This is a genomic window from Pseudomonas sp. A014 (assembly GCF_052378495.1).
GTDB lineage: Bacteria > Pseudomonadota > Gammaproteobacteria > Pseudomonadales > Pseudomonadaceae > Aquipseudomonas > Aquipseudomonas machongensis.
Genome location: NZ_CP199001.1, coordinates 617,719 through 844,695, shown reverse-complemented (window position 1 = coordinate 844,695; position 226,977 = coordinate 617,719). Strand labels below are relative to the sequence as shown.

The window sequence follows — 226,977 nt, the reverse complement described above, 5'->3', positions numbered from 1 at the left end:
AGCAGCCTGCGGCGTCGGTCCCCTGCGGCTTCACCCGCGAGGGGTTGCCGGTGGGGCTGCAAGTAGTGGGCGCGCGCTTTGCCGATGAACAGGTGCTCAGGGTGTGCAAGGTGTACGAACAGCATTACCCGAGTCGGCACCTGCAGGCGCCGCACCGGCACTGAGGTCTGTGCAAAACACGCAGCGGCCTTGCGCGACGCGAGGCCGCTGCGTGTTTTCAGCCCAGACGCCCGGCCGGGGCGTAGGGGGCAGGATCGATGATCGGCTCGGCGCCGGTCAGCAGATCGGTAAACAACTGGCACGAAGCAGGCGCCAGCACCAGACCGTTGCGGTAATGCCCGCAGTTGAGCCACAGCCCGGCGTGCCCAGGCACCGGCCCGATGTAGGGAATACCTTCAGGCGAGCCCGGTCGCAGCCCGGCCCAATGCCCCACGACCGGTGCGTCCTTCAATTGCGGCAACAGCTCGATCGCCGACGCCCGCAGACTTTGCAGCGCAATCTCGGTCGGGGTCTTGTCGTAACCCTCGTGCTCAAGCGTGCTGCCCACCAGGATATGCCCGTCGCGCCGCGGAATCGCATAGCGCCCCTTGGCCAGTACCATGCTCGGCAGAAAGTCGGCATCGCACTTGAACAGGATCATCTGGCCCTTTACCGGCTCAACCGGCAACTCCAGCTCGAGGGTGCGCAACAGGTCGCCACTCCAGGCACCGGCACTGAGCACCACTTCGTCGGCGGCCAGCACGCCTTCATCCGTCAGCACGCCGGTCACGCGCCCGTCTTTCTGGACGAAACCGCTGATCTGGCAGTGTTCGCGCAGGCTGACGTTGGGCAGTGCCAGCAACGCGGCTTTCAGCGACTTCACCAGGCGCGGGTTGCGTACGTTGGCCACACCGGCCATGTAGATCGCGTGCTGATAGCCTGGGCCGAGCACCGGAACGGCGTCATAGGCCGCCGAGATGTCGACGGCGCTCAAGGGACGGTGTTCGCGTGCAGCCCAGGCCAGGGCTTGGGCTTCATCGTCGAGGTCGAGCCAGTACAAACCGGTGGTGTGCACTTCAGGGTCGACACCCGTGCTGGCGAACAGACGCTCGCCCAACTGTGGATAGAAATCCTGCGACCAATGCGCCAGGGCGGTCACCGCCGGGCTGTAGCGCCACGGATACAGGGGCGAGACGATACCACCGCCGGCCCAGGACGACTCACGACCGACCTCGCCCTGGTCGCACACCACCACACGGTCAACCTTTGCTGCCAGGTTGAAGGCAGTCAGCAGACCGATCACCCCGCCACCGACAATCACTACGTGCTTGCTCATCTGTCGATCCAACACCTGAAGTAAAAACGCCTCACCAACAATCCGCCTCATCCAGCGCCCCAGGATTCGCACGCACACCGGCCTGGTCAAGCTGGTAGTCGCCACAACGATCACGCGCCATCAGCCCCTGGGGCTGACGCTCGGCCAGCAGCCGATACTGGCCGTGCTCGCGCCAGGCTCGCAGGCGATAGAAGCGGCTACCCTCGGGCAGCGGTGTCTGCCACTGCTCGCTGTCGGCATACTGGCCGGTACGGGCGTAGTGGGATTGCAGACGCTGGGCGGTATCGTGCAGCAGGCCGACCGCTTCGCCGCGCGCGGCGCGCCGAAGCTGGTCGCTATAGCTGGGATAGGCAACGCTCGCCAGAATGCCGGTCACGGCCACGACAAGCAACAGCTCCATAAGGCTAAGGCCACGTTGCATCTCAAGACTCCCTGAATCGCTGGCGCCAGGCGATACGCCGGGGTGCCTGGGCCTGTCCGGACTCGACCGCATAGATCGCCTCCAGTACCTGCCGTGCGCGGGCCTGACGGCTTACCGCAGTGATCCGGAACAAGACCACCCTCGCCCCTTCTGGCATGTGCGCAGCGCGGGTACTAACGCCCAGTTGCTGTAACAGAAAGAAACCGTGCTCGCTGGCCTGCCACGGTGGCTGCCCATCGATCAGGTCATGGGGTGCGGGCGGTGGGGCGCACACCTGGCAGGGCGAAGGGGGCGCCAGGGCAAGCTGTAGCGCGCCCGCCAGCAGGCTCGCCTCGGCCTCTTCAAAGGCGCGCGCCGCCTCCAGCGCGCTGCCCGCCAACGCTATCTGCTGCAGCGTGTCACGCAGGGCCGAGATGGAGAACAGGCCAAGCAGCAGGCTCAGTACCAGGGCCAGCAGCAAGACCATCCCGCGCTGGGCGCTCATGACGGTGGCAACCGGTTGCGCAGCGCAACGCTCAGCGCGTAGTTTCGCTCGACGCCCAGCACAGGGTCACCAAGGGTCAACTGCAGGTCCACGCGCTCCCCCTCATTGCCCACGACACGGGTGACACGAAAAGCACGCACATTGTCGATGAGCACGGCATTCATGCCGCCGCCGCTGAGCATCAGGCCGTCGCCTTGAAAGCGGTAGGTCTGCCGCCGCACCGGGAACGCCAGCGTAGTGCTACTACCGGCCTGGCGTGCCGGATGAACCTCGGCCCAGGTGAGGCAATCGGTGAGCAGCGTCCAATCCGGGTTGCCTCCTGCCCCTCGCACGTCGGCCGTCACCAGGCTGAGCGTGACCTCGCGACCATCGCCGGCATGGGATATCTGCAACGGCTGGGCGAAGGCCTGTGCAGCAGAGGGGTCGATGAACTCGATGGCTTCGGGTGCCAGGCAGCCAAACATGCCGGTCATGCGAATGTCCTGCGCCAGCCGCTGAAAGGCGAGCGAGGCGTCATCCTGCATCCGCGACAGCGCGCCTTGCACGCGCCAGGCTTGCTGGGCCGACACCAGAGCTTGCCCCGCAGCGGCCAGCAGTATCAAGCCCAAGGCCAGTGCCAGCAGGGCCTCCAACAGGCCGAAGCCTCGTTGTCGAGGCGTCATGGCAGCACCCTGCCCTGCAGAGCGATGACCTGCGCCTCGCTGCTGCGTGGGTCGTGCCAGCGAATCTCCAGCTGCAACCACTCTCCGGCCACGACCGCCCGCCCCTCGCCGCGCTGGTCCAGCAGCGAACCTATCAGTGCGCGCCAGCCGTGCAGCGCCTCGGGTTCAAGCGTACCGCTCGCCCTCACACGCTCGAACAACAGGTGTGCCAACTGCACCGCCTGTGCATCGCGCCGCGCGCCCTCGCCGGCCTGCACTGCGCGTATCTGCGATGCCGCCGCGGCGAACAAGCCGAGCGACAGCACCAGCACTGCCAATACCACTTCCAGCAAGGTCATGCCCTGCTCCCTGTGCACCATGGTTTCGCCTCCTGCGAAATTTCCCGCCAAGCCTGATCGGCCTGGCTGACTGGACCTCCTGGTCCGCAGCACCGAAGCTACAGCGAAGCACTTCCAGGGAGGAATGCACGATGCGGCAACAGGGAGTAACACTGATACAAATGATGAGCGTACTGGCCATGGTCGCGCTTCTGACACAGCTCGCGGCACCGGCCTACGCCAACTTGACCGAAGACCTTCGCCAGGCCGCAGCCGCCCGCGACCTGGCACAGAGCCTGCGAAGCGCACGTGGCGACGCATTGCTGCAGAACCGGAGCGTTGTGGTGCAACCGCTGGAGGGGGATTGGGGGAAGGGTTGGCAAACAGTGCTGGAAGGCAACCAACAACTGCTGCGCGAACATCGGCTGGGCCGACCCATGAGGATCGCTGCCAACCTGGAAAAACTGAGGTTCAGTGGCCTGGGTGTCCCGCTGCGCGACAATGGCGCATTTTCCGGCGGCACCTTGCAGATCTGCCAACGTGCGCAGGGCAGCAGTCAGCATCGGGTCGTTGTCGCACCTAGCGGGCGAGTCAGCCTGCGCAGCGGGGCGAGCGAAGCGCCGCGCTGCGCAGGCCCCTGATCAGATCAGCGAGCGAACCCGCAGCTCCTTGGGCATCGAGAAGGTGATGTTCTCTTCACGTCCATCAAGCTCCTCAGCGCCCGTAGCACCCCAGGCCTTGAGCTGCTCGATCACCCCACGCACCAGCACCTCGGGCGCAGAAGCGCCTGCAGTGATGCCGATGCGCTGGACGCCGTCGAACCAGGCACGCTGCAGGTCTTCGGCACCGTCGATCAGGTAGGCCGGCGTGCTCATGCGTTCGGCCAGTTCGCGCAGACGGTTGGAGTTGGAGCTGTTCGGGCTGCCGACCACCAGCACCACATCACACTCATCGGCCAGTTGCTTGACCGCATCCTGACGGTTCTGGGTGGCGTAGCAGATATCGTCCTTGCGCGGACCACCAATATTCGGGAAGCGTGCACGCAGGGCATCGATGACGCGACTGGTGTCGTCCATCGACAGCGTGGTCTGGGTGACGAACGCCAGGTGGTCAGGATCGCGGACCTGCAGGGTGGCGACATCCTTTTCGTCCTCGACGAGGTAGATGGCGCCGCCATTGCTGGCGTCATACTGGCCCATGGTGCCTTCGACTTCCGGGTGCCCGGCATGACCGATGAGAATGCATTCACGGCCATCACGGCTGTACTTGGCCACCTCGATGTGCACCTTGGTCACCAGCGGACAGGTGGCGTCGAACACCTTCAGGCCACGACCGGCCGCTTCCTGGCGCACGGCTTGCGAGACGCCGTGGGCACTGAAGATGACGATCACATCGTCCGGGACCTGATCCAGCTCTTCGACGAAGATCGCGCCGCGGTTGCGCAGGTCCTCGACGACGAACTTGTTGTGCACCACTTCGTGGCGCACGTAGATCGGCGGCCCGAAAACTTCCAGGGCACGGTTGACGATCTCGATCGCCCGGTCGACACCCGCGCAGAAGCCACGCGGGTTGGCGAGTTTGATTTGCATGCTCGGCTCCAGGCTCACAGCGCCTTCACATCGAGGATCTTGACCTCGAAGTTCAGGGTCTTGCCAGCCAGCGGATGGTTGAAGTCGATGGTCACCTGGTTGTCATCGAAGGCTTTCACCACACCCGGAAGTTCGGTGTTGGCGGCATCGTTGAAGATCACCAGCAGGCCCTCTGACAGCTCCATGCCGTCGAACTGCGAACGGGGCATCACCTGTACGTTCTGCGGGTTGGGCTGACCGAAGGCGTTCTCAGGGGCGATGGTCAGCTTGCGCTCGTCGCCAGCCTTGAAGCCAAACAGTGCAGTCTCGAAGCCCGGTAGCAGGTTGCCATCGCCGACCTTGAACACGGCGGGCGCCTTGTCGAAGGTGCTGTCGACGGTGTCGCCGTTTTCCAGGTGCAGCGCGAAGTGCAGGGTGACTTCGGTGTTCTGGCCGATACGGATCTCAGTCATGGACCGGCTCCTCGCTTTTCTTGCTCTTGAACATGTCCAGCGCCAGCATCACCGCTCCGACGGTAATCGCACTGTCGGCCAGGTTGAAGGCCGGGAAGTAGTGGGTGTTGCGCCAGTGGACGAGGATGAAGTCGACCACATGCCCCAGCACGACGCGATCCCACAGGTTGCCGATGGCACCACCCAGCACCAGGGCCAGCGCGACCGCCAGCCACGTCTCGTTGCGCCCCAGGCGCTTGAGCCAGACCACCAGTACGGCGCTGACCACCACGGCGATCAGGGCGAACAACCAGCGCTGCCAGCCCGAGCTGTCGGCCAGGAAGCTGAAGGCCGCGCCCGTGTTGTAGGCCAAGGTCCAGCTGAAGTAGTCGGGAATGACCACGATCTGCTGGTACATGGTCAGGGCGTTGTCGAAATACAGCTTGGTGGCCTGGTCGAGGATCAGGACCACCAGGCTCAGCCAGAGCCAGGCAAGGCGCCCGAAGCGCCCCGCTGCAGGATTAGGCATAGTGGCGCACCTCACCGTTGCCGCTGATGTTGTCGACGCAGCGAGCGCAGATCTCCGGGTGTTCCGGATGGCTGCCGACGTCGGCGCGGAAGTGCCAGCAACGGCCGCACTTGGCATGGCCGGACTTGACCACTTTCAGCTTGAGGCCTTCGACTTCGGTTGTCACCGCCTCGGCCGGCGCCTGGACGAACGGCACCACGCTGGCGGCAGAGGTGATCAGCACGAAGCGCAACTCGTCGCCCAGCTTGGCCAGGTCGGCGCTCAGGCCTTCCTCGGCGAAGAGCGTGACTTCGGCTTGCAGGTTGCCACCGATGACCTTGGCCACGCGCTGGTTCTCCAGCTCCTTGTTGACCGCCGCCTTGACCGCCATGATGCGGTCCCAGTAGGCGCGATCCAGCTCGCTGTCCTGTGGCAGCTCGCTCAGGCCCTGATACCAGGTGTTGAGCATGACCGACTCGTTGCGTTCGCCCGGCAGGTACTGCCAGATCTCGTCGGCGGTGAAGGCCAGGATCGGCGCGATCCAGCGCACCAGCGCCTCGCTGATGTGGTACAGCGCGGTCTGGCAGGAGCGGCGCGCAACGCTGTTGGCGCCGGTGGTGTACTGGCGGTCCTTGATGATGTCGAGGTAGAAGCCGCCCAGCTCCTGCACGCAGAAGTTGTGCACCTTGGAGTAGACGTTCCAGAACCGGTACTCGGCGTAGTTCTCTTCGAGCTCACGCTGCAGCAGCAGGGTGCGATCGACCGCCCAGCGGTCCAGGGCCAGCATGTCTTCGGCCGGCAACAGGTCGCGCGCCGGATCGAAGCCGGACAGGTTGGAGAGCAGGAAGCGCGCGGTGTTGCGGATACGCCGGTAGGCGTCGGCGCTGCGCTGCAGGATCTGCTCGGAAACGGCCATCTCGCCGGAGTAATCGGTGGCGGAAACCCACAGGCGCAGGATGTCGGCGCCCAGGGTGTTGTTGACCTTTTCCGGCTCGATGGTGTTACCCAGCGACTTGGACATCTTGCGGCCGTTCTCGTCCACGGTGAAACCGTGGGTCAGCAGCTCGCGGTACGGCGCGTGGCCGTCGATGGCGCAACCGGTCAGCAGGGAGGAGTGGAACCAGCCGCGGTGCTGGTCGGAGCCTTCCAGGTACAGGTCGGCGCGCGGGCCGGTGGTATGGCCGATGTCGTGCGAGCCACGCAGCACGTGCCAGTGGGTGGTACCGGAGTCGAACCAGACGTCGAGGGTGTCGGCGATCTTGTCGTACTGGCCGGCCTCGTCACCCAGCAGTTCCTTGGCGTCGAGCTTGAACCAGGCCTCGATGCCTTGTTTCTCGACGCGCTTGGCCACTTCTTCCATCAGCTCGACGGTGCGAGGGTGCAGCTCGCCGGTCTGTTTGTCGAGGAAGAACGGGATAGGTACGCCCCAGTTGCGCTGGCGCGAGATGCACCAGTCAGGACGGTTGGCGATCATCGCGTGCAGGCGAGCCTGGCCCCAGGACGGCACGAACTTGGTGTCTTCGATGGCCTTGAGCGCACGCTCACGCAGGTTTTCACCGTTGTTGGGCTGCTTGTCCATGCCAACGAACCATTGTGCGGTGGCGCGGTAGATCAGCGGGGTCTTGTGGCGCCAGCAGTGCATGTAGCTGTGGCTGATGGTTTCGGTGTGCAGCAGCGCACCGACTTCCTGCAGCTTCTCGACGATGGCCGGATTGGCCTTCCAGATGAACTGGCCACCGAAGAACTCCAGCGATGGCGCGTACACACCGTTGCTCTGCACGGGCGTGAGGATGTCGTCGTTGACCATGCCGTAGCGCTTGCAGGTGACGAAGTCGTCCTCACCGTAGGCCGGCGCGGAGTGGACCACGCCAGTACCGGCGCCCAGCTCGACGTACTCGGCCAGGTAGATGGGCGACAGGCGCTCGTAGAACGGGTGGCGGAAATTGATCAGTTCCAGCGCCTTGCCTGGCGCGGTGGCCACTACCGAGCCTTCCAGCGCGTAACGCTTCAGGCACGACTCGACCAGTTCCTCGGCCAGCACCAGCAGGCGCTCGCCGGTATCGACCAGGGCGTAGTTGAAGTCCGGGTGGATGTTCAGCGCCTGGTTGGCCGGAATGGTCCAGGGGGTGGTGGTCCAGATCACGATCGCGGCAGGCTTGTTCAGCGAAGCCAGGCCGAAGGCGGCGGCCAGTTTGTCCTGGTCGGCGATCGGGAAGGCGACATCGATGGTCTGGGATTTCTTGTCGGCGTACTCGACCTCGGCCTCGGCCAGGGCCGAACCGCAATCGAAGCACCAGTTCACCGGCTTGAGGCCCTTGAACACGTAGCCTTGCTTGACCATCTCGGCCAGGGCGCGGATCTCGCCAGCTTCGTTGGCGAAGTCCATGGTTTTGTAGGGGTTGTCCCAGTCGCCCAGCACGCCCAGGCGGATGAATTCGCTCTTCTGCCCTTCGATCTGCTCGGCGGCGTAGGCGCGGCACAGCTCGCGGGTCTGGTCGGGCGTCAGGTGCTTGCCATGGGTGACCTCGACCTTGTGCTCGATCGGCAGGCCATGGCAGTCCCAGCCCGGCACGTAGGGCGCGTCGAAGCCCGACAAGGTCTTGGACCGGACGATCATGTCCTTGAGGATCTTGTTCAGCGCGTGACCGATGTGGATTTTGCCGTTGGCATAGGGCGGGCCGTCGTGCAGGACGAACTTCGGACGATCCTTGCCAATCTCGCGCAACTTCCGGTACAGGCCAATGCTGTCCCAGCGCTGCAGGATCTGCGGTTCGCGCTGAGGCAGGCCGGCCTTCATGGGGAAGGCGGTGTCCGGAAGGTTAAGCGTGGCTTTGTAGTCGGTCATTTCAGGCTCTTGGTTAGCGGTTGAGCGTGCCAGTGGGCACGTGCGGCGGCGATGTCCGCGTCGATCGCCGACTTCAGCGCCTCCAGGGAGGCGAATCGCTGCTCCTCGCGCAGCTTGTGGTGGAACTCCACTGTCAGACGCCGGCCATAGAGGTCGCCGGTGTAGTCCAGGAGATGGATTTCCAGGTGGGGACGCCCATCACCCTTGACGGTGGGACGAACCCCGATGTTGCCGACACCCGGCCAAGGCGTGCCGTCGATCTCGATGCTGGTCAGGTAGACCCCGGACAGCGGCACGCGACGGCGCTTGAGCTGGATGTTGGCGGTGGGCGTGCCGAGCTGGCGGGCCAGTTTCTGGCCGTGCAGCACGCGCCCGGTAATGCGATACGGACGGCCCAGCAAGTGCTCGGCCAGCTCGAAGTCGGCTTCGGCCAGGGCCTTGCGCACCTCGGTGCTGCTGACGCGCAGGCCGTCCTGGATCACGGTGTTGGCCGCCTCGACGGTGAAACCGTACTGCTGGCCGGCCTGGACCAGGAAGTCGAAGTCGCCGGCACGATCGCAGCCGAAGCGGAAGTCGTCGCCGACTTCCAGGTGACGCACGCCCAGGCCGTCGACCAGCACCGCCTTGACGAACTGATCGGCGCTGAGCTGGCTAAGGCGCTGGTTGAAGGCCAGGCACAACACCCGGTCAATGCCTTCGTCGGCCAGCAGCTCGATTTTGTCGCGCAGACGCGCCAGCCGGGCCGGCGCGGTGTCCGGGGCGAAATATTCCCGCGGCTGCGGCTCGAAGATCACCACGCAGGTGGGCAGGCCCAGCTCCTGGCCGCGCTCACGCAGGCGCGCCAGGATGGCCTGGTGGCCCCGGTGAACCCCGTCGAAGTTGCCAATGGTGGCGACACAGCCCCGGTGCTCGGGGCGCAGGTTGTGAAGACCTCGAACCAGCTGCATAACGCGCTTCTTGCTCATAAAGTGGCCGATTATAACCACACCGGGGCGCTGGTGACAGGCAGCAGTGCCACTGTGGGCCGTGGAATGCGAAAAACCGACGCCTGGCCCTGCCCCGACCTCAGTGCAGCGCCTTGCGGACAAAGTGCCGAGGGCGGAAACCGCACAGGAACAGGCACCCGAAGTAGGTCACCACACCCGCGCCGATCAATGCGCCGAGGCGCAGGAAACGCTCGAGCATGTTGCCCTGCTCCCAGGCTGGCATGAAGTGCATGCCCAGCAGCAGCACGCCAGACATCAGCCCAACTGCCAGTACCAGCTTGAGCAGGAACATCGCCCAGCCAGCCTGGGGCTGGAACATACCGTGGCTGCGCAGCTTCCAGAACAGCAGACCGGCGTTGAGGCAGGCCCCTAGGCTGATGGCCAGAGCCAGACCTGCATGTTGCAGCGGGCCGATCAGCGCGAGGTTGAACAGCTGGGTGCAGATCAGGGTGAAGATGGCGATCTTCACCGGCGTACGGATGTTCTGCTGCGCATAGAAGCCAGGCGCAAGCACCTTGACCAGGATGATCGCCAGCAGACCGACCGAATAGGCGATCAGTGCGCGCTGGGTCATGGCGGCATCGGTGGCGGTGAACTTGCCGTACTGGAACAGCGCCACGGTCAGCGGCTCGGCGAGGATCGCCAGGGCCAGGGTGCAAGGCAGCACCAGCAGGAAGCACAGGCGCAGGCCCCAGTCGAGGATCCGCGAATACTCTTCACGGTCCTTGTTGGCGTAGGTCTTGGCCAGGGTCGGCAGAAGAATGGTGCCCAAGGCTACGCCCAGCACACCGGAAGGAAGCTCCATCAGACGGTCGGCGTAGTACATCCAGGACACCGATCCGGCCACCAGGAAGGAGGCGAAGATGGTGTTGATGATCAGCGAAATCTGGCTCACCGACACTCCGAGGATCGCCGGCAGCATCTGCTTGAGCACGCGCCATACCCCGGTATCGCGCAGGTTCAGCCGTGGCAGCACGAGCATGCCGATCTTCTTCAAGGCTGGCAGCTGGTACAGCAGCTGGGCCAGCCCCCCCGCCAGCACGCCCCAGGCCAGGGCCATGATCGGCGGGTCGAAATAGGGGGTGAGGAACACGGCGAAGGCGATCATCGCCACGTTCAGCAGGGTCGGCGTAAAGGCCGGCACCGAGAAGCGGTTCCAGGTATTGAGGATCGCCCCGACCAGCGACGACAGGGATATCAGCAATATATAAGGAAACGTCACCCGCAACAGTGCGGTGGTGAGTTCGTATTTCTCGGCACTGTCGACAAAGCCGGGGGCCGTGACCCACACCACCCAGGGCGCGGCGAGTATGCCCAGGGCAGTGACCAGAGCCAGGACCAGCGTGAGCAGGCCACTGACATAGGCGATGAAAGTGCGCGTGGCCTCCTCGCCCTGCTGGGTCTTGTATTCGGCAAGAATCGGCACGAAGGCTTGGGAAAACGCGCCCTCGGCGAAGATACGCCGCAGCAGGTTGGGCAGTTTGAAGGCAATGAAGAAGGCGTCGGTGGCGATGCCAGCGCCGAAGACCCGCGCCAGAATGGTGTCGCGAACGAAACCCAGCACCCGCGAAATCATGGTGATGGAGCTGACTGCAGCCAGGGATTTGAGCAGGTTCATCGAAAAGTTTTACGCCTGGGACTTGAGAGCGCTGCCAGATGACGCCCGGATGTGCGATAATCCCGCTTCTTTGCAGGGGTGCCAAAAACTCCCGAGTTTACAGGTCGTTGCGTAGAAAGGAATCTCTCCTTCCGCGCACACATGCCACTCGGCAGATCCTTGCAACTGGCCTTGACATCCGTCCGACTCATCGGCATGATTCGCGGCCTTATTTGTTTGCTATTTACCCAAAAGTCTTTCGAGGAGCTCGACGGTGGCCAACACACCTTCCGCCAAGAAACGTGCAAAACAGGCTGAGAAGCGTCGCAGCCACAACGCCAGCCTGCGTTCCATGGTCCGTACCTACATCAAGAACGTAGTCAAGGCCATCGACGCTAAAGACGCCGAAAAAGCGCAAGCTGCTTACACTCTGGCTGTGCCTGTAATCGACCGCATGGCCGATAAAGGCATCATCCACAAGAATAAAGCTGCTCGCCACAAAGGCCGTCTGAATGGCCACATCAAGGCGCTGAAAGAAGCTGCAGCTGCCTAAGCGACGCGCTTTAACAAAAACCGACCCTAGGGTCGGTTTTTTGTTGCCTGCGATTTAGCTGGCCATCGACAGATCAACCAAGAAATCCGGGCCGCGATAAGCGGCCCCGGACTCATTGCTACTTGCCCACCGGGATCTTCGGTGCCCACTGCAACCAGGCATCATCCGGTTTATCGAACAAGGCAAAGGTCTGCTGCGGCCGCGCGGGATTGCCCATCTGCTCGCCATCCGGCGTTGCAAAGGCAATCCCTCCATCGATGAGGGTTTCCAGCGATTCGGTTCGCACCGTGGCCCCCTTGAACAGCCCCCAGTCAAAGCCGAAACCACTGCTGTTCCAGAAGCGGCTGCCGCCCCGTACCAAGGCGGCATAACGTGGCTCGATCAGAATATGGATCAACACCCGATCCGCACTCTGCCCCAGTTCGTAGCCCGTGACCTTGCCAACCTGGACTTCACGATAGGTGACTGGTACACCCGGCTTTATCGAACCACGACGCGAGGCGCTCAACGTCAGCGGCAGACCGACTTCCTGACCAACCACCTCCGGCGCTTCGGGCAAGGCGATGAAATCCCGCTGCGGGCCCTGGCTCTTCAATGCCGGCTGTACCTCCAGGTACTGACCGCCGATCAGGGTATCCAGGTTCTCTGTGCGCACCAGCCCGAATGCAGGCTTCACCACCCAGAATTGCGTGCCTGTCCGGGCAATGCGGTCCGCAGCATCGGTGATCCGCGCACGCAGCAGCACAGCCTGCAGGTCGGAGGTCAGATCGACGCTTTCAATGCTGCCTACGTCCAGGCCACGGAAGCGGATCGGAGTGCCGGGCTTGAGACCATCGGCACGCTCCACACGGATGGTCACGAGAGTGCCGGCACGGTTGGCTGCCTCCTCGTTCTCCAGCAGGCGGAAACGCGGAATGTGTCGCTTGAGCGGCACGTTCTGCTGCGGCGTGTCGAAAGCGATGCCACCGGCCATCAGGGTCTGCAACGACTCACTCTTGATCTTGATACCCGACAGGCCGCCAGTGAGCGTGATGCCACTGGCATTCCAGAAGCGCGTCGAACCGTTCACCAAGCCGGCATACTCTTTCTCGATATGGACACCAATCAGGATACGCTTGCTGTTGCGAGCGAACTGGTAGCTCTGCACGCTACCGACCTTGACCTGGCGATAGGTTACCGGACTACCTACCTCGAGCGAGCCGAGCGTGTCAGCGAACAACACCAGGTGCAGGCCCGGCGCCTTCAGATCGAGCGGTGGCGCCTTGGCCCTGGCCTCGAACTCACGCTGCGGTCGCGCGCCTTTCTCACCCGGACGAATGGCGATGTAGTTACCCTTTACCAGCGCCTCCAGGCCGGTGATGCCCGCCAATGAAATGGACGGTTTGACCACCCAGAACTGGGTGCCCTCCACCAGGTAGTCTTCGGCCAGCGGGTCCAGCGTGAGCTCGGCCATGGCGCCATCGAGGCCATCATCGATCTTCAGCGTTTTCATGGAGCCCACCTGGATACCCTTGTACATCACCGGGGTACGTCCAGCCTGCAGGCCTTCGTAATCGGTCAGGTGCACCTTGATGCGGATACCAGCCTGAGCTGCCTCGAAGTCCTCATAGAGACGGAACGGAAGGCTCGGATCGGTGGGCGGGCTGTCCTTGCGATGCTCTGGAGTAGCGAAGGCGATGCCGCCAGCCACGATGCTCGACAGCGATTCACTGCGCACTTTGACGCCCGACAGATTGGCATCGATGCTGATGCCGCTGGCATTCCAGAAACGCGTGTGTTTGCGCACCAGACCAGCGTATTCAGGCTCGATGAACAGCTTGATCTCGACCGTTCCATGGTCGTCTGACAGGCGATAGCTTTTTACCTTGCCCACCTGGATCTGCTTGTAGAACACCGGGCTCTCACGATTGAGCGAGCCCAGGCGCTCCGCCTTGAGCGTCAGGTGCAGGCCGGGCTCCTTGTCAGAAAGCGGTGGTGCCTCGGCCAGTGCGGTGAAGCGACGGGTAGGTTCACCCTGCCCTGGATCAACGGCGATGTAGTTGCCGGAAACCAGCGTCTCCAACCCGGAGATCCCAGCCAGGCTGACGCTCGGCTTGACCAGCCAGAAGCGCGTGCCTTTATTCATGTGCGGCTCGGCCGTCTTGTTCATCTCGATGGTGGCGATCACACCCGTGTTGCTGCCCTCGGCATCCAGCACCAGGCTGGTAACCTTGCCCACCGACATGCCCTTGTAGATCACCTCGGTCTTGTTGGCGACGATACCCTCGCCGGTTTCGAAACGAACCTGAATCTCCACGCCAGCGTCACGATAGGCCTGCCAGGCAAGCCAGCCCCCGATCATCAGGGCGATCAGCGGCAGAATCCAGATGGCCGACCAGTTCGAGGCTGGGCGTGTTTTGGCCGTTGGCAAGTCACTCATGGTCGTCGTCCGACTCCGTGTTATCCCAGATCAGTCGGGGATCGAAAGTTAAAGCAGCAAGCATCGTCAGGATCACCACACTGGCAAAGGCGACGGCGCCCAGGTTGGCTTCGACACTGGCGATGCGACCGAAATTCACCACCGCCACCAGAATGGCGATGACGAAGATGTCGAGCATCGACCAGCGACCGATGAATTCGATAAAGCGGTACATCAGGATCCGCTGCCGGGCCGAGAGCGGCTGATGACGCTGCACCGAGTAAAGCAGCAGGCCAATGCCCACCAGCTTGAAGGTCGGCACCAGAATACTGGCAATGAATACCACCGCGGCAATGGGCAGCATGCCGTGCTTCATCAGGGTGATGACCCCGGACATGATGGTGTCCGGGCTGCCCTGGCCCAAGGTGCTGACGGTCATGATCGGCAGCAGGTTGGCCGGGATGTACAGGATCATCGCAGTGACGAGCAGCGCCCAGGTGCGCACGATACTGTTGGGGCGACGCGCATGCACGATGGCACCACAACGAGTGCAGGCCTGCGAGTCGCTGCCCGGCTCCTGGCGATTGAGCTCGTGACACTCGTTGCAGACCAGGATACCGGCATCAATCGCCCGCATGGGTATCCTCCCCGGAGAGCGCTACCCATATCTGATGCGGCGACATCACCACCTCCAGCCAGACCTGCACCAGCAACAGGCTTATAAAGCAGAACAAACCGAGCCCGACGGTCAGTTGCGCCAGGTCGACCAGCTTGACGATCGCTACCAGCACACCCATGAAGTACACCTCGAGCATCCCCCACTCCCGCAGGTGATGATAGATGCGATAGAACAACAGGCCATGACCACGACCGATATTCAGGCGAATGCTCAGCAGTACCAAGAGTTGGCACAGCAGCTTGAGCAATGGAATGGCCATGCTGCACAGGAACACCACAACGGCGACGCCGCGCATTTCAGAGTTGTACAGGCCCAGAACACCGCTCCACACCGTGTCGTCAGCGGTCTGGCCAAGCAGGTGCAGTTGCATGATAGGCAGGAAATTGGCCGGGATATAAAGAAACAGCGCGGTCAGCACCAGCGCGAGGCTGCGATTGACGACATTGTAACGATGCGCATAGAGCTCGTAGCCACAGCGCGGACACTGGGCTTTCTCGCCATGCTGCAGCACAGGCTTGCGCAGCAGCAGGTCACACTCGTGACAAGCCACGAGGTCTTCCAGCGGCAGGCTGGCCAGCGCTTCGGGATCGGCAGGGTTGGACATAGGGAGTTCTGATAGGAAAGTCGGCTCTATTCTAGTGTTCAGACTCGAAATGTGGGAGATGGTGCTTTGCAAAGGCGGTTACGAATGGTGTCGGCCACATGCTTGCTCTCGGCAGCGAATGCTGCCGGCTCTTGATCGCGGAAAAGACAAAACCCCTACCTGCTCGCGCAGATAGGGGTTTTGCGAAATGAATCTTGACGATGACCTACTCTCACATGGGGAAACCCCACACTACCATCGGCGATGCATCGTTTCACTGCTGAGTTCGGGATGGGATCAGGTGGTTCCAATGCTCTATGGTCGTCAAGAAATTCGGTTGCCAGTGCGTCTTTGCAGACACGCCAGCCAATTCGGATATGTGATCTTTGTGGGTCGCTTCGAACTTTCGGTTCGTTTCGTCTTCACCACCGCAATCTGCAAGGCAGATTGCTTGGGTGTTATATGGTCAAGCCTCACGGGCAATTAGTATTGGTTAGCTCAACGCCTCACAGCGCTTACACACCCAACCTATCAACGTCGTAGTCTTCGACGGCCCTTCAGGGGATTCAAGATCCCAGTGAGATCTCATCTTGAGGCAAGTTTCCCGCTTAGATGCTTTCAGCGGTTATCTCTTCCGAACATAGCTACCCGGCAATGCCACTGGCGTGACAACCGGAACACCAGAGGTTCGTCCACTCCGGTCCTCTCGTACTAGGAGCAGCCCCTCTCAAATCTCAAACGTCCACGGCAGATAGGGACCGAACTGTCTCACGACGTTCTAAACCCAGCTCGCGTACCACTTTAAATGGCGAACAGCCATACCCTTGGGACCGGCTTCAGCCCCAGGATGTGATGAGCCGACATCGAGGTGCCAAACACCGCCGTCGATATGAACTCTTGGGCGGTATCAGCCTGTTATCCCCGGAGTACCTTTTATCCGTTGAGCGATGGCCCTTCCATACAGAACCACCGGATCACTAAGACCTACTTTCGTACCTGCTCGACGTGTGTGTCTCGCAGTCAAGCGCGCTTTTGCCTTTATACTCTACGACCGATTTCCGACCGGTCTGAGCGCACCTTCGTACTCCTCCGTTACTCTTTGGGAGGAGACCGCCCCAGTCAAACTACCCACCATACACTGTCCTCGATCCGGATCACGGACCTGAGTTAGAACCTCAAGGTTGCCAGGGTGGTATTTCAAGGATGGCTCCATGAGAACTGGCGTCCCCACTTCAAAGCCTCCCACCTATCCTACACAAGCAAGCTCAAAGTCCAGTGCAAAGCTATAGTAAAGGTTCACGGGGTCTTTCCGTCTAGCCGCGGATACACTGCATCTTCACAGCGATTTCAATTTCACTGAGTCTCGGGTGGAGACAGCGCCGCCATCGTTACGCCATTCGTGCAGGTCGGAACTTACCCGACAAGGAATTTCGCTACCTTAGGACCGTTATAGTTACGGCCGCCGTTTACCGGGGCTTCGATCAAGAGCTTCGCTTGCGCTAACCCCATCAATTAACCTTCCGGCACCGGGCAGGCGTCACACCCTATACGTCCACTTTCGTGTTTGCAGAGTGCTGTGTTTTTAATAAACAGTCGCAGCGGCCTGGTATCTTCGACCGGCATGGGCTTACGGAGCAAGTCCTTCACCCTCGCCGGCGCACCTTCTCCCGAAGTTACGGTGCCATTTTGCCTAGTTCCTTCACCCGAGTTCTCTCAAGCGCCTTGGTATTCTCTACCTAACCACCTGTGTCGGTTTGGGGTACGGTTCCCAGTTATCTGAAGCTTAGGAGCTTTTCTTGGAAGCATGGTATCAACCACTTCGCACTCTAAAGAGCGCTCGTCATCAGCTCTCGGCCTTGAAATCCCGGATTTGCCTAAGATTTCAGCCTACCACCTTAAACCTGGACAACCAACGCCAGGCTGGCCTAACCTTCTCCGTCCCTCCATCGCAATAACTGGAAGTACAGGAATATTAACCTGTTTTCCATCGACTACGCTTTTCAGCCTCGCCTTAGGGACCGACTAACCCTGCGTCGATTAACGTTGCGCAGGAAACCTTGGTCTTTCGGCGTGCGAGTTTTTCACTCGCATTGTCGTTACTCATGTCAGCATTCGCACTTCTGATACCTCCAGCAAGCTTCTCAACTCACCTTCACAGGCTTACAGAACGCTCCTCTACCGCATCACCAAAGGTGATACCCGTAGCTTCGGTGCATGGTTTGAGCCCCGTTACATCTTCCGCGCAGGCCGACTCGACTAGTGAGCTATTACGCTTTCTTTAAAGGGTGGCTGCTTCTAAGCCAACCTCCTAGCTGTCTAAGCCTTCCCACATCGTTTCCCACTTAACCATGACTTTGGGACCTTAGCTGACGGTCTGGGTTGTTTCCCTTTTCACGACGGACGTTAGCACCCGCCGTGTGTCTCCCATGCTCGGCACTTGCTGGTATTCGGAGTTTGCATCGGTTTGGTAAGTCGGGATGACCCCCTAGCCGAAACAGTGCTCTACCCCCAGCAGTGATACATGAGGCGCTACCTAAATAGCTTTCGAGGAGAACCAGCTATCTCCGAGCTTGATTAGCCTTTCACTCCGATCCACAGGTCATCCGCTAACTTTTCAACGGTAGTCGGTTCGGTCCTCCAGTCAGTGTTACCTAACCTTCAACCTGCCCATGGATAGATCGCCCGGTTTCGGGTCTATACCCAGCGACTAAAGCGCCCTATTAAGACTCGCTTTCGCTACGCCTCCCCTATTCGGTTAAGCTCGCCACTGAATATAAGTCGCTGACCCATTATACAAAAGGTACGCAGTCACCTAACAAAGTAGGCTCCCACTGCTTGTACGCATACGGTTTCAGGTTCTATTTCACTCCCCTCTCCGGGGTTCTTTTCGCCTTTCCCTCACGGTACTGGTTCACTATCGGTCAGTCAGTAGTATTTAGCCTTGGAGGATGGTCCCCCCATGTTCAGACAAAGTTTCTCGTGCTCCGTCCTACTCGATTTCATTGAAAAGAGACTTTCGTGTACGGGGCTATCACCCACTATGGCCGCACTTTCCAGAGCGTTCCACTAATCTCAAATCAACTTAAGGGCTGGTCCCCGTTCGCTCGCCACTACTAAGGGAATCTCGGTTGATTTCTTTTCCTCAGGGTACTTAGATGTTTCAGTTCCCCTGGTTCGCCTCTTGCACCTATGGATTCAGTACAAGATACTCAGCTTGTGCTGAGTGGGTTCCCCCATTCAGAGATCTCTGGATCACAGTCTGTTTGCCGACTCCCCAAAGCTTATCGCAGGCTACCACGTCTTTCATCGCCTCTGACTGCCAAGGCATCCACCGTATGCGCTTCTTCACTTGACCATATAACCCCAAGCAATCTGGTTATACTGTGAAGACGACATTCGCCGAAAATTCGTGAGAACTCACAAATTTTACCTTAGCCTGAATTACCAGCAGTGAAACTGGCATTCAGTCTATTTCTATCACATATCCGAATTTTTAAAGAACGATCTGACAAAAGCCAGAAATCAACATTCATCAACGAATGTTCATTTCTAGGTTCTGATCAAGGTACAGCGTAAGTGGTGGAGCCAAGCGGGATCGAACCGCTGACCTCCTGCGTGCAAGGCAGGCGCTCTCCCAGCTGAGCTATGGCCCCGCATATTGGTAGGTCTGGGCAGATTTGAACTGCCGACCTCACCCTTATCAGGGGTGCGCTCTAACCAACTGAGCTACAGACCTATATAGGGTCTTGATCGTCTTCACAATGAATCAAGCAATTCGTGTGGGAGCTCATCAGCAGGCTGATGTCTTCGATTAAGGAGGTGATCCAGCCGCAGGTTCCCCTACGGCTACCTTGTTACGACTTCACCCCAGTCATGAATCACACCGTGGTAACCGTCCTCCCGAAGGTTAGACTAGCTACTTCTGGTGCAACCCACTCCCATGGTGTGACGGGCGGTGTGTACAAGGCCCGGGAACGTATTCACCGCGACATTCTGATTCGCGATTACTAGCGATTCCGACTTCACGCAGTCGAGTTGCAGACTGCGATCCGGACTACGATCGGTTTTGTGAGATTAGCTCCACCTCGCGGCTTGGCAACCCTCTGTACCGACCATTGTAGCACGTGTGTAGCCCAGGCCGTAAGGGCCATGATGACTTGACGTCATCCCCACCTTCCTCCGGTTTGTCACCGGCAGTCTCCTTAGAGTGCCCACCATAACGTGCTGGTAACTAAGGACAAGGGTTGCGCTCGTTACGGGACTTAACCCAACATCTCACGACACGAGCTGACGACAGCCATGCAGCACCTGTGTCAGAGTTCCCGAAGGCACCAATCCATCTCTGGAAAGTTCTCTGCATGTCAAGGCCTGGTAAGGTTCTTCGCGTTGCTTCGAATTAAACCACATGCTCCACCGCTTGTGCGGGCCCCCGTCAATTCATTTGAGTTTTAACCTTGCGGCCGTACTCCCCAGGCGGTCAACTTAATGCGTTAGCTGCGCCACTAAAATCTCAAGGATTCCAACGGCTAGTTGACATCGTTTACGGCGTGGACTACCAGGGTATCTAATCCTGTTTGCTCCCCACGCTTTCGCACCTCAGTGTCAGTATCAGTCCAGGTGGTCGCCTTCGCCACTGGTGTTCCTTCCTATATCTACGCATTTCACCGCTACACAGGAAATTCCACCACCCTCTACCATACTCTAGCTCGCCAGTTTTGGATGCAGTTCCCAGGTTGAGCCCGGGGCTTTCACATCCAACTTAACGAACCACCTACGCGCGCTTTACGCCCAGTAATTCCGATTAACGCTTGCACCCTCTGTATTACCGCGGCTGCTGGCACAGAGTTAGCCGGTGCTTATTCTGTCGGTAACGTCAAAACAGCAAGGTATTAACTTACTGCCCTTCCTCCCAACTTAAAGTGCTTTACAATCCGAAGACCTTCTTCACACACGCGGCATGGCTGGATCAGGCTTTCGCCCATTGTCCAATATTCCCCACTGCTGCCTCCCGTAGGAGTCTGGACCGTGTCTCAGTTCCAGTGTGACTGATCATCCTCTCAGACCAGTTACGGATCGTCGCCTTGGTGAGCCATTACCTCACCAACTAGCTAATCCGACCTAGGCTCATCTGATAGCGCAAGGCCCGAAGGTCCCCTGCTTTCTCCCGTAGGACGTATGCGGTATTAGCGTTCCTTTCGAAACGTTGTCCCCCACTACCAGGCAGATTCCTAGGCATTACTCACCCGTCCGCCGCTGAATCAAGGAGCAAGCTCCCGTCATCCGCTCGACTTGCATGTGTTAGGCCTGCCGCCAGCGTTCAATCTGAGCCATGATCAAACTCTTCAGTTCAATACTGCTTGGGTTTTTAAGAAACCCTAAACTTGGCTCAGCAATCTCAAATGACTATGTGATTTCTCGCATGGCCACTTGTGATGCTGATAATCTTGGCGACTATCAGTCCGTACTCACAAGCACCCACACGAATTGCTTGATTCGATTTGTTAAAGAGCGGTTGGCTAAGAGCTTTTCGTCTCAACCGAGGCGCGCATTCTACGCTTTCCTCATTTGCTGTCAAGCGTTTATTTTGAAGTTTTTTCCGAGAAACTCGTTTAGCTTCAAACACTTGACTCGCTGCGATCTCTCGTAGCGGGAGGCGAATCATACAGCACTCGAAGATGCTGTCAACTGCCTTTTTTCACCGCTGCCGATCAGGTGATCGAAGCCCTTCATGCCTCACCGAACTCGCTTAACTCATTGATTATCAAGGAGTTTTGCGTTCCGTTTGCTGCGGAAGTGGGGCGCATTATAAGGGGATCTGAGAGAGCGTCAACCTTTTATTTCAAAAAAACGATAAGAATGAAAAGCTTAAGCGCGCCGGCCTATCAGACGGGGCACCCGCCGCCATACCGGTGGGACCCGCATCACCATCAGCAGCGCCCCTACCCCGGCATAGATAGCCCACTCCTGCAGGTCCGAACGCACAATCCACAGGAAATGCAGCAAGCCCAGGCCGAGAATCACATAGACCAGTTTGTGCAGCTTCTTCCAGCGCGCACCGAGCCGTCTCTGGCTATAACGGTTGGAGGTCACTGCCAAGGCCAGCAGCCCCAGGAAGGCGATAACCCCGACGATGATATAAGGCCGCTTGCGCAACTCGACGCCAAGCTGCCCCCAGTCGAGCCCAAGGATGAAGACCATATAGGCCGTCATGTGCAGGACGATATAGGCAAAACACCACAATCCCAGCTGTCGCCGCGCAACGATCCAACCACCCCACCCCGTCAGACGCTGCAGAGGGCTCATGCCCAAGGTCACCAGCAGGAACACCAGCGCACCGAGCCCCAACCTGTCTACCAGAATTTTCCCCGGATCCGGCCCAAGCAGGTTCGTAGCCGCCTCATACAACCACCAGGCCGGAAACAGGCAGCCAACGATGAAAATCGCCAAGCGAAACCAGGGATAACGCATCAGTAGTTCTTCCGAAGATCGAGACCGCTATAAAGAGAGGCAACCTCCTCCTCATAGCCATTGAACATCTGAGTGGTACGCACATTGGGGTTGAACAGACCACTGGGCAGCCGCCGCTCACGCGCCTGGCTCCAACGCGGGTGATCGACCTGCGGATTGACGTTGGCATAGAAGCCATACTCGTTCGGCGCCAGCCCCTGCCAAGTGGTCTTCGGTTGCTCGGCCACCAGACTGATGCGCACGATCGACTTGATGCTCTTGAACCCGTACTTCCATGGCACCACCAGACGCAGTGGTGCACCATTCTGGTTGGGCAGTTCGCGCCCATACATGCCAACCGCCAGGATCGCGAGCGGGTTCATCGCCTCATCCAGGCGCAACCCTTCCACGTAAGGCCAGTCGATCAGGGCAAAGCCCGAGCGTTGGCCCGGCATGCTCTTGGGGTCCTGCAGCGTTTCGAAACGCACATAGCGAGCCTTGGAAGTTGGCTCGACCTGCTTGAGCACCTCGGACAGCGGAAAGCCCAGCCAGGGGATGACCATCGACCAGGCCTCGACGCAACGCAGCCTATAGATGCGCTCTTCAAGCTGCAGGGGCTTGACGAAATCTTCCAGCGCGTAGCGCCCAGGCTTGCCGACCTCGCCATCGACCACCACGCTCCAGGGTTCGGTCTTGAGGCTACCGGCATTGGCCGCCGGGTCGCCCTTGTCGGGCCCGAACTCGTAGAAGTTGTTGTAGTGGGTAGCATCCTTGAACGGCGTGATTGCCTCATCCTTGACCGTCACGGCCTGCCAGCGCGTCGCACCGAGCTTGTCCTTGAACCAGCCAGGTGTCGAACCCGCTTCCACGTCAGCATAGCGTGAAGCCTCGGCGGCCTGGCCGAGCACGGGCAAAGCGCCCAACGCAAACCCGGCTAGAGAGGCACCCAAGACAGAGCGGCGAGAGAAATAGACACTTTCAGGGGTAACGTCCGATTCGTTGCAATCGGACGACTTGGGAAGCTTGATGAGCATGGCGGCTCCACAGCACTGGTGGCGGATGTACCAGTAAGACTATGGAGCCGGAGAGTTATTCCAGCATTAAATCTTTTTTCAGACTTTGCGACGACGACCGCGCAGCAAGTACTGCACTGGGCCTGAAACCGCATAGCCGAGGAAGATCAGCAGCAGAATCCGTGGTGGATCGCTGAACACCACGGCGAACACCAGCACCACGGCCAGGATCGCAACAAAAGGTACGCGCCCCTTGAGATCCAGCTCCTTGAAGCTGTTGTACTTGATATTGCTGACCATCAGCATGCCTGCTGCCGCCACCAGCAGCGCCACCAGGAACGACAGTTTCGAGCCCTGGATACCGTAGTCGCTGAAGGCCCAGACGGTACCCGCCACCACACCTGCGGCAGCCGGGCTGGCCAGACCGATGAAGTAGCGTTTGTCGGCGGTGCCGACCTGGGTGTTGAAACGCGCCAGACGCAACGCTGCGCCGGCCACATAGATGAAGGCGACCATCCAGCCGACCTTGCCCATGTCACCCAATGCCCAACCAAAGGCCAGCAGTGCCGGCGCCACACCGAAGGCAACCATGTCCGACAACGAGTCGTACTCGGCACCGAAGGCGCTCTGCGTGTTGGTCATCCGCGCCACACGGCCATCGAGGCTGTCCAGAACCATGGCGACGAAGATAGCGATAGCGGCGAAGGCGAAGTACTTGCTCGCCTCGCGCGGGTCGCCTGCGCTCAGGGCGCTCTGCGCACTGATGGAGTTGATGATCGAGTAGAAACCGGCGAACAGGTTGGCGGTGGTGAAGAGGTTGGGCAACAAGTAGATGCCGCGATGCCGGACCTTGCGCCCTTCGGCGTCGTGACCTTCCTCAACATGCTCATCGACAGGTAGCAGGCTTTCGGCGTCGGAGGGCTTGTTCGGCTCTTCGGGACGTTCGCTCATGAAATGCACCTTGCAACTGGGTGGAATAAGTTCGACAGAGGCCGGCGAAACAGGTTCTAACGGCAGGCCTCTGGTCGCTTTATACCAGAAGCTGGCTGCCTAAACGAAAAAACGCGGCCGAAGCCGCGTTTTTAATCTATCGAGGCAAGACTCAGTTCTTGGTCTTGTCGACGATCTTGTTGGCCGAGATCCAAGGCATCATCGAGCGCAGTTGCTCGCCGATGATTTCGATGCCGTGGGCGGCGTTGTTACGACGCTTGGCGGTCATCGAAGGGTAGTTGGTCGCACCTTCGCTGATGAACATCTTCGCGTATTCGCCGTCCTGGATGCGCTTCAGAGCGTTGCGCATGGCCTTGCGGGATTCTTCGTTGATAACCTCAGGGCCGGTGACGTACTCACCGTACTCGGCGTTGTTGGAGATCGAGTAGTTCATGTTGGCGATACCGCCTTCGTACATGAGGTCAACGATCAGCTTCAGCTCGTGCAGGCACTCGAAGTAGGCCATTTCAGGCGCGTAGCCTGCTTCGACCAGGGTTTCGAAACCGGCCTTGACCAGCTCGACGGTACCGCCGCACAGAACGGCCTGCTCACCGAACAGGTCGGTTTCGGTCTCGTCCTTGAAGGTGGTTTCGATGATGCCGGTACGGCCACCACCGACGCCAGCGGCGTACGACAGTGCGACGTTCTTGGCGTTGCCCGAAGCGTCCTGGTAGACCGCGATCAGGTCAGGAATACCGCCGCCCTTGACGAACTCGGAGCGCACGGTGTGGCCCGGAGCCTTCGGCGCGATCATGATCACGTCGAGGTCGCCACGTGGAACGACCTGGTTGTAGTGGATCGAGAAGCCGTGGGAGAAGGCCAGGGTCGCGCCTTTCTTGATGTTCGGTTCGATCTCGTTCTTGTACAGGGTGCCCTGGAATTCGTCCGGGGTCAGGATCATGACCAGGTCGGCAGCAGCGACGGCGGTGGCGACGTCAGCGACTTTCAGGCCGTGGGCTTCTGCCTTGGCAACGGTAGCCGAACCTTTACGCAGACCGACGGTAACGTCTACACCGGAGTCTTTCAGGTTGCACGCCTGGGCGTGACCCTGGGAGCCGTAACCGATGATGGCGACTTTCTTGCCCTGGATGATGGAGAGGTCGCAGTCTTTGTCGTAGAACACTTTCATGGAAATACCCCTGGTTATATCTCGGCCCCGCAGGACCATCGCTAATTGGTGAAGTTAGATGCTGAGTACTTTGTCGCCACGGGCAATGCCGGTGACGCCGCTGCGCACGGTTTCGAGAATCGAAGCGGTGCCGATCGCCTGGATGAAGCTGTCCAGCTTATCGCTGGTGCCGCTCAGTTGCACGGTATACACACTGGCGGTGACATCGACGATCTGCCCACGGAAAATATCCGTGGTGCGCTTGATTTCGGCGCGCTGGGCGCCAGTAGCCTTGACCTTTACCAGCATCAGTTCGCGCTCGATATGAGCGCTCTCCGACAGGTCGACCAGCTTGACCACCTCTACCAGCTTGTTCAGGTTCTTGGTGATCTGCTCGATCACTTCGTCATGACCCACGGTGGTGAGGGTGAGACGCGACAGGGTCGGGTCCTCGGTCGGTGCAACCGTCAGGCTTTCGATGTTGTAGTTGCGCTGGGAGAACAGACCGACCACGCGCGACAAGGCACCAGGTTCGTTTTCCAGCAGCAGGGAAATGATGTGCCGCATATCAGGTACGCTCCGTCTTGCTCAGCCACATGTCACGCATCGAGCCGTCCTTGATCTGCATCGGGTAGACGTGCTCGGTCCGGTCGACCGCGATGTCGATGAACACCAGGCGGTCCTTCATCGCAAAGGCCTCTTCCAGTTTCGGCTTGAGGTCTTTGAGGCTGGTGATGCGGATACCCACATGGCCATAGGCCTCGGCCAGCTTGATGAAGTCAGGCAGCGACTCGACGTAGGAATGCGAGTGACGACCGTTGTAGGACATGTCCTGCCATTGGCGAACCATGCCCAGCACCCCGTTGTTCAGGTTGACGATCTTCACCGGCAGGCCGTACTGCATGCAGGTGGACAGCTCCTGGATGTTCATCTGGATGCTGCCTTCGCCAGTGACACAGGCCACGTCCTGGTCCGGGAAGTTGAGCTTGACGCCCATGGCTGCCGGGAAACCGAAGCCCATGGTGCCCAGGCCACCGGAGTTGATCCAGCGGTTGGGTTTGTTGAAGCGGTAGTACTGCGCCGCGAACATCTGGTGCTGACCTACGTCGGAGGTGACGAAGGCATCGCCATGGGTCACTTCGCACAGGGTCTCGATGACCTGCTGAGGCTTGATGACACTGCCGTCGCCCTTGTCGTAAGGGAACAGGCCGCGGTCACCGCGCCACTCATCAATCTGCTTCCACCAGGCATCGAGGGCCGCCTTTTCAGGCTTCTCGCCGATTTCCTTGAGGATGGCCAGCATCTCGCTGAGCACGCTCTCGACCGGCCCCACGATCGGCACGTCGGCCTTGATCATCTTCGAGATCGACGCAGGGTCGATGTCGATGTGGATGATCTTGGCGTTCGGGCAGAACTTGGCCGGGCCGTTGACCACACGGTCATCGAAGCGCGCACCCACGGCGAGGATCACGTCGGCATTGTGCATCGCCAGGTTGGCGGTGTAGCTGCCGTGCATGCCCAGCATGCCGAGGAACTGGCGATCGGTACCCGGGAAGCCACCCAGCCCCATCAGGGTGTTGGTGACCGGCAGGTTCAGGGACTTGGCGATTTCGGTCAGGGCTTCGGAGCCGCCACCGAGAATCACGCCGCCGCCGGAATAGACGATCGGACGCTTGGCGGCCAGGAGCATCTCGGCGGCCTTGCGGATTTGGCCGGAGTGGCCACGGACCGCAGGGCTGTAGGAGCGCAGCTTGACCTTTTTCGGGTAGACGTATTCGAACTTCTCGGCCGGGTTGGTCATGTCTTTTGGAATGTCGACCACGACCGGACCTGGGCGACCGGATTGCGCCAGGTAGAACGCTTTTTTCAGAACTTCCGGAATCTCGGTGGGGTTCTTGATCATGAAGCTGTGCTTCACGATCGGCCGGGAGATCCCGATCATGTCGGTTTCCTGGAAGGCATCGGTGCCGACCATGGTGCTGGGCACCTGGCCAGACAGGATGACCATCGGGATGGAATCCATGTAGGCGGTGGCGATACCGGTAATAGCGTTGGTCGCACCGGGACCGGAGGTCACCAGGACCACGCCAGCCTTGCCGGTGGCACGGGCGTAACCGTCTGCCATGTGAGTGGCAGCCTGCTCATGACGCACCAGGATGTGCTGGACTTCCGGTTCCTTGAACAGGGCATCGTAAACATGAAGGAGAGCACCACCAGGGTACCCGTAGATGTGCTTAACGCCTTCGTCACGCAAGAAGCGGACGACCATCTCAGCGCCAGATAAAAGCTCCACGTTGTTCACCTCTAAAACGCCAGAATACCGCCCCATCCGGGCGGGTCTTAATAGGTTTACTGCCAAGCAGAGCATGAGCGAACGTCAGCACTGACTGAGCAAGTATTGGGATCGCCCCAGAGTGTTGCGGGGTTTTCCCACCCAGCGCGAGGTAACGCGTTGCGGGGTGTAGCGAGTCGGCGCGGGTGTGCGCCTCATGATCTGCCTAGCGGGTCTGCTTCTGGCAGTCCCCCTACAGCGGAAACTGGATTCTTCTGATTCGCCGCCCTCAAGTCAAGAAAAATTATTGCCAATTTTTCCCTGAGATGAATTCCCACCACCACGAAAAAGGACACCAGCAGCAGGAAATTAAAGATTTCCATAAAAAAGGGCCACAATCTGCGGCCCTTGAAGGAAAAAGAGAAGAAATCAGGCTCAAGCGGCGATCAATCGATCGAATGCTGCCAGCAGGCGGCGAAGTTCGCGGCTTTCTTCCGGACGGTCGGTGAAGACCGTCTCGGCCATGATCAGGATCCCAGATGCACTGGGCAGAGGATGGCCATGCTCAAGAATAAGCTTCATCCGCGGCAGGAAAATCCACTGCAGCCACTGCTCGAACGCAAGCGTATCGACTGCGAACGGTACGGTGCTGGCCAGGGCGCTTTCGCCAGGAGACACCTCGTCCCACCAGCCACGGACCTGAAGCTCACGCTCGATCAGCAACAGGTGGTCGGCAATATCGAGAATGCGCTGTTCCATCACGAAGCGGTCCGCGCCTTCTGCCGTGCCAAGGCGGCGCCGGCACTGTCACCCTGCTTCTCGCGAGCCTGGGCGATGATGTTCCACAGCTCGGCCTGCAGATCAGGACGACCGTTGGCATACGTCAGTGCCCGGCGAGCGAGTTGCTCGGATTGTGCAGCGTCACCTTGCGACAGACGCACCTGAGCCAGGCGGAACAGCACCTGCGGCTCACGCGGTGCGATGCGCTGGGCACGCTCCAGGCTGGACGAAGCACCGTTGAGGTCTCCGCTGCCCTGCTGCTGTTGGGCGGTGGTCAGCAATGCCAGTACCGGACCGTCCAGCTGCTCATCGGCGGACAACCCGCCCCCACTGCTGCGCGGAATACCGGTAGGCGCACGAGTGGCAGCGGCCGGGGCGCTGTTCATCGACGCGATGTCGAAAGGTTCGTCACCTGCCGGATTAGGGTTGGTGGTGATCGGCCCGCTACTGACCGGTCCCGGGGTGATCGGGCCGGTGCTCAGCGGTGCAGAGCCGGTCTGGGCCGGGAAGGTCTGGATCGGCGATGCGCCCGCGCCCTGCGGGATCATCACCGTGACCCCGGAATCCTCAGGCAGGGACTGGGCCTGGGACGTACCATTGCTGCCGGGGGAGACCGGCGCGCCACGGTTGGCCGAGACACGCTCGCTGTTCGAGACCCGTGTACTCGAATCGACCACCGGAATGGCGCCACGCGGGACGCTGGCGCAGCCGTGCAGCACGGCCAGCGCCGTCAAGGCAGGAAACCACCACTTGTTCACTTCACACCCTCTTCAATACAGGCCGCTCAATTCATCCAGCCCTTGACCCAGTCCATGACCGACTCGGCAGGATTCTGTTCGCCACCGCAAGTCGTACCGGCAGGTGGTTCGCTCCCACGAATATACGGCATCTGCACCGCTCCCGGACAGCTACCGTCGGAGCCCTGGGCGCTGTGCGGATCGATCCAGGCCTTCACCACGTTATCCGGCTGCGGCATGTCCAGCGGCAGCGGGTCGGCCTTGCGCATGAAGCTGGTCCAGACCTGCAACGCGCCGGTGGCGCCGGTGAACGGGGTCTTGCCATTGTCGTCGCGGCCAAGCCAGACCACTGCCAGCAGGTCCTGGCTGAAGCCCGAGAACCAGCTGTCGCGCGAGTCGTTGCTGGTACCGGTCTTGCCCGCCAGCGTCAGATTGTTCGGCAGCACGTTGTACACCGAGCGGCCGGTACCCTCGCGCATCACCCGCTGCATGGCGTTCTGCACCAGGTAGATCGCACCCGGATCGAAGGTCTGCTGGATCTGGAACGGGTAGCGCTTGAGCGGCTCGCCTTCGGCGGTCAGCACGCTGCGAATCCCGCGCATCGGTGTATTGAAGCCGCCGTTGGCGATGGTCTGGTACATGGTCGCGACCTGCATCGGCGACATGCCGCCAGCGCCCAGCAGCATCGACGGGAACGCCGGCCAGTCGACCTTGACACCCAGCCGGCCGATGGTCTTGATGACGTTGGGCACGCCCACCTCAAGGCCCAGCTTGGCGGTTGACAGGTTGTAGGAGTTGGCCAGCCCCTGATACAGGTAGATAGTGCCGTGGGAGCGTCGGTCGTAGTTCTGCGGGCGCCATACCTGGCCATCGGCGCCCTTGACCGAAAACGGTTCGTCCTGCACCCAGCTGGTCAGGGTGTACTTGCTCGGCTGCTCCAGCGCAGTCAGATAGACCGCTGGCTTGACCAGCGAACCGATCGGCCTGACCGCGTCGATGGCGCGGTTGAAGCCGGCGAAGCCCGACTGACGGCTGCCGATCAGCGCCTGCACTTCGCCGGTTTCCGGGTTGGTCACCACCATCGCCGACTCGACCTCGTCGGCGCCCTTGCGGCCGGCCAGGCGCTTGAAGGTTTCACTCATCGCGGTTTCGGCCTTCATCTGCAGGATCGGGTCGAAACTGGTGAAGATACGCAAGCCTTCTTCGGTCAGGTCTTCGTCGCGATAGTCCTGGCGTAGCTGACGCTTGACCAGGTCGAGGAAAGCCGGGAAAGAACTATCGGCCAGGCTGCCGCGCTTGGTCACGCCCAGCGGCATCTTCTTCGCCGCATCGACCACTTCCTGGCTGGCCACGCCCTGCTCGGCGAGCAGGTCGAGCACCAGGTTACGCCGTTGCAGAGCGCGCTCAGGGTAGCGGCGCGGGTTGTAGTAGGACGGCCCCTTGACCATACCTACCAGCAGGGCAATCTGGTGCAGCTTGAGCTCCGACAGCGGCTGGCTGAAGAAGAACTGGCTGGCCAGGCCGAAACCATGCACCGCGCGCTGGCCGTCCTGACCGACAAACACTTCGTTCAGATAGGCCTCGAGAATCTCGCGCTTGTCGTAGTGCATTTCCAGCAGCACGGCCATCATCGCCTCGGTCAGCTTGCGGCTGAGGCTGCGTTCGTTGGTCAGGAAGAAGTTCTTCACCAACTGCTGCGTGAGCGTACTGCCGCCCTGGCGCATGGCCCCGGACGACGTATTGACCCACACCGCCCGCGCGATCGACTTGGGCGAAACACCGAAGTGGCTGTAGAAATCGCGGTCTTCGGTGGCGATCAAGGTCTCGAGCAGGTATGGCGGCACCTGGTCGATATTGATCAGGATGCGGTCTTCGAGATTCTTCGGGTAGATACCACCGATCATCAACGGTTCCAGGCGCACCACGTCGAGCTTGCCACCGTTGGCCCCTGCCAGCCCCGCGACATAATCGCCGGAGAAACGTACACGCACGAACTGCGCAGGCTCCATGCCCTCGTAGAACTGGAAGCCTCGGGTATTGAGATCGACGTTGCCGCCGTTGACCGAGGCCTCGCCCGGACCATTGGCCGTTGCCTCGCGGCGGTAACCCAGGGCATCGAGTTCGGTGAGGAAGTCGTCCTTGCTCAGCTTCTGGCCGACGAACAGCTCCAGCGGCCGGGCATACACCTTGGCCGGGATGGTCCAGCGCTTGCCGGAGAACTTCTCCTGGACGACGGCATCGAGGTAGACCGCAAAGCCGGCGATCACCACCAGGCCGACCAGGCTGAGCTTGAGAGCCCAGCCCAGCCAGACGCGGGAGCGGCTGGGCGGACGTTTCTTGGGGGTTCGGGAATTTCGGGTACGAGTCATGGCGGCGGATTATACGCACTTTGCAAAGGCAGGGGACGCCCTCCGGCGGTATGCAGGGGCGGCTCCATTGACCATAATGTCGCCTCCGAATTCCCTGACCCCGGAAGGATCTCCGTGAGCCAAGCCCTGATCAGCGCGCTGCAGAACCCCGCCCTCTACCCCCACGCCGTAGAAGGCTTCCAGCTCATCGAGACGCACATCTCCTGGGTTCTACTCACTGGCGAATACGCCTACAAGATCAAGAAGCCGATGAACTTCGGCTTCCTCGATTTCACCGGTCTGGACCAGCGCCAGCATTTCTGTAACGAAGAATTGCGCCTGAACCAGCGCCTGACCGAAGGCCTGTACCTGGAAGTACTGCCGATCACCGGCAGCGCCGAAGCACCGCAGCTCGGTGGCGAAGGTGAGCCGATCGAGTTCGCCCTGAAGATGCGCCAGTTCCCCCAGGGTCAGATGCTCAGCACCCTGCAAGCCAACGGCGAGCTGAACGCCGGCCACATTGACCAGATGGCCCGGCAGATCGCCGAATTCCACCTGCAAGCGCCGAAAGTGCCGGTCGATCACCTACTGGGCACGCCGGAAGCGGTAATGGCGCCGGTCGAGCAGAACTTCGAGCAGATCCGCCCGTTCCTTACCGACAAGGCCGACCTGCAGCAACTCGACGCCCTGCAAGCCTGGGCCCGCAGCAGCTTCGAACGCCTGCATGGCCTGCTCGAGGCGCGCAAGGCCAATGGTTTCATCCGCGAGTGCCACGGCGACATCCACCTGGGTAACGCCACCCTGATCGACGGCAAGGTGGTGATCTTCGACTGCATCGAATTCAACGAGCCGTTCCGCCTGACCGATGTGTACGCCGACACCGCTTTCCTGGCCATGGACCTGGAAGACCGCGGCCTGAAATGCCTGGCCCGGCGCTTCGTCAGCCAGTACCTGGAACTGACCGGCGACTACGAAGGCCTGGAACTGCTGAATTTCTACAAGGCCTACCGTGCACTGGTACGCGCCAAGGTCGCCCTGTTCAGCCTGTCGCCCGATGCCGATGGCGTGCAGCGCGCCACGACCCTGCGCACCTATCGCAACTACGCCAACCTGGCAGAGAGCTACAGCGCCATCCCCTCGCGCCTGCTGGCCATCACCCATGGCGTATCCGCCGTCGGCAAGAGCCATGTGGCGATGCGCCTGGTCGAGTCGCTGGGGGCGATCCGCGTACGTTCGGATGTCGAGCGCAAGCGCCTGTATGGCGAGCAGCAGTCGCAGAATTCCGGCCAACTGCAAGGAGGCATCTATGACCAGGATGCCAGCATCGCCACCTACCAGCGCCTGAATGAGTTGGCCGCTACCATCCTGCGCGCCGGCTTCCCGGTCGTGCTCGATGCCACCTACCTCAAGCGCGAGCAGCGCAAGGCGGCAGCCGAAGTTGCCAACAGCACCGGCGTCCCCTTCCTGATCCTCGACTGCCAGGCGCCCGAAGCGGTCATCATCAGCTGGCTGGAGCAGCGTCAGACAGAAAATGTCGATCCGTCCGATGCCACCCTGGAAGTGGTCAAGGCCCAGCAAGCCAGCCGCGACCCATTGGACGAAGAGGAGGCCGTGCACGGCAAGCGGGTCGACACCCATGAAAGCGCCAGCATGGACCAACTCATCGAGCAGATCCGCCAGCGCCTGCCTGGTCTCTGACCTGCAAGGCGTGAAGCAGTCCACAGTTCGCGCCTGATCTTCGGCGCCACCTCAGTGATGGCATTACAATATCATCACAACCCTGAGGAGGCGCCGTCATGAACCAGCCCCGGCAACTGGACAACGCCCTGTACACCTTGGTGCGCGAGGAACAGATCGCCACCTTCAACCGCGAGAAGCCTGTCGACGGCCCCATCGATTTTCGCGGTGGTGATTTCCGAGGCCTTGACCTGCGCAACCTCGACGTACGCGGCATCGATTTCACCGACGCCTACTTCCATGCAGCCGACCTGCGCGGGCTGGATCTACGCGAAACGGGCATGGAAGGTGCCAGCATCTCCCACGCGCAGATCTCCGGGACCTACTTCCCGGGCGACCTGAGCGCTGACGAAATCCTCATGTCCCTGAAGTTCGGTACGCGCATGCGTTATCGTCCGAAGGGCTGAGCCTGACATTTCTGGACACAGCATCCCGTCGCCCTCACATGGCAAAAGGCCGCGTATTCGCCCAGCCCCGCTACACTCCTCTCTGACCTGCTCGCGATTTATCCACAGACCCGTTCGGCCATCGCAAGGAGGCTCGATGAACGATGAGTTGCAGCATCTGAAGAATCTAGGCAAGACCTCTGCGCAATGGTTGCATGCCGCCGGCATCCACAGCGCTTCGGATTTGCGCCGCCTGGGCGCGGTCGGGGCTTACCAGGCCGTGAAAACACGGGGCTTCCGTGCTTCGAAAGTATTGCTGTACGCCATCGAAGGCGCACTGCTGGATATGCATTGGAACGATCTGCCCGCCGAACGCAAGCAGGCACTGAACCAGCAACTGGACGCCAAGACCCCGCCGCAAAAAAAAGCAGAATAATCGAAGAAAGGGTATTGACCTCTAAATGAGAATCGTTATGATTATCACAACTGGTCGCGAGACTGGTTGGATAAACTGAAAGCCCCTGGTTCGGACTCTCAGATTATCTCCTCATCAGGCTAATCACGGTTATTGACCCGGCAATTTGCCGGGTCTTTTTTTGCCTGCAGCTTTGCAGGCAGACATCCTGTGCGGCGTGGTGACTACCCGCCGCGCAGCTGAGCACAGTAATCCTGCTCAGGCAGTGCCGCGGTGTACCACACGTAGTCCGCCATCCCTGCCTCGACCTTCTGCCCGACTTCGGCCAGCAACAGCACACGGGTATCGCCCTGCGCCTGCAGATCGATCAAATGCAGCGGCACACCCAAGTCCTTGCGCGCGTGGTAGGCGCCGGCCAGCAAGAGTGCAGGCTGCGGTGCCGCGAGCAGACGCTCGGCCATGTGTCGGTCCCTTTGCTGCTGGATGACCAGCATGGCCGGCAACTGGCTTTCCGGCAGCAATCCGCAATGGCCTTCGCGCACTTGCTCCAGCAGGGCAGCCTTCACCTGCGGGGCATTCGAACGCACGCCGCTCAGCACGGGCTGTCGGCGATAGGCCTCACGCATTGCCTCGGGGCTCAGGTCGCCAGCCAACAAAACCCCAGGGCCTTTCAGGGCCTCGCGCACGATCGGGGCGTATATCTGCCAATCCCAACCCTGCTGCCAGTCCAGTGCTGCGGGCAAATCGCTCGGAAGCTGCGCCTGACGCTGCACCTTGTCGATCAGCGGCTGCTGGGCAGGCTGGAGCATCTCCAGCACCACGCTGCCTTGCGGCCTGGCGGTCTGCAAAGCCTGCAGCAGCCATCGCTGCAGCGCATGATGATCGGGGTTATCGTGTTTTTCGCCGACCAGTATTCGCGGCACATCGCTCAAAGCCTGAACCAGCTCATCCGGCGTCAGGACACGCCCACTGGGCAACGCCTGTATCTGACCGAGCGTCGGCTCGTTCAGCCCTTGGCTGCTCTGCCAGGCTGGCAACTCTGGCAATGCAGGGCGATGTACCTGGCAACCCGAAATCGTCAAGAACACGCTCATCGACAGGCCGAACAGCAAGGCATAGCGCATCGAGGGCTCCTAGCGGGTGATGATCAGCGGGTGGCCACGCTCCGGATGGGCCTGCACGAGCACATCGATACCGAAGACGGCCTTGAGCGCCTGCGGAGTCAGCACCCGGGCCGGTGTATCGAGCGCGTGGCTGCGCCCCTGTTCCAGCAGCAGAATAGCGTCACAGTAGCGCGCGGCAAGGTTCAGGTCGTGCAGGATCACCAGCACTGCCGCACCGTGGTCGGCAAAACTGCGCACCGCCTGCAACGTGGTGTGCTGGTGCAACGGATCGAGGGCCGAGGTCGGCTCATCCAGCAGCAGCGTCGCCCCCTCCTCCCCTGGCCACAGCTGCGCCAGCACCCGGGCCAGATGAACACGCTGACGCTCGCCGCCGGACAACGCGAGGTAACTGCGTTCGACCAGGTGCCAGGCATCGGCCGCTTTAAGTGCCGCCTCGACGATCTCCCGGTCGCGCTGCTGGCCACTACCGTGGGGCAACCGGCCCAGGCCCACCACTTCTTCGACACTGAAGGCAAAGCCCAGGCTGGACACCTGCGGCAACACCGCCAGACGTCGCGCGCGCTCCTGCCCCGACCAGTGTGCCAACGCCCGCCCTTGCAGCAGGACTTGCCCCTGGCTCGGTGCCAGCTCGCCACACAATGCCCCCAGCAAGCTGCTCTTGCCCGCCCCGTTGGGGCCTAGCACACCCAGGACCTGCCCAGGTCTGAGATGCAGGTCGATACCGTGCAGCACCTCGGTGCTGCCGCGCTTGAGCGACAAGTCTTTGACTTCGAGCATCAGCGCCCCCTCCTGACCAGCAGGAACAGGAAGAACGGAGCACCAATGAAGGCCGTCACGATCCCGATCGGCAGCTCCGCGGGTGCCAACGCCAAGCGTGCCACCAGATCAGCGAACAGCAGCAGAGCGCCCCCCGCCAGCAACGACGCGGGCAACAGCACGCGATGATCAGGCCCCGCAACCAGACGCACCAGGTGCGGAACCACCAGACCAATGAAGCCGATCAGGCCCGCTGCCGCCACTGCCGCGCCAACACCCAGGGCAGTGCAGAACACCAGTTCGCGCTTGAGCCCTTCTACATCGATGCCCAGGTGACGCGCTTCGGACTCACCTAGCAACAACGCGTTCAACGCCTGCGCCCGACGCGGCAGCCACAAGGTTACCCCCAGAGCCACCAGCAGCAGTGGCCACAGGCGCTGATAGCTGGCGCCGTTGAGGCTGCCCAGGTTCCAGAACGTCAGAGTGCGCAAGGTGGCGTCGTCGGCCAGGTAGGTGAACAACCCGACCGCCGAGCCGCCGAGGGCGGTCATGGCGATACCGGCCAGCAGCATGGTAGCCACGTCGGTTTGCCCATTGCGCCGCCCCAGGCGATAGACCAATGCCGTAACACCAAGCCCGCCGATGAAGGCACAAAGCGACAGGAGGTAGGGTGCGAACCACTCCGGTATGCCACCCAGCCAGGCACCGCCGACAATGGCCACGGCGGCGCCGAGCGCCGCGCCGCTGGCAACCCCGACCAGGCCAGGATCCGCCAACGGGTTACGAAATAGCCCCTGCATGGCGACCCCGGACAGCGCAAGCACCGCACCGACGGCCAGCCCCAGGAGCGTGCGCGGCAAGCGGATCTGCCCGAGAATCAGCTCAGCTTGCTCAAGACCCTCCCGCTCGACGGGCATCCCCAGCAGCCGCAATCCGGCGCGCAGGATATCGCCCAGCGGCAGGCTGACCGGCCCCAGCGCCAGCGACAGCCACACCGCCAGCAGGCACAGGAATGTCAGACCGATGAACAGCGTACGCGGCTGGACCCGCTGCTTCATTGGCTGAGGCTGGCCTTGGCTGCGGGATAGAAGACGCCAGCCAGCTCATGCAAGGTGGCCGGCAGCCGCGGACCGAGGCCACCAACCAGCAGCGTCGGATCGAGTGACACCAGGCGCTTGTCGCGCACCGCACGCGAAGCGGCCAACGCCGGGTTTTCCTTGAGCAGGGCCTTGAGCGCCTGCTCGCCGTCCAGTGCCCGATCGGAAAACACCACGACGTCCGGATCCAGCGCTGCCAGCGCTTCGACGGAGAAGTTCTTGTAACCCTGGTGATCCGCCAGGTTGCGCGCACCAGCCTGGCGCAACAGCCAGTCGCCTGAAGTGCCCTGCCCCGCGATCAACGGCTTGGCCCCGGCATGTCCGACCAGCAGCAACACGCCTGGAGCCTTCTGACCGGCCTGGGCCTGCTTGATCTTCGCCTGCAGCGCATCGAGCTGCTGGTGGTAGCGGTTGCTCAGCTCACTGGCTTTATGCTGCGCGCCGAGCAGCTCGCCCAGGTGCTGAAGATTCTTGTCCACTGCCGCCAAGTCGGCCTCGCTGGAGAACAACTCGACACGCACACCGGCCCCGCGCACCTGCGCCAGCACTGGTGGCGGCCCCATCTCCTCGGTGCCGACCAGCACATCCGGACGCAGGCTGAGGATACCCTCGGCCGACAGTTGGCGCTGGTAGCCGATGCTCGGCAGGGCCTTGAGCGACTGCGGATGCTGGCTGGTTGTGTCGACGCCGACCAGACGCGCCTCGCCGCCGAGGGCGCTGATCCATTCGCTCAGCGCGCCCCCGGCGCTGACCCAGCGCTGCGGCAAGTCGGCGGCCAGCAACGGGGACGAAAGAACAAGACCGGCGCACAAGGCGATCAGGGCAACAGGACGGCGCATCATCGGGTTCCTTTGCAGAAGGCGGCCAGACACCTTGTGGCACCTGACGGAACTGCGCACCATGGACGGGCTGGCGCAGTGGATGCGGGCAATTTGATAATTATTCGCATTGAAGCGTCAAGCCAACATTGGTTTCAAGAGTCTTATCTGCAATGCATTTCCTCTGCTCCTCCCAAGCCCTCGCAGAAGGCCGCAGCCGCGCCTTCAGCGTAGCCGGTGAAACGCTGTTCGGCGTGCGCCGCCAGGGCCGGGTGTACCTGTACCGCAACTACTGCCCGCACCGCGGCATCACCCTGAACTGGGCGCCGGACGGTTTCCTCGATGACAGCGCCAGCCTGATTCATTGCGCCCACCATGGCGCGCTGTTCCTGATCGAGTCCGGCGAATGCGTGTCGGGCCCCTGCGAGGGCGAGTCGTTGCAGGCCCTGGACTGCCACGAAGACAGCCAGGGCATCTGGCTCAAGGATTGAGCAATACCGGCAGGCGGCGATCGATGACGATCTGCTCGGCGTCAAGGCGTGCACCATAGGCCAGCACCTCGACGCCATCGGCCACCGCATCGCGCAGTGCCTGGGCATAGCCGGGGTCGATCTCTTCGGCCGGGCGTACCGCCTCGATGCCGGTGAGGTTGACGCAGTACAACTGCACGGCGCGAACACCCTGGCGGGCCAGTGCAGCGAGCTCGCGCAGGTGCTTGGCACCGCGTTGGGTCACCGCGTCAGGAAAGGCCGCCACCGCCGTATCGGGATAGCCCAGGGTCACACTCTTGACCTCGACATAAGCCGGGCCATCGGCGAACTCCAGGCGAAAATCCACGCGACTGCGCTCTTCGCCATAGGCCACCTCACGCTTGAGCGCGGTGAACCCGGCCAACTCGGTGATCACGCCCGCGCGCAGGGCTTCCTCGACCAAGGCATTGGCCCTGCCGGTATTGACGCAGGCCATGCGCCCCTGGGGCGTTTCGCTGATCTCCCAGGTGCCCGGCAGCTTGCGCTTGGGATCGTTGGAACGACTGAACCAGACCTGCCCGCCGTCGCGCATGCAGTTGAGCATCGAGCCGGTATTCGGGCAGTGGATGGTCATCTGTTCGCCATTGGCCAGCTCGATGTCGGCCAGGAAGCGCTTGTAGCGGCGCAGCAGACGCGCCTGTTCGAGTTCGGGAAAAAACAGCATCAGGGTTGCCAGCTCCGCAGGCCACGGGCGATGCGCTGCACCGCTTCTTCCAGGCGCGCCAGGCTCTGGGTGTAGGCAAAGCGTACGTGATGCCCGGCCTGGTGACGGCCGAAGTCCAGCCCAGGCGTGAAGGCCAGGTGCTCGGTTTCCAGGAAATGGCTGCAGAAGGCGAAGGCATCGCCGCCGAAAGCACTGATGTCGGCATATAGATAGAAGGCGCCCTGCGGCTCCACGGCAATGCCGAAACCGAGCTCGCGCAAGGCGGGCAGCAGGTAGTCACGGCGCCGGGCGAACTCGGCGCGGCGTTCTTCGAAAATGGCCAGGGTGCCGGGCTCGAAGCACGCAAGCGCAGCATGCTGGGCCATGCTCGGCGCGCTGATGTAGAGGTTCTGCGCCAGCTTTTCCAGGTCAGCCACGGCCGAAGGCGGCGCCACCAGCCAGCCGAGACGCCAGCCGGTCATGCCGAAATACTTGGAAAAACTATTCAGGACGAAGGCGTCGTCATCCACCTCCAGCACGCTCGGGGCGTCCATGCCATAGGTCAGGCCGTGGTAGATCTCGTCCACCACCAGGTGCCCGTGATGCTCCCGGGTGGCCCGGGACAAGCTGGCCAGCGCCTCACGGTCAAGCACGGTGCCGGTCGGGTTGGCGGGCGAAGCCACCAGCGCACCCACGGTATCCTTGTCCCAGTACCGCTCGACCAGGTCGGCGGTGAGCTGGTAGTTCACCTCCGGCCCCACCGGTACCAGTTGCGCGCCGCCTTCGACCAGGCGCAGGAAATGGCGGTTGCACGGGTAGCCTGGGTCGGCCAGCAGCCAGTGCTTGCCCGGATCCACCAGCAGGCTGCTGGCCAGCAGCAGCGCGCCGGAACCTCCAGGCGTCACGAGGATTCGCTCGGGATCCACCGCCAGGCCATAACGCTGGCCGTAGAAACCTGCGATCGCCTCGCGCAACGCAGGCAGGCCACGGGCGGCAGTGTAGCGGGTGTGCCCTGCCGCGAGCGCGGCCTGCCCGGCTTCGACGATCGGCGCGGCCGTGGTGAAGTCCGGCTCGCCGATCTCCAGGTGGATCACATCATGGCCAGCCGCCTGCAGCTCGTTGGCACGCGCCAGCAGCGCCATGACATGGAAGGGTTCGATGGCGCGGCTGCGCGCACTGTAGGAGTGGGCCATGACCTTCTCTCAATTGGGTCTAAACTGGTGATTCTACTGTCGAGAAACACCGAACGGGCGACGCGGGCTGCTGTCAATACCTCGGATCGGGCGGGGTAGCGCACCCCCGATCTATCTGGTAAGTTCGGCGGCTCGCAGTCGCAGGGCCGGCGGTCGCCGGAGATGGAGCATCCTGCGCATTGGATCAGATGAGTGAGAGGCGGTCTATTCATGTCCACCGTAGAAAAGCAGAAAACCAATCAGACCATGTACGGTGTCGAGCCCTATAAGGAAACCAAGGGTGAAGAGTACATGGGCGAACCCATGCGCAAGCACTTCACCAAGCTACTGGGCGCATGGAAGCTCGAGCTGATGACCAGTGTCGATCAGACCGTGACCCATATGAAGGACGAAGCCGCCAACTTCCCGGACCCTGCGGACCGCGCGAGCCAGGAAGAAGAGTTCGCTCTGGAGCTGCGTAACCGCGACCGTGAACGCAAGCTGATCAAGAAGATCGACAAGACCTTGCAGAAGATCCAGGACGAAGAATACGGCTGGTGCGACTCCTGTGGCATCGAGATCGGCCTGCGCCGACTGGAAGCCCGTCCCACCGCAGACCTGTGCTTCGACTGCAAGGAAATTGCCGAGAAAAAGGAAAAGACGGTCGGCAAAGGCTGATCCTCCTTCCCTTCGAACGGGGCGCATCGAGCGCCCCGTTTCATTTATATGCCCAGCACATCCATGACCGACTCCCGCTATATCGGGCGATTCGCCCCCACCCCCAGTGGCTTCCTGCATTTCGGCTCGCTGGTCGCCGCCCTCGCCTCCTGGCTCGATGCCCGCGCTGTCGATGGGCGCTGGCTGCTGCGCATGGAGGACACCGATCCGCCCCGGGAAATGCCCGGTGCCCGTGACGCCATCCTGCAGACCCTCGAACGTTACGGCCTGGAGTGGGATGGCGAAGTGGTGTTCCAGAGCCAGCGTCATGAGGCCTACGCTACAGTAGTCAATCGCCTGTTCAGCATGGGCCTGGCCTACGCCTGCACCTGTTCGCGCAAGCAGTTGGAAGGGTATGGCGGCATCTATCCCGGTTTCTGCCGCAACGCTGGCCATGCCCGCGAAAATGCCGCCATCCGTATTCGGGTGCCCGAACTGCTCTACCGCTTCAACGACCGCGTACAGGGGGAGTACCAGCAGCACCTTGGACGCGAGGTGGGGGATTTCGTCATCCAGCGCCGCGACGGGCTGTATGCCTATCAACTGGCAGTGGTGCTGGACGATGCCTGGCAAGGCGTGACCGACATCGTGCGCGGCGCCGATCTGCTCGACAACACCCCGCGCCAGCTGTACCTGCAGGAACTACTGGGGTTCTCGCAACCGCGCTACCTGCACATTCCGCTGATCGTGCAGCCTGATGGGCACAAGCTGGGCAAATCGTACCGTTCACCACCGCTGCAGGCGGACCAGGCCACACCGTTGCTGCTGCGCGCGTTACGGGCACTGGGGCAGGCGAGTGACCCGGCGCTGGAAGGCGCCAGTGCGGCAGAGGTCCTGGCGGTGGCGCGCAGGCAGTGGAAACCTGAGGCGATTGCGCGGCGGTTGACAGTGCCGGAAGCAGATCTGCGCTGACGCGGCCGCCCCTCTCGCGAGGCAAACTCTGCACGATTCAAAACCCCAACAAATTCAAACTCTTGGCGAACACCCCAGAATCCCGCTAGCATCGCCCCGGCCATTTGCGCCAATAATAAGAAGCTCAAATCCGCAGCGCCCTGCCATCGAGGCCCGCATGTATATCTATCGCTTGGTCCTGCTTCTGGTCGTGGGGATCTATCTGTTCTCCCCGGCCATCATGGACTGGTGGATCGAACCGACCGGAGCCTGGTACCGCCCGTATCTGCTCTGGCTGATCCTGATCGTCGTCACCTTCATCCTGCAGAGCCAACGAGATGCCGATGAGCTTTAGCCTTACCCAGATGATCCTGATCAGCGCCGCCTACCTGCTGGTGCTGTTCGGCGTGGCCTGGGTCAGCGAACGCGGGTTGATCCCGCGCTCGGTCATCCGCCACCCCCTGACCTACACCCTGTCGCTGGGCGTCTATGCCAGTGCCTGGGCGTTCTATGGTTCGGTAGGCCTGGCCTACCAGTACGGCTACGGCTTCCTCGCCTGTTACCTGGGCGTGTCCGGCGCCTTCCTGCTGGCACCGGTGCTGCTCTACCCGATTCTCAAGATCACCCGCACCTACCAGCTCTCCTCGCTGGCCGACCTGCTGGCGTTCCGTTTCCGCAGCACCTGGGCCGGTGCCCTGACTACGGTGATCATGCTGATCGGCGTATTGCCGTTGCTGGCCCTGCAGATCCAGGCGGTGGCCGATTCCATCAGCATCCTGACCGGCGAGCCAGTCAAGGCGCGCGTGGCCTTCGCCTTCTGCGTGCTGATCATTCTCTTCACCATTTTCTTCGGCTCACGCCATATCGCCACCCGCGAGAAGCACGAAGGCCTTGTGTTCGCCATCGCCTTCGAGTCGGTGATCAAGCTGCTGGCCTTGGGCGGCATCGGCCTGTACGCCTTGTATGGGGTGTTCGGTGGTCCGCACGAGCTGGAAGTCTGGCTGCTGCAGAACCAGACAGCACTGGCCGCGCTGCACACGCCGTTGCAGGAGGGACCATGGCGCACGCTGCTGCTGGTGTTCTTCGCCTCGGCGATCGTCATGCCGCACATGTACCACATGGCCTTCACCGAGAACCTCAGCCCGCGCTCGCTGGTCAGCGCCAGCTGGGGCCTGCCGCTGTTCCTGCTGCTGATGAGCCTGGCGGTGCCGCTGGTGCTATGGGCTGGCCTGCGCCTGGGTGCAAGCACCAACCCGGAATACTTCACCCTGGGCCTGGGCATCGCCGCCAACAACGAGGCACTGGCCTTGCTCGCCTACGTCGGCGGTCTGTCAGCGGCCAGCGGCCTGATCATCGTCACCACCCTGGCGCTCTCGGGCATGGCCCTCAACCACCTGGTGCTGCCGCTCTACCAGCCCCCTGCCGAGGGCAACATCTACCGCTGGCTGAAATGGACGCGCCGCGCGTTGATCGTCGCGATCATCACCGCAGGCTTCGTCTTCTACCTGACCCAGAATACCCACCAGAGCCTGGCCAACCTGGGCATCGTCGCCTTCGTCGCCACGCTGCAGTTCCTGCCGGGCGTGCTTTCGGTACTGTACTGGCCAACCGCCAATCGACGCGGCTTCATCGCCGGCCTGCTGGCCGGCACATTGGTGTGGATGGTCACCATGCTGCTGCCGCTGCTGGGCAATGTGCAGGGCTTCTACATCCCACTGCTGAACATGATCTACGTGCTGGACGACACCAGCTGGCACATGGCGGCCATCGCCTCGCTGGCGGCCAACGTGCTGCTGTTCACCCTGATCTCGCTGTTCACCAACGCCAGCAGCGAGGAGGTCAGCGCCGCCGAGGCCTGCGCAGTGGACAATGTGCGCCGCCCGCAACGTCGCGAACTGCATGCGGCCTCACCCCAGGAGTTCGCTACCCAACTGGCCAAGCCACTGGGCGCCAAGGCCGCGCAAAAAGAAGTCGAGCAGGCCCTGCGTGACCTCTACCTGCCCTTCGACGAACGCCGCCCCTACGCCCTGCGTCGCCTGCGTGACCGCATCGAGGCCAACCTCTCGGGGCTGATGGGCCCCAGCGTAGCCCAGGACATGGTCGAGACTTTCCTGCCCTACAAGTCCGGTAACGAGAACTACGTCACCGAAGACATTCACTTCATCGAAAGCCGTCTCGAGGACTACCACTCGCGCCTGACCGGCCTTGCCGCCGAGCTCGATGCGCTACGCCGCTACCACCGTCAGACGCTGCAGGAATTGCCCATGGGTGTCTGCTCGCTGGCCAAGGACCAGGAAATCCTGATGTGGAACCGGGCCATGGAGGAGCTGACCGGCATCGCCGCCAAGCACGTTGTCGGTTCGCGCCTGGTGACCATCGCCGAACCTTGGCGCGGGTTGCTGCAAGGCTTCATCGACCTTCCCGACGAGCACCTGCACAAGCAACGCCTGGCCCTCGATGGCCAGCCGCGCTGGCTCAACCTGCACAAGGCGGCCATCGACGAGCCGCTGGCACCGGGTAACAGCGGCCTGGTGCTGCTTGTCGAAGACCTCACCGAGACCCAGGCCCTCGAAGAGAAGCTGGTGCACTCCGAGCGCCTGGCCAGTATCGGCCGCCTGGCTGCGGGCGTGGCCCACGAGATCGGCAACCCGATCACCGGCATCGCTTGCCTGGCGCAGAACCTGCGCGAGGAACGCGAAGGCGACGGCGAGATCATCGAGCTGTCGAGCCAGATCCTCGAACAGACCAAGCGTGTCTCGCGCATCGTACAGTCGCTGATGAGCTTCGCCCACGCAGGTGGCAGCCACCAGAATACCGAAGAGCCCGTGTCGCTGGCCGAGGTCGCGCAGGATGCCATCGGTCTGCTGGCGTTGAATCGGCGCAATTTCGAAGTACAGTTCTTCAACCTTTGCGACCCGGACCACTGGGCCGAGGGTGACCCGCAACGCCTGGCCCAGGTGCTGATCAACCTGCTGTCCAACGCCCGCGACGCCTCGCCACCCGGCAGCGCCGTGCGCGTGCGCAGCGAAGCGAGCGAGCATACCGTCGACCTTATCGTCGAAGACGAGGGCAGCGGTATTCCGAAGAACATCATGGATCGCCTGTTCGAGCCCTTCTTCACCACCAAGGACCCTGGCGAGGGAACCGGACTGGGGCTCGCTCTGGTCTATTCCATCGTGGAAGAGCATTATGGGCAAATCACCATCGACAGCCCGGCCGATCTCGATCGGCAACGTGGCACACGGATCCGCGTGACCCTGCCCCGGCATGTCGTAGCGACGTCCCCTGAAATTCGAGACCGTCGAGAGAATTGAATCAATGCCGCACATTCTGATCGTCGAAGACGAAACCATCATCCGTTCGGCCCTGCGTCGTCTGCTCGAGCGAAACCAGTACCAGGTCAGCGAAGCCGGCTCGGTGCAGGAAGCCCAGGAACGCTTCAGCATTGCCACCTTCGACCTGATCGTCAGTGACCTGCGCCTGCCCGGGGCACCGGGCACCGAGCTGATCAAGCTCGGCCAGGGCACGCCGGTGCTGATCATGACCAGCTACGCCAGCCTCCGCTCGGCGGTCGACTCGATGAAAATGGGTGCGGTGGACTACATCGCCAAGCCTTTCGACCATGACGAGATGCTCCAGGCTGTCGCGCGCATCCTGCGCGACCGGCAGAATGCCCCGGCCGCCACTGCGGCCACGGCCGAAGTGCGCAGCAACGGCAAAGCACCAGGGGCTGAAAAGCAGACCGGCGCCTCGGCCAACGGCGAGATTGGCATCATTGGTTCCTGCCCTCCCATGCAGGACCTGTACAGCAAGATCCGCAAGGTCGCCCCTACCGACTCCAATGTCCTGATCCAGGGCGAGTCCGGTACCGGCAAGGAGCTGGTCGCCCGTGCCCTGCACAACCTCTCGCGACGCGCCAAGGCACCGATGATCTCGGTGAACTGCGCGGCCATCCCGGAAACGCTGATCGAATCCGAGCTGTTCGGCCATGAGAAAGGCGCCTTCACCGGCGCCAGCGCTGGCCGTGCCGGCCTGGTCGAGGCAGCGGACGGCGGCACCCTGTTCCTGGACGAGATCGGTGAATTGCCGTTGGAGGCCCAGGCTCGACTGCTGCGTGTGCTGCAGGAAGGCGAGATCCGCCGGGTCGGCTCGGTACAGTCGCAAAAGGTCGATGTGCGCCTGATCGCCGCGACCCACCGTGACCTGAAGAACCTGGCCAAGTCCGGCCAGTTCCGCGAAGACCTTTATTACCGTCTGCACGTCATCGCCTTGAAACTGCCCGCCTTGCGCGAGCGCGGTAGCGACGTCAACGAGATTGCCAATGCCTTCCTCGCCCGACAGAGCGCACGCATCGGCCGTGACGACCTGCATTTCTCCAGCGATGCCGAGCAAGCCATCCGCCATTACAGCTGGCCGGGTAACGTCCGTGAGCTGGAGAATGCCGTCGAGCGCGCGGTCATTCTCAGCGAAAGCCCGGAAATATCCGCCGACCTGCTGGGCATCGACATCGAACTGAGCGGCCTTGAAGACGACGACCTGCTCGACAGCCTGCCGGTGGTCGCAGGTGTCGGTGGTAACAACGCCAGCCACGAGCCGACAGAAGACCTGTCGCTGGAGGATTACTTCCAGCACTTCGTCCTCGAACACCAGGACCACATGACCGAGACGGAGCTGGCCCGCAAGCTGGGTGTGAGCCGCAAGTGCCTGTGGGAGCGTCGCCAGCGCCTGGGGATTCCGCGGCGCAAGAGCAACGTCGCCAGCGAGAACTGATACGTCCACAGCTCTACAGCGCCGACCCTGGGTCGGCGCTTTGCGTTCAGGGGCCAGCCCCCCCGATGACACCTGCCCCCTCGTCAGCCGGTAACACCCGGTTACCATGAAAAATCTGTTACCTCAGCCGCCCGCGACGTAACAAATCGAGGCATACGGTAACGAAATTTCTACATTCCCCCGCCTTTCGGGCTGACCGAAAATCCGCAAACCCTTGATTTCATTGGATTTGAAAAAGTTGGCACGCCACCTGCTATATCTTTCGTACAAGAACAATAACAAGCACTGCTACTCAGAATAAGAACAAGACGAAACGGCTCACGCATAACAAGAACAAGACGGCGGAGGCGCAGCTAACTGATTCTTTTGGAGAGGAGTTGTGTTTGGGGCTTGCCCCACAACCAGGCAGAGAACAACAAAAACTGCACTAAAGCAGGGCCTGAACTGGTTGGATCGATTGATCAGCATAGCATCAGCGACCAAAGCAATCCGTTTGCTCTTCACCCCTGGATTTGGGGTCGTCCACACGCTTCAAGCTGTGTGGACAGGGCACTCAACAAAAACAAGAAGCCCGATAAAAAAACAATAAGAGCACGCAACGACTTGATGGGGAGCTTAGGCTCCCCATGTCGTTTCTCCCCGCCTTAATCGCCTTTCGGCACCGCCTACACCATTCCGCCAGTAAATGCTAGAATCCCCCGCCATCATGCGGCCATTCTCCTAGTCTTGGCCGAACATTCCTTCAAACAGTGCATCCCATGCTGAAGAAGCTGTTCCAGTCGTTCCGTCCTCCCATCAGTGGTCAGCACCACAGGCGCACCACGCCTGAAGTGATCAACAAGAGCCAGCACTCGCTGCAACGCAGCCAGTTCAGCCGCCACGCCGTGAGCATCGTCGAGCGCCTGCAGGGCGCCGGCTACCAGGCCTACCTGGTCGGCGGCTGCGTGCGCGACCTCCTGCTGGGCATTACCCCCAAGGATTTTGACGTCGCCACCAGCGCCACGCCCGAACAGGTGCGTGCCGAATTTCGCAATGCCAGGATCATTGGCCGGCGCTTCAAGCTGGTCCACATCCATTTCGGCCGCGAAATCATCGAAGTCGCCACCTTCCGCGCCCATCACAGCGAAGATGACCAGGGGGACAGCCACCGTTCGTCGCACAACGCCAACGGGCGCATCCTGCGCGACAACGTCTACGGCACCCTCGAAGACGACGCCCAGCGTCGCGACTTCACCATCAACGCCCTGTACTACGATCCGGTCAGCGAGCGCATCCTGGACTATGCCAATGGCGTCCACGACATTCGCAATCGCCTGCTGCGCCTGATCGGCAACCCGACCCACCGCTACCAGGAAGATCCGGTGCGCATGCTGCGCGCGGTGCGTTTCGCCGCCAAGCTCGACTTCGGCATCGAGAAGCACACCGTCCAGCCAATCCGCGAATTGGCCAAGCTGCTGCGCGAAATCCCGCCGGCGCGCCTGTTCGAGGAAGTGCTCAAGCTGTTCCTGTCGGGCCAGGGGGCAATCGCCTTCGAGATGCTGGTCGACCTGGACCTGTTCGAGCCCCTGTTCCCGGCCAGCGCCCATGCCCTGGATGAGCGCCCGACCTACACACACACCCTGATCAGCCAGGCTCTGGCCAACACCGACCTGCGCGTCAAGCAGGGCAAACCGGTGACCCCGGCCTTCCTGTTCGCCGCACTGCTGTGGCCTGCCCTGCCGGCACGCGCACTGTACCTGCAAAGCCAGGGCGTACCGCCGATCCCGGCGATGAACGAAGCCGCCCACGACCTGATCGCCGAACAGTGCCAGCGCATTGCTATTCCCAAGCGCTTCACCCTGCCGATCCGCGAAATCTGGGACATGCAGGAACGCCTGCCACGGCGCAGCGGCAAACGTGCCGACATGCTGCTGGACAACCCGCGTTTCCGCGCCGGCTACGACTTCCTGCTGCTGCGCGAAAGTGCCGGCGAAGAAACCGATGATCTGGGCCAATGGTGGACCGACTACCAGGACGCCCACGACAGCGAACGCCGCGACATGATCCGCGAGCTGGGTAGCCGTGACGAAGGCTCGGGGCCAGCCCCGCGCAAACGCAAGCGCAGCAACAGCAAGCGCAAGAGCGGTGGTGGCGACGAGGCCTTCGACTGAGCATGCCGGTACGCGCCTATATTGGCCTGGGCAGCAACCTCGACGCCCCCGCCGAGCAACTGCGCAGCGCCCTCCAGGCGCTGGATCAGATCGCCGGGACGCGCCTGGTGGCCACTTCGTCGTTGTACACCAGTGACTCCCTGCTGCCCGGCCAGCCGCGCTACACCAATGCGGTCGCTGCCCTGGACACCGAGCTGGCACCGCTGGCGTTGCTCGATGCCCTGCAGGGTATCGAGAACGACCAGGGTCGGGTGCGCAAGGAGCGCTGGGGCCCGCGCACACTTGACCTGGATGTACTGCTGTTCGGCGATCAGCTCATCGATGTGCCACGCCTGAAAGTGCCGCATTACCACCTGCATGCCCGCCCCTTCGTGCTTTATCCACTGGCCGAACTGGTCCCTGACGACTTCCATCTGGCAGACGGCCGCAGCCTCGCGCAACTGCTCCAGGACTGCCCGTTCGTCGGGCTGGAACGCTTGTAATCCGGGCGTTTCAGCCATCGGTAACGCCAGTAACACCCTGATCGTAACAATGCGGTAACAGGGTGATTGACTTCCCCCCCATCGCTCACGACTATAGGCGTCCCGCGGCGCCCGTATGCCGCATCACACCCATTTAGGCCCGGACAGCCCTGTGACCGAACATCACGCACGATGATGTGCCGCTCCGGAAGATGAATACACGCGTTGTACGCAGTCGTTTTTCACAGCGCCTGAACGAGGATTTCGCTACATGCCTGAAGTAACCCTGACCACCCTGCATGGCCTGAAGGCCAAGGGTGAGAAAATCACCATGCTGACCTGCTATGACGCCACCTTCGCCAAGGCCGCCAGCCAGGCCGGCGTCGAGGTGCTGCTGGTTGGCGATTCGCTCGGCATGGTCCTGCAGGGCCATGACAGCACCCTGCCCGTCACCACCGACGACATGGCCTACCACACCGCCTGCGTCAAACGCGGCAACGACGGTGCGCTGATCCTGGCCGACCTGCCCTTCATGGCCCATGCCACGCTCGAGCAGTCGTTCGCCAACTGCGCCAAGCTGATGCGCGCCGGTGCGCACATGATCAAGGTCGAAGGTGCCGCCTGGCTGGGCGAAACCATCCGTCTGCTGGCCGACCGCGGCGTGCCGGTGTGCGCGCACATGGGCCTGACCCCGCAGACCGTCAACGTGCTCGGTGGCTACAAGGTCCAGGGGCGCCAGGAAGGCCAGGCGCAACAGATGCGCGCCGATGCCATCGCCCTCGAGCAGGCTGGCGCCGCCATGCTGCTGCTCGAATGCGTGCCCAGCGAGCTGGCCACGGAGATTTCCCAGGCGGTGAGCATTCCAGTAATCGGTATCGGTGCCGGCAGTGGTACCGACGGTCAGGTACTGGTGCTGCACGACATGCTGGGCCTGTCGCTCAGCGGCCGCGTGCCGAAATTCGTGAAGAACTTCATGGCTGGCCAGCCCGATATCCAAAGCGCCCTGGCGGCCTACGTCAAGCAGGTCAAGGACGTGAGTTTCCCAGCACCTGAGCACGGGTTCAGCGCATGAATACCGTCAAGACTGTCCGCGAACTGCGCGCCGCCGTAGCGCGCGCCCGCGGCGAAGGCAAGCGTATCGCCTTCGTCCCGACCATGGGCAACCTGCACAGCGGCCATGCCGCGCTGGTGACCAAGGCCGCCCAGCGCGCCGACTTCGTGGTGGCCAGCATCTTCGTCAACCCGCTGCAGTTCGGCGCAGGCGAAGACCTCGACAAATACCCACGCACCCTCGCCGCCGATCAGGAAACCCTGTTGCAGGCCGGTTGCCATCTGCTGTTCGCGCCCACGGTCGAAGAGATGTACCCCGACGGCATGACCGTGCAGACGCGGGTGAGCGTGCCACAACTGTCCGAAGGCCTGTGCGGCGCCAGCCGCCCCGGGCACTTCGAGGGTGTGGCGACGGTGGTCAGCAAGCTGTTCAACATGGTCCAGCCGGATCTGGCCGTGTTTGGCGAAAAAGACTACCAGCAGCTGGCGGTCATCCGCGCCATGGTGCGTGACCTGAACATGCCAATTCAGATCATCGGTGAGCCGACCGTGCGGGCTGAAGACGGATTGGCACTGTCTTCGCGCAACGGTTATCTCAACGCTGAGCAACGCGCTGCAGCACCTGCGCTGTACCAGGCGCTGGGCCAACTGGCCGATGGTATTCGTCGCGGGCGACGCGACTTCGCGGCATTGCTCGACGAGGGCCAGGCCAAACTGGTGGCCGCCGGGTTCCGCCCGGACTACCTGGAAGTGCGTCATGCACTGACCCTGAAGCCTGCGCAGCCGGACGATCGCGACCTGGTGATTCTGGGGGCGGCGTACCAGGGAAGCACGCGGTTGATCGACAACCTCTACCTGCATCTGGACGAGCCTTCGGCGTAATCCAGACCGGCCTCTTCGCAGCACTACGTGCGAGGAGGCCGCAACTGTCTTACCTTGTCCCGAAACCCCGCAAAAATTTCATCCTCCTCCTGCCCCTGCCCATTCCCGCCGCCTGGCCAATGCCTATAATGGGCCTCTCCTGCAACTGGCAAAGACTGCCAGTGTCAAAGCCTGACCATGCCCGAAGGAAACCATCCGCAATGGCGTATTACCGCACTCCCCACGATGTGACGGCCCTGCCCGCCTGGCAGGCGCTCCAGCAGCACCGCGATGCCATGCAGGGGTTCAGCATGCGCGACGCCTTCTCCGCCGATCCCAAGCGCTTCGAGCAATTCTCGCTCAGCAGCTGCGGCCTTTTTCTCGATTACTCGAAGAACCTGATCAACGAAAAGACCCGCGAACTGCTGGTCGAACTGGCCCAGGAAGTCGGCCTGGCTGATGCGATCAAGTCGATGTTCAGCGGCGAGATCATCAACGGCTCCGAAGGCCGTCCGGTACTGCACACCGCCCTGCGCCGCCCGGTTGGCGACAAGCTCAGCGTGGGGGGCGTCAATGTGATGCCCGAAGTGCACAAGGTTCTCAACCAGATCACCGAACTGGTCGGCCGCATCCACGACGGCCTATGGCGCGGCTACAGCGAAAAGCCGATCACCGACGTGGTCAACATCGGCATCGGCGGCTCCTTCCTCGGCCCCGAACTGGTCTCCGAGGCCCTGCTGCCCTACGCCCAGCGCGGCGTGCGCTGCCACTACCTGGCCAACATCGACGGCAGCGAGTTCCACGAGCTGTCAGCCAACCTGCGCGCCGAAACCACCCTGTTCATCGTTTCGTCGAAGTCGTTCAACACCCTCGAAACCCTGAAGAACGCCATGGCGGCACGCACCTGGTACCTCGCCCAGGGCGGCTCGGAAGCCGAGCTCTACCGCCACTTCATCGCAGTCTCCAGCAACAAGGCCGCCGCCGTGGCCTTCGGCATTCGTGAAGAAAACATCTTCCCGATGTGGGATTGGGTGGGCGGGCGCTATTCGCTGTGGTCGGCCATTGGCCTGCCGATCGCCCTGGCCATCGGTACTGCCAACTTCAAGGAACTGCTGTCCGGCGCCTATACCATGGACCAGCATTTCCAGACCGCGCCGTTCGAAAAGAACATGCCGGTCCTGCTGGCCCTGCTCGGCGTTTGGTACGGCAACTTCTGGAATGCCAGCAGCCACGCGATCCTGCCGTATGACCACTACCTGCGTAACATCACCAAGCACCTGCAACAGCTGGACATGGAGTCCAACGGCAAGAGCGTTTTGACCGACGGTTCCCCGGTGAAAACCGAGACCGGCCCGGTGATCTGGGGTGGCGTTGGCTGCAACGGTCAGCACGCCTATCACCAGTTGTTGCATCAAGGCACCCAGATGATTCCGGCCGACTTCATCGTGCCGGTGGTGAGCTTCAACCCGGTGGCCGACCATCACCAGTGGCTGTATGCCAACTGTCTGTCGCAGAGCCAGGCGCTGATGCTGGGCAAGACTCGCGAGGAAGCCGAGACCGAGCTGCGCGCCAAAGGCCTGAACGAAGCAGATGTCGAAAAGCTTGCACCGCACAAGGTGATTCCGGGCAACCGCCCGAGCAACACCCTGGTGGTCGAGCGCATCAGCCCACGCCGCCTCGGCGCGCTGGTGGCGATGTACGAGCACAAGGTCTTCGTGCAGAGCGTGGTCTGGGGCATCAACGCCTTCGACCAGTGGGGCGTAGAGTTGGGCAAGGAGCTGGGCAAGGGGGTCTACCAGCGTCTGGTCGGCAGCCTGGAAGACAGCGCCGAAGATGGCTCGACCCAAGGGCTGATCAACTACTTCCGCGGACGTCACCGCGGTTGACCTGAACGCTGAATTCGCGGGCGAGCCCGCTCCTACAGGCCCTTGTAGGAGCGGGCTCGCCCGCGAAGAGGCCAGCACAGGTTGAACAACAGTTCCAGCTACACTGTCCATCGAATAGCCGTTGAAGTCCCTCCGACAAGAGCAGGACCACCCGCCATGTTCGATATCCGCGACTACCCCCAGGCCCTGTCTGTCAGCCAGGCCGCCGAACTCTCCGACGCAGATTACCGCCGCCTCTACCGCCAGTCGGTGGACGACCCCGATACCTTCTGGGCCGAGCAGGCCGCTCGCCTGGACTGGATCAAACCCTGGTCGAGCGTGCAACAGTGCGACCTCAAGACCGGCACCGCACGCTGGTTCGATGGCGCCCAGCTCAATGTCAGTTACAACTGCATCGACCGTCATCTCGACAAACGTGGCGACCAGACCGCCCTGCTCTGGGAAGACGACGACCCGAAAGACGCCAGACCGATCACCTACCGCGAGCTGCATCGCCAGGTCTGCCGCCTGGCCAACGCCCTGAAAGCCCGTGGCGTGAAGAAAGGCGATCGGGTCTGCATCTACATGCCGATGATCCCCGAAGCCGCCTACGCCATGCTCGCCTGCACGCGGATCGGCGCCATTCACTCGGTGGTGTTCGGCGGTTTCTCCCCCGATGCCCTGCGCGACCGTATCCTCGATGCCGACTGCCGCACGGTGATCACTGCCGACGAGGGCGTGCGCGGCGGCAAGCGTATCCCGCTCAAGCAGAACGTCGACAAAGCCCTGGCCGATTGCCCGGATGTCAGCAGTGTGCTGGTGGTCAAGCGCACCGGGGGCGATGTGGCCTGGAGCGAAGGACGCGACCTCTGGTACCACGAAGCCACCGAGCACGCCGGCGACGACTGCGCCCCCGAACCGATGGCCGCCGAAGACCCGTTGTTCATCCTCTACACCTCAGGCAGTACCGGCAAACCCAAGGGCGTGCTGCACAGCACGGCGGGCTACCTGCTGCAGGCAACGATGACGTTCAAGGTGGTGTTCGACTATCGCGACGGCGAAGTCTTCTGGTGCACCGCCGACGTAGGCTGGGTCACGGGCCACAGCTACATCGTCTACGGCCCGCTGGCCAACGGTGCCATCTCGCTGATGTTCGAAGGCGTGCCCAACTACCCGGACACCTCGCGCTTCTGGCAGGTGGTCGACAAGCACCAGGTGAACATCTTCTACACCGCGCCCACGGCCCTGCGCGCCTTGATGCGCGAAGGCAACGCACCGTTGCAAGGTACCTCGCGCAAAAGCCTGCGCCTGCTCGGCAGCGTCGGCGAGCCGATCAACCCCGAAGCCTGGGAATGGTATTTCGAAGCCGTGGGGCAAAAGCGCTGCCCCATCGTCGACACCTGGTGGCAGACCGAGACCGGCGGCATCATGCTCACCCCTCTGCCTGGCACACCACGGCTGAAGCCCGGCTGTGCCACGCAACCGATGTTCGGTGTACAACCGGTGCTGCTGGACGAAAAAGGCAAGCCGATCGAAGGCCCTGGTGCCGGCCTGCTGGCGATCAAGGCCAGTTGGCCAGGGCAGATCCGTAGCGTCTATGGTGATCACCAGCGTATGGTCGACACCTACTTCAAACCCATGCCCGGCTACTACTTCACCGGCGATGGCGCACGCCGCGATGCTGACGGCGACTACTGGATCACCGGGCGTATCGACGATGTGATCAACGTATCCGGCCATCGCATCGGCACCGCCGAGGTAGAGAGTGCGCTAGTCCTGCACGACAAGGTCGCCGAGGCTGCGGTGGTCGGCTACCCCCACGACCTCAAGGGCCAGGGCGTGTATGCCTTCGTCACCACGATGAATGGCATCACCGCGGACGATGCGCTCAAGGCCGAGCTGCTGGCGCTGGTCAGCAAGGAGATCGGCAGCTTCGCCAAACCCGAGCTGATCCAGTGGGCACCGGCCTTGCCCAAGACCCGCTCGGGCAAGATCATGCGGCGTATACTGCGCAAGATCGCCTGCAACGAGCTGGACAACCTCGGCGATACCTCGACCCTCGCAGACCCCAGCGTGGTCCAGGGCCTCATCGACACACGCCTCAACCACTAGACGGCCGCCAGGCGGCCAGTACAGGTCGCCATGGAAGCCTTACGTCGCCGCATCGAAACCCAGGTCATGAGCCTCACCGGGCTGGCCCTCGGCCAGCTCGACCTGGAGTCCCCCAAGGGTGACCCGGGCCTGTTCGGCCCGCAAAGCGTCAGCTGGCAAGTACATGGTGATTTCCCCAGCATGCTGATCGGCGGCATCAGCGCATTGATGCTGCAACTGCTGCATCCACTGGCACTGGCCGGGGTCTGGGATCACTCGAATTTTCGCGAAGACCTGCTCGGCCGTCTGCGCCGCACCAGTCAGTTCATCTCCGGTACGACCTTCGGCTCGACGCGAGATGCCGAATGGTTGATCGACAAGGTCCGCAGCATCCACCTCAAGGTGGTCGGTACCGCTCCCGACGGACGCCATTACGCGGCCAGCGACCCGGACCTGCTGACCTGGGTGCACGTGGCGGAGGTCAGCAGTTTTCTCGCCGCCCACCTGCGCTACTGCAACCCACGGCTGTCAGTGGCTGACCAGGATGCCTACTACGACGAGATCGCCTTGATCGCCGAGCGGCTGGGCGCCCGAGACGTCCCGCGTTCATGTCGTCAGGTAGACGACTATCTGCAGCACATGCGCCCACAACTGCAGTGCGATGCCCGCAGCCTGGAGGTGGTCGGCATACTGCTCGAAGCCCCGGCGCCCAGTCGGCTGGCAGAACCCGTGGGCAAGCTGATGCTGCACGCGGGCATCGACTTGCTGCCCGATTGGGCCAGCGCCCTGCTCGGTCTGCACCAAGGCCCCCTGCAGCGTCGCATGGTGCGCCTGGGCGTGGAGCGTACAGCGCCCGTGTTGCGCTGGGCCATGCGCGACGGTTCGGCGCATCGCGCCCGGCGGCGGATGGGCTTGCTCTAAGAGTTCTCCGATGTATCGGAACTGATTTGACGTGCCATACTCCAAGCACCTCCGCTCGAGACAGACGACGCCGCACATGCCCAAAGGATTGAATCGCGCCATTGGCGCCTTGCTGGCCATCGTGGCCCTGTACAGCCTGCTTGGCTTCTTCATTCTTCCCGGTGTGGGCCTGCGCATCGCCAACCAGCAACTGGCGCAGTACGCCAGCGTGCCGGCGCACCTGCAGCGTATCGAGCTCAACCCGTTCAGCCTTGAGCTGACGTTGTGGGGCCTGCAGATCGGCGAGCCGGGCAAGGAGCAGGTGGCCTTCGAACGCCTCTACGCCAACCTCTCCCTCGACAGCCTATGGAGCGGCGCCCTGCACCTGGACGCGGTAGAGCTGGACAAGCCGCGCACCGAGCTGCTGTTCGCCAAGGACGGCAGCCTCAACCTCAGTCAGCTGTTCAAGCTGCCGCCGAGCGAGCCGAAACCGGACGAGCCGCCGAGCGATCCGTTCCCGCTGCGGATCGCCAGCATCAAGCTCAACGAAGGCTACCTGCACTTCCAGGACCTGCGCCCGAGCGAACCCATCGAGTTCCTCTATGACTCGATGAACCTCGAACTGAAGAACCTCAGCACCTTGCCGGACGACAGCGCCGACATGACGCTGGTCGCCAACGGCCCCAATGGCGGGCGTATCGACTGGAGCGGCAACCTGAGCCTGTCGCCCATCACCTCCGAAGGCACGCTGAAGATCACCGACAGCAAGATGAAGCTGTTCTGGCCTTACGTACGTGATGCTGTACCGCTGGTGCTGGAAGACGGCGTCCTCAGCCTCGATACCCACTACAAACTGAACCTGTCCAAGGAAACCGAGCTGCTGCTCGATAACGCCTCCGTGCGCGTCGCGCCCTTCGCCATCAAGGCGCCCGATGGCCGCCCACTGGCGCGCCTGGCCAGCCTTGAGGTCAGCGAAACCTCCATCGACCTGGCCAAGCAGCTGGTGACCGTCGGCAAGATCCGTAGCGAAAAACTCGAAACCTGGGCAGCCCTCGAACGTGACGGTCAGCTCGACTGGCAGAAACTCTTCGCCAGTCAGCCCGCCAAAGCCACCCCCAAGGAAAAGGCCGAGCCCGCCACCGCAGCGCCGCCCCCCGAGGAAAACGCCGCCAAGCAGCCCAGCAAACCCTGGCAGGTTCTGCTCAAGGATGTTCAGGCACGCAACTACATGATTCACCTGGCCGACCGCAGCCAGAAAGAGCCCGTGGCACTCGATGTCGGGCCGCTCAACCTGGACATGCAAGGCTTTGACAGCCTCAACAAGTCGCCCTTCACGCTCAAGCTCGACACCGGCGTGGGCCGCCAAGGCAAGCTGCAGGCTGCCGGCCAGGTCAACCTGGCACCGGTCACCGCCAAGCTGGACGTCAGTACCCGCGACATCGACCTGCGCGTAGCCCAGGCCTACATCAGCCCGTTCATTCGCCTGGAGCTGCGCAGCGGCATGCTCGCCAGCGATCTCAAGGTCGACCTCAAGGGCACCGAGCCACTGGCCTTCAGCGTGGCGGGCAAGGCCCAGGTCAACCAGTTGCACACCCTCGACACGATCAAGGGGCGCGACTTCGTGAAATGGCAGCAGGTGAACGTCGATGGGCTGTCCTATGTGCACGGCGACGCCCTTTCGATCGACAAGGTCACCCTGTTGCAGCCCTACGCGCGCTTCATCATCAACGAAGACCGCACCACCAGTGTCGACGACCTTCTCATCCCGCAACCTGCTGACGCACCAACCGCCAGCCAAGCGAAACCGGCCACAGCCAGCAATGAAAAGCCGCTGGGCATCCGAATCGGCCAGATCGATATCAACGATGGCTCGGCCAACTTCGCCGACCTGACATTGACGCCCAACTTCGCCACCGCCGTACAGCAGTTGAACGGCCAGATCGGCACCATCGACAACCGCAAGCCGCTCCCGGCGAAAGTGGACGTCAAAGGCAAGGTCGATCGCTACGCGCCGGTGACCATCAAGGGCGCATTGAATCCGTTCGACCCGATGGCCAGCCTCGACATCGCCACCAGCTTCAAGCGCGTCGAACTGACCACCCTGACGCCCTACTCCGGCAAGTTCGCCGGGTTCCGCATCCGCAAGGGACGTCTGAATCTCGACCTGCACTATGTGATCACAAAGGGCCAGCTCAAGGCCGAGAACAAGGTCGTGGTGGAGCAACTGCAACTGGGTGAAAAAGTCGACAGCCCCGATGCCGTCGACCTGCCTATTCGCCTCGCTGTCGCGTTGCTCAAGGATACCGAGGGCAAGATCTCCATCGAGCTGCCTGTCACGGGCGATCTCAACAACCCGCAGTTCAGCGTCATGCCGATCGTCTGGCAAACCCTGCGCAACCTGGTGCTGCGTGCGGCGCAGGCGCCGTTCAAGTTCATCGGCGGATTGATTGCCGGTGGCGGTTCGGAGGATCTGGGCAACGTATCCTTCGCTCCCGGCTCCAGCGATCTCAGCAGCGAGGCCCAGTCGGCCCTGGACAAACTGGCCTCGGCCCTGCAACAGCGGCCGGAACTGCGCCTGGAGATCGAAGGTACCAGCGCACAGAGCAGCGACGGCCCATTGATCGCCCAACAGCGTCTGGAACGCGAATACCAGGCGACCTGGTACAAGATTCTGCAGCGGCGCGGTGACAAGGTACCGGCCAATGCCTCGATGCTGGTGGTCGACGACAGCGACAAGCCGGCCATGCTCGAGGGCATCTACCGCACCCGTCTCAAGCAGCAGCCACCTGCAGAATGGGAAAAGCTCAGCCGCGAAGAGCGCACCACCAAGCTGCGCGAGGCGGTGATCAAATCCTGGGCCGAAAGCGCGGCCTTGCTGCGCAACCTCGGCCAGGACCGGGCGAGCAGCATCAAGGACTACCTGGTAGACAAGGGCAAGCTGGAGGATGACCGGGTGTACTTCATCGACACTACCTTGGGTCAGGCCGAGAGCGACGGGCGAGTAATCACACCGATGCATCTGGACGCAGAGTAATCCCTGAACACTTTCAGACGCGCAAAGAGAAAGCCCCGGCAGATGCCGGGGCTTTCTCTTTGGGTGGCCAGATCCTTCTGACCGGCGGGACAATCCTTATTCGGTTTTCAGCGCTTCAGCAGTTACGTCTTTCACGCCTTTGATCTTCTTGGTGATGTTCACCGCGGTTTCTTTCTGCGATGGGGTGACCTTCGTGTCCGAAGACAGGGAGACAACACCGTGGCTGGTTTCAACCTTGATATCGCTGCCTGGGATGCCTTTTTCGGTCAGCAGATCAGCCTTGACCTTGGTGGTGATCCAGGTGTCCGAGGTTTCTTGCTTGGCATCGGCCACCGGTTGGTTGGAAGCCAGCATCACTGGAGCTTGGGTAGCCTCTGCGGCGAATGCGCCGTTAGCCATCGACAGAGTCAGGGCGGTAGCAGTAGCGGCAGCAATGGCAAACTTCTTCATGTGGGTCACTCCTGTTTATTCGAAAGATCTGCGCCGTGGTTCCTGGCTGCAGGTATGAAGGTAGTTGCAGGGGCTGTGCCAGTTTTTCCGCTTCGCTTGATTCCTTTAAAAACAAAGAGTTACGGCATTTCACTTGTCAGGGGAATCGTGCAATTTGCAAGCCCGGCGAAAAACCTGCATGCAAGATGCAAGTCCAACAGGTTTTTCTGCGCGCATAAAAAAGGACCTCCGAGGAGGTCCTTTTTCAGTCATTGCCGATAAGGCTTAGACACCCGATGCCTTGGCAGCGGCGACGTCCTTGATCGACAGCTTGATACGGCCGCGGTTGTCCACGTCCAGTACCAGTACTTCGACTTCCTGGCCTTCTTTCAGCACGTCGGTGACCTTCTCTACACGCGCATCGCTGAGCATGGAGATGTGCACCAGACCGTCCTTGCCAGGCAGGATGTTGACGAAGGCGCCGAAGTCGACGATACGCTCGACCTTGCCGACGTAGATCTTGCCGATCTCGGCTTCTGCGGTGATACCCAGGATGCGCTGCTTGGCAGCATCTGCCGCTTCCTTGGTTTCGCCGAAGATCTTGATCGAGCCGTCGTCTTCGATGTCGATCGAAGCCTTGGTCTCTTCACAGATGGCGCGGATGGTGGCGCCGCCTTTACCGATGACGTCACGGATCTTGTCGGTGTCGATCTTCATCGCGATCATGGTCGGGGCGTTGGCCGACAGCTCGGTACGCGACTGACCGATGATCTGGTTCATCTGGCCGAGGATGTTCAGGCGAGCTTCCAGGGCCTGGCCCAGGGCGATCTCCATGATCTCTTCGGTGATGCCGTTGATCTTGATGTCCATCTGCAGCGCGGTGACGCCTTTGGCGGTACCGGCAACCTTGAAGTCCATGTCGCCCAGGTGGTCTTCGTCACCGAGGATGTCGGTCAGGATCGCGAACTTCTCGCCTTCCTTGACCAGGCCCATGGCGATACCGGCAACCGGCGCTTTCATCGGAACGCCAGCGTCCATCAGAGCCAGGGAAGCACCGCAGACCGAAGCCATGGAGCTCGAACCGTTGGATTCGGTGATTTCCGAAACGACGCGGATGGTGTACGGGAACACGTCAGCGGCAGGCAGCATGGCCTGAACCGAGCGACGAGCAAGACGGCCGTGACCGATCTCGCGACGGCCAGCACCGCCCATGCGACCACATTCGCCTACCGAGAACGGCGGGAAGTTGTAGTGCAGCATGAAGGGGTCTTTCTTCTCGCCTTCGAGAGTGTCCAGCAGCTGGGCGTCACGGGCGGTGCCGAGGGTGGCAACGACCAGGGCCTGGGTTTCACCACGGGTGAACAGTGCCGAACCGTGGGTCTTGGGCAGAACACCGACTTCGATGTTCAGCGGACGTACGGTCTTGGTGTCGCGACCGTCGATACGCGGCTTGCCGTTGACGATGTTTTCGCGAACGGTGCGGTACTCGATTTCGCCGAAGATGTCTTTGACTTCGCTCGCCGATGGCTGGCCTTCCTCACCGGAGAACTTGGCGACGGCCTGGTCGCGCAGCTCGCCCAGACGCGCGTAGCGGTCGGCCTTGACGGTGATGGTGTAGCCCTGGGATACGGCTTCACCGAACTCGGCGCGAATAGCGTCGAACAGTGCAGTGTTGGCAACGGCTGGTTTCCAGTCCCAGGTTGGCTTGCCGGCTTCGGCGGCCAGTTCCTTGACGGCCTTGATCACAGCCTGGAACTCGTCGTGGGCGAACAGCACGGCGCCCAGCATCTGGTCTTCGGTCAGCTCCTGGGCTTCCGATTCGACCATCAGTACGGCGTCGGAGGTACCGGCAACGACCATGTCCAGGCTCGAGGCAGCCAGTTGCTCGTAGGTCGGGTTAAGCAGGTAGCCGGTGCTTTCATGGAAGGCAACGCGGGCGGCGCCGATCGGGCCTTCGAACGGAATGCCGGAGATGGCCAGGGCAGCCGAGGTACCGATCATCGCAGCGATGTCCGGATCGGTCTTCTTGCTGGTGGAAACCACGGTGCAGACGACCTGCACTTCGTTCATGAAACCTTCAGGGAAGAGCGGGCGGATCGGACGGTCGATCAGACGCGAGGTCAGGGTTTCTTTCTCGGAAGGACGGCCTTCACGCTTGAAGAAACCGCCAGGGATCTTGCCAGCGGCGTAGGTCTTTTCCTGATAGTGCACGGACAGCGGGAAGAAGCCCTTGCCTGGATCGGCTTGCTTGGCACCGACCACGGTCACCAGCACGGTGACATCGTTGTCGACGGTGACCAGCACGGCGCCGGTGGCCTGACGGGCAATGCGGCCCGTTTCGAGAGTGACGGTCGATTGACCGAACTGGAACGTCTTGATTACCGGGTTCACGGTTTCCTACCTTTTCAGTGGCTCTTGGGGGAACTGGGAAAACTGGGATCTTGCGAATTCTTGGGCGGAAGGGAGTGTCGACTCCGTTGACCGTCCAGATACAACACGAGGCTGGGAGCCTGGGCGTCTTGCGAAAAATTCGCTCAACGGCATCAGGCTGCCAACCTCGGAGATACGCGTGGCGTGTCCAAGGGTAGCGCTGACAAGCAGCGCTCCCCAAGCATGCGACACGCCATGCACACCACTGGCCAGTCCGCTATTAGCGACGCAGGCCCAGGCGACCGATCAGGGCGCTGTAACGAGTGGTGTCTTTGCCCTTCAGGTAATCCAGCAGCTTACGACGCTGGTTGACCATACGGATGAGACCACGACGGGAGTGGTGGTCTTTTTCGTTGGCCTTGAAGTGGCCTTGCAGCTTGTTGATGTTGGCGGTCAGCAGAGCAACCTGCACTTCCGGGCTACCGGTATCGCCGGCGGCTTGCTGGTAATCGGCAACGATCTGAGCTTTTTCTTCGACGCTGAGGGCCATTTGGCTTCTCCTGATAAACGGATCCCGCAAGCGGGGTCCAATAGGCCAGGGACTTGAATCCCTGTATTAATAAAAAGAGGTATGACCGTGCCTACTGACAGCCATCCTCGGTTCCCCAGCGCACGACCGAAGCCCTGCCCTGTGGTTTCGGTCATTCCGACCGAATCAGCCGACGCGGCGCAATGCGCCCGTCTTCGCTCACTTCACCGATACCGATGAAGCGACCATTGTGATCCTGTACCCGGACCATGCCGAACTGCGGCGCGTCCGGTGCTCGCACTGCCTGACCGTGCAGCCAGTAGAACGCGCTGTGCTCGGACAACAGCACCAGCGGCCAGTCCTGCAGCCCGCTGTCGGACGGCATGAGGAAGCGATCGAGTGCTTCGTTGCCGCCTTCGGCATGGGCCTGCTCGAGCTCCTCGAGCGTCACGGTCTGTGCCAGGGCGAAAGGCCCGGCCTGGGTGCGACGCAATTCTGCGACATAGGCACCACAGCCCAGCACCTCACCGATATCCTCGACCAACGTGCGGATATAGGTGCCTTTGCTGCAGCCGACCGAGAGGCGCGCACGGGTGCCTTCGCACTCGAGCAACTCCAAGCGGTTAATAGTAACAGAACGCGCCTCGCGCTCCACTACCTCTCCTGCACGCGCCAGCTTGTAAAGCGGCTGGCCGTCACGCTTGAGCGCCGAGTACATCGGCGGCACCTGGCGGATTTCACCTCGAAAACGCGGGATCGCGGCTTCGATATCGGCGCGACCAACGGTCACCTCACGGGTCTGCAGCACCTCGCCTTCGGCGTCCGCGGTGCTGGTAGTCTGCCCCAGCTGCATGACGGTTTCGTAGCCCTTGTCGGAATCGAGCAAGTACTGCGAAAACTTGGTCGCCTCACCGAAGCACAGCGGCAAAACACCGGTGGCCAGTGGGTCGAGGCTGCCGGTATGGCCGGCCTTTTCTGCATTGAGCAGCCAGCGGACCTTCTGCAACGCTGCATTGGAGGTGAACCCCAAGGGCTTGTCGAGCAGGATGATACCGCTGACGTTACGACGGATACGTTTGACCTGGGCCACCGCTTACTCCTTGGTGTCCAGCTCGTCGGCATCCTTGTGCAGGCGATCTTCGGCCACCGCACGTTCGATCAGTGCCGAGAGGTGAACACCCCGGCTGACACTTTCATCGAAGTGGAAATGCAGTTGTGGAACGCTGCGCAGTTGCATCGCCCGCCCGAGGTGCAGACGCAGGAAACTGGCGGCACTGTTGAGCGCCTTCAGGGTCTGGGGGACGGCGTCGGCGTCATCCTGGCCCATCACGGTGATGAAGACCTTGGCGTGACCGAGATCACGACTGACGTCGACCGCGGTGATGGTCACCAGGCCCACACGTGGATCCTTGACTTCACGGCGGATCAGCTCGGCCAGCTCGCGCTGCATCTGGTCGCCGATGCGTTGGGTACGGCTATATTCTTTTGCCATTTTTGCTACCTGTATCTTAAAGCGGCAAACGCCCGGTCAGGCGGGTGTGCCTGACCGGGCGTTACCTTCAGAGGCCCAGCCAGCCGCCTTGCGACGGGGCCTGGGCCGCGCCCATCCCTTACAGGGTACGGGCAACCTGGACTTTCTCGAAGACTTCGATCTTGTCGCCGACCTTGACGTCGTTGTAGCTCTTGACGCCGATACCGCATTCCATGCCGTTACGCACTTCGGCGGCGTCGTCCTTGAAGCGACGCAGCGATTCCAGCTCGCCTTCGAAGATCACAACGTCCTCGCGCAGTACGCGGATCGGACGGTTGCGGTACACGGTACCTTCGATGACCATACAGCCAGCGATGGCGCCGAACTTCGGCGAACGGAACACATCACGCACTTCGGCGACACCCAGGATGTTCTCGCGAACATCGCTGCCGAGCATGCCGGTCAGTGCTTTCTTGACGTCTTCGATGATGTCGTAGATCACGTTGTAGTAACGCATATCCAGACCTTCCTGCTCGACGATCTTGCGCGCGCCGGCATCGGCACGCACGTTGAAGCCGAACAGTACTGCATTCGAAGCCAGCGCCAGGTTGGCATCGCTCTCGGTGATACCACCGACGCCGCCACCGATGACACGCACCTGAACTTCGTCGTTGCCCAGGCTGCCGAGCGAGCCCTGGAGTGCTTCCAGAGAGCCGCGCACGTCGGTCTTGAGGACGATGTTGAGGGTCTTCTTCTCTTCCTGACCCATGGTCTCGAAGATGTTTTCCAGTTTGCCGGCGTGAGCACGGGCCAGCTTGACCTCGCGGTACTTGCCTTGACGGAACAGGGCGACTTCACGTGCCTTCTTCTCGTCAGCGACCACGGACAGCTCGTCACCGGCTTCCGGGGTGCCATCCAGGCCGAGGATCTCGACCGGGATCGACGGGCCGGCTTCCTTCACAGGCTTGCCGTTCTCGTCGAGCATGGCACGTACGCGGCCATAGTTGGAGCCAACCAGAACCATGTCGCCCTGACGCAGCGTACCGTCCTGAACCAGGATGGTGGCTACCGGACCGCGGCCCTTGTCCAGACGCGACTCGACGACAACGCCACGACCAGGGGCGGTCGGGGTGGCGGTCAGTTCGAGAATCTCGGCCTGCAGCAGGACGGCCTCGAGGAGTTCGTCGACACCGGTACCCATCTTCGCCGAAACCTTGACGAACGGAGTGTCACCACCCCAGTCCTCGGAGGTCACGCCTTCGACGGCCAGTTCGTTGCGGATGCGATCGAGGTCGGCACCCGGCTTGTCGATCTTGTTCACCGCGACCACCAGCGGAACACCAGCAGCTTTCGCATGCTGAACGGCCTCACGGGTCTGTGGCATCACGCCGTCGTCCGCCGCCACCACCAGGATGACGATGTCGGTCGCCTTGGCACCGCGGGCACGCATTTGGGTAAACGCAGCGTGGCCCGGAGTATCGAGGAAGGTGACCATGCCGCGGTCGGTTTCCACGTGGTAGGCACCGATGTGCTGGGTGATACCACCGGCTTCGCCAGCGGCGACCTTGGCACGACGGATGTAGTCGAGCAGCGAGGTCTTGCCGTGGTCGACGTGGCCCATGACGGTCACGACCGGCGCGCGGGACTCGACTTCACCTTCGAACTTCAGCGATTCGGCCAGGGAGTCTTCCAGGGCGGTATCGCTGACCAGGGTGACCTTGTGGCCCAGCTCTTCGGCGACCAACTGAGCGGTCTCCTGGTCAAGCACCTGGTTGATGGTGACCGGAGTACCCAGCTTGAACATGAACTTGACGACTTCGGCAGCCTTGACCGACATCTGCTGAGCCAGCTCGGAGACGGTGATGGTCTCGCCGATGCTGACATCACGGATGACCGGACCAGTCGGGCTCTGGAAGCCGTGCTGGTTGCGCTTCTTCAGTTTGCTCTTGCCGCCACGGCCACGACGCGCGCCATCGCTCTCTTCGTCAGTGGTGCGCGGTGCAGCGCGCGGAGTCGGAGCTTTTTCCTTCTCCTTGACCTTGACCTTGATCGAAACGCGAGGGGCTTCGCCACGACGTTCGCCACCAGCGCCACGACGATCGTCGTCACGGGTGCGGTTTTCGTTGCGACGGTTCTCGTCCTTCTTGCGCTCGGCGGCACGTGCGGCGGCGTCATCGGACACCGGGGCATCAGCCACTACAGGCTCGGCAGCAGCCGGAGCCGGCTCGGCACGTGGCGCAGGCGCCACAACCGGAGCTTCGGCGGCCTGACGGCGAGCCTGCTCTTCGTTACGCTGGCGAGTCTCGGCCTCGACCTTCTCACGCGCAGCATTCTCAGCGGCACGGCGCTCTTCAGCCTCACGCTTCTGCTCGGCCTGGATCTCTTCCGGGCTGCGCTGCACGAATACTTTCTTCTTGCGTACTTCTACGCTGATGCTCTTGCTACCGGCGACACGCAGGGTGCTGGTGGTCTTGCGCTGCAAGGTAATCTTGCGTGGCTCTTCCGCCTTGCTCTTGTGGCTGCTCTTCAGATGAGTCAGCAGAACCTGCTTCTCATTGTCGGTCACTACCTGACCGGCGTCGGTGTGCGGCAGACCTGCCTCACGCATCTGCTGCAGCAGGCGCTCTACCGGTGCCTCGACCTCTTGGGCCAGTTCTTTCACCGTGACTTGCGTCATGCACTTCTCTCCTCAGGCCGCGCCTAATTACTCGAACCAGTGGGCTCGGGCGGCCATGATCAACTTGCCGGCACGCTCTTCGTCGATGCCGTCGATGTCGAGCAGGTCGTCGATCGACTGCTCGGCCAGGTCTTCGCGGTTAACCACGCCGCGCACCGCCAGTTCCGCCGCCAGATCCTTGTCCATGCCCTCGAGGGAGAGCAGGTCTTCGGCCGGATGGGCGTCTGCCAGTTTTTCTTCGGTAGCGATGGCTTTGGTCAACAAACGGTCCTTGGCACGAGCACGCAGCTCGTTGACGATTTCCTCGTCGAAGCCATCGATGTTGAGCATTTCTTCCAACGGTACGTAAGCAATTTCTTCGAGGCTGGTGAAGCCTTCGTCGACCAGCACCTGTGCCAGCTCTTCGTCGACTTCCAGTTCCTCGATGAAGTTACGCAGGATGTCACCTGTTTCAGCTTGCTGCTTGGCCTGGATATCCTTCTCGGTCATCACGTTCAGGGTCCAGCCAGTCAGCTGACTGGCCAGGCGAACGTTCTGACCGCCGCGGCCGATAGCCTGCGCCAGGTTGTCCTCGGCAACGGCGATGTCCATTGCGTGGGCATCCTCGTCAACGATGATCGCCGCGACTTCGGCCGGCGACATGGCGTTGATGACGAACTGCGCCGGGTTCTCGTCCCACAGGACGATATCCACACGCTCACCACCCAACTCACCGGAGACTGCCTGGACGCGCGAACCCCGCATGCCGATGCAGGCGCCTTGAGGATCGATACGCTTGTCCTTGGAACGCACGGCGATCTTGGCACGCGAACCCGGATCACGGGATGCTGCCATCACCTCGATCAGGCCCTCGGCGATTTCCGGCACTTCGATGCGGAACAGCTCGATCAGCATCTGCGGTGCGGTACGCGACAGGATCAACTGCGGGCCACGGTTCTCGGTGCGAATTTCCTTGAGCAGTGCACGCAGGCGCACACCGACGCGGAAAGTCTCACGCGGGATGATGTCTTCGCGAGCCAGCAGCGCCTCGGCATTATTGCCCAGGTCGACGATGACGTTGTCGCGAGTGACCTTCTTGACGGTGCCGGAGATGATCTCGCCGACACGCTCGCGGTAGGCGTCGACCACTTGGGCGCGCTCGGCCTCGCGAACCTTCTGCACGATGACCTGCTTCGCAGTCTGGGCGGCGATACGACCGAACTCGATGGACTCGATCTTCTCCTCGATCACGTCGCCAATCTTGGCGTCCGGATGAGAGTCCTTGATCTTGTCCAGCCAGGTTTCGATCGCCGGATCGTCCAGGTCGTTTTCGTCGACCACGGTCCAGCGACGGAAGGTCTCGTAGCTACCGGTGTGGCGGTTGATTTCCACACGCAGATCGACTTCGTCTTCAAAACGTTTTTTGGTTGCAGTAGCCAGGGCCACTTCCAGCGCTTCGAAAATGACGCCGGGTGGTACACCCTTTTCGTTGGATACCGATTCAACAACCAGCAGTACTTCTTTGCTCATCGTACGCCTCGCCTTGCGCAAGCCATTAGGCCCGGAATGTCCGCCGGGCCCGGCACGTCTCAGTCAAAACTGGGAATAATATTGGCCTTGTCGATCGAGTCGATCGGCAGCAGGAATTCGTTGGTATCCACCTGGATCACCACGTCCTGATCCTCCACACCGCGGAGAAGGCCCTGGAAGTTACGACGACCCTCGAAGGGCGTACGCAGCTTGATCTTCACTTGCTCGCCCGCATGCGAAGCAAACTGTTCCAGTGTGAACAGCGGGCGATCCATGCCTGGAGAGGACACCTCGAGGGTGTATTCACTGCTGATCGGATCTTCCACATCAAGAATGGCGCTGGCCTGACGGCTGACCGCTTCGCAGTCGTCCACCAGGATGCCGTCTTCCTTGTCGATATAGATGCGTAGTACCGAATGCTTACCCTGGGAAACGTATTCGATCCCCCAGCACTGATAGCCCAGACCCTCGACAACCGGGGCCAACAAGGCCTGCAACTGTTCTAGCTTGCTCGACACCTGAACCCCCTCGTGCATGCTGTGCAAATAAAAAATGGGCGAAGCGCCCATCCCTGAAAGCGCCGTTGAACAACGACGCGAAGAACTGTTCAGCTAGCAAAAAGCCCCTGAAAAGGGGCTCCGCTGAAGCTGGTTGCGGGGGCTGGATTTGAACCAACGACCTTCGGGTTATGAGCCCGACGAGCTACCAAGCTGCTCCACCCCGCGACAAAGCTGGGGCGAAAGTATAAGACCGAACCCTGTGCAGGGTCAATCCGACCTCCACCTGCAAGAAAGCCCGCTAAAGCGGGCTCTCATGCTTCAATTGGTACCGAGAAGGGGACTCGAACCCCTACACCCTATGGGCACAACCACCTCAAGGTTGCGTGTCTACCAATTCCACCACCTCGGCAATATTACATCTTGAAACCCGTTACTTCTGCTCTTCGGTAGGAGGAGGGACGTCACCTTTTGGGGCGGCTTCACTCTTCTGTTCCTGGAGCACCGGTACATCATCATTTACTGCCGGCTTTTGCTCTTTAACTTCCAGCACTGCTGGATCTGGCAAACCGGCTTGAGTCAGCTGGTGTGCCTGCTGCTTGGCGAAGTATCCTAACCCAAGTGCAGTCAAAAAGAAAGTGGCGGCAAGTATAGCAGTAAATTTACTCAGGAAGGTAGCAGAACCTTGGCTTCCGAACACAGTATTTGAAGCACCTGCGCCGAAAGATGCACCTGCTTCCGCACCTTTACCCTGTTGCATCAGAACCAGCGCTACCAGCGCCAGTGCAGCCAACAGATGAAAAACAACTACGACTGTTTCCAGCATATGTTCAGTTTCCTGCGGCGCGACAAATTGCACCGAATTCGTCTGCGTTCAGGGATGCTCCACCAATGAGCCCCCCATCAATATCCGGCATGCCGAACAGTTCGGCCGCATTGGCCGCCTTCACGCTACCGCCGTAGAGAAGTTGCACATTCGCTGCAACTTCGGCGTCCAGCGCCTTCAGCTGCGCACGGATGGCAGCGTGCACATCCTGGGCTTGCTGAGGCGAGGCCGTCAAACCAGTGCCAATGGCCCATACAGGCTCATAGGCAATTACTGCATTGGCAAAAGCCTTGATACCGAATGCATCGATAACACTGCTTAGTTGACGCCCGACAACTTCGAGCGTCTTGCCAGCCTCGCGTTCCTCGAGGGTTTCCCCTACGCAGAGCACCGGCTTCAAACCACTTGCCTGTGCGGCTGCAAACTTGCGATTCAGCACTTCGTCCGTTTCACCAATAATCTGGCGACGCTCCGAATGGCCAATCAACACCAACTTGCAACCGACTTCAGCCAACTGACTAGGTGCAACTTCACCTGTCAGCGCACCCTGTTCGGGCTGTACTGCAGAATTCTGTGCTCCAACGATGATTCCCTTGCCGCTCAACTCATCAATGACTTGATTGATGAACAGCGACGGCGGAAACACCGCAACTTCGACACCACCAGGAAGAACCAGATTACTCAGGCTCAGGCTCAGCTCAGCGACGCTGGCGCGGGTACCGTGCATCTTCCAGTTACCAGCTACCATGGGGCGACGCATGCTCTACCTCGTCGGTCAAAGTGGGCGCAGATCTTACCCAACCAGAATCGCGCTGGCAAGCGTCTTTCAGGCACAAACTTCTGCAACGACCTTGGCCAAGGCTTCGGCGTGGCCGCGCACCTGACTTTCGTCGTCCCCCTCGACCATCACCCGCAGCAGCGGCTCGGTCCCGGACTTGCGCAGCAGCACACGGCCACGGCCAGCCATCGCCTCGGTGACCTTGGCGCTGGCTTCCTGCACGGCAGGATTTTCCAGCGGATCGGCACTACCGGCGGCATAACGGACATTGATCAGTACCTGCGGGCATTTGCGAATCGCCTGACGTGCCTGGGCAAGGTTTTCGCCACGACGCTTGAGCGCCATCAACACCTGCAGTGCCGCAATGATCGCGTCGCCTGTGGTGGTGTGGTTGCAGCACACCACATGGCCGGAGTTCTCACCACCGAGCAGCCATTCGCGTTCAAGCAGCTCGGCCATGACATAGCGGTCACCGACCTTGGCGCGTGCGAATGGAATGTCGAGGTCCTTGAGCGCCAGCTCCAGGCCCAAGTTACTCATGAGCGTGCCAACTACCCCGCCCTGCAGCTTGCCTCGCTCCTGCAGGTCGCGGGCAACGATGAACAGCAACTCGTCACCGTCGACGATCGCTCCCGTATGATCGACCATCAGCACCCGGTCGCCATCGCCATCGAAGGCGATACCCAGGTCGGCATGCCCCACCAGCACGGCAGCCTGCAGCGACTCGATATGCGTGGAACCACAGCCCTCGTTGATGTTCAAGCCATCAGGCTGGGCATGCAGTACAGTGACATCCGCACCCAATTCGCGGAACACGCTCGGAGCGACCTTGTAGGTGGCACCATGGGCGCAATCGACGACCAGCTTGAGGCCAGCGAAATCAGTGCTGCTGGGCACGCTGCTCTTGCAGAACTCGATGTAGCGACCGGCAGCGTCGTTGATGCGAGAAACCTTGCCCAGTTTGCTCGACTCGACCACATTCATCGGCTGATCGAGCAGTTCCTCGATCATCAGCTCGACCTCGTCTGGCAGCTTGGTGCCGTTGCCCGAGAAGAACTTGATGCCGTTGTCATCATGCGGATTGTGCGAGGCACTGATGACGATACCCGCTTCAGCATGGAAGGTGCGAGTCAGGTAGGCGATGGCCGGAGTCGGCATCGGCCCGAGGAGCATCACGTCAGCGCCGGCAGCCGAGAGGCCAGCCTCCAGAGCCGACTCGAACATGTAGCCGGAGATACGGGTATCCTTGCCCACCAGAACGCGGCAATTGCCCTGCTTGCGGAAGGCCATGCCCGCCGCCCAGCCGAGCTTCAGCATGAAGTCGGGAGTAATTGGATATTCGCCAACGCGACCACGGATACCATCGGTACCAAAGTATTTTCTGCTCATAGAAACTCCAAACGTTCTTATTCGGCGCTCTGTACCGCAGCGATCATGCGCACCACATCGACGGTCTCGGCCACATCATGTACGCGCAGGATGCTCGTCCCCATGGTCATGGCCAATGCCGCAAGTGCGAGGCTGCCGTACAGCCGCTCGCCGACCGGACGATCCAGCGCCTGGCCGATCATGCTCTTGCGCGAGACGCCCACCAGCAGTGGCCGCCCCAGGCGATAGAGTGCTTCCATATGCTTGAACAGGCTCAGGTTGTGCGCCAGGTTCTTGGCGAACCCGAAGCCCGGATCAAGAATGATTCGTTCCGCGCCGATGCCGACTGCCGCGCAGGCAGCCATACGCCGCTCCAGATAGCTAGCCACCTCTTGGGTGACATCGTCATACCGCGGATTGTCCTGCATGTTACCCGGCTCACCGCGCATGTGCATCAGGCATACCGGCAGGCCGGTGTCGGCCGCAGCATCCAGCGCACCATCGCGTTCCAGGGCGCGCACATCGTTGATCAGCCCGGCGCCAAGCCGAGCCGTCTCGCGCATTACCGCGGGCGTAGAGGTATCGACCGAGATGATGACATCAAGGCGACTGCTGATAGCCTCGACGATCGGAGCGACCCGCTCCAGCTCCTCGACGGGCGACACTGCGCGAGCGCCGGGACGGGTGGATTCGCCACCTACATCGATAAGCGTGGCACCCGCCGCGACCATCGTCTCGGCATGGCGCAAGGCCTCGTCGCGGCGGCTGAAGCGACCGCCGTCGGAAAATGAATCAGGGGTGACGTTGAGAATACCCATGACATGGGTACGGGACAAATCAAGAACCCGGTTGCCGCAAGGCAACCGGGTCGGGTACTGCTGAGAGGTCATATGAACCCTTAGTGTTGAGCCGCCGGACCACCGATCGGCGACTCTGGACGATCGCCCTGGGACGCCTGGTTGCCGGAGGTACCGGCATCGTTGTCCCAGTCGCGCGGCTCGCGCGGCGTACGACCTGCCATGATGTCGTCGATCTGGTCGGCATCGATGGTTTCGTACTTCATCAGGGCCTCGGCCATCGCGTCAAGCTTGTCGCGGTTGTCGGTGAGGATCTGCTTGGCGGTGGCATAGCACTGATCGATGATGCTGCGCACCTCGGAATCGATCAACTTGGCGGTCTCCCCGGAGACGCTGGCGTGCTGGCTGCCAGCACTGCGGCCAAGGAACACCTCGCCCTCTTCTTCGGCGTACATCAACGGACCGAGCTTCTCGGACAGGCCCCACTTGGTGACCATGTTCCGGGCGATCTGGCTGGCACGCATGATGTCGTTGGACGCACCCGTGGTGACGCCATCGAAGCCCAGGGTCATCTCCTCGGCAATACGGCCGCCGTACAGCGAACAGATCTGGCTGATCAGCGCACGCTTGGAGAGGCTGTAGCGATCTTCCTCGGGCAGGAACATGGTCACACCGAGCGCACGACCGCGCGGAATGATCGAGACCTTGTACACCGGGTCATGCTCAGGCACCACACGACCAACGATGGCGTGACCGGCCTCGTGATAAGCCGTGTTCTGCTTCTCTTTCTCGGACATGACCATGGTCTTGCGCTCGGCGCCCATCATGATCTTGTCCTTGGCCAGCTCGAACTCCTTCATCTCGACCAGGCGCTTGCTGGAGCGAGCGGCGAACAGCGACGCCTCGTTGACCAGGTTGGCGAGATCGGCACCGGAGAAGCCGGGAGTACCACGGGCAATGACGGCGGCGTTGACGTTCTCGCCGACCGGCACCTTGCGCATGTGCACCTTGAGAATCTGCTCGCGACCACGGATATCCGGCAGGCCAACCACCACCTGGCGGTCGAAGCGACCAGGACGCAGCAGCGCCGGGTCGAGTACATCAGGTCGGTTGGTGGCCGCGATGACGATAATGCCATCGTTCATCTCGAAGCCATCCATCTCGACCAGCAACTGGTTCAGTGTCTGCTCGCGCTCGTCGTGACCGCCACCCATGCCGGCGCCACGGTGGCGACCGACAGCGTCGATCTCGTCGATGAAGATGATGCAAGGCGCGTGCTTCTTCGCCTGTTCGAACATGTCACGAACACGGCTGGCACCAACACCGACGAACATTTCGACGAAATCGGAACCGGAAATGGTGAAGAACGGCACTTTCGCCTCACCGGCGATGGCCTTGGCCAGCAAGGTCTTACCGGTACCGGGCGGGCCGACCATCAGCACGCCACGTGGGATACGACCGCCCAGGCGCTGGAATTTGCCTGGATCACGCAGGAACTCGACCAGCTCGCCAACTTCTTCCTTGGCTTCGTCGCAACCCGCGACATCGGCCAGGGTGGTTTTCACCTGGTCTTCGGAGAGCAGGCGCGCCTTGCTCTTGCCGAAGCTCATCGGCCCGCCCTTGCCGCCCGCACCGCCTTGCATCTGGCGCATGAAGAACATGAACACGGCGATGATCACGAGGATCGGGAAGCTGGCGACCAGCAGCTGGGTCCAGATGCTCTGCTGTTCAGGTTGCTTGCCTTCGATCACGACATGATTGTCGACCAGGTCGCCGATCAGGCCGTTGTCGGCAATGGCCGGACGAACGGTCTTGAAGTTGTCGCCATCGGTACGCTTGCCGGTGATGACGGCGCCGTCGACGGTCACACGCTCGACCTTACCGTCCTTGACCTGCTGGATGAAGTCGGAATAGTTGAGGGTCTGCGGCTCGTTAGGGCTGGAGAAGTTGTTCATCACCGTCACGAGGACAGCCGCGATGATCAACCACAGGATCAGATTCTTTGCCATGTCGTTCAATTAGCTACCCTCTGAGGTCGGCGCACGACGCAGCCGTGCCTCGCATGATATTCACCGCCCTAACTTACTACATTACCTGCGCATCCGCAGGCACCGTCTGTAACCCTTTGTGAAACCTAGACTACACGAAGTTCGGACGATCCTGAGGCCGCGGCCGATTGGAAATAACTATCGGCCAGCCCGCAACAGCCCGCTCACTCCCCCTTGTACCCCCTGGCCAGCAAGTACTGTTCACGGGACCGATCCCGAGAGGACGACGGCTTGCGCATCTGCACCTTGTCGAACTTGCTGCGCACGTCCTTGAGGTACACATCGAAGCCTTCTCCCTGGAAAATCTTGATCAGGAAGTCACCACCGGGCTTGAGCACACGGGTTGCCAGATCCAGGGCGAGTTCGCAAAGGAACATGGCTCGCGGCATGTCCACAGCGGGCGTACCACTCATATTGGGGGCCATATCGGAAATCACAAGGTCCACATGCGAATCGCCGACCGCCTGGAGAATCTGCTCGAGTACCGAATCCTGGGTGAAATCGCCCTGGATGAAGGTCACGTCAGGGATCGAGTCCATTTCCAGGATGTCGGAGGCAATCAGACGTCCTTGACCACCAATCAGACGACTGGTCACCTGCGACCAGCCGCCCGGTGCCGCTCCAAGGTCGATAACGCTCATGCCGGGGCGGATGAGGCGGTCCTTTTCCTGGATCTCCAGCAGTTTGTAGCTCGCACGCGAGCGGTAGCCGTCCTTCTGCGCCTGCTTGACGAAAGGATCGTTGAAATGCTCTCTCAGCCAGTTATGGCTGCTTTTGGAACGCTGCGCCACGGGGCACCTCGATGATTAGCGTCGTGATTGACTGGGCGGAGCCAGTGGCCCTCGGGTAAAATGGCCACCAATTTTACAGAATCAGACGAAAAGGGTCAGATTATGCCGCTCAATAACGAGCAGAAGAAACAGTACAAGTCTATTGGTCACGACCTGAAACCGGTCCTGATCGTTGCCGGTAACGGCCTGAATGAAGGTGTGATCGCCGAACTGGAGCGTGCGCTGGCCGATCACGAGCTGATCAAGGTCGAAATTCGCTCGGAAGATCGCGAAGAGCGCGCCGCCGCTATTGCCGAACTGTGCAAGGCAGGCCGTGCCGAGCTGGTACAGACCATTGGCAAGAAGGCACTGATCTATCGCAAGAACCCACAGCCGAACAAGCAGCTGTCCAACATCCACCGCTACAAGTAAAGGTGGCGCCGGTCAGTGGCGCGCCTTGCGCACCCTGACCGGGACCGGCTGGGCCACCAGCACGATGCCAGAAAAGCCCAGCACCAGGAAACAGAACATCTGCCAGCGCTCCCCTACGGAAATCCCGTAGCGCAGCGTGTAGTAGCCGACACAGGCACCAAAGCCGAGCAACAGCATCTGGCCGCGGAACTGCCGCCACCAGGCCGCCAGGCCATCCACCCTCGCCAGCACTGCCAACTGGGTCAACAGCCCGAGCAGCGCCACGCCGATCAACCAGCGATCGATCTGCCCGGCGATGTCCTGCACCAATAATGGCGCAAGGCCGCTGACCTTCAGCGCCGGCACCAGCCCCACATGAAACACCCACAGGCCACCGACCCAGAATACCTGGGCCAGTTGCCAGAGGATGCCCTCGAGGGACGGCGCGCGCTGGCGCCGATCAGATGTGCTTGACTTCGACAATCTCGTACTCGACGGTGCCGCTCGGCGTCTTGACCACGACCGTATCACCCTCTTCCTTGCCAATGATGGCACGGGCGATAGGCGCGCTCGCCGAGAGCTTGCCTTTCTTGATGTCCGCTTCATCCTCGCCAACGATCTGGTAGGTCACCTGATCGCCGGTCTCGGTATTCTCCAGGTCCACGGTGGTCCCGAAAATCACCTTGCCGGTATGGGCGATGGTGGTGACATCGATCACCACCGAGTTCTGCAGACGGCCTTCGATGTCGCGGATACGCGCCTCGACCATGCCCTGCTCCTCACGGGCGGCGTGGTACTCGGCATTTTCCTTGAGATCGCCGAGCTCACGAGCCTCGCCGATCGCCTGGCTCAGACGTGGACGTTCGGTCTTGCTCAGGAACAAAAGCTCTTCTTCCAGGGCGCGAGCGCCCTGGACGGTCATCGGGTACTTGGTAATGCTCATGCTTTGAGTCCTGCATGCAGATCCTGCAGGCGACGAACGGTCTTCTCGGGACCGAATTTCAGCGCCTCGCAGATGGCTTCACCTGCCGCAATGGTGGTCGTGCAGTAGATCTTGTGCTGCAGCGCATTGCGACGAATCGAGTAGGAATCGGCGATCGACTGGCGGCCTTCGGTGGTGTTGATGATCAGCGACACTTCGTCGTTCTTGATCATGTCGACCACGTGCGGACGACCTTCGGTCACCTTGTTCACACGGCGCACTTTCAGGCCAGCCGCTTCGATAACCTTGGCGGTGCCGGCAGTAGCAACCACTTCGAAGCCCAGGGCGATCAGGTCGCGGGCAACGCCAGCCACTTGTGGCTTGTCGTCGTCACGCACGCTGATGAACGCGGTACCGCCGGTCGGCAGGACTTCGCTGGCACCCATCTGGGCCTTGGCGAAGGCTTCACCGAAGCTGTCACCGACACCCATGACTTCACCGGTCGATTTCATCTCAGGGCCGAGGATAGGGTCAACCCCTGGGAACTTGGCGAACGGGAAGACGGCTTCCTTGACGCTGTAGAAGTTCGGGATGATTTCCTGGGTGAAGCCCAGCTCCTTGAGGGTTTTACCAGCCATGACGCGGGCCGCGATCATCGCCAGCGAGGTGCCGATGCACTTGGACACGAACGGTACGGTACGCGAAGCGCGCGGGTTGACTTCGATCACGTAGATCTTGTCGCCCTGCAGGGCCAGCTGCACGTTCATCAGGCCGACAACGCCGAGTTCCAGGGCCATTTTCTTGACCTGAACGCGGACTTCGTCCTGCACTTGCTGGCTCAGCGAGTAAGGTGGCAGCGAGCACGCCGAGTCACCGGAGTGAACGCCAGCCTGTTCGATGTGCTGCATGATCGCGCCGATCACCACGTCGGTGCCGTCGCAGACAGCGTCCACGTCCATCTCGATGGCGCAGTTGAGGAAGTGGTCGAGCAGGACCGGGCTGTCGTTGGACACCTGAACCGCTTCGCGCAGGTAGCGCTTGAGCTCGTCCAGCTCGTAGACGATCTCCATGGCGCGTCCGCCCAGGACGTACGACGGGCGCACGACCAGCGGGTAGCCGATGCCACCAGCAGCGTTGATGGCTTCTTCTTCGCTGCGCACGGTGGCGTTTGGCGGCTGCAGCAGGTTCAGGCGCTGCACCATCTGCTGGAAGCGCTCGCGGTCTTCGGCGCGGTCGATGGCGTCCGGGCTGGTACCGATGATCGGCACACCGGCTTCTTCCAGGGCACGGGCCAGTTTCAGCGGGGTCTGGCCGCCGTAATGGACGATCACGCCCTTCGGCTTCTCGACGCGGCAGACTTCCAGCACGTCTTCCAGGGTCAGCGGCTCGAAGTACAGGCGATCGGAGGTGTCGTAGTCGGTGGAGACGGTTTCCGGGTTGCAGTTGACCATGATGGTCTCGTAACCGTCTTCACGCAGGGCAAGGGCTGCGTGTACGCAGCAGTAGTCGAACTCGATACCTTGACCGATACGGTTCGGGCCACCGCCCAGGATCATGATCTTGTCGCGGGTCGACGGATTGGCCTCGCACTCTTCCTCGTAGGTGGAGTACAGGTAGGCGGTGTCGGTGGCGAACTCGGCCGCGCAGGTGTCGACGCGCTTGTAGACTGGGAACACTTCCAGCTTGTGGCGGTGACGACGCAGGTTCTTGTCAGTGATGCCGAGCAGCTTGGCCAGGCGCTGATCCGAGAAGCCCTTGCGCTTGAGGCGCAGCATGTAGTCCTTGTCGATGGCCGACAGGGCCAGGGTCTTGACCTTCTCTTCTTCCTTGATCAGATCTTCCATCTGCACCAGGAACCACAGGTCGATACCGGTCAGCTCGAAGATTGCTTCGATAGTCATGCCCGAGCGGATGGCGTCAGCCACGTACCAGATACGCTCGGCGCCCGGTACGGTCAGTTCGCGCTTGAGGATGCTGGAGGCATCGGCGCTGGCCAGGTCGACTTTCGGGTCCAGGCCGCAGGCGCCAACTTCCAGGCCGCGCAGGGCTTTCTGCAGGGACTCCTGGAAGGTACGACCAATGGCCATGACTTCACCGACCGACTTCATCTGGGTGGTCAGGCGGGCGTCGGCTTTCGGGAATTTCTCGAAGGCGAAGCGTGGCAGTTTGGTAACGACGTAGTCGATGGACGGCTCGAAGGACGCCGGGGTACGACCACCGGTGATGTCATTCTGCAGTTCGTCAAGGGTGTAGCCGATGGCCAGCTTGGCGGCGATCTTGGCGATCGGGAAGCCAGTCGCTTTCGAAGCCAGGGCGGACGAGCGCGAAACCCGCGGGTTCATCTCGATCACGACCATGCGGCCGGTGTTCGGGCAGATACCGAACTGCACGTTGGAACCGCCGGTTTCGACGCCGATCTCACGCAGCACCGCCAGCGAGGCGTTGCGCATGATCTGGTATTCCTTGTCGGTCAGGGTCTGTGCGGGAGCAACGGTGATGGAGTCACCGGTGTGCACGCCCATCGGGTCGAAGTTCTCGATGGAGCAGACGATGATGCAGTTGTCCTTCTTGTCGCGGACCACCTCCATCTCGTATTCCTTCCAGCCGATCAGCGATTCGTCGATCAGCAGTTCCTTGGTCGGCGACAGGTCCAGGCCACGGGTGCAGATTTCTTCGAATTCTTCACGGTTGTAGGCGATGCCGCCACCGGTGCCACCCATGGTGAACGAAGGACGGATGATGCACGGGAAGCCCAGTTTCTCGAGAACCGCGTAGGCCTCTTCCATGCTGTGGGCGATACCGGAGCGCGGGCACTCCAGGCCGATGTCCTTCATCGCCTTGTCGAAGCGCGAACGGTCTTCGGCCTTGTCGATGGTGTCGGCGTTGGCACCGATCATCTCTACACCGAACTTTTCCAGAACGCCGTGGCGCTCCAGGTCCAGGGCACAGTTCAGTGCGGTCTGGCCGCCCATGGTTGGCAGCACCGCGTCAGGGCGCTCCTTTTCGATGATCTTGGCCACCGATTGCCACTTGATCGGCTCGATGTAGGTGGCGTCGGCCATGGCCGGGTCGGTCATGATGGTGGCCGGGTTGGAGTTCACCAGGATGACGCGGAAACCTTCCTCGCGCAGGGCTTTACAGGCCTGGGCGCCGGAATAGTCGAATTCGCAGGCCTGGCCGATCACGATCGGGCCAGCGCCGAGAATCAGGATGCTTTTGATGTCTGTACGTTTTGGCATGGTTGTCACTCAAATCCGCGGGTCAGTCGGCAAGCCGTCTTGAACAATCTGGGTCAGGCGCTTCCGGACGCGGCGCGTGCCGGTCCGGGGCCTTGATGCAGGATGCTCAGCGGCGCTTGGCCATGGCATCGATGAAACGATCGAACAGTGGCGCGACATCGGTCGGGCCTGGGCTCGCTTCAGGGTGGCCCTGGAAGCTGAACGCGCTCTTGTCGGTACGCTCGATACCCTGCAGGGTGCCGTCGAACAGCGACTTGTGGATGGCGCGCACATTGCCCGGCAGGGTGGCTTCGTCGACGGCGAAACCGTGGTTCTGGCTGGTGATCATGACCACACCGGTATCCAGGTCCTGGACCGGGTGGTTGGCACCGTGATGCCCGTGCCCCATCTTGACGGTCTTGGCACCGGAGGCCAGGGCCAGCAACTGGTGGCCGAGGCAGATGCCGAACACCGGAGTCTCGGTCTCGAGAATCTCTTTGATCGCCTGGATCGCGTAGTCGCACGGCTCGGGATCGCCAGGGCCGTTGGACAGGAACACGCCGTCAGGGTTGAGGGCCAGCACTTCGCTTGCCGGCGTCTGGGCAGGTACCACGGTCACGCGGCAGCCGCGAGCAACCAGCATGCGCAGGATGTTCAGCTTGACGCCGTAGTCGTAGGCGACGACATGATACGGCAGCTCGGACGCTTCGAGGGTCGGGTGGCTGTCGGTCTTCAGCTCCCAGACGCTGGAACGCCACTCGTAGCGCTCCTTGGTGCTGACCACTTTGGCCAGGTCCATGCCCTTGAGGCCAGGGAAGGCACGTGCAGCCGCGATGGCGGCCTCTTCGCTGATATCGTCACCGGCCAGAATGCAGCCGTTCTGTGCGCCTTTCTCACGCAGGATGCGGGTCAGGCGACGGGTATCGATACCGGCGATGGCCACGACATTGTTGGCCTTGAGGTAGTCCGGCAGGGACTGGGTGTTACGCCAGTTGCTGGCCAGCAGCGGCAGGTCGCGAATCACCAGGCCCGCGGACCAGACGCGATCGGACTCGGCGTCTTCGGCGGTGGTGCCGGTATTGCCGATGTGCGGGTAAGTCAGGGTAACGATTTGCTGGGCGTAGGAAGGGTCTGTAAGGATTTCCTGGTAGCCGGTCATAGCGGTGTTGAACACCACCTCACCAACGGTTTGCCCGTCGGCCCCAATGGCCTCACCGCGAAAAATGCTGCCATCAGCAAGGGCGAGTATGGCTGGCTTTGTCAAGAAGACCTCCCGTAAATGACGCATGAAGGGGCGATCGCAGGTTGCAAAAAAGCGGAGTGCCGTATGGATACGTCACCCCGCTTTTATGTGCTGAATTCAATTCTCTGCGCGCTTTTAGTGGATACACTAAAGCTGTAGTTTACAGAAAAGTGAGGTTTCGGTCTACCGCATATGTGCCTCTAAAACACATGATTGCGACAGAGCGACGTCGGCAGTGACGGCTCAATGCAGCTCGAGCACATCCTGCATGTCGTACAGCCCAGGTTCGCGCCCATCGAGCCACAGCGACGCGCGCACGGCCCCCTTGGCAAAGGTCATGCGGCTCGAGGCCTTGTGGGTGATCTCGACACGCTCACCCTCTGCCGCGAACAGCACGGTGTGATCGCCGACCACATCCCCGGCACGCACGGTGGCAAAACCGATAGTCTCGCGCTTGCGCGCACCGGTCTGGCCTTCACGACCATAGACAGCCACTTCCTGCAGATCGCGCCCCAACGCCTGGGCAACCACCTCTCCCATGCGCAGCGCAGTACCCGAAGGCGCGTCGACCTTGTGCCGGTGGTGAGCCTCGATGATCTCGATGTCCACCTCGTCACCCAGTACCCGCGCAGCAGTATCGAGCAACTTCAGGCACAGATTGACGCCAATGCTGAAGTTGGCAGCGAAGACGATCGGAATCTCCTTGCCCGCCTCCGCCAGCAGGGCCTTTTCGTCCTGCGAAAAACCGGTGGTACCGATGACCATGGCCTTGCCTGCCTTGCGGCAGAACGCCAGGTTCTTCAGGGTCACCGAAGGGTGAGTGAAATCGATGAGCACATCGAACTCGTCGGCGACCTTGGTCAGGTCATCGGAAATCGGTACGCCGATACGGCCCAACGCCGCGAGCTCGCCGGCGTCAGCCCCCACCAGGGTGCTGTCCGGGCGATCGATCGCTGCCGTCAGGCCCGCCTGAGGAGCCTGCTGCTGCACGGCTTCGATGAGGATCTTCCCCATCCGCCCTGCCGCACCCATCACTGCAATACGTCGCATAGCCTGTTCCTTGTCAGAGATCGCCGAAGAAGCGCTTCATACCCTCGAACCAACCACTGGCCTTGGGCGAATGGGAGCTGTCGCCCTCGAGCGAATCACGCAGCTCTTCAAGCAGCTCGCGCTGGCGGCGGCTCAGGTTGACCGGTGTCTCGACCGCGACGCGGCACAACAGGTCGCCCGCCGCACCACCACGCACCGGCGCCACGCCCTTGCCGCGCAGGCGGAACTGCTTGCCGGTCTGGGTGCCTTCCGGGATCTTCAGCTTGACCCGGCCGTCCAGTGTCGGCACTTCCAGCTCCCCACCGAGCGCCGCATCGGTGTAGCTGATCGGCACTTCGCAATACAGGTGCTTGCCATCGCGCTGGAAGATCGAATGCTCACGGACACTGATGACCACATACAGGTCGCCGGTCGGGCCACCATGCGCCCCGGCCTCGCCCTCGCCAGACAGGCGGATGCGATCACCCGTATCAACACCCGCCGGCACCTTGACCGACAGGGTCTTGTATTCCTCGACACGGCCTTCGCCGTGGCAGGAGTTGCACGGGTCGGTGATGATCTTGCCCGAGCCATGGCAACGCGGGCAGGTCTGCTGCACCGAGAAGAAACCTTGCTGCATGCGCACCTGACCGATACCGCCGCAAGTCGGGCAGGTCGACGGCGTCGAGCCCTTCTTGGCGCCGGTACCATCGCACGGCGCGCAGTTGACCAGCGTCGGCACACGGATATTGACCGTGGTGCCACGCACCGCTTCTTCCAGGTTCAGCTCAAGGGTGTAGCGCAGGTCACTGCCGCGCTGGGCGCCGCCACGACCACCGCCACGGCCACCGCCGAAGAAATCACTGAATACGTCGCCGAAGATATCGGAGAAGTTGGCGCCGCCGAAGCCGGCACCACCGCCACCCATGCTCGGGTCGACACCGGCATGGCCGTACTGATCGTAGGCCGCGCGCTTGCTGGCGTCGGAGAGCACTTCATAGGCCTCGTTGGCCTCCTTGAATTTCTCTTCCGACTCTTTGTCGCCCGGGTTGCGGTCAGGGTGGAACTTCATCGCCAGGCGGCGATAGGCCTTCTTGAGGTCACCTTCGCTGGCGCCGCGCTCGACACCCAGGACCTCATAAAAATCACGCTTTGCCATAGGTCATTTGCACTCTTGAGGGCTTTCGGCATCTGTGCACCGTGCCGTCAGCACCTGCCGCAACACGCCTGATGCGCCCTGACAGATGCTGGAAATATTTCCCGTGTTCCAGACACGCCAACGCGGGAGCAAGCCCCCGCGCGGCGACATCCTACCAGCTCACCGACCAATGGCGATGAACTGGCCGACAACATGCAGGCATTACTGCTTGTTGTTGTCTTTCACTTCCTCGAACTCGGCGTCAACCACGTCATCGTGCTTGGCTTCCGGCTCTGCCTGCTGGGCGCCGCCCTGAGGCTGCTGAGCCTGTTGCTCGGCATACATCTTCTGGGCAACTGGCGCGGAGACTTTGGACAGCTCCTCGACCTTGGCGTCGATGGCGGCCTTGTCGTCGCCCTTGACGGCGGCTTCCAGAGCAACCACGGCAGCTTCGATCGCAGCCTTTTCCTCGGCAGTAGCCTTGTCACCGGCGTCGACGACCATCTTGCGGGTCGAGTGAACCAGCGCATCACCCTGGTTGCGGGCAGCAGCCAGCTCTTCGAACTTGCGGTCTTCCTCGGCGTTGGCCTCGGCGTCACGCACCATGCGCTCGATCTCTTCGTCCGACAGGCCGGAGTTGGCCTTGATCACGATCGACTGAGCCTTGCCGGTGGCCTTGTCTTTGGCGCCGACGTGCAGGATGCCGTTGGCGTCGATGTCGAAGGTCACTTCGATCTGTGGAACGCCACGCGGAGCTGGCGGAATGTCCGACAGGTCGAACTTGCCCAGCGACTTGTTCTGCGCGGCCTGCTTGCGCTCGCCCTGCAGGACGTGGATGGTCACTGCACCCTGGTTGTCGTCGGCAGTCGAGAACACCTGCGACTTCTTGGTCGGGATGGTGGTGTTCTTCTCGATCAGCGCGGTCATCACGCCACCCATGGTTTCGATACCCAGGGTCAGCGGGCTGACGTCGAGCAACAGGACGTCCTTCACGTCACCGGCCAGTACGGCGCCCTGGATGGCAGCACCCATGGCAACGGCTTCGTCCGGGTTGACGTCCTTGCGCGCTTCCTTGCCGAAGAAATCGGCGACCGCTTTCTGTACCAGCGGCATACGGGTCTGGCCACCGACCAGGATCACGTCGTCGATCTTGCTCGCATCGATACCGGCATCTTTCAGGGCGATGCGGCAAGGCTCGATGGTACGGCTGACCAGGTCTTCGACCAGCGACTCCAGCTTGGCGCGGGAGATCTTCACGTTCAGGTGCTTCGGACCGGTTGCATCAGCAGTGATGTACGGCAGGTTGACGTCGGTCGACTGGGCGGAAGACAGCTCGATCTTGGCCTTTTCAGCGGCTTCTTTCAGACGCTGCAGTGCCAGCGGATCGTTCTTCAGGTCCATGCCGGACTCTTTCTTGAACTCGTCGACGAGGTAGTCGATCAGGCGCATGTCGAAGTCTTCACCACCCAGGAAGGTGTCACCGTTGGTGGCCAGTACTTCGAACTGATGCTCACCGTCGACTTCGGCGATTTCGATGACCGACACGTCGAAGGTACCACCACCCAGGTCATAGACGATGACGGTGTGGTCGCCCTTGGCCTTGTCCATGCCATAGGCCAGTGCAGCGGCGGTCGGTTCGTTGATGATGCGCTTGACGTCCAGACCGGCGATGCGACCGGCATCCTTGGTAGCCTGGCGCTGGCTGTCGTTGAAGTAGGCCGGAACGGTGATGACCGCTTCGGTGACAGGCTCGCCGAGGTAGTCTTCGGCGGTCTTCTTCATTTTCTTCAGGACTTCGGCGCTGATCTGCGGCGGAGCCATTTCCTTGCCAGCAGCCTCGACCCAGGCGTCACCGTTGCCGGCCTTGACGATCTTGTAAGGCACCAGCTTGATGTCTTTCTGCACGACGTCTTCTTCGAAGCGGCGGCCGATCAGGCGCTTCACTGCGAACAGGGTGTTGTGCGGGTTGGTGACGGCCTGGCGCTTGGCCGACTGGCCAACCAGGATTTCGCCGTCGTTGGCGTAGGCCACGATCGAAGGGGTGGTACGCGCACCTTCGGCGTTCTCGATGACCTTGACGTTACCGTTTTCCAGAATGGAGACGCACGAGTTGGTCGTCCCCAGGTCGATACCGATGATTTTGCCCATGTTAACTCTCCCGAAACTTGAATTTGGTAGCAGCGACTACTTTGGCCAACTGCGGTAATACTTGAAGGCTTGACACCTAGATGGGGATGCCCCGGTGGATTTCAAGCCTTTTCATCGATGGAAGGCTGGGGCGCTGCCGGCGCCTTGCTGACCACCACCATGGCGGGGCGCAGCAGGCGGCCATTGAGCAGATAACCCTTCTGGAACACGTTGAGCACGCTGTTCGGCTCTACCTCGGCGTTTTCCTGCATGGCCATGGCCTGGTGATGCTCAGGGTTGAATGGCTGGCCGTGAGGATCGACGGCTTCGAGGTTGTAGCGCTTGAGTGTGTCCTGGAACATCTTCAGGGTCAGCTCGACACCTTCGCGGATCTGCTTGACGTTTTCGTCATCGGCGCTGGAGTGGGTCAGGGCCAGCTCCAGGCTGTCGATCACCGGCAGCAGGTCGCCAGCGAATTTCTCCAAGGCGAACTTGTGAGCCTTCTCGACATCCTGCTCGGCACGACGGCGGATGTTCTGCAGGTCTGCCGCCACACGCAGCGACTGATCCTTGGCGGCGGCCAGCTGCTCCTCGAGCACCTGGACGCGGGCACCGAGGTCTTCGGATCCGGCTTCTTCGGCGTTAAGGTTTTGTTCATCCAGCTGTTCGTCAGCCATCGGTGCTCTCCTCCGCAATTTCTGGTTACAGGTCATGCCTGCCTTGTCTGCCGGTTATATGGGGTCGGAAAAATCAGGTTCAAGGGGCAAGCGGCATTTCCACATTCAACAGGCGGGCATTGGCAGACGCGAAAAAAGTACTGTATAAATAACCAGACACGACCTTCGGGAGCGGCCCTCATGCTGGTGCACCTGTCCATTCACAACTACGCCATCGTCGAGCACCTCGACCTCGAACTCGCCCGCGGGATGTCGGTGATCACCGGCGAAACGGGGGCCGGCAAGTCGATCATGCTGGACGCGCTCGGCCTGGCGCTGGGCGATCGTGCCGACAGCGGCGTGGTGCGCCCGGGCGCCGACAAGGCCGACCTGCTTGCCACCTTCGACCTGATCGACATCCCCGAAGCCCGCACCTGGCTGGCAGAGCGCGACCTCGACAACGACGGCCCATGTATCCTGCGCCGAGTGATCACCGCCGAAGGCCGCAGCCGCGGCTACATCAACGGCACCCCTTGCCCGCTCGGCGACCTCAAGGCACTCGGTGAGTTGCTGATCGACATTCACAGCCAGCACGAACACCAGTCGCTCCTCAAGACCGATACGCATCGTCGCCTGGTCGACGAGTACGCCGGCGCCACCGACCTCGCCCGCCAGGTGCAACTGGCGGCCCAGCGCTGGCGCCAGACCCGCCTGGAGCTGGAGCGTCTGTCCAACTCCGGCGATGAGCAACGCGCCCGTCATCAGCTGCTGAGCTACCAGCTCGAAGAGCTCGACAATCTGGGCCTGGGCGAAAACGAGCTGGAACAGCTTGAGCACGAGCACAAGAACCTGACCAATGCCGAAGCCCTGTTCGGCATCTGCCGACAGGTCATCGATCAATGCAGCGAAAGCGACTCCGGCAACGTGCTCAGCGCCCTGACGGTCAGCCTCAATCGCCTGACCGCCGTGAACAATGCACCCAAGGCATTGGGCGAGGCCGTCAATCTGATCGCCAGTGCGCAGATCCAGATCGAGGAAGCGGTTGGCGAGCTCAACCGCTTCCTTGACAACTTCGACGCCGACCCTCTGCGCCTGCAGGCGCTGGAAGAGCGGCTCGACACCCTTTATACGCTCGCTCGCAAGCACCGCGTGCACCCGAGCGAGCTGCCACACCTGCAACAGCGCCTCATGGAGGAGCTCGAAGGGCTCAACGCCAGCGATGAATCCATCGAGCGCCTGGGCGGCGAACTGGCCGCCTATGCACAGCACTATAAAGAGAAGGCCGTCGAGCTCAGCAACCTGCGCCGCCAGGCCGCAGTGCAACTGGCGGTGGCGGTCGAGCAGGAGATCCAGCGCCTGGGCATGCCTGGCGGGCGCTTCTGCATCGAGCTGTCGCCCAACGAGAGCGATGAGCTTTCGCCCCACGGGCTGGAGCAGGTCGAGCTGCTGGTCAGCGCCAACCCCGGCCAGCCGCTCAAGGGCCTGGCCAAGGTGGCGTCGGGAGGCGAGCTGTCACGCATCAGTCTGGCGATTCAGGTCATCACCGCACAAACCTCGCGCATTCCCACGCTGGTCTTTGACGAAGTGGACGTGGGCATCGGCGGCCCGACCGCCGAGATCGTCGGCCAACTGTTGCGCCGCCTGGGTGAGCGCGGCCAGGTCCTGACCGTCACCCACCTGCCGCAGGTTGCAGCGCAAGGGCACCACCACCTGTTCGTACACAAGGTGCGCAACAGCGACACCACCCATACAGCCGTGGCCAGCCTAGGCAAACGTGAGCGGGTCGAAGAAGTGGCACGCATGCTGGGCGGGATAGACCTGACCAAGGAATCCCTGGCGCATGCGCGCAAGATGGTGGTTAGCGGCAAGGCCTGAGGCAGCACACTCCTCAACACGTTGCAGAAAGCACAAAGGCGACCCGAAGGTCGCCTTTGCTGTTCATAACGATCGAAATCGTTACTTTTTCTTACGCACATACAGGACCAGATTGTGGTCCACGAGCTCGTAGCCATGCTCAGCCACGATCTCTTTCTGACGGCGCTCGATCTCCGCATCCATGAATTCGATCACTTCGCTGGTATCCACGTTGACCATATGGTCGTGGTGGCCGCCATCGGCCAGCTCGAACACTGCGTGGCCGCCATCGAAGTTGTGGCGAACCACCAGACCCGCTGCTTCGAACTGGGTCAGTACACGGTAGACGGTCGCCAGACCGACATCCTCACCTGCTTCCATCAGCGCCTTGTAGACATCCTCGGCGCTCATGTGACGCTGCTCGGTCGAATCGAGCATCTGAAGGATCTTGACTCGAGGCAGGGTCACCTTGAGACCGGCTTTGCGCAATTCGCTATTTTCAACCATGGTCAGCTTTCTCGCCGATGCTGCTTCGCAGCTTCTCTTAATACGGGTATGATCGGGGTTTACGTTGTCCAGCCAAGATAGTGGAAGTCGCCCACCGATGCAAAACACCAAGCTCTTGCTAACCAGCCTCACCCTCGTGGGACTGCTCGCACTCGCCGGTTGCTCGTTTCCCGGGGTTTACAAAATCGACATCCAGCAGGGCAATGTCGTCACGCAGGACATGATAGACCAATTGCGCCCCGGAATGACCCGACGGCAAGTAAGGTTTATCATGGGCAACCCGCTCCTGCAGGACACCTTCAACACCAATCGGTGGGATTATCTCTACAGCATCCAGCCTGGCGGCGGTAAGCGCCAGCAGGAGCGCATGAGCATCTTCTTCAACGAAAGCGACCAACTGGTCAGCCTGTCCGGCGACTTCATGCCAGGTGTGAGCCGCGACCAGGAAATCCTGGGCGGCAGCAGCACCACGACCGTCAGCCCGGCCAACCAGCCGTCTCAACAGCCAGAGAAGCCAGCCAAGGCCGGCTCGACGGAAGAGTCGATCCAGCGTGAAATCGACACCATCGAGACGACACCGGTGCCCACACCGGCTCCCCTGGAGACCTCGCCGCAATAACGGTATGGCCCATGAAAAAGCCCGGACATGGTCCGGGCTTTTTATTGCGCAGCGCATACAGCAACAACCTTTACCCGCGTGCAGCCTTGGCCCTTTCGGCTCGCTGTCTGCGCATCGCCTTCGGGTCGACCAGCAGCGGCCGGTAGATTTCCAGGCGCTCGCCCTCCTCTACCTGACGCTGCTGCGGATCAGCGACGACCTTGCCGAACACACCCACCGGGCAGCTTTCAATATCCAGCCCTGGCACTTGCGCAGCGATACCAGACAAACGCAAAGCCTCACGCAGCGTCACGCCCTGCGGCACCCGGCACGCCAGCAGCCACTGGCGTGCAGCAGTCGCGTAAGCCACCTCGATACCCAGCGTCTCAGCCATGCAGCTGCTTGGCTCGCTGGCAGAAGGCATCGACGAGGGTGTTGGCTGCCTGGTTGAACAATGGCCCGAGGGTGGCGCGCACCAGCGGCCCGGCGTAATCGAACGACAGGTCGAGGCTGATCTTGCAGGCTTTCTCGCCCAACGCCTTGAACACCCACACACCATGCAACTGGGTGAAGGGCCCTTCTTCCAGGTTCATCTCGATGGATTGCCCCGGGACCAACACATTGCGCGTGACGAACTGCTGGCTCATGCCACCCTTGGCTACCTCCAGCTTCGCCCGCATGTGCGTGTCACTCGCCTCGAGCACCGTCGAGTCCGAGCACCAGGGAAGAAACTCAGGGTAGCTGGCCACGTCGTTGACCAGGTCGTAGAGCGCCTGGGCAGGGTATGGCAGCAGGGCGGAGCGTTGAATATGGGTAGTCATCCAGGCATCACTTCCAAGCTGGGCGGCAGCGCATCGCAGCGCTTCGGAACGGTTCCGTACAACGGAACGAGGCCTGCATTGTCCGGGATTCATCCTGCTGGCTCAAGCGCACCGAACCCCATAGCCAGAGGACGTGGCGACTGCCTATAATGCCGCCCCTATGGCTAAGCAAAAGAAACATCCGACCGGGACCATCGCGCAGAACAAGAAAGCGCGACACGATTACTTCATCGAACACAAGTTCGAGGCCGGGCTGGTCCTGTCCGGTTGGGAAGTAAAAAGCCTGCGGGCCGGCAAGGCGCACCTGACCGACAGCTACGTGCTGCTCAAGGATGGCGAAGCCTGGCTGTTCGGCAGCCACATCACCCCGCTGAACACCGCCAGCACCCACGTCATCGCCGACCCCATGCGTACCCGCAAGCTGCTGCTGAACAAGCGCGAGCTCGAGCGCGTGGAGGCTGCCGTGGCGCAAAAAGGCTACACCTGTGTGGCCCTGGCGCTGTACTGGAGCAAGCACCTGATCAAGTGCGAAATCGCGCTCGGCAAGGGCAAGAAGGAGTTCGACAAGCGCGACACGATGCGCGAGCGCGACTCCAACCGCGAGCTGCAGCGTGCGGTGCGCAACAAGGGCAAGGAAGAGTAGATCTTCCTCTTGCCTGCGATAGCTGCGATACCTGCCTAGCGCCCACTGCGTCGCTCAGCGCGCGCCACGCGCTGGGCTTCCTGCTGCGCTTCTTCCAGCACTTCCTGCACGTACAGGATGTGCCGGCTCGACACCTCCCGCGCATCTTCTGCACGCCCCTCGACGATCGCCTGGTACAGTTCGCGATGCTGACTGATCAGCATGTCGCGCGTTTCCGTACGCTGCTGGTACATACCCCCGATGTTGGTCACCACATTGCGCTTGAGCAGGTCGAACAGACCACGAATGGTATGCAGCAGCACGGCATTGTGGCTGGCCTCGGCAATCGCCAGATGAAAACGGGCATCCGCTGCGCCTTCTTCTGCACGACTGACCTCATCGACGCGGGCATAGCAATCCTGCAGCGCATCGAAGGCGGCCTTCAACCGCGCCCGATCCGGCTCGGTAGCACGCTGGGCTGCGTAGAAGGCGCATGAGGCCTCAAGGGTGTGACGAAACTCCAGCAGGTCGCGCTGAGCCTCAGGGTTGTGCTCGAGCAACTGCAACAAGGGATCACTGAACGTCGATCCCAGCGACTCGGCCACATAGTTGCCGCCCCCCTGGCGACTGACCAGCAGTCCCTTGGCCACCAGTTTCTGGATCGCCTCGCGCAACGACGGGCGGGAAACGCCGAACTGCTCGGCCAGGGCGCGTTCGGCGGGCAGGCGCTGCCCTGAGGTCAACGTCCCCTCGAGAATCATCCCTTCCAGTCGATCGACGATATCGTCGGACAGGCGCCGTTGGCGGACCTGATCAAAAACCATCACATGCTCTCCACAAACCCCGGCACCGATTTCGGGGCGCCTATTCTGCGCCTATCCGCGACAGCCCGACAGATATTCCTCGATTGATCCGACGCGATCTCGCCCTCCGCTCATCGGCACTCGACCAAAGTTTTGCTTGGGACAAATTGACACACCCCGTATCCGGCTTTTAACCTAGCGACCAGTCATTGTAAATTGGTCTTACCAATTATCCAATGCCAGTGCTGACCAACAACAATTAGGGGTCACCCCATATGCAAACCTGGCAACAACTCTACACACCGCTTGGTAGTCTCGGCCTGTCCGCACTGGCGGCGGTCATCCCCATCGTGTTCTTCTTCCTCGCCCTCGCCGTGTTCCGCCTCAAGGGCCACGTGGCAGGCAGCATTACCCTCGGTCTGTCAATCCTGGTGGCGATCTTCGCCTTCCAGATGCCTGTCGACATGGCCCTTACCGCAGCAGGCTACGGCTTCCTCTATGGCCTCTGGCCGATTGCCTGGATCATCGTTGCCGCGGTGTTCCTGTACAAACTCACGGTCAAGAGCGGTCAGTTCGAAGTCATCCGCAGCTCGGTACTGTCGATCACCGACGACCAGCGCCTGCAGGTGCTGCTGATCGGCTTCTGCTTCGGTGCCTTCCTCGAAGGCGCAGCCGGCTTCGGCGCGCCCGTGGCCATCACCGCCGCACTGCTGGTGGGTCTGGGCTTCAACCCGCTGTATGCCGCGGGCCTGTGCCTCATCGCCAACACCGCGCCGGTCGCCTTCGGCGCTCTGGGCATCCCGATCATCGTCGCCGGGCAAGTGACCGGTATCGACGCCTTCCACATTGGCGCCATGACCGGCCGCCAGCTGCCGCTGCTGTCGCTGTTCGTGCCGTTCTGGCTGGTGTTCATGATGGATGGCCTGCGTGGCGTGAAAGAGACCTGGCCCGCCGCGCTGGTCGCCGGCCTGAGCTTCGCCGTGACCCAGTACTTCACGTCCAACTTCATCGGCCCTGAACTGCCGGACATCACCTCGGCTCTGGCCAGCCTGATCGCCCTGACCCTGTTCCTCAAGGTCTGGCAGCCCAAGCGCGCGTTCGCCGAGGCCAAGGGCAGCGTCGGTGCAGCCGTGGTCAGCAGTGGCGGCAGCCAGCCTTCGCCGTACAGCTTCGGCGAGATCTTCAAGGCCTGGTCGCCATTCCTGATTCTCACCGTGCTGGTGACCATCTGGACCCTCAAGCCCTTCAAGGCTGCGTTCGCGCCGGGCGGCGCGATGTACAACTTCGTGTTCAACTTCGCCATCCCGCACCTCGATCAACTGGTGATCAAGACTGCCCCGATTGTCACCGCACCGACCGCAATGCCGGCCGTGTTCAAGCTCGACCCGATCTCCGCCACCGGCACCGCGATCTTCCTGTCGGCACTGATCTCGATGTGGGTCCTGAAGATCAATGTCAAAACTGGTCTTACCACTTTCAAAGAGACCTTCTGGGAACTGCGCTGGCCGATCCTGTCGATCGGCATGGTGCTGGCCTTCGCCTTCGTCACCAACTACTCGGGCATGTCCTCGACCATGGCCCTGGTCCTGGCCGGCACCGGCGCGGCGTTCCCATTCTTCTCGCCGTTCCTGGGTTGGCTGGGCGTGTTCCTGACCGGATCCGACACGTCGTCCAACGCCCTGTTCAGCTCGCTGCAGGCCACCACTGCGCACCAGATCGGCGTCAGCGACACCTTGCTGGTCGCCGCCAACACCAGCGGCGGCGTTACCGGCAAGATGATCTCGCCGCAGTCGATCGCCGTGGCCTGCGCCGCCACCGGCCTGGTCGGCAAGGAGTCGGACCTGTTCCGCTTCACCGTCAAGCACAGCCTGTTCTTCGCGACCATCGTCGGCCTGATCACCCTGGTCCAGGCCTACTGGCTGACCGGTATGCTGGTTCATCACTAAAGTGACAGGGGCCGGGCGCGCGCATGTGCCCGGCAACCCACCCCACCCACGCTGCGAGAATCCATGATCATTTCAGCCTCCACCGACTATCGCGCCGCGGCCCAGCGCAAGCTGCCCCCCTTCCTGTTCCACTACGCCGACGGCGGCGCCTACGCCGAGCACACCCTGCGCCACAACGTCTCGGACCTGGCCAGCATCGCCCTGCGCCAGCGTGTCCTGAGAAACATGTCGGAGCTGAGCCTTCAGACCCGGCTGTTCGACGAAACCCTGAGCATGCCCGTGGCCCTGGCCCCGGTCGGTCTCACCGGCATGTACGCGCGCCGTGGCGAAGTGCAAGCGGCGCGCGCGGCGGCGGCGCACGGCATTCCCTTCACCATGTCCACGGTGTCGGTCTGCCCGATCGAGGAAGTGGCGCCGGCCATCGACCGGCCCATGTGGTTCCAGCTGTATGTCCTCAAGGACCGCGGCTTCATGCGCAACGCCCTGGAGCGTGCCAAGGCCGCCGGGGTGAAGACGCTGGTGTTCACCGTCGACATGCCCGTGCCCGGCGCCCGCTACCGCGACGCCCATTCCGGCATGAGTGGCGCCAACGGCCCGATGCGTCGTGTGTTGCAAGCCATGACCCACCCTCAATGGGCCTGGGACGTCGGCGTGATGGGACGCCCCCACGACCTGGGCAACATTTCCACCTATCGCGGCAACCCGACCGGCCTTGCCGACTACATCGGCTGGCTGGGCAACAATTTCGACCCGTCGATTTCCTGGAAGGACCTGGAGTGGATCCGCGAATTCTGGGACGGCCCGATGATCATCAAGGGCATCCTCGACGCCGATGACGCCCGCGACGCAGTGAAGTTCGGTGCCGACGGCATCGTCGTCTCCAACCACGGCGGCCGCCAGCTCGACGGCGTGCTGTCCAGCGCCCGCGCCCTGCCGGCCATCGCCGACGCGGTCAAGGGTGATTTGAAGATTCTCGCCGACTCGGGTATCCGCAGCGGCCTGGACGTGGTGCGCATGATCGCCCTGGGCGCCGACACGGTGCTGATCGGCCGCGCCTTCCTCTGGGCCCTGGCCGTGCATGGCCAGGCTGGGGTGAAGAACCTGCTGGAGCTGTTCGAGAAAGAAATGCGCGTGGCCATGGTGCTGACCGGCGCCAAGTCGATCGGCGAGATCAGCCGCGATTCACTGGTACGCGAGCTGGGCGCCTGAGCCCTTACGAAACAAACGCCTGATAGTCCGGGGCACGTCGCGCGCCAGACGCGCCGGCCCCGCGAGGAGATTGCATGAGCCTGCCCGCTGCGTTCCTGCGTGATGCCGAGCGCCTGATCCCTGCCGAACGCCGTTTCGACGACCCGACCTCGACCCTGGCCTTCGGCACCGACGCCAGTTTCTACCGGCTGATCCCCAAGCTGGTGGTGCGCGTCGAATCCGAGGACGAGGTGGTCGAGCTGATCCGCCTGGCCCAGCGTGAGCGCGTGCCGGTAACCTTCCGCGCTGCAGGCACCAGCCTCTCCGGGCAGGCCATCAGCGACTCGGTGCTGATCGTGCTGGGCGACAACTGGAACGGCCGCGAGATTCGCAACCAGGGCGAACAGATCCGCCTGCAGCCCGGGGTCATCGGTGCCCAGGCCAATGCCTGGCTGGCCCCCTACGGGCGCAAGATCGGACCTGATCCGGCGTCGATCAATGCCTGCAAGATCGGCGGCATCGTCGCCAACAATGCCAGCGGCATGTGCTGCGGTACCGCGCAGAACACCTATCACACCCTTGCTGGCCTGCGCCTGGTACTGGCCGACGGCACTCGCCTGGACAGTGAAGACCCGGCCAGCGTCGCCGCCTTCGAGCAGAGCCACGCCGCATTGCTCGAGGAACTTGCCCGCCTTGGCCGTGAGACTCGCGCCAACACCGAACTGGCCGACCGCATCCGCCACAAGTACAGGTTGAAGAACACCACCGGCCTCTCGCTCAACGCACTGGTGGACTACGACCAGCCGCTGGATATCCTCCAGCACCTGCTGGTCGGCTCAGAAGGCACCCTGGGTTTCATCAGCGCAGTCACCTATGACACCGTGCCTGACCACCCGCACAAGGCCAGCGCCCTGCTGGTGTTTCCCACTGTCGAAAGCTGCTGCCGGGCAGTGACCGTGCTCAAGCGCCAGCCCGTGTCGGCGGTCGAGCTGCTCGATCGCCGCAGCCTGCGCTCGGTGCAGGAGATGCCAGGCATGCCGGCCTGGGTGAAAGGCCTGTCGAACAACGCCTGCGCCCTGCTGATCGAGTCCCGCGCCGCCAGCCAGAGCCTGCTGCACGAACAACTGGCGCTGGTGATGGGGTCAATCGCCGAATTCCCGCTCGAGCAGAAGGTCGAGTTCAGCGAAGACCCGACGGTGTACAACCTGCTGTGGAAGATTCGCAAGGACACCTTCCCTGCCGTCGGCGCCGTGCGCCAGACCGGCACCACAGTGATCATCGAAGACGTGACCTTCCCGGTCGAACAACTGGCCGAGGGCGTCAACCGCCTGATCCAGCTGTTCGACAGGCATCGCTATGACGAGGCGATCATTTTCGGCCATGCACTGGAAGGCAACCTGCACTTCGTTTTCACCCAGGGCTTCAACAGCGCCGAGGAAGTCGCGCGTTACCAGGCCTTCATGGAGGACGTCGCGCAACTGGTGGCGGTGGAATTCGGCGGCTCGCTCAAGGCCGAGCACGGCACCGGACGCAACATGGCGCCCTTCGTCGAGCTGGAATGGGGCAACGACGCTTACCAATTGATGTGGGCACTCAAGCGCTTGCTCGACCCCAACGGCATCCTCAACCCGGATGTGGTGCTCAGCAACGATCCGGACGTCCACCTGAAAAACCTCAAGCCACTGCCGGCGGCCGACGAGATCGTCGACAAATGCATCGAGTGCGGTTTCTGCGAGCCGGTGTGCCCGTCCAAGGGGCTGACCCTCAGCCCACGCCAACGCATTGTCATGTGGCGCGATATCCAGGCCAAGCGTCGTGCCGGCCTCGACACCCGCGAGCTGCTGCAGACCTATCAATACCAGGGCATCGATACCTGCGCCGCTACCGGCCTGTGCGCCCAGCGTTGCCCGGTGGGGATCAATACCGGCGAACTGGTGAAAAAACTGCGCGGCCAGGCCGCCGATCACCTGAAGACTGCCGACTGGCTGGCCGAGCACTTCCACTCGGCCCTCAGTGGCGCACGCCTGACCCTCGCCGCGGCCAACGGCGCACGCAAGCTGCTCGGTGCCCCACGCTTGGCGCGCCTAAGCAGTGGCCTGCGCAAGGTCAGCAACGGTCGCCTGCCGCAGTGGACAGCGGCCATGCCGCAACCGCTCAAACCGATCGACTTCGGCCCGGCAAGCCACGATGCACGACCCCGGGTGGTTTACCTTGCGGCCTGTGTGTCGCGTGTCATGGGTCCGGCCTATGGCGATCGCGAGCAGCGCTCGTTGCTGGACAAGACCCAGGCCCTGCTGGAAAAGGCCGGCTACCAGGTGATCTTCCCCGACAACGCCGATAGCCTCTGCTGTGGCCAGCCATTTGCTTCCAAGGGCTACGCCGAGCAGGCCGAGCACAAGCGCCAGGAACTGATCGCCGCCCTGCTGCATGCCAGCCGCGGCGGCCTCGATCCAATCTACTGCGACACCAGCCCCTGCACCTTGCGCCTGGTACAGGACCTGGGCGAAACCCGGCTGGACCTCTACGATCCGGTGCGCTTCATCCGCATGCATCTGCTCGACAAGCTGGAGTTCACTCCGCAGGAGGAACCTGTGGCCGTACATGTCACCTGCAGCACCCAGCACCTGGGCGAAAGCCAGGCGCTGATCGACCTCGCGCGGCGTTGCAGCAAGCAGGTGGTGATTCCCGAGGGTATCCACTGCTGTGGGTTCGCTGGCGACAAGGGCTTCACCACGCCAGAGCTCAATGCCCATTCCCTGCGCAGCCTGAAAGATGCGGTGCAGTACTGCAGCGAAGGGATTTCCACCAGCCGTACCTGCGAGATCGGGCTGTCGAGCCATAGTGGTATCGACTATCACGGATTGGTCTATCTGGTGGACCGGGTGACGCGGGCGCGAGCTATCTGAGGCCGGCCCAATCCCTGTGTGTGCAACTGTCTTGTTCAAAATCTAAAGGTCAGCCCAATCCCCTGTGGGAGCGGCGGTTCGCCGCTGCGACTTGTCCCGCGAACACGGGCGTAGCCCGTGCCAGGCAGCGCGGTGTTTTTTTCGCGGGTAAACCCGCTCCTACAATGGAGCGGCTACCCAGGCGATTGACCCAGCAGCTAGCAACCATTTGTTACAAGTAAATGCTAATCTGCAGCCCCCTTCTTCCGCTGCCGTTGGCCCCCGATGTCTGAGTCCGCACCGTTGCTGTTGCGTCACCACCGTCCGTTCATCGCGTTCTGGCTTGCGCGGGTCTTCACCGCCAGTGGCTTCCAGATGCTCACCGTGGCCATCGGCTGGCACCTCTACCAGCTCACCGGCAACGTCCTGGACCTGGGCCTGGTCGGCCTGGTCGAATTCGCCCCACGGGTGCTGTTCATGCTGCACACCGGGCATGTCGCCGACCGCTACGACCGGCGCAAGGTCGCCGCCCTGTGCCAGTGCCTGCAAGGGCTCATCGCCCTGGCCCTGGCGCTGGGCAGTGCCACCGACAGCGTCACCCGTGAACTGATCTTCGTGCTGGCCTTCCTGCTCGGTGCCACCCGCTCCTTCGAGATGCCTGCGACCCAGGCACTGCTGCCCAACGTGGTGCCGCCGGGGCTGTTCCCGCGCGCCGTCGCTGCGTCGGCGTCGGCGACCCAGGCAGCGACCATCGTCGCCCCGGCGGTCGGCGGCCTGCTCTACGCTTTCGGCAGCATCTGGGTGTATGGCCCGACGGTATTGCTGTACGCCATTGCCTGCCTGCTGATGCTCAGCCTCGACTCGCGCCAGCAGACACCACAGCGCGGCCGTGCCAGCCTGGAGTCGCTGCTGGCCGGCATCCGCTTCATTCGCAGTCGCCCGGACATCCTCGGCGCCATCTCGCTGGACCTGTTCGCCGTGCTGCTCGGCGGTGCCACGGCGCTGCTGCCGGTGTTCGCGAAGGATATCCTGCTCACCGGCGCCTGGGGCCTGGGTCTGCTGCGCTCGGCCCCGGCGGTAGGTGCCTTGTTGATGTCGCTGTGGCTGGCGCGCTTCCCGGTAGAACGCAAGGTCGGCCGGACCATGTTCACCGCCGTCGGCGTGTTCGGCGTGGCGACCATCGCCTTTGGTCTGTCGACCTCGTTCTGGTTCTCGCTGGCGGTGCTGGTGGTACTGGGCGCGGCAGACATGTTCAGCATGGTTATCCGCAGCGCCTTCGTGCAACTGGAGACACCCGATGAAATGCGCGGCCGGGTCAGCGCGGTGAACGGGCTGTTCATCGGTGCCTCGAATCAGCTCGGCGAGTTCGAATCCGGGGTCACTGCGCACTGGTTTGGCACAGTTCCGGCGGTGGTACTGGGTGGTGTGGGCACGCTGGTGGTCACCGGCGTGTGGATGAAGCTGTTCCCGACCCTGGCCAACCGCGACCGCATGCACAATCCGCAATAGTCTTCATGGGGCTGCCTGGCAGCCCTTTCGCGGCACCAGGCCGCGCCGACAGCGGGCGCCACGCCACAAAGACCAACAGCCATAGGCCCCCGCCCCCCATGCTGGTATGATGCGCGGCTTTTTCCCGCCCCCACAAAACCACGGCAACCGGTACGGTCTGTGCTTTGCTGATGGGGTCGAATACATTCACGGCGCCCCGGCGCCATGGGAGCAGGCATGCTGGAAAGGCTGTTTCAACTAAAAGCACACAACACCAACGTGCGCACCGAGATCCTCGCGGGCGTCACCACCTTCCTGGCGATGGCCTACATCCTGTTCGTCAACCCGAGCATCCTCGGCGAAACCGGCATGGACAAGGGCGCGATCTTCGTCGCCACGTGCCTTGCCGCCGCCATCGGCTCGGTCACCATGGGCCTGATCGCCAACTACCCGATCGCCCTCGCCCCGGGCATGGGCCTGAACGCCTTCTTCACCTACACCGTGGTCCTGCACATGGGCCACACCTGGCAGGTGGCACTGGGTGCGGTATTCCTCTCGGCGGTGCTGTTCTTCCTGCTGTCGATCTTCCGCATCCGTGAATGGATCGTGAACAGCATCCCGCTGCCGCTGCGCTCGGCGATCGCCGCCGGTATCGGCCTGTTCCTGGCACTCATCGCCCTGCACAATGCGGGCATCGTCGTCGATAACCCAGCCACCCTGGTCGGCCTGGGCGACCTCAAGCAGCCTGCACCGATCCTTGCCACCCTCGGCTTCTTCCTCATCGTCGGCCTCGAGTCGCTGAAAGTGCGCGGCGCCGTGCTGATCGGCATCCTCGCCGTGACGGTGGTGTCGATCCTGGTGGGTGCCAGCCAATTCGGCGGCATCGTTTCCATGCCGCCGTCGCTGGCCCCGACCTTCCTGCAACTGGACATCAAGGGCGCGCTGGACGTCGGGCTGATCAGCGTGATCTTCGCCTTCCTGTTCGTCGACCTGTTCGACAACTCCGGCACCCTGATCGGCGTGGCCAAGCGCGCCGGCCTGATGGGCAAGGACGGCCATATGCCGAAGATGGGCCGTGCGCTGATCGCCGACAGCACCGCAGCCATGGCCGGCTCGCTGCTGGGCACCTCGACCACCACCAGCTATATCGAATCGGCTGCCGGCGTAAGTGCCGGCGGACGCACCGGCCTGACCGCCATCGTGGTAGCCGTGCTGTTCCTGCTGGCGCTGTTCTTCGCGCCGCTGGCCGGTAGCGTGCCGGCCTACGCCACCGCGCCGGCACTGCTGTTCGTTGCCGTGCTGATGGCCTCGGGCCTGGCCGAGATCAACTGGGACGACGTCACCGAGGCCGCGCCGGTAGTGGTCACCGCCCTGGCCATGCCGTTGACCTATTCGATCGCCAACGGCATCGCCTTCGGCTTCATCGCCTGGACCGCCATCAAGCTGATCTCCGGTCGTCATCGCGACCTGAACCCGGCCCTGGTGATCCTGTCCATTCTGTTCGTCATCAAGCTGGGCTGGTTCAACGCATGAGTGCCGTCTTCGACCCTTCGCAATACACGACCCAACTGCAGGCCAAGGTCGAGCGCCTGCGCGAGCTGCTGGCGCCCTTCGATGCACCGCAACCTGCCGTGTTCGAGTCGCCGCGCGAGCACTATCGCCTGCGCGCAGAGTTCCGTCTGTGGCGCGAAGAGGGTCAACGCCACTACGCGATGTTCGCCCCGGGCGAGAAGCACAAGGCAATTCTGATCGACGACTTCCCCATCGCCAGCCAGCGCATCAATGAACTGATGCCCCGTCTCAAGGCCGCCTGGCAGGGCAACGAAGACCTGAGCAATCGTCTGTTCCAGGTCGAGTTCCTGACCACACTGGCCGGCGATGCCATGGTCACCCTGTGCTATCACCGCCCGCTCGACGAGGCCTGGGAAGCTGCCGCGCAGCAACTGGCCGCACAACTGGGCGTCAGCGTGATCGGTCGCTCCAAAGGCAAGCGCGTGGTGATCGGCCGTGACTATGCCGTGGAGAAACTCGACATCGCCGGCCGCACCTTCAGCTACCGCCAGCCTGAAGGCGCCTTCACCCAGCCCAACGGTGCAGTGAACCAGAAGATGCTGGGCTGGGCCTGCGAGGCGATGGGCGAGCGCAGCGACGACCTGCTGGAGCTGTACTGCGGCAACGGTAACTTCACCCTGCCCCTGGCCACCCGCGCGCGCCAGGTGCTGGCCACCGAGATCAGCAAGACCTCGGTCAACGCCGCCCTGCACAACCTCGACGAAAACGGCATCGACAACGTGCGCCTGGTACGCCTGTCGGCCGAGGAACTGACCGAGGCGCTGAACGAGGTCCGCCCATTCCGTCGCCTGGAAGGCATCGACCTGAAAAGCTACGACTTCGGCACCGTGTTCGTCGACCCGCCACGCGCCGGCATGGACCCGGACACCTGCGAGCTGACCCGGCGTTTCGAGCGGATCCTGTACATCTCCTGCAACCCCGAGACGCTGGCGCAGAACATCGCTCAACTGCACGATACCCACCGTATCGAACGCTGCGCGCTGTTCGATCAGTTCCCCTACACCCACCACATGGAAAGCGGGGTCCTGCTGGTGCGGCGCTGATCGATGGATGGCCGGGGCCACCTGACAGGCCCCGGCATTCGCTCAGAAGTCGAAGAACACCGTCTCCCCTTCCCCTTGAATACGGATATCGAAGCGATACGCCGTCTTCCCGTCCACCTCGCAGCGCTTGGCGATCAGCGTCTCGCGCCGCTGCGGCTGCTCGATCAGGTTGAGCACCGGGCACTTGGCGTTGGCCTCGGCCTCGTCATCGAAATACAAACGGGTGTGCAGGTGGATGTTGATCCCCCGGGCGAACAGGCTGATGTTGATGTGCGGTGCCATCGGCACCCCGGCAGCATTGTTCACCACGCCTGGCTTGACCGTGTGCAAGGTCCATTCACCTGCATCGAAGGTGGTGGCGGTCCGGCCGAAGCTGTTGAAGGTGTTCTCCAGGTTGAACATGTCCTGGTAGTGGCCGTTGGCGTCGGCCTGCCACACCTCGAGGAAGGAATCACGCACCAGATGGCCATTGCCATCGTACACCTGGCCGATCAGCAGGATGTGCTCGCCCGGAGCCTCCGGGCGGGCCAGGCGGTTCCAGATTTCCTGGTCGCGGGTCGGGTTACCGGCAGCTTCCAGGGCCAGGCCGATGTGCACATAGGGGCCGGCGGTCTGCGAGGGCGTCTCCGGCAGCAGTTCGATAGGCATGACGGGTCTCCTCAGCGATTCTCGAAGTGGGTCTGGCGCTGGCCACGCAGCACGATGTCGAAGCGATAGGCCAGACAGTCCATCGGGTTGGCGTGGCTCATGTCGAGCCGGGCGATCAAGCGCTGCACCGCGTCCGGGTTGGCGATCGACTTGACGATCGGGCACATCGGAATCAGCGGATCACCTTCGAAATACAGTTGGGTGATCAGCTTGGTGGCAATCGATGGGCCGCTGATGGAGAAGTGGATGTGCGCCGGACGCCAGTCGTTGGGGCCGTTGCGCCAGGGATAGGGGCCGGGCTTGATGGTGCGGAAGCTGTAGTAGCCGTCACGGTCGGTCAGGCAGCGACCGACGCCACCGAAGTTGGGATCGAGCGGGGCCAGGTAGCGGTCGTTCTTGTGGCGGTAGCGACCACCGGCGTTGGCCTGCCACATCTCCACCAGGGTATTGGGCACCGGCTTGCCGTACTGGTCGACGACCCGCCCGGCAACGATGATGCGCTCACCGATCGGCAGGCCACCGTTGTTGAAGTTCAGCAACAGGTCATGGTCATGCTCGCCGAAGCGCAGGTGGGAAAAATCAGGGCCGGTGCTTTCGCTGACCGACTGGGCAATACTCACCAGCGCCTGGCGCGGCGAGCGGGCGATGGATGTCTTGTAATCAGGCGTGAGGGCCTTGGGGTGCCAGTTGCGATCACGGATCACGAAGCGGCTGGTGTCCTGAGCGGGCATGCCGTTTTCCTCTCTTGGAATTGTTCGAACCACCTGTGCGTGGCAGGCGGACTTGCAGTTTCCGGCAGGTCGCGCAGGGCGAAAACTGAAAACATGCGCGCCAGACATAACCATTTGGTTATGCAACTTTTCGTCAGACCACCTGATCTGAAGCGCTGGACTATTCTGGATGGACTGCGGTGCTGGCTGCGCAGAGCCCACGGCCCTTCAACCAGGCACGACCCTCACAGCGGAGAACTTCTATGGATTGGCGAAAAGGCCGACGCAGCGACAATGTGGTGGATGCACGCGGCGAAGGCGGTGGCGGCGGGATGCGCTTCGGCGGTGGCAAGGGCCTGGGGCTGGGTGCCGTGCTGCTGATCATCGGCATCGGCTGGATCACCGGCCAGGATCCGCTGCAGATCCTCGGCCAGCTCGCCGGCCAGATGGAGCAACAGCAGGCAGCGCCCAGCGGTGCTGGCGGCAAGGCACCGCCGGCCAATGATCAACAGGCCGAGTTCGTCGCCTCGATCCTGGGCGACACCGAAGATACCTGGAAGGCCCTGTTCGCCCAGGCCGGCAAGCAATACCGCGACCCCAAGCTGGTGCTGTTCAGCGGCCAGGTCAACTCCGCGTGCGGCTTCGCCTCCTCGGCGGTCGGCCCCTTCTATTGCCCGGCTGATCAGCGGGTGTACCTGGACATGTCGTTCTTCCGCGAAATGGAAACCCGCTTCGCCCAGGCCTACGTGATCGCCCACGAAATTGGCCACCACGTACAAACCCTGCTCGGCGTCTCGGCCAAGGTCGATGCCGCACGCCGCAGCGGCCAGCGCCTTGAGGGCGACAATGGCCTGCTGGTACGCCAGGAACTGCAGGCGGACTGCCTGGCCGGTGTCTGGGCCTACCAGGCTCAGAAACGTCTCAACTGGCTGGAGCCCGGCGATGTCGAAGAGGCACTCAACGCCGCCAACGCCATCGGCGACGACCGCCTCCAGCAACAGGGTCAAGGGCGCGTGGTGCCCGACTCCTTCACCCATGGCACCTCGGCGCAGCGGGTACGCTGGTTCAAGGCTGGCTTCGGCAGTGGCGATCTCAACCGCTGCGATACTTTCAACGCACGCAACCTGTAACGCCCTGCTGCAAAGGGCGTTGCAGAGCCTCTCCAGAACGCAATACGACCAATGGGTCATTTTTCTGCTGATAAACGTTTCAGCCGCAGCCGATTCGGCCGATAACCCCGTGGACCCATCAGCTGGCCCCTACAAGAACAACGCCCGGCGACGTGAGATTTTGCAAGACACATTTTCTGGAGAGCGTGCATGAACAGATGGTTTGCCGACAAGAGCGTGAACCTCAAACTCGGGCTGGGCTTCGGCCTGGTCCTGGTATTGACCGGCCTGCTGGCCCTGGCCAGTTGGACCAGCCTGGGGAGCCTCATCAATCGCAGCAACTGGATGAGCGACATTACCCGCCTCAATACTGACCTGACCAATCTGCGCGTGGCGCGCCTGCAATACATGATCGCCAACGGCGACGACGCCGCCGCCGCCAACACGCTGGCGAAGCTGGAAACCTTCAGCGCCCAGCAGCAGCACCTGGAAAGCACCTTCAAGAGCCCCGAGAACCTCAAGCTGCTGCGTGAGCTGGGCAAGATCATCGCCGACTATCGCATCTCGCTCGACAAGATGCGCGCAGGCTACAAGATCACCCTTGCGGCCCGTGAAACCCTCGACCAGAACGCGACCAAGGCGATCCAGTTGATCGAAACGATCAGCAAGGATGTCCTGGCCCGTGACGAAAGCGATGCGACCCGCTTGCAGCAATACCTGGTAATCAGCAAGGCCCGCCAGCAGCTGACCCAGTTGCGCCTGGACGTACGCAGCTATGTGGCAGCGCCAAGCGACGTCGCCGAGCAAGCGGTGCTGCGCCAACTGCAGCAGACCTTCACCGAAATCGACGGCCTCAAGCGCCAGCTGACCAGCGATGGCGCTGCCATCGAGCAGTTCGAAGGCGCAGTGCGTGCCTATGGCGAGTCGGTTCGCCAGCTCAGCGCCTCGACAGCCCAGATCGCTGTGTCCCGCCAGGAAATGACCGTGCAGGGCGGCGACATCGTCAAGCTCAGCGACGACCTGTACAAGATCCAGCTCGAACGTCGTGACATCGAAAGTGCCGAGGCCCGCACCCTGCAGATCGGCGCGACGCTGCTGGCCCTGCTCATCGGCGTACTCGCCGCCGTGATCATCACCCGCCAGATCACCCGCCCGCTGCGCGAGACCCTCGCCGTGGTGGAGAAGATCGCCGGTGGCGACCTGACCCACAACCTGCAGGTCACCCGCCGCGACGAACTGGGCGTGCTGCAGCAAGGCATTGCGCGCATGGGTACGACCCTGCGCGACCTCATCAGCGGCATCCGTGACGGTGTTACCCAGATCGCCAGTGCGGCCGAGGAGCTGTCGGCGGTGACCGAGCAGACCAGCGCCGGCGCCAACAGCCAGAAGGTCGAGACCGACCAGGTCGCCACCGCCATGCACGAAATGGCCGCCACCGTGCAGGAAGTCGCGCGCAACGCCGAACAGGCGTCGCTTGCAGCAACCAACGCCGACGGCGAAGCCCGTGCCGGTGACAAAGTGGTGGGCGAGGCGATCAACCAGATCGAGCGCCTGGCCGCCGAGGTCAACCGCTCCACCGAAGCGATGAATCTGCTGCAACAGGAAAGCCAGAAGATCGGCAGTGTCATGGACGTGATCAAGTCGGTGGCCGAGCAGACCAACCTGTTGGCGCTCAATGCCGCCATCGAAGCGGCTCGTGCCGGTGAGGCGGGACGTGGGTTCGCCGTGGTCGCCGACGAAGTGCGTGGCCTGGCGCAGCGCACGCAGAAGTCCACCGAAGAGATCGAAGAGCTGGTCGCCAGCCTGCAGAACGGCACACAGCAGGTGGCCAACGCCATGCTCGGCAGCCGCACCCTGACCGACAGCAGCGTGGAACTGGCACGCAAGGCCGGCGCGTCGCTGGAGAACATCACCAGTACCGTGTCGGGCATCCAATCGATGAACCAGCAAATCGCCGCCGCCGCAGAGCAGCAGAGTGCCGTGGCCGAAGAGATCAGCCGCAGCATCCTCAACGTACGCGATGTGTCCGAGCAGACCGCCGCCGCGAGCGACGAGACAGCCGCCTCCAGCGTCGAGCTGGCGCGCCTGGGTGGACAGTTGCAAACCCTGGTCAGCCATTTCCGCGTCTGACCACGCCTTCCGGGGCCGCGTCGCGGCCCCAATCCCTCCCCCAAAAAATCTGCTGAACGGCGTTTCAGCTCCTGCAAACATTGCCGATATCTCTTCTGCGGCAACGGAGGGCCCATCACAAAAACAAATGCCGTGTGACGGGAAATCCCGCGAGCAGGCGCTTTCCCCCGGGGAACCTCCATGAGCAACTGGTTTGCCAACATCAGCGTCAAACTCAAACTGATGCTGGGCTTCGGCCTGGTCCTTCTACTCACCACTGCACTGGCCTTGACCGGCTGGAACAGCCTGGAAAACCTCGTCGCACGCAGCAACTCGATGGGGCAGATCACCCAGTTCAACACGCACCTGAACAACCTGCGGGTGGCGCGTCTGCAATACATGCTCGCCGATGGCGACGAGAGCGCCGCCGCCACCGTGCAGGCCCGCCTGGACACCTTCGAACAGCACAAGCAGGAACTGCTCGCCAGCTTCGACCATCCCCCGAGCCTGCAACTGCTGCGCGAACAGGCCAGCTACATCGACCAGTACCGCGCCTCGCTGGACAAGATGCGCCAGGGCTACCGCACCATCGCCAGCAAACCCGACGCCGAGCAGCCGGTACGCGACGCCCGGGCGGCGATCGCCACGGCACGCCAGGAAATGATCGAGGAGCAGGCGCAGATCACCAAGCGCAGCGACGAGCTGTACAAGATCGAACTTGGCAGACGCGACGTCGATACCGCCCAGGCGCGCAACCTGCAACTGGGCGTGGCGCTGCTGGCGCTGGTGTTCGGCCTGCTTGGCGCCGTGATCATCACCCGCCAGATCACCCGCCCCTTGCAGGAAACCCTCGAGGTGGTGAAGAAGATCGCCGAAGGTGACCTCACCCAGCGCCTGCACATCACCCGGCATGACGAACTCGGTGCCCTGCAGCAGGGCATCGCGGGCATGGGCGACACCCTGCGCGCACTGATCACCGGTATCCGCGACGGCGTGACCCAGATCGCCAGCGCCGCCGAGGAACTGTCGGCGGTGACCGAGCAGACCAGTGCCGGGGTCAACAATCAGAAGGTCGAGACCGACCAGGTCGCCACCGCCATGCACGAGATGACGGCGACCGTGCAGGAGGTCGCGCGCAATGCCGAGCAGGCATCCCAGGCCGCCACCCAGGCCGACGGCGAGGCCCGTGCCGGCGACCGGGTGGTGAACGAGGCCATCGGCCAGATCGAACGCCTGGCCGCTGAAGTACAGCACTCCACCGAGGCGATGAACCTGCTGCAACAGGAAAGCCAGAAGATCGGCAGCGTCATGGACGTGATCAAGTCGGTGGCCCAGCAGACCAACCTGCTGGCACTGAATGCCGCCATCGAAGCGGCGCGTGCCGGTGAAGCCGGGCGCGGCTTTGCGGTGGTCGCCGATGAGGTCCGTGCCCTGGCCCAGCGCACGCAGAAATCCACCGAAGAGATCGAAGAGCTGGTCGCCAGCCTGCAAAACGGCACCCAGCGCGTGGCCACCGCCATGCAAGGCAGCAGCGGGCTGACCGACAGCAGCGTGGAACTGGCACGCAAGGCCGGCACCTCATTGGCCAGCATCACCCGTACCGTGTCGGGGATCCAGGCGATGAACCAGCAGATTGCAGCGGCAGCCGAGCAGCAGAGCGCCGTGGCCGACGAAATCGGCCGCAGCATCATGAATGTGCGCGATGTGTCGGAGCAAACGGCGGCAGCCAGCGAGGAAACAGCAGCGTCAAGCGTGGAGCTGGCGCGGTTGGGCGGGCAGTTGCAGACGATGGTCAGCCACTTCCGCGTCTGAGTCATGAACGGGGCCGTGCCATGGCCCCGGTCATACTGTGGCAGGGTGGTTCACCAGTTATCGTACTCTCGCAGCTCCGAGAACACCCTGTCGCCTGCCACTTTGCTCAGGCTGTAGGCAAACCAACCGCGAGGTGATTTCCGACGATTGAACCAAGGCGTGATGTCGTGCCTGAAATCAGCACCTGACGCAGGCAGAGGAAGATTGCGCTCCACCTCTAGCCCCAAGGCATCGTCATAGCAGCTGATCTCCAGCTTGCCGCCGAAGGTCAGACCCAATGCCGGAATGAAGAACACACGCCTCCCGGCCTCCTGCAAAATGCGTGGCCGCACAAAGGCTGGAGTGCGAACGTCAGCCGTCTCGCGAATGCGAGACTCCATACGCACGCGACGTGGATTCGAGACAGCAATCACGCAGGGAGTGCGCTCGATACGGTAGCTGCAATGGGCGCTTTTACCCTGGCAACTGATCATCATGTTCGCCGGGAAAGGGACGAGGACCAGGCCATCTTGCAGATGGCTGGCCTGAATCACGACGGCGGGCAACTCATACAACCAGCCAGAAAAGATCGAGACGACGACCTTGTCACCAACGCTCATATGAGTGGTGGGGACACGAACGTTCAAGTTGTTGTGACGCTGGGCATGCACAAAAGCGTAGTCATACCAGGTCCGCGAGGCATTTCCAGGATAGCCAGGATGAGGGCGACTGCCCTCTAGCGTCGGCGCTTCGAGGTGGCATACGCCGGGCGGCAGCACTAGAAACTTCAAGGGTTGGGACACGCTCATCACGAAATCTCCACTGGCGAACAGACTAGGGTCGCCTGAGTTATAGAGAACGTGAGCAGGTCCAACAACTGACAGAAATAACAGGTATGCAAAGGGGCGAGCACAAGATGCCCTCGCCCCTTGTCAGGTTAGCGAACGATCAACCCCACCCCGCGCCCGCGCGGATCGGAAGCGGTCTCGAGCTTGTCGCCGGTGACCCGGATCGCCTGGATATCACCCATCTCCCAGCCTTGATCCTCGAGCACATAGCCCATTTTCTTCAGATCCTCCGCCACCTGTCCCTTGAGCGGTGCATAACTGTCGAAATAGATGGTGTCCTTGGGCAGCAACTGATGGTGCACGCGCTGGGCGGCCACGGCTTTTTCCAGCGGCATGCCATAGTCGTACAGGTTGTTCATCACCTGGAAGATCGAGGTGAAGATCCGCGAACCACCGGGCGTACCGACCACCAGGGTCAGCTTGCCGTCGCGGGTGACCAGGCTGGGGCTCATGGACGAGAGCATGCGCTTGCCCGGCTCGATGGCGTTGGCATCCCCACCCACCACGCCAAAGGCGTTGGCCGCTCCCGGCTTGGCGCTGAAATCGTCCATCTCGTCGTTGAGCAGGAAGCCCGCGCCCTTGACCACCACGCCGCTGCCATAGTCGAGGTTCAGGGTATAGGTGTTGCTCACCGCATTACCCTGCTTGTCGACAATGGAGAAGTGCGTGGTCTGGTGCGGCTCCAGGCCCGGCTTGACCTTGTCGGTGTCGGAGATCGCATTGGGGTTGACCTGCGCCGCGCGCTTGGCGAGGTAGTCCTTGGCCACCAGCTCCTTGACCGGCACCTTGGTGAAGGCCGGGTCGCCCAGGTAGTCGGCGCGGTCGGCGAACACGCGCTTCTCGATCTCGGCCAGCAGGTGGATGTACTTCGCCGAGTTGTGCTCGACCCCTTTGAAGTCGGCTGCGCGGTCTTCCTTGATGCCCAACAGCTGGGCCAGAGCGACGCCACCAGAGCTTGGCGGTGGCGCGGTATAGACCACATTGCCACGCCAGTCGATGGCGATCGGATCGCGCCACACGGCCTTGTAGTCCTTCAGGTCTTCCTTGGTGATCAGGCCCTTGTCGGCCTGCATCTGCGCCACCAGCAGGTCAGCGGTCTTGCCCTGATAGAACTCGCTGACGCCCTTGTCGGCGATGCGCTCCAAGGTCTTGGCCAGCTCGGGTTGCTTGAACAGCTCACCGACCTTCATGTTGCCGAAGTAGTCATTGAAGTTGGTGGCGGTCTTGAACAGGCCCTGGGCATCGTCGCGATATTGATATTGCTTCTGCGCGATCTTGAAGCCGTTCTGCGCGTAGCCGATGGCCGGGGTGAGCAGCTCGCTCCACTTGAGCTTGCCGAACTTCTGGTGCGCCTCCCACAGGCCCATCACCGTGCCGGGCACGCCAGCAGCGCGCACGCCAACCAGGCTGAGGTTTTCGATGACCTCGCCCTTGTCGTCCAGGTACATGTTGCGCGTGGCGGTCTTGGGCGCGACTTCACGGTAGTCGAGGAAGTACGGCTTGCCGTCGACGAACAGGGTCATGAACCCACCGCCGCCGATGTTGCCGGCTTCCGGGTAGGTGACCGCCAGCGTGAAGGCGGTGGCGACCGCAGCATCCACCGCGTTACCGCCCTTCTTGAGAATGTCGGCGGCTACCTGTGCGCCATATTGATCGGGCGCCGCCACCGCGCCACCTTCGAGTGTCACGGCATAGGCGGAAGAACAGCTCAGGATCGCGGCCCCGAGGGCCAGGGACTGGAACATGACGATACGCATGACACTTCCTTGGTGTTGTTTTTGTCGAGCACTCATTTAAGGCTCAACCGTTGCGACTAAGCAAACGGCACACAGGAAGGGAGGCGTCTTTGGGCAAATCTGTCGCGTTCAGGCAACTCAGCAGGCGTACATCGATAGCTTGCGCTGGATGAAATCGAGGAAGCACTGGATACGCAGCGCCAGTTGAGTATTGCGGTAGTAGACCGCGTGGATCGGCTGACGATAGCCGTTGTTGGCCTCGGCCAGCACCACCTGCAGGCGGCCGGCGCGAATGTCTTCGTGGGTCATGAAATGCGACAGGCTGACGATGCCTTCACCGGCCAGTGCCAGCTGGCGCAGGGTCTCGCCGCTGGAGGCGAGGATCGCCGGGCGGATCGGCCAGCGATCGCCCTGAGCATGGCGCAACGGCCACTGATTGAGCGTTTCAGGTGCGCTGAACCCCAGCAGGCAGTGCGCACTGAGGTCTTCGACCTTCTGCGGTGTGCCGCGCCGGGCCAGGTAATCCGGGCTGGCGAGCACCTGCACGGGGCTGCACCCCAGCGAGCGGGCGTGCAGGCTGGAATCGGCCAGTTCACCGATGCGAATGGCCACGTCGGTGCTCTGTTCCAGCAGGTCGATGATCAGGTCGTCGGTATTGAGCTCGAGCTCGATGCCGGGGTACTGACGGCGAAACTCGCCGATCCACGGCAGGATGGCATGCAGCATGAACGGTGCGGCGGCGTTGATCCGCAAACGCCCGGACGGGGTCTGGCGATTCATCGACAGGCGCTCCTCCATGTCGTCCATCTGCTCGAGGATGGCCCGCGAACGCTCGAGGAAGAAACGCCCTTCCTCGGTCAGGTCCATGCGCCGGGTGGTGCGGTTGACCAGCGTGGTCCCAAGCTTGCCCTCCAGGCGCGACAGGGTGCGACTCACCGCCGACGGGGTCTGGCCCATCTGCTCGGCGGCGGCGGAGATCGAACCGCAGTCGATGACGGCGACGAATACCTGGAGTTCTTCGGATCGGGTTTTCACGCGGCGGCCTTGGGCTTGGGGTAGTGCTGATTGATAGCTGCTGGGCGATAACGGCGCAAGTGGCGCCGCGTCATCACTCGGCCTTGCCGAACACCTTGGCCAGGTGCGCTTCATACGCTGCCAGTGCTGCCGGCACATCCGGGCGCTTCATCACATCCACCGCCAGGAAGGTCGGCAGGCCGGTCATGCCAAGGAACTGATTGGCCTTGTGGAACGGGAAGTACACCGCATCCACACCTTTGCCTTCGAAGAAGTCGGTCGGATCGTCGAAGGCCTGCTGCGGTGCGTTCCAAGTCAATGAGAGCATGTACTGCTTGCCCTGGATCAGGCCGCCGCTGCCGTACTTCTGCGAGGCATCGGAACGGGTGCGGCCATCGTTGGCGTAAAGGCTGCCATGGCCTTCGGTGAAGACATCATCGATGTATTTCTTCACGGTCCAGGGCGCGCCCATCCACCAACCTGGCATCTGATAGATGACCACGTCCGCCCAGAGGAATTTCTGCACCTCTTCCTTGACGTCATAGCCACCGTCGATGAAGGTCTGCTGCACATCGAAGCCGGCGCGGTCCAGATAGGCCAGGGCGGCCTCGTGCAGGGTGCGGTTCAGGCGGCCGTCGGAATGAGCGAACTGTTTGCCGCCGTTGAGTAGAAGAATCTTTTTCATGGTGAGCCTCGCAGGTCTGGGTCGGCCCGAGGCAAGTACGCCTGCCGACCGAGTCAAAAGTGATGGCGGCAGATTAGGCAGTCGCGAGCGCAGGAAAAAGCCGGGTGGCGGCAAAATACATTTGCCTTCAAGTCACGAATATACATCTGATTATTGCAATACAATCTGCTCACTTTCCCCCGCACAGGCCATCGCCATGAGTGAGCAGTTCGCTTTCATCCTCAAAGCCAAGACCCGCCCTGAAAAGGCCGAAGCCTTCGAAACCCTGTTCCGCGCCTACGTCGAACCGAGCCGCCAGGAGCCCGGCTGCATCGAGTACCACATGCTGCGTGACAAGGAAGATCCGAGCCTGTTCGTGTTCTACGAGGTCTGGGCCGACAAGGCCGCCCTCGACGTGCACTCGGCGCTGCCGCACATGGCTGCGTTCTTCGAGAAGCGCATGGATTATCTGGAGCGCGACTTCGATATCCAGATGATCGAAATGCTCAGCCCTTCTTCCGCTAGCCGTTGATCAACAGGTGCCCGCCGAGCAGCGCCAGGCCGATGAAAAAGCAGCGCTTGAACAGCGCGGCGCTGATGCGCTGACGCAGCCAGGTGCCGGCGAACATGCCGAGCAGGGCGGGCACCAGCATCAGCAATGACGCACCCAGGGCCGGGCCGTCGAGCGCATCCTGCCCGGCCAGGCCAAGCGCCAGGGCGAGGGTCGAGACCGTGAACGACAGCCCCATCGCCTGGACCAGCTCATCGCGATTCAGGCCCAAGCCCTGCAGGTAGGGCACACCGGGCATCACGAACACCCCGGTCGCTGCCGTCACCACACCGGTCAGCAGGCCGCACAGCGGCCCCAGCCACGATTCCCATTGCGGCGCGACCCGCAAACCCGGCCCCACCAGCCCATACAACGCATACACCAGCAGTGCCCCGCCGAGCGCATGCGCCGCCCATGGGCCGCTGTCGATGCCAAGCCACAGGCTACCCAGCAGCGTACCCACGACGATCATCATCAACATGCCGCCCAGGCGCTTGAGCAGCCCGCGCAGGTGCCCGCCAGAGGCGAGCTGCCACAGGTTGGTGAGGGTAGAGGGCACGATCAGCAGCGCCGCTGCCTGCGCCGGAGGCATAGCCAGCCCGAGCAGGCCCATGGCGATGGTCGGCATTCCCAGACCGATCACCCCCTTGACCGCACCGGCCAGGGCGAAGGTAAAGATAACCAGCAGCGAAAGCGCCAGCCCCATGTCTTGATACAACGCGATAAAGGTATTCATGACGCCATCCTGCACCCTCGGCGATGGGCTGAAAATCTGCCATATACTCAGCCAGACTCTTGCCAGGACAGAGGCACATGCATTTCGACCTGATCGACCTCAGCCTTTTCCGCCACACGCTCGAATGCGGCAACATCACCGCCGGTGCCCGCAGCAGCCATCTTTCGCTGCCTGCGGCCAGTGCGCGGATCCGCGCCATGGAAACCTCGCTGGGTATTGCCTTGCTCGAACGCAACCGCCGAGGGGTGCAGCCAACGCCTGCGGGCCAGGCGCTGTTGCAGCATGCGCGGCTGATCGCCCAGCAGGTCGAGCGGTTGCAGTACGACCTCGGCCAATATGCCCAAGGCCAACAGGGGCAGGTGCGCCTGCTGTGCAATACCGCGGCGCTGACCGAGTACCTGCCGGAGTTGCTGGCTGCATACCTGGTGGCGTTTCCCGGCGTCAGCGTCGACGTGCAGGAGCAACCGAGCCTGCGCATCGTGCAGGCGATCACCCAGGGGATTGCGGACCTGGGCATCATCTCCACCGCAGCACCGAGCGAGCACTTGCAGGTGCGGCCATTTCGGCAGGACCCGCTGGTGCTGATCATGCCCCTGGCCCATCCGCTGGCGGCAGAGCCGTCGCCGCGGTTCGTCGACAGCCTGGTACACGGTCATGTGGGATTGGCAGCGGACAGCGCCCTCGCCTTGCACCTGGAAGAACAAGCGCTACGCCTTGGGCGACGGATGCAGGTGCGAGTGCGGGCCGAGGGTTTTGACGGTGTGATCCGCATGGTGGCCGGGGGTGCCGGGGTCGGCGTGGTGCCGTTGGCCTCGGTGAGACGCTGGGAGGGGGTGCTGCCCTTGCGCTGGGTCGCGCTGGAGGAAGACTGGGCCAATCGTCGGCTGCAGCTGTGCGCGCGGGATTTTGCCGGGTTGCCGGGGTATGCGGCGGCGCTGGTCGAGCGGCTTGGGCTTGAGGAGTGAGTTAGCCTGGGAGCGGCGGTTCGTCGCCCCGACTTGTCCCGCGAACAAGATAACGCGCTGCATGGCACGGGCTACGCCCGTGTTCGCGGGACAAGTCGGGGCGCCGAACCGCCGCTCCCACAATTAACACCGCAGTATTCAGAAGTTGCGGAGCTCTTGTAGGAGCAACGGTCTTGCTCAAAATCTAAAGACCAGCCCAATCCCTGTGGGAGCGGGCTGGTCCCGCGAACACGGGCGTAGCCCGTGCCATGCAGCGCGTCGGGGCGCCGAGCCCTCGCTCCCACAGGGGGAGCGGTTCTGCCTTGCGACTTGCCCGCGAAAAGGCCCGTACTGACTCAGCACACCCCGATCAGAACAACTTCACCGTATAGCTCAGGATCAACCGGTTCTCATCGATATCGGTCCGGTAGTTGGACCGCGCCATGACATTGCGAACCCGCACCCCCAGCCCGGCCAGCGGCCCGCTCTGCACCACATACGCCAGGTCCAGATCGCGCTCCCGGTCACGCCCTTCGAAGCCAAGCCCGGTGTCCACATCCCCGCCCTTCACATAGCGCAGGGTAGAGGTCAGGCCGGGAATGCCCAGGGCCACGAAGTTATAGTCATGGCGCACCTGCCACGAACGTTCCCCCGGCGCCGAGAACTCGTAGGTTGGCAGCGTGTTGCCCATCGGGTTGGTGTTGGCTCCGACCTGGATGAAGCCATCCTTGCCGCCGATCTGCTGGTAGCCCACATAGAAGGTATGCCCGCCAGTCTTGGCCGAGAACAGGCTGAACAAGGCATGGTTGTCGTAGTCACCGGCAATCTTGCGACCGTCCTCGCGGGCGTCGAAGTACCCGGCATTGACACCCAGCGTCCAGTCGCCCACCGGCTCGGCGTGCTTGAAGCTGTAGAAGCGCTGCTGGTAGATATCCTCCAGTTGCGCCTGCCACACCCCGACGCTGGTGCGGTTGTCGTTGAAAGCATAGTCGGCGCCGACGTAGTTGAAGCGGTCGCTGGTGAAGCGCGCCAGCCGCGACGGGTTGATCGGGTCGTTGACCAGCGCGTACATCTTCTGGCTGTTGGACGAGTCGCGCAGGCTGGTGGAGCGGAACTGGCCGGCGTTCAAGGTCAACCCGGCGATCTCGCGGGACTCGAGCATCGCCCCCTGATACGTTGGCGGCAGCAGGCGCAAGTCGCTGAACAACAGCACTGGCAGGTTGGGCATCAGCTCACCGACCTTGAGCTCGGTCTGCGACACCTTGAACTTGATCGCCGCACCCAGGCGGCTGTACTCGTCCGCCGACTTGCCGCTGGCAAGGCTCGGCAGCAGGCCCGACTTCGAATGTTCCGGGCTGCTGTCGAGCTTGAAGCCGAGCAGCCCGGTCACATCGAGGCCGACACCCACCGTCCCCTGTGTATAACCGGAGCTGGCATTGAGGATGAACCCCTGCGCCCATTCCTGGGTACGGGACTGGGTGCTGGCACCCTTGATATCCGCATAGTCGCGGCTGAAGAAGTAATTGCGCGCCTGCAAGGTGGCGCGGGCGCCTTCGATGAAACCGCTGTCTTCGGCAGAGGCATCGAGGCACAGCGCTGCGGCGACGCAGCCACCGGCCAGTCGGGTAGCCGATGAAAAACGCTGGGAAATCTGTACGTGCATGGGGAGCGACTCCTGGATTCGGGCAACAGCGATCCACCGCGGCAGCCTGAAGGCCGCCGACGTGCGGATGGCGTGATGAAGGGATCAGGCGGGCGCCAGGCCCGCCGGGCTACCGTTGCGAGAAGCGGTCGACCACTAGCGGTTGACCAGCTTCGCGGGCAGCGCGATCACCAGGAAGCAGCTCAGGATCAGGCAGCCGGCGAACACCCACAATGCCGCATGGGAGGTACCGGTGAGATCGGTCACGATGCCCATCAGCGAGTTGCTCACCAGGCCCGCGATATTGGCCAGCGAGCAAGCCAGGGCGAAACCGGTGGCCGCGGCGGTGCCCTTGAGGAAGGTCGCCGGCAGGCTGAAGAACACCGGCACCGCACCGATGATCGCCGCCGAGGCGATTGCGAACAGCGCCACGGTCATCACCAGGTTCTGGCTGAACAGGGTGCTGCTGGCCATGGCGATGGCGCCGATGATGAACGGCACGATGATGTGCCAGCGACGTTCGCGATGACGGTCGGAACTGGCGCCGATCATCAGCATCCCGAGCAGCGCGGCCAGGCTCGGAATCGCAGTGAGCAGGCCGATGTGGAAGGTGTCGCTGACGCCTGCATCGCGGATGAAGGTCGGCATCCAGAACCCCATGGCATAGGCGCTGAGCAGGATCGAGAAATCGATGCCGCCGAGCATCCACACCTTCAGGTTGAAGAAGCCGTCGCGGAAGCTGTGCTTGCTGCCCTTGCCCTCGGCATCGTCCGCAGCCAGGTCGCTGGCCAGTTGCGCCTTGTCATCGTCCGACAGCCACTTGGCCTGCTGGAAATTGTTCGGCAGGGCCCAGAAGGTCAGGATGCCGAGCAGCACGCTGGGAATCGCCTCGAGCAGGAACAGCCACTGCCAGCCATGCAGGCCGTGGACCTGGTCGAAGTGCCCCATGATCCAGCCTGAGATCGGACCACCGATCACGCTCGACAGCGGCAAGCCGATCATGAATAGCGCAATGATGCGTCCACGCCGGTAGGTCGGATACCACATGGTCAGGTAGTACAGCACGCCCGGGAGGAAGCCCGCCTCGGCAGCCCCGAGCAGAAAACGCAGGATGTAGAACTGGGTGGTGGTGGACACGAACATGGTGCACGCCGACAGCAGGCCCCAGGTGATCATGATCCGGGCAATCCAGAGCTTGGCACCGACGCGCTCCAGGATCAGGTTGCTCGGCACCTCGAAGATGATGTAGCCGACGAAGAACAGCCCGGCCCCCAGGCCGTAGGCTGCGGTACTGAACTGCAGGTCTTCGAGCATCTGCAGCTTGGCGAAGCCGACATTGATACGGTCCAGATAGGCCGCGAGATAGCAGAAGCACAGGAAGGGAATCAGCCTCCATGTGATCTTGCGGTAGAGCGCTTGTGTGCCTTGGTCGGTTGCACTGTGAACCGCGGTTGCATTCGCAATTGGCATTTCTTGTCTCCTGGCGGCGACTTTGTGGTTGTTTTTAGGCCAGCAGTTTTCGACGCTCCAAGAGCGCCGCACACTACAGGCGGCTGTCCAGGGCAGCGTCACAAGACCCCGAGTGCTCCTGCGGGGCGACCGTCCGCACAGCGGACGGCGATGGAACGGGCGTTCCTGCACCGTTCCTCGATTGTTATGGGTACAAGGCGCCCGACTCAGTCGGCCAGGCGCTTGAGTTGCTCCATGGCCTCCTGGCGGCTGACGACATCGCCGTACTTGCTGTCGATGTCGAACAGGTTCGCTTCGTGCGGATCCTCATGGCGATCGCCGACGCACTCGCGCACCACGATGGTCCGGAACCCGTGCTGCAGCGCATCCACCGCACTGGCGCGGATACAGCCGCTGGTGGAACAGCCGGCCAGCACCACGGTATCGACCCCTTGCGCATGCAGCAGCGGTGCAAGGCTGGTGCCGAAAAAGGCGCTCGCATACTGCTTGCTCAGCACCACTTCCTGCGCCAGTGGCATCACCGCCTCGCAGAATGCAGCCAGTGGATTGCCCTCGACCATGTCCTTCATCACCGGCGCCTTGCGCACCCACACGCCACCATCGGCAAAGTGCGGGGGCTGGTAGCGGATATTGGTGTGGACCACCAGAGTACCGCAGTCACGCGCCAGCGCCAGCAGGCCGCTGGCCTGCTCGACGGCCGACACCACGCCGGGGGCGTAGAGTGGCGCACCGGGGGTGGTATAGCCCTGCATGAAGTCGATCATCAGCAGGGCCGCCTTGCGGCCGAAGCCGATGCGCTGGCCCCACACGCCCTGGTAGTTGTCACGGGCGCTCTGTGCGTCGCTCATGTCCGTCTCCCGTTTCAGTAGGCGCCCGACAGCAGGGCACCAGCGCCCGGAACCACAGGCTCCAGGTCCAGTGCCTTGAGCATGGCGTAGGTGGTGGCGATGGCCGCGGTGACCACCGGCTTGCCGGTCTGTGCCTCGACCTTGGCCACGGCGGGTAGCGACTGCATCTGCACGCAGGCCGACAGCACCACCACATCGACGCCTTCCAGGTTCATGCCGGCGACGATGCCCGGCAGGTTGGCCGGATCATGGCGCGCCACGGCGAGGTTGTCGGGGATCTCCAGCGCACGCCAATCCTGAACCTCGAAGCCCTCTTCACGGATGTAGTTCACCACCAGCTCGGTCAGCGGCTTCATGTAGGGCGCGACGATGGCGATGCGCTTGGCCTTCATGACGTGCAACGCCTCGACCAAGGCACCTGCACTGGTGATCACCGGCGCCAGCGCGTCGTTGTCGGCGGTGGCTTTCTGCAGGCGTTTCTCCGACTGGCGGTGATAGCCCAGCCCCATGGCCATGATCGCCACCAGGCACGCGTAGCCCAGCACGTCGACCTTGGCGTCGGACAACTCCACCGCGCAGCGATCGGATTCGGCGTCCATCGCCGCCAGTTCTTCCTTCTTCACCTGCTTCATGCGCATGCGGCTGGAGTGGAAGGTGAAGCGCTCCGGGCGGATCGCCTGGCGCGCGGTGAGCATCGCCGGGATCTCGGTTTCCATGGTGGTGTTCGAACTCGGCACGATCTGGCCGATGCGATACAGCTTGGTCATGTCTCGTGCTCCTTCAGACGAGGGAATGGTCGAGGAAATCGCCGAAGGCAGCAAAGAAGCCTTCGAGGTCGTCCCAGGGAATCATGTGGCCGGCGTTGTCGACCTGAACCACCTGGATGTCCGGCTTGAGCTCGCGGATCTCGGCGATGTCCTGCGCCTGGATCACACCGCCACGCCCGGCCACCATCAGCAGCGCTGGCTGGCGCACGGCGGGCAGGTCCTGATGGATATCCACCTCGTGGAAATCGTTGAAGGCTCGCACGATCGCCGGCTCGTGGCAGGTGTGCAGCCATTCGGCGCGCAGGGCCAGTTGCTCGTCGCTCCAGGTCGCGCAGAAGGCGCGCATGTCCTCGCCGGTCATGCCGGTCGTGGCCTGGCGGATCGAATCGACGTACCACGGCAGCTTGCTCGGATACTCGCGACGGCCCGGACCGGACACCGGCGGATCGATCAGCACCAGGCGTTGCAGGCCCGGCGCGCCCTGGGCGGCAGCGCGAATGGCGAAGCGTGCGCCCATCGAATGGCCGACCAGGTGATAACTGCCAAGCCCAAGCGCTGCGGCGAAGGCCGGAATGTCGGCGGAGCAGGCGTCGGTGCCATAGTCCAGGCCAGGACCGCTGGAGGACAAGCCACGCCCGCGCACGTCCAGCACATAGGTGTCGAAGTGCAGGCCGAGACGCTCGGCGACGAACCCCCAGGTGATCGCCGGGCTGGTGATCCCCGGCACCAGGATCAGCGCCGGCCCCTTGCCGCCGTAGCGCAGGTAGTGCTGGCGGATGCCGTTGGCGCTGACGTTGCCGCCGGCGACGAAGCTGCTCATGCCGCCTCCCCGCTTTTCAGTTCCTGGCCATAGAGGTCATAGCCGTAGACCCACGCCGGGTCTTCCTGGGTGTAGAGGAAGGTGTTGGCGTTGGACACCGACTGCACCCGCGAGGCGCGTTCCTTGCGGTTGGCTTCGTAGAGGGCGAAGGCGGTGCGGTGGTCGGACAGCCCGGTTTCCTGCAGGCAGCGGGTCAGCATTGCCGCGTCCTCGATGGCCATGCAGGCGCCCTGGGCCATGTGCGGCTTCATCGGATGGCAGGCATCGCCCAGCAGCACCAGGCGGCCACGGCTCCACAGCGGCAGCGGGTTGCGGTTGCGCAGCGGCCACTTGGTGATGGACTCGGTCGCGTCGATCAGCTTGTGCACCGTCGAGTGATAGCCCTCGAAGGCGGCGCGCATCTCTTCCTGGCTGCTGTCCACGAACGGACCCTGGAAGTCCCAGGCCTCGTGCGGTACGCCGGTGACGAAGTAATACTCGTCGCGTTTGCCGGTGGTGTAGTAGACCATCATGTGACGATCGTCGGTCCACCACTTCACGCAGTCCTCGAACACGTCCGCGTGCTGTTTGAGCTTGTCGCCGCGAATCAGCGCACGATGGGCGACCCAGCCGCTGTAGATCGGCGCTTCGGCGCCCAGCAGTTCCTCGCGGATCTTCGAGTGGATGCCGTCGGCACCGATGACGATATCGGCCACGGTATGAGTGCCGTCGGCGAAGTCCAGGCGCACCTGGTCACCCTCGTCGACGATCTTTTCCAGGCGCTTGCCGAAATGCACGGTGCCCGGTTTGATCGCCTCGATCTGCAGCGCGTGCAGGTCGCCGCGGTGGATGGTGATGTACGAAGCGCCGTACTCGCGGCGAGCGAACTCGCCCAGCGGGATCCGCGCCAGGTAGTCGCCGGTCTTGCCGTCGCGGCTGAACCAGAAGTCCGGGTGCGAGCTCATCAGCTCCAGCTTCTGCTCGAGGCCCATGCGACGGAAGATCTTCATCACGTTGGGGCCGATGTGGATGCCCGCACCAAGGCGGGTGAACTCCGGCGCCTGCTCGAACACCTCGACGTCGAACCCGGCCTGCTGCAGCAACGTGGCGGCCGCCGCCCCACCCAGACCTGCACCGACGATTGCGATTTTCTGCCTACCCCGCATGGGTATGTCTCCTCTTGTTCTGATGTGTTGCCAGCGGTTCGGCCGCTCGACGATTTAGAGTGTATACGCTCTATTTTTTTAATTGGAAGAGGCAGTGCGAAATATTTTCAAGGACCGCGATCAATGGCGATAACGCGGCCATTGTTACCGCAAACATTGGAATATGTGTGAATAGGTAACGTTTGATCGCAACGCTTGCGCTAATCGGCGGGATGCGCTTTCATCTGAGCAAATATGGTGTACACACTATTGTTTTGCACCGAGATGACGCGCCCGGCACTGCCGTGGTGCAGCCGCTCGACCCTTGAGTCCTGACCAGGAGAACCCCCATGCCGGTGAGCAATGCAGAGCTGACCCAGATGTTCGAACACGTGCTGAAACTGTCTCGGGTTGACGAAACCCAGAGCGTCGCCGTGCTCAAGAGCCACTACTCCGACCCGCGCACGGTCAACGCCGCGATGGAGGCCGCGCAGCGCCTGAAGGCCAAGGTCTATGCGGTGGAGTTGCCGTCGTTCAACCACCCCACGGCGATGGGCAACGACATGACCGCTTACTGCGGCGACACCGCGCTGACCGGCAACATCGCCGCCCAGCGGGCGCTGGAAGCGGCCGACCTGATCGTCGACACCATGATGCTGCTGCACTCTCCCGAGCAGGAGCAGATCCTCAAGACCGGCACGCGCATCCTGCTGGCGGTCGAACCCCCGGAAGTACTGGCGCGCATGCTGCCCACCGAGGACGACAAGCGTCGCGTGCTGGCCGCCGAGACCCTGCTCAAGCAAGCGCGCAGCATGCACGTGCGCTCCAAGGCCGGCAGCGACTTCCACGCCCCGCTCGGCCAGTATCCGGCGGTCACCGAATACGGCTACGCCGACGAGCCGGGGCGCTGGGACCACTGGCCCAGTGGCTTCCTGTTCACCTGGCCGAACGAGGACAGCGCCGAAGGCACGCTGGTGCTGGATGTCGGCGACATCATCCTGCCGTTCAAGAACTACTGCCGCGAGCGCATCACCCTGGAGATCGAGAAAGGCTTCATCACCGGTATCCACGGCGGCTTCGAGGCCGAGTACCTGCGTGACTACATGAAGTACTTCAACGACCCCGAGGTGTACGGCATCTCCCACATCGGCTGGGGCCTGCAACCCCGCGCGCAATGGACCGCCATGGGCCTGCACGACCGCAACGACGGCATGTGCATGGACGCCCGCGCCTTCTACGGCAACTTCCTGTTCTCCACCGGCCCAAACACCGAGGTCGGCGGCAAGCGCAAGACCCCGTGCCACCTGGATATCCCGCTGCGCAACTGCGATATCTACCTGGACGACCAGGCCGTGGTGCTGGCCGGCGAGGTGGTCGCGCCCGAGGAGTCCAAGGCCCGATAGGGGTTATACTGGCCCGGCGCTCCGCTTTCGGGGGCCGGCCAGCCAACCCACACAGCCCAAGCCATCACATGCCGAAGAAAACCGCCCCCGTTGCCACCCCGCTCGACACCACGCCCTATGACGTCACCGAACAGATCGGCCACCTGCTGCGCAAGGCGTACCAGCGGCATACGGCGATCTTCCAGCAGCAGGCGTGCGACCCACAGCTCACCTCGATCCAGTTCGTCACCCTGTGCGCCCTGCGCGACCATGGGCCCAGCTCCCAGGCCGAGCTGATCAAGGCCACGGCGGTGGACCAGGCGACCATCCGTGGCATCGTCGAGCGCCTCAAGGCCCGCGAACTGGTGCAACTGTCGCCAGACCCGGACGACCGGCGCAAGGTCATCGTCGAGCTCACCGAGAGCGGCTCGGCGCTGCTCGATGCGATGATTCCCTGCGCACGACAGATCAGTGAGCTGAGCATGGGCAGCCTCAATGCCGGGGAGCGGGTGGCGATCCTGTTCCTGCTGCGCAAGATGATCGACAGCGACGAAGTGGCTGGCTAGCACCGCACCGCCCCTACCCCTTCCATTCCATCTCTGGCCTGCTTCTTGCTCACCATTTCATGTAGTGAGTACTTACCGAAAAAGCGCACCAATTGTGTTCTTTGGTAGCGCCCCAGAGATGAGCCAACAATGCAAACAACCATCTCCCTGCGGATCAACGGTCAGCCTGTGGATGTCAGCGCCGACGCCGACACACCGCTGCTGCTGATCCTGCGCAACGACCTGTGCCTGAACGGCCCCAAGTACGGCTGCGGCCTGGGCGAGTGCGGTGCCTGCACGGTAATCATCGACGGGGTGGCCGCGCGCTCCTGCGTGATTCCGCTGGCCGGCGCCGAAGGCCGCGAGGTCATCACGCTCGAAGGTCTCGGTAACAAGGCCGCACCGCACCCGGTGCAGCAGGCGTTCATCGACGAACAGGCGGCCCAGTGCGGCTACTGCATGAACGGCATGATCATGACCGCCAAGGCCCTGCTCGACCGTATCCCCAATCCCACCGACGAACAGATCCGCAACGAACTGTCCGGCAACCTCTGCCGCTGCGGCACCCACGTCGAAATCCTGCGCGCGGTGCGCCGCGCCGCCGGCCGCCAGGCCTGAGATCCGGAGAACCTCATGAATCACTCGCAACAGGTGCCTTCACGCGAGCAATTGCTGGCCAGCAGCGGCGTGCTGCTGATCGTCGACGAGATCACCCCACCCTCGGGGCCGGTTGCCAAGGGCGTGACACCGGTGATCAAGGACCGCGAACTGGCACTGTTCATCGCCGTCAGCGACGACGGCCTGGTTTATGCCTTCAATGGCCACGTCGACCTGGGTACCGGCATCCGCACCTCGCTGGCGCAAATCGTCGCCGAGGAGCTGGACCTGCGCATGGACCAGGTGCACATGGTGCTCGGCGACACCGAGCGTGCGCCGAACCAGGGCGCGACCATCGCCAGCGCCACCCTGCAGATTTCCGCCGTGCCATTGCGCAAGGCCGCGGCCACGGCGCGACGCTTCTTGCTGCAGCAGGCCGCCCTTGAGCTGGGCTGCGCAGCCAATGCTTTGCGGATCGAAGAAGGCGCGGTGATCGCCGAAGACGGCCGTCGCCTACCCTTCGCCGACCTGGTGCGCGGACACAACCAGCAATTGCGCATCGCCGACGACGCCCCGCTCAAGGCCGTCGAGGACTATCGCCTGGTCGGGCGCAGCGCCGCGCGGGTAGACATCCCCGGCAAGGCCACCGGCGAGCTGACCTACGTGCACGACATGCGCCTGCCCGACATGCTCCACGGCCGGGTGATCCGCCCGCCCTATGCCGGTCACGACAGTGGCGACTTCGTCGGGAACAGCCTGCTGGCGGTGGATGAAAGCTCCATCGCCCATGTGCCTGGCGTGGTCGCCGTGGTGGTGATCCGCGACTTCGTCGGCGTGGTGGCCGAGCGTGAGGAACAGGCGATCCGCGCCGCCCACGACCTCAAGCTGAGCTGGAAGCCGTTCACTGGCAAGCTGCCCGACCTCAGCGACGTCGCCCAGGCCATCCGCGACAACCCCAGGGTGCAGCGCACCGTACTGGACAAGGGCGAGGTCGACGCGGGCATCGCCAATGCCAGCCAGCGCCTGAGCCGCAGTTACCTGTGGCCCTACCAGCTGCATGGCTCGATCGGCCCGTCTTGTGCCCTGGCCGACTTCACCGAAGGCCAGATCCGCGTCTGGTCTGGCACCCAGAATCCGCACCTGCTGCGCGCCGATCTCGCCTGGTTGCTGGAGTGCCCCGAAGCGCGCATCGAGATCATCCGCATGGAGGCGGCGGGCTGCTACGGCCGCAACTGCGCCGACGACGTGTGCGCCGACGCGGTGCTGCTGTCGCGTGCGGTTGGACGCCCGGTGCGGGTGCAACTGACCCGCGAGCAGGAGCATGTCTGGGAGCCCAAGGGCACCGCGCAACTGATGGAGATCGACGGCGGCCTGAACGCCGACGGCACGGTCGCCGCCTACGACTTCCAGACCAGCTACCCCTCCAACGGCGCCCCAACCCTCGCCCTGCTGCTGACCGGCGCGGTGGAACCGGTGCCGGCGCTGTTCGAAATGGGCGACCGCACCTCGATTCCGCCCTATGACTACGAACACATGCGCGTCACCATCAATGACATGACACCGCTGGTACGCGCCTCGTGGATGCGTGGCGTGTCGGCGATGCCCAACAGCTTCGCCCACGAGTCCTACATCGACGAACTGGCCTTCGCGGCAGGCGTCGACCCGGTCGAGTACCGCCTGCGCCACCTGTCCGACCCGCGTGCCATCGATCTGGTCAAGGCCACCGCCGAACGCGCGCAGTGGCAGGCGCACACCCAGCCCATGCAGGCACCCGCCGAGGGCGATGTGTTGCGCGGTCGCGGCTTTGCCTATGCGCGCTACATCCACAGCAAATTCCCGGGTTTCGGCGCCGCCTGGGCGGCCTGGGTCGCCGATGTGGCGGTGGACCGGCGCACCGGCGAGGTGGCCGTTACCCGTGTGGTGATCGGCCATGACGCGGGCATGATGGTCAACCCCGAGGGCGTGCGCCACCAGATCCACGGCAACGTGATCCAGTCCACCAGCCGCGTACTCAAGGAACAGGTGCACTTCGAGGAATCGACGGTGGCCAGCAAGGAATGGGGCGGCTACCCGATCCTCACCTTCCCGGAGCTGCCGGCCATCGACGTGATGATGCTGCCGCGCCAACACGAACCACCGATGGGCAGCGGCGAGTCGGCCTCGGTGCCGAGCGCGGCGGCCATCGCCAACGCGATCTTCGACGCCACCGGCATACGCTTTCGCGAGTTGCCGATTACGGCCGAACGGGTGCGTGCTGCGCTTGGCGGTAACGGCGAGGATTCGTCTGCGCCAGCACAGCCCGCGTCGAAACGCTCGAAGTGGTGGTTCGGCTCGATCGCCGGCGTGTTCGGTGCCGCCCTGGGCATGCTCGCCACCGCCCTGCCCTTTCGCACGGAAATCGCGCCGGTGACGCCTCCGGCGGCCGGCAGCTGGTCGGCGGCGATGCTCGAACGCGGGCGCCAGGTGGCGGCGGCCGGCGATTGCGCGGTGTGCCACACGGTCATCGGCGGCAAGGTCAATGCCGGCGGCCTGGCGATGGAAACGCCGTTCGGCACGCTGTACAGCACCAACATCACGCCCGATCCGGAAACCGGCATCGGCCGCTGGTCGTTCGCCGCCTTCGAGCGCGCCATGCGCGAGGGCATCAGCCGCGACGGCCGACATCTGTACCCGGCCTTTCCCTACACCTCGTTTCGCAATATCACCGACGGTGACATGCAGGCGCTGTACGCCTACCTGATGTCGCAGACACCCGTGCGCCAGGAGGCGCCGGCCAACGACATGCGTTTCCCGTTCAACCAGCGCCCGCTGATGGCCGGCTGGAACGCGCTGTTCCTCAAGCGCGGCGAGTACCAGCCCGACCCACAGCGCAGTGCGCAGTGGAACCGCGGCGCCTACCTGGTCGACGGCCTCGGACACTGCACCGCCTGTCACTCGCCACGCAACCTGATGGGCGCGGAAAAAGCCGGCAAGAGCTACCTGGCCGGGGGCATGGTCGATGGCTGGGAGGCGCCAGCACTCAACGCCCTGGGCAAGTCGTCCACGCCCTGGAGCGAGAGCGAGTTGTTCACTTATCTGCGTACCGGCTTCTCCGACAAGCACGGTGTCGCCGCCGGGCCCATGGGGCCAGTGGTCAGCGAGCTGGCGACCTTGCCGGAGAGCGACGTGCGGGCCATTGTCCACTACCTGAGTTCACTGGACGGCGAGCCGCAGACGGTCGCGACCCAGGCTGCGCCTCAGGTCGATACGCAACTGTCCATCAGCAATGGCGAGCGGGTATTCAAAGGTGCGTGCATGGCCTGTCACAGCGATGGCCTGGGGCCGAAGCTGTTCGGTGTCAGCCCGTCGATGGCGGTCAACAGCAACGTGCACAGCGATGTGCCGGACAACCTGCTGCGCGTGATCCTGCACGGTATTCCAACGCCTGCGACCCGCGACCTGGGCTATATGCCCGGCTTCAGGGATAGCCTCTCGGACCGCCAGGTGGCGGACCTGGCCGCCTACCTGCGCCAGCGTTTCGCCGCCGACAAACCGGCCTGGCAAGGGCTGGCGGCGAAGAGCGCGCAGGTACGCGCCAACCCCGGCAGCCACTGAGGCTAGCGGCGCAGGCCGCGCAGGGCGAGATCGCTGATGAAGTCCAGCCAGTCGGCCTTGGCCTGCTTGTCGGCGAGGTCCACGGCGAGGAACGAGCTGAGCGTATGGCGGTTGGAGTTATAGAAATAGCAGAGCGAGGCAATCATCAGGTAGGCGTGAGTGATGTCGATGTCATTGCGGAACAGGCCCTTGGCCTGCCCCGCCTCGATGATCGGCCGCAGCACGCCGACCGCCTCGCCGGACAGCGCCTGCAGGTTCTGCGACTTGCGCGCGTGCTGGCCCTGGTGGAGGTTTTCGGTGGCCAGGATGGTAACGAACTCGGGATGACGCACGTAGTAGTCCCAGATGAACGCCACCAGTTGGCGCAACGCGCTCTCGGGGTCGGACAAGTCAAGGCGCAGCTTGGCCTCGGCCTGGTTGAAGCTGGCGTAGATATGCTCCAGCACGCTGATGAACAGCTTTTCCTTGTTGCCGAAGTAGTAATAGATCATCCGGTCGTTGGACTTGGCCAGCGTGGAGATCTGCTCGACGCGCCCGCCGGTGAAGCCCTCCTTGCTGAAGACCTTAACCGCGGCCTTGAGGATGTTGTCCTTGGTGCGGTCGGCCTGCTGGGCACGAACACCGGTTTTGCGAGTCTGCATGTCGGTCCCTGTGGGGCTGGCCAGATAGCCAACACTGCCACAGACATGGGGTGTGGCGCCAACGATTGGAACGGGGTAACCGAACATGCAGCATGTCGACCGGCCCAGCAGATCGAACGCCTGCACAGGCCGATCGGGCTGGACCTGGGCAGCAAGTCGCCAGTGGAAATCGCCCTGGCGGTAATGGCGGATGTGCTGCGGGTGTATCGCGGCAAGGCGCGGGATGCGTTGTAGCCTGCCGAGCCCCTGTGGTGCACAGATGTGAACCACCACACGCCACCCCCTTGCCGCCCGCCAATCTCTTTCCCCACAATCCCCTCCACGCCGCACCACGACAGGGAACTCACCGTGCCATCCATCTATCAGCTCAAACCCCGCTTCCAGGCTCTGCTGCGCCCTTCGGTGCAGCGTCTCTACGATCGCGGCGTCACTGCCAACCAGGTCACCGTCGCCGCAGCGTTGGTGTCGGTGCTGCTGGGGCTGCTGCTCGCCTGGCTGCCCCACGTCACCTGGCTGTTCATCCTCGTCCCGGTGTGGATGCTGCTGCGCATGGCGCTCAATGCCGTCGACGGCATGCTGGCCCGCGAGTTCGGCCAGCAATCGACCCTCGGCGCCTACCTCAACGAACTGTGCGACGTGATCGCCGACGCGGCGCTGTACCTGCCCTTCGCGTTGCTGGTCGGGGTGTCGCCGGCACTGGTGGTGCTGGTGGTGCTGCTTGCCGTCATCAGTGAATACGCCGGGGTGATGGGCCCGCTGGCCGGTGCTTCGCGGCGTTACGACGGCCCGATGGGCAAGAGCGACCGGGCCTTTGCCTTCGGCGTACTGGGCACCGGCGTGGCCTTCGGCGTGCTGAATCCGACGTGGATCAACGGCCTGCTGCTGGTCATCCTGCTGCTCTCGCTCTATACCCTCTACAACCGGGTACGCCACGGGCTGGCCGAAACCCGCTGACCCCATCGCCGCAGGACAAGGACTTTCGCCATGCGCCAAGCGCAATCGCTGCACTTTTCGACCCACGACGGCGTCGAGCTGCACTACCGGCACTGGCCGGCCACCCGCAACGAGCACCAGCCGCGCCGGGCACTGGTGATGTTCCATCGCGGGCACGAGCACGGCGGGCGCATGGCGCACCTGGCCGACGAACTGGACCTGCCCGGTTACGACATCTTCGCCTGGGACGCCCGTGGCCATGGCCTGTCGCCAGGGGCCCGTGGCGACAGTCCGAGCTTCGCCACCAGCGTGCGCGACGTGCAGACCTTCATCGAACATCTCCAGGCGCGGCACGGTATCGCCGAGCCCGATATGGTCGTGCTGGCGCAGAGCGTCGGCGCAGTGCTGATCGCCACCTGGGCCCACGACTACGCGCCCAAGGTGCGCTGCCTGGTGCTGGCCTCGCCGGCGTTCAAGGTCAAGCTCTACGTGCCCTTCGCTCGCCCCGGCCTGAAACTGCTCAAGGCCCTGCGCGGCAACTTCTTCGTCAACAGCTACGTCAAGCCGCGGCTGCTCACCCATGATCCGGAACGGGTGATGTCGTACACCGCAGACCCGCTGATCAGCCGACCGATCTCGGTGACCGTGCTGCTGGGCCTGTACGAGGCAGCCGACCGCGTGGTCGCCGACGCCCAGGCCATCCAGATACCGACCCAGTTGCTGGTGTCTGGCGCGGACTTCGTGGTGGAACGCGGCCCGCAGGAGCGTTTCTTCGAGCGCCTGGGCAGCCCGCGCAAGGAGATGCATATCCTGCCCGGCTTCTTCCACGACACCCTCGGCGAACGCGACCGCGCCCACGCCCTGGCGCGGATCGAGCGCTTCATCGCCCACTCTTTCGACGCACCGCTGCCTGCGCCTTCGCTGCTCGATGCCGACAAGGTCGGTGCCAGCTGCGCCGAGGCCGAGAGCCTGGCCGCACCGCTGCCGCACAACTCGCCGCGCGACCTCTACTGGCGCAGCTACCGCGCCAGCCTGCGCCTGGGCAAGGGGCTGTCCGAAGGGGTGAAGCTGGGTTTCGACACCGGCTTCGACTCCGGCAGCACCCTGGACTACGTGTACCGCAACCAGGCGACCGGCAAGGGCAAACTGGGCGAGCTGATCGATCGCAACTACCTCGATGCCATCGGCTGGCGTGGTATCCGCCAACGCAAGGTGCATGTCGAGGAACTGCTGCGCCTGGCCATCGCTCGCCTGCGCGAACAGGCACGACCTGTGCACATCGTCGACATCGCCGCCGGCCACGGCCGCTACATCCTCGAAGCGCTGCAGGAGCAATTGCCGGACTCGATCCTGCTGCGCGACTACAGCGAGCTGAACGTGCAGCAGGGCAGCGCGCTGATCGACGAAAAGGGCCTGGGCGAGATTGCCCGTTTCGTCCAGGGCGATGCCTTCGACCGCCAGAGCCTGGCGAGCCTCGACCCGCGCCCCACCCTGGCGGTGGTGTCCGGGCTCTATGAGCTGTTCGCCAGCAACCAACGGGTGGGCGACTCCCTGGCGGGCCTGGCCGACGCCGTGGAAGACGGCGGCTACCTGGTCTACACCGGCCAGCCATGGCATCCGCAACTGGAGATGATCGCCCGCGCCCTGACCAGCCACCGCGGCGGCGACGCCTGGGTCATGCGCCGGCGCAGCCAGGCCGAGATGGACCAGTTAGTGGAGGCGGCAGGTTTTCGCAAGATCGCCCAGCGCATCGACGAATGGGGCATCTTCAGCGTCAGCCTGGCCCAGCGGGTTCGCTGATGACGCGCGAAGCCGGGCTGATCCGGCGCGGTGTCCTGTGGCTGTTGCTGCTCGGGCCGTTCTTCTTCCTCAGTTACGGCCTGGCCAACACCTACACCGCCGGGCGCGACGATGTCGGCAGCCTGGTGTTCGACTGGGAACGGCACATGCCGCTGTGGCCATGGACGATCATTCCGTACTGGTCGATCGACCTGTTGTACGGCCTGTCATTCCTGCTGCCGCTCACGCGTCGGGAGATGGACCGCCATGCCCTGGCGCTGTTGACCGCGCAGCTGGTCAGCGTCAGTTGCTTCCTGCTGTGGCCGCTGCGTTTCACCTTCGAGCGACCGGAACTGGCAGGCGTGTTCGGCTGGCTGTTCGATGTGCTGATGGGCTTCGACAAACCCTATAACCAGGCACCGTCGCTGCATATCGCACTGCTGGTGATCATCTGGAGCATGTTCGCCCGGCACACCCGCAAACCGCTCTGGCGCTGGGCCGTGCACGGCTGGATGGCCTTGATCGGGCTCTCGGTGCTGACCACCTGGCAGCACCACTTCATAGACCTGCCCAGCGGCGCGCTGGTGGGGCTGCTGTGCCTGTGGCTGTGGCCGCACCAGGGCGCGTTGCCGCTGCGCGAGGCGCATCTGGCGCGTGAGCCGAAACGCTGGCGGCTTGGCTTGCGCTATGGCATCAGCGCCCTGTTGTGTGCGCTGCTGGCCTTCAAGCTGGGTGGAGGGTGGCTGTGTTTGCTGTGGCCGGCAGTGGCGTTGCTGGTGGTAGCGCTGAACTATGTGCTGCTGGGAGCTGGCGGATTTCAGAAAGCTGCGGATGGGCATCTGTCGAACGCCGCGACCTGGCTGCTGGCGCCTTACCTGGTTGGCGCCTGGATCAACTCCCGAGCCTGGACCTGGCGGCATCCGCAGGCAGATGAAGTATGCGACGGGGTATATCTGGGACGGATTCCCGGATTGGGCGAGGCAGGTGATTTTGCGGCGGTGGTGGATTTGTGTGCGGAGCTACCCTGCCCATGGCCAGCCACAGCGCCTGTTGAACCAGTAGGAGCGGGCTTGCCCGCGAATGGGCCAGAACAGACAACCTACCTCAGCCTGCCCACCCTGGACCTCATCCCCCCAAGCCCCGCCCTGCTGCTCCAAGCCGCAGAAGCCATCGACCGCCTGCGCCAGCAAGGCCCGCTGCTGGTCTGCTGCGCCCTGGGCTATTCACGCAGCGCCAGCGCCGTGGCGGCCTGGCTGATCCACAGCGGCCGCTGCGCCGACATCGACGCCGCCGAAGCCCTCATCCGCCAGGCCCGCCCGGGCGTAGTACTGCACCCCGGCCACCGTCATGCCCTGCTGCAACTCGGAGTCCAGCCATGAACCTGCACCTGGTCGCCACCCTGCTAGCCCGTGGCCGACAACTGGAACGGCTGTCTGACGCCCTGACCCTGCTGGCCGTCGCCTACGGCCTCGCGCCACTGCTCGGCCTGCACCTGCATCCGCTGGCCAGTGCGCTATGCATCGTGCTGCTGCTCCTCGGCCTTGCCCACAAGTACTGGGCCGTGCGCGTGGCCCTGGATGCCGAGCTCTTCGATCGCCTGGCCAGCAGTACCCGGCTCACTGACGACACCCGCGCCCTGGATCGAGCGTTGTTCGAGTTGAACCTCAAGGCCCGCGTCGACGACCCGCGCGACTGGCCGACACGCAGCCAGGCTGCACTCGCCCTGTTGCGCCGCCAGGCCCTGTGCCTGGGCCTGCAGTTGCTGTTGACCTTGGCTACCCTGCTGACACTGCCCTTCACCGGATGACCCGCACCATGCTCGCCGCCCTCACCGCCTTCGCCATCACCTCCGCCGCGCGCCTGATCACCGGCGCCCGTGCCCTGTGGCTCGGCTGCACGCCACAACCGGTGCAGCGCCTGTACTTCGCCAACCACAGCAGCCACGGCGATTTCGTCCTGCTCTGGGCCTCCCTGCCGGAGCCCTTGCGGCGCCGGACGCGGCCTGTGGCCGGGGCGGATTACTGGAACAAACCCGGGCTGCGCAATTTCGTCATACGCAAGGTGTTCAACGGTATCCTCATCGATCGCCAGCGCAGCGAAGGCCAGGACAACCCATTGCAACCGGTGCTCGACGCCCTGGCCCAGGGCGATTCGCTGATCTTCTTCCCGGAAGGCACGCGCAATCTTGGAGACGATCCACTGCTGCCCTTCAAGAGCGGCCTGTTCCACCTCGCCTCTGCCCAGCCGGAAATCGAGGTGGTACCGGTGTGGATCGCCAACCTCAACCGGGTGATGCCCAAGGGCCGCGCCCTGCCGTTGCCGCTGCTGTGCACGCTGAGTTTCGGCGAGCCCTTGCAGGTGCTGCCTGACGAAAGCAAGCAGGCGTTTCTCGAGCGGGCCCGTCAAGCCTTGCTGAACCTGGCCCCGAAGGAAGTCTGAGATGGATCACAACACCTTGTCCCTGTTCGCCGGCATCGGCGCCCTGCTGCTCCTGGCCAGCATCATCGGTCGCCTGCTCAAGTGGCGCGCAGGCTCCGCGCCGCACGCAGTGATCGACAACCTCAATGCACGCATCAACGCCTGGTGGGTGATGGTGCTGGTGATCGGCCTGGCCTTCGTGTTCGGCAAGTACGGCGTGATCGTGCTGTTCTATTGCGTGTCGTTCTACGCCCTGCGCGAGTTCATGACCCTCACCCCGACCCGGCGCAGCGACTACCCAGCGCTGGTGGCTGCGTTCTACGTAGCGTTGCCGGTGCAGTACCTGCTGATCGCCATGGACTGGTACGGCATGTTCAGCATCTTCATCCCGGTGTACCTGTTTTTGCTGCTGCCGATCCTGGCCAGCTTCGGCGGCGATACCACGCGCTTCCTGGAGCGCGCCTCGAAGGTGCAGTGGGGCCTGATGATCGCGGTTTACTGCGTGTCGTCGGTGCCTGCGCTGATGACCCTGGACATCCCCGGCTACGGGGGCCGCAACCTGCTGCTGATTGCCTGGCTGATCCTGGTGGTGCAGATCAGCGACGTGCTGCAGTACGTGTGCGGCAAGCTGTTCGGCAAGCGCAAGGTGGCGCCCAACCTGTCGCCGTCCAAAACCGTCGAAGGCCTGGCCGGCGGGGTGGCGTTGGCCACGCTGGTCGGCGCGCTGCTGTGCTGGATCACCCCGTTCAACTTCTGGCAGGCAGCGCTGATGGCGCTGACGGTCAACGCCATGGGTTTCTTTGGCGGGCTGGTGATGTCGGCCATCAAGCGCGACCGTGGGGTAAAGGACTGGGGGCACATGATCGAAGGGCATGGCGGCATGCTCGACCGCATGGATTCGGTGTGCTTCGCCGCGCCGGTGTTCTTCCACTTCGTGCGCTACTGGTGGGCCTAGAACAGCGCAGGGTCGGGGTGCAGCGGTATTGCGCCCTACCCACCCCTACCGATCCTCATCATCAATACCCCCCTGGGGTATAAGCCCTGCGCGACACCCCGCTGGCTCAAGCCCCTGAAGTCACTTGAGGTAGGAGCGCAGCAGCGCAGCCACCTTGTCCGCCTCTTCCTGGCGCTCTTGGATGCTCAGCCCGTCCGCCACCAGGTGCTCGCGGATATGCCCTTCCATGACCTCGGCCATCAGGCCGTTTACCGCCCCGCGCACCGCAGCGATCTGCTGCAGGATCGCGAGACAGTCCTTCTCCTGCTCGAGCGCCTTCTCCAGTGCGCCGGCCTGACCCTTGATCTTGCGCACTCGGGTCAGCAGCGACTTCTTGTTCTTCAACGTGTGTGCCATGGCGCCTCACATCATGATATGTATACTGGGGTATAGTATATTTCTGGATCATACGGGAGCATGATAAACCATGAAGGCCACCGCCTCTGACAAATGGCTGCACAGCCATCAGTTCCATACCAGCAACCTCGGTGCCGAGCGCAAGACGCGCCTGGCCGTCTGGCTCACCGCGATCATGATGGTCGCGGAAATCGCCGGGGGCTGGTTCTTCAACTCCATGGCGCTGCTCGCCGATGGCTGGCACATGAGCTCGCATGCCCTGGCCCTGGGCCTTTCGCTATTGGCCTACGCCGCAGCACGCCGCTATGCCACAGATCGGCGCTTTGCCTTCGGCACCTGGAAGATCGAGATCCTGGGCGGCTACTCCAGCGCCCTGCTGCTGCTCGGGGTCGCGGGGGTGATGGCCTTCCAGTCGGTCGAGCGCCTGCTCACGCCCGGTCCCATCCACTACGACGAGGCAATCTTCATCGCTGTGATCGGCCTTGGAGTCAACCTGATCTGCGCCTGGCTGCTGCGCGACGATCATGCCCACCACCACGAGCAAAACCATGAGCATGGCCACCACCAACACGACCTGAACCTGCGCTCGGCCTACCTGCACGTCATCGCCGATGCGGCGACCTCCGTGCTGGCTATCGTCGCCCTGGTGGCGGGCAAACTGTGGGGCGCCGCCTGGCTCGACCCAGTCATGGGCCTGCTTGGCGCAGTACTGGTGGCGCTTTGGGCAAGGGGGCTGCTGCGCGACACCGGGAGGGTGCTGCTGGATGCCGAGATGGACGCGCCACTGGTCGAAGAAATCCGCGAAGCGGTCGCCGCGCTGCCAGTCCAGGCGAACATCACCGATCTGCACCTGTGGCGCGTCGGCAAGGACCAGTACGCCTGCATCCTCGGCCTGGCCTGCACTACAGAGCTGAGTGCCGACCGTGTACGCCAGGCATTGGCGGAACACGAGGAGCTTGCGCATATCACCGTCGAGGTGAACGCCATAGCGCATCCAGACAGATGAACGTCGAGCGCAGGCAACCGTGCCTTTCGCCCAGCCCCTAAGGTGACGGGTCACTCAGCCCGTCATCAGGAGCCCTGCCATGTCCGACTTCATCACCGTCCTGCGCGAAACCTGTCCGACCCCGGTGGTCGATGCGACCAAGTGGAAACGCATCGGCGGCGACCCGCACACCGTCAACCTCAATGCCTACCTGTCGGCCGATGGCAGCAAGATCATGGGCACCTGGATCTGCACGCCTGGCAAGTTCGAGGTCAACTACGAGAAGTGGGAGTTCTGCCACTTCCTCGAGGGCTACTGCATCATCACCCCCGAAGGCGAAGAGCCCAAGCACCTCAAGGGTGGGGATGTGTTCGTCATCGAGCCCGGCATGAAAGGCACGTGGGAAGTGGTCGAGACCGTACGCAAGTACTTCGTCTTCGCCTGACAGCGGCCGACGGAGCGGGCGTGCAGCCGGGCCGGCAGGCTCAGCGCAGCGCCCGGTCCACCAGCACCTGCAAGCGACCACGAGAGCACTGCTCGACCCGCGCCTCGACGCCATATACCTGCGCCAGCAACTGCGGTTCGAGTACCTCGGCCGGGGTGCCGCAGGCCACCACCCGTCCCTTCTCCAGCATCACCAGGCAATCGGCATGGCTGGCCGCCAGGTTGATGTCGTGCAGCACCGCGACCGCCAACAGCCGATGGCGCACCACCCGCTCACGCACTGCATCCATCACCCGCAGTTGGTAGTGCAGGTCCAGGGCGCTGGTCGGCTCGTCGAGCAACAGCACCTGTGGATTGCGCGCCAGCAACTGGGCCAGGGCCACCAGTTGGCGCTGGCCGCCGGACAGGCTGTCCAAGCCTTGCTCGGCCAGGTGCTCGATGCCCAACTGGCGCAGCGCATCGAAGGCGGTCGCCAACAGGTCATCGGCAGCCCCCACGCGCAGCGCAGCGACGATGCTCTCCAGCACCCCGAGCGCCAGCCCCGGCGGCAGTTGCTGTGGCATGTAGGCCAGGCGCCGGGCGCGTTCGGCGAAACTCAGGCGGGTAACGTCCTCATCGCCCAGGTGCACCGCGCCCTGCATCCGCTCCAGTCCGGCCAGGGCCCGCAGCAGGGTGGACTTGCCCGCCCCGTTGGGCCCGACCAGCGCCACCAGGCTGCCCGCCGGCAGCGGCGGCAGGCTCAGTTGCTGGATGATCCGACGCGCGCCATAGCTGACCGACAGCCCTTCGATACGCAAGCTCACAACCTTCTCCCCCGCCGGAACACCAGCACCACGAACACCGGGACGCCCACCAGGGCAGTGACGATCCCCACCGGCACGATCACCCCTGGCAGGATCAGCTTGCTGGCGATCGACGACAGCGACAGCAGCAACGCTCCGACCAGTGCACTGGCCGGCAGCAGGAAGCGCTGGTCCTCACCCACCAGCAGGCGGGCGATGTGCGGGCCGACCAGGCCGATAAACCCGATGGTGCCGACAAAGGCCACCGCAGTCGCCGACAGCAGGCTGATGCGCAGCAGCGAAGCGACGCGCAGGCGCCGGGTATCCACGCCGAAGCTGCGGGCACGGTCTTCGCCCATGCGCAGCAGGGTCATGGCCGGGGCGGCGCGCAGCGAGAACGGCAGCACCAGCGCCAGCACCGCAGCAAGAATGCCCAGCTTTTGCCAGTTGGCCCGCGCCAGGCTGCCGAGGGTCCAGAACACCAGTTGCTGCAGCACATCCTCGGTGGCCAGCAATTGCAGCAACGACACCAATGCGTTGCAACTGAACACCAGCGCGATACCGAACAGCACCAGGCTCTCGACCCCGGCACCGCGCAGCCGCGACATGGCCTGCAGCAGCAGTACCGACAAGCAGGCGAAGACGAACGCCATCACCGTCACCTGGGCGCTCGGCGTCAGCCAGGCAACCGACAGCGGATAAGCGATGGCCAGCGACGCACCCAGCGCCGCGGCAGAGGACACACCCAGGGTGAAAGGGCTGGCCAGCGGGTTGTCGAGGATCGCCTGCATCTCGGCGCCGGCCAGTGCCAGCGCGGCCCCGACCAGCACCGCCATGAGCGCGTAAGGCAGGCGCACGTTCCAGATGATCACCCGTTCGGTGGCGCTCAGTGCGTTCGGGTCGAACACCCCATGCAGCAGTTGTCCGAGCCCCATGCCGGAGGCGCCGCTGGCCAGGTCGCCGAGCACCGCCAGCGCCAGCAGCACGGCCAGCCCTCCGACCAGCCCGGCGCGCCGCCAGAGCAGGCGCCGATAACGCCAGGCTGCCAGCGCGGCGCCGTCCAGAGCCTGGGCGGTCACTTGGTGTCGATCCAGTAGTGGCCGTCCAGGCCGACCTTCAGCAAGTGGTTGATGTCGGTCATGGTCGCTTGCGGATCCAGATCCTTGAAGCGCTCGGGGTGAACCCAGCGGGCCATGGCTTCGATGGCGAGGATGTTGAACGGCGAGTTGTAGAAGTCATGCCACAGGCCATGGGCCTGGCCATCGCGGATCGGGCGCAGTGGTGCGAACTCGGGGCGCGCGATGATCCTGGCCAGGCTCTGGCGCGCGGTATCGGCACTCACGCCAGCACCCAGCAGCACGCCGGGGGCGCGGTTGCCGGTGGCGATGTAGACGTCCGGGTCGGCCTTGAGCACGTATTCGACGCTGACGTCGCCCAGCGCACCGGGCACCACGTCGGCGGCAATGTTGTGCCCACCGACCGCCTCGACCACGCTGCCCAGGCCGCTCTTGCCGGTAGTGTGCCCCGGCGCCTGCCAGACGCCTGCCAGCAGTTCGAGGAAGACCTTCGGGCGCTCACTGTCCTTGAGCCCCGCCACCTGGTCGGTGACGTGCTTGAGGTGGCTGTCGTAGAGGTCCAGGTATTCCCGCGCCTGCTGTTCGCGACCCAGCAAGGTGCCCAGGGCTTCGAGGCTGACGCGGGTGTTCTTGATCGGGTGCACGCGGAAGTCGATGAACAGTACCGGGATACCGGCCTGCTCCAGCAGGTCGGCGACCGGGCTGTGCTGGGTCGGACCTTCGCCGGCGATGCTGAAGATCGCCAGGTCCGGTTTCAGTGCCAGGATCTGCTCGGCGCTGACGCTCTGCTCCGAGGCCTGGCCGATCAGCGGCAGCTTGGCCACCTGTGGATAAAGCTTGGCGTAGACCTCGTAGGTGTGCGGGTCGAGCAGGCGCATGTCGTTCTGCCAACCGACCACGCGCTGGAACGGGTTGTCGCGATCCAGCAGGGCCAGGGCGAAGAACAGCCGCCCCTCGCCGAGGACGATACGCTGGGGCGCATGATCGACCTCGACCTTGCGCCCGAGCACGTCAGTGACCTGGGCGGCGCTGGCGGTCTGGAGAGTGCCGAGGCCTGCGGCCAGCAGCATGAGCAACGGCAACAGGCGCCGCGCGGAACGGAGAATGGAGGGCATCGGAGGGCTCCTGGCAACAGCGGATGCGTGACAGAGAATCGGTCTCATTCAAGACCGGGCATTCTAGTCAGCGGGCCGCCCTTGCCAGTGTCCGGGTATGTAGTGGGATGTCAGCGAATCGTCATGGGTGACGTTTCATTACATTGGGGTTGCGGTGTGTTCTTCGCGGGCAAGTCGCAGCGGCAAACAACAGCTCCCACAGGTAACACCACAGTATTCAGAAGCTATGGGGGCTATTGTGGTTGCCCGCGAAGAACCCAGCGCAATCTTTCAGCCAAGCATCGCTCTCAACGCCCGGCAATCCGCCGCATGCCAGTCCGCCAGCTCCGGCCAGGGGTTGTCGGGCAGGTTGACCAGCACCGTCCTGGCCCCCGCCGCCCGCCCGCAATCCAGGTCGAAGCGGTAGTCGCCCACCATCACCAGCTCCGACGGCGCCACGCCCCAGGCCCGGGCGATCTGCAACAGGCCATCCGGGTCGGGCTTGGGCGCCGCCTCGTCACGCCCCAGGATGTGCTCGACCGGGAAGCAGTCCGCCAGGCCAATGGCCTCCAGCGTGACATGTGCCAGCTCCCGCGCGTTGCGCGTGAGGATCGCCAGTCGGCAGCCACGCGTCGACAGCTCGCGTACCAGCTCGACCGCGCCGATCGCGGCCTTCGAGGCGATCGCCAGGTCGCGCTCGTGCTCCAGCAGCCAGGCGTGCTTGGCCGTGGCCTCTTCGTGGGGTAGCGCGGCAAGGTGGGTGAGGATGTCGTCCTCGGGCGGAATCTCCAGCGCCTCGCGGATCGCGGCAAAGTCGTGCACCGCCACGGTGAGGGTGCCGTCCATGTCGAACACCCAGTTACGTACTTCGTGCAGGCTCATGCCCAGTCCTTGCGATGGCGGATCAGGCCTTCCTGGGTGGACGAGGCCACCAGTTGCCCGGCGCGGTTGAAGATGCTGCCGCGGGTGAAACCACGGGCGTTGCCGGCCCACGGGCTGTCGGTGGCGTACAGCAGCCAGTCGTCGGCACGCAGGTCACGGTGGAACCACAGTGCATGGTCGAGGCTGGCGATCTGCATATCCTTCTGCCACACCGATTTGCCGTGCGGCAGCAGCGAGGTGGTCAGCAGGCCGAAATCCGAGGCGTAGGCCAGCAGGTACTTGTGCAGCGCCGGGATGTCCGGAAGGCTGCCGTCGGCACGGAACCAGGCGTACTTCACCGGGTCGCCCGGCTTGGGGTCGAACGGATCGCGCTCGGTCACCGGGCGGATCTCGATGGGTTTGGCGCACAGCACCTTGTCGCGGATTCGCTCGGGCAGCTTGTCGGCCATGGCGCGGGCCAGTTCGACTTCGCTGGGCAGGTTCTCGGGGCCGACTACATCGGGCATCTGCACCTGGTGTTCGAAACCGCCCTCGTCGTACTGGAACGACGCGCTGCAGGTGAAGATCGGATTGCCCTTCTGGATCGCCGTGACCCGGCGTGTGCTGAAACTGCCGCCATCGCGTACCCGATCGACCGAGTAGACGACCGGCATGCTGGCATCGCCAGGACGCAGGAAATAGCCGTGCAGGGAATGGACATGACGCGCGTCCTCGACCGTCTGGCTGGCCGCCGACAACGACTGGCCCAGCACCTGGCCGCCGTACAACTGACGAAAGCCCAGGTCCTGGCTACGACCACGGAACAGATTCTCTTCGATGGATTCGAGGCTCAACAGGTCGACCAGGTCGTCCAACACATGGCTCATCGGGGGCTTCTCCTAACAGGTGTCACGGCAATTCGGGCATTGGCGCAAATCATACAGAATTTGTCATTGCCTCCGTGCATGGCGGCCCATTCAGGCATGCAGGGTTCGCTCCCAGCGCGGACGGTCGATGCGATACAGCACGTGCGGGCGCAGCGGGTGCCCCTCGGGCAGCCGAGGGTGTTCGAAGCTGCCTGCCTCGTCCTGAACCATGCCGATCGCCTGCATCACCTTCTGCGAGGGTACGTTGTCCTGAGTGGTGAACGACACCACCTCATCCAGGCGCAACTGGGCGAATGCGCAGCGCAGGCAGGTCCAGGCCGCCTCGCTGGCAAAGCCCTGGCCCCAGTGACGACGGGCCAGACGCCAACTGATCTCGACCGCCGGAGCGAAGGGTGCGTCGAAGTTGACGTTGAGCAATCCGGTCAGGCCAATGAAGGCACCACTGTCCATGCGCTCCAATGCCCATAGACCGTAGCCGTATTCGTTGAAATGACCACGGATGCGTCCGATCAGCGCGGCGGCCTCCAGACGCGTCAATGGCGCAGGAAAATAGCGCATCACCTGCGGGTCGGCGCACATCTCGGCGAACGCCTGCAAATCGTCGTCATGCCATTGGCGCAACACCAGGCGGGCGCTTTCGAGCTTGAGGATCGGGGTCATCGGGGTCATCGGGGCGGGCTCCAGGTTTTCAGTCCTGCAGTCTACAGATTAGGCGCCGGGGGCGCTTTTCACCTGCACCCCAGGCCCAATGCAATTTTCACAACGGCTTCACTCGGCGCAGACAGGCCGCTTCACAGAATGCCATCACCTGCCGCCGCCCTGTGCGCGGCCCTCTCTTGCCGGAGCCCGAGCATGCTGTCGAGCGACATCCTGGAAAACCTGGCCCTCCCCACCCGCCGCAAGCGACACCGACGTTCGCGCAAGGCTTGGGCCGCCGGCCTCGCCCTGGTGCTGGCCGCGGCCGGATTGATGCTGTGGTCGTCAACGAGGACGCACATCGTGAACCTTGGCAATGAACGACAATTGAACGCCAGCGGCCTGTTGCAGAAGTGGGCCGAAGGCAGCGTGATCGTGATGATTCGCCACGCCGAGCGCTGCGACAGCGCGCCCGGCCCTTGCCTGGACGACCCCACCGGAATCACCGTCTCCGGCAGCCAGGCCGCGCAGCGTGTCGGAGAAGGGTTGCAACGCCTTGGGCTGGACGGCGCCGACCTGCTCAGCAGCCCGAAGCTGCGCACCCGACAGACCGCGCACTTCATCGTCGGCGACACGGTCACCAGCGAGGACTGGCTCGAAGGCTGCGAAAGCGGCTTCGCAGGCCAGGCCATGGCGCACAAGCGTGCAGGGCATAATCTTGTGCTGGTGACTCACAACGGCTGCGTCGATCACTTCCAGCGCACGCTCAAGGTTGCCCCGGGCGAACGCGAAAGTGGCTACGCCAGCGCGCTGTTCGTGTCGGTCGATGGCAGCGGCAAGGCGCGCATCCTCGGGCGCATGAACGAGCCGGACTGGCGACGGGTGCTGGCCTCGGCACAACGCTGATGGGTGTTTGAGTTGCGTGGCATTCCGGCCCACTGGCAAGATCAACGCTGCCTCCAGCTGCGATCCTGCCCATGCCCCTGCCGCTGATCTACCACGAAGACTACAGCCCCGAGTTCCCGCCGGAACACCGTTTCCCCATGGACAAGTTCCGCCTGCTGCACGATCACCTGATCGACAGCGGGCTGACCACCGACCAGGCCTTGCTGCGCCCCGAACTCTGCCCCAACGACATCCTTGCCCTGGCCCATGACCGCGCCTACATCGAGCGCTACATGAACGGCGAGCTCTCACGCGAAGACCAGCGCCGTCTGGGGCTGCCCTGGAGCGAGGCACTGGCACGGCGGACCGTGCGCGCCGTCGGCGGTTCGCTGCTGACCGCCGAGATGGCCCTGCGTCACGGTATCGCCTGCCACCTGGCCGGCGGCACCCACCACGCCCATTACGACCACCCGGCCGGGTTCTGCATCTTCAACGACCTGGCGGTGATCAGCCACTACCTGCTCGCAGCCGGACGCGTACACCGCGTGCTGATCTTCGATTGCGACGTGCACCAGGGCGACGGCACCGCACGCATCCTTCACGACACACCAGAGGCAATCACCGTGTCGTTGCACTGCGAGCAGAATTTCCCGGCACGCAAGGCCCAGAGCGATTGGGACATCCCTTTGCCGCGCGGCATGGACGACACGGCGTACCTGAAGGTGGTGAACGATGCGCTGAACTACCTGCTGCCGCTCTACCAGCCCGACCTTGTGCTGTACGACGCCGGTGTCGACGTGCACAAGGACGACGCCCTGGGTTATCTGCAACTGACCGATGCGGGCGTCGCCGCCCGCGACGAAGCGGTACTGCGCCAGTGCCTTGGCCGTGATATCCCGGTGGTCGGGGTGATCGGCGGCGGTTACAGCAAGGACCGCGAGGCGCTGGCTCGGCGTCACGGCATCCTTCATCACACCGCGGCGCGGGTCCTGGGTTACACACAATGACTGTGGAACCGCTTGTGGATAACCTGCGAGAAAGCCCCTGGAGCCCTTCAACTGCCTGACCTGCAAAGATTTGTTCATTTTTTGAACAGTATCTGCGCAGGCACCGCTGGGGTAGAATGCCGACTCTTTTCCACAGCCTGCCGCCACCATGACCGATTCCCACACCATCTCCCCTCCCCTCGTCGCCGTGATCGGCGGCGGCCCCGCCGGCCTGATGGCTGCCGAGGCCCTGGCTCAGGCCGGTGTGGCGGTCGAGGTGTTCGATGCGATGCCGTCGGTGGGGCGCAAGTTCCTGTTGGCGGGCGTCGGCGGCATGAACATCACCCACTCCGAACCCTACCCAGCCTTCATCGGTCGCTATGGCGAACGCCGCGAAGCCATCGACGCGCTGCTGCGTGATTTCGATGCCGACGCCCTGCGCCAGTGGATCCACGGCCTGGGCATCGACACCTTCGTCGGCACCTCGGGGCGGGTCTTCCCCACGGACATGAAAGCGGCGCCGCTGCTGCGCGCCTGGCTCAAACGCCTGCGCGATTCCGGCGTGGTTATCCACACCCGGCACCGCTGGCTTGGCTGGGACACGGAAGGCGCACTGCGAATCGGTTATCCACAGGGCGAACGCCTGGTACAGGCCACTGCCGTGGTCTTGGCACTGGGCGGCGGCAGTTGGGCGCGCCTGGGCTCGGACGGCAGCTGGGTGCCACTGCTGGCCGAGCGCGCTGTGGATATCTCGCCATTGCGCCCGAGCAACTGTGGTTTCGAAGTCCAGGCCTGGAGCGACCTGCTCAAGGACAAGTTCGCCGGCGCGCCCCTGAAAAACATCGCCCTGAGCGTACCTGGCAGTGCCCCGCGCAAGGGCGAGTTCATCCTCACCGCCCAAGGCGTGGAAGGCAGCCTGGTGTACGCCTGGTCGGCGGCGCTCCGCGCCGGTATCGAGCGCAACGGACGCGCCACCTTGCTGCTCGACCTGCTGCCGGATCGCCCTGTGGATAAAATCGCTCAGGCCCTGGCCAAGCCCCGTGGCTCCCGCTCGATGGCCAAGCACCTGCATGGGCAGCTCGGCATCGACGGTGTGAAAGCCGCGCTGCTGCGCGAGCTGACCGACCAGGCCACCTTTGCCGACCCCGTGCGCCTGGCGCAGGCAATCAAGGCGCTGCCGATCGAACTGGTGCGCACGCGGCCGCTGGATGAGGCGATCAGCAGTGCCGGTGGCGTGCGTTTCGAGGCGATGGACGAGGGCTTGATGCTCAAGCAACTACCCGGAGTATTCTGCGCCGGCGAGATGCTGGACTGGGAAGCACCGACCGGGGGCTACCTGCTGACGGCGTGCTTTGCCAGCGGACTATGGGCCGGACGGGCGGCGCTGGAGTGGTTGTCCGAGCGTAAGGCGGCCTCCCTGTAGGAGCCACTCTCTTGTTCGAAACCTAAAGGCTAGCCCAATCCCTGTGGGTGCAGCTGTCTTGTTCAAAATCTAAAGGCCAACCCAATCCCCTGTGGGAGCGGCGGTTCGGCGCTCCGACTTGTCCCGCGAACACGGGCGTAGCCCGTGCCAGGCAGCGCGGTGTCCTTTTCGCGGGTAAACCCGCTCCCACAGGGATTGGGCTGGCTTTCAGATTTTTGAACAAGACTCTGCACTAGGGTTTGCGCTTGCGTGGCCCGCTGTTGAAGCTCGGCACCTTGCGCACCGGCTTGACCGTCGGTGCCGAATCTTCCGAGCTGTCCATCCACTTGCCCAGCCCGCGCTTGGCACTGTTCTCTTTGGGTTTCTTGGGCTTTTTCGGCTTTTTCAGCACCTGGCCGCTGGCATCGGTCATCGGCACCCGGTGGTCGGGGATGAAGTCCGGCTCTTCATGACGCGGCAACGTCTGGCGGATCAGGACCTCGATCGCGGACAGCAGTTGCACCTCGTCGGCACACACCAGGGAAATCGCCTCGCCCTTGTTACCCGCTCGCCCGGTACGACCGATGCGGTGCACGTAATCCTCGGCAACGATCGGCAGGTCGAGGTTGACCACCAGCGGCAGGTCGTCGATATCGATGCCGCGAGCAGCGACGTCAGTCGCCACCAGCACCTGGATTTCACGCGCCTTGAAGGTATCCAGCGCCCGCTGACGGGTCGCCTGTGGACGATCGCCATGGATGCCATCGGCATTGACCCCCTCGGCCAGCAGCCGCTCGACCAGTTGATCGACGCCGTTGCGGGTCTTGGCGAACACCAGCACCTGCTTCCAGCGCTGCTTGCGCATCAGGTGGCAGAACAGGTCGGCCTTGCGCTTCTTGTCTACCGGCACCAGCCATTGCTTGACGGTGGTGGCGGCGGCGTTGCGCGGGCTGACTTCGATACTCAGCGGATCGTTCAGGGCCAGGCCGGCGAGCATGCGGATCTGGTCGGAGAACGTCGCCGAGAACAGCAAGGTCTGGCGCTTGCGTGGCAAGGCGGCGTACACCGCCTGCAGCTCTTCGGCAAAGCCCAGGTCGAGCATGCGGTCGGCTTCGTCGAGCACCAAGGTTTGCACCTGGCCGAACTTCACCGCGTTCTGGCGGAACAGGTCAAGCAGGCGGCCCGGCGTGGCCACCAGCAGGTCGACGCCACGGCGCAGGCGCATCATCTGCGGATTGAGGCTGACGCCGCCGTACACCGCGTAGGTGCTCAACGGCAGGTGCTCGGCGTATTCACGGATATTGGCGTGCACCTGCTCGGCCAGCTCGCGGGTTGGCACCAGCACCAGCGCGCGGATCGAATTGCTGGCCACCTTCTCACCCTCGAGCGCCAGGCGTTGCAACACCGGCAAGGCGAAACCGGCGGTCTTGCCGGTACCGGTCTGGGCTGCGGCCATTAGGTCGCGCCCTGCCAGCACGGCGGGGATGGCCTGGGCCTGAATCGGGGTCGGGGTGGAATAGTCCCGCTGCTGCAGGGTGCGCAGCAGGGGTTCGATCAGGCCGAGTTTGGCGAAATTCATGGTGATACCGTCAGGGGGTTCAGCGAAGGCGGCAGTTTACCGCAAGCCCCCTGGTGTTGCGCTGGCTTTGACGCCCGCTGCCCCACAACGGATGCACCTGCTCCTCAGGCCACCTGCCGTGGCGCGCGCCGCCACTGTGGCAGCCCGATCAACACCACCGCTCCGACGATCACGCCCATCGCCAGGCATTCCTCGGCGCCGATCCGTTCACCAGCAAAGGCAATCCCGAGCAATACCGCCACCACCGGGTTGACGTACGCGTAGCTGGTCGCGGCCGCCGGCCGCACATGCTTGAGCAGGTACATGTACGAGCTGAAGGCCACGATCGAGCCGAAGAAAATCAGATAGGCCAGTGCCCCCCAACCCGCCGCCGTCGGCATCTGGGTCAGGCGCTCACCGCTCAGGGCGCTGCCGATCAACAACGCAGCACCGCCCACCAGCATCTCGGCAGCACTGGCCATGGCGCCCTGGGGCAAGGGCAGGTTCTTGCTCCACACCGAGCCGAAAGCCCAGGCCGCCGCTGCGAACAGGATCAACGCTGCCCCCATGGGGCTGGCCTGCAGGTTGGAACCGAGGTTGAGCAAGCCGATACCGGCAAGCCCGAGGAAAATCCCCGCCCATTCCAGACGCGAATTGCGATGACCGAACAACAGCCCGAACAGCAACGTGAACAACGGCACCGTGGCCACCGCCAGCGCTGCAACGCCCGATGCCACGCCGGCATGCTCGGCCAGGGTCACGCCACCGTTGCCGCAACTGAGCAACAGAAACCCGATCGCCCCCGCCGCCCGCCATTGCGCCCAGGTGGGAGCCGGCACACCGCGCCAGCGCAGGAAGCCATACAACAGGCTGCCGGCAATGACAAAACGTACCCCAGCCATCAGCAACGGCGGCCAGGATTCGACACCGATGCGAATGGCCAGGTAGGTAGACCCCCAGACCAGGTAGAGGGCAATGAAGGCGCCGATCAGCAGCCAGGGGAAACGACGGGAGGCAGGCATGACAAAAGACTCGAAATCCGTTTACGGGTGACTTAGTTTAGGAAGGCGCTCCCGTAAACATAAGTTACAAAACACGTTTAATAGGCCCATACACTTTGCAATGAACGGTAATTCGCCTGTTTTCCCGTTGATTGCACATTCGCAACGAGAGACCCATGGACAAGTACGATCGCATGCTGCTCGCCGCCCTGCTCGAAGACGGTCGCGCCACCTATGCCCAGCTCGCCCGTCAGGTCAACCTGTCGGCGCCTGCGGTGGCCGAGCGAGTCGCCAAACTCGAGGCCAGCGGAGTGATCACTGGCTACGCCGCCAAGGTCGACCTGGAAAAGATCGGCCTGCCGATCCAGTGCATCATCGAACTGCGCCTGGCCAGCCACGGCAACCAGCAGGCCTATGACGCCCTGGCGCGCATCCCCCAGCTCACCGAATGCCACCGGGTCACGGGCGACCCGTGCGTGATCATGCAGGCGGCAGTGGGTTCGATGCATGAGCTGGAGGCGCTGATCAACCAGGTGTCGCAACTGGGGTTCAGCAAGACGTCGATCATCCTGTCCAGCGCGGTGGAGCGCCGGGTGCCGCTGGATCACTTGCAGGGCAACGGCAGGAAGGGGTGAGTGCGCCCGTTCAGTGACGCAGCAGCAAATCACCCTCGATCGGTACATAGCGCGTGGCTGCGCGAATCAACGACAGCGCCGTGAGCCCTGGCGCGCCGTAGACCACCGTCTCGACGCCATGGCGCAGCATCACCCGCTCGAGCAACTGGTCGAAGTCACCATCGCCGGAGGCCAGTACGACCTGATCGACCCGGCTGGCGGCCTCATACACGTCCAGGGTGATGCCCACATCCCAATCCCCCTTGGCCGAGCCGTCGCTGCGCTGGATGTAGGGTTTGAGGCGCACCTCGAAACCGAGGTTGCGCAGGATCTGCTGAAATTGCTGCTGCTTGCTGTCACCCCGGTCGATGGCATAGGCCACGGCCTCGACGATGGCGCCATCGCGGCTGACCTGGGACCAGAGGGCACTGTAATTGAAGTGACAACCATGGGCCTGGCGCACGGTGTAGTAGAGGTTCTGCACATCCGCGAACAGCGCGATCTTTTTCACCTGGTGGCCCCGGGATAAAGGCGAAAGGGGCGCAGTGCGCCCCCGGGAATCCCGCGATTATGCCAGACGCGTCAGACGAAGGTGTCGTCATCGTCCGAGAAGAAACCACCGCCGCCGCTGTCGTAGTCGCTGTCCACGAAGCCGCCCTGATCATTGCCCCAACCGTCGTTGTCGGCAACCTGGCGCTGGTTGTCCTGATCATTCCAGCCGCCATTGTCGCTGGCCGGTGCCGGCTCTTCACGGATCACCTCGACCACCTCGTTGGGTTGCGAGTTATGACTGAACAAGCTGCTGATACCTTGCGCCAGCAGTACACCACCCGCCACGCCCGCTGCGGTCTGCATGGCACCCCCGAGGAAGCTGCTCGCACCACTGCGCGCCGGGGCCGCAGCGAAACCTTGCGGTTGCGCCTGGGGCTGTGGGGCATAGGCCTGGGGCGCAGGCTCGCGCCAGCCACCAGAACCGGAGGCAGGGGGCGGCGCGACCGGACGCTGAGGCTCCGGGCTACGCGCGCTGCTGCCAAAGATGCTCGACAGGAAGCCACCACTGGCCTTTGGCGCCTCTTGCTGGGCCTGGGCGCGGGCTTGTCTGAGCTCGGCCTCGAGTTGCTTGTTCTGCTCGTCGAGCTTCTTGATCGCCGCCTCCTGGACCAGAATCGCCTGGGCCATGTAGTACGGCGCCGCAGGCTGCTGGCGCAGATGCTCCTCGATCCGCGCCTGGGCCTGGGCATCGCGCGGCTGCTGGGGATCCTCGGCCTGCTTGATGCGGCCGAACAGACCGTCGATCAGGGTTTTTTCTTCAGTGTTCATGGGCTACCTCTTGGGCCATGCGGAACATCGGACAAGGTCAAAGATGGGGCGTGCCTGGGCAGGATTCAATTACAGGGCCGATGAAACTTTTTTCAGCATCGCCCGCTCCTGGGCTAAAGTGACGCACTGCTTTTTCCTGCGATATAGACCGATGAACCCGCTGACGATCCTGCGCGACTCTCTCTACTTCTTCCGCCGCCACTTCACCAGCATCCTGCAGTTGTGCCTGCCGCTGGTGGTGCTGGAAGCCCTGTTCAGCCAATTGCTGTACCGCCAGTTGGGTGACGACGCCTCGCCGGCCTACGGCATGCTTGTCAGCCTGCTGTTCTACCCGCTGTACAGCGCCGCGCTGATCCTCTACCTGGATACCCGCAGCAACGGCCAACAGATCAGCAAGCGCAACCTGTTCGCTCGCGCCGTGCAGTTGTGGCCGGCGCTGGCCCTGCTGATCCTGATCAGCTCGCTGCTGATCATGGCGGGCCTGGCGCTGTTCATCTTCCCGGGCGTATGGATCATGATCAACCTGGTGTTCGCCGAGTACCTGCTGGTCCTGCGTGGCCTACCCGTCATGCAGTCGATGCGCGAGAGCGCACGCATGACCACCGGGCACTTCATGCGCATCCTGATCTGCGTGCTGTCGGTGCTCGCACCGCTATGGCTGCTCGATGGCCTGCTGCTGATGGCCTTCCCAGAGCCGCAGCCAGGCGCGCAACTGGTGCTGGACAGCCTCAGTGGCTTCCTGCAGTTGTTCAGCAGTGTGGTGCTGTACCGCTTGTTCATGCTGTTGGAGAGCGAGGCCGGCGCCGCTGCGGGAAACTGAAAGCTGTGCGGGATGACGGCAACGCTCTGGAAAGCGTTCGCGGTGCCCTGCCCAACGTATTGCATCGACACTCCTGAACGACGCCCGACAGTCGCGGGCCACCCTCAGGAGCTGCATGCAATGGGTATGACAACAGATTCCGCAACCGAGCTACAGCGTGACTTCAAAGCCACGCTCTTCTGGATGAAGGGGGACGTGCTCGTCCCGATCAGGCGGAGCAAAACGACGGATAAATTCACCTGGGGCGTAGTTCCGGGGGACGACTGGCTGCAGGCGGGAGGTGACCAACCTTCCCTGATTCTGGACTTCGAGTTTCATTCCAAGACCGAAGACCGCCTGCACTACATGATCAGCAGGTCGAGCGGATTCAGCAGGCTTGGGCGAAGCGTCGGCGGCTATCTCGGGCTCTATCAGGTCAGCGAGGTGACCGACTACTGGAAACTCGAACCGTTGCGGCACGCGCCCAATGGCTGGGTCTGCCGCTTGCGTGATCACGAAGGGCATGGCGTGAAGACCTGGCAGGACGACCCCCATTTCGATAACTTCACCTACCACTTCCTGAACACCTACGAAGGGAACGACGCCGAGTTCCTCGTGGTTCCCACAAACTGAACCCCAGCGCTTACAACAACGCGAGGGTCAGTGCCTTGAGCGTTGCGGCGGCGCGGGTACTGCAGCCGTGATACGTGGAGTCATACCTCAGCGACTCCACTGATCACCGTCCCACGGCACGATTGCCCTGATGCTTACCCGACAGGCGTCACGAAAAACTCGCTCACCCCTTCAGCGAACGTGTTCAGGTGGTCGACATATCCGCCCGCAGCACCAACGTATCGCCCAGCCGACTCAGGGTACTCGCCAACGGTGGCCCTGTTGCCATCGTGGTCACGCAGGAAGCAACGCAGCCGCTTTCCATCCCACTCCAGCGGTTGCAGCTTCCAGGGGTTCTTGGCATCGGCGCTGACATACATCCCCAGATAACCTTTGTCACTGCGCGCGATCTTCTTCGCGCTTCGGTCCGAGGTGCCCCAGATGTGGTAGTAAATCCGGTTGGGCTCCTGTTTGTGAAACTTGAACTTGAAGATCCTGCGGGCATCGTCGAATACCGCATTGCGATTTCCCAGCACCAGCCAATCCCAAAGCGTGGAATCGAACTGGTTGGCATAGTCTTCCCGCTGACTCAGCACAACGGGATAGGTGACGCCGTTGTGGATCACATCCAGGGTGCAGTTCACGAGTGTCAGATTGCTGAACGACATTAAGTCGTCGTTGGTCACTTTTTCGATATTTTTCACCGGTTTCTCCCAAGCATTGATGTCAGATGGCTGAAGTCTTCAGCGCTGTCACTTTCTTGGTAAACCGGTCGCGCCCATAAGGCTGTAATGCTTCCAGCAAACGCGCTTTGCCTTGTGTCAGATCAAGCCAAGCGTCAGGGCTTTCAAGGTGGCTGCAGCGCGCGTGGTGCATTCGAGCTTGCGGAAGGTACTCTCGACATGGGTGCGCACAGTACTGGGACTGATGCCCAGCAACCGCGCGACCTCCTTGTTGCTGTGACCCAGGCTGATCTGGCGCAGCACCTCGCTTTCGCGTTCACTCAACAGTCCACCGCCCCCTTTGGCTGCCGGCAGCTTGCGCTCCCCGCGCGCGGCAGCGAACACGGCTTCACAACACTGCAGGTCGAAGCGCCCCTGTTGCGCCTCCTGCCTGAGCAACTGCTCGGCCTCCTGCTGACCAAGCGCCGCTCGCCATGGACGCTCGGCCCGCAGCGCCTGCCAGGCGAGCGCCACGGCCAGCAAGCGCTGCTCCGGCGCGAGGGCATCACCCTCCACGCCACGAAAATAACCACTGCCATCGAGACGCTCGTAGGCGTGTGCGGCAAGCCTGCCCGCACGCTGCAATGTCGGTACCTGCGCGCAAGCGCGCTGAGTCCAGTAGGGCACCAGGCGAATCTGCTCGCGGTCGCCTTCAAGCAATGTTCCTGGCAGGTTCCATACCCGGTTCGGCACCGCGGCGCGGCCGATGCCATGCACCAGCGCAGCCTGCCTCAGCACGTCCTGCAGCGCCGCCGACATGCCCATCAGCCCGGCGGCGTCATGCACCAGCGCAGCCGCACCACGCGAATAGCCCGCAAGCCAGGTCAGCTTGAGGTCGATGACATCGGCGACCAGGGTCAAAGGCACATCGGAGCAAGCTGTATTCGAGGCCGTCGCTTGTTCAGCCTCCTGCAAGTCATGCAACCAGTCCGCCGCCTGACACCGCAGCTCCCTCACCAGGCTGCGCGGGTACCGCTGGTCGGCCTGCCCCTCGATCCAGGCCAGCGCAGCCTCGAGACCCCGCGCTCGCGAAAGGATCTCCAGGTCACCTGCCAGCACCACCTGATAGACCACCTCAGGCACCTGTGGATGACGCAGGCCGGATGGACGACCGCTACCGTCGAAATGCTCGAACACGTGCCGCAGCCCCTGCTCCACTGGCGCGCCCAGTCCAAGAGCAACTGCAACCTCGCCAGCCACCTCGCAGTGCACGCGCGCCAGCGGCCCGGTCTGCAGCATCGCCCGCTGCCCGGCGGCGTCGAGGGTCTGCGCGAGCATGGCTTGACGCCCCCCCACGTCGTCCCCGAGCAGGCGGGTGAAATCTTCGGCATTGGCAGTGCACCCGGACCAGCGTAACAGTGCGACATCAGCGGCCACCTGCAGGTGGTCGCCCTCGCCCATGCAGGCGTGCGCGAGCCTGCGCGCCAGCTGCGCCGTGCGGCGCGACTGATCGATAGGCTGGCCCATGCTCAGGTCACCCACCATCGACAAGGCGAGGATGGCGTCTTCCAGGGGGATGCAGTCGGCAACAGGCATGAGCGGTCCACAATTCGGGTGAGTTGGAGGCTCGGTCATTCGACCGATACCCGTGCAGGCAGATCCTACCGAGAATACAGCCATCACTCACAGGAGACCGCGCCATGTTCCGATTCAAAACGCTTGCCACCGCAATAGCAATGACTGCCTCGATCTTGACCATCGGCAGCAGCTTCGCCGACACCGCCAAGCCGTCGGTGGTCATCGTCCACGGTGCCTTCGCCGACGGCTCGGACTGGGCCAAGGTCGTGCCGCTGCTGCAGGCCCAGGGCATCAAGGTCACGGTGGTGCAGAACCCGCTGACCTCGCTGGCCGAGGACGTCGCCGCGACCCGGCGCGTGCTGAACAACCAGCAAGGGGACGTGGTCCTGGTCGGCCACTCCTGGGGCGGCACGGTGATCAGCCAGGCAGGTACCGACGCCCACGTCCGCGGGCTGGTCTATGTGGCGGCATTCGCACCCGATGCCGGCCAGGCCAGCAAGGACCTGGGCCAGGGCTACCCGACCCCACCCGGCATCAGCCAGATCGCGGCCGACGGCAACGGCTACCTGTACCTGACGCCCCAAGGCATGGCCACCGATTTCGCCCAGGACCTGCCCAAGGCCCAGACCGACATCATGACCGCCACCCAGGGCCCGATCCGCGCCTCGGCCTTCGAGGACCGCACCAGCGCTGCTGCCTGGAGCAGCAAACCGTCCTGGTACGTGGTTGCAGGTCAGGACCGCATGATCGACCCAGGCCTGCAACGCGCCTTCGCCAAGAAGCTGGGCGCACAGACCACCGAGCTGGGCACCAGCCACGTACCCCAGCAATCGCAGCCTGCAGAGGTGGCAAAGGTGATCATCAAGGCCGTCGACAAGGTCGCCAGCACCCGCTGAACGATGGGCGGGCCGGACACCTCCGCCCGCCGTCGGTGACACCCACTGGGCTGGAGCCGTGCAAGGTCGGGAAAGCCTTCGCTCTCCCGCCCTTGGCTCCAGCTATCCAGACTGATGCCCGCAACGAATCTGACTCGAACGCGCCATGACCCGACCACGCGCAGGCTGGCGCCATCCTATTGCGGAGCACCTCAATGACAGACACCCCCGAAACCTCCAACTGGGCCCTGAACGCACAGGTATTTCTCGGCAGGATTCATGCGATTGACCCTTCCGGGCGCCGTAGAGCCCTCTATCCCAGCCTGTTTACCGACGCCGAGGGAGCAAGCATCGGCGGACAAAGCGATTGGCTGGTTGCGGGGAACGAGCATCCTGCCTGCGTAATGCGTTTCCTGCTTCATTCCACAACGCCCAACCGCCTGAACTTCATGATCATGGGCAACGCCGAGCATCAGGACAAGAAGCTCGGCGTCAGCCGCAATGGCTACCTGGGGTTCTACCGCTATGCCTCGGTCGTGGACTATTTCAAGCTTGAGCCCCTGCAGTGGGGCCAGGACAGTCTGTTGTGCCGCTGGCGAGATCATCTTGGCCATCAGGTCAAAGCCCGCAGCGAAGCCCCGGAAGCTTCGGCGCGGTTCAGTTACATGAATGTCCAGATGGGCAATCCCCTGACCTTCCTGGTTGAGCGCATCGCGCACTGATACCTGAGGGGGTCGAACGGCTGACGGCCCAGGGCGATGCACGGGGTAGCTGCCAGGGCAGCAAATTGCGCAGGATCGACGGCAGGTCGAGCTGGGCGAGTCAGTGACCTGCGCGACATGCTTCACCGTTATAGGAACGCTTTCACGCTGCTGCTATCGGTGAAGCAACTGCAGAGTCGAAGGTGTGTATCCGTTCCGGACACGCCCCCAACTCCGCAGGAGATTAAAGACCCATGATCAATGAAGAAATCAAGGCAGTTCTTGCCGCCCCCACCATCGAAGACTTCAACGCCAGAATCTACCTGTTGCAAAACGAAGAAAAGGTGCCGTTACGCTTCAGCCGCCCCAACGAACACCTTGCTTGGGGTGTATTCAACGAAGCGAACTGGCTTCAAGCGGGCGGCATGGGTCAATCACCCTTGTTTTCGATGAAGTTCCTTTCCAAAACGCCCGACCGCCTCTGGTTCAAGCTGATGGCCACAGGTTACGGCGACAACCTTGGACACCTGGGCTTCAGCAAAAATGGTTATCTGGGACTTTATGACTACAACAGCACAACCTATCCCTGGAAGATCGAGCTACTGGATTGGGCAGACGGCTACATGCGCTGCCATCTTAGAGACCATCGCGGCATTCGCGTAGGAGTCTGTAGCGAACATACGGAAATCGAGGGGCACAAGATGCACTATCTGAGCATTCAAGACACCCAACCTGCCGAGTTCGTGATCCATAAGGTGGATGTGCCGGGTATGGTTGAAGGCACGTCCTGGCTACACGTGTATTGAAACGCCTCAACGCATCGTCGCCTAGCTCAAGTACCCCTTGGTTTGGCGCGGGCAGTGGCCTGCGCGACCAAAGGGTCATCTGGCCAGAAATGCTTGGGATACCTGCCCTTCAAATCCTTCTTCACCTCGAGGTAGGTCGAGCGCCAGAAGTTCGCCAGGTCCTGGGTCACCTGGACCGGGCGCCGGGCTGGGGACAGTAGGTGCAGCTTGAGCACTTGCCTGCCGTTGGCAATGCGTGGCGTGTCGGCCTGCCCGAACAACTCCTGAAGTCGAACGGCAAGCACGGGTGGGCGCTCGCTGTAGTCGATACGAATACTGGATCCTGAGGGTACCGCCATCGTCTGGGGTGCCTGGGCATCCAGTTGCTGCGGCAGCGGCCAGGGCAGGAGATTGCGCAGGATCGAAGACAGATCGAGCAGGGCGAAATGGCTGAGCCGGGCCACCTTGCCGACATAAGGGCCCAACCATTCGTCCAATGATTGCAGCAACGTCTCATCCCGCAGGTCGGGCCATTGGCCGACGACACCCGCTTCCTCATCCAGTACCCGCAGCAGCTCCACCCGTGCCTGCCACTGACGAAGATCAGGCGTCCAGGGCAGAAGCTCCAGGCCTTTGCGTCGAACATAGTCGAGCAGCGCCTGCACGCGTGCCTCATCGCTCAGAGACGCCAGGGGCATGCGCGACAGCACGAGCTCGCCAACCTTGGTTTGTCGTTCGGCGCGCAGGGCGCCCTCTCGCTCATCCCAGTCGAGCGCGTCCACCGTACGGACCTGCTCTTTCAGGACGTTGTCGAACAGCGCCGCGTCGAGGTCGGCGGCCAGATAGATCCGCTCCTCCCGCTGGCCCTGTCGGCTGCCCAGGTCCGCGATGGCCAGCCAGGTGTGCTTCATCAAGGCGTCCGGCTCGGTGAACATCGCTGCCCGGCCATTGGCCAGGCGATATTCGGTCCCGCCATCACGTCGCTGCTGGGCGACACGGTCGGGATAAGCCAGCGCGAGCAGGCAGCCCACCCAACGTGGATGATGAGGATCGGCGACGGCTCGCGACACAGGACCACGCAGGTAGGATCGATACTGCCTGGAAAGTTGCCTGGCGCGCTGGGCGCCTCCCTGCTCACCGCGCTGGGCACGTTGCTCACCGCTGAGAATGGCCAGCCGGCTGTGCAGGTCAGCGCCCGCGCCACGCTGTATATCCCGCTCTCCCAGCAAGGCCGCGATAGTGCACGCGGTCTCGGCCAGCCCCAGCTCGTGACCTCGCAGCAGAAGATGGGCAATTCGAGGATGGCTCGGCAGCTCGGCCATCGCCTGACCGTGCCGGGTCAGTTGCCCGTCCGCCTGGAGCGCGCCAAGGCGGCGCAGCAAGTCGTTGGCCTGTGCGTACGCAGCCGCAGGGGGTGCATCGAGCCACGCCAGCTCATTCGGCTGGACACCCCACTTGGCCAACTGCAGCGCCAGCCCGGTCAGGTCCGCCTGCTGGATTTCGGCGGTGGCGAAGCCTGCCATCTGATCGTGCTGCGCTTCGGACCACAAGCGATAGCAAACGCCGGGCTCCAGCCGCCCGGCACGCCCTGCCCGCTGGGTAGCGCTGGCCCTGGAGATCCGCTGGGTATCCAGACGAGTCATGCCGCTGCGTGGGTCGAAGCGCGGAACACGCTCAAGCCCGGCATCGATGACCACCCGCACGCCATCGATGGTGACGCTGGTCTCGGCAATGTTGGTGGCCAGCACCACTTTGCGCATCCCCGGTGGCGCTGGGTCGATCGCGGCCCGTTGCTGGTTCAGGTCGAGCTCTCCATGCAACGGGCAAAGCAACGTATTGCGCTTCAGGGATGGGGAGGCATCGAGGCTGTCCTGAAGCCCTGTCAGGACGCGACGGATTTCAGCCTGGCCCGGCAGGAACACCAGCAGGCTTCCCGATTGCTCGGCCAGCGCATCGAGACAGGTGCTGATCACTCGCGGCTCGATGTACTCGCCGGCTTGCTGCGGCTTGCCCCAGATCGTCGTGACCGGGAACATCCGCCCCTCGCTGGTGATGATCGGAGCGTCATTCAGGAGGCGCGACAGCCTTTCTCCCTCGAGGGTCGCCGACATGAGCAGCACTTTGAGCGCCGTATCGTCCCGGAACAGTTCACGACCATTGAGCGTGAGCGCCAACGCAAGGTCAGCATCGAGGTTTCTCAGGTGGAATTCATCGAAGATCACCAGCCCCACGCCCTCCAACGCCGGATCGGCCTGCAGGCGGCGGGTGAGGATGCCTTCGGTGACCACTTCGATGCGGGTATCCGGCCCGACCTTGCTGTCCAGCCGGATGCGATAGCCGACCGTCTCGCCGACCTTTTCCCCCAACTCGCTGGCCATGCGCTCGGCGGCAGCGCGGGCCGCGAGACGACGCGGCTCGAGCATGACGATACGCTGTCCGGCCAGCCATGGCTCGTCGAGCAGCGCCAAGGGCACACGGGTCGTCTTGCCCGCGCCAGGCGGTGCCTCGAGCACGGCTTCGTGGCGTTCGGCCAGGGCCTGACGCAGGGCGGGCAAGACAGCATCGATCGGTAAAGAATTCATGGTGGTCCTCAAGCTGGCGAGCGAGTATAACGGCGAACCGAGACCGCTTCGTCATGGTCTGAGCATCAGGTGCGGACGTTTTTGCCCGACCTCCTGCAGTCACCTTTCCGGAGATTCACATGCGCATCCATTCCCGCGTCATCGGTGGCGCCCTCATCGCTGCCCTGCTGACCCAACTGACGGCCTGCGGCACCATCCTCTATCCCGACCGTCGCGGCCAGATCGAAGGCAAGATCGATCCGGTAGTCGCCGTCATGGACGCAATCGGCATCCTCTTCTACGTCATCCCAGGCCTGATTGCCTTCGGTGTCGACTTCGCCACTGGCGCCATCTACTACCCTGGCGGCAAGACCGCCCAGGTCGACCCGGCCAAGCTCAAGCCTGCGGTCGATGCCGATGGCAAGATCGATAATCTCAAGCTGCAGGCTATTCTCGAAAGCGAACTGGGCCAGCGCCTGCCCCTGAACGATCCGCGGCTGATCCAGCACCGTGGCAGCGTTGAACAGCTGGCCGCCTTCGGCCTGGTCCCGGCCGCCTGAGCGACACCGGAATGACACGCCACGCATGACTGCCACCGCCGAACATCAACGCCTGCTGCGCCTGGCCACCCGTGCTTCGCTGACGGTAGCCAGCATTCTCGTCCTGGCCAAGGCCATTGCCTGGTGGCTGAGCGGCTCGGTGAGCCTGCTCGCGGGCCTGACCGATTCGGCGCTCGATGCCGTCGCCTCCTTCCTCAACCTGCTGGCGGTGCATTACGCCCTGCGCCCGGCCGACGACGATCACCGCTTCGGCCACGGCAAGGCCGAGGCCCTGGCCGGTATGGCCCAGGCGCTGTTCATTGCGGTCAGTGCGGTATTGATCGGATTCCAGGCGGTGGAGCGCCTGCAGACGCCACAGCCGCTGGGCGACACGGGCGCGGGCATTGCGGTGATGCTGCTGTCGCTGGCGTTGACCGTGGCGCTGCTGGCATTCCAGCGCAAGGTCATCCGCATCACCGGCTCCACTGCGGTACGTGCCGACTCGCTGCATTACCGCTCCGACCTGCTGCTCAACGGCAGCATCCTGCTCGCCCTGCTGCTGGCCGGCTTTGGCTGGCCACAACTGGATGCGCTGTTCGGCCTGGGGATCGCGCTGTACATCCTCTGGAGCGCCCTGCAGATTGCCCGCGAGAGTACCTCGATCCTCATGGACCAGGAGCTGCCCGCCGACATTGGCGAACGCATGCAGGAACTGGCCCTGGCCATTCCCGGCGTCAAGGGGGTGCACGACCTGCGTACCCGGGTGTCAGGCAGCCATTGGTTCGTCCAGTTGCACCTGGAACTGCCCGGCGCACTGCCGCTGCATGAAGCCCATGCCCTGTGCGTAAAGGCATCGGAGGCGATCCGCGAGCGTTATCCGCGCGCAGATGTCATGGTGCACGCCGATCCTGTCTAGCGGCGAGAGCACATTTGCTCTGCCTCCCCTGAGCCTCGCCCCTCAGTTGACGCTGTACCCCCGACCGCTCAGGCACGCTGCCAGCGAGCGGCGATAGCCGTTGGCTACATTGGCCGGTGGCGCATAGGTGGCCGTGGCCGGATCGAACCCGGACTGGCTGACGGCCCAGCGATGGCATTGGTAACGATCCTGCTCCTGCTGCTCCGGGCCCTGTCCGTTCGCCGGATAGGCGACGACGTCATAGCCATTGTCCGTCTGAGGCTGGGGTTGCGGTGCATACGCCGGGGCGGACGGATTGACCACCACGTACTCCTGGCTGTCGGGCTGATACTGGTAGTAGGTATCGGCTACCAGGAAGTAGAGTAATCCGCTCAACCACACTTCCTGGGCGTAGGGAGGCAGGTAGTTCACCCGCACGCCATACGGCGGGCGCACCACGATGTAGCCGCCGCTATGCGGGCGGTACCAGTAGCCGCCTGAATAGAAGTAGTCCTGACCGCGGTAAGGCACTTTCCAGTAACGGTCCGGGAAACGGTCCGTGGTGTAGCCAGGGCGGTATTGCGGCCCCGGCCCCCAGCCATTGCCATGGCCGTCGGGTCGGCCCCGCCAGTCACCGCCCGGGCGCTGGCCAGGGCCGCCCGCCTCCCAGTGGCGGATATCGCCGTTGCGGCGCGGAATGTCCTGATAGTAGCCCTGGCGCGGTGGCTGGGTCTGGCGCACTTCGTCACGGGAGTTGAGTGGCGAGCTACCTTGGGCTGGACCGTTGGGCTCCTGCTGGCCACCCCAGCCACGCCCGTCGCCCGGCCCCTGGGCCAGCGCCCCGAGGCTGATGCCCATGCCCAGCAAACCAACACCCGCCCACTGCCAGATGCGTGACCTCATGCTCGTCCTCTCGATAACCACAGCGCTTGATGGCAGCAGTCTAACCTGAGGCAGGGGCAGGCAGATGAAATCCCCCCAGGCACACGAGCAATAAAAAAGGGAGGCCATTGGCCTCCCTTCAGGAATTGTCGTCCGTGCTCGACGCTTGTGACGTCGGCTCACCTCACAGTGTCTTCTGGACGCTGTGCAGCCCGGGGGCCAGGCGATCCGGTTGGATGGCTGGCCGCGACCGCCCGCCTAGGGCGCGTCGCCGTGGACTTGAGTCCGGGCAGTGATTCTGTTGATAAAGATAGAGGAATGGGTGCGGCAGAGGATTGCGAAGATTGCTCTGATAAATAGCACTTGCGCAATTTTTCACTCAGGATTGATAATTCGCCGCAATCTGAACAGAAAAGGCATTCTTGATGAGCAAGCTCGACCGCTACGACCTGAGCATTCTTGCCGAATTGCAGCGCGATGCACGCATTTCCAACCAGGAACTGGCCGAGCGTATCGGCCTGTCCCCCTCGCCCTGCTCCCGGCGGGTCAAGCAGCTCGAAGACGACGGCTATATCTCGCGCCAGGTGGCCCTGCTGGACCGCAAGAAGCTCGGCCTGAGCCTCACCGCCTACGTGCTGATCGGCATGGACCGCCACACCCCCGAGCGTTTCGAAACCTTCGAAGCCGCCATTCGCAACCTGCCCCAGGTGCTCGAGTGCAGCCTGGTGACTGGGATGGACGCCGACTACCAGCTCAAGGTGGTGGTACCGGACATGGACCACTATCAGAAATTATTGCTCGGCAGCCTGACCCGTATCGAAGGCGTCACCAGCGTGCGTTCGAGCTTCGTGCTCAACCAGGTACTGGCCAGTACCGAGATGCCATTGACCCACCTCCGTTAAAACCTGCGATACCCGGCGTATGATCGGGTCTTCAGACTGCCTGGAGCTTTAAAGATGGATCCCGCCGTTTTCGAAGAATGGATGATGATCATCCTGGTCACCGTGCTGATCGGGTTCATGGGCTTCATCGTCTGGGACCTGGCGAAAAAATCCAAGGCCGGGCGCTTCGGCACGCTGATCCTGTTCTTCGTGCTGGGGTTGGGGGTGCTGGCCTTCATCATCAAGAGCGTGGTGGTGGGGTTTCTCGAAGGGGTGTAGCACAGCCCGCGATTGCGCCAGAGCAGCCCTATAGCCGTGCCGGCACCTCGCGCCAGCAGCCCTGCTCCAGCCCATCGAGGCTCCAGTCACCGATCCGGACCCGCACCAGACGCAAGGTCGGTAGCCCCACCGCCGCCGTCATCCGTCGCACCTGGCGGTTGCGCCCTTCGCGGATCACCAGTTCCAGCCAATGGGTGGGAATGCTCTTGCGAAAGCGTACCGGCGGGTTGCGCGGCCAAAGCGCTGGCTCCTCCAGAAGACGTGCCTCGGCTGGCAGCGTCTTGCCGTCGTTGAGTTCGACTCCATCGCGCAAACGCTGCAACTGCTCTTCGCTCGGCTCGCCTTCGACCTGCACCCAATAGGTCTTGGGCAATTTGTGCTTCGGGTCGGCAATGCGCGCCTGCAAACCGCCGTCGTTGGTCAGCAGCAGCAGCCCCTCGCTGTCACGGTCCAGACGCCCCGCGGGGTAGATGCCCGGGATATCGATGAAGTCCTTGAGCGTGGCGCGCCCCTGGTCGTCGCTGAACTGGGTCAGCACATCGAAGGGCTTGTTGAACAGGATCAGGCGAGGCTCGGCCGGCGGCGCCTTGGGCGGGCGACGCGGGCCGGAAGGACGCGCCGCCGGGCGGCGCGGTTTGGAGCGGGGTGGCAGGGGCATGGATCCTCAGCGGAACGGCGGCTCATCGAAGCTGCGCAGTTTACGCGAGTGCAGCGAGTTGAGCTCGGTGCGCAGCAGGTCGAGGGCAGCGATGCCGATCTTCAGATGCTGGCTGACCGCACGGTTGTAGAAGGCGTTCGCCGAGCCCGGCAGTTTGATCTCGCTGTGCAGTGGCTTGTCGGAAACGCACAGCAAGGTGCCGTAGGGCACACGCAGGCGATAACCCTGTGCCGCGATGGTGCCGCTCTCCATGTCCACCGCCACGGCGCGCGAAAGGTTGATCAGCGGGCGCTCCTGGGCCCAGCGCAGCTCCCAGTTGCGGTCGTCGTAGGTAAGCACGGTGCCGGTACGCAGACGCTTTTTCAGTTGCTCGCCGCGCTCGCCGGTCACCTGCGCCGCCGCTTCCTGCAGCGCCAGCTGCACCTCGGCCAGGGCCGGGATCGGGATGTTCGGCGGCACCACGCGATCGAGGATGCCGTCGCGACGCATGTAGGCGTGGGCCAGCACGTAGTCGCCGATGGTCTGCGACTGACGCAGGCCGCCACAGTGGCCGATCATCAGCCAGCAGTGCGGACGCAGAACGGCCAGGTGGTCGGTGATGTTCTTGGCGTTGGACGGGCCGACACCGATGTTGACCAGGGTGATGCCATCACCGTCGGCGGCGATCAGGTGGTAGGCCGGCATCTGGTAGCGATGCCAGACCACGCCAGCCACCAGTGCCTGGGCCTCGCCGTTGTCCATGCCCTTCTCGATCACGACATTGCCCGGCAGCACCATGCGCACGAAGCGCGGATCCTGGCGCAACTGCTCGAGGCCATGGGCGATGAACTGGTCGACATAACGGTGGTAGTTGGTCAGCAGGATCCACGGCTGCATGTGGCGCCAGTCACTGCCGGTGTAGTGCACCAGGCGACGCAGCGAAAAGTCCACGCGGGCGGCGTCGAACAGCGCCAGTGGCAGCGTCTCGGCGCTTTCCCAGTCGTATAGCCCATCGGCGATATTGTCGGTGGCGGCAGACAGGTCGGTGCTGGGGAACACCCGTGCCAACTGCGCGGCGGTGATGCCGCTGCCGGCCAGTTCGTCGCCCTGGTCGACCACATAGGGATACGGGATGTTCTGCTCGCTGACACCCACTTCCACCGTCACGGTGTAGTCGCTCATCAACGGGCGTAGCTGCTCCAGCAGATAACCGCGGAAGGCGGCCGGCTGGGTGACGGTGACGCTGTAGGTCCCGGCGACCTGCACCTTGGCATAGGCGCGCGTGGTGGCGGCAACTTCGCCCTGGCTGTAGTAGGTGAGGCGCAGGGCCGGATAGCGGAACTGGGCGCGCTGGTCTTCGTCCGGCTCGGTGCGGTCCTTGAGGTAACGCTTGAGGGCCTGGCTGAGGGCCCCGGTGGCCTGTTCATGCAGGGCCGCCAGACGATCGACGGCCTGTTCGGGGGTATCAACGACTACAAACGCTTGGCTCACGCTGGGCTTCCTGTCTTCGAGGGCATGCAGGGTTTCCATCTTGCCTGCCTTCGGCGTTAAAAACACCCCCGGTGGTAAATGGCGACCCCTTCGCGGGTAAACCCGCTGCCACAGGTGCTGCGCTGTATTTGAAACCAGCGGTGAACGTGTGGGAGCGGGTTTACCCGCGAAGGGGCCAACGCGATCAGAGCGGCGTGGCGCGCGCCACCAAGGCCTGGGCATCGACGCCACGCGGCAACGCGCCATACACCCGGCCGCCCGTGCCCAGCCGACTGCCGATAAATGCATCGCTCACCGTGGCATTGCCCGCCTCGAGCAGCAGCTTGGCCTGAATCGCCACGGCGATGTCCTCGGTCAACTGGCGTGCCCGGTACTGGATGTCGCTGGTGTCGGCGAATGCACCCTTGAGGTTGCCGATGTGCGCGGCCAGCCGCGGATCGCCATGGCCATCCCCCAGCTCGACGAACAGGGCCTCGAGCACGCCCGGCTCCTTGGACAGCGCACGCAGCACATCCAGGCACTGCACATTGCCCGAGCCCTCCCAGGTGGAGTTGACCGGCGCCTCGCGGTACAGCCGTGGCAGGATGCTGTCCTCGACATAACCGGCGCCGCCCAGGCATTCGGCCGCTTCGTTGATCATCGCCGGGGCACGCTTGCAGATCCAGTACTTGCCCACCGCCGTGACCAGACGGGCGAAATGCGCCTGCTGCGGATCGTCGAGCTGATCCAGCGCCTGGCCCATGCGCAGACTCAGGGCCAACGCTGCTTCGCTTTCCAGCGTCAAATCAGCGAGCACGTTCTGCATCAGGGGTTGCTCGTTGAGCAGCTTGCCGCCGACCTTGCGGTGCGCGCAGTGATGAGTGGCCTGGGTCAGGGCCTGGCGCATCAAGGCACTGGAGCCGACCATGCAGTCGAAGCGGGTCATGGCCACCATCTCGATGATGGTCGGCACGCCGCGCCCCTCCTCACCGATCATCCAGGCCAGGGCACCCCGAAACTCGACCTCGCTGGAAGCGTTCGATACATTGCCCAGTTTGTTCTTCAAGCGCTGGATGTAGAACTGGTTGCGCTGATCGTCCGGTCGATGGCGCGGCAGCAGGAAGCAACTCAGGCCTTTTTCGGTCTGCGCCAAGGTCAGGAAGGCATCGCACATCGGCGCCGAACAAAACCATTTGTGCCCCACCAGCTCGTAGGCCTGCCCCGGTCCGGGCGTGCCGATCGGATAGGCGCGGGTGGTGTTGGCACGCACGTCGGTGCCGCCCTGCTTCTCGGTCATGGCCATGCCAATGGTCACCCCGGCCTTGTGCCGGTCACCGATGTTGCGCGGATCGTACTCACGCGCCAGTACCTTGGGTAGCCAGTATTCGGCCAGCTCCGGCTGCAGGCGCAGCGCCGGCACGGCGGCAAAGGTCATGGTCAAGGGGCAGCCGGTGCCGGCTTCGGCCTGGCTATGCAGGTAGGTCATCGAGGCCCGGGCCACATGGGCGCCAGCGCGCGGCTCCGCCCACGGCAACGAGGGCAGGCCGTGCTCGACCGCAGTGCGCATCAGCTCGTGGTAGGCCGGATGGAAGGTCACCAGGTCGATGCGGTGCCCATAACGGTCGTGGCTGCTGAATTCGGGTTTGTGGGCATTGGCCAGGAACCCTGCAGCCATCAGCGGCCCGCCCGCCAAGGCACCATAGGCATCGATCCGTGCCTCGGCCCATCCCGCCCCGAAACGCCTCGACCATTCCTGCAGCGGGACATCGAGGCGGTACAGATTGGCGCCGTCGAGCGGCGGCGGCTGGTTGGTGACTTCGTGGGTTTCGGCGTACTGGTGCAGGTTCATGGGCGGCTCCTGGATCCGAACTGGCCTGGAAGGTCCAGTGAAGCACTCATTACCCATGAGTCAAAGTGGCAAAAGCGCCGATTCTGGCGACCCGACCTACTAAGCCCCAGGCCCGGAAGCCATTCGCCCGGCAGGGGCCTGCACCTGGGCCACGGCCACCGTCATCGCCAGTTCGAAGCGGCTGCCCAGGCCACGCGTCGACTCATGGGACAGGCGCGCGCCGATGAGCTCGCCCAACTGGCGACAGATAGACAAGCCGATACCCAGGCCGCCATAGCGCCGGGTCATGGAACCATCGACCTGGAAAAAGCGCTGGTACAGGATGGCCTGGTCCAGATCGTCGAAACCGATGCCGCTGTCGCTGACCGTCACACTCAGCGCCAGGCTGTCGGGGCCGATCCGGCGACCGCGGGCCTGGATCATCACACCGCCCTGATGGGTGAATTTCAACCCGTTGTCCACCAGGCAGGCGAGGCAGCGAGCAAGCTTTTGCGCATCGCACACCAGGCTGTCGGGCAGGTCCGCAGGCACGTCCAGGCTCAGGTACAACCCCTTGCCCAGTGCCTGCCCGGCATACCCTGCCCGCAGCTCCTGCAACAGTCGCCGAAGGCTGAACGGTGCGCCGTGAGCGCGCAGACGGCCCGCCTGGAGTTCGGTGAGGATCAGGATGTCGTCGACCATCGCCATCATGTCCTGTGCCGAACCCACGGCCGTGCGGTGATATTGCGCCTGCTCGGCGCCCATGGGCAGGGTCTGCATCAGTTCCAGCGAACCGATCACGCCGTTCATCGGTGTGCGCAGCTCATGGGTGACGGTGGCGAGGAATTCATCCTTGAGTCGATTGCTGCGCGCCAGTTGCTGATTGAGCTGCTCGAGTTTTCGGCCGCTGTCACGCAACGCCCGCGACTGTTCCTCGCGCAGGCGGTTGATGCGATCGGCCAGGGCCAGCGACAGCAGCGCTACTTCCAGTGCCGCGCCGATCTGGCTGGCGTACATGGTCAGGAACACATTGGGCAGGTAGCCCAGCACCATCACCGTATTGACCAGCCCGCCGAGCAGAAACGCCGTCCAGGCAATGACGAACCAGCGCGCAACGCGCACGCCACGCCGCCAGGCCATCACACCGACAGCAAACACACTCACCGTGAAGGTCAGCGCCAACGCCGTGGCCATGCGCAGCGCCACGCCATAGGAGAAGCTTACGGCCAGCAGCATCACCAGCACACCCCAGGCCATCAACAGCAACAACAGACGGTCGAACCCCGGGCTGAGGCGACGCACCTGCAGGAAGTGGCGGGTGAACTGGCAGCCGAACAGACCGGCCGCACCGATGAACAATGGCGTGGCGGCGTTGGTCCACCAGGGGCTGTCAGGCCAGAAGTAAGCGACCCCGGCACCGTTCACCGAGATCTGATACAGGCCGAACGCACCTATATAAAGGATGTAGTAGAGATAGCTGACATCGCGCACGCTCAGATAGATGAACAGGTTGTAGACCAGCATCACCAGCAGTACGCCGTAGATCATGCCCAGTACGTAGAAGCGCCCCGGCTGCGACTCGATGTAGGCCTCGGCCGACCAGAGGGTCAGCGGCGCCTGCACCGATCCCTGGCTGTGCAGGCGCAGGTAGACCGTGGTGGTCTGCTCGCGGGGCAAAGGCAGCTCGAACAGGTAGTTGTTCTGCCGGATCTGCCGACTGGCGTAGGGCAAGGCATCGCCGGTGCGTTGCGCCAGGCGCCATTTGCCCTCCCCGTCAGGCAGGTAGAGTTCCAGGTGATCCAACGGAGGGTAGGCCAGTTCCAGCAACCATTGGCGGGGCGCGGCTGCTGGCAGACCGACAGGACGCAGGTCGAGTTTCAGCCAGAACACCGACGTCGAGTAGCCGGCATTGAGTACGTCCTGGGTGTGCGTGCGAAAGCGCGAGGCGAACGCTGGCGCGCTGACCTGGTCGATGCTGGCGCTGCCATCCACGTCTTCGTAGACCTGCATCAGCTTGCCCAAGGGGAGTTGCCGGGTAGCATCGTCGAAATCGACCGCTCCGGCGAGCAGGGGCAGGCAGCCCAAGAGCACAATCAGCAAATAGCGCATACAGCCCCAGCATGGTCTGCGCGGTTGCGTCGTGATTGCCTCCCATCCCTTTGAGACGACGAAACCCGGCAGCGCCGTTAATAGAGTTATCCGAGCACTCTAGCATAGCCTTGGGAGCCGTCCAGCAGCCACTGTCAATTTGCCATAAAGCGCTCTAGAACGGTAATTTCAGGCATTACCACAGATTCAAGTTGACCAAATGGTCAACTAAATTGCCGCACTCGCCGATTCGCGCAAAGGGGTTTGATGGTAAGCTCGCCGACCATGAATACCTACAGCTCCCGCCCCGTTGTCCTCTGTCTCTCCGGCCACGACCCCAGTGGCGGTGCAGGCCTGCAGGCAGATATCGAAGCCCTGATCGCCCAAGGCTGTCACGCCGCCCCTGCCGTGACCGCACTGACCGTCCAGGATACCGTCAACGTTTCCGACTTCCGCGTGCTCGACCGCGAGTGGGTGCTGGCCCAGGCCAACGCCGTGCTGGCCGACTCCAGCGTGGCAGCGGTCAAGCTGGGCATGCTCGGCTCGACCGAGATGGTCGATACCGTCGCCGAACTCCTCGCCGCGCATCCGCACCTGCCGCTGGTCTGCGATCCGGTGCTGCGTGCCGGTGGTGGCGGCCGCCTGGGCAAGGACGAGGTCGGCTACGCCCTGCGCGAGCGTCTGCTGCCGCGGGCCACCATCGCCACGCCCAACCTGCCCGAGGCACGCATCCTTGCCGAACTGCCGAACGGCAGCGCAGACGAATGCGCAGAGAAACTTCTGCCGTTTTGCGAGCATTTTCTGATTACTGGCGGCCATGGCGACGAGGTGGAAATTCACAACCGTCTGTACAGCCGCAGCGGCCAGCAACACACCTGGACCTGCCAGCGCCTGCCCGGCAGCTACCATGGTTCAGGCTGCACGCTGGCCAGCGCCCTGGCCGGTCGCCTGGCGTTGGGCGAGCAGCTCGAAAGTGCGGTGCGCAGCGCCCTGGACTACACCTGGCGCACGCTGCGCGACGCCGAGCAACTGGGCAAGGGCCAGTACGTGCCCCGCCGCCTGCCCCTGGACTTCTGCTCCTGATACGAGGCCATCACATGAAGCTACGCGGCCTGTACGCGATCACCGACAGCCAACTGCTCGCCGGCCGTTTCCTTTCGCATGTCGAGGCAGCGCTCGAAGGCGGTGTCTGCCTGCTGCAGTACCGCGACAAGGGTGACGATGCGGCGCGACGCCTGCGCGAGGCCGAAGCGCTGATGCGACTCTGCGAACGCTACGGCACCCAGCTGATCATCAACGATGACGCCGAGCTGGCCGCGCGCCTGGGCGTCGGCGTGCATCTGGGGCAGACCGACGGCCCGCTCACACCCGCCCGTGCCTTGCTTGGGCGCAACGCCATCATTGGCTCGACCTGCCATGCCAGCCTCGACCTGGCCGCACAGGCCGCCAGCGAAGGGGCAAGCTACGTGGCCTTCGGCCGATTCTTCAATTCCCTGACCAAGCCCGGCGCCCCGGCCGCCCGCCTCGAACTGATCGAGCAGGCTCGCGCCCAGGTCAAGCTGCCGATCGCAGTGATCGGTGGTATCACCCTCGACAACGCCGCCCCGCTGGTCGCCCATGGCGCCGACCTGCTGGCGGTGATCCACGGCCTGTTCGGTGCCGACAGCGCGCAGGAAGTCACCCGCCGCGCCCGCGCCTTCAACGCCCTGTTCGCTTCCTGATTTCGAGAGAAGATCCCATGTCCCGTTCCGAAACCCTGTTCGCCCAAGCCCAGAAGCACATTCCCGGCGGCGTCAACTCGCCGGTGCGCGCCTTCAAGAGCGTCGGCGGCACCCCGCTGTTCTTCAAACATGCCGAAGGCGCCTATGTGGTCGATGAAGACGACAAGCGCTACGTCGACTACGTCGGTTCCTGGGGCCCGATGATCCTCGGCCACGGTCACCCGGACGTACTGGACGCGGTACGCCGTCAGCTGGAGCACGGCCTGTCGTACGGTGCGCCGACCGCCATGGAAACCGAGATGGCCGACCTGGTCTGCTCGATCGTGCCGTCCATGGAGATGGTGCGCATGGTCAGCTCGGGCACCGAAGCCACCATGAGCGCCATTCGCCTGGCCCGTGGCTACACCGGTCGCGATGCGATCATCAAGTTCGAAGGCTGCTACCACGGCCACTCCGACAGCCTGCTGGTCAAAGCCGGTTCCGGCCTGCTCACCCAGGGCGTGCCGAGCTCGGCGGGCGTGCCGGCCGACTTCGCCAAGCACACACTGACCCTGCCGTTCAACGACATCGCAGCCGTCGAGAAGACCCTCGCCGACGTTGGCCAGACAGTGGCCTGCATCATCGTCGAGCCGGTAGCCGGCAACATGAACTGTGTACCGCCGGCGCCAGGCTTCCTCGAAGGCCTGCGCGCGCTGTGCGACAAGCACGGTGTGGTGCTGATTTTCGATGAAGTGATGACCGGTTTCCGCGTATCGCTGGGTGGCGCACAGGGCCACTACGGCATTACCCCGGACCTGTCGACCTTCGGCAAGATCGTCGGTGGCGGCATGCCGGTAGGCTGCTTCGGCGGCAAGCGCGAGATCATGGGTTGCATCGCCCCGCTCGGCCCGGTCTACCAGGCAGGCACCCTGTCGGGCAACCCGCTGGCGATGGCCGCCGGCCTGACCACCCTCAAGCTGATCAGCCGCCCGGGCTTCCACGACGAGCTGAGCGCCTTCACCAGCCGCATGCTCGACGGCCTGCAACAACGCGCCGATGCTGCCGGCGTGCCGTTCGTCACCACCCAGGCAGGTGCGATGTTCGGCCTGTACTTCACCGGTGCCGACGACATCGTCACCTTCGACGATGTGATGGCCAGCGACGCAGAGCGCTTCAAGCGCTTCTTCCACCTGATGCTCGAGGGCAGTGTGTACCTGGCACCGAGTGCGTTCGAAGCGGGCTTCACCTCCATCGCCCATGGCGAGAAAGAGCTGCAGATCACCCTGGATGCGGCCGAGCGGGCATTTGCCAAGCTGAAGTGACCAACCTGATGGCCTCATCGCGGGACAAGCCCACCTCCACTGCTACCGTCTGTGGAGGTGGATTTGTCCCGCGATGAGGCTGCTTCAGAGCAAAACGTGAGCCCCATCACAAGTCGCACAAATACACCTCGATGCAGAATTTCGAGTAAAACTTTGTAAGGTTGGCGCTGCTTATCCCATAATGTGCCACCAGAGACATTGGCCGCAGCTTTGCAGAGGTAAGTCGATCCCCATGAACCGCACCGGCCGCGCCCTCACCCTGGGCTGCCTGTTGCTTCTTCAGCCCCTGCTGGTCCTGGCAGAGGGCGGTAACTCGTTGCTGATTCCAGCGACGGGCCGCTGCACTCTCAATGCCCAGCCGCAAGACCTGGAGAATGCGCTGAAAGCCTGCGCGCAAAGTGCGGAATCCGGCGATGCCCAGGCGCAGTATGAACTGGGCGAGTTCTACTACACCGGCAACCAGGCCCCCAAGGACCTGAACAAGGCACTGAACTGGTTCGAGAAAGCCTCGCTGCAGGGCCACGCCCAGGCCCAGTATCGTCTGGGCGGCATGTTCTTCCATGGCGAGGGGGTCAAGGCCAACAACGTCCAGGCCTATATCCTGCTGAAGATCGCTGCGGTCAACGGCGCCGAAGACGCGCTGGACATGGCCGACGAAGTCACCGAGCAGATGCCCCGCGACGAACTCGAGCATGCCACGCAAGTGCTCGGACAGATCTTCCGCAAGTACCTTCTGGAGCTGCAAAGCGCCGAAGGGCGCACGCCGTTCTCGCCGCTGCCCTGATCCGATCATCCAATCGTCAAATGGTGCTGGCAGACTGTCAGCCTTGCCCTTGATCGTTTCAGATCTTTCGCCACTGTCGCTCAAGGGTTATTCTTGAGTTCATATCCCTCGTCGAGCGCCTTGAACCGACCTTGAACGCACCCATACAACCCCATCGCTTCACCCTCGAACCCTTCGAGGCCCACCGTTTCGCCAACTTGTGTGGCCAGTTCGACGAGCACCTGCGCCTGATCGAACAACGCCTGGCCATCGAGATTCGCAACCGCGGCAATCAGTTCGAACTGATCGGCGAGCCCAAGACCACCTCCGCCGCCGAACAGCTGCTGCGCCGTCTCTATCGCGAGACCAAGGCCACCGACCTGTCGCCGGAAACGGTCCACCTCTATCTCCAGGAGTCGGCGGTCGAGAACATCGACAATCCCGTCGTCAACGAAGTCAGCGTCTCGCTGCGCACGCGCAAGGGCAACATCCGCCCGCGCGGGGCCAACCAGCAGCGCTACGTCAAGGAAATCCTGGCCAACGACATCAACTTCGGCATCGGCCCGGCCGGCACCGGCAAGACATACCTGGCCGTGGCCTGCGCCGTCGATGCGCTGGAGCGCGAGCAGGTGCGCCGCATCCTGCTGGTACGCCCGGCGGTCGAAGCCGGCGAGAAGCTCGGCTTCCTGCCCGGCGACCTGGCCCAGAAGATCGACCCTTACCTGCGCCCGCTGTACGACGCCCTCTACGAGATGCTCGGCTTCGAGCACGTGGCCAAGCTGATCGAGCGCCAGGTGATCGAGATCGCCCCGCTGGCCTACATGCGCGGCCGCACGCTGAACAACAGTTTCATCATCCTCGACGAAAGCCAGAACACCACCCTCGAGCAGATGAAGATGTTCCTCACCCGCATCGGCTTCGGCTCGACTGCTGTGATCACCGGCGACATCACTCAGGTCGACCTGCCGCGTGGCACCAAGTCGGGGCTGGCCCACGTGATCGAAGTGCTCAGGGACGTCCCGGGCATCAGTTTCACCCATTTCCAGCCCAAGGACGTGGTACGCCACCCGCTGGTGCAGCGCATCGTCGAAGCCTACGATCGCTTCGAAGCCCGTCAGGCCAAGCCCGAGGCGCCCGCCAAAGATGCTTGAACTCGATCTGCAACGGGCTACCGATTCCCCCGCACCGGACGACGCGGCATTCCGCCGCTGGTGCGAGCTGGCGTTACGCCAGCGCAGCGCCGACTCGGAAATGACCATCCGCCTGGTCGACGAGGCCGAGGGCCGCGAACTGAACAACACCTACCGGCACAAGGACTACGCGACCAACGTATTGTCCTTCCCTGCTGACGTGCCCGACGAACTGCTGGATATTCCGCTGCTGGGCGACCTGGTCATCTGCGTGCCGGTGGTCGAGCGCGAAGCCAGCGAACAAGGCAAGGCGCTGGAGGCACACTGGGCGCACCTGGTCATTCACGGCTGCCTGCACCTGCTCGGCTACGACCACATCGACGACGATGAGGCCGAGGAAATGGAAGCCCTGGAACGCGAATTGCTGGCCGAACTGGGTCATCCTGACCCGTACGCCGATGACGACACCGATTCAATCACCCCTTGATCACTGCAAAGGAACACGAGTAAACCGCCATGAGCGAAGATCGATCGAGCAACGGGCAGAAGTCCTGGCTGGGTAAACTGACCCAGGCTTTTGCCCATGAGCCGAAAAACCGCCAGGAGCTCCTCGAGCTGCTGCGCGAAGCCCATCAGAACAAGCTGCTCGACAGCGAAGCGTTGACCATCGTCGAAGGTGCCATCCAGGTCGCTGACCTGCAGGTACGCGACATCATGGTCCCGCGCTCGCAGATGATCAGCATCAAGGCCAGCCAGTCCCCACGCGAATTCCTGCCGGCGGTGATCGACGCCGCGCACTCGCGCTACCCGGTGATCGGTGAAAGCCATGACGATGTGCTCGGGATCCTGCTGGCCAAGGACCTGCTGCCGCTGATCCTCAAGGAGAACGGCGACAGCTTCAACATCAAGGACCTGCTGCGCCCGGCCACCTTCGTGCCGGAGTCCAAGCGCCTGAACGTGCTGCTGCGCGAGTTCCGCGCCAACCACAATCACATGGCCATCGTCATCGACGAATACGGCGGCGTCGCGGGCCTGGTAACCATCGAGGACGTGCTCGAGCAGATCGTCGGCGACATCGAGGACGAGCACGACGTCGAGGAAGACAGCTACATCAAGCCACTGCCCAGTGGCGACTTCCTGGTAAAAGCGCTCACGCCGATCGAGAACTTCAACGAGTTCTTCGACAGCGAGTTCTCCGACGATGAGTTCGACACTGTCGGCGGCCTGGTCATGAGCGCCTTTGGTCACCTGCCAAAGCGCAACGAGACCACCGAAATCGGCGCCTATCGCTTCCGCATCCTCAATGCCGACAGCCGCCGGATACACTTGCTGCGCCTGACCCCGATCACCCGCTAAGGACGAACATGCGCTGGATCACCCGCCCCGGCTGGCCCGGTAACCTGCTGGCCATGGTGGCCGGCGCTTCCACCTCCCTGGCCCTGGCGCCCTTCGACATCTGGCCGATCGCCTTGCTGGCGATCATGCTGTTCTACCTCGGCCTGCGCGAGCTCAGCCCGCGCCAGGCTTTGGGTCGCGGCTGGTGCTATGGGTTCGGCCTGTATGGTGCTGGCACCAGCTGGATCTACGTCAGCATCAATACTTACGGCGGGGCGTCGCCCTTGCTGGCGATCCTGCTGCTGGTGGCATTCTTCGCCGCCATCGCCTGGTTCTTCGCCCTGCCCGCCTGGCTCTGGGCGCGCTGGCTGCGGCGCAACGAGGCACCACTGGCTGACGCCCTGTGCTTCGCCGCCCTGTGGCTGTTGCAGGAGGCGTTCCGCGGCTGGTTCCTGACTGGTTTCCCCTGGCTCTACGCCGGCTACAGCCAGCTTGACGGTCCGCTGGCGGGGCTTGCGCCACTGGGGGGCGTCTGGCTGATTTCCTTCGCCCTGGCGCTGTCTGCCGCACTGCTGTGCAACCTGCACCGTTTGCGGGCACGCCCGGCCTTCCTCGCGGTGGGCGCACTGCTGCTGGTCGCCCCGTGGGGCATCGGCCTGGCACTCAAGGACCACGCCTGGACCCGACCGGCCGGCGAGCCACTGAAAGTGGCTGCGGTGCAGGGTAACGTCGAGCAGGACCTGAAATGGGACCCGGCCCACGTCAACGCCCAACTGGCGCTGTACCGCGACATGAGCCTGAGCTCCAAGCCGGTCGACCTGTTGATCTGGCCCGAGACCGCAGTACCGGTGCTCAAGGACCAGGCCCAGGGCTACATCGACATGATGGGCAGCTTCGCCTCTGGCCGTCATTCGGCGCTGATCACCGGGGTGCCGATCCGCGAAGTGGTGCACCACCAGCGCCGCTACTACAACGGCATCACCGTGACCGGCGAAGGCGACGGCACCTACCTCAAGCAGAAGCTGGTGCCATTTGGCGAGTACGTACCGCTGCAGGACGTGCTGCGCGGGCTGATCGAGTTCTTCAACCTGCCGATGTCCGACTTCGCCCGCGGGCCGGAAGACCAGCCTCTGCTGCAGGCCAAGGGCTATCAGATAGCGCCGTACATCTGCTACGAAGTGGTCTACCCGGAATTCGCCGCAGAGCTGGCAGCGCAGAGCGATCTGCTGCTGACCATCAGCAACGACACCTGGTTCGGCACCTCGATCGGCCCGTTACAGCACTTGCAGATGGCACAGATGCGCGCACTCGAGGCTGGCCGCTGGATGATCCGCGCCACCAACAATGGTGTAACGGCCCTGATCGACCCGTTCGGCAGGATCACCACCCAGATTCCGCAGTTCCAGAAGGCGATTCTGTATGGTGATGTGGTGCCGATGCAGCACCTCACGCCTTACCTGCAGTGGCGCTCGTGGCCATTGGCAATCGTCTGCGTGCTGCTGATGGGCTGGGCGCTGCTGGCAGCCAGGATCGCCAGAGCCCTCTAACGGGCTTTTTTCACGGGCAAGCCCGCTCCCACAGGCACTGCAAGGTCTTAAGGACCCAGTGCCTGTGGGCGCGCGCTCCCCTTGAAGAGACCAGCACAGCGTTTGCCACATCAATAGAACAATCGATATCCCAGCAGCCCTACCGCCTCGTTGAGCAACTGCCCGCTCTGCCAGATCGCCCGGCTTTCCGGCAGCAGCCCGGCAAACGGTCGTGCATGATCGCCCCCCAGGAACCCCACTGGCGCGGGCACCACTTCGAACCCCACCTGCTCGAAGCTCCAGCGTGAGCGTTGCATGTGCCAGGCCTGGGTCACCACCACCACACGGCGCAGGCCCAACGGCTGCAGAACATCGGCGCTGAAACGAGCGTTTTCCCAGGTCGTGCGGCTGGCCTCTTCCTTCCAGGCCACATCCACCCCGAAGTCAGCCTTGAGCCGATCGGCCATCAGTTGCGCCTCGCTCGGCGGCGTGCCGTAGTGCAGGCCGCCGGTGGTCAGCACCGGCAAGCCCGAAGCCTTGGCCAACTGCGCCGCATATCGCATGCGCTCCAACGCCGTGCCAGCGGGCTGGTCCTGTCCGCCCCAGGCCGGATCGCCACGCTCCCGACCTGCGCCCAGGATCACGATGGCATCGGCACGCGCAGCCAACCCGGCCCACTCATCCAGTGCCAGGGGCGCCTCGGTTTCCAACGCCCGTGCCGACTCCTGTACCACCAACGGCAGGCTCATCAGCCACAAGCCCCCCAGCCCGATGAAAAAGCACAACCCGGCCAGGCGCGGGCGGCGCTTGCGCAGCCACCAGGCCGCCAGCAGCAACAGAAACAGCAAGCCCGGCGGCATAAGCCACTGCTTGACGAAAAAACGAATCGGCATGCGCGCACCTCAATAGAAGAGGTGCAGCCTAAGAGGATCGACGCCGGGCAACAAGTGCGCGACCGGCGTCGATCAGAGTGGTGTATCGAAGAAGCGTCACGAAACGACGCGGGCCTGGTGTCCTGAACGGCTATCGGGAAGGTTGCGTTCTGGATCTGTCCATTGCAGCGGGGCGCTGCCGGTCCTTGAGCCAGACGATCTTGCCCTTGCCCGACTCCGGCTGAGGGTAGGCGCCGGCACTGGCGAAACGGCTCTCCGGAAGCGTGTCCAGATAAGCCTTGATCACCTGGAACTCCGCGGGGCTCAGGCCGCGCAGCTCCAATTCTGCTGGCATTTCGTCGCGCAGTCGCACCGAGGTTCTGGCCACTTCGAGTGCCAGGCCCAGTCGGTCGATCAGGCGTTCGTATAGCTCCGGTTTGATTGCGGTTAGCTGCGACTCTCCCATCCGTTCACCTCATTGAAGGTAAGAATATCTCCCCCCATAGATGAGCTTAGCGGCACTGAAAAAAGCAGCAGCCCGCTGCGACAAACGGCCCGCGCGGCGTCAATCGCATTCTGGGTTTCCCACGACGCGCGACGCTCATGTATGCTAGGCCGTTCACTCTCATCGACACCGGAGTGCCGGACGCAGCGAGGTTGCGCTGCCTGGAAACAAGGTCTCTTCACTCTCAGCAAAAGTAGCCATGCACGAACAATACCAGCCCCGTGATTTAGAAGCCGCCGCCCAGAACTTCTGGGACGAGCAACAATCGTTCGCTGTCACCGAACAGCAAGGCAAGGATACTTACTATTGCCTATCGATGTTCCCGTACCCGAGCGGCAAGCTACACATGGGCCACGTGCGCAACTACACCATCGGCGACGTCATTGCCCGCTACCAGCGCATGCTGGGCAAGAATGTCCTGCAGCCGATGGGCTGGGATGCCTTCGGCATGCCGGCGGAAAACGCGGCGATGAAGAACAACGTCGCCCCGGCCAAGTGGACCTACGAAAACATCGAATACATGAAGACCCAGCTCAAGAGCCTGGGTCTGGCCTTCGACTGGTCGCGTGAAGTCACCACCTGCAAGCCGGACTACTACCGCTGGGAGCAGTGGCTGTTCACCCGCCTGTTCGAAAAAGGCGTGATCTATCGCAAGAACGGGACCGTGAACTGGGACCCGGCCGACCAGACCGTGCTGGCCAACGAGCAGGTCATCGATGGCCGCGGCTGGCGTTCTGGCGCGCTGATCGAGAAGCGCGAAATCCCGATGTACTACTTCCGCATCACCGACTACGCCGACGAGCTGCTGGAAAGCCTCGACGAGCTGCCGGGCTGGCCCGAGCAGGTCAAGACCATGCAGCGCAACTGGATCGGCAAGTCGCGTGGCATGGAAGTGCAATTCCCCTACGACCAGGCGAGCATCGGTCACGAGGGCGCGCTGAAGGTCTTCACCACGCGCCCCGACACTCTGATGGGCGCCACCTACGTCGCCGTCGCCGCCGAGCACCCGCTGGCCACCCAGGCCGCCCAGGGCAACCCGGCGCTGCAAGCATTCATCGACGAATGCAAGAGCGGCAGCGTGGCCGAGGCCGACATGGCCACGCAAGAGAAGAAAGGCATGGCCACCTCGCTGCTGGTCGAGCACCCGCTCACCGGCGAGAAGCTGCCGGTCTGGGTCGCCAACTACGTGCTGATGCACTACGGCGATGGCGCGGTGATGGCTGTTCCGGCCCATGACGAGCGCGACTTCGAGTTCGCTCAAAAGTACAACCTGCCGGTCAAGGCCGTGGTGCGCACCAGCGCTGGCGACGAAGTCGGCAGCGAATGGCTGGCCGCCTATGGCGAGCACGGCCAACTGATCAACTCCGGCGAGTTCGACGGCCTGGACTTCTCCGGCGCCTTCGACGCCATCGAAGCCGCGCTGATCCGCAAGGACCTCGGCAAGTCGCGCACCCAGTTCCGCCTGCGCGACTGGGGCATCAGCCGCCAGCGCTACTGGGGCTGCCCGATCCCGATCATCCACTGCCCGTCCTGCGGCGACGTGCCGGTGCCGGAAGACCAGCTCCCGGTCGTGCTGCCAGAGAACGTGGTGCCGGACGGCGCTGGCTCGCCACTGGCGCGCATGCCCGAGTTCTATGAGTGCACCTGCCCGAAATGCGGCACCGCGGCCAAGCGCGAAACCGACACCATGGACACCTTCGTCGAATCGTCCTGGTACTTCGCCCGCTACGCCTCGCCCAACTACGAGGGTGGCCTGGTCGACCCGAAAGCGGCCAACCACTGGCTGCCGGTCGACCAATACATCGGCGGTATCGAACACGCCATCCTGCACCTGCTTTACGCACGCTTCTTCCACAAGCTGATGCGCGACGAAGGCCTGGTCACCTCGAACGAGCCGTTCAAGAACCTGCTGACCCAAGGCATGGTCGTCGCCGAAACCTACTACCGCGTCGCCAGCAACGGCGGCCGTGACTGGTTCAACCCGGCCGACGTCGAGGTCGAGCGCGATGCCAAGGCCAAGATCATCGGCGCACGCCTGAAGACCGACGGCCTGCCGGTGGAAATCGGCGGCACCGAGAAGATGTCGAAGTCGAAGAACAACGGCGTCGACCCGCAGGCCATGATCGACGCCTACGGCGCCGACACCTGCCGTCTGTTCATGATGTTCGCCTCGCCGCCCGACATGAGCCTGGAGTGGTCCGACTCCGGTGTCGAAGGCGCGAGCCGCTTCCTGCGCCGCGTCTGGCGCCTGGCTCACGGCCATGTTGCCCAGGGCCTGCCAGGCAAGCTGGACATCGCCGCCCTGGACGACGCACAGAAGGTCATCCGCCGCGGCATCCACGCAGCAATCAAGCAAGCCAGCACCGACGTGGGTCAGTTCCACAAGTTCAACACTGCCATCGCCCAGGTGATGACCCTGATGAACATCCTGGAAAAGGCCCCGCAAGCCAGCGAACAGGATCGCGCCCTGCTGCAGGAAGGCCTGGAGGCCGTCACCCTGTTGCTGGCGCCGATCACCCCGCACCTCTCTCACGCACTGTGGAAGGAACTGGGCCACACCCAGGCGGTGATCGATGCTGGCTGGCCGGCGGTCGACGAAAGCGCGCTGGTACAGGACACCATCACCCTGGTGGTCCAGGTCAACGGCAAGCTGCGTGGCCAGGTCGAAATGCCCGCTGCCGCCAGCCGCGAGGAAATCGAAGCCGCCGCCCGTAACAACGACAATGTCCTGCGCTTCCTCGATGGCCTGACCATCCGCAAGGTCATCGTGGTACCGGGCAAACTGGTCAACATCGTCGCCAACTGATGGCAACGCCCGCCCCTTAGACGCGGGGCGGGCGGAACAGGCCCACAAGGGAGCAACAACATGATCAAACGCAATCTGCTGGTAATAGGCCTGGCCGCCGTGCTCAGCGCCTGCGGTTTCCAGCTGCGCGGTACCGGCACCAACGAAATTGCCCTCAAGGAGCTGGACCTCGGTGCACGTAACGCCTACGGCGAGACCGTCACCCAACTGCGCCAGACCCTGCAGAACAGTGGCGTCAAGGTCCAGGCCGGCGCGCCCTACAAACTGGTACTGACCAACGAGCAGGACAGCCAGCGCGCGGCGACCTACTCCGGCGGTAGCCGCTCTGCTGAATACGAGCTGACCACCGTGCTGAACTACGAGGTTCAGGGTCAGAACGATGCAGTACTGCTCGCAGACAAGCTGGAAGTACGCAAGATCTATGTCTACGACGGCAACAACATCACCGGCTCCACCCAGGAAGCCACTCAGGTTCGCCAGGAAATGCGTCGCGACCTGGTGCAGGGCATGATGGTCCGCCTGCAGCAGCTTACCCCGGAGCACCTGGCGCACCTTCAGCGCAAGGCTGACGAGCGTGCCCGCGCCGAAGCCGAAGCCCTGAAAGAGGCCCAGCGCATCCAGGACAACACGCCCCAGCAATCGCCGCTGGAAGTCCCGGCCCATTGAGCCTGAACGGGGCACCGCTGGTGCCCCGCCCATCCCATGAAGCTTTCTCCCGCCCAACTCAACAAGCACCTGCAAGGCACACTGGCCCCGGTCTATGTGGTCAGTGGCGACGATCCGCTGCTGTGTCAGGAAGCCGCCGACGCCATTCGCGCCGCCGCGCGCCAGCAGGGCTTCGATGAACGCCAGGTGTTCAGCGCCGATGCCAATTTCGACTGGGGCAGCCTGCTGCTGGCCGGTGCCAGCCTGTCGTTGTTCGCCCAACGTCGTCTGCTGGAGTTACGCCTGCCGTCGGGCAAACCCGGCGACAAGGGCGCTGCCGCGCTCATGGAGTATTGCGCCAACCCTGCCGAAGACACGCTGCTGCTGGTCAGCCTGCCCAAGCTCGACGGTAGCGCGCAGAAGACCAAGTGGGGCAAGGCCATCATCGAAGGCGAACACTGCCAGTTCATCCAGATCTGGCCGGTGGACGCCCAGCAATTGCCGCAATGGATCAACCAGCGCCTGTCCCAGGCCGGGCTGTCGGCACAGCGCGATGCCGTCGACCTGATCGCCGCACGGGTCGAGGGCAACCTGCTGGCGGCCGCCCAGGAGATCGAGAAACTCAAGCTGCTCGCCGAGGGCAACCAGATCACCGTCGAGACCGTCCAGGCCGCCGTCGCCGACAGCGCCCGCTTCGATGTCTTCGGCCTGGTCGATGCCATCCTCAACGGCGAGGCCGGACATGCCCTGCGCATGCTCGAAGGGCTGCGTGGCGAGGGGGTCGAGCCGCCGGTCATTCTGTGGGCGCTGGCCCGCGAGCTGCGCCTGCTGGCGGGGCTGGCCCAGCAGTTCAGCCAGGGTGTACCGCTGGACAAGGCCTTCAGCCAGGCGCGCCCGCCAGTGTGGGACAAACGCCGTCCTCTGGTCAGCAAAGCACTGCAGCGCCTGTCAGCGCAACGTTGGGCGCAACTGCTGCAGGATGCCCAACGCATCGACGCACAGATCAAAGGCCAGGCCGAGGGTTCGCCGTGGACCGGGCTGTCGCGGCTGTCGCTGTTGATGGCCGGGCAGCGTCTGGCACTGCCTTCGGAATAATTGGGACTACTGTAGGAGCGGGCTTGCCCACGAACCAGGCAACGCGGTGAGTGGCACCGGCTGCGCCGGTGTTCGCGGGCGAGCCTGCTCCCACAGGGGTGTCACAGGTCGTCACTCAACGTCAATACACACAATCAATTGGCTCCCCGTTCGCCTAGGCCATAAAGTCCGCCCCCAAGTTCATCCAACCTGGGAACCCGCCATGAGCAAGAAGCCGAAAAAACACGGCCCCAACAAGGCCAAGTCGATCATCGCCCAACCCCTGTTCCGCTGCCGCCAGGAACGACCGGAAAAGGGCAAGGGCAGCTACCGCCGCGAAGCCTTCCAATCGAGAGATTGGGAGGCTTCTTGCTTTCTGGCCGCCTGAAAAAGGCGCAGGCATGATATGGTCGGCACCTGAACTGCAAAACTGGATCTGTGCATGTCCTTCAGTCTTTCCCAGCGCTGGCGCACCCGCCAGCTGATCGCGGCCTCCAGCTTCATCCTGCTCGTCGCCTGCGCGGAAAAACCCACCGCTGCCGACGCCCTGCCGCTGGCCCCTGCCCAGCCCGCTCCGAACGTTACCCTGCCCGGCACCGCTACTGACGCAAGCAGCGAAATCCAACCGTTGCAGACCTTCGCCCAATGGCAGGCAGGCTTCCGCCAACAAGCGCTGCAAGCTGGTATCAGCCCAAGCACCTTCGACCGTGCATTCGTTGGCGTGACGCCCGACATGGACGTGATCAAGGCCGATCGCAGCCAGCCTGAGTTCTCCCGCCCGGTCTGGGAATATCTCGACGGTGCGTTGTCGCCCCTGCGCGTGCGCAACGGCAAGAAACTGCTGGAACAGCACGCCGAGCTACTCGGCCGTATCGAGCAACGTTATGGCGTCGACCGCCAGGTACTGGTTGCCGTATGGGGCATGGAGAGCAATTTCGGACAGTTCCAGGGCAACAAGTCGGTGATTCGCTCGCTGGCCACCCTGGCCTATGAGGGCCGCCGCCCGACCTTCGCCCAGGACCAATTGATCGCAGCCATGCAGATTCTGCAGAACGGCGATATCCAGCCCGAGGCCATGCGCGGCTCCTGGGCCGGTGCAATGGGACAGACCCAGTTCATCCCTACCACCTACAACACCCACGCGGTGGACTTCGACGGCGATGGCCGCCGCGACATCTGGAACAGCACGGCAGACGCCCTGGCCTCCACCGCGCACTACCTGCAAAGCTCGGGCTGGAAGCGTGGCCAGCCTTGGGGTTTCGAGGTTCAGGTGCCGGCAGACTTCGATTACTGGCTGGCAGACGGCGCCCAACGCAAGTCGGTCAGCGAATGGTTGAGCCTGGGTGTGACACTGCCGACCGGTACCCAACTGCCCAGCGGCAGCAACCAGCTCTCGGCAGCGCTATTGCTTCCAGCAGGCGCACGCGGACCGGCATTCCTGGTACTGGACAACTTCCGCGCAATCCTGAAGTACAACAATTCCTCGTCCTACGCGCTGGCGGTAAGCCTGCTGGGTGATCGCTTCTCGGGCTGGGGTTTCATTGCCGGTTCGTGGCCGAAGGACGACCTGCCACTGAGCCGCAGCGAGCGCATGGAGCTGCAGAACCTGCTCAATGCCAGCGGGCACGAAGCCGGTAACGCCGATGGCATCATCGGTGCCAACACCCGCAAAGCCATTCGCAATGCTCAGCAGGCCCAAGGCTGGCCGGCTGATGGGTATCCGACGCACAAGCTGCTCGATAGCCTGCGGCCCTAGAGAGTAGTGGGGCTGCTTGTGCAGCCCCTATAGCTTCAGGCTGTGAACAACGCCTGCTCCAGCACAAGCTTCTGTGCATCACTGTCCAGCCGCACCTGCGCCCCCAGCGGCAGGCAGACATTCGGATCACAGTGTCCACTGCGCCATCCTGCCAGTACCGGCACCTCAAGCGGCCCGAATACGTCTCTGAGCAATGGCGCCAACGCCGTCACCGTGATCCCCGCAAAGTCTCCCACCAGCACACCCTTGACCCCCTCCAGTGTGCCAGCCAGACGCAACTGGGTCAGCAGGCGGTCCACCCGGTACAGGGGCTCGTTGACGTCCTCGATGAACAGGATGCTGCCATGGGTATCGATCTGCGCCAAGGTGCCTTGAGTCGCCCCAAGCATCGACAGGTTGCCACCCACCAACCGCCCGCTGGCGACACCACGGACCACGGTCGTCAGGCCAAACGCCGCCGGATGCTCGATGACATCGCCTCGCCCGAGCTGCCCCTGCAATTGCTGGAACAACGAACTGACGGTCGGCTCGAGCTTGGCACCGAGCAGGTCGGCATTGAGCATCCCGCCATGGAAGGTGAGCAACCCGGCATGGCGCTGGATTGCCGTGTGCAGGGCGGTGATGTCGCTGTAGCCGATCAAGGGTTTGGGGTGGCGACGAATCAGCTCGAAATCCAGCCGATCAAGCAGCCGCATGCTGCCATAGCCACCTCGCATGCACAGGATCGCGTCGATCCGAGGGTCAGCGAAGGCGTCGTGCAGGTCACGCACGCGTTGCTCGTCACTGCCTGCCAGGTAGCCGTCGGCCTGTAGCGCGCCCGGGTAGATGCGGCAACGCAAGCCGCGCTGCTCGAACCATTGACGCGCCTTGCCCACATCCAGCCGTGCAGGCCCCGCTGGCGCGACAATTGCGAAGCAGGCGTTGCCGGGCAATGCCCTGGGCAGGCTGAAGACCGGGGTTTCAAGACAGTTCATCGTGCGATTCCTTGCATATGAGGGCTGGCCACTCTAACGGGGGTAATGAAGGACGCACATAGGCAGCGCTGCCCCGGAAAACAAAAATGCCGATGCCGCCTTCCGGCGTGCATCGGCATGTTCAGCTCAGCCCCGATCAGAGCTTGATCTTGGCTTCGTGAGCCTGCTGGTCGGCGTGGTAGGACGAGCGCACCAGCGGGCCGGAGGCCACGTTCTTGAAGCCCATCTTGTAGCCTTCCTCGGCGAACCAGGCGAAGGTGTCGGGGTGCACGAAACGCTGCACCGGCAAGTGGCTGCGCGACGGCTGCAGGTACTGGCCGAGGGTCAGCATGTCGATGTCATGCTCGCGCATGCGGTGCATCACCTCGATGACCTCCTCGTCGGTCTCGCCCAGGCCGAGCATCAGGCCCGACTTGGTGGGGACGTGCGGCACCAGTTGCTTGAACTTCTGCAGCAAGTCCAGCGACCAGTCGTAGTCCGACCCAGGACGCGCGGCCTTGTACAGACGCGGCACGGTCTCGAGGTTGTGGTTGAACACATCAGGCGGCGTTTGCGCGGTGATTTCCAGCGCTACGTCCATACGCCCGCGGTAGTCCGGTACCAGGGTTTCCAACTGCACGCCTGGGGACAGGGCGCGGATTTCGCGGATGCAATCGGCAAAGTGCTGGGCACCACCATCACGCAGGTCGTCGCGGTCTACCGAGGTGATCACCACGTACTTCAGGCGCAAATCGGCAATGGCGACCGCCAGGTTCTTCGGCTCATCGAGGTCCAGCGGCTTCGGACGACCATGGCCAACGTCGCAGAACGGGCAGCGACGGGTGCAGATATCACCCATGATCATGAAGGTCGCGGTACCACCGGAGAAGCACTCGCCCAGGTTAGGGCAGGATGCCTCTTCGCAGACGCTGTGCAGCTTGTGCTTGCGCAGCAGTTGCTTGATGCGGTCGACTTCCGGCGAAACCGGGATGCGCACGCGGATCCAGTCGGGTTTCTTCGGCAGTTCGTCGGTGGGGATGATTTTCACCGGGATGCGCGCGACCTTATCGGCGCCACGCAGCTTGACCCCGGCTTCCACTTTCTTGGGGGCAGGGCGTGGGGTGACGTCTTGCGTCGCGATCAGGTTCGGCACGGCTTCTTGCACAGTTGTCATAATCAGTCGATTCCGCCCGTGAGGGTCGTCTGCTCAGCATAGTCGAGGTGCCTGACCAGCTGTCCACGCAGCCTTGTCCTGACCTCGTCAAGTTCGATCGGGCCTGCCAGGTCGCGCAGCTGGGTCATGGCCAGCCCCGCATACCCGCAGGGGTTGATTCGGCGGAATGGCGCAAGGTCCATGTCCACGTTCAGGGCAAGGCCGTGGAACGAGCGGCCGTTGCGGATTCGAAGGCCAAGTGACGCGATCTTCGCGCCATCGACATAGACGCCAGGGGCGTCGGGCTTGGCCAGCGCCTGCACGCCGTAGCTGGCGAGCAGTTCGATGAGCGTACGCTCGATGCGGCTGACCAGCTCGCGCACGCCAAAACCCAGGCGACGCACGTCCAGCAGCAGGTAGGCGACCAACTGGCCGGGGCCGTGGTAGGTGACCTGACCGCCGCGGTCGGTCTGCACCACCGGGATATCGCCCGGTATCAGCAGATGCTCGGCCTTGCCGGCCTGGCCCTGGGTGAAGACCGCGGGATGCTCGACCAGCCAGACTTCGTCCGGGCTGTCCGGGCCGCGCTGCTCGGTAAAGCGACGCATGGCTTCCAGCACCGGTTCATAGGGCTGCAGGCCAAGATCGCGAAAACCGAGGGACGCGGGCATCACAGTACCATTTTCACGATGCCGGTGGCACGCAGGGCACTGTTGATGTCGTGCAGCTGGTTCTCGCTCTCGGCGACGATGTGCAGCTGTACCGTAGTGTATTTGCCTTCCTTGCTCTGGCGCTCGGCCAGGGTGGACAGGTCGACCTTGGCGTGCTTGCTCAGGACCTCGATGACCATGTCCTTGAAGCCGACAACGGTATCGCCGATGACCTTGATCGGGTAATCGGCGCAGGGGAATTCGATTTTGTGCGACTTGACGTCAGCTTCGCTCATGGCGCGTACGCCCTCGTAAGGCGTGGCAACAACAATGCCCCCGAGCGGTTGCGCGGGGGCATGGCCGGTCACGTATCAGTTGAACAAACCGTAGAAGAACAGGCGGATGCTATCCCACATACGGCGGAAGAAACCACCTTCCTCGACGCCATCCAGGGCGATCAGGTCGGCGCTGTGCACCACTTTCTCGTCCAGTTTGACTTCCACTTTACCGATCACGTCACCTCTGGCGATCGGAGCGGTCAGCTGCGGGTTCATGGTCATCGAAGCCTGGAGGCGTTTCAATTGGCCTTTAGGCATGGTCATGGTCAGGTCGTTGGCCAGACCCGCCTTGACTTGAGCGGTGGCGCCCTTCCAGACCGGCGCCTGAGTCAGCTCGGTACCCTTCTGGTAGAAGGTCTGGGTTTCGAAGAAGCGGAAACCGTAGGTCAGCAGCTTCTGCGTTTCGGCGGCACGGGCCTGCTCGCTGTTGGTGCCGAACACCACCGCGATCAGACGCTGGCCATCGCGAACGGCCGAGGCCACCATGCAGTAGCCGGCTTCCTCGGTGTGACCGGTCTTCAGACCGTCGACGGTCTTGTCGCGCCACAGCAGCAGGTTGCGGTTAGGCTGCTTGATGTTGTTCCAGTAGAACTCTTTCTGCGAGTAGATCGCGTAGTGCGCGGGATCTTCGTTGATGATCGCACGCGCCAGCAGGGCCATGTCGTGGGCCGAGGAATAGTGCTCAGGGTTCGGCAGGCCGGTCGGGTTCATGAAGTGCGAATTGGACATGCCCAGGTCGGCGGCAGTCTTGTTCATCATGTCGGCGAAGGCGTCTTCACTGCCGGCGATGTGCTCGGAAAGGGCTACCGAGGCATCGTTGCCCGACTGGATGATGATGCCGTGCAGCAGATCGCTGACGGTCACCTGGCTGCCGACCTTGATGAACATGCGCGAACCGCCGGTACGCCAGGCGTTCTCGCTGACGGTCACCGGGTCGTTCTCGCCGATCTGGCCACGACGGATGTCGAGGGTGGCGATGTAGGCGGTCATCAGCTTGGTCAGGCTGGCTGGCGGCAGGCGCTCGTCACCGTTGTTCTCGACCAGCACGTTGCCGCTGGACGCATCCATGAGTACATAGGACTTGGCTGCCAACTGCGGAGGTGCTGGCATCATCTGCTCGGCTGCAAAGGCAGCGGGCACGATCAGCAGCAGTACGGGCAGGCAAAGTCGTTTGGCAAGGTTGGTGATGTTCATCCGTCTCTCGTAAATCGCTAATGGTCTGATGTTCCGTGGGGAGACCACGGCGTTTCAGTCTGCTTCGGGGCTGGCGGACAGCCCATGCCCCAAGGGGCAAAACCGCCATTGTACATGGCCGGACCTGGCAATTCATGAACAAACCGACAGGTCGGCATCGTCTTGCTCACGGGCAAACCCGCGCCGGAAGGTACTGCGCTTTCAGTCTGCTGTGACCAGCTTGGCCTGCCCCAGGTTCGCCAGGCGAATGCTGTCCTGCGCCTGCTGGATTTCACCCTGGCTGCTGATCGGCCCCAAACGTACCCGGTGCAGCGTTTGCTGGTTGCGCACGATGGAACTGATGAACACCGGCGCACTGACCATGGTGCTCAACTTCGAACGCAACAGCTCGGCGGCGTCCGGGTTGGCGAAGGCGCCGACCTGAAGGAAGCTGCCGCCGCTGTTGCCCGGTACGTTGTTGCCGGCCACCTGCACCGGCACCACGGGAGCAGCGTGCTGCTGCGGCGGCGGGGTCCATTGTTCGACACGCCCGGTGCTGGCGGGGATCGGCTGCGCCTGGGCGACCTGCGGCTCCTTGAGCATCAATGGCGGCTGCTGGCCCTTCTGCGCCCACCACTGCTGCGGGTCGATGCCTTCGACGCGCACATGGGCGGTGCCGATTTCGGCGTAACCGAGCTTCTTCGCCGCGGCGTACGACAAGTCAATGATGCGATCCGAATAGAATGGCCCGCGGTCGTTGACCCGCAGGATCACGCTGCGGCCGTTGGCCAGGTTGGTCACCCGCACATAGGCCGGCAGCGGCAGGGTCTTGTGCGCCGCGCTCATGCCGTAGAGGTCGTAAAGCTCACCGTTGGCGGTGTTCTGCCCGTGGAACTTGGTGCCGTACCACGACGCCGTGCCCTCGGCGCGGTAGTTGCGCGAGTCCTGCATCGGGTAATAGGTTTTGCCCAGCACGGTGTACGGGTTGGCCTTGTAGTTGCCGGTGTGCACGGTCGGGGTAGCGTCGGGAATCTTGTTGACGTCCACGTCCCACCAGGGTGCACCGTCCTTGTGGGCACGGTTGATGTCCAGGCCCGGCTGCGAGCGAACGGTGTTGCCGCCCCCCTGCGAGGTCGGACGGCTGGAAGAACAGCTGACCAGCAATACGCCGATGGCGGCGCAAGTCAGCAACTTGAAGGTATTGGCTTTGAACAATTCGCGCATTACTTGACGCCCCGTGCCTGGACCAGCTGTTGCGAGAGCTGATGCACCGCCATGGCATACATCACGCTGCGGTTGTAACGCGTGATCGCGTAGAAGTTCTTCAGGCCCATCCAGTATTCGGGGCCGTTGTCGCCTTCGAGCCGGAACGCCGTGACCGGCAGATCATCGCGCAGCGCATCATGACTCGACCAGCCCAGCGCTCGCAACTCCCCGACCGTCTTCACAGGCTCGATGCCAGCGGTCAGGCCCTCGTCGACACGCGCACCGCTGACCTGGGCCCGGCTGACCACGGGCTGCCCGGCAACCCAGCCGTGGCGCTTGAAATAGCTGGCCACACTACCGATGGCATCATCCGGGTTGTTCCAGATATTGATGTGGCCGTCGCCGTCGAAATCCACGGCGTAATTGCGAAAACTGCTCGGCATGAACTGCGGCAGGCCCATGGCGCCAGCATAGGACCCCTTGAGCGTGAGCGGGTCGAGTTGCTCCTCACGCGCCAGCAAGAGGAACTCTCGCAGCTCCTTGCGGAAGAATTCGGCTCGCGGCGGGTAGTCGAAGCCCAGCGTCGACAAGGCATCGATGACCCGGTAGTTGCCGGTATTGCGGCCAAAGAAGGTTTCCACGCCAATGATCGCGACGATGTACTGGGCCGGCACGCCGTATTCCTGCTCGGCGCGGGCCAGCACGACTTCGTGCTGGCGCCAGAAGTCGACACCGCGAGCGATGCGCGCATCGGTGATGAACATCGGGCGGTAGTCCTTCCAGGGCTTGACCCGCTCGGCCGGACGCGAGATCGCGTCGAGGATCGCCTGCTTGCGCTGCACCTCGCGGAATACACCCATCAGTTGCTCGCCGGCAAAGCCGTAGTCGCGGGTCATTTCGCCAACGAATTCGGCCACCTTGGGCGAGCCGTCATAGTCGCCGGCATTGGCCTGCTGGACAGCGCCGAGCAGCCCCATCGCGCCGATCCACGGCATACAACGGGCAGCCCAGCCACGCACTGCTTGCATGAAATTCTTCACCTTTTTCAAACCTGTGCGATCCATTTGCGGTGCGTGTGGATCGACATCAAAACGCCAAACGCTGACAGCAGCGTCACCAACGAAGTTCCGCCATAGCTGATAAAGGGCAACGGCACACCCACCACGGGCAGCAGGCCACTCACCATACCGATGTTGACGAACACATAAACAAAGAAGGTCATCGTCAGGCTGCCGGCCAGCAACTTGCCGAACAGGGTCTGAGCCTGCGCGGTGATGACCAGGCCGCGACCGATCAGCAACAGGTAGATGATCAGCAGCAGACAGATGCCTACCAGGCCGAATTCCTCACCCAGTACGGCAATGATGAAGTCGGTGTGGCTTTCGGGCAGAAAGTCCAGGTGCGACTGGGTGCCCAGCAGCCAGCCCTTGCCGAACACGCCGCCCGAACCGATCGCGGCCTTGGACTGGATGATGTTCCAGCCAGTGCCCAGCGGATCGCTCTCGGGGTCGAGGAAGGTCAGGACCCGCTGCTTCTGATAGTCATGCATCACGAAGAACCACATCGCCACAGCCACCGGTACGGCCGCCGTCACCACGCTGATGATCCAGCGCCAGCGCAAGCCGCCCATGAACAGCACGAACGCGCCGGAGGCAAGGATCAACAGCGCCGTGCCAAGGTCGGGTTGTCGGACGATAAGGATGAACGGCACACCGATCAACACCAGGCTGATTGCCACGTGTTTCAGATGGGGCGGCAGGGTGCGCTTGGACAGGTACCAGGCGATGGTCGCCGGCATGATGATCTTCATGAACTCCGAGGGCTGGAAGCGAATCACCCCGGGAATGTTGATCCAGCGCGTGGCGCCCATGGCGTTGTGGCCCATCACGTCCACCACCACCAGCAACAGCACCCCCGCCACGTAGGCCAACGGCACCCAGCGCGCCATGAAGCGCGGCTCTAGCTGGGCGATGATGAACATGGAAACCAGGCCGATGCCGAAGGAACTGGCCTGCTTCATCAGCAGGTCCCAGTTCTTGCCGCTGGCCGAATAGAGGACGAACAGGCTGCCGGCGGCGAGCGTCAGCAGAATGAGCAGCAGTGGACCGTCGACATGGATGCGCTGCAGGAAGCTGGCGCGCCTGCGCATCACGTCCTCGCTGGAGAGCATGCGATCGAAATTGTTCTTCACGGGGCCGTTTCCTGGGCGACAGTGACAGTGGCAGGGCCAAATTCGGGCTTGAGCCGGCCGTTTTCGTCGAGCAACCAGGCGTCCATGACCTGGCGCACCACGGGGGCGGCGACGCCGGAGCCGGACTCGCCGTTCTCGACCATTACCGAGACCACGATCTTCGGATCTTCGGCGGGTGCGAAGGCGACGAACAGCGCGTGGTCGCGGTGACGCTCCTGGAGTTTGTTGCGGTCGTACTTCTCGCCCTGCTTGATCGCCACCACCTGCGCGGTACCGCTCTTGCCGGCGATGCGGTATTGCGACCCGAGCGCGGCCTTGCGCGCTGTACCGCGCGCGCCGTGCATCACCTGCTCCATGCCATGGGTGACCCGGGCCCAGTCGTTCTTGTCGCGCAGCACGATGTCTTCCATCGGATTCTCATCCACCGGCTGCTTGCCCTCGATGGTCTTGGCCAGGTGCGGACGGTTCCACTTGCCCTTGTTGGCGATCAGCGCGGTGGCCTGGGCCAGTTGCAGGGGCGTTGCCTGCATGTAGCCCTGGCCAATGCCCAGGATCAGCGTTTCGCCGGGGAACCAGGCCTGGCGGCGGGTGGCGCGCTTCCACTCACGTGATGGCATCAACCCGGGCGACTCCTCGAACATGTCCAGCGAGACTTTTTGGCCGATACCGAACTTGTTCATGTAGGCCGACAACCGATCAATCCCCATCTTGTGTGCAAGATCGTAGAAGTAGGTGTCGTTCGAGCGCATGATCGCCACATCCAGATCCACCCAGCCATCGCCGGTACGGTTCCAGTTGCGGTACTTGTGGTCATAGTTGGGCAGTTGGTAATAGCCCGGATCGAACACCCGGCTGCTGGCATTGACCACGCCGCTGTCCAGGCCGGCGATGGCCACTGCCGGCTTGATGGTCGAGCCCGGCGGGTACAGGCCGCGCAGCACGCGGTTGAATAGCGGGCGGTCGATCGAATCGCGCAGCTCGGCATAGGCCTTGAAGCTGATGCCGGTGACGAACAGGTTGGGGTCGAAGCTCGGCTGGCTGACCATCGCCAAGACCTCGCCGGTGCGCGGATCGAGGGCGACGATCGCACCACGGCGCCCGGCCAACGCCTCTTCGGCGGCCTCCTGCAGCTTGATGTCCAGGCTCAGGACAATATCCTTGCCAGGAATCGGGTCGGTGCGCTTGAGCACCCGCAATACACGGCCGCGAGCGTTGGTCTCGACTTCCTCATAGCCAACCTGGCCGTGCAGGTCGTCCTCGTAGAAGCGCTCGATACCGGTCTTGCCGATATGATGGGTGCCGCTGTAGTTCACCGGATCGAGGGACTTGAGCTCCTTCTCGTTGATCCGCCCGACATAGCCCACCGAATGGGCGAAATGCGCCCCTTGTGGGTAATGCCGCACCAGTTGCGCCGCCACCTCAACGCCGGGGAGACGGAACTGGTTCACCGCGACGCGGGCGATCTGCTCCTCGCTCAGTTCGAACAGGATCGGCACCGGCTCGAACGGCCGACGCCCCTGCTTCATGCGGCGCTCGAACAGGGCACGATCATCTTCGCTCAGTTCGAGCACCTCGATGATGGTATCCAGCACCTCCTGCCACTTGCCTGCCCGTTCGCGGGTCATGGTCAGGCTGAAGCTTGGCCGGTTATCGGCAACGATCACCCCGTTGCGGTCGAAGATCAGCCCACGGGTCGGCGGAATCGGCTGCACATGCACCCGATTGTTCTCCGACAGCGTCGAGTGGTAGTCGTACTGGATGATCTGCAGGTAATACAGGCGCGCGATCAGCACGGACACGAGCAGCATGATCGCCACCGCGCCGACCACGACGCGGTTGCGCACCAGGCGTGCGTCTTTCTCGTGGTCCTTGAGGCGGATCTGCTGCGGCATCGGACAGGCTTACGAAGTCATTTGTGGTAAGGGTGCCCGGACAACACGGTCCAGGCGCGATAGATCTGTTCACCGATGAGTATCCGCACCAACGGGTGCGGCAGGGTCAGCGGCGACAGCGACCAGCGCTGTTCGGCGCGGGCGCAGACTTCCGGCGCCAGCCCTTCCGGGCCGCCCACCATCAGGTTGACCGTACGCGCATCCAGGCGCCAGCGATCCAGCTCGGTCGCCAGCTGCTCGGTGCTCCACGGCTTGCCATGGACTTCGAGCGTGACGATCCGTTCACCGGGCTGGACCTTGGCCAGCATCGCCTCGCCCTCCTGACGGATCAGGCGGGCAACGTCGGCGTTCTTGCCACGGGTATTCAGCGGAATTTCAACCAGCTCCAACGACAGCTCGGCGGGGAGGCGCTTGGCGTATTCGTGCCAGCCTTCCTCGACCCACTTCGGCATGCGCGAGCCGACCGCGATCAGACGCAGACGCACGACGCTTCCTTATTCCCGATCCTTGAGTTTGTCGGTGAAGTAGTCGCTGGCGTTTTCCGGGCTGTGGTGCTTGGCATCAGCAGCACGGCTCTGCTCGGCGCCCAGCCACAGGCGCTCCAGGTCGTAGAACTGACGGGCGGCGGCGGTCATCATGTGCACGATGACGTCGTTCAGGTCCAGCAGCACCCAGTCGCTGTCGCCCTTGCCTTCCTCGCCCAGCGGCTGCGCGCCCTTGGCCTTGACGGCCTCACGGACCTTTTCCAGCATCGCGTTGATCTGGCGGTTGGAGGTACCGGTGGCAATGATCATGTAGTCGGTGAGGCTGTGCTTGTCGCGCACGTCGATGACCTGGATATCCTGGGCCTTGACGTCTTCCAGCGCGGCCTTGGTCAGTTCGACCAGTTCTTCGCCATTGATTTTCTGCTTGGTCATATAAAACTCGTTCAACTCGTTGTAATGAGGCGCCCTGCAGCGCCCTCAGTTGGACACACGGTACAGACCGTGCGCCTCGATGTAGGCCAGTACTGCGTCCGGCACCAGGAACCGAACCGACTTGCCGCTGGCCAGCAGCTGCCGGATCTGTGTGGCGGACACCGCAAGCGGCGTCTGCCAGACGAACGAAATGTTCCCCGCCGGGCCGGACATGGCGGTGGGATCGCTCTGCGAGCGCGCAGCCAGAAGGTTGCGCAGCTCGTCGGGGGGTTCGACATCGGCATCCGGGCGTTGCAGCACCAGGATGTGACAGTGTTGCAGCAGCTCTTCCCAGCGGTGCCAGCCCGGGAGACCACAGAAGGCATCCCAGCCCAGCACCAGGTAGAGCTGGTCGTGCGCGTTCAGTTCGCTGCGGATCGACTCCAGGGTGTCGATGGTGTACGACGGTTTGTCGCGCGCCAGCTCCCGGGCATCCACGCTCAAGCCCTCGACCCCTTGTACCGCACTGCGCACCATGGCCAGCCGGTCGGTGGCGGCCACCTGCGGTGTGTCGCGGTGCGGCGGCCGGGCGTTGGGCAGCAGGCGCAACTCGTCCAACCCCATGAACTCGGCCACTTCCAGCGCGCTGCGCAGGTGGCCGATGTGCACCGGGTCGAAGGTGCCGCCGAGAATGCCGATACGCCGGACTGCCGGGGTCTTGCTCAACTCAGCAGGACCCGCGCAACTGACCGTCGCCGATCACCACGTATTTTTCGCAGGTCAGCCCTTCCAGGCCGACCGGACCGCGGGCGTGCAGCTTGTCGGTGGAAATGCCGATCTCCGCGCCCAGACCATACTCGAAGCCATCGGCAAAGCAGGTCGGGGTGTTGAGCATGACCGACGCCGAATCGACCTCGGCCATGAAGCGCCGGGCATTACCCTGGTGCTCGGTGGCGATCGAGTCGGTGTGGTGCGAGCCATAGTGATTGATGTGCTCGATGGCCGGATCCAGGCCATCGACGATGCGGATCGACAAGATCGCATCCAGGTACTCGGTGTGCCAGTCGTCCTCGGTGGCCGGCTTGGCGGCGATGATCGCCTGGGTACGCTCGCAGCCACGCAGCTCGACGCCCTTCTCTTCGAAGCGGCGGGCCATGTCTGGCAAGAACGCCTGGGCCACGCTGGCGTCGACCAGCAGCGTCTCCATGGCGCCACAGATGCCGTAGCGGTAGGTCTTGGCGTTGAAGGCGATGCGCGCGGCCTTCTCAAGGTCGGCATGCGCATCGACATAAATGTGACAGATGCCGTCCAAGTGCTTGATCACCGGCACGCGAGCATCGCGGCTGATGCGTTCGATCAGGCCACGACCACCACGCGGAACGATGACATCGACGAATTCGGGCATGCTGATCAGTGCACCGACGGCTTCGCGGTCGGTGGTTTCGACCACCTGCACCACGGCTGGCGGCAGGTCGGCCTCGGCCAGGCCGCGCTGGATGCAGGCAGCGATGGCGCGATTGGAGTGGATGGCTTCCGAGCCGCCACGCAGGATGGTGGCGTTACCGGACTTCAGGCACAGGCTGGCGGCGTCGATGGTGACGTTCGGACGCGACTCGTAGATGATGCCGATCACACCGAGCGGGACGCGCATCTTGCCGACCTGAATGCCCGACGGACGGTAGCTCATGTCGCGGATCGCACCGACCGGATCCGGCAGCGCAGCGACCTGGCGCAGGCCGGTGATCATACCGTCGATACGCGCCGGTGTGAGCGCCAGACGGTCCAGCAGCGCTGGCTCAAGGCCATTGGCACGGCCTGCGGCGAGGTCCTGTTCGTTGGCTGCGGTCAGCTCGGCGCGGCCTGCGTCGAGCGCGTCGGCGGCGGCCTGCAGGGCGCGATTCTTCTGCGCAGTGCTGGCGCGGCCGATCACCCGCGAGGCCTCACGGGCGGCGCGACCCAGGCGGGTCATGTAGTCAAGAACGGACTCGGTCATGGGTTCGGTGTCTTGGCGAAGGGGAAATCGGCTGATTATAACTGCCGCGCTCGGGTACGCCCAGCGGCGGGTGGCGGATGGTAGAAGATGGCAGCGGAAATATGTAGGAAAGATGTAACTACCAGTATCGGAACTGGCCGTTTATGGCGTCGACTCTTTCGCGGGCAAGCCCGCTCCTGCCAGGAGTGGCGTGGCCTGGGCAGAAGCGGGCGCCCCCCCGGGGAAGATCCACCCGGTTACAACATGGTTCAGCCTCGATTAAGCCGTTCATTGCTATCATCCCTGCCCTCACCACCACGAACCGCGAATATGCCCGCCCCCTGCCCGGCCCTTGCCCTGCCCGACAGCTTCTTCGACCGCGACGCCCAGACCCTCGCCCGCGCGCTACTGGGCAAGGTCATCCGCCACCGCCACGGCGACCTGTGGCTGGCCGCTCGCATCATCGAGACCGAGGCCTACTACCTTACCGACAAAGGCAGCCACGCCTCGCTCGGCTATACGGAAAAGCGCAAGGCGCTGTTCCTCGACGGCGGGCACATCTACATGTATTACGCCCGCGGCGGCGACTCATTGAACTTCAGCGCCCACGGGCCGGGCAACGCCGTGCTGATCAAGTCGGCCTATCCCTGGGTCGACGCCCTCTCCGATGACAACAGCCTGGCGCAGATGCAGCTGAACAACCCGGATGCCAGCGGTAACCTGCGCCCGGCAGAGCGCCTGTGCGCCGGCCAGACCCTGCTGTGCCGCGCCCTGGGCCTGAAGGTGCCGGACTGGGACGCCCGCCGTTTCGACCCGCAGCGGCTCTATGTCGAAGATTGCGCAGTCAGCGTGCCGCGCGTGATCCAGACCACCCGCCTGGGCATCCCTCAGGGCCGCGACGAGCACCTGCCGTACCGCTTCGTGGACGCCGAATTCGCCCGTTTCTGCACCCGGAACCCGCTGCGTCGGGGCCAGGTCGAAGGACGGGATTTCTTCATTCTGGAACAAGGAAACTGACACCATGAGCCAATGGCTCGACAGCCTGACCAGCTGGCTCAGCGCCAACCCGCAGTGGCTTGGCCTGGCCATTTTCCTGATCGCCTGCATCGAGTGCCTGGCCATCGCTGGCATCATCGTGCCCGGTACGGTGCTGCTGTTCGCTGTGGCGGTGCTGGCCGGCAGCGGCACCTTCAGCCTGGGCGAGACGCTGCTGCTGGGTTTTCTCGGCGGCATGCTCGGTGACGCCATGTCGTACGCCATCGGCAAGTATTTCCATCAGAACATCCGACGCCTGCCGCTGCTGCGCCACCACCCCGAATGGATCGGCAGCGCCGAAACCTACTTCCAGCGCTACGGTATCGCCAGCCTGCTGGTGGGCCGCTTCATCGGCCCGCTGCGGCCGATGCTGCCGATGGTCGCCGGCATGTTCGACATGCCATTGCCGCGCTTCATCGCCGTGAGCCTGGTGGCCGGTGCCGGCTGGTCGGTGGCCTACCTGCTGCCCGGCTGGGCCACGGGCGCAGCGATGCGTCTGCCCCTGCCTGAAGGGTTCTGGCTGGACGCAGGGATCATCGCCGGTGGTCTGGCCGTGCTGGTAGGCCTGAGTTTCAACGCCAGCATTCGCGACCAGCGCCACGGCACCCGCCTGATCGCAGGCTTGAGCCTGGTGGCCCTGGCGGGCGTATTCCTCGGCTGGCCCTACCTGCACGAATTCGACCAGGGCGTGATGACCCTGGTGCAGGAGCATCGCAGCAAGGCCATCGACGGTGCCGTGGTCATCGTCACCCGCCTGGGCGACTTCAAGACCCAGTTCTTCCTCGGTGGCCTGCTGACCGGCCTCCTGCTACTGGCACGGCAATGGCGCCATGCGCTGTTCGCCGGCGGCGCATTGATCGGTACCGCGCTGTGCAACGGCTCGCTGAAATGGCTGTTCGCTCGGGCACGCCCGGAAGTGCTGGTCGATCCGCTGACCAGCTACAGCATGCCCAGCGGGCACAGCTCGGCATCCTTTGCGTTCTTCCTGGTACTGGCGGTGTTGGCCGGTCGTGGCCAGCCGCCGCGCATGCGCCTGACCTGGGTGCTATTGGGAGTGCTGCCAGCGCTGTCGATCGCCCTGTCACGGGTGTACCTGGGCGCACACTGGCCGACCGACATCCTGGCCGGCGCCCTGCTGGCGTGCTGCGTGTGTGCAGCCAGCCTGACGCTGGTGCAGTATCGCGAGCCACTGAGAGCACTGCCGCAAAAAGTGTGGTGGCTGATCTTGCCGGCGTGTATCGCGCTGCTGGCGTTCTTCGCCATGCATTCGCTGCCCAAGGCGTTGCTGCGTTATCAGTATTGAAGCGATGCGCGGGAGTTGGAGTTGCCCCCGCGACCTCAGGCAAACAACTCGCCCTGGATCCGTTCCAGCAGCGTCTGGATCGCCTCCAGCCGCTGAACTGGCGAGTCGATCGCCAGCAGGTCGATCTTGTCCTCTTCCATGAACGGCAGCAGGTACGCCAGTTGGTTGGCCAGCGACTGGCGCCCGTCCACCTCGCGCGGCATGTCCAGCGCCTCGACCATCGGGTGCTCGCCCAGGGCCACCAGCAGCGCCAGCAGGTCATCGTCCTGCTCGCCCAGCGGGCTGTCCGCCTGATCGACCAGCCACTGCACCTCGCCGACCATCAACTGGTCCTTGAGCACATCGGTCTGTTCCACCCTGAAACGCCGCACACCTTCGACACGGATGCCCAGCAGGCCGTTGTCCTGCTGCACGAAGTCGCGGATCAGCGCCTCGCAGCCGAACTCAGCGATGCCTGCCGGAGCCTTCCCCACCTGATCGCCCTCGAGAATGCACACCACCCCGAAACCTTCGCCCTGCTTCATGCAGCGGCCGATCATGTCCAGGTAACGCGCCTCGAAGATCTGCAAGTCGAGCAAGCAGCCGGGAAACAGCACGGTATTGAGGGGTAACAGCGGTAACGTCATCTCGACTCCTCAAGCCACCAGACTGACTGCCAGCGGCAGGAACACCGCCGTGGCCACGCCCATCAGGCTCATCGCCAGCGCGGCGAAAGCGCCGCATTCATCACTTTCCTGCAAGGCCGCCGAGGTGCCCACCGCGTGCGCGGTGACGCCCAGGGCCATACCCCGCGCCTCGGGGCTGAGCACACCACAGCGCGTCAGCAGCGCCGGGCCGAAGATGGCGCCGATCACCCCGGTGATCAGCACGAATACCGCCGCCAGTGCCGCTACGCCACCGATCTGCTCGGCCACCAGCATGGCGATGGGCGAGGTCACCGACTTGGGCGCCATGGTCATCAGGATCATGTGTTCGGCGCCGAACCACCAGCCCAGCGTCACGCAGGCCAGGGTGGCGAACACTCCCCCGATTACCAGCGTAGTAAAGATCGGCCAGAACAGTTGGCGGATACGCCTCAGGTTGAGATAGAGCGGGACCGCCAGGGCCACGGTGGCCGGCCCGAGGAGAATATTGAGGATTTCGGTGCTGCGCTTGTATTCGCTGTAGTCGATGCCACACGCCAGCAGCACACCGATCAGAACCAGCATCGACACCAACACCGGTTGCAGGAAGATCCAACGGGTGCGCTCGTAGCCGGCGAGCACCAGTTGGTAAACCCCAAGCGTGATACCAATCCCGAACAATGGGTGGTGAATGACGGCTTGCAATGCACCCTGCCAGTCGAGGCTCATGACTGTTCCTCGTGCTTGCCGTGGCGATGGATCAGCTTCTGCATCAGTACGCCGACGAACACCAGGGTGACCAGGCAGGAGATCACCAGCGCACCGGCAATGGCCCAGAAGTCGGCGGCGATGTCGCGGGCATAGACCATCACGCCGACGGCTGGCGGCACCAGCAGCAACGGCAGGTAACGCAGCAGGCTGCTGGCGGCCTCGTTGAGCGGTTTGCCAACTTCGCCGCGGATCATCAGGCAGGCCAGCAGCAACAGCAGGCCGATGATCGGGCCCGGCAACATGGGCAGTACCAGGTGATTGATCGCCGTGCCCAGCAACTGGAACACCACCAGCCAGGTCAATCCACGCAACAGCATAAGCATCTCCTTGGGGCATCGGGCGCCATTATAAGCACGCGTCCTGCCTGTAAAAGGCGATATTCGCCGAAAAGGGAAGAACTTGACCGCAACGGTGCACCGTGGTGATCTTGCACCTTCGTACCAAAAGACAACCTGGAGAGTCGCGATGCCCTATGTACCTGTTGCAGAGCTTTCGCAGTACGTTGGAAAGGAACTGGGACGTTCCGAATGGCTGAAGATCGATCAGCAGCGCATCAACCTGTTCGCCGAGGCCACCGGCGATTTCCAGTTCATTCATGTCGATCCGGAGAAAGCCGCCAAGACCCCCTTCGGCTCCACCATCGCCCACGGCTTCCTCAGCCTGTCGCTGATTCCCAAGCTGATGGAAGACATCCTCGTGCTGCCCGAGGGCTTGAAGATGGTGGTCAACTACGGGCTGGACAGCGTGCGCTTCATCCAGCCGGTGAAAGTCGACAGCCGCGTGCGCCTGAAGGTGGACCTCACCGACGCGACCGAGAAGAAGCCCGGCCAGTGGCTGCTCAAGGCCACCGTCACCCTCGAGATCGAAGGCCAGGAAAAACCGGCCTACATCGCCGAGCCACTGTCGCTCTGCTTCGTCTGAGGCAGCGCCGGGGCCGTTCGGCGGCCCCGGCCACGGCTGTCTCACGCCCTGATTCTGCGGCATACTCGGCGCACCTTTGTGCTCGGATTACGCCATGCGCCCGCTGCTGCCCCTGACCCTGATCCTGCTGCTCGCTGCCTGCGGCGAAGGCGAACCGCTGTCGCCGCCGGACGCGCGCCTGCCCGACGGCGGGCGCTACCGGGGTGAGGTGGTCAATGGTCTGCTGCAGGGCGAAGGCCGCATCGACTATCCCAACGGCAGCTGGTATGCGGGCACGTTCAAGGACGGTCAGTGGCATGGCCAGGGTGAGTGGCACGGCAGCAATGGCGAGGTCTATCGCGGCCAATTCGCCGCCGGGCTGTTCGAAGGCCTGGGCGACCTGACCACCCCTGGCAGCCACTATGCCGGCACCTTCAAGCATGGCCGGCGCGACGGCGAAGGCACCCTCAAGCAGCACGACCAGACCTACCGCGGCCAGTTCAAGGATGACCAGTACGACGGCGCCGGCCAGCTCGAACTGGCTGACGGCAGCCGCTACCAAGGCCTGTTCGCCAAGGGCAAGCCCAATGGCGCCGGAGTGCGCAGCGATGCCAGCGGCAACCAGTTCAGCGGCCATTTCATCGATGGCCAACTCGAAGGTGCCGGCACCTACGACAGCGTCGAAGGCGAGCAGTACATCGGCGAATTCAAGGAAAACCACCTCGAAGGCCGTGGCCGCTACGAGAACGCCGACGGCGACGTGTGGATCGGCGACTTCAAGGATGGCGCGCTCAGCGGCCAGGGCGAGTTGCTGGGTAGCGACGGCAGCCGCTACAAGGGCGGCTTCCAGGACTGGCGCTTCTCAGGCAAGGGCCATCTGCACCTGGCCGACGGCAGCCAGTACATTGGTAGTTTCGCCAACGACGCCTACCAGGGCAGCGGTCGGCTGATCCAGGCCGATGGCCGCGTCGAGGCCGGCCAGTGGATCAATGGCGTGCGCGTGCGCGACGACAAGGGCACGCTGCTGCCCGACCCGCTGGACCTTGCCCTGCTCAACCAGGGCAAGCTGCTCGACGAGGCGCTGGCAAAGGTGCCACGCTCGGCCCCACCCATCCAGCTGTACAGCCTGGTGCTGGCCGGCGATGGCCAGCAGAGCGTATTCCTGCGCGAAGCCGACTATGTCAGCAACATGCTCAGGGTGCGTTTCGGCGCCCGCGGTCAGGTCACCCTGGTCAATCACCGCGACCACCTGGCCGACCGCCCGATGGCCACCCGCGAGAACCTCACCCGTGCAGCCCGTACACTGGCCGAACGCAGTGGCCCGGAAGATATCGTGTTCGTCTACCTGACCAGCCACGGCAGCCATGACCACCAACTGGTACTCGACCAGCCGCGCCTGCAACTGGCCGACCTGTCCGCCGACGAACTGGCCAACGCACTCTCCCCCCTGAAAGATCGCGACAAGGTGATTGTCATCTCCGCCTGCTATTCAGGTGGCTACATCGCCCCGCTCAAGGATGATCGCACGCTGATCATGACGGCAGCGCGCCCTGACCGAGTCTCGTTCGGCTGCTCCGAAGAAGCCGACTTCACCTATTTCGGCGATGCCCTGTTCGCCCAGGCACTGAACCAGACCGACGACCTGAAACAAGCGTTTGAACTGGCGCGCAAAAGCGTTGCCGAACGGGAACGAAGGGAAGGTTTCGAGGCCTCCGAGCCGCAGATCTGGGCACCGCCACAGGTGCTCGCGCACTGGCAGCGACTGCGTCGGCAACAAGCCGAGGAGGCCTTGAAGAACAAGGCCCAGCCAGCCGCGCCGGAGCAGGCAAAAAAGCCTGGAACCCGCTAAGCTGAGCTGTAACAAGGGAGAGACATCATGTACTTGACGCCTCAGCATGTCCTGCTTGCCGGAGCCACGGGTCTTACAGGTGAACACCTGCTCGACCGCCTGCTCAACGAACCCACCATCAGCCGTGTGCTGGCGCCTACCCGCAGGCCGCTGGCCGAGCATCCGCACCTGGAAAACCCGGTGGGTGACCCGGCGGTGTTTCTCCCGCAACTGGCCGGGCGCGTCGATATCGCCTTCTGCTGCCTGGGCACCACACTCAAACAGGCCGGCTCCGAAACCGCCTTCCGTGCAGTCGACCTGGACATGGTCGTGGCCTTCAGCAAGCGCGCACGCGAGCTGGGCGCACGCCATCTGCTGGTGATCAGTGCAGTCGGTGCAGACCCTAAATCATCGATCTTCTACAACCGGGTCAAGGGCGAGATGGAAGAGGCGCTCAAGGCTCAGGACTGGCCGCAGTTGACCATCGTACGGCCGTCGCTGCTGCTGGGCGAACGGCTCGAACCCCGGCTGGCCGAGCGACTGGCCGGGCCATTCGCCCGGCTGATTCCCGGCAAGTACAAAGGTATCGAGGCCTGCACCCTGGCCCGGGCGCTGTGGCGGCTGGCACTGGAGGAAGAGGACGGGATCCGCGTGGTCGAGTCTGACGAGTTGCGCAAGCTGGGCAAGAAATAGCAATACCTTCCAAGGCTTCTTCGCGGGTAAACCCGCTCCCACAGGCCCGCACAGGGTTCAAAGACGGTGCGATCCCTGTGGGAGCGGGTTTACCCGCGACAGGGCCGTTACAGGCCGCCGCTGGCGTTGAACCCAACCCCCAGCGCCGTCAGCACCGACAACGGCAGCAGCAGTGTATCGAGCAACATGCTCCCGGGCAGATCCAGCGCAGGATAGCCCGGTGCCTTGGCCCCGAAGCGATCCTCAGGGCAGCACCCGCCATTCATCACATACAGGTCCAGCCGAGTGCCGGCATACACCACCGGCGCCCCCGGCTGGTTGGCATCCAGCGTTCGCACCGTCGCGCAACCACTCAGGCAGCCCAGCAGCAGCAAGCCTGCCAGCGCGCGCTTCAATCATCGACCCCGTAATGATGCTCGCCCCAGCGCGGCAACATGTCCTGGGGGATGTTCAGCAGGTTGAGCACTCGCGCGACAACGAAGTCCACCAGGTCATCGATGGTCTGCGGCTGGTGATAGAAACCCGGCGCCGCCGGCAGGATCACCGCGCCCAACTGCGAGAGCTTGAGCATGTTCTCCAGGTGGATGGTGGAGAACGGCGCTTCACGCGGCACCAGGATCAGCTGGCGGCGCTCCTTGAGCGTCACGTCCGCTGCCCGTTCGATCAAATTGTTGCAGGCACCGGTGGCGATTGCCGACAGCGTGCCGGTCGAACAGGGCACCACCACCATCGCCGCAGGTGCGCCGGAGCCCGAGGCCACCGGCGACATCCAGTCTTCCTTGCCATACACGCGGATCTGCCCATCGGCAGCGCCAGTGTATTCGGTCAGGAAGGCCTGCATCGCCTGTGGCTTGGGCGGCAACAGCACGTCGGTTTCGGTGGACATCACCAGTTGCGCAGCCTTGGAGATGAGGAAGTGCACCTCACGGTCCTCACGCACCAGGCAATCGAGCAGGCGCAGGCCGTATTGCGCCCCCGAGGCGCCGGTCATCGCCAGGGTGATGCGCTCCGGGCCGCTCACTTCAGGGCCTCGGCCAGCTTGCCGTGCAGACCGCCGAAGCCGCCATTGCTCATGATCACCACATGGGTACCCGGACGTGCCTGGCCCTTGATCCGCTCAATGATCGCCTCGAGGCTGTCGGCCACCACGCTCGGCACCGAGCACTGCGCTGCCGTGGCGGCCAGGTCCCAGCCCAGGTTGGGCGGCGCGTACCAGATCACTTGGTCGGCGTCGTTGACACTTTCCGGCAGGCCATCACGGTGAGCGCCCAATTTCATGGAGTTGGAACGCGGCTCGATCACCGCAATCACCGGTGCCTCGCCCACACGCTTGCGCAGGCCGTCGAGGGTGGTGGCGATGGCGGTCGGGTGGTGGGCGAAATCGTCGTAGATGGTCACACCCTGCACCTCGGCGACCTTCTCCATGCGCCGCTTGACGCTCTTGAACGCACTCAGGCCGTCGATGCCCATGGCCGGCACCACACCCACATGGCGCGCCGCCGCGAGCGTGGCCAGGGCATTGGCGACGTTGTGCTGACCGGTCAGGGCCCAGTCCACCACGCCTTGTGCTTCACCCTCGAACAGCACTTCGAAGCGCGAACCGTCCGGGCTGAGCAGGCGTGCCTGCCACTGACCGCCCTCGCCGGTGGTCTGCACCGGAGTCCAGCAGCCCATGCCGATGACCCGCTCAAGCGCCTGCTCGGTGGTCGGGTGGATGACCAGCCCCTCGCTCGGAATGGTACGGACCAAATGGTGGAACTGCCGCTCGATGGACGCCAGATCCGGGAAGATATCCGCATGATCGAACTCAAGGTTGTTGAGGATCGCGGTGCGCGGATGGTAATGCACGAACTTCGAACGCTTATCGAAGAAGGCGCTGTCGTATTCGTCGGCCTCGACCACGAAGAACGGCGTGCCGCCCAGGCGCGCCGAGACCGAGAAGTTCTGCGGCACGCCGCCGATCAGGAAGCCCGGGCTCATGCCCGCATGCTCCAGCACCCAGGCCAGCATGCTGCTGGTGGTGGTCTTGCCATGGGTGCCGGCCACGGCCAGCACCCAGCGGCCCTGCAACACGTGGTCGGCCAGCCACTGCGGGCCGGAGACGTAGGGCAGGCCCTTGTTCAGCACGTATTCCACGGCAGGGTTGCCACGCGACATGGCATTGCCGATCACCACCAGGTCAGGAGCCGGCTCCAGCTGGGCCGGATCGTAGCCTTGGGTGAGCTCGATGCCCTGAGCCTCGAGCTGAGTGCTCATCGGCGGATAGACGTTGGCGTCGGAACCGGTGACGCGATGGCCGAGCTCCTTGGCGAGCACCGCCAGCGAACCCATGAAAGTGCCGCAAATACCGAGAATGTGAATGTGCATGATCGACCTCGCAAAACATCGAGGCAGGGTAGCCCAGGGCGAGGGAAATCGCACCCGCTGTTTCGCTCAACTGGCCCTGGCGATACCGTGTTTGCGCAGTTTTCGATACAAGGTATTGCGGCTGATGCCCAAGTGTTCGGCGACACGGGTCATGTGCCAGCGGTTTGCCTCCAGCACCCTCAACAGTGCATCGCGCTCGGCACTTTCCAGCGGTGCAAGATCATTACTGTGGGAGCGGGCTTGCCCCGCGATGGCGTCAGCACAGTCAACATCGCTGCCCCCGCTTAAGCCAGCGCGGGGCAATCCCATTCCCACAACGGTCTGGGGAAGGTCCGACAGCTCGATGCGCTGACCATCGCACAACGCCACCAAGGTCCGCAGTACGTTGCGCATCTGCCGCACGTTCCCCGGCCAGGCAAATTCCAACAACGCCTCACGCGCCTCGGGCGCGATTTCGATGGCTTGCCCTTCGGCCTCCTGACTCAGCAGGAAATCCAGCAACTGAGCCTTGTCGCTGCGCTCACGCACCGCTGGCAGCGCAACTTCCAGCCCATTGAGCCGGTAATACAGATCCTCACGGAACGCCCCCTGCGCCACCCGCTCCAGCAGATCCCGGTGAGTGGCGCTGACGATGCGCAGGTCCACCGCCTGCGGCTCACCCCCGATCGGCACCACCTGACGCTCCTCCAGCACACGCAGCAGGCGGGTCTGCAGGGCCAGCGGCATGTCGCCGATCTCGTCCAGCATCAAGGTGCCACCGTGCGCTTGCAGCAGCTTGCCGCGCATCCCTTCCTTGCGCGCCCCGGTGAAACTGCCGCCGCGATAGCCGAACAGTTCACTTTCGATCAGGCTTTCCGGAATCGATGCGCAGTTGATCGCCACGAACGGCTTGGCGCTACGTTCGCTGGCCTGGTGCACGGCCTGGGCAAACGCCTCCTTGCCGCAACCGGTTTCGCCACGCAGCAATAATGGTACGTCGCGCTGGTAAACCCGCAACGCACGATGAAAATCCCGTTGCAGGGCCGGGTCGAGCAGGCAGATGCCAGGCTCGGCACGCGGGGTGGCCAGCGGCAAGGACGCTGGCACCGACCACACCGGCTTGTGCGCCTGCCCGCGCACGCTGGCAAAGACCTGACGCCCGTCATGGGTCCGCAGCGGCCAGGCCGCGCTGCCTTGCGTCGTGGCGCGGCTGAACAGCTCGTCGTGACTGCAGGCGAAGAAGCGCCCGACCGGCTTGCCCAGCACCCCGCCACGAATGCTGCCCAACAGGTTCAGCGCGCTCTGGTTGACCGCACAGACCCGGCCATCGCCGTCAAAGGCCAGCAGCCCCTCGCTGAACAGCCCGACCGACTCGGCCTGCAGATGAAAGCGCAACAACCAGTGATGCTCGAAGTGGCGCAGGAAATAGCAACTCTCGATCATCTTCGCCGAGAGGTTGACCAGCGCCATGGTATGGAACTGGCTCTGGCGCGAGACATCCGGGCGCGCCGAGGATACATCGAGCACGGCCAGCAGCTCGCCGTGCGGATCGAACACCGGGCTGGCCGAGCAGGTCAGCCCGGTATGGCGGCCACGAAAGTGTTCGTCCTGGTGAATGGTCAGGGCCTGGCGCTCGACCAGGCAGGTGCCGATGCCATTGGTGCCCTCGCGCGCCTCGCTCCAGTCTGCACCCAGCCACAGCCCCGCACGCTCGAAGATCCGTCGCTCGCTGGGCGCGGTGACGCAGTTGAGGATCACGCCGCGGGCATCGGTAAGCAGCACCGCGTGGCCCGAGCCGGACAACTGCTGATGCAGGCTGTTCATCTCGCCATCGGCGATCTGCAGCACCTGCTGCAGGCGTTCGCGACTCTCCAGCAGGCGCCCGTGCTCGAGCACCACCGGAGCCTGGGCCAGCGCAGGGTCGAGGTGATAGTCCTCGAGGCAGCGCAGCCAGGAGCGCGCGATGGACGGGTCGCTGGCCGGGCCGTGGGGCTGCCCGCGAGCGACCGTGAGTACCTGCTGGGCATGGCGACTGAAAGCGTTGCTCTGCATTTTTGTTGTTCTCCGCAGATGAAGCGTCCCGCCAGCATCCTCCTCCCGGGAACGCTTTGCAATGACGGCCCGACCGTCGAGTCAGCAGCGTCTCGCCAATGGCACAAAGTGTCACCCTGCCTGTACCGCACTCGGCACAACACCCGCTCGAAGTCGCTCGACAACTGATCCAAGTCATTGATCGCAAAGGGCTGCAAAGCACTGGCCCGACCTTTGCTCTACGCTTTCCAACTCCCCAACAAACACAATAGCCAGGAGACACACCATGCGTTACGCACATCCCGGTACCGAGGGCGCCAAAGTCTCGTTCAAGAGCCGCTACGGCAACTACATCGGCGGCGAGTTCGTAGCTCCGGTCAAAGGGCAATACTTCGAGAACACCTCGCCGGTGAATGGCAAGCTGATCGCAGAATTCCCCCGCTCCACTGCCGAAGACATCGACAAAGCCCTGGATGCCGCCCACGCCGCCGCCGACGCCTGGGGCCGCACCAGCGTGCAGGACCGCTCCAACGTTCTGCTGAAGATCGCCGACCGCATCGAGCAGAACCTCGAAGTACTGGCCATCACCGAAACCTGGGACAACGGCAAACCGATCCGCGAGACCCTCAACGCCGACATCCCGCTGGCGGTCGATCATTTCCGCTATTTCGCCGGCTGCATTCGCGCCCAGGAAGGCGGCGCCGCCGAGATCAACGAAAACACTGTCGCCTACCACATCCACGAACCGCTGGGCGTGGTCGGCCAGATCATCCCGTGGAACTTCCCGCTGCTGATGGCCGCCTGGAAGCTCGCCCCGGCCCTGGCCGCCGGCAACTGCGTGGTGCTCAAGCCCGCCGAGCAGACCCCGCTGGGCATCACCGTACTGCTCGAACTGATCGGCGACCTGCTGCCCAAGGGCGTGCTCAACGTGGTCCAGGGCTACGGCCGCGAAGCCGGTGAAGCGCTGGCCACCAGCAAGCGCATCGCCAAGATCGCCTTCACCGGCTCCACCCCGGTGGGCTCGCACATCATGAAATGCGCCGCCGAGAACATCATCCCGTCCACCGTGGAGCTGGGCGGCAAGTCGCCGAACGTCTACTTCGAAGACATCATGCAAGCCGAGCCGACCTTCATCGAGAAGGCCGCCGAAGGCATGGTGCTGGCCTTCTTCAACCAGGGCGAGGTGTGCACCTGCCCGTCCCGCGCCCTGGTGCAGGAGTCGATCTATCCGCAGTTCATGGAAGTGGTGATGAAGAAGGTGCTGCAGATCAAGCGCGGCGACCCACTGGACACCGATACCATGGTCGGCGCGCAGGCCTCGCAGCAGCAGTTCGAGAAGATCCAGTCCTACCTCAAGATTGCCCAGGAAGAGGGCGCCGAGCTGCTGACAGGCGGCAAGGTAGAGCAACTCGATGGCTCGCTGGCCACCGGCTATTACATCCAGCCGACCCTGCTCAAGGGCAACAACAAGATGCGTGTGTTCCAGGAGGAAATCTTCGGCCCGGTGGTCAGCGTCACCACCTTCAAGGATGAAGCCGAAGCCCTGGCGATCGCCAACGACACCGAGTTCGGCCTGGGTGCCGGCGTCTGGACCCGCGATATCAACCGCGCCTACCGCATGGGCCGGGGCATCAAGGCCGGCCGCGTGTGGACCAACTGCTACCACCTGTACCCGGCGCATGCCGCGTTCGGTGGCTACAAGAAGTCCGGCGTCGGCCGTGAAACCCACAAGATGATGCTCGACCACTACCAGCAGACCAAGAACCTGCTGGTGAGCTACGACATCAATCCGCTGGGCTTCTTCTAAACCGAGGTGCGCCCTTCGCGGGCAAGTCGCAGCGGCGAACCGCCGCTGCGACTTGCCCGCGAAGAGGCCCGACCTGCATACACCAGATTTCAGGCCGGTTGGCGCACCCCAACCGCTCTGGCTCGCTTCCTGCAACACAATCACCAAGGTCCGGAACCCCTTCCGGCCCGCAAAAAAACAACAGGTGAATCCATGCCAAGCGATCAATCCGCCGGCACGCCGGCAAGTTCTTCCGTAGATTTCGAGAAAGTCGGCTCCGACTATTTCCAGCAGCGTGAACTGAAAAAAGGCGCCGCAGGCTGGGTCCTGCTGGTGGGCCTGGGCGTGGCCTACGTGATTTCCGGCGACTACGCCGGCTGGAACTTCGGCCTCGCCCAAGGTGGCTGGGGCGGCATGTTCCTGGCCACGCTGCTGATGGCCACCATGTACCTGTGCATGTGCTTCTCGCTGGCCGAACTGTCCTCGATGATACCCACCGCTGGCGGTGGCTACGGCTTCGCCCGCAGCGCGTTCGGGCCCTGGGGCGGCTTTCTCACCGGCACGGCGATCCTCATCGAATACGCCATCGCCCCCGCCGCCATCGCCGTGTTCATCGGCGCCTACTGCCAATCGCTGTTCGGCATCGGCGGCTGGATGATCTACCTGGCGTTCTACATCGTCTTCATCGGCATCCACATCTTCGGGGTCGGCGAGGCGCTGAAGCTGATGTTCATCATCACCGCCGTCGCTGCGATTGCACTGGCGGTGTTCCTGATCGGCATGGTGCCCCATTTTGATGCAGCCAACCTGTTCGACATCGCCAAGACCGACGCCGTCGGCGCCAGCAGCTTCCTGCCATTCGGCTATGTCGGCATCTGGGCGGCGATCCCCTATGCGATCTGGTTCTTCCTCGCCGTCGAAGGCGTGCCCCTGGCCGCAGAAGAGACCAAGAACCCCAAGCGCGACCTGCCCCGCGGCCTGATCGGCGCGATGCTGGTGCTGCTGGCCTTCGCCTTGCTGATCCTGGTGGTCGGCCCCGGCGGCGCCGGCTCCGAAGCACTCAAGGCTTCGGGCAACCCGCTGGTCGAGGCACTGTCGAAGGCGTACGGCGGCTCGACCTGGATGGGCGGCTTCGTCAACCTGGTCGGCCTGGCTGGGCTGATCGCCAGCTTCTTCTCGATCATCTACGCCTATTCGCGGCAGATCTTCGCGCTTTCGCGCGCGGGCTACCTGCCGCGCAAGCTCTCGCAAACCAACAAGAGCAAGGCGCCGGTGCTGGCCCTGGTGATCCCCGGCATCATCGGATTCGCCCTGTCGCTGACCGGCCAGGGTGACCTGCTGATCCTGGTCGCGGTGTTCGGCGCCACCCTGTCCTACGTACTGATGATGGCCGCGCACATCACCCTGCGCATTCGTCGACCGAAGATGGAGCGCCCGTACCGTACCCCCGGCGGCATCTTCACCTCGGGCGTAGCCCTGGTGCTGGCCTGCATCGCCGTGGTCGCCGGCTTCCTGGTCGACCCACGCGTGGTGATTGGCGCTGCCGTGATCTATGCGGTATTAATTGCCTACTTTGCTTTCTACAGTCGTCACCATCTGGTGGCCGGGACGCCGGAAGAGGAATTCGCCGCGATCCAGAAGGCCGAAGAGGCCTTGCACTGATCGCCGACTTACGCCGCAGGCCAGCCCTGCGGCGCTCTGGAGATTCTGTATGGCAAGTTTCGTACACACGGTAGGCAATCTGGTCTACCGCTTCGACAGCCTCAAGGAAGTCATGGCCAAGGCCAGTCCGGCGCGTTCGGGCGACTTCCTGGCCGGCGTCGCCGCCGCCAACGACGGCGAACGGGTCGCCGCGCAGATGGCCCTGGCCAACATCCCGCTCAATCACTTTCTCAGCGAAGCGCTGATCCCCTACGAACAGGACGAGATCACCCGGCTGATCATCGACACCCATGACGCCGCCGCGTTCGCCCCGGTCAGCCACCTCACCGTCGGCGGCCTGCGTGACTGGCTGCTCAGCGAAGCGGCCGACGAAGCCAGCCTGCGCGCCCTGGCCCCCGGCCTGACACCGGAAATGGCCGCCGCCGTGTCGAAGATCATGCGCGTCCAGGACCTGGTGCTGGTGGCACAGAAGATCCGCGTGGTCACCGCGTTTCGTGGCACCATGGGCTTGCGCGGGCGGCTGTCGACCCGTCTGCAGCCCAACCACCCCACCGACGAACCCGCCGGCATCGCCGCCAGCATCCTCGACGGCCTGCTGTACGGCAACGGCGACGCCATGATCGGCATCAACCCGGCGACCGACAGCATCGCCTCGATCTGTGCACTGCTGGAAATGCTCGACGCGATCATCCAGCGCTACGACATTCCCACCCAGGCCTGCGTGCTCACCCACGTCACCACCTCGATCGAGGCGATCAACCGCGGCGTGCCGCTGGACCTGGTGTTCCAGTCCATCGCCGGCACCGAGGCCGCCAACGCTGGCTTCGGCATCAACCTCAACGTACTCCAGGAAGGCTACGAGGCAGGGCTATCGCTCAAGCGCGGCACCCTCGGGCAGAACCTCATGTACTTCGAGACCGGCCAGGGCAGCGCGCTGTCGGCCAACGCCCACCACGGCGTCGATCAACAAACCTGCGAGACCCGCGCCTACGCCGTGGCGCGGCATTTCAAGCCATTCCTGGTCAACACCGTGGTCGGTTTCATCGGCCCGGAGTACCTGTACAACGGCAAGCAGATCATCCGCGCCGGCCTGGAAGACCACTTCTGCGGCAAGCTGCTCGGCGTGCCGATGGGTTGCGACATCTGCTACACCAACCACGCCGAAGCCGACCAGGATGACATGGACACCTTGCTGACCCTGCTCGGTGTCGCCGGGATCAACTTCATCATGGGCATCCCTGGCTCCGACGACATCATGCTCAACTACCAGACCACCTCGTTCCACGACGCGCTCTACGCGCGCCAGACGCTCGGCCTGAAACCCGGCCCGGAATTCGAGGCCTGGCTGGAACGCACCGGCATCTTCACCCAGGCCGACGGCCGGGTACGCTTCGGCGACAACCTGCCTCCGGCCTTCCGCCACGCGTTGGCGCAGCTCGCATAGGGACGACCATGGACCGACCTACCCCCACGCATGACAATCCCTGGCTGGCCCTGCGCAACCTGACGCCCGCGCGCATCGCCCTGGGCCGTACCGGTACCAGCCTGCCGACCGGGGCGCAGCTGGATTTCCAGTTCGCCCACGCCCAGGCCCGCGATGCGGTGCACCTGCCCTTCGACCATGCCGGCCTGCGCCAGCAACTGAGCGACCGTGGCCGTGAAAGCCTGTTGCTGCACAGCGCCGCCGCCGATCGTCACCAGTATCTGCAGCGTCCTGACCTTGGGCGTCGCCTGAGCGACGACTCGGCACTGAAACTGCGTGAACACGCCCAGGCCAACCCGGGCGGCGTCGATCTGGCAATCGTGGTGGCCGACGGCCTCTCGGCATTGGCCGTGCATCGCCACACGCTGCCCTTGCTGAGCCGCTTCGAGGAACAGGCCGCCGCCGATGGCTGGAGCAGCGCCCCGGTGATCCTGGTGGAACAGGGCCGAGTCGCGGTGGCCGACGAAGTCGGCGAGCTGCTCGGTGCGCGGATGACCGTGATGCTGATCGGCGAACGCCCTGGCCTGAGCTCGCCCGACAGCCTGGGCCTGTACTTCACCTACGCCCCGAAAGTGGGCCTGACCGACGCCTACCGCAACTGTATCTCCAACGTGCGCCTGGAAGGCCTGAGCTACGGCATGGCCGCGCATCGCCTGCTGTACCTGATGCGCGAGGCCTGTCGCCGGCAGCTTTCAGGGGTGAACCTGAAGGATGAAGCCGAGGTCCACAGCATCGACAGCGAAAACTCGTCCAGCAAATGCGGAAACTTCCTGCTCGGTGAAGGGTAGAAAACATGTAACCCAAGGCGGATTGCGCTTCTAGGCTGGCTTGGGGCAGCATGCCGGTACGAGGCAGCTTGCATCCCCCCGTTCCCACATGGACTCTGAGGCCTGCTCATGCGCATCATCAAGGCAACCCTGGAACACCTCGACCTGCTCACCCCGCTGTTCGTCACCTATCGCGAGTTCTATGGGCAACTGCCCTACCCGGACACCTCGCGCAGTTTTCTCGAGAAGCGCCTGAAACGCGGTGAATCGGTGATCTACCTGGCCCTGCCGGATGACGACAACAGCAAGCTGCTGGGTTTCTGCCAGCTCTACCCGAGTTTTTCCTCGCTGTCGCTCAAACGTGTGTGGATCCTCAACGATATCTACGTTGCCGAGGATTCCCGACGCATGCTGGTGGCCGACCACCTGATGCGCGAAGCCAAGAAGATGGCGAAGGAAACCAACGCCGTGCGCATGCGCGTATCCACCAGCAGCGACAACGAGGTAGCGATGAAGACCTACGAGTCCATGGGCTTTCGCAAGGATACCGAGTTCGAGAACTACGTCCTGCCGATCAGCCAGGATTGACCGACCGGGCTCATCTGAAATTGCTTGACGTGCCTCCTATTGCAAGCAACAGTCCTGTTCAGATCTGAAGGCCAGTGCCGTCCACCCTGCGGGGGACGGCTCGCGCCGCCCCGTAACCCCCCGCTACAAACTCCCCGGGCATCTTCACGACTTCGCCGTATAATGCCCCATTCGTCATGTGTGAAAAGTTACCCATCCACCGGTGAACATGCCCACGCAAAATGACGTCGTCCGTCATCGCGCGCCCGTGGAAGCGGGTCAAGACAACAGGTGCTGTACATGGAATTCAACCCGCTGGACCTTATCCTGCATCTCGATGCCTACCTCGACCTGCTGGTGACCAACTATGGTCCCTGGATCTACGCCATCCTGTTCGCGGTGATCTTCTGCGAGACCGGCCTGGTGGTCATGCCCTTCCTGCCGGGCGATTCGCTGCTGTTCATCGCCGGCGCCGTGGCCGCGGGCGGTGGCATGGATCCGGTACTGCTCGCCGGCCTGCTGATGGTCGCCGCGATCCTCGGCGACAGCACCAACTACGTGATCGGACGAACGGCCGGGGAACGCCTGTTCCGCAACCCGAACTCGAAGATCTTCCGCCGCGACTACCTGCAGCGCACCCACGAATTCTACGAGCGCCACGGCGGCAAGACCGTCACCCTTGCCCGCTTCCTGCCCATCCTGCGCACCTTCGCCCCGTTCGTCGCCGGCATTGCCCACATGCACTACCCGCGTTTCCTCGGTTTCAGCGTCGCCGGCACCCTGCTGTGGGTTGGCGGCCTGGTCACCCTGGGCTACTTCTTCGGTAACGTGCCTTTCATCAAGCAGCACCTGTCGCTGATGGTCGTGGCCATCATCGTCCTGTCGCTGGTGCCGATGATCCTGGGCCTGCTGCGTGGCCGACTGGGCCGTACCGCCAAGGCCCACTGACCGTCCATGTGGTCGTTCAGCGCCTGGCGGCGCAAGCGCACCCTGGCGCGCTACCAGGTCGATCAAGCGCTGTGGCAGGCGATCCGTGACCGCCTGCCCCTGCTCGACGGCATCAGCGACGAGGAAGACCGCTGGCTGCGCGAGGCCAGCGTGCTGTTTCTCTACGACAAGCACCTCACTACCCTGCCCGGCGTCGAGCTGGACGACGAGCAGCGCCTGTTCCTCGCGGCCCAGGCCCAGCTTCCACTGCTGCACCTGGGCGAGCTGAACTGGTACCAGGGCTTTCACGAGATCATCCTCTACCCCGACGACTTCAAGAGCCCCCAGCGCCACCGCGATGCCAGTGGTGTCGAGCATGTGTGGGACGGCGAACACAGCGGCGAGGCCTGGCAGCAGGGCCCGGTGATCATGGCCTGGGCCGGCGTCGAGGCCAGCGGCGGTTGGGAAGCCTACAACTTGGTGATCCACGAGCTGGCGCACAAGCTCGACATGCTCAACGGCGACGCCAACGGCCTGCCGCCCCTGCACCCGGGCATGGACGTCAATGCCTGGGCCCACGCCATGCAGCAGGCCTACGACGACCTCAACCGCCAGCTCGACGCCAACCCTGACCTGGAAACGGCCATCGATCCCTACGCTGCGGAAAATCCGGCCGAATTCTTCGCCGTGACCAGTGAATACTTCTTCAGTGCTCCAGACCTGCTGCACGAGAGTTATCCACAGGTGTACCGGCAATTGTCGCTGTTCTATCGCCAGGACCCGCTGGCCCGCCTGACACGCCTGCAGGCCGAACACCCGCAGTACCGCGACGCCCCCTCCTGATACGCCCGCACATCAGGCCGACCGTGGCATGCGCTGGCGGAATGTGCCTATAATCGCCGCCACTTTTTTGGTCAATCACGGGGGCAAAGCCCAATGAGCTACAGCAAGATTCCTGCGGGCAAGGACCTGCCGAACGACATCTACGTCGCCATCGAGATCCCTGCCAACCACGCGCCGATCAAATACGAGATCGACAAGGACAGCGATACCCTGTTCGTCGACCGTTTCATGGCGACCCCGATGTTCTACCCAGCCAACTACGGCTTCATCCCCAACACCCTGGCCGACGACGGTGATCCGCTGGACGTGCTGGTCGTCACCCCGTACCCGGTCGCCCCAGGCTCGGTGATCCGCGCCCGTCCGGTCGGCGTACTGAACATGACCGACGACGGCGGCGGCGACGCCAAGGTCATCGCCGTACCGCACGACAAGCTGTCGCAGCTGTACGTCGACGTGAAAGAGTACACCGACCTGCCGGCTCTGCTGATCCAGCAGATCGAGCACTTCTTCGCCAACTACAAGGATCTGGAGAAGGGCAAGTGGGTCAAGATCGAAGGCTGGGAAGGCGCTGACGCCGCCCGCGCCGCGATCACCAAGTCGGTTGCCGCCTACAAGGGCTGATGACTGCCTTGCCATGAAAAGCCCGGCATCTGTGCCGGGCTTTTTTATGCCTCTCGGATACAGACACCGTTTTCTTGCAGGGTCATCAAATGTCTCATCCAAAAATAAAAGAGAAATCCCACATCACCCTGCAAAAGCAGCCGACAACAGCCTCAGATTCCCACCCTTAGCATAAACACCCTGTTTATTTCCTCTCCTCGCACCACAATCTAGACTCGCCGCCATGAACAATTCCGGTGACCGTCTCAAGACCCTCCTGCAGGAATGTGGCCTGACCCCTTCCGACTTCGCCGCCCAGCGCAATGTCACGCCCCAGCATGTGAACAATTGGTTCAAACGGGGTATTCCCCTGGCGCGCCTGGACGAAATCGCCGACCTGTTCTGCGTCTATCGCCACTGGCTGCGCAGCGGCGAAGGCCCCAAGCACCCGAGTCCGATCCTGCGCCCCGGCCTGCCACAGCCCGAAACCGCGCCCCCTGGTCATGGCGGCAGGCAGATCTGCGTCGATTTCCATCGCCTGCTCGACGGCCAGCTCATACCGGACCCGGATCGCCACCTGTTGGTGTCGGCCCAGGCCTTGGAGACGCTTGGCATTCTTCCGGAAAACGCCATCTGCCTGGATATGCCGGACGCCAACATGGCACCGCTGATCCCCATTGGCGCCGCCCTGGCCATCGACCGCAGCCTGACCCGCGTGGTCGACGGGCAGACCTACGCGCTGATGCACGAGGGCCGGTTGCGGGTGCACAGCCTCAGCCTGAGCCAGAACGGCACGCTGTGCCTGCACAGCCACGACCGACGCAACTACGCCGTCGAGCGCTACACCCCGGCCCAACGCCACGCCCAGGGCATGCAGGTACTGGGTTGGGTATTCTGGTGGTCGTGGTTCAGCCGTCAGCGGCCCGTATGAAACACCCGGTGCCAATTTTCGCTGGGCATCCCTGGCGAGCCCTAGTATGCTACGCGGCACATTTAGCCGAGGGTCGGCAAAAGCCGCATCCCAGAGTACCTGACGACGCCCCACACGGCCGTTTGTCATCTTTTTCAGGCCTCGATGGCCAACCTGTTAAGGCGGTTGCGGCTTACCAAAAATTAGCCAAGCCCGTCCCCGAGAGCCGGCCACAAGCCGGCTTTTTACTGCCCGAAATCCAGCGCGCAATCCTTGCCCTTCGCGTTGTCTGCTACGCGGGTAGACTCGCTACCACGGCCCTGCCCCTGCTCAGGCGCAGCGCGTGACCAGTAGCCGTTCGCCGCGCAGTGTCACCTTCATATCCCCTTTCCCGTCAGCGTCCAGCAGACAGTCGGCAATCGCCGGCTCCAGCATCACCCGCACGCGTCGCCCAAGGGCCCTGGCCCCGAAACGTACGTCGTGCCCAGCGATCAGCCAGGCCCGCGCCGACTCGTCCAACTGCACGCGGCGCTGAGGCCCCAGGCGCTGCGCCAGCCTGGCCAACTCGATATCCAGCAACGCTTCCAGCCAGCGCCCTTCGATGCGCTCGAACATGAGGATGCGGTCGATGCGATTGAGAAACTCCGGTTCGAATCGCTGGTGCAGCGCGCGCTCGAGCACCTGCGCCTCGGACTCGCCGAACAGCGCCAGCCATCGCCGCCATCCCCGACGCATCCGCCGCCCGGCCTCACGCGCCCCCACGTTGCTGGTCATGAAAATCAGGCTGTTGCGAAAGTCCAGGGTGCGGGTGCCGCCCGCCAGGGTCAGGCGGCCGCTTTCGAGGATGCCCAGCAGGCTGCGCAGCACCTGGTCGCTGGCTTTTTCCAATTCATCGAACAACACGATGCCAGGGCGGCTGTAGCTGCCGGCAATCAGTGTCTCGTCGAACAGGCTGATGCCTTCCTTGCTGCCCACGTAGCCCGGCGGCGCCCCGGTCAACGACGCGGCGTAATGCTCCTGGGCCAGGGTCTGCATGTCGATGCGACACAACGCGTCGGGGCGGCCATGGATGGCCTGGGCGAGCAGACGCACGATCTCGGTCTTGCCGACCCCGGTCGGGCCCATGAACAGGTTCACGCCGAGCGGGCGCCCAGGGTCGCTGATGTCGGCCTTGAGCACCTTGAGCTGCGCCTCCACGGCCGCCAGCGCCACCTCCTGCCCGACGATGCGCTGGCGCAGCAGGCTCATCACCTGCTGCGGCTCGAACACGAAACGCGAGACCGGCGCACACGCCTGCAGAGACGACATGCCTCAACCCACGCTGCGTTCTTGGCCTTCGTGGGGCAACTGCCCCACCGGGCAATCGGCTACGCCGACCGTACGCCGGGTGATGCGCTCGACATTCTCCTGGGCTTTCTGCGCATCCAGTACCCAGGTGCGGTAGAACTCGAAGGGACAGTCGGCCACGCCCTTGTCGCCGTCGCCAGAGTCGAACACCCCGGTGTAGCCGCGGTGCAGCAACTTGAACAGGTGGTTCTGCGACTGGTCGTTGGCACGCGCATCGCGGATCTGCGAGATCGACAACTGGGCGTACTGGATACCCATCTCCTCCTCACCACACTCCCCCAGGGTACGGCCATCGAAGCCGATGATCGCCGAATGGCCAAAGTACGAGTACACGCCATCGAACCCCGCGGCGTTGGCCACCGCGACGTAGCAGTTGTTGGCCCAGGCCATGCTCTTGGACATCTGCACCTGCTGTTCCTTGGCCGGGTACATGTAGCCCTGGCAGCGCACGATCAGTTCGGCGCCCTTCATCGCGCAATCGCGCCAGATCTCCGGGTAGTTGCCGTCGTCGCAGATGATCAGGCTGATCTTCATGCCCTTGGGGCCGTCGCAGACGTAGGTGCGATCGCCCGGGTACCAGCCCTCGATGGGGCACCAGGGGATGCACTTGCGATAGCGCTGGACGATCTGCCCCTGGTTGTCGATCAGCACCAGGGTGTTGTACGGCGCCTTGTGCGGGTGTTCCTCGTGACGCTCGCCGGTCAGGGAAAACACCCCCCAGGTGTTGGCCTCGCGGCAGGCCGCCGAGAAGATCGCAGTTTCCTCGCCCGGTATGCTCGCGGCAGTGGCCATCATCTCGTCGTGGTCATAGAGGATGCCCATGGTGCTGTACTCGGGGAAGACCACCAGGTCCATGCCAGGCAACCCCTGCTTCATGCCCTTGATCATTTCGCCGATCTTGCGGGCGTTATCGATGACTTCGGCCTTGCTGTGCAGGCGCGGCATCTTGTAGTTCACGACAGCAACGCCGACGGTGTCGGGGCTGCTGGAAATATCGCCGTGGCGCATGAAAACGAACCTCGTTCAGTGGCTGATCATCCAGGGCCGCGGCCCGGTCTTGCTCTTGAGGCCGAGTGGGTTGGCCTTGGTCGGCTCCACCGCCTTGCTTGGCGAACAACAACCACAGCCGGCCGGATGGCGCCGCTGCTGGTACTCGGCGACGGTCTGCGGCGCATGGGCGCTGCGTTCGTTGGTGGCGATGGCCTGGCGCTGGCTGGCGGACAGGGTGGCCAGTGCCGGCGCCGATACCTGCAATCCGCCGGCGGCCGTGCCGCAATACGGGCACTGGCACGGCTCGTGGCGCTGGGCGATCGGTCGCAGCATGCTGAAGGTGCCGCACTCGGGGCAGGCATATTCGTAGGTCGGCATGGCGGCGCCTCCTTACAGGTCCGGGGCGATCGGCAGATCGACGCTGCCGTCCAGGTGCCTGGTCGGGCCGCTGGCGCTGGGATTGATGTCGAAATCGAAGATCTCGGTCGGCAGCCACAGGGTGGCGCAGGCGTTGGGGATGTCCACCACGCCGCTGATGTGCCCCTGCACCGGCGCCGAGCCCAGCAAGGCGTAGCCCTGGGCCGGGGAATAGCCGAACTTGGTCAGGTAATTGATGGCGTTCAGGCAAGCCTGGCGATAGGCGACGTTGACGTCCAGGTAGTGCTGCTGGCCGCTTTCATCCACCGAGATGCCTTCGAAGATCAGGTAGTTCTTGTAGTTCGGGGTAATCGGGCTGGGCTTGAACACCGGGTTCCTGATGCCGTACTTGGCCATGCCGCCCTTGATCAGCTCGACTTTCATGTGCACCCAGCCGGCCATCTCGATGGCGCCGCAGAAGGTAATCTCGCCATCGCCCTGGCTGAAGTGCAGGTCGCCCACCGACAGCCCGGCACCCTTGACGTACACCGGGAAGAAAATCTTCGAGCCCCGCGACAGGTCCTTGATATCGCAGTTGCCGCCATGCTCGCGCGGCGGCACGGTGCGCGCGCCGGTGGCGGCGGCATCGTCACGGGCCTGGCCCTTGAGCTTGCCCATGTGCGCGGTGGCGGCCAGCGGCGGGTTGGCCAGCGGCGGTACGCGGGTGGGGTTGGTGTCGATCAGTTCCTGCTCGCGGCGGTTCCAGGCGGCGAGCATCACCGGGTCTGGCAGGCAACCGATCAGCCCGGGGTGGATCAGGCCGGCGAAATTCACCCCAGGGATGTGCCGGGAGCTGGTGAACATCCCCTTGAAATCCCAGATCGCCTTTTGTGCGCTGGGGAAGTGATCGGTGAGGAAACCGCCGCCGTTCTGCCGCGAGAAGAAGCCATTGAAGCCCCACATCGAGTCGGCCTTGGCGCCGATGTCGAGCAGGTCGACGACCAGCAGGTCACCCGGCTCGGCGCCCTGCACGCCCACCGGGCCGGACAGGTAGTGCACGGTCGACAGGTCGACATCGCGCACATCCGAGGCATCGTCGTTGTTCTTGATCGCCCCGGCGGTCCAGTCGTAGGTCTCGAGGATGAAGTCATCGCCCGGCTTGACCCAGCAGGCCATGGGGATGTCCGGGTGCCAGCGGTTGTGGATCTGCTCGTTTTCGGTGGCGGGCTGGTTGAGGTCGACTTTGATCAGGGTATCGGTCATGGCAAAGCTCCTGGACAGTAAGGTTTAGTGCATTGCTGACAGTCTTGAACGCAGGTGCGGATCGGCCAATACGTCGGATGACGTAGCAGGCCCGCTACACCGAGAGGTAACGGCTGATGGTGGCTTCGTCGACGTTGGCGCGGGTCTCCTCGATCACGAAGCGGCCCTTCTCGATCACCAAAAAGCGGTCGGCAATCTCGAGGGTGAACGACAGCACCTGCTCGGAGACCACGATGGTCAGGTCGCGCAGGTCGCGGATCTCTTTCAGGGCGCGGGCGATGTCCTTGATGATCGACGGCTGGATGCCCTCGGTCGGCTCATCGAGCAGCAGCACCTTGGGGTTGGTCGCCAGGGCACGGGCAATCGCCAACTGCTGCTGTTGTCCGCCGGAGAGGTTGCCGCCCTTGCGTGCGCGCATGTCATGAAGCACCGGAAACAGTGCATAGAGGTCCTCGGGCACCTGGCCCTTGGCCGAGGCAGGCAGACCGGTCTGGATGTTTTCCAGCACGGTCATGCTGGGGAAGATCATCCGTCCCTGGGGCACGTAGGCAATGCCGTGCTCGACCCGTTCATGGGTGTCCAGGCCGGAGACTTCCCGGCCATCGACGCTGACCTGGCCGCGCCACTGTGGCAGCAGCCCCATCAGGCTCTTGAACAGCGTAGTCTTGCCCATGCCGTTACGCCCCATCACGGCGACGATTTCGCGCCTGGCCACCGCCAGGTCGAGGTCGTGGAGGATCTGGCTCTGGCCGTAGCCACAGGACAGTTGCTTGACGTTGAACATGCCGGCTTCCTCAGTGGCCCAGATAGACTTCGACGACCTTCGGGTTGTTCTGCACCGCCTCCATGCTGCCTTCGGCCAGGACCTTGCCCTGGTGCAGCACGGTGACCTTGTGCGCGATGCTCTTGACGAACTCCATGTCGTGCTCGATGACCAGCACCGACCGGCCCTGGCTGATGCGCTTGAGCAGCTCGGCGGTCTGTACCCGCTCGCCTACGCTCATGCCGGCGACCGGCTCGTCGAGCATCAGCAGGTCCGGGTCCTGCATCAGCAGCATGCCGATCTCCAGCCATTGCTTCTGGCCGTGGGACAGCAGGTCGGCCTGCTGCTCGAGCAGGTCACCGAGAAAGATCTCCCGCGCCACCTCCTCGACCCGCGCCACGACCGCCGCACTGCGCTTGAAGAACAGCGCGCCGAACACCTTGCGCCCGGCCGGATACGACATCTCGAGGTTCTCGAACACCGTGAGGTTTTCGTAGATCGACGGGTTCTGGAACTTGCGCCCGACCCCGGCGCGCACGATGTTGAACTCGCGCATGCGGGTCAGCTCCTTGCCGTCGAACAGGATGCTGCCGCTGGTGGCGCGGGTCTTGCCGCAGATCAGATCGAGGACCGTGGTCTTGCCGGCTCCGTTGGGGCCGATCACCACGCGCACCTCGTTGCGGTCGATGTACAGGTTGAGGTTGTCCACGGCCTTGAAGCCGTCGAAGGATACGGTCAGGCCCTCGATGGCCAGGACCGGCTTCTTCATCTCGAAACCGATGGGGCTCATGGCTGGGTCTCCAGGGAAGCAGGTTCAGGTGCAACGCTCGGTGTGCCAGGACGGCTCGCCGGCGCCACGGCCTCGGGTACAGGTGCCGGTCGTGGTGTACGTCGCAGCCAACGTGCCAGGGCCTGGCGCCCGTGGCTGTCCCACAGCCCGGCCAGGCCGTTGGGGAAGTACATGACCACGGCGATGAACAGCCCGCCCATCAGGTACAACCACAGCTCGGGGAGCGACTCGGAAAAGTAGGTCTTGCCGTAGTTCACCAGCAGCGCGCCATACACCGCGCCCAGCAGTGACATGCGCCCGCCGACAGCGGTAAAGATGACCATCTCGATAGAGGGCACGATGCCGACGAACGAGGGCGACATGAAGCCGACCTGCAGGGCGAACATCGCCCCGCCGATGGCCGAGAACGCCGCAGCGATGCAGAACACGAAGATCTTGAAGGTCGCCACGTCGTAACCGGAGAACCGGACCCGCTCCTCCTTGTCGCGCATCGCCATCAACAGCCGGCCCAGCTTGGACCTCAGCACGAAGCGGCCAATGAAGATGCAGCCGAACAGCAGCGCGGCGTTGATGAAGTACAGGATCAGCTTGGCGCTGTCGGTACGCAGGTCCCAGCCCATCAGGGTCTTGAGGTCGGTGATGCCGTTGACGCCACCGGTCAGGCCCTGCTGGCCGATGATCAGCACGGTGAGGATCAGCGCGATGGCCTGGGTGACGATGGAGAAGTACACGTCGCCCACCCGCCGCTTGAACAGCGCCATGCCAATCACGAAGGCCAGCAGCACCGGCACCAGGATCACCGCCAGCAGGGTGAAACCGAAGCTGTTGAACGGCACCCAGAACAGCGGCAGCTCGGTGAGCTGGTTCCAGTCCATGAAGTCGGGGATGCCCGGCGTGGTCTGGATCTTGGTGCTGACCGGGTCGGAGGCTTCAAGCTTGAGAAACATCGCCATGCAGTACCCGCCCACGCCGAAGAACACCCCATGCCCCAGGCTGAGGATGCCGCCGTAGCCCCAGCACAACACCAGGCCCACGGCAACGAAGGCATAGGTCAGGTACTTGCCCACCATGTTCAGGCGGAAGGCGTCCAAGGTCAGCGGGAACACCACGAAAATCAGCAGCGCCAGCAGCGCCACGCCCAGCAGGTTGGGCTTGCCTGCCAGCATCTTGTCCAGAACGTTCATCGGCTCGCCTCTACTTGCGCACTTTGATGGAGAACAACCCTTGCGGGCGCAGCATCAGGATCAGGATCACCCCGGAGAGGGTCAGCACCTTGGCCATCGAGCCGCTGAGGAAGAACTCCGAGATCGATTGGGTCTGGGCGATGACGAAGGCCGAGGCCATGGTCCCGAACAGGCTCTGCGCGCCGCCGAAGACCACCACCAGGAAGGTGTCGACGATGTACTGCGCGCCCGAGGTGGGGCCAGTGGAGCCGATGGTGGTGAAGGCCGCGCCGGCCACCCCGGCCACCCCGCAACCCAGGGCGAACGTCATGCGGTCGACCTTGCGCGTGTTGATGCCCACCGCCCGGCTCATCAGGCGGTTCTGCACCGTGGCGCGCACATGCAGGCCCCAGCGTGAGCGATACAGCAGCACGAAGATGGCCGCCGTCAGCAACACGGTCAGGGCGATCATGAACAGGCCGTTGCGCGGGATCTCGATGGCGTCGGTGAGGTTGAACGAGCCCATCAGCCAATCCGGCGGCGTCGCACTGACCTCACGGGCGCCGAACACCGAACGGAAGGTCTGCTGCATGACCAGCGACAGGCCCCAGGTCGCCAGCAGCGTATCGAGCGGGCGCTTGTACAAGCGGCTGATCATCGCCCACTCCACCAGCCAGCCGATGGCACCGGCGACCAGGAACGACAGGGCGATGGCGAAGAAAAAGTAGTATGGCTGGAAGCCCGGGGCGAAGTGGCTGGTCAGGCTGGAGCAGACGTAGGTGGTGTAGGCGCCGATGGTCAGGAACTCGCCGTGGGCCATGTTGATGACCCCCATCTGGCCAAAGATGATCGCCAGCCCCAGTGCCATCAACAGCAGCACGCAGAACACGGACAGGCCGTTGAACCCCTGCATCGCCGCGATGGCACCAAATTCCGATAGCCATTCCATGATGATGGTCTCCTGCTGTGGGATGGGAGCGCCGCGCCCCGGCATGCCAGGGCGAGGGCCGAGGGATTACTGGTAGCCCTTGGGGAAGGGGTTCGGCTCGATCAGGTCGGACTCGTAGACCACCTTGAACTGGCCGTTGGGCTGCACTTCGCCGATGCGCGTCTTGCTCCACAGGTGATGGTTCTCGTGCACCTTCACGTAGCCTTCCGGTGCTGTGGTGAGCTCGATGCCTGGCGAGGCGGCGACCACCTTGTCGACGTCGAAGCTGCCGGCCTTCTCCACCGCGGCCTTCCACAGCCATGGGCCGAGGTAGGCGGCCTGGGTCACGTCGCCGATCACCGCGTCCTTGCCGTACTTGGCCTTGAAGGCCTCGACGAAGGCTTTGTTGTTGGGGTTGTCGAGGCTCTGGAAGTACTTCATCGAGGCGTAGAAACCGGCCATGTTCTCGCCGCCGATCCCCAGCAGTTCGTCCTCGGTCACCGACAGGGTCAGCAGGGTCTGCTTGGCCGCGTTCACGCCGGCGGCGTTGAGTTGCTTGTAGAAGGCCACGTTGGAGCCACCGACCACGGCGGCGAACACCACGTCGGGCTTCTTCAGCTTGACCTTGTTGATCAGCGAGCCGAACTGGGTGTTGCCCAGCGGGTAGTAGTCCTCGCCGACCACCGTGCCGTGCAGCACGTTCTCGATGTGCTTGCGCGCGATCTTCATCGAGGTGCGTGGCCAGATGTAGTCCGAACCGACCAGGTAGAAGGTCTTGGCGCCCTTGGTCTTGGCGATCCAGTCGAGGCTGGCGAGGATCTGCTGGGTCGCCTCCTGGCCGGTGTAGATGACGTTCTTGGACTGTTCCAGGCCTTCGTAGAAGGTCGGGTAGTACAGCAGGCCGTTCTCTTTCTCGAAGATCGGCAGCACGGCCTTGCGCGAGGCCGAGGTCCAGCAGCCGAACACCGTGGCGACCTTGTCGTTGACCAGCAGCTTCTTGGCTTTTTCGGCGAAGGTCGGCCAATCGGAAGCGCCATCTTCCTGGACCACCTTGATCTGCCGACCCAGCACGCCGCCTGCGGCGTTGATCTGCTCGATGGCCAGGCGCTCGGCCTGGATCGAACCGGTTTCGGAAATCGCCATGGTGCCGGTGGCCGAATGCAACTGACCGACCGTGACTTCGGTGGCAGTGACGGCCAGGCCGGTGCTATTGGCCTCGTCGGCCAGTGCGCCCTGGCTGAACACGCTCGCCGCCAGCAGCGACAGCGCGGCGGCGCCCAGCGCCAGGCGGCGCGGCAACAGACCTTTGGTGCGGATCAATCGTGGTTCCATGCTGCTACTCCTATGCGGTGGTGGCACCAGCATGGAGCTGCACGACAGCGACAGGTATACGCAGCCTGACGTAGCGGCGTACGTCATTTGACGTAGGGTGAATTGCACCAGCATGGGGCAGGATGCCGGGGCGACTGTCTTTGTGGGTCAATGCTGGCCTCTTCGCGGGTAAACCCGCTCCCACAGGTACCCCGCTGATTTCGGAGCCTGCGGGGTACCTGTGGTCGCGGCCCCGACAATCCCAGGGCATGAAACTTGCTCGACTCCCAACCACACCCGCCAGGCACGGACCGCCACCACCGCAGGAGCCACCTCACCGTGCCAGCCCCCGGTACCCAGCGCATCGCCAAGATCCGCCGCGACTACAACCGCTGGGTCGCCGACGAGACCATGGAGGACTACGCCCTGCGCTACACCCCCAAGTCGTTTCGCAAATGGTCGGAAACCCGCATCGCCAACACCGCCCTGGGCGCGGTGTCGTTCCTGGCCCTGGAAGCGATCGGCGGGGTACTGGCGCTGAGATATGGCTTCACCAACACCTTCTGGGCGATCCTGGCGGCGAGCCTGGTGATCTTCTTCACCGGCCTGCCCATCAGCTACTACGCCGCCCGCTACGGTGTGGACATGGACCTTCTGACCCGGGGCGCCGGCTTCGGTTACATCGGCTCGACCATCACCTCGCTGATCTATGCCAGCTTCACCTTCCTGTTCTTCGCCCTGGAAGCGGCGATCATGGCCCTGGCCCTGGAGATGTACTTCCACATCCCGCTAGCCTTCGCCTATGTCATCTGCTCACTGCTGGTGATTCCGCTGGTCGCCTATGGCGTGACCCTGATCAGCCGCCTGCAACTGTGGACCCAGCCCCTGTGGCTGGTGCTGCTGGTGCTGCCCTACCTGTTCGTGCTGCTGAAAAACCCCCAGGCCTTCAGCGACTGGACCAGCTTCCAGGGCCGTAGCGCCAGCGGCGGCGATTTCAATCTGCTGGCGTTCTGCGCCGCCTGTACCGTGGCGCTGTCGCTGGTGACGCAGATCGGCGAGCAGGTCGACTACCTGCGCTTTCTCCCCGAAAAGACCGCGGCCAACCGCAAGCGCTGGTGGGCCGCACTGCTGTGTGCCGGCCCCGGCTGGATCGTCCCCGGCGCCCTGAAGATGGCCGGCGGCGCCTTCCTGGCGTTTCTTGCCCTGCAGCACGAGATCCCCATCGAGCACGCCGCCGAACCCACGCAGATGTACCTGGTGGCCTTTCATTACGTGTTCGCCTCACCGGAGTGGGCACTGGGGGCGATGGTGCTGTTCGTGTTCGTCTCGCAGATGAAGATCAACCTGACCAACGCCTACGCCGGCTCCCTGGCCTGGTCGAACTTCTTCGCCCGGGTCACCCACAGCCACCCTGGGCGCGTGGTATGGCTGGTGTTCAACGTGGCGATCGCCCTGATGCTGATGGAGCTGGGCGTGTTCGATGCCATCGAGCAGGTACTCGGGCTCTACGCCAACATCGCCACGGCCTGGATCGGCTCGGTGGTAGCCGACCTGGTGATCAACAAACCCCTGGGGCTGTCACCGAAACACATCGAGTTCAAACGCGCGCACCTGTACGACATCAACCCGGTGGGCGTCGGTTCGATGCTGATTGCCTCACTGCTGTCCATGCTCGCCCACGTCGGCCTGTTCGGCGCCCTGGCCCAGGCCGCACCGCCGCTCATCGCCCTGGCCACGGCGCTGCTGGCGACCCCCGTGCTGGCGGTGCTCACCCGCAGCCGCTACTACATCGCCCGCAGCAGCGACCCGCTGCAGTTGCAGCCCCTGACACCGCTCACCCAGGTCACCTGCGGCCTGTGCAGCAACCCGTTCGAAAGCGCCGACCTGGCGTTCTGCCCAGCCTACGCCACGCCGATCTGCTCGTTGTGCTGTTCGCTGGACGCCCGTTGTGGCGACCGCTGCAAACCTCCACAGGCACGGCTGTCGGCACAATTCGAGAGCCTGCTGCGCTGGCTGCTGCCCAACACCGAACTGCCGCGCCTGCACACACGCCTGATGCACTATCTCGGCCTGCTGCTGGTGTTGATCCTGCTGCTCAGCGGCGCCCTGGCACTGATCTACGGCCAGGCCTCGCAGGCCCTGCCCGTCTCGGCCCAGGCCACCCTGCAGCAAGCGTTCTTCAAGGCCTTTCTGGTGCTGTCGGTGCTGGCGGCGATCCTCGCCTGGTGGACCGTACTGACCCGCGAGAGCCGCCACGTGGCCCAGGAAGAGTCGAACCGCCAGACCCAATTGCTGATGCAGGAGATCGCCGCGCACCGGGTCACCGACCAGGCCCTGCAGGACGCCAAGGAAGCCTCCGAGGCCGCCAACGCGGCCAAGAGCCGCTACATCACCGGGTTGTCCCACGAGCTGCGCACGCCGCTCAACAGCATCCTCGGTTTCACCCAGGTCCTGCAGCGTGACGCGGGCATGCCGGCCCAGCACCAGGATGCTCTGGCGACCATCCTGCGCAGCGGCTCGCACCTGTTGTCGCTGATCGACGGCCTGCTCGACGTGGCCAAGATCGAGGCCGGCAAGCTGCGCCTGGAGCAGACCGAGATCCCCTTCCCCGAACTGCTCCACGACCTGGAGCTGATGTTCACCCCGCAAGCACGCGACAAAGGCCTGCGCTTTCACCTGGAGCCGCTCGGTGCGCTACCGGCGGTGGTACGCGGCGACGAGAAACGAGTGCGGCAAATCCTCATCAACCTGCTCGGCAATGCGGTCAACTTCACCGACAGCGGTGAAGTGCGTCTGCGTGTGGGCTACCTGCGCGAAACTGCGACCTTCGAAATCATCGACACCGGCATCGGCATCGACCCTGGCCAGCTCGAGCGACTCTTCCAGCCATTCGAGCGCGGCGACCTGATGCGCCAGGACAAGGGGGTTGGCCTGGGCCTGACCATCACCCGCATGCTCACCTCGCTGATGGGCGGCGAACTGCAGGTGCGCAGCGAGCGGGACAAAGGCACCTGCTTCCAGGTGCGCCTGTATCTGCCCCAGGTGCGCGCACCGCAGGCGGTGGTGCACGTGGCCCACGACATCATCG

General features: G+C 63.3%; 207 protein-coding genes, 4 tRNA genes, 3 rRNA genes and 1 pseudogene (2 of these 215 cut by a window edge). 89 read left to right on the top strand and 126 right to left on the bottom strand.

The genetic code is table 11. The annotated features are described in order from the left end of the window. Positions 1–164, top strand: partial view of an amidase gene (locus tag ACTYOL_RS04010; protein ID WP_197892641.1) — the end only. It extends 1,246 nt beyond the left edge of the window; 164 of the gene's 1,410 nt are visible here — the last part of the coding sequence; its start codon lies beyond the left edge, outside the window; the stop codon is at positions 162–164. Positions 165–217: 53 nt separating this feature from the next. Here the strand turns inward: ACTYOL_RS04010 and thiO are convergent, their stop codons facing one another. Genes thiO through ACTYOL_RS03985 form a run of 5 tightly spaced genes read right to left on the bottom strand, consistent with a single transcriptional unit; the run spans position 218 to position 3,241 of the window. Further along, positions 218–1,315: a glycine oxidase ThiO gene (gene thiO, locus ACTYOL_RS04005; protein WP_197892644.1), complete on the bottom strand. Its 1,098-nt coding sequence runs from the start codon at positions 1,313–1,315 to the stop codon at positions 218–220. 31 nt (positions 1,316–1,346) lie between these two features. Beyond that, positions 1,347–1,736: a type IV pilin protein gene (locus ACTYOL_RS04000; protein ID WP_197892646.1), complete on the bottom strand. Its 390-nt coding sequence runs from the start codon at positions 1,734–1,736 to the stop codon at positions 1,347–1,349. Position 1,737: 1 nt separating this feature from the next. Further along, entirely contained in the window at positions 1,738–2,220 is a 483-nt protein-coding gene (locus ACTYOL_RS03995) for a hypothetical protein (protein WP_197892647.1), read from the bottom strand. Further along, on the bottom strand, positions 2,217–2,882 hold the full coding sequence (locus tag ACTYOL_RS03990) for a PilW family protein (RefSeq protein ID WP_197892649.1): 666 nt from the start codon (positions 2,880–2,882) through the stop codon (positions 2,217–2,219). The genes ACTYOL_RS03995 and ACTYOL_RS03990 overlap by 4 nt, the downstream gene beginning before the upstream one ends. Further along, positions 2,879–3,241, bottom strand: coding sequence for a prepilin-type N-terminal cleavage/methylation domain-containing protein (locus ACTYOL_RS03985; protein ID WP_420029890.1), 363 nt, complete (start codon positions 3,239–3,241; stop codon positions 2,879–2,881). The genes ACTYOL_RS03990 and ACTYOL_RS03985 overlap by 4 nt, the downstream gene beginning before the upstream one ends. Positions 3,242–3,351: 110 nt before the next feature. Between ACTYOL_RS03985 and ACTYOL_RS03980 the strand changes: the two genes are divergently transcribed. After that, entirely contained in the window at positions 3,352–3,840 is a 489-nt protein-coding gene (locus tag ACTYOL_RS03980; RefSeq protein ID WP_112897288.1) for a GspH/FimT family pseudopilin, read from the top strand. Here the strand turns inward: ACTYOL_RS03980 and ispH are convergent, their stop codons facing one another. From ispH to murJ, 6 genes are all read right to left on the bottom strand, one after another. Further along, positions 3,841–4,788, bottom strand: coding sequence for a 4-hydroxy-3-methylbut-2-enyl diphosphate reductase (gene ispH / locus ACTYOL_RS03975; protein WP_063542800.1), 948 nt, complete (start codon positions 4,786–4,788; stop codon positions 3,841–3,843). It lies immediately after the preceding gene. Positions 4,789–4,802: 14 nt separating this feature from the next. Continuing rightward, positions 4,803–5,240, bottom strand: coding sequence for an FKBP-type peptidyl-prolyl cis-trans isomerase (locus ACTYOL_RS03970; protein ID WP_444757564.1), 438 nt, complete (start codon positions 5,238–5,240; stop codon positions 4,803–4,805). Continuing rightward, positions 5,233–5,748 carry a signal peptidase II gene (lspA, locus tag ACTYOL_RS03965; protein WP_444757563.1) on the bottom strand — a complete coding sequence of 172 codons (516 nt, stop codon included), beginning with the start codon at positions 5,746–5,748 and terminating at the stop codon, positions 5,233–5,235. The genes ACTYOL_RS03970 and lspA overlap by 8 nt, the downstream gene beginning before the upstream one ends. Then, positions 5,741–8,572 carry an isoleucine--tRNA ligase gene (gene ileS / locus ACTYOL_RS03960; RefSeq protein ID WP_151926493.1) on the bottom strand — a complete coding sequence of 944 codons (2,832 nt, stop codon included), beginning with the start codon at positions 8,570–8,572 and terminating at the stop codon, positions 5,741–5,743. Before ileS ends, lspA begins: the two co-directional genes overlap by 8 nt. Continuing rightward, complete coding sequence (gene ribF, locus ACTYOL_RS03955; protein WP_323453116.1) at positions 8,569–9,519, bottom strand: bifunctional riboflavin kinase/FAD synthetase; 951 nt, start codon at positions 9,517–9,519, stop codon at positions 8,569–8,571. The genes ileS and ribF overlap by 4 nt, the downstream gene beginning before the upstream one ends. 118 nt (positions 9,520–9,637) lie before the next feature. Then, positions 9,638–11,176, bottom strand: a complete 1,539-nt coding sequence (murJ, locus tag ACTYOL_RS03950; protein ID WP_197892652.1) for a murein biosynthesis integral membrane protein MurJ — start codon at positions 11,174–11,176, stop codon at positions 9,638–9,640. A 253-nt stretch (positions 11,177–11,429) separates the two neighbouring features. On the opposite strand from murJ, the gene rpsT reads away from it, so the two are divergent. Further along, positions 11,430–11,708: a 30S ribosomal protein S20 gene (rpsT, locus tag ACTYOL_RS03945; RefSeq protein WP_029614579.1), complete on the top strand. Its 279-nt coding sequence runs from the start codon at positions 11,430–11,432 to the stop codon at positions 11,706–11,708. A gap of 118 nt (positions 11,709–11,826) precedes the next feature. Here rpsT and ACTYOL_RS03940 read toward each other — a convergent pair whose 3' ends face one another. The 17 genes from ACTYOL_RS03940 to mrcB form a co-directional block, all read right to left on the bottom strand. After that, entirely contained in the window at positions 11,827–14,127 is a 2,301-nt protein-coding gene (locus tag ACTYOL_RS03940; protein ID WP_153774758.1) for a PqiB family protein, read from the bottom strand. Then, entirely contained in the window at positions 14,120–14,743 is a 624-nt protein-coding gene (locus ACTYOL_RS03935; RefSeq protein WP_054895092.1) for a paraquat-inducible protein A, read from the bottom strand. The genes ACTYOL_RS03940 and ACTYOL_RS03935 overlap by 8 nt, the downstream gene beginning before the upstream one ends. Then, on the bottom strand, positions 14,730–15,389 hold the full coding sequence (locus ACTYOL_RS03930) for a paraquat-inducible protein A (RefSeq protein ID WP_065863427.1): 660 nt from the start codon (positions 15,387–15,389) through the stop codon (positions 14,730–14,732). Before ACTYOL_RS03930 ends, ACTYOL_RS03935 begins: the two co-directional genes overlap by 14 nt. Positions 15,390–15,581: 192 nt before the next feature. Further along, a 5S ribosomal RNA gene (gene rrf / locus ACTYOL_RS03925) occupies positions 15,582–15,697 on the bottom strand. 133 nt (positions 15,698–15,830) lie between these two features. Then, positions 15,831–18,723, bottom strand: a 23S ribosomal RNA gene (locus tag ACTYOL_RS03920). 222 nt (positions 18,724–18,945) lie between these two features. After that, a tRNA-Ala gene (locus ACTYOL_RS03915) sits at positions 18,946–19,021 on the bottom strand. Positions 19,022–19,027: 6 nt separating this feature from the next. Then, positions 19,028–19,104, bottom strand: a tRNA-Ile gene (locus tag ACTYOL_RS03910). A gap of 76 nt (positions 19,105–19,180) precedes the next feature. Next, positions 19,181–20,717 (bottom strand): 16S ribosomal RNA (locus tag ACTYOL_RS03905). The 16S, 23S and 5S rRNA genes sit together here with 2 tRNA genes alongside, the layout of an rRNA operon. A gap of 516 nt (positions 20,718–21,233) precedes the next feature. Continuing rightward, positions 21,234–21,836, bottom strand: coding sequence for a protein-methionine-sulfoxide reductase heme-binding subunit MsrQ (gene msrQ / locus ACTYOL_RS03900; RefSeq protein ID WP_063542788.1), 603 nt, complete (start codon positions 21,834–21,836; stop codon positions 21,234–21,236). Continuing rightward, positions 21,836–22,849, bottom strand: coding sequence for a protein-methionine-sulfoxide reductase catalytic subunit MsrP (gene msrP / locus ACTYOL_RS03895; RefSeq protein ID WP_153774526.1), 1,014 nt, complete (start codon positions 22,847–22,849; stop codon positions 21,836–21,838). Before msrP ends, msrQ begins: the two co-directional genes overlap by 1 nt. 78 nt (positions 22,850–22,927) lie before the next feature. Continuing rightward, positions 22,928–23,779 (bottom strand): CDP-diacylglycerol--serine O-phosphatidyltransferase, encoded by an 852-nt coding sequence (pssA, locus tag ACTYOL_RS03890; protein WP_054892580.1) that lies wholly within the window; start codon positions 23,777–23,779, stop codon positions 22,928–22,930. A gap of 151 nt (positions 23,780–23,930) precedes the next feature. Beyond that, positions 23,931–24,947, bottom strand: a complete 1,017-nt coding sequence (gene ilvC / locus ACTYOL_RS03885; RefSeq protein WP_054892581.1) for a ketol-acid reductoisomerase — start codon at positions 24,945–24,947, stop codon at positions 23,931–23,933. A gap of 54 nt (positions 24,948–25,001) precedes the next feature. Then, positions 25,002–25,493, bottom strand: coding sequence for an acetolactate synthase small subunit (ilvN, locus tag ACTYOL_RS03880; RefSeq protein ID WP_003250040.1), 492 nt, complete (start codon positions 25,491–25,493; stop codon positions 25,002–25,004). 1 nt (position 25,494) lies between these two features. Then, positions 25,495–27,219, bottom strand: coding sequence for an acetolactate synthase 3 large subunit (locus ACTYOL_RS03875; protein WP_063546633.1), 1,725 nt, complete (start codon positions 27,217–27,219; stop codon positions 25,495–25,497). Positions 27,220–27,633: 414 nt separating this feature from the next. Beyond that, entirely contained in the window at positions 27,634–27,960 is a 327-nt protein-coding gene (locus tag ACTYOL_RS03870) for a YqcC family protein (protein WP_054892582.1), read from the bottom strand. Then, a complete protein-coding gene (locus ACTYOL_RS03865) occupies positions 27,957–28,736 on the bottom strand; it encodes a tetratricopeptide repeat protein (protein WP_197893458.1) in 780 nt (259 codons plus the stop codon). The genes ACTYOL_RS03870 and ACTYOL_RS03865 overlap by 4 nt, the downstream gene beginning before the upstream one ends. 26 nt (positions 28,737–28,762) lie before the next feature. After that, positions 28,763–31,084, bottom strand: a complete 2,322-nt coding sequence (mrcB, locus tag ACTYOL_RS03860) for a penicillin-binding protein 1B (RefSeq protein ID WP_153774523.1) — start codon at positions 31,082–31,084, stop codon at positions 28,763–28,765. 114 nt (positions 31,085–31,198) lie between these two features. On the opposite strand from mrcB, the gene ACTYOL_RS03855 reads away from it, so the two are divergent. The 3 genes from ACTYOL_RS03855 (at position 31,199) to ACTYOL_RS03845 (ending at position 33,622) form a co-directional block, all read left to right on the top strand. After that, a complete protein-coding gene (locus tag ACTYOL_RS03855) occupies positions 31,199–32,761 on the top strand; it encodes a bifunctional aminoglycoside phosphotransferase/ATP-binding protein (protein ID WP_444757562.1) in 1,563 nt (520 codons plus the stop codon). Between the two features lie 98 nt (positions 32,762–32,859). Further along, positions 32,860–33,207 (top strand): pentapeptide repeat-containing protein, encoded by a 348-nt coding sequence (locus tag ACTYOL_RS03850; RefSeq protein WP_444757561.1) that lies wholly within the window; start codon positions 32,860–32,862, stop codon positions 33,205–33,207. 136 nt (positions 33,208–33,343) lie between these two features. Beyond that, positions 33,344–33,622, top strand: coding sequence for a TfoX/Sxy family protein (locus ACTYOL_RS03845; RefSeq protein WP_054892587.1), 279 nt, complete (start codon positions 33,344–33,346; stop codon positions 33,620–33,622). Between the two features lie 203 nt (positions 33,623–33,825). Here ACTYOL_RS03845 and ACTYOL_RS03840 read toward each other — a convergent pair whose 3' ends face one another. From ACTYOL_RS03840 to ACTYOL_RS03825, 4 genes are read right to left on the bottom strand one after another with little or no spacing between them, the layout of a single operon-like run. Further along, positions 33,826–34,725, bottom strand: a complete 900-nt coding sequence (locus ACTYOL_RS03840; protein WP_444757560.1) for a ChaN family lipoprotein — start codon at positions 34,723–34,725, stop codon at positions 33,826–33,828. Between the two features lie 9 nt (positions 34,726–34,734). After that, positions 34,735–35,502 (bottom strand): heme ABC transporter ATP-binding protein, encoded by a 768-nt coding sequence (locus ACTYOL_RS03835; RefSeq protein WP_444757559.1) that lies wholly within the window; start codon positions 35,500–35,502, stop codon positions 34,735–34,737. After that, positions 35,502–36,485, bottom strand: a complete 984-nt coding sequence (locus tag ACTYOL_RS03830) for a FecCD family ABC transporter permease (protein WP_178117572.1) — start codon at positions 36,483–36,485, stop codon at positions 35,502–35,504. Before ACTYOL_RS03830 ends, ACTYOL_RS03835 begins: the two co-directional genes overlap by 1 nt. Positions 36,486–36,535: 50 nt before the next feature. Further along, positions 36,536–37,420 (bottom strand): heme/hemin ABC transporter substrate-binding protein, encoded by an 885-nt coding sequence (locus ACTYOL_RS03825; RefSeq protein WP_200603709.1) that lies wholly within the window; start codon positions 37,418–37,420, stop codon positions 36,536–36,538. A gap of 149 nt (positions 37,421–37,569) precedes the next feature. Between ACTYOL_RS03825 and ACTYOL_RS03820 the strand changes: the two genes are divergently transcribed. Further along, complete coding sequence (locus ACTYOL_RS03820) at positions 37,570–37,887, top strand: Rieske (2Fe-2S) protein (protein ID WP_153774516.1); 318 nt, start codon at positions 37,570–37,572, stop codon at positions 37,885–37,887. Here ACTYOL_RS03820 and sfsA read toward each other — a convergent pair. Then, on the bottom strand, positions 37,877–38,590 hold the full coding sequence (sfsA, locus tag ACTYOL_RS03815) for a DNA/RNA nuclease SfsA (protein WP_054892593.1): 714 nt from the start codon (positions 38,588–38,590) through the stop codon (positions 37,877–37,879). The genes ACTYOL_RS03820 and sfsA overlap by 11 nt on opposite strands. Further along, the gene (locus tag ACTYOL_RS03810) at positions 38,590–39,762 is read right to left on the bottom strand and encodes a pyridoxal phosphate-dependent aminotransferase (protein WP_444757558.1); all 1,173 of its coding nucleotides are present in this window, start codon (positions 39,760–39,762) and stop codon (positions 38,590–38,592) included. The genes sfsA and ACTYOL_RS03810 overlap by 1 nt, the downstream gene beginning before the upstream one ends. Positions 39,763–39,972: 210 nt before the next feature. On the opposite strand from ACTYOL_RS03810, the gene dksA reads away from it, so the two are divergent. From dksA to ACTYOL_RS03745, 13 genes are all read left to right on the top strand, one after another. Beyond that, complete coding sequence (gene dksA / locus ACTYOL_RS03805; protein ID WP_054892595.1) at positions 39,973–40,419, top strand: RNA polymerase-binding protein DksA; 447 nt, start codon at positions 39,973–39,975, stop codon at positions 40,417–40,419. 63 nt (positions 40,420–40,482) lie between these two features. Then, the gene (gene gluQRS, locus ACTYOL_RS03800; protein WP_444757557.1) at positions 40,483–41,370 is read left to right on the top strand and encodes a tRNA glutamyl-Q(34) synthetase GluQRS; all 888 of its coding nucleotides are present in this window, start codon (positions 40,483–40,485) and stop codon (positions 41,368–41,370) included. Positions 41,371–41,527: 157 nt separating this feature from the next. Continuing rightward, a complete protein-coding gene (locus tag ACTYOL_RS03795) occupies positions 41,528–41,704 on the top strand; it encodes a hypothetical protein (protein ID WP_003250005.1) in 177 nt (58 codons plus the stop codon). Beyond that, complete coding sequence (locus tag ACTYOL_RS03790; protein ID WP_162714346.1) at positions 41,688–44,663, top strand: sensor histidine kinase; 2,976 nt, start codon at positions 41,688–41,690, stop codon at positions 44,661–44,663. The genes ACTYOL_RS03795 and ACTYOL_RS03790 overlap by 17 nt, the downstream gene beginning before the upstream one ends. Positions 44,664–44,667: 4 nt before the next feature. After that, positions 44,668–46,119 (top strand): sigma-54-dependent transcriptional regulator, encoded by a 1,452-nt coding sequence (locus ACTYOL_RS03785; protein ID WP_125930804.1) that lies wholly within the window; start codon positions 44,668–44,670, stop codon positions 46,117–46,119. Positions 46,120–46,877: 758 nt separating this feature from the next. Next, on the top strand, positions 46,878–48,269 hold the full coding sequence (locus ACTYOL_RS03780; RefSeq protein WP_065861593.1) for a polynucleotide adenylyltransferase PcnB: 1,392 nt from the start codon (positions 46,878–46,880) through the stop codon (positions 48,267–48,269). Positions 48,270–48,271: 2 nt separating this feature from the next. Further along, complete coding sequence (gene folK / locus ACTYOL_RS03775; protein ID WP_153774511.1) at positions 48,272–48,751, top strand: 2-amino-4-hydroxy-6-hydroxymethyldihydropteridine diphosphokinase; 480 nt, start codon at positions 48,272–48,274, stop codon at positions 48,749–48,751. A gap of 250 nt (positions 48,752–49,001) precedes the next feature. Continuing rightward, complete coding sequence (gene panB / locus ACTYOL_RS03770; protein ID WP_153774510.1) at positions 49,002–49,802, top strand: 3-methyl-2-oxobutanoate hydroxymethyltransferase; 801 nt, start codon at positions 49,002–49,004, stop codon at positions 49,800–49,802. After that, complete coding sequence (panC, locus tag ACTYOL_RS03765) at positions 49,799–50,662, top strand: pantoate--beta-alanine ligase (protein ID WP_153774509.1); 864 nt, start codon at positions 49,799–49,801, stop codon at positions 50,660–50,662. The genes panB and panC overlap by 4 nt, the downstream gene beginning before the upstream one ends. Before the next feature lie 200 nt (positions 50,663–50,862). Continuing rightward, complete coding sequence (gene pgi, locus ACTYOL_RS03760; RefSeq protein WP_153774508.1) at positions 50,863–52,527, top strand: glucose-6-phosphate isomerase; 1,665 nt, start codon at positions 50,863–50,865, stop codon at positions 52,525–52,527. Positions 52,528–52,683: 156 nt separating this feature from the next. Continuing rightward, positions 52,684–54,618 carry an acetate--CoA ligase gene (gene acs, locus ACTYOL_RS03755; RefSeq protein ID WP_444757556.1) on the top strand — a complete coding sequence of 645 codons (1,935 nt, stop codon included), beginning with the start codon at positions 52,684–52,686 and terminating at the stop codon, positions 54,616–54,618. Positions 54,619–54,648: 30 nt separating this feature from the next. After that, positions 54,649–55,518, top strand: a complete 870-nt coding sequence (locus ACTYOL_RS03750; protein WP_112897272.1) for an oxygenase MpaB family protein — start codon at positions 54,649–54,651, stop codon at positions 55,516–55,518. 31 nt (positions 55,519–55,549) lie between these two features. Further along, positions 55,550–58,531, top strand: coding sequence for a DUF748 domain-containing protein (locus ACTYOL_RS03745; RefSeq protein WP_444757555.1), 2,982 nt, complete (start codon positions 55,550–55,552; stop codon positions 58,529–58,531). 96 nt (positions 58,532–58,627) lie between these two features. On the opposite strand, the gene ACTYOL_RS03740 is transcribed toward ACTYOL_RS03745, so the two are convergent. The 16 genes from ACTYOL_RS03740 to rlmE form a co-directional block, all read right to left on the bottom strand. Beyond that, positions 58,628–58,981, bottom strand: a complete 354-nt coding sequence (locus tag ACTYOL_RS03740; RefSeq protein ID WP_054892607.1) for a BON domain-containing protein — start codon at positions 58,979–58,981, stop codon at positions 58,628–58,630. 264 nt (positions 58,982–59,245) lie between these two features. Beyond that, complete coding sequence (pnp, locus tag ACTYOL_RS03735; protein WP_065861582.1) at positions 59,246–61,351, bottom strand: polyribonucleotide nucleotidyltransferase; 2,106 nt, start codon at positions 61,349–61,351, stop codon at positions 59,246–59,248. 259 nt (positions 61,352–61,610) lie between these two features. Continuing rightward, a complete protein-coding gene (gene rpsO, locus ACTYOL_RS03730) occupies positions 61,611–61,880 on the bottom strand; it encodes a 30S ribosomal protein S15 (protein WP_029613930.1) in 270 nt (89 codons plus the stop codon). A 151-nt stretch (positions 61,881–62,031) separates the two neighbouring features. Then, positions 62,032–62,949: a tRNA pseudouridine(55) synthase TruB gene (gene truB / locus ACTYOL_RS03725; protein WP_065861581.1), complete on the bottom strand. Its 918-nt coding sequence runs from the start codon at positions 62,947–62,949 to the stop codon at positions 62,032–62,034. A 3-nt stretch (positions 62,950–62,952) separates the two neighbouring features. After that, a complete protein-coding gene (rbfA, locus tag ACTYOL_RS03720) occupies positions 62,953–63,351 on the bottom strand; it encodes a 30S ribosome-binding factor RbfA (protein WP_054892610.1) in 399 nt (132 codons plus the stop codon). 118 nt (positions 63,352–63,469) lie between these two features. Then, the gene (infB, locus tag ACTYOL_RS03715) at positions 63,470–66,007 is read right to left on the bottom strand and encodes a translation initiation factor IF-2 (protein WP_153774504.1); all 2,538 of its coding nucleotides are present in this window, start codon (positions 66,005–66,007) and stop codon (positions 63,470–63,472) included. 27 nt (positions 66,008–66,034) lie between these two features. Next, positions 66,035–67,516 (bottom strand): transcription termination factor NusA, encoded by a 1,482-nt coding sequence (gene nusA, locus ACTYOL_RS03710; protein WP_054892612.1) that lies wholly within the window; start codon positions 67,514–67,516, stop codon positions 66,035–66,037. A gap of 59 nt (positions 67,517–67,575) precedes the next feature. Further along, the gene (gene rimP / locus ACTYOL_RS03705; RefSeq protein ID WP_054892673.1) at positions 67,576–68,034 is read right to left on the bottom strand and encodes a ribosome maturation factor RimP; all 459 of its coding nucleotides are present in this window, start codon (positions 68,032–68,034) and stop codon (positions 67,576–67,578) included. A gap of 130 nt (positions 68,035–68,164) precedes the next feature. Continuing rightward, positions 68,165–68,241: transfer RNA gene (locus tag ACTYOL_RS03700), tRNA-Met, on the bottom strand. 98 nt (positions 68,242–68,339) lie between these two features. Beyond that, positions 68,340–68,425: transfer RNA gene (locus tag ACTYOL_RS03695), tRNA-Leu, on the bottom strand. 21 nt (positions 68,426–68,446) lie between these two features. Beyond that, positions 68,447–68,839: a preprotein translocase subunit SecG gene (secG, locus tag ACTYOL_RS03690; RefSeq protein WP_054892613.1), complete on the bottom strand. Its 393-nt coding sequence runs from the start codon at positions 68,837–68,839 to the stop codon at positions 68,447–68,449. 4 nt (positions 68,840–68,843) lie between these two features. Further along, on the bottom strand, positions 68,844–69,599 hold the full coding sequence (gene tpiA, locus ACTYOL_RS03685; RefSeq protein ID WP_153774503.1) for a triose-phosphate isomerase: 756 nt from the start codon (positions 69,597–69,599) through the stop codon (positions 68,844–68,846). A gap of 66 nt (positions 69,600–69,665) precedes the next feature. Further along, the gene (gene glmM, locus ACTYOL_RS03680; RefSeq protein ID WP_444757554.1) at positions 69,666–71,006 is read right to left on the bottom strand and encodes a phosphoglucosamine mutase; all 1,341 of its coding nucleotides are present in this window, start codon (positions 71,004–71,006) and stop codon (positions 69,666–69,668) included. A 17-nt stretch (positions 71,007–71,023) separates the two neighbouring features. Further along, complete coding sequence (gene folP / locus ACTYOL_RS03675) at positions 71,024–71,875, bottom strand: dihydropteroate synthase (protein WP_153774502.1); 852 nt, start codon at positions 71,873–71,875, stop codon at positions 71,024–71,026. 8 nt (positions 71,876–71,883) lie between these two features. After that, positions 71,884–73,791, bottom strand: a complete 1,908-nt coding sequence (gene ftsH, locus ACTYOL_RS03670; protein ID WP_054892617.1) for an ATP-dependent zinc metalloprotease FtsH — start codon at positions 73,789–73,791, stop codon at positions 71,884–71,886. A 203-nt stretch (positions 73,792–73,994) separates the two neighbouring features. Beyond that, positions 73,995–74,621: a 23S rRNA (uridine(2552)-2'-O)-methyltransferase RlmE gene (gene rlmE, locus ACTYOL_RS03665; protein WP_054892618.1), complete on the bottom strand. Its 627-nt coding sequence runs from the start codon at positions 74,619–74,621 to the stop codon at positions 73,995–73,997. 102 nt (positions 74,622–74,723) lie between these two features. Here rlmE and yhbY point away from each other — a divergent pair, with 102 nt between their 5' ends. Beyond that, positions 74,724–75,032, top strand: coding sequence for a ribosome assembly RNA-binding protein YhbY (yhbY, locus tag ACTYOL_RS03660; protein WP_054892619.1), 309 nt, complete (start codon positions 74,724–74,726; stop codon positions 75,030–75,032). Between the two features lie 12 nt (positions 75,033–75,044). Here yhbY and ACTYOL_RS03655 read toward each other — a convergent pair whose 3' ends face one another. The 8 genes from ACTYOL_RS03655 to grpE all read right to left on the bottom strand — a co-directional run bounded on the left by ACTYOL_RS03655 (position 75,045) and on the right by grpE (position 85,365). Then, positions 75,045–75,494, bottom strand: coding sequence for an MFS transporter (locus ACTYOL_RS03655; RefSeq protein WP_081255198.1), 450 nt, complete (start codon positions 75,492–75,494; stop codon positions 75,045–75,047). Then, positions 75,472–75,954, bottom strand: a complete 483-nt coding sequence (greA, locus tag ACTYOL_RS03650) for a transcription elongation factor GreA (protein WP_162714345.1) — start codon at positions 75,952–75,954, stop codon at positions 75,472–75,474. Before greA ends, ACTYOL_RS03655 begins: the two co-directional genes overlap by 23 nt. Beyond that, on the bottom strand, positions 75,951–79,172 hold the full coding sequence (gene carB, locus ACTYOL_RS03645; RefSeq protein ID WP_063542724.1) for a carbamoyl-phosphate synthase large subunit: 3,222 nt from the start codon (positions 79,170–79,172) through the stop codon (positions 75,951–75,953). Before carB ends, greA begins: the two co-directional genes overlap by 4 nt. 106 nt (positions 79,173–79,278) lie before the next feature. Further along, positions 79,279–80,415: a glutamine-hydrolyzing carbamoyl-phosphate synthase small subunit gene (gene carA / locus ACTYOL_RS03640; protein ID WP_054892621.1), complete on the bottom strand. Its 1,137-nt coding sequence runs from the start codon at positions 80,413–80,415 to the stop codon at positions 79,279–79,281. A 222-nt stretch (positions 80,416–80,637) separates the two neighbouring features. After that, positions 80,638–81,444 carry a 4-hydroxy-tetrahydrodipicolinate reductase gene (dapB, locus tag ACTYOL_RS03635; RefSeq protein ID WP_063542722.1) on the bottom strand — a complete coding sequence of 269 codons (807 nt, stop codon included), beginning with the start codon at positions 81,442–81,444 and terminating at the stop codon, positions 80,638–80,640. A 13-nt stretch (positions 81,445–81,457) separates the two neighbouring features. Then, on the bottom strand, positions 81,458–82,582 hold the full coding sequence (dnaJ, locus tag ACTYOL_RS03630) for a molecular chaperone DnaJ (protein ID WP_200603700.1): 1,125 nt from the start codon (positions 82,580–82,582) through the stop codon (positions 81,458–81,460). 201 nt (positions 82,583–82,783) lie between these two features. Then, positions 82,784–84,709 carry a molecular chaperone DnaK gene (gene dnaK / locus ACTYOL_RS03625; RefSeq protein WP_054892624.1) on the bottom strand — a complete coding sequence of 642 codons (1,926 nt, stop codon included), beginning with the start codon at positions 84,707–84,709 and terminating at the stop codon, positions 82,784–82,786. Positions 84,710–84,810: 101 nt separating this feature from the next. After that, the gene (gene grpE, locus ACTYOL_RS03620; RefSeq protein ID WP_054892625.1) at positions 84,811–85,365 is read right to left on the bottom strand and encodes a nucleotide exchange factor GrpE; all 555 of its coding nucleotides are present in this window, start codon (positions 85,363–85,365) and stop codon (positions 84,811–84,813) included. A gap of 180 nt (positions 85,366–85,545) precedes the next feature. Here grpE and recN point away from each other — a divergent pair, with 180 nt between their 5' ends. Then, positions 85,546–87,219 (top strand): DNA repair protein RecN, encoded by a 1,674-nt coding sequence (gene recN / locus ACTYOL_RS03615; protein ID WP_153774499.1) that lies wholly within the window; start codon positions 85,546–85,548, stop codon positions 87,217–87,219. Positions 87,220–87,300: 81 nt separating this feature from the next. On the opposite strand, the gene fur is transcribed toward recN, so the two are convergent. Next, on the bottom strand, positions 87,301–87,705 hold the full coding sequence (fur, locus tag ACTYOL_RS03610) for a ferric iron uptake transcriptional regulator (protein ID WP_046788147.1): 405 nt from the start codon (positions 87,703–87,705) through the stop codon (positions 87,301–87,303). Between the two features lie 97 nt (positions 87,706–87,802). On the opposite strand from fur, the gene ACTYOL_RS03605 reads away from it, so the two are divergent. Next, positions 87,803–88,324: an outer membrane protein assembly factor BamE gene (locus tag ACTYOL_RS03605; RefSeq protein WP_054892627.1), complete on the top strand. Its 522-nt coding sequence runs from the start codon at positions 87,803–87,805 to the stop codon at positions 88,322–88,324. A gap of 70 nt (positions 88,325–88,394) precedes the next feature. On the opposite strand, the gene ACTYOL_RS03600 is transcribed toward ACTYOL_RS03605, so the two are convergent. Next, complete coding sequence (locus tag ACTYOL_RS03600) at positions 88,395–88,697, bottom strand: RnfH family protein (RefSeq protein WP_151926432.1); 303 nt, start codon at positions 88,695–88,697, stop codon at positions 88,395–88,397. Further along, the gene (locus tag ACTYOL_RS03595) at positions 88,690–89,124 is read right to left on the bottom strand and encodes a type II toxin-antitoxin system RatA family toxin (protein WP_054892629.1); all 435 of its coding nucleotides are present in this window, start codon (positions 89,122–89,124) and stop codon (positions 88,690–88,692) included. Before ACTYOL_RS03595 ends, ACTYOL_RS03600 begins: the two co-directional genes overlap by 8 nt. Positions 89,125–89,284: 160 nt before the next feature. On the opposite strand from ACTYOL_RS03595, the gene smpB reads away from it, so the two are divergent. Further along, positions 89,285–89,767, top strand: a complete 483-nt coding sequence (smpB, locus tag ACTYOL_RS03590) for an SsrA-binding protein SmpB (protein WP_027917703.1) — start codon at positions 89,285–89,287, stop codon at positions 89,765–89,767. Between the two features lie 35 nt (positions 89,768–89,802). On the opposite strand, the gene ACTYOL_RS03585 is transcribed toward smpB, so the two are convergent. After that, on the bottom strand, positions 89,803–90,570 hold the full coding sequence (locus ACTYOL_RS03585; protein ID WP_153774498.1) for an FCD domain-containing protein: 768 nt from the start codon (positions 90,568–90,570) through the stop codon (positions 89,803–89,805). Positions 90,571–90,824: 254 nt separating this feature from the next. On the opposite strand from ACTYOL_RS03585, the gene ACTYOL_RS03580 reads away from it, so the two are divergent. The 6 genes from ACTYOL_RS03580 to trmA all read left to right on the top strand — a co-directional run bounded on the left by ACTYOL_RS03580 (position 90,825) and on the right by trmA (position 100,671). Beyond that, on the top strand, positions 90,825–92,495 hold the full coding sequence (locus tag ACTYOL_RS03580) for a lactate permease LctP family transporter (RefSeq protein WP_444757553.1): 1,671 nt from the start codon (positions 90,825–90,827) through the stop codon (positions 92,493–92,495). 63 nt (positions 92,496–92,558) lie between these two features. Continuing rightward, the gene (gene lldD, locus ACTYOL_RS03575) at positions 92,559–93,704 is read left to right on the top strand and encodes an FMN-dependent L-lactate dehydrogenase LldD (RefSeq protein ID WP_153774497.1); all 1,146 of its coding nucleotides are present in this window, start codon (positions 92,559–92,561) and stop codon (positions 93,702–93,704) included. A 74-nt stretch (positions 93,705–93,778) separates the two neighbouring features. Beyond that, on the top strand, positions 93,779–96,589 hold the full coding sequence (locus ACTYOL_RS03570; protein WP_444757552.1) for an FAD-binding and (Fe-S)-binding domain-containing protein: 2,811 nt from the start codon (positions 93,779–93,781) through the stop codon (positions 96,587–96,589). A gap of 264 nt (positions 96,590–96,853) precedes the next feature. Further along, positions 96,854–98,077 (top strand): MFS transporter, encoded by a 1,224-nt coding sequence (locus ACTYOL_RS03565; RefSeq protein ID WP_444757551.1) that lies wholly within the window; start codon positions 96,854–96,856, stop codon positions 98,075–98,077. Between the two features lie 216 nt (positions 98,078–98,293). Next, a complete protein-coding gene (locus tag ACTYOL_RS03560) occupies positions 98,294–99,589 on the top strand; it encodes an NCS2 family permease (RefSeq protein WP_054892635.1) in 1,296 nt (431 codons plus the stop codon). Next, a complete protein-coding gene (gene trmA, locus ACTYOL_RS03555) occupies positions 99,586–100,671 on the top strand; it encodes a tRNA (uridine(54)-C5)-methyltransferase TrmA (protein ID WP_054892636.1) in 1,086 nt (361 codons plus the stop codon). Before ACTYOL_RS03560 ends, trmA begins: the two co-directional genes overlap by 4 nt. Before the next feature lie 42 nt (positions 100,672–100,713). Here the strand turns inward: trmA and pcaG are convergent, their stop codons facing one another. After that, positions 100,714–101,319 carry a protocatechuate 3,4-dioxygenase subunit alpha gene (gene pcaG, locus ACTYOL_RS03550; protein WP_065861563.1) on the bottom strand — a complete coding sequence of 202 codons (606 nt, stop codon included), beginning with the start codon at positions 101,317–101,319 and terminating at the stop codon, positions 100,714–100,716. Between the two features lie 11 nt (positions 101,320–101,330). Then, on the bottom strand, positions 101,331–102,050 hold the full coding sequence (gene pcaH / locus ACTYOL_RS03545; RefSeq protein ID WP_063542708.1) for a protocatechuate 3,4-dioxygenase subunit beta: 720 nt from the start codon (positions 102,048–102,050) through the stop codon (positions 101,331–101,333). Positions 102,051–102,292: 242 nt separating this feature from the next. Between pcaH and ypfJ the strand changes: the two genes are divergently transcribed. The 3 genes from ypfJ to ACTYOL_RS03530 all read left to right on the top strand — a co-directional run bounded on the left by ypfJ (position 102,293) and on the right by ACTYOL_RS03530 (position 107,059). Beyond that, positions 102,293–103,159 carry a KPN_02809 family neutral zinc metallopeptidase gene (gene ypfJ / locus ACTYOL_RS03540; protein WP_444757550.1) on the top strand — a complete coding sequence of 289 codons (867 nt, stop codon included), beginning with the start codon at positions 102,293–102,295 and terminating at the stop codon, positions 103,157–103,159. Between the two features lie 189 nt (positions 103,160–103,348). Next, entirely contained in the window at positions 103,349–105,268 is a 1,920-nt protein-coding gene (locus tag ACTYOL_RS03535) for a methyl-accepting chemotaxis protein (RefSeq protein ID WP_054892640.1), read from the top strand. Between the two features lie 180 nt (positions 105,269–105,448). Further along, positions 105,449–107,059 (top strand): methyl-accepting chemotaxis protein, encoded by a 1,611-nt coding sequence (locus tag ACTYOL_RS03530; RefSeq protein ID WP_444757549.1) that lies wholly within the window; start codon positions 105,449–105,451, stop codon positions 107,057–107,059. A gap of 50 nt (positions 107,060–107,109) precedes the next feature. Here the strand turns inward: ACTYOL_RS03530 and ACTYOL_RS03525 are convergent, their stop codons facing one another. The 4 genes from ACTYOL_RS03525 to ACTYOL_RS03510 all read right to left on the bottom strand — a co-directional run bounded on the left by ACTYOL_RS03525 (position 107,110) and on the right by ACTYOL_RS03510 (position 111,321). Continuing rightward, on the bottom strand, positions 107,110–107,847 hold the full coding sequence (locus tag ACTYOL_RS03525) for a hypothetical protein (protein ID WP_444757548.1): 738 nt from the start codon (positions 107,845–107,847) through the stop codon (positions 107,110–107,112). A gap of 128 nt (positions 107,848–107,975) precedes the next feature. Next, complete coding sequence (gene ggt, locus ACTYOL_RS03520) at positions 107,976–109,643, bottom strand: gamma-glutamyltransferase (RefSeq protein ID WP_444757547.1); 1,668 nt, start codon at positions 109,641–109,643, stop codon at positions 107,976–107,978. 117 nt (positions 109,644–109,760) lie between these two features. Beyond that, positions 109,761–110,657, bottom strand: coding sequence for a LysR family transcriptional regulator (locus ACTYOL_RS03515; RefSeq protein ID WP_054892645.1), 897 nt, complete (start codon positions 110,655–110,657; stop codon positions 109,761–109,763). Between the two features lie 73 nt (positions 110,658–110,730). Further along, the gene (locus tag ACTYOL_RS03510) at positions 110,731–111,321 is read right to left on the bottom strand and encodes an NAD(P)H-dependent oxidoreductase (RefSeq protein ID WP_063542698.1); all 591 of its coding nucleotides are present in this window, start codon (positions 111,319–111,321) and stop codon (positions 110,731–110,733) included. Positions 111,322–111,517: 196 nt separating this feature from the next. Between ACTYOL_RS03510 and ACTYOL_RS03505 the strand changes: the two genes are divergently transcribed. Further along, the gene (locus ACTYOL_RS03505) at positions 111,518–111,832 is read left to right on the top strand and encodes a putative quinol monooxygenase (RefSeq protein WP_065861559.1); all 315 of its coding nucleotides are present in this window, start codon (positions 111,518–111,520) and stop codon (positions 111,830–111,832) included. On the opposite strand, the gene ACTYOL_RS03500 is transcribed toward ACTYOL_RS03505, so the two are convergent. Then, positions 111,822–112,586 (bottom strand): sulfite exporter TauE/SafE family protein, encoded by a 765-nt coding sequence (locus tag ACTYOL_RS03500; protein ID WP_444757546.1) that lies wholly within the window; start codon positions 112,584–112,586, stop codon positions 111,822–111,824. The genes ACTYOL_RS03505 and ACTYOL_RS03500 overlap by 11 nt on opposite strands. A gap of 77 nt (positions 112,587–112,663) precedes the next feature. Between ACTYOL_RS03500 and ACTYOL_RS03495 the strand changes: the two genes are divergently transcribed. Then, the gene (locus tag ACTYOL_RS03495; RefSeq protein WP_444757545.1) at positions 112,664–113,551 is read left to right on the top strand and encodes a LysR family transcriptional regulator; all 888 of its coding nucleotides are present in this window, start codon (positions 112,664–112,666) and stop codon (positions 113,549–113,551) included. 349 nt (positions 113,552–113,900) lie between these two features. Here ACTYOL_RS03495 and ACTYOL_RS03490 read toward each other — a convergent pair whose 3' ends face one another. The 6 genes from ACTYOL_RS03490 to nicC form a co-directional block, all read right to left on the bottom strand. Continuing rightward, a complete protein-coding gene (locus ACTYOL_RS03490) occupies positions 113,901–115,193 on the bottom strand; it encodes an OprD family porin (protein WP_063542690.1) in 1,293 nt (430 codons plus the stop codon). A gap of 135 nt (positions 115,194–115,328) precedes the next feature. Continuing rightward, positions 115,329–116,642: an MFS transporter gene (locus ACTYOL_RS03485; protein WP_402764155.1), complete on the bottom strand. Its 1,314-nt coding sequence runs from the start codon at positions 116,640–116,642 to the stop codon at positions 115,329–115,331. Positions 116,643–116,848: 206 nt separating this feature from the next. Beyond that, positions 116,849–117,490, bottom strand: a complete 642-nt coding sequence (locus ACTYOL_RS03480) for an N-carbamoylsarcosine amidohydrolase (protein ID WP_065861555.1) — start codon at positions 117,488–117,490, stop codon at positions 116,849–116,851. Between the two features lie 14 nt (positions 117,491–117,504). Further along, positions 117,505–118,257, bottom strand: coding sequence for a maleate cis-trans isomerase family protein (locus ACTYOL_RS03475; RefSeq protein WP_054892653.1), 753 nt, complete (start codon positions 118,255–118,257; stop codon positions 117,505–117,507). Positions 118,258–118,270: 13 nt separating this feature from the next. Next, positions 118,271–119,077, bottom strand: coding sequence for an N-formylmaleamate deformylase (gene nicD / locus ACTYOL_RS03470; protein ID WP_444757544.1), 807 nt, complete (start codon positions 119,075–119,077; stop codon positions 118,271–118,273). Then, positions 119,074–120,222 carry a 6-hydroxynicotinate 3-monooxygenase gene (nicC, locus tag ACTYOL_RS03465; protein ID WP_054892655.1) on the bottom strand — a complete coding sequence of 383 codons (1,149 nt, stop codon included), beginning with the start codon at positions 120,220–120,222 and terminating at the stop codon, positions 119,074–119,076. The genes nicD and nicC overlap by 4 nt, the downstream gene beginning before the upstream one ends. 329 nt (positions 120,223–120,551) lie before the next feature. On the opposite strand from nicC, the gene ACTYOL_RS03460 reads away from it, so the two are divergent. From ACTYOL_RS03460 to ACTYOL_RS03445, 4 genes are all read left to right on the top strand, one after another. Beyond that, a complete protein-coding gene (locus tag ACTYOL_RS03460) occupies positions 120,552–121,604 on the top strand; it encodes a 2,5-dihydroxypyridine 5,6-dioxygenase (protein ID WP_063542680.1) in 1,053 nt (350 codons plus the stop codon). A 68-nt stretch (positions 121,605–121,672) separates the two neighbouring features. Then, a complete protein-coding gene (locus ACTYOL_RS03455; RefSeq protein ID WP_151926417.1) occupies positions 121,673–122,149 on the top strand; it encodes a MarR family winged helix-turn-helix transcriptional regulator in 477 nt (158 codons plus the stop codon). Between the two features lie 129 nt (positions 122,150–122,278). Then, positions 122,279–122,746 carry a (2Fe-2S)-binding protein gene (locus tag ACTYOL_RS03450; protein WP_200603669.1) on the top strand — a complete coding sequence of 156 codons (468 nt, stop codon included), beginning with the start codon at positions 122,279–122,281 and terminating at the stop codon, positions 122,744–122,746. 15 nt (positions 122,747–122,761) lie between these two features. Then, positions 122,762–126,319, top strand: coding sequence for a molybdopterin cofactor-binding domain-containing protein (locus ACTYOL_RS03445; protein WP_444757543.1), 3,558 nt, complete (start codon positions 122,762–122,764; stop codon positions 126,317–126,319). A gap of 2 nt (positions 126,320–126,321) precedes the next feature. Here ACTYOL_RS03445 and ACTYOL_RS03440 read toward each other — a convergent pair whose 3' ends face one another. After that, positions 126,322–126,960, bottom strand: coding sequence for a TetR family transcriptional regulator (locus ACTYOL_RS03440; protein ID WP_054892660.1), 639 nt, complete (start codon positions 126,958–126,960; stop codon positions 126,322–126,324). Between the two features lie 105 nt (positions 126,961–127,065). On the opposite strand from ACTYOL_RS03440, the pseudogene ACTYOL_RS03435 reads away from it, so the two are divergent. The 7 genes and pseudogenes from ACTYOL_RS03435 to ACTYOL_RS03405 form a co-directional block, all read left to right on the top strand. Further along, positions 127,066–127,194, top strand: a pseudogene (locus ACTYOL_RS03435) (XdhC family protein); the annotation flags it as partial. 114 nt (positions 127,195–127,308) lie between these two features. After that, positions 127,309–127,914, top strand: coding sequence for a CDP-alcohol phosphatidyltransferase family protein (locus ACTYOL_RS03430; RefSeq protein ID WP_054892662.1), 606 nt, complete (start codon positions 127,309–127,311; stop codon positions 127,912–127,914). Positions 127,915–127,944: 30 nt separating this feature from the next. After that, positions 127,945–129,693 (top strand): bifunctional alpha/beta hydrolase/class I SAM-dependent methyltransferase, encoded by a 1,749-nt coding sequence (locus ACTYOL_RS03425; RefSeq protein WP_444757542.1) that lies wholly within the window; start codon positions 127,945–127,947, stop codon positions 129,691–129,693. Continuing rightward, the gene (locus ACTYOL_RS03420; protein ID WP_444757541.1) at positions 129,693–131,051 is read left to right on the top strand and encodes a phosphatase PAP2/dual specificity phosphatase family protein; all 1,359 of its coding nucleotides are present in this window, start codon (positions 129,693–129,695) and stop codon (positions 131,049–131,051) included. The genes ACTYOL_RS03425 and ACTYOL_RS03420 overlap by 1 nt, the downstream gene beginning before the upstream one ends. Continuing rightward, complete coding sequence (locus tag ACTYOL_RS03415; protein WP_444757540.1) at positions 131,048–131,479, top strand: hypothetical protein; 432 nt, start codon at positions 131,048–131,050, stop codon at positions 131,477–131,479. The genes ACTYOL_RS03420 and ACTYOL_RS03415 overlap by 4 nt, the downstream gene beginning before the upstream one ends. Before the next feature lie 8 nt (positions 131,480–131,487). Further along, a complete protein-coding gene (locus tag ACTYOL_RS03410) occupies positions 131,488–132,111 on the top strand; it encodes a lysophospholipid acyltransferase family protein (protein WP_151926410.1) in 624 nt (207 codons plus the stop codon). A gap of 1 nt (position 132,112) precedes the next feature. Further along, on the top strand, positions 132,113–133,045 hold the full coding sequence (locus tag ACTYOL_RS03405) for a phosphatidate cytidylyltransferase (RefSeq protein WP_444757539.1): 933 nt from the start codon (positions 132,113–132,115) through the stop codon (positions 133,043–133,045). Between the two features lie 120 nt (positions 133,046–133,165). Here ACTYOL_RS03405 and ACTYOL_RS03400 read toward each other — a convergent pair whose 3' ends face one another. Continuing rightward, positions 133,166–133,441 (bottom strand): metal/formaldehyde-sensitive transcriptional repressor, encoded by a 276-nt coding sequence (locus tag ACTYOL_RS03400; RefSeq protein WP_153774481.1) that lies wholly within the window; start codon positions 133,439–133,441, stop codon positions 133,166–133,168. 70 nt (positions 133,442–133,511) lie between these two features. Between ACTYOL_RS03400 and dmeF the strand changes: the two genes are divergently transcribed. Both dmeF and ACTYOL_RS03390 read left to right on the top strand, forming a co-directional pair. Then, positions 133,512–134,447 carry a CDF family Co(II)/Ni(II) efflux transporter DmeF gene (gene dmeF / locus ACTYOL_RS03395; protein ID WP_153774480.1) on the top strand — a complete coding sequence of 312 codons (936 nt, stop codon included), beginning with the start codon at positions 133,512–133,514 and terminating at the stop codon, positions 134,445–134,447. Between the two features lie 79 nt (positions 134,448–134,526). Next, positions 134,527–134,871: a cupin domain-containing protein gene (locus tag ACTYOL_RS03390; protein ID WP_063542660.1), complete on the top strand. Its 345-nt coding sequence runs from the start codon at positions 134,527–134,529 to the stop codon at positions 134,869–134,871. Positions 134,872–134,911: 40 nt separating this feature from the next. On the opposite strand, the gene ACTYOL_RS03385 is transcribed toward ACTYOL_RS03390, so the two are convergent. From ACTYOL_RS03385 to ACTYOL_RS03360, 6 genes are all read right to left on the bottom strand, one after another. Then, on the bottom strand, positions 134,912–135,673 hold the full coding sequence (locus tag ACTYOL_RS03385; RefSeq protein WP_153774479.1) for an ABC transporter ATP-binding protein: 762 nt from the start codon (positions 135,671–135,673) through the stop codon (positions 134,912–134,914). Further along, on the bottom strand, positions 135,670–136,731 hold the full coding sequence (locus ACTYOL_RS03380) for a FecCD family ABC transporter permease (RefSeq protein ID WP_054892671.1): 1,062 nt from the start codon (positions 136,729–136,731) through the stop codon (positions 135,670–135,672). Before ACTYOL_RS03380 ends, ACTYOL_RS03385 begins: the two co-directional genes overlap by 4 nt. Further along, a complete protein-coding gene (locus ACTYOL_RS03375; RefSeq protein ID WP_200603678.1) occupies positions 136,728–137,843 on the bottom strand; it encodes an ABC transporter substrate-binding protein in 1,116 nt (371 codons plus the stop codon). The genes ACTYOL_RS03380 and ACTYOL_RS03375 overlap by 4 nt, the downstream gene beginning before the upstream one ends. Before the next feature lie 270 nt (positions 137,844–138,113). Next, a complete protein-coding gene (locus tag ACTYOL_RS03370) occupies positions 138,114–138,704 on the bottom strand; it encodes an HAD family hydrolase (RefSeq protein WP_444757538.1) in 591 nt (196 codons plus the stop codon). After that, entirely contained in the window at positions 138,701–139,570 is an 870-nt protein-coding gene (tesB, locus tag ACTYOL_RS03365; protein ID WP_063542654.1) for an acyl-CoA thioesterase II, read from the bottom strand. Before tesB ends, ACTYOL_RS03370 begins: the two co-directional genes overlap by 4 nt. Before the next feature lie 90 nt (positions 139,571–139,660). Then, positions 139,661–140,230, bottom strand: a complete 570-nt coding sequence (locus ACTYOL_RS03360) for a GNAT family N-acetyltransferase (protein WP_054892852.1) — start codon at positions 140,228–140,230, stop codon at positions 139,661–139,663. A 192-nt stretch (positions 140,231–140,422) separates the two neighbouring features. Between ACTYOL_RS03360 and ACTYOL_RS03355 the strand changes: the two genes are divergently transcribed. The 3 genes from ACTYOL_RS03355 to ACTYOL_RS03345 all read left to right on the top strand — a co-directional run bounded on the left by ACTYOL_RS03355 (position 140,423) and on the right by ACTYOL_RS03345 (position 143,500). After that, a complete protein-coding gene (locus ACTYOL_RS03355) occupies positions 140,423–141,112 on the top strand; it encodes a histidine phosphatase family protein (RefSeq protein ID WP_063542652.1) in 690 nt (229 codons plus the stop codon). 71 nt (positions 141,113–141,183) lie between these two features. After that, entirely contained in the window at positions 141,184–142,098 is a 915-nt protein-coding gene (locus tag ACTYOL_RS03350) for a histone deacetylase family protein (protein ID WP_197892081.1), read from the top strand. A 148-nt stretch (positions 142,099–142,246) separates the two neighbouring features. After that, positions 142,247–143,500 (top strand): TIGR03862 family flavoprotein, encoded by a 1,254-nt coding sequence (locus ACTYOL_RS03345; RefSeq protein WP_200603679.1) that lies wholly within the window; start codon positions 142,247–142,249, stop codon positions 143,498–143,500. Between the two features lie 232 nt (positions 143,501–143,732). Here ACTYOL_RS03345 and ACTYOL_RS03340 read toward each other — a convergent pair whose 3' ends face one another. Together ACTYOL_RS03340 and yedA are read right to left on the bottom strand one after the other, a co-directional pair. After that, on the bottom strand, positions 143,733–145,058 hold the full coding sequence (locus ACTYOL_RS03340) for a DEAD/DEAH box helicase (RefSeq protein ID WP_125930844.1): 1,326 nt from the start codon (positions 145,056–145,058) through the stop codon (positions 143,733–143,735). Between the two features lie 104 nt (positions 145,059–145,162). Then, positions 145,163–146,059, bottom strand: coding sequence for a drug/metabolite exporter YedA (gene yedA, locus ACTYOL_RS03335; protein ID WP_054892847.1), 897 nt, complete (start codon positions 146,057–146,059; stop codon positions 145,163–145,165). Between the two features lie 155 nt (positions 146,060–146,214). On the opposite strand from yedA, the gene ACTYOL_RS03330 reads away from it, so the two are divergent. Further along, positions 146,215–146,673 (top strand): Lrp/AsnC family transcriptional regulator, encoded by a 459-nt coding sequence (locus tag ACTYOL_RS03330; protein WP_054892846.1) that lies wholly within the window; start codon positions 146,215–146,217, stop codon positions 146,671–146,673. A 10-nt stretch (positions 146,674–146,683) separates the two neighbouring features. Here the strand turns inward: ACTYOL_RS03330 and ACTYOL_RS03325 are convergent, their stop codons facing one another. Continuing rightward, positions 146,684–147,163 carry a LabA-like NYN domain-containing protein gene (locus ACTYOL_RS03325; protein ID WP_054892845.1) on the bottom strand — a complete coding sequence of 160 codons (480 nt, stop codon included), beginning with the start codon at positions 147,161–147,163 and terminating at the stop codon, positions 146,684–146,686. 71 nt (positions 147,164–147,234) lie between these two features. Continuing rightward, the gene (locus tag ACTYOL_RS03320; RefSeq protein ID WP_444757537.1) at positions 147,235–147,972 is read right to left on the bottom strand and encodes a DUF2076 domain-containing protein; all 738 of its coding nucleotides are present in this window, start codon (positions 147,970–147,972) and stop codon (positions 147,235–147,237) included. 151 nt (positions 147,973–148,123) lie between these two features. Here ACTYOL_RS03320 and ACTYOL_RS03315 point away from each other — a divergent pair, with 151 nt between their 5' ends. Both ACTYOL_RS03315 and ACTYOL_RS03310 read left to right on the top strand, forming a co-directional pair. Further along, positions 148,124–148,792: a YciC family protein gene (locus ACTYOL_RS03315; protein ID WP_153774474.1), complete on the top strand. Its 669-nt coding sequence runs from the start codon at positions 148,124–148,126 to the stop codon at positions 148,790–148,792. A 120-nt stretch (positions 148,793–148,912) separates the two neighbouring features. Further along, positions 148,913–149,404 (top strand): hypothetical protein, encoded by a 492-nt coding sequence (locus ACTYOL_RS03310; protein WP_153774473.1) that lies wholly within the window; start codon positions 148,913–148,915, stop codon positions 149,402–149,404. Positions 149,405–149,538: 134 nt separating this feature from the next. On the opposite strand, the gene ACTYOL_RS03305 is transcribed toward ACTYOL_RS03310, so the two are convergent. Both ACTYOL_RS03305 and ACTYOL_RS03300 read right to left on the bottom strand, forming a co-directional pair. After that, positions 149,539–150,087 carry a hypothetical protein gene (locus ACTYOL_RS03305; protein WP_153774472.1) on the bottom strand — a complete coding sequence of 183 codons (549 nt, stop codon included), beginning with the start codon at positions 150,085–150,087 and terminating at the stop codon, positions 149,539–149,541. 117 nt (positions 150,088–150,204) lie between these two features. Then, positions 150,205–151,641, bottom strand: coding sequence for an HD domain-containing phosphohydrolase (locus ACTYOL_RS03300; RefSeq protein WP_153774471.1), 1,437 nt, complete (start codon positions 151,639–151,641; stop codon positions 150,205–150,207). Positions 151,642–151,745: 104 nt separating this feature from the next. Here ACTYOL_RS03300 and ACTYOL_RS03295 point away from each other — a divergent pair, with 104 nt between their 5' ends. From ACTYOL_RS03295 to ACTYOL_RS03285, 3 genes are all read left to right on the top strand, one after another. Then, positions 151,746–152,519: an alpha/beta hydrolase gene (locus ACTYOL_RS03295; protein WP_444757536.1), complete on the top strand. Its 774-nt coding sequence runs from the start codon at positions 151,746–151,748 to the stop codon at positions 152,517–152,519. 194 nt (positions 152,520–152,713) lie between these two features. Then, positions 152,714–153,220, top strand: a complete 507-nt coding sequence (locus ACTYOL_RS03290) for a hypothetical protein (protein WP_197892077.1) — start codon at positions 152,714–152,716, stop codon at positions 153,218–153,220. A 233-nt stretch (positions 153,221–153,453) separates the two neighbouring features. Then, a complete protein-coding gene (locus ACTYOL_RS03285) occupies positions 153,454–154,005 on the top strand; it encodes a hypothetical protein (protein WP_197892076.1) in 552 nt (183 codons plus the stop codon). A gap of 26 nt (positions 154,006–154,031) precedes the next feature. Here the strand turns inward: ACTYOL_RS03285 and hrpB are convergent, their stop codons facing one another. After that, positions 154,032–156,566, bottom strand: a complete 2,535-nt coding sequence (gene hrpB, locus ACTYOL_RS03280) for an ATP-dependent helicase HrpB (RefSeq protein WP_444757535.1) — start codon at positions 156,564–156,566, stop codon at positions 154,032–154,034. A 119-nt stretch (positions 156,567–156,685) separates the two neighbouring features. On the opposite strand from hrpB, the gene ACTYOL_RS03275 reads away from it, so the two are divergent. Both ACTYOL_RS03275 and ACTYOL_RS03270 read left to right on the top strand, forming a co-directional pair. Next, positions 156,686–157,105 (top strand): hypothetical protein, encoded by a 420-nt coding sequence (locus ACTYOL_RS03275; RefSeq protein ID WP_054892836.1) that lies wholly within the window; start codon positions 156,686–156,688, stop codon positions 157,103–157,105. A gap of 25 nt (positions 157,106–157,130) precedes the next feature. Continuing rightward, on the top strand, positions 157,131–158,000 hold the full coding sequence (locus ACTYOL_RS03270) for a cation diffusion facilitator family transporter (RefSeq protein ID WP_153774467.1): 870 nt from the start codon (positions 157,131–157,133) through the stop codon (positions 157,998–158,000). A gap of 42 nt (positions 158,001–158,042) precedes the next feature. On the opposite strand, the gene ACTYOL_RS03265 is transcribed toward ACTYOL_RS03270, so the two are convergent. Beyond that, on the bottom strand, positions 158,043–158,882 hold the full coding sequence (locus ACTYOL_RS03265; RefSeq protein WP_197892074.1) for a DUF6515 family protein: 840 nt from the start codon (positions 158,880–158,882) through the stop codon (positions 158,043–158,045). A 404-nt stretch (positions 158,883–159,286) separates the two neighbouring features. Here ACTYOL_RS03265 and ACTYOL_RS03260 point away from each other — a divergent pair, with 404 nt between their 5' ends. Both ACTYOL_RS03260 and ACTYOL_RS03255 read left to right on the top strand, forming a co-directional pair. After that, positions 159,287–159,763 carry an Lrp/AsnC family transcriptional regulator gene (locus tag ACTYOL_RS03260; RefSeq protein WP_016712159.1) on the top strand — a complete coding sequence of 159 codons (477 nt, stop codon included), beginning with the start codon at positions 159,287–159,289 and terminating at the stop codon, positions 159,761–159,763. A 54-nt stretch (positions 159,764–159,817) separates the two neighbouring features. Then, positions 159,818–160,021, top strand: coding sequence for a DUF2788 domain-containing protein (locus tag ACTYOL_RS03255; protein WP_013974331.1), 204 nt, complete (start codon positions 159,818–159,820; stop codon positions 160,019–160,021). Between the two features lie 28 nt (positions 160,022–160,049). Here the strand turns inward: ACTYOL_RS03255 and ACTYOL_RS03250 are convergent, their stop codons facing one another. The 4 genes from ACTYOL_RS03250 to ACTYOL_RS03235 form a co-directional block, all read right to left on the bottom strand. Beyond that, positions 160,050–160,679 (bottom strand): pseudouridine synthase, encoded by a 630-nt coding sequence (locus ACTYOL_RS03250; RefSeq protein WP_054892833.1) that lies wholly within the window; start codon positions 160,677–160,679, stop codon positions 160,050–160,052. 6 nt (positions 160,680–160,685) lie between these two features. Beyond that, positions 160,686–162,188 carry an AMP nucleosidase gene (gene amn, locus ACTYOL_RS03245; protein WP_200603684.1) on the bottom strand — a complete coding sequence of 501 codons (1,503 nt, stop codon included), beginning with the start codon at positions 162,186–162,188 and terminating at the stop codon, positions 160,686–160,688. Between the two features lie 145 nt (positions 162,189–162,333). After that, positions 162,334–163,977, bottom strand: coding sequence for an acyl-CoA dehydrogenase family protein (locus ACTYOL_RS03240; protein WP_444757534.1), 1,644 nt, complete (start codon positions 163,975–163,977; stop codon positions 162,334–162,336). 99 nt (positions 163,978–164,076) lie between these two features. After that, a complete protein-coding gene (locus ACTYOL_RS03235; protein WP_444757533.1) occupies positions 164,077–166,065 on the bottom strand; it encodes a sensor histidine kinase in 1,989 nt (662 codons plus the stop codon). Positions 166,066–166,329: 264 nt separating this feature from the next. Between ACTYOL_RS03235 and ACTYOL_RS03230 the strand changes: the two genes are divergently transcribed. From ACTYOL_RS03230 to lnt, 8 genes are all read left to right on the top strand, one after another. Then, on the top strand, positions 166,330–167,127 hold the full coding sequence (locus ACTYOL_RS03230; RefSeq protein WP_444757532.1) for a hydroxymethylpyrimidine/phosphomethylpyrimidine kinase: 798 nt from the start codon (positions 166,330–166,332) through the stop codon (positions 167,125–167,127). Positions 167,128–167,141: 14 nt separating this feature from the next. Further along, positions 167,142–167,765 (top strand): thiamine phosphate synthase, encoded by a 624-nt coding sequence (gene thiE / locus ACTYOL_RS03225; RefSeq protein WP_197892065.1) that lies wholly within the window; start codon positions 167,142–167,144, stop codon positions 167,763–167,765. Positions 167,766–167,782: 17 nt separating this feature from the next. Next, on the top strand, positions 167,783–169,066 hold the full coding sequence (gene hemL / locus ACTYOL_RS03220; RefSeq protein ID WP_444757531.1) for a glutamate-1-semialdehyde 2,1-aminomutase: 1,284 nt from the start codon (positions 167,783–167,785) through the stop codon (positions 169,064–169,066). 232 nt (positions 169,067–169,298) lie between these two features. Continuing rightward, entirely contained in the window at positions 169,299–169,850 is a 552-nt protein-coding gene (locus ACTYOL_RS03215) for a tetratricopeptide repeat protein (protein WP_153774462.1), read from the top strand. A 131-nt stretch (positions 169,851–169,981) separates the two neighbouring features. Continuing rightward, positions 169,982–170,980 carry a PhoH family protein gene (locus tag ACTYOL_RS03210; RefSeq protein ID WP_444757530.1) on the top strand — a complete coding sequence of 333 codons (999 nt, stop codon included), beginning with the start codon at positions 169,982–169,984 and terminating at the stop codon, positions 170,978–170,980. After that, positions 170,973–171,446: an rRNA maturation RNase YbeY gene (gene ybeY / locus ACTYOL_RS03205; RefSeq protein ID WP_444757529.1), complete on the top strand. Its 474-nt coding sequence runs from the start codon at positions 170,973–170,975 to the stop codon at positions 171,444–171,446. Before ACTYOL_RS03210 ends, ybeY begins: the two co-directional genes overlap by 8 nt. A 29-nt stretch (positions 171,447–171,475) precedes the next feature. Further along, positions 171,476–172,315, top strand: a complete 840-nt coding sequence (locus tag ACTYOL_RS03200) for an HlyC/CorC family transporter (RefSeq protein WP_054892824.1) — start codon at positions 171,476–171,478, stop codon at positions 172,313–172,315. An 8-nt stretch (positions 172,316–172,323) separates the two neighbouring features. After that, entirely contained in the window at positions 172,324–173,841 is a 1,518-nt protein-coding gene (gene lnt, locus ACTYOL_RS03195) for an apolipoprotein N-acyltransferase (protein ID WP_444757528.1), read from the top strand. A gap of 110 nt (positions 173,842–173,951) precedes the next feature. On the opposite strand, the gene ACTYOL_RS03190 is transcribed toward lnt, so the two are convergent. After that, entirely contained in the window at positions 173,952–174,713 is a 762-nt protein-coding gene (locus ACTYOL_RS03190) for a YdcF family protein (RefSeq protein WP_197892061.1), read from the bottom strand. A gap of 130 nt (positions 174,714–174,843) precedes the next feature. After that, entirely contained in the window at positions 174,844–175,158 is a 315-nt protein-coding gene (locus ACTYOL_RS03185; protein WP_054892821.1) for a hypothetical protein, read from the bottom strand. Positions 175,159–175,396: 238 nt separating this feature from the next. Here ACTYOL_RS03185 and leuS point away from each other — a divergent pair, with 238 nt between their 5' ends. The 5 genes from leuS to ACTYOL_RS03160 all read left to right on the top strand — a co-directional run bounded on the left by leuS (position 175,397) and on the right by ACTYOL_RS03160 (position 181,478). Further along, a complete protein-coding gene (leuS, locus tag ACTYOL_RS03180; RefSeq protein ID WP_444757527.1) occupies positions 175,397–178,003 on the top strand; it encodes a leucine--tRNA ligase in 2,607 nt (868 codons plus the stop codon). 60 nt (positions 178,004–178,063) lie between these two features. Continuing rightward, positions 178,064–178,669, top strand: a complete 606-nt coding sequence (locus tag ACTYOL_RS03175; RefSeq protein ID WP_054892819.1) for an LPS-assembly lipoprotein LptE — start codon at positions 178,064–178,066, stop codon at positions 178,667–178,669. Positions 178,670–178,705: 36 nt separating this feature from the next. Next, the gene (gene holA / locus ACTYOL_RS03170) at positions 178,706–179,743 is read left to right on the top strand and encodes a DNA polymerase III subunit delta (RefSeq protein ID WP_112897242.1); all 1,038 of its coding nucleotides are present in this window, start codon (positions 178,706–178,708) and stop codon (positions 179,741–179,743) included. 202 nt (positions 179,744–179,945) lie between these two features. Beyond that, positions 179,946–180,110: an alternative ribosome rescue factor ArfA gene (gene arfA, locus ACTYOL_RS03165; protein WP_039580593.1), complete on the top strand. Its 165-nt coding sequence runs from the start codon at positions 179,946–179,948 to the stop codon at positions 180,108–180,110. Positions 180,111–180,164: 54 nt separating this feature from the next. Further along, positions 180,165–181,478: a lytic murein transglycosylase gene (locus ACTYOL_RS03160; RefSeq protein ID WP_444757526.1), complete on the top strand. Its 1,314-nt coding sequence runs from the start codon at positions 180,165–180,167 to the stop codon at positions 181,476–181,478. A gap of 35 nt (positions 181,479–181,513) precedes the next feature. Here the strand turns inward: ACTYOL_RS03160 and ACTYOL_RS03155 are convergent, their stop codons facing one another. The 13 genes from ACTYOL_RS03155 to ACTYOL_RS03095 all read right to left on the bottom strand — a co-directional run bounded on the left by ACTYOL_RS03155 (position 181,514) and on the right by ACTYOL_RS03095 (position 193,923). Beyond that, positions 181,514–182,452 (bottom strand): S66 peptidase family protein, encoded by a 939-nt coding sequence (locus ACTYOL_RS03155; RefSeq protein ID WP_200603689.1) that lies wholly within the window; start codon positions 182,450–182,452, stop codon positions 181,514–181,516. A 136-nt stretch (positions 182,453–182,588) separates the two neighbouring features. Beyond that, on the bottom strand, positions 182,589–183,605 hold the full coding sequence (gene lipA, locus ACTYOL_RS03150; RefSeq protein ID WP_063542599.1) for a lipoyl synthase: 1,017 nt from the start codon (positions 183,603–183,605) through the stop codon (positions 182,589–182,591). A gap of 2 nt (positions 183,606–183,607) precedes the next feature. Continuing rightward, positions 183,608–184,255 (bottom strand): lipoyl(octanoyl) transferase LipB, encoded by a 648-nt coding sequence (lipB, locus tag ACTYOL_RS03145; RefSeq protein WP_197892053.1) that lies wholly within the window; start codon positions 184,253–184,255, stop codon positions 183,608–183,610. Then, positions 184,255–184,530 (bottom strand): DUF493 domain-containing protein, encoded by a 276-nt coding sequence (locus tag ACTYOL_RS03140; protein ID WP_054892813.1) that lies wholly within the window; start codon positions 184,528–184,530, stop codon positions 184,255–184,257. The genes lipB and ACTYOL_RS03140 overlap by 1 nt, the downstream gene beginning before the upstream one ends. 75 nt (positions 184,531–184,605) lie before the next feature. Then, positions 184,606–185,766 carry a D-alanyl-D-alanine carboxypeptidase family protein gene (locus ACTYOL_RS03135; RefSeq protein WP_444757525.1) on the bottom strand — a complete coding sequence of 387 codons (1,161 nt, stop codon included), beginning with the start codon at positions 185,764–185,766 and terminating at the stop codon, positions 184,606–184,608. A 201-nt stretch (positions 185,767–185,967) separates the two neighbouring features. Further along, entirely contained in the window at positions 185,968–186,969 is a 1,002-nt protein-coding gene (locus tag ACTYOL_RS03130; protein ID WP_065861514.1) for a septal ring lytic transglycosylase RlpA family protein, read from the bottom strand. Next, entirely contained in the window at positions 186,969–187,979 is a 1,011-nt protein-coding gene (mltB, locus tag ACTYOL_RS03125; RefSeq protein WP_197892051.1) for a lytic murein transglycosylase B, read from the bottom strand. The genes ACTYOL_RS03130 and mltB overlap by 1 nt, the downstream gene beginning before the upstream one ends. A 17-nt stretch (positions 187,980–187,996) precedes the next feature. Continuing rightward, on the bottom strand, positions 187,997–189,100 hold the full coding sequence (gene rodA, locus ACTYOL_RS03120) for a rod shape-determining protein RodA (protein ID WP_054892858.1): 1,104 nt from the start codon (positions 189,098–189,100) through the stop codon (positions 187,997–187,999). 38 nt (positions 189,101–189,138) lie between these two features. Further along, positions 189,139–191,034 (bottom strand): penicillin-binding protein 2, encoded by a 1,896-nt coding sequence (gene mrdA, locus ACTYOL_RS03115; RefSeq protein WP_065861513.1) that lies wholly within the window; start codon positions 191,032–191,034, stop codon positions 189,139–189,141. A 17-nt stretch (positions 191,035–191,051) separates the two neighbouring features. Further along, a complete protein-coding gene (rlmH, locus tag ACTYOL_RS03110; RefSeq protein ID WP_054892809.1) occupies positions 191,052–191,519 on the bottom strand; it encodes a 23S rRNA (pseudouridine(1915)-N(3))-methyltransferase RlmH in 468 nt (155 codons plus the stop codon). A 9-nt stretch (positions 191,520–191,528) separates the two neighbouring features. Beyond that, complete coding sequence (rsfS, locus tag ACTYOL_RS03105; RefSeq protein ID WP_054892808.1) at positions 191,529–191,951, bottom strand: ribosome silencing factor; 423 nt, start codon at positions 191,949–191,951, stop codon at positions 191,529–191,531. Between the two features lie 45 nt (positions 191,952–191,996). Further along, a complete protein-coding gene (nadD, locus tag ACTYOL_RS03100; protein WP_054892807.1) occupies positions 191,997–192,656 on the bottom strand; it encodes a nicotinate-nucleotide adenylyltransferase in 660 nt (219 codons plus the stop codon). Position 192,657: 1 nt separating this feature from the next. Then, positions 192,658–193,923, bottom strand: coding sequence for a glutamate-5-semialdehyde dehydrogenase (locus ACTYOL_RS03095; RefSeq protein ID WP_054892806.1), 1,266 nt, complete (start codon positions 193,921–193,923; stop codon positions 192,658–192,660). A 309-nt stretch (positions 193,924–194,232) separates the two neighbouring features. On the opposite strand from ACTYOL_RS03095, the gene ACTYOL_RS03090 reads away from it, so the two are divergent. Both ACTYOL_RS03090 and ACTYOL_RS03085 read left to right on the top strand, forming a co-directional pair. Then, positions 194,233–194,919: a DNA-3-methyladenine glycosylase gene (locus ACTYOL_RS03090; RefSeq protein WP_444757524.1), complete on the top strand. Its 687-nt coding sequence runs from the start codon at positions 194,233–194,235 to the stop codon at positions 194,917–194,919. Positions 194,920–194,923: 4 nt separating this feature from the next. Then, positions 194,924–196,240, top strand: coding sequence for a bifunctional DedA family/phosphatase PAP2 family protein (locus ACTYOL_RS03085; RefSeq protein WP_054892804.1), 1,317 nt, complete (start codon positions 194,924–194,926; stop codon positions 196,238–196,240). A gap of 35 nt (positions 196,241–196,275) precedes the next feature. Here the strand turns inward: ACTYOL_RS03085 and ACTYOL_RS03080 are convergent, their stop codons facing one another. The 3 genes from ACTYOL_RS03080 to ACTYOL_RS03070 are packed head-to-tail and all read right to left on the bottom strand — an operon-like array spanning position 196,276 to position 197,951. Then, positions 196,276–196,866, bottom strand: a complete 591-nt coding sequence (locus ACTYOL_RS03080; protein WP_444757523.1) for an LON peptidase substrate-binding domain-containing protein — start codon at positions 196,864–196,866, stop codon at positions 196,276–196,278. A 9-nt stretch (positions 196,867–196,875) separates the two neighbouring features. Beyond that, positions 196,876–197,592, bottom strand: a complete 717-nt coding sequence (locus ACTYOL_RS03075; RefSeq protein WP_063542592.1) for an LrgB family protein — start codon at positions 197,590–197,592, stop codon at positions 196,876–196,878. Next, positions 197,589–197,951 carry a CidA/LrgA family protein gene (locus ACTYOL_RS03070; protein WP_197892045.1) on the bottom strand — a complete coding sequence of 121 codons (363 nt, stop codon included), beginning with the start codon at positions 197,949–197,951 and terminating at the stop codon, positions 197,589–197,591. The genes ACTYOL_RS03075 and ACTYOL_RS03070 overlap by 4 nt, the downstream gene beginning before the upstream one ends. 148 nt (positions 197,952–198,099) lie before the next feature. Between ACTYOL_RS03070 and ACTYOL_RS03065 the strand changes: the two genes are divergently transcribed. The 3 genes from ACTYOL_RS03065 (at position 198,100) to ACTYOL_RS03055 (ending at position 201,055) form a co-directional block, all read left to right on the top strand. Beyond that, positions 198,100–198,555 carry a MaoC family dehydratase gene (locus ACTYOL_RS03065; RefSeq protein WP_054892800.1) on the top strand — a complete coding sequence of 152 codons (456 nt, stop codon included), beginning with the start codon at positions 198,100–198,102 and terminating at the stop codon, positions 198,553–198,555. A gap of 94 nt (positions 198,556–198,649) precedes the next feature. Beyond that, complete coding sequence (locus ACTYOL_RS03060; RefSeq protein WP_444757522.1) at positions 198,650–200,383, top strand: C13 family peptidase; 1,734 nt, start codon at positions 198,650–198,652, stop codon at positions 200,381–200,383. A 27-nt stretch (positions 200,384–200,410) separates the two neighbouring features. Beyond that, complete coding sequence (locus ACTYOL_RS03055; RefSeq protein WP_054892798.1) at positions 200,411–201,055, top strand: oxidoreductase; 645 nt, start codon at positions 200,411–200,413, stop codon at positions 201,053–201,055. A 107-nt stretch (positions 201,056–201,162) separates the two neighbouring features. Here the strand turns inward: ACTYOL_RS03055 and ACTYOL_RS03050 are convergent, their stop codons facing one another. From ACTYOL_RS03050 to ACTYOL_RS03035, 4 genes are all read right to left on the bottom strand, one after another. After that, a complete protein-coding gene (locus tag ACTYOL_RS03050) occupies positions 201,163–201,450 on the bottom strand; it encodes a YceK/YidQ family lipoprotein (RefSeq protein ID WP_153774447.1) in 288 nt (95 codons plus the stop codon). After that, positions 201,447–202,076, bottom strand: a complete 630-nt coding sequence (gene ubiX / locus ACTYOL_RS03045) for a flavin prenyltransferase UbiX (RefSeq protein ID WP_153774446.1) — start codon at positions 202,074–202,076, stop codon at positions 201,447–201,449. The genes ACTYOL_RS03050 and ubiX overlap by 4 nt, the downstream gene beginning before the upstream one ends. Then, positions 202,073–203,422, bottom strand: coding sequence for a UDP-N-acetylmuramate:L-alanyl-gamma-D-glutamyl-meso-diaminopimelate ligase (gene mpl, locus ACTYOL_RS03040; RefSeq protein WP_444757521.1), 1,350 nt, complete (start codon positions 203,420–203,422; stop codon positions 202,073–202,075). Before mpl ends, ubiX begins: the two co-directional genes overlap by 4 nt. A 66-nt stretch (positions 203,423–203,488) precedes the next feature. Then, entirely contained in the window at positions 203,489–205,453 is a 1,965-nt protein-coding gene (locus tag ACTYOL_RS03035) for a sigma-54-dependent Fis family transcriptional regulator (protein WP_444757520.1), read from the bottom strand. A 265-nt stretch (positions 205,454–205,718) separates the two neighbouring features. Here ACTYOL_RS03035 and exaC point away from each other — a divergent pair, with 265 nt between their 5' ends. The 9 genes from exaC to ACTYOL_RS02990 all read left to right on the top strand — a co-directional run bounded on the left by exaC (position 205,719) and on the right by ACTYOL_RS02990 (position 214,998). Next, the gene (gene exaC / locus ACTYOL_RS03030; RefSeq protein WP_054892793.1) at positions 205,719–207,239 is read left to right on the top strand and encodes an acetaldehyde dehydrogenase ExaC; all 1,521 of its coding nucleotides are present in this window, start codon (positions 205,719–205,721) and stop codon (positions 207,237–207,239) included. A 192-nt stretch (positions 207,240–207,431) separates the two neighbouring features. Further along, positions 207,432–208,880 (top strand): ethanolamine permease, encoded by a 1,449-nt coding sequence (gene eat / locus ACTYOL_RS03025; RefSeq protein ID WP_054892792.1) that lies wholly within the window; start codon positions 207,432–207,434, stop codon positions 208,878–208,880. Between the two features lie 49 nt (positions 208,881–208,929). Continuing rightward, positions 208,930–210,324: an ethanolamine ammonia-lyase subunit EutB gene (locus ACTYOL_RS03020; protein ID WP_065861503.1), complete on the top strand. Its 1,395-nt coding sequence runs from the start codon at positions 208,930–208,932 to the stop codon at positions 210,322–210,324. Positions 210,325–210,332: 8 nt separating this feature from the next. After that, positions 210,333–211,151 (top strand): ethanolamine ammonia-lyase subunit EutC, encoded by an 819-nt coding sequence (gene eutC, locus ACTYOL_RS03015; protein ID WP_444757519.1) that lies wholly within the window; start codon positions 210,333–210,335, stop codon positions 211,149–211,151. A gap of 108 nt (positions 211,152–211,259) precedes the next feature. Next, on the top strand, positions 211,260–211,718 hold the full coding sequence (locus ACTYOL_RS03010; protein WP_054892789.1) for a GNAT family N-acetyltransferase: 459 nt from the start codon (positions 211,260–211,262) through the stop codon (positions 211,716–211,718). A 279-nt stretch (positions 211,719–211,997) separates the two neighbouring features. Then, entirely contained in the window at positions 211,998–212,645 is a 648-nt protein-coding gene (locus ACTYOL_RS03005; RefSeq protein WP_054892787.1) for a DedA family protein, read from the top strand. A gap of 6 nt (positions 212,646–212,651) precedes the next feature. Continuing rightward, positions 212,652–213,467 carry a M90 family metallopeptidase gene (locus ACTYOL_RS03000; protein ID WP_153774442.1) on the top strand — a complete coding sequence of 272 codons (816 nt, stop codon included), beginning with the start codon at positions 212,652–212,654 and terminating at the stop codon, positions 213,465–213,467. A 93-nt stretch (positions 213,468–213,560) separates the two neighbouring features. Further along, complete coding sequence (ppa, locus tag ACTYOL_RS02995) at positions 213,561–214,088, top strand: inorganic diphosphatase (protein ID WP_003255365.1); 528 nt, start codon at positions 213,561–213,563, stop codon at positions 214,086–214,088. 223 nt (positions 214,089–214,311) lie between these two features. Further along, the gene (locus ACTYOL_RS02990; protein ID WP_444757518.1) at positions 214,312–214,998 is read left to right on the top strand and encodes a LexA family transcriptional regulator; all 687 of its coding nucleotides are present in this window, start codon (positions 214,312–214,314) and stop codon (positions 214,996–214,998) included. Positions 214,999–215,307: 309 nt separating this feature from the next. On the opposite strand, the gene ACTYOL_RS02985 is transcribed toward ACTYOL_RS02990, so the two are convergent. From ACTYOL_RS02985 to urtA, 9 genes are all read right to left on the bottom strand, one after another. Beyond that, positions 215,308–216,285 (bottom strand): AAA family ATPase, encoded by a 978-nt coding sequence (locus ACTYOL_RS02985; RefSeq protein ID WP_054892784.1) that lies wholly within the window; start codon positions 216,283–216,285, stop codon positions 215,308–215,310. 3 nt (positions 216,286–216,288) lie between these two features. Further along, positions 216,289–217,332, bottom strand: coding sequence for an aliphatic amidase (locus ACTYOL_RS02980; protein ID WP_054892783.1), 1,044 nt, complete (start codon positions 217,330–217,332; stop codon positions 216,289–216,291). A gap of 15 nt (positions 217,333–217,347) precedes the next feature. Then, positions 217,348–217,692 (bottom strand): FmdB family zinc ribbon protein, encoded by a 345-nt coding sequence (locus ACTYOL_RS02975; protein WP_054892782.1) that lies wholly within the window; start codon positions 217,690–217,692, stop codon positions 217,348–217,350. 12 nt (positions 217,693–217,704) lie between these two features. After that, positions 217,705–218,934, bottom strand: coding sequence for a formamidase (gene fmdA / locus ACTYOL_RS02970; RefSeq protein ID WP_063542572.1), 1,230 nt, complete (start codon positions 218,932–218,934; stop codon positions 217,705–217,707). Between the two features lie 94 nt (positions 218,935–219,028). Further along, on the bottom strand, positions 219,029–219,718 hold the full coding sequence (gene urtE / locus ACTYOL_RS02965; protein ID WP_054892780.1) for an urea ABC transporter ATP-binding subunit UrtE: 690 nt from the start codon (positions 219,716–219,718) through the stop codon (positions 219,029–219,031). Positions 219,719–219,728: 10 nt separating this feature from the next. After that, complete coding sequence (gene urtD / locus ACTYOL_RS02960) at positions 219,729–220,487, bottom strand: urea ABC transporter ATP-binding protein UrtD (protein WP_054892779.1); 759 nt, start codon at positions 220,485–220,487, stop codon at positions 219,729–219,731. Next, entirely contained in the window at positions 220,484–221,671 is a 1,188-nt protein-coding gene (gene urtC / locus ACTYOL_RS02955; protein ID WP_444757517.1) for an urea ABC transporter permease subunit UrtC, read from the bottom strand. The genes urtD and urtC overlap by 4 nt, the downstream gene beginning before the upstream one ends. 10 nt (positions 221,672–221,681) lie before the next feature. Continuing rightward, positions 221,682–222,599: an urea ABC transporter permease subunit UrtB gene (gene urtB / locus ACTYOL_RS02950; RefSeq protein ID WP_054892777.1), complete on the bottom strand. Its 918-nt coding sequence runs from the start codon at positions 222,597–222,599 to the stop codon at positions 221,682–221,684. 66 nt (positions 222,600–222,665) lie between these two features. Further along, the gene (gene urtA / locus ACTYOL_RS02945) at positions 222,666–223,910 is read right to left on the bottom strand and encodes an urea ABC transporter substrate-binding protein (RefSeq protein WP_054892776.1); all 1,245 of its coding nucleotides are present in this window, start codon (positions 223,908–223,910) and stop codon (positions 222,666–222,668) included. Positions 223,911–224,228: 318 nt separating this feature from the next. Between urtA and ACTYOL_RS02940 the strand changes: the two genes are divergently transcribed. Next, positions 224,229–226,977: the 5' portion of an ATP-binding protein gene (locus tag ACTYOL_RS02940; protein ID WP_444757516.1), read on the top strand. It continues 629 nt past the right edge of the window; only the first 2,749 of its 3,378 coding nucleotides appear in the window; it begins with the start codon at positions 224,229–224,231; the stop codon falls past the right edge of the window.

Excerpts from the sequence above, each read along its gene's own strand:
- lnt (WP_444757528.1), top strand. The coding sequence starts at position 172,324 with ATGCGCTGGATCACCCGCCCCGGCTGGCCCGGTAACCTGCTGGCCATG.
- ACTYOL_RS03570 (WP_444757552.1), top strand. The coding sequence starts at position 93,779 with ATGAGCCTGCCCGCTGCGTTCCTGCGTGATGCCGAGCGCCTGATCCCT.
- ribF (WP_323453116.1), bottom strand. The coding sequence starts at position 9,519 with ATGCAGCTGGTTCGAGGTCTTCACAACCTGCGCCCCGAGCACCGGGGC.
- ACTYOL_RS03070 (WP_197892045.1), bottom strand. The coding sequence starts at position 197,951 with ATGCTGTTGCGTGGATTGACCTGGCTGGTGGTGTTCCAGTTGCTGGGC.
- smpB (WP_027917703.1), top strand. The coding sequence starts at position 89,285 with ATGGCTAAGCAAAAGAAACATCCGACCGGGACCATCGCGCAGAACAAG.
- ggt (WP_444757547.1), bottom strand. The coding sequence starts at position 109,643 with ATGCGTATCGTCATGTTCCAGTCCCTGGCCCTCGGGGCCGCGATCCTG.
- ACTYOL_RS03790 (WP_162714346.1), top strand. The coding sequence starts at position 41,688 with ATGCCGATGAGCTTTAGCCTTACCCAGATGATCCTGATCAGCGCCGCC.
- lipA (WP_063542599.1), bottom strand. The coding sequence starts at position 183,605 with ATGACAACTGTGCAAGAAGCCGTGCCGAACCTGATCGCGACGCAAGAC.
- ACTYOL_RS03345 (WP_200603679.1), top strand. The coding sequence starts at position 142,247 with ATGACCGATTCCCACACCATCTCCCCTCCCCTCGTCGCCGTGATCGGC.
- ACTYOL_RS03140 (WP_054892813.1), bottom strand. The coding sequence starts at position 184,530 with ATGAGCGAAGCTGACGTCAAGTCGCACAAAATCGAATTCCCCTGCGCC.
- mpl (WP_444757521.1), bottom strand. The coding sequence starts at position 203,422 with ATGCACATTCACATTCTCGGTATTTGCGGCACTTTCATGGGTTCGCTG.
- ACTYOL_RS04000 (WP_197892646.1), bottom strand. The coding sequence starts at position 1,736 with ATGCAACGTGGCCTTAGCCTTATGGAGCTGTTGCTTGTCGTGGCCGTG.
- ACTYOL_RS03295 (WP_444757536.1), top strand. The coding sequence starts at position 151,746 with ATGTTCCGATTCAAAACGCTTGCCACCGCAATAGCAATGACTGCCTCG.
- ACTYOL_RS03190 (WP_197892061.1), bottom strand. The coding sequence starts at position 174,713 with ATGCCGATTCGTTTTTTCGTCAAGCAGTGGCTTATGCCGCCGGGCTTG.
- folP (WP_153774502.1), bottom strand. The coding sequence starts at position 71,875 with ATGACCTCTCAGCAGTACCCGACCCGGTTGCCTTGCGGCAACCGGGTT.
- ACTYOL_RS03400 (WP_153774481.1), bottom strand. The coding sequence starts at position 133,441 with ATGGCACACACGTTGAAGAACAAGAAGTCGCTGCTGACCCGAGTGCGC.
- ACTYOL_RS03535 (WP_054892640.1), top strand. The coding sequence starts at position 103,349 with ATGAACAGATGGTTTGCCGACAAGAGCGTGAACCTCAAACTCGGGCTG.
- fur (WP_046788147.1), bottom strand. The coding sequence starts at position 87,705 with ATGGTTGAAAATAGCGAATTGCGCAAAGCCGGTCTCAAGGTGACCCTG.
- ypfJ (WP_444757550.1), top strand. The coding sequence starts at position 102,293 with ATGGATTGGCGAAAAGGCCGACGCAGCGACAATGTGGTGGATGCACGC.
- ACTYOL_RS03350 (WP_197892081.1), top strand. The coding sequence starts at position 141,184 with ATGCCCCTGCCGCTGATCTACCACGAAGACTACAGCCCCGAGTTCCCG.
- ACTYOL_RS03510 (WP_063542698.1), bottom strand. The coding sequence starts at position 111,321 with ATGAAAAAGATTCTTCTACTCAACGGCGGCAAACAGTTCGCTCATTCC.
- ACTYOL_RS03330 (WP_054892846.1), top strand. The coding sequence starts at position 146,215 with ATGGACAAGTACGATCGCATGCTGCTCGCCGCCCTGCTCGAAGACGGT.
- dnaJ (WP_200603700.1), bottom strand. The coding sequence starts at position 82,582 with ATGGCAAAGCGTGATTTTTATGAGGTCCTGGGTGTCGAGCGCGGCGCC.
- ftsH (WP_054892617.1), bottom strand. The coding sequence starts at position 73,791 with ATGGCAAAGAATCTGATCCTGTGGTTGATCATCGCGGCTGTCCTCGTG.
- hemL (WP_444757531.1), top strand. The coding sequence starts at position 167,783 with ATGTCCCGTTCCGAAACCCTGTTCGCCCAAGCCCAGAAGCACATTCCC.
- ACTYOL_RS03185 (WP_054892821.1), bottom strand. The coding sequence starts at position 175,158 with ATGGGAGAGTCGCAGCTAACCGCAATCAAACCGGAGCTATACGAACGC.
- ACTYOL_RS03930 (WP_065863427.1), bottom strand. The coding sequence starts at position 15,389 with ATGTCCAACCCTGCCGATCCCGAAGCGCTGGCCAGCCTGCCGCTGGAA.
- mltB (WP_197892051.1), bottom strand. The coding sequence starts at position 187,979 with ATGCAAGCAGTGCGTGGCTGGGCTGCCCGTTGTATGCCGTGGATCGGC.
- ACTYOL_RS02975 (WP_054892782.1), bottom strand. The coding sequence starts at position 217,692 with ATGCCGACCTACGAATATGCCTGCCCCGAGTGCGGCACCTTCAGCATG.
- mrcB (WP_153774523.1), bottom strand. The coding sequence starts at position 31,084 with ATGACTCGTACCCGAAATTCCCGAACCCCCAAGAAACGTCCGCCCAGC.
- ACTYOL_RS03000 (WP_153774442.1), top strand. The coding sequence starts at position 212,652 with ATGTGGTCGTTCAGCGCCTGGCGGCGCAAGCGCACCCTGGCGCGCTAC.
- ACTYOL_RS03235 (WP_444757533.1), bottom strand. The coding sequence starts at position 166,065 with ATGCGCTATTTGCTGATTGTGCTCTTGGGCTGCCTGCCCCTGCTCGCC.
- ACTYOL_RS03375 (WP_200603678.1), bottom strand. The coding sequence starts at position 137,843 with ATGCCCTCCATTCTCCGTTCCGCGCGGCGCCTGTTGCCGTTGCTCATG.
- ACTYOL_RS03560 (WP_054892635.1), top strand. The coding sequence starts at position 98,294 with ATGCTGGAAAGGCTGTTTCAACTAAAAGCACACAACACCAACGTGCGC.
- ACTYOL_RS03060 (WP_444757522.1), top strand. The coding sequence starts at position 198,650 with ATGCGCCCGCTGCTGCCCCTGACCCTGATCCTGCTGCTCGCTGCCTGC.
- ACTYOL_RS03740 (WP_054892607.1), bottom strand. The coding sequence starts at position 58,981 with ATGAAGAAGTTTGCCATTGCTGCCGCTACTGCTACCGCCCTGACTCTG.
- acs (WP_444757556.1), top strand. The coding sequence starts at position 52,684 with ATGTTCGATATCCGCGACTACCCCCAGGCCCTGTCTGTCAGCCAGGCC.
- ACTYOL_RS03415 (WP_444757540.1), top strand. The coding sequence starts at position 131,048 with ATGAACCTGCACCTGGTCGCCACCCTGCTAGCCCGTGGCCGACAACTG.
- ACTYOL_RS03035 (WP_444757520.1), bottom strand. The coding sequence starts at position 205,453 with ATGCAGAGCAACGCTTTCAGTCGCCATGCCCAGCAGGTACTCACGGTC.
- greA (WP_162714345.1), bottom strand. The coding sequence starts at position 75,954 with ATGAGCATTACCAAGTACCCGATGACCGTCCAGGGCGCTCGCGCCCTG.
- ACTYOL_RS03355 (WP_063542652.1), top strand. The coding sequence starts at position 140,423 with ATGCTGTCGAGCGACATCCTGGAAAACCTGGCCCTCCCCACCCGCCGC.
- nusA (WP_054892612.1), bottom strand. The coding sequence starts at position 67,516 with ATGAGCAAAGAAGTACTGCTGGTTGTTGAATCGGTATCCAACGAAAAG.
- ACTYOL_RS03020 (WP_065861503.1), top strand. The coding sequence starts at position 208,930 with ATGGCAAGTTTCGTACACACGGTAGGCAATCTGGTCTACCGCTTCGAC.
- pgi (WP_153774508.1), top strand. The coding sequence starts at position 50,863 with ATGGCGTATTACCGCACTCCCCACGATGTGACGGCCCTGCCCGCCTGG.
- ilvN (WP_003250040.1), bottom strand. The coding sequence starts at position 25,493 with ATGCGGCACATCATTTCCCTGCTGCTGGAAAACGAACCTGGTGCCTTG.
- ilvC (WP_054892581.1), bottom strand. The coding sequence starts at position 24,947 with ATGAAAGTGTTCTACGACAAAGACTGCGACCTCTCCATCATCCAGGGC.
- ACTYOL_RS03480 (WP_065861555.1), bottom strand. The coding sequence starts at position 117,490 with ATGAGCGACGCACAGAGCGCCCGTGACAACTACCAGGGCGTGTGGGGC.
- ybeY (WP_444757529.1), top strand. The coding sequence starts at position 170,973 with ATGCTTGAACTCGATCTGCAACGGGCTACCGATTCCCCCGCACCGGAC.
- holA (WP_112897242.1), top strand. The coding sequence starts at position 178,706 with ATGAAGCTTTCTCCCGCCCAACTCAACAAGCACCTGCAAGGCACACTG.
- ACTYOL_RS02985 (WP_054892784.1), bottom strand. The coding sequence starts at position 216,285 with ATGTCGTCTCTGCAGGCGTGTGCGCCGGTCTCGCGTTTCGTGTTCGAG.
- ACTYOL_RS03600 (WP_151926432.1), bottom strand. The coding sequence starts at position 88,697 with ATGGCTGAGACGCTGGGTATCGAGGTGGCTTACGCGACTGCTGCACGC.
- ACTYOL_RS03580 (WP_444757553.1), top strand. The coding sequence starts at position 90,825 with ATGCAAACCTGGCAACAACTCTACACACCGCTTGGTAGTCTCGGCCTG.
- ACTYOL_RS03300 (WP_153774471.1), bottom strand. The coding sequence starts at position 151,641 with ATGCCTGTTGCCGACTGCATCCCCCTGGAAGACGCCATCCTCGCCTTG.
- yhbY (WP_054892619.1), top strand. The coding sequence starts at position 74,724 with ATGCCGCTCAATAACGAGCAGAAGAAACAGTACAAGTCTATTGGTCAC.
- ACTYOL_RS03390 (WP_063542660.1), top strand. The coding sequence starts at position 134,527 with ATGTCCGACTTCATCACCGTCCTGCGCGAAACCTGTCCGACCCCGGTG.
- ACTYOL_RS03285 (WP_197892076.1), top strand. The coding sequence starts at position 153,454 with ATGATCAATGAAGAAATCAAGGCAGTTCTTGCCGCCCCCACCATCGAA.
- ACTYOL_RS03090 (WP_444757524.1), top strand. The coding sequence starts at position 194,233 with ATGCCCGCCCCCTGCCCGGCCCTTGCCCTGCCCGACAGCTTCTTCGAC.
- ACTYOL_RS03010 (WP_054892789.1), top strand. The coding sequence starts at position 211,260 with ATGCGCATCATCAAGGCAACCCTGGAACACCTCGACCTGCTCACCCCG.
- lldD (WP_153774497.1), top strand. The coding sequence starts at position 92,559 with ATGATCATTTCAGCCTCCACCGACTATCGCGCCGCGGCCCAGCGCAAG.
- dmeF (WP_153774480.1), top strand. The coding sequence starts at position 133,512 with ATGAAGGCCACCGCCTCTGACAAATGGCTGCACAGCCATCAGTTCCAT.
- carB (WP_063542724.1), bottom strand. The coding sequence starts at position 79,172 with ATGCCAAAACGTACAGACATCAAAAGCATCCTGATTCTCGGCGCTGGC.
- urtA (WP_054892776.1), bottom strand. The coding sequence starts at position 223,910 with ATGGAACCACGATTGATCCGCACCAAAGGTCTGTTGCCGCGCCGCCTG.
- ACTYOL_RS03455 (WP_151926417.1), top strand. The coding sequence starts at position 121,673 with ATGCCGAAGAAAACCGCCCCCGTTGCCACCCCGCTCGACACCACGCCC.
- ACTYOL_RS03405 (WP_444757539.1), top strand. The coding sequence starts at position 132,113 with ATGGATCACAACACCTTGTCCCTGTTCGCCGGCATCGGCGCCCTGCTG.
- ACTYOL_RS03095 (WP_054892806.1), bottom strand. The coding sequence starts at position 193,923 with ATGACCGAGTCCGTTCTTGACTACATGACCCGCCTGGGTCGCGCCGCC.
- urtB (WP_054892777.1), bottom strand. The coding sequence starts at position 222,599 with ATGGAATGGCTATCGGAATTTGGTGCCATCGCGGCGATGCAGGGGTTC.
- trmA (WP_054892636.1), top strand. The coding sequence starts at position 99,586 with ATGAGTGCCGTCTTCGACCCTTCGCAATACACGACCCAACTGCAGGCC.
- ACTYOL_RS03980 (WP_112897288.1), top strand. The coding sequence starts at position 3,352 with ATGCGGCAACAGGGAGTAACACTGATACAAATGATGAGCGTACTGGCC.
- hrpB (WP_444757535.1), bottom strand. The coding sequence starts at position 156,566 with ATGAATTCTTTACCGATCGATGCTGTCTTGCCCGCCCTGCGTCAGGCC.
- ileS (WP_151926493.1), bottom strand. The coding sequence starts at position 8,572 with ATGACCGACTACAAAGCCACGCTTAACCTTCCGGACACCGCCTTCCCC.
- ACTYOL_RS03130 (WP_065861514.1), bottom strand. The coding sequence starts at position 186,969 with ATGCGCGAATTGTTCAAAGCCAATACCTTCAAGTTGCTGACTTGCGCC.
- eat (WP_054892792.1), top strand. The coding sequence starts at position 207,432 with ATGCCAAGCGATCAATCCGCCGGCACGCCGGCAAGTTCTTCCGTAGAT.
- ACTYOL_RS03410 (WP_151926410.1), top strand. The coding sequence starts at position 131,488 with ATGCTCGCCGCCCTCACCGCCTTCGCCATCACCTCCGCCGCGCGCCTG.
- recN (WP_153774499.1), top strand. The coding sequence starts at position 85,546 with ATGCTGGTGCACCTGTCCATTCACAACTACGCCATCGTCGAGCACCTC.
- msrQ (WP_063542788.1), bottom strand. The coding sequence starts at position 21,836 with ATGCGTTATCCCTGGTTTCGCTTGGCGATTTTCATCGTTGGCTGCCTG.
- msrP (WP_153774526.1), bottom strand. The coding sequence starts at position 22,849 with ATGCTCATCAAGCTTCCCAAGTCGTCCGATTGCAACGAATCGGACGTT.
- ACTYOL_RS03230 (WP_444757532.1), top strand. The coding sequence starts at position 166,330 with ATGAATACCTACAGCTCCCGCCCCGTTGTCCTCTGTCTCTCCGGCCAC.
- ACTYOL_RS03080 (WP_444757523.1), bottom strand. The coding sequence starts at position 196,866 with ATGACGTTACCGCTGTTACCCCTCAATACCGTGCTGTTTCCCGGCTGC.
- ACTYOL_RS03530 (WP_444757549.1), top strand. The coding sequence starts at position 105,449 with ATGAGCAACTGGTTTGCCAACATCAGCGTCAAACTCAAACTGATGCTG.
- thiO (WP_197892644.1), bottom strand. The coding sequence starts at position 1,315 with ATGAGCAAGCACGTAGTGATTGTCGGTGGCGGGGTGATCGGTCTGCTG.
- ACTYOL_RS03940 (WP_153774758.1), bottom strand. The coding sequence starts at position 14,127 with ATGAGTGACTTGCCAACGGCCAAAACACGCCCAGCCTCGAACTGGTCG.
- ACTYOL_RS03250 (WP_054892833.1), bottom strand. The coding sequence starts at position 160,679 with ATGCCCCTGCCACCCCGCTCCAAACCGCGCCGCCCGGCGGCGCGTCCT.
- ACTYOL_RS03270 (WP_153774467.1), top strand. The coding sequence starts at position 157,131 with ATGACTGCCACCGCCGAACATCAACGCCTGCTGCGCCTGGCCACCCGT.
- ACTYOL_RS03585 (WP_153774498.1), bottom strand. The coding sequence starts at position 90,570 with ATGGTTTTTGATCAGGTCCGCCAACGGCGCCTGTCCGACGATATCGTC.
- rbfA (WP_054892610.1), bottom strand. The coding sequence starts at position 63,351 with ATGGCAAAAGAATATAGCCGTACCCAACGCATCGGCGACCAGATGCAG.
- amn (WP_200603684.1), bottom strand. The coding sequence starts at position 162,188 with ATGGAAACCCTGCATGCCCTCGAAGACAGGAAGCCCAGCGTGAGCCAA.
- ACTYOL_RS03750 (WP_112897272.1), top strand. The coding sequence starts at position 54,649 with ATGGAAGCCTTACGTCGCCGCATCGAAACCCAGGTCATGAGCCTCACC.
- ACTYOL_RS03340 (WP_125930844.1), bottom strand. The coding sequence starts at position 145,058 with ATGAATTTCGCCAAACTCGGCCTGATCGAACCCCTGCTGCGCACCCTG.
- ACTYOL_RS03985 (WP_420029890.1), bottom strand. The coding sequence starts at position 3,241 with ATGGTGCACAGGGAGCAGGGCATGACCTTGCTGGAAGTGGTATTGGCA.
- rodA (WP_054892858.1), bottom strand. The coding sequence starts at position 189,100 with ATGCGCAGGCGCGCCAGCTTCCTGCAGCGCATCCATGTCGACGGTCCA.
- rpsO (WP_029613930.1), bottom strand. The coding sequence starts at position 61,880 with ATGGCCCTCAGCGTCGAAGAAAAAGCTCAGATCGTTGCCGATTACCAG.
- ispH (WP_063542800.1), bottom strand. The coding sequence starts at position 4,788 with ATGCAAATCAAACTCGCCAACCCGCGTGGCTTCTGCGCGGGTGTCGAC.
- gluQRS (WP_444757557.1), top strand. The coding sequence starts at position 40,483 with ATGACCGACTCCCGCTATATCGGGCGATTCGCCCCCACCCCCAGTGGC.
- ACTYOL_RS03780 (WP_065861593.1), top strand. The coding sequence starts at position 46,878 with ATGCTGAAGAAGCTGTTCCAGTCGTTCCGTCCTCCCATCAGTGGTCAG.
- ACTYOL_RS03420 (WP_444757541.1), top strand. The coding sequence starts at position 129,693 with ATGACGCGCGAAGCCGGGCTGATCCGGCGCGGTGTCCTGTGGCTGTTG.
- ACTYOL_RS03565 (WP_444757551.1), top strand. The coding sequence starts at position 96,854 with ATGTCTGAGTCCGCACCGTTGCTGTTGCGTCACCACCGTCCGTTCATC.
- ACTYOL_RS03450 (WP_200603669.1), top strand. The coding sequence starts at position 122,279 with ATGCAAACAACCATCTCCCTGCGGATCAACGGTCAGCCTGTGGATGTC.
- ACTYOL_RS03265 (WP_197892074.1), bottom strand. The coding sequence starts at position 158,882 with ATGAGGTCACGCATCTGGCAGTGGGCGGGTGTTGGTTTGCTGGGCATG.
- ACTYOL_RS03810 (WP_444757558.1), bottom strand. The coding sequence starts at position 39,762 with ATGGCCCACTCCTACAGTGCGCGCAGCCGCGCCATCGAACCCTTCCAT.
- ppa (WP_003255365.1), top strand. The coding sequence starts at position 213,561 with ATGAGCTACAGCAAGATTCCTGCGGGCAAGGACCTGCCGAACGACATC.
- ACTYOL_RS03605 (WP_054892627.1), top strand. The coding sequence starts at position 87,803 with ATGCAAAACACCAAGCTCTTGCTAACCAGCCTCACCCTCGTGGGACTG.
- ACTYOL_RS03990 (WP_197892649.1), bottom strand. The coding sequence starts at position 2,882 with ATGACGCCTCGACAACGAGGCTTCGGCCTGTTGGAGGCCCTGCTGGCA.
- ACTYOL_RS03065 (WP_054892800.1), top strand. The coding sequence starts at position 198,100 with ATGCCCTATGTACCTGTTGCAGAGCTTTCGCAGTACGTTGGAAAGGAA.
- ACTYOL_RS03505 (WP_065861559.1), top strand. The coding sequence starts at position 111,518 with ATGAGTGAGCAGTTCGCTTTCATCCTCAAAGCCAAGACCCGCCCTGAA.
- ACTYOL_RS03055 (WP_054892798.1), top strand. The coding sequence starts at position 200,411 with ATGTACTTGACGCCTCAGCATGTCCTGCTTGCCGGAGCCACGGGTCTT.
- dapB (WP_063542722.1), bottom strand. The coding sequence starts at position 81,444 with ATGCGACGTATTGCAGTGATGGGTGCGGCAGGGCGGATGGGGAAGATC.
- ACTYOL_RS03200 (WP_054892824.1), top strand. The coding sequence starts at position 171,476 with ATGAGCGAAGATCGATCGAGCAACGGGCAGAAGTCCTGGCTGGGTAAA.
- fmdA (WP_063542572.1), bottom strand. The coding sequence starts at position 218,934 with ATGACCGATACCCTGATCAAAGTCGACCTCAACCAGCCCGCCACCGAA.
- ACTYOL_RS03215 (WP_153774462.1), top strand. The coding sequence starts at position 169,299 with ATGAACCGCACCGGCCGCGCCCTCACCCTGGGCTGCCTGTTGCTTCTT.
- ACTYOL_RS03970 (WP_444757564.1), bottom strand. The coding sequence starts at position 5,240 with ATGACTGAGATCCGTATCGGCCAGAACACCGAAGTCACCCTGCACTTC.
- ACTYOL_RS03425 (WP_444757542.1), top strand. The coding sequence starts at position 127,945 with ATGCGCCAAGCGCAATCGCTGCACTTTTCGACCCACGACGGCGTCGAG.
- ACTYOL_RS02980 (WP_054892783.1), bottom strand. The coding sequence starts at position 217,332 with ATGCGCCACGGCGATATTTCCAGCAGCCCCGACACCGTCGGCGTTGCT.
- grpE (WP_054892625.1), bottom strand. The coding sequence starts at position 85,365 with ATGGCTGACGAACAGCTGGATGAACAAAACCTTAACGCCGAAGAAGCC.
- ACTYOL_RS03795 (WP_003250005.1), top strand. The coding sequence starts at position 41,528 with ATGTATATCTATCGCTTGGTCCTGCTTCTGGTCGTGGGGATCTATCTG.
- ACTYOL_RS03840 (WP_444757560.1), bottom strand. The coding sequence starts at position 34,725 with ATGCGCTATGCCTTGCTGTTCGGCCTGTCGATGAGCGTGTTCTTGACG.
- ACTYOL_RS03175 (WP_054892819.1), top strand. The coding sequence starts at position 178,064 with ATGATCAAACGCAATCTGCTGGTAATAGGCCTGGCCGCCGTGCTCAGC.
- ACTYOL_RS03500 (WP_444757546.1), bottom strand. The coding sequence starts at position 112,586 with ATGAATACCTTTATCGCGTTGTATCAAGACATGGGGCTGGCGCTTTCG.
- panC (WP_153774509.1), top strand. The coding sequence starts at position 49,799 with ATGAATACCGTCAAGACTGTCCGCGAACTGCGCGCCGCCGTAGCGCGC.
- ACTYOL_RS03290 (WP_197892077.1), top strand. The coding sequence starts at position 152,714 with ATGACAGACACCCCCGAAACCTCCAACTGGGCCCTGAACGCACAGGTA.
- mrdA (WP_065861513.1), bottom strand. The coding sequence starts at position 191,034 with ATGCCGCAGCAGATCCGCCTCAAGGACCACGAGAAAGACGCACGCCTG.
- ACTYOL_RS03495 (WP_444757545.1), top strand. The coding sequence starts at position 112,664 with ATGCATTTCGACCTGATCGACCTCAGCCTTTTCCGCCACACGCTCGAA.
- ACTYOL_RS03485 (WP_402764155.1), bottom strand. The coding sequence starts at position 116,642 with ATGCCAATTGCGAATGCAACCGCGGTTCACAGTGCAACCGACCAAGGC.
- ACTYOL_RS03490 (WP_063542690.1), bottom strand. The coding sequence starts at position 115,193 with ATGCACGTACAGATTTCCCAGCGTTTTTCATCGGCTACCCGACTGGCC.
- ACTYOL_RS03825 (WP_200603709.1), bottom strand. The coding sequence starts at position 37,420 with ATGATGCGCCGTCCTGTTGCCCTGATCGCCTTGTGCGCCGGTCTTGTT.
- ACTYOL_RS03155 (WP_200603689.1), bottom strand. The coding sequence starts at position 182,452 with ATGAACTGTCTTGAAACCCCGGTCTTCAGCCTGCCCAGGGCATTGCCC.
- infB (WP_153774504.1), bottom strand. The coding sequence starts at position 66,007 with ATGACGCAAGTCACGGTGAAAGAACTGGCCCAAGAGGTCGAGGCACCG.
- ACTYOL_RS03460 (WP_063542680.1), top strand. The coding sequence starts at position 120,552 with ATGCCGGTGAGCAATGCAGAGCTGACCCAGATGTTCGAACACGTGCTG.
- nicC (WP_054892655.1), bottom strand. The coding sequence starts at position 120,222 with ATGCGGGGTAGGCAGAAAATCGCAATCGTCGGTGCAGGTCTGGGTGGG.
- ACTYOL_RS03310 (WP_153774473.1), top strand. The coding sequence starts at position 148,913 with ATGGGTATGACAACAGATTCCGCAACCGAGCTACAGCGTGACTTCAAA.
- lipB (WP_197892053.1), bottom strand. The coding sequence starts at position 184,255 with ATGCCCGCGTCCCTCGGTTTTCGCGATCTTGGCCTGCAGCCCTATGAA.
- glmM (WP_444757554.1), bottom strand. The coding sequence starts at position 71,006 with ATGAGCAGAAAATACTTTGGTACCGATGGTATCCGTGGTCGCGTTGGC.
- arfA (WP_039580593.1), top strand. The coding sequence starts at position 179,946 with ATGAGCAAGAAGCCGAAAAAACACGGCCCCAACAAGGCCAAGTCGATC.
- ACTYOL_RS03240 (WP_444757534.1), bottom strand. The coding sequence starts at position 163,977 with ATGAACCTGCACCAGTACGCCGAAACCCACGAAGTCACCAACCAGCCG.
- ACTYOL_RS03275 (WP_054892836.1), top strand. The coding sequence starts at position 156,686 with ATGCGCATCCATTCCCGCGTCATCGGTGGCGCCCTCATCGCTGCCCTG.
- pcaH (WP_063542708.1), bottom strand. The coding sequence starts at position 102,050 with ATGCCCGCTCAGGACACCAGCCGCTTCGTGATCCGTGATCGCAACTGG.
- yedA (WP_054892847.1), bottom strand. The coding sequence starts at position 146,059 with ATGCCTGCCTCCCGTCGTTTCCCCTGGCTGCTGATCGGCGCCTTCATT.
- ACTYOL_RS03835 (WP_444757559.1), bottom strand. The coding sequence starts at position 35,502 with ATGCTCGAAGTCAAAGACTTGTCGCTCAAGCGCGGCAGCACCGAGGTG.
- pssA (WP_054892580.1), bottom strand. The coding sequence starts at position 23,779 with ATGAGCGAACGTCCCGAAGAGCCGAACAAGCCCTCCGACGCCGAAAGC.
- tpiA (WP_153774503.1), bottom strand. The coding sequence starts at position 69,599 with ATGCGTCGCCCCATGGTAGCTGGTAACTGGAAGATGCACGGTACCCGC.
- thiE (WP_197892065.1), top strand. The coding sequence starts at position 167,142 with ATGAAGCTACGCGGCCTGTACGCGATCACCGACAGCCAACTGCTCGCC.
- ACTYOL_RS03360 (WP_054892852.1), bottom strand. The coding sequence starts at position 140,230 with ATGACCCCGATCCTCAAGCTCGAAAGCGCCCGCCTGGTGTTGCGCCAA.
- ACTYOL_RS03850 (WP_444757561.1), top strand. The coding sequence starts at position 32,860 with ATGAACCAGCCCCGGCAACTGGACAACGCCCTGTACACCTTGGTGCGC.
- ACTYOL_RS03135 (WP_444757525.1), bottom strand. The coding sequence starts at position 185,766 with ATGAACATCACCAACCTTGCCAAACGACTTTGCCTGCCCGTACTGCTG.
- sfsA (WP_054892593.1), bottom strand. The coding sequence starts at position 38,590 with ATGCTGTTTTTTCCCGAACTCGAACAGGCGCGTCTGCTGCGCCGCTAC.
- rsfS (WP_054892808.1), bottom strand. The coding sequence starts at position 191,951 with ATGACCAAGCAGAAAATCAATGGCGAAGAACTGGTCGAACTGACCAAG.
- ACTYOL_RS03440 (WP_054892660.1), bottom strand. The coding sequence starts at position 126,960 with ATGCAGACTCGCAAAACCGGTGTTCGTGCCCAGCAGGCCGACCGCACC.
- ACTYOL_RS03085 (WP_054892804.1), top strand. The coding sequence starts at position 194,924 with ATGAGCCAATGGCTCGACAGCCTGACCAGCTGGCTCAGCGCCAACCCG.
- exaC (WP_054892793.1), top strand. The coding sequence starts at position 205,719 with ATGCGTTACGCACATCCCGGTACCGAGGGCGCCAAAGTCTCGTTCAAG.
- urtE (WP_054892780.1), bottom strand. The coding sequence starts at position 219,718 with ATGTTCAACGTCAAGCAACTGTCCTGTGGCTACGGCCAGAGCCAGATC.
- eutC (WP_444757519.1), top strand. The coding sequence starts at position 210,333 with ATGGACCGACCTACCCCCACGCATGACAATCCCTGGCTGGCCCTGCGC.
- ACTYOL_RS03995 (WP_197892647.1), bottom strand. The coding sequence starts at position 2,220 with ATGAGCGCCCAGCGCGGGATGGTCTTGCTGCTGGCCCTGGTACTGAGC.
- ACTYOL_RS03475 (WP_054892653.1), bottom strand. The coding sequence starts at position 118,257 with ATGACCAAGCTGTATCGCATCGGCCAGATCGTGCCGAGTTCGAACACC.
- ACTYOL_RS03005 (WP_054892787.1), top strand. The coding sequence starts at position 211,998 with ATGGAATTCAACCCGCTGGACCTTATCCTGCATCTCGATGCCTACCTC.
- ACTYOL_RS03935 (WP_054895092.1), bottom strand. The coding sequence starts at position 14,743 with ATGCGGGCGATTGATGCCGGTATCCTGGTCTGCAACGAGTGTCACGAG.
- ACTYOL_RS03255 (WP_013974331.1), top strand. The coding sequence starts at position 159,818 with ATGGATCCCGCCGTTTTCGAAGAATGGATGATGATCATCCTGGTCACC.
- ACTYOL_RS03785 (WP_125930804.1), top strand. The coding sequence starts at position 44,668 with ATGCCGCACATTCTGATCGTCGAAGACGAAACCATCATCCGTTCGGCC.
- lspA (WP_444757563.1), bottom strand. The coding sequence starts at position 5,748 with ATGCCTAATCCTGCAGCGGGGCGCTTCGGGCGCCTTGCCTGGCTCTGG.
- murJ (WP_197892652.1), bottom strand. The coding sequence starts at position 11,176 with ATGAACCTGCTCAAATCCCTGGCTGCAGTCAGCTCCATCACCATGATT.
- ACTYOL_RS03820 (WP_153774516.1), top strand. The coding sequence starts at position 37,570 with ATGCATTTCCTCTGCTCCTCCCAAGCCCTCGCAGAAGGCCGCAGCCGC.
- ACTYOL_RS03260 (WP_016712159.1), top strand. The coding sequence starts at position 159,287 with ATGAGCAAGCTCGACCGCTACGACCTGAGCATTCTTGCCGAATTGCAG.
- pcaG (WP_065861563.1), bottom strand. The coding sequence starts at position 101,319 with ATGCCTATCGAACTGCTGCCGGAGACGCCCTCGCAGACCGCCGGCCCC.
- dnaK (WP_054892624.1), bottom strand. The coding sequence starts at position 84,709 with ATGGGCAAAATCATCGGTATCGACCTGGGGACGACCAACTCGTGCGTC.
- urtD (WP_054892779.1), bottom strand. The coding sequence starts at position 220,487 with ATGAGCCCCATCGGTTTCGAGATGAAGAAGCCGGTCCTGGCCATCGAG.
- dksA (WP_054892595.1), top strand. The coding sequence starts at position 39,973 with ATGTCCACCGTAGAAAAGCAGAAAACCAATCAGACCATGTACGGTGTC.
- ACTYOL_RS03370 (WP_444757538.1), bottom strand. The coding sequence starts at position 138,704 with ATGAGCCTGCACGAAGTACGTAACTGGGTGTTCGACATGGACGGCACC.
- ACTYOL_RS02990 (WP_444757518.1), top strand. The coding sequence starts at position 214,312 with ATGAACAATTCCGGTGACCGTCTCAAGACCCTCCTGCAGGAATGTGGC.
- ACTYOL_RS03445 (WP_444757543.1), top strand. The coding sequence starts at position 122,762 with ATGAATCACTCGCAACAGGTGCCTTCACGCGAGCAATTGCTGGCCAGC.
- leuS (WP_444757527.1), top strand. The coding sequence starts at position 175,397 with ATGCACGAACAATACCAGCCCCGTGATTTAGAAGCCGCCGCCCAGAAC.
- ACTYOL_RS03525 (WP_444757548.1), bottom strand. The coding sequence starts at position 107,847 with ATGAGCGTGTCCCAACCCTTGAAGTTTCTAGTGCTGCCGCCCGGCGTA.
- tesB (WP_063542654.1), bottom strand. The coding sequence starts at position 139,570 with ATGAGCCATGTGTTGGACGACCTGGTCGACCTGTTGAGCCTCGAATCC.
- ACTYOL_RS03160 (WP_444757526.1), top strand. The coding sequence starts at position 180,165 with ATGTCCTTCAGTCTTTCCCAGCGCTGGCGCACCCGCCAGCTGATCGCG.
- secG (WP_054892613.1), bottom strand. The coding sequence starts at position 68,839 with ATGCTGGAAACAGTCGTAGTTGTTTTTCATCTGTTGGCTGCACTGGCG.
- urtC (WP_444757517.1), bottom strand. The coding sequence starts at position 221,671 with ATGAACGTTCTGGACAAGATGCTGGCAGGCAAGCCCAACCTGCTGGGC.
- ACTYOL_RS03845 (WP_054892587.1), top strand. The coding sequence starts at position 33,344 with ATGAACGATGAGTTGCAGCATCTGAAGAATCTAGGCAAGACCTCTGCG.
- nicD (WP_444757544.1), bottom strand. The coding sequence starts at position 119,077 with ATGAGCAGCTTCGTCGCCGGCGGCAACGTCAGCGCCAACGGCATCCGC.
- ACTYOL_RS03595 (WP_054892629.1), bottom strand. The coding sequence starts at position 89,124 with ATGACTACCCATATTCAACGCTCCGCCCTGCTGCCATACCCTGCCCAG.
- folK (WP_153774511.1), top strand. The coding sequence starts at position 48,272 with ATGCCGGTACGCGCCTATATTGGCCTGGGCAGCAACCTCGACGCCCCC.
- ACTYOL_RS03315 (WP_153774474.1), top strand. The coding sequence starts at position 148,124 with ATGAACCCGCTGACGATCCTGCGCGACTCTCTCTACTTCTTCCGCCGC.
- ACTYOL_RS03320 (WP_444757537.1), bottom strand. The coding sequence starts at position 147,972 with ATGAACACTGAAGAAAAAACCCTGATCGACGGTCTGTTCGGCCGCATC.
- panB (WP_153774510.1), top strand. The coding sequence starts at position 49,002 with ATGCCTGAAGTAACCCTGACCACCCTGCATGGCCTGAAGGCCAAGGGT.
- ACTYOL_RS03075 (WP_063542592.1), bottom strand. The coding sequence starts at position 197,592 with ATGAGCCTCGACTGGCAGGGTGCATTGCAAGCCGTCATTCACCACCCA.